Annotated in this window: 229 protein-coding genes, 5 tRNA genes and 1 other RNA gene (2 of these 235 cut by a window edge); 129 read left to right on the top strand and 106 right to left on the bottom strand. The window is 59.9% G+C overall.

The window, feature by feature from the left end:
• The 7 genes from O4G74_RS05125 to O4G74_RS05095 all read right to left on the bottom strand — a co-directional run.
• A protein-coding gene (locus O4G74_RS05125; protein ID WP_269401576.1) for a flagellar basal body L-ring protein FlgH crosses the window boundary here: on the bottom strand, positions 1–12 show its 5' portion. The gene continues 702 nt to the left of window position 1, outside the view; only the first 12 of its 714 coding nucleotides appear in the window; the start codon lies at positions 10–12; its stop codon lies beyond the left edge, outside the window.
• Positions 9–413, bottom strand: a complete 405-nt coding sequence (gene flgA, locus O4G74_RS05120) for a flagellar basal body P-ring formation chaperone FlgA (protein ID WP_269401575.1) — start codon at positions 411–413, stop codon at positions 9–11. The genes O4G74_RS05125 and flgA overlap by 4 nt, the downstream gene beginning before the upstream one ends.
• Positions 414–417: 4 nt before the next feature.
• Entirely contained in the window at positions 418–1203 is a 786-nt protein-coding gene (gene flgG / locus O4G74_RS05115; RefSeq protein WP_269401574.1) for a flagellar basal-body rod protein FlgG, read from the bottom strand.
• 30 nt (positions 1204–1233) lie between these two features.
• Entirely contained in the window at positions 1234–1947 is a 714-nt protein-coding gene (locus O4G74_RS05110) for a flagellar hook-basal body complex protein (protein ID WP_269401573.1), read from the bottom strand.
• Complete coding sequence (locus tag O4G74_RS05105) at positions 1947–3656, bottom strand: hypothetical protein (protein ID WP_269401572.1); 1710 nt, start codon at positions 3654–3656, stop codon at positions 1947–1949. The genes O4G74_RS05110 and O4G74_RS05105 overlap by 1 nt, the downstream gene beginning before the upstream one ends.
• A 74-nt stretch (positions 3657–3730) precedes the next feature.
• Positions 3731–4597, bottom strand: coding sequence for a flagellar motor stator protein MotA (gene motA, locus O4G74_RS05100; protein ID WP_119379904.1), 867 nt, complete (start codon positions 4595–4597; stop codon positions 3731–3733).
• A gap of 44 nt (positions 4598–4641) precedes the next feature.
• The gene (locus O4G74_RS05095; protein WP_269401570.1) at positions 4642–5466 is read right to left on the bottom strand and encodes a FliM/FliN family flagellar motor C-terminal domain-containing protein; all 825 of its coding nucleotides are present in this window, start codon (positions 5464–5466) and stop codon (positions 4642–4644) included.
• A gap of 247 nt (positions 5467–5713) precedes the next feature.
• Between O4G74_RS05095 and O4G74_RS05090 the strand changes: the two genes are divergently transcribed.
• From O4G74_RS05090 to O4G74_RS05070, 5 genes are read left to right on the top strand one after another with little or no spacing between them, the layout of a single operon-like run.
• Positions 5714–6538: a flagellar motor protein MotB gene (locus tag O4G74_RS05090; protein ID WP_269401569.1), complete on the top strand. Its 825-nt coding sequence runs from the start codon at positions 5714–5716 to the stop codon at positions 6536–6538.
• Between the two features lie 60 nt (positions 6539–6598).
• A complete protein-coding gene (locus O4G74_RS05085; protein WP_269401568.1) occupies positions 6599–7903 on the top strand; it encodes a flagellar hook protein FlgE in 1305 nt (434 codons plus the stop codon).
• 27 nt (positions 7904–7930) lie between these two features.
• Positions 7931–9370 carry a flagellar hook-associated protein FlgK gene (gene flgK / locus O4G74_RS05080; protein WP_269401567.1) on the top strand — a complete coding sequence of 480 codons (1440 nt, stop codon included), beginning with the start codon at positions 7931–7933 and terminating at the stop codon, positions 9368–9370.
• A 1-nt stretch (position 9371) separates the two neighbouring features.
• Positions 9372–10358, top strand: a complete 987-nt coding sequence (locus O4G74_RS05075; RefSeq protein WP_269401566.1) for a flagellin — start codon at positions 9372–9374, stop codon at positions 10356–10358.
• A 4-nt stretch (positions 10359–10362) separates the two neighbouring features.
• On the top strand, positions 10363–11475 hold the full coding sequence (locus tag O4G74_RS05070; RefSeq protein ID WP_269401565.1) for a flagellar basal body P-ring protein FlgI: 1113 nt from the start codon (positions 10363–10365) through the stop codon (positions 11473–11475).
• 54 nt (positions 11476–11529) lie between these two features.
• On the opposite strand, the gene O4G74_RS05065 is transcribed toward O4G74_RS05070, so the two are convergent.
• The 5 genes from O4G74_RS05065 to fliF are packed head-to-tail and all read right to left on the bottom strand — an operon-like array spanning position 11530 to position 15825.
• The gene (locus tag O4G74_RS05065) at positions 11530–12633 is read right to left on the bottom strand and encodes a FliG C-terminal domain-containing protein (RefSeq protein ID WP_269401564.1); all 1104 of its coding nucleotides are present in this window, start codon (positions 12631–12633) and stop codon (positions 11530–11532) included.
• Positions 12630–13409 (bottom strand): flagellar type III secretion system pore protein FliP, encoded by a 780-nt coding sequence (gene fliP / locus O4G74_RS05060; RefSeq protein ID WP_269401563.1) that lies wholly within the window; start codon positions 13407–13409, stop codon positions 12630–12632. Before fliP ends, O4G74_RS05065 begins: the two co-directional genes overlap by 4 nt.
• A complete protein-coding gene (locus tag O4G74_RS05055) occupies positions 13393–13716 on the bottom strand; it encodes a FliM/FliN family flagellar motor switch protein (RefSeq protein ID WP_269401562.1) in 324 nt (107 codons plus the stop codon). The genes fliP and O4G74_RS05055 overlap by 17 nt, the downstream gene beginning before the upstream one ends.
• Positions 13716–14312, bottom strand: coding sequence for a hypothetical protein (locus tag O4G74_RS05050; protein ID WP_269401561.1), 597 nt, complete (start codon positions 14310–14312; stop codon positions 13716–13718). Before O4G74_RS05050 ends, O4G74_RS05055 begins: the two co-directional genes overlap by 1 nt.
• Positions 14305–15825 (bottom strand): flagellar basal-body MS-ring/collar protein FliF, encoded by a 1521-nt coding sequence (fliF, locus tag O4G74_RS05045; protein ID WP_269401560.1) that lies wholly within the window; start codon positions 15823–15825, stop codon positions 14305–14307. Before fliF ends, O4G74_RS05050 begins: the two co-directional genes overlap by 8 nt.
• 135 nt (positions 15826–15960) lie before the next feature.
• Here fliF and O4G74_RS05040 point away from each other — a divergent pair, with 135 nt between their 5' ends.
• The 11 genes from O4G74_RS05040 to O4G74_RS04990 all read left to right on the top strand — a co-directional run bounded on the left by O4G74_RS05040 (position 15961) and on the right by O4G74_RS04990 (position 24297).
• Positions 15961–16473, top strand: coding sequence for a flagellar basal body-associated FliL family protein (locus tag O4G74_RS05040; protein ID WP_269401559.1), 513 nt, complete (start codon positions 15961–15963; stop codon positions 16471–16473).
• Between the two features lie 4 nt (positions 16474–16477).
• Positions 16478–16978: a DUF6468 domain-containing protein gene (locus tag O4G74_RS05035; protein ID WP_269401558.1), complete on the top strand. Its 501-nt coding sequence runs from the start codon at positions 16478–16480 to the stop codon at positions 16976–16978.
• Positions 16979–16992: 14 nt separating this feature from the next.
• Positions 16993–17655: a MotE family protein gene (locus O4G74_RS05030; protein ID WP_269401557.1), complete on the top strand. Its 663-nt coding sequence runs from the start codon at positions 16993–16995 to the stop codon at positions 17653–17655.
• 57 nt (positions 17656–17712) lie between these two features.
• Positions 17713–18327: a ribonuclease D gene (locus O4G74_RS05025; RefSeq protein ID WP_269401556.1), complete on the top strand. Its 615-nt coding sequence runs from the start codon at positions 17713–17715 to the stop codon at positions 18325–18327.
• A 179-nt stretch (positions 18328–18506) separates the two neighbouring features.
• Positions 18507–19103, top strand: a complete 597-nt coding sequence (lptC, locus tag O4G74_RS05020; protein ID WP_269401555.1) for an LPS export ABC transporter periplasmic protein LptC — start codon at positions 18507–18509, stop codon at positions 19101–19103.
• 8 nt (positions 19104–19111) lie between these two features.
• The gene (locus O4G74_RS05015) at positions 19112–19732 is read left to right on the top strand and encodes an LptA/OstA family protein (RefSeq protein ID WP_269401554.1); all 621 of its coding nucleotides are present in this window, start codon (positions 19112–19114) and stop codon (positions 19730–19732) included.
• A gap of 88 nt (positions 19733–19820) precedes the next feature.
• A complete protein-coding gene (lptB, locus tag O4G74_RS05010; RefSeq protein WP_119379905.1) occupies positions 19821–20555 on the top strand; it encodes an LPS export ABC transporter ATP-binding protein in 735 nt (244 codons plus the stop codon).
• Positions 20556–20560: 5 nt separating this feature from the next.
• Entirely contained in the window at positions 20561–22072 is a 1512-nt protein-coding gene (rpoN, locus tag O4G74_RS05005; protein ID WP_269401553.1) for an RNA polymerase factor sigma-54, read from the top strand.
• Positions 22073–22187: 115 nt separating this feature from the next.
• A complete protein-coding gene (gene hpf, locus O4G74_RS05000; protein ID WP_269401552.1) occupies positions 22188–22784 on the top strand; it encodes a ribosome hibernation-promoting factor, HPF/YfiA family in 597 nt (198 codons plus the stop codon).
• 31 nt (positions 22785–22815) lie between these two features.
• Positions 22816–23277, top strand: a complete 462-nt coding sequence (locus tag O4G74_RS04995) for a PTS sugar transporter subunit IIA (protein WP_269401551.1) — start codon at positions 22816–22818, stop codon at positions 23275–23277.
• A 78-nt stretch (positions 23278–23355) separates the two neighbouring features.
• Positions 23356–24297: an MBL fold metallo-hydrolase gene (locus O4G74_RS04990; RefSeq protein WP_269401550.1), complete on the top strand. Its 942-nt coding sequence runs from the start codon at positions 23356–23358 to the stop codon at positions 24295–24297.
• Here the strand turns inward: O4G74_RS04990 and O4G74_RS04985 are convergent.
• Positions 24294–25046 (bottom strand): HesA/MoeB/ThiF family protein, encoded by a 753-nt coding sequence (locus O4G74_RS04985; RefSeq protein ID WP_269401549.1) that lies wholly within the window; start codon positions 25044–25046, stop codon positions 24294–24296. The two genes, O4G74_RS04990 and O4G74_RS04985, sit on opposite strands and share 4 nt — an antisense overlap.
• A gap of 41 nt (positions 25047–25087) precedes the next feature.
• Between O4G74_RS04985 and O4G74_RS04980 the strand changes: the two genes are divergently transcribed.
• A complete protein-coding gene (locus O4G74_RS04980) occupies positions 25088–26437 on the top strand; it encodes an ATP-dependent DNA helicase (protein ID WP_269401548.1) in 1350 nt (449 codons plus the stop codon).
• 9 nt (positions 26438–26446) lie between these two features.
• On the opposite strand, the gene O4G74_RS04975 is transcribed toward O4G74_RS04980, so the two are convergent.
• The 6 genes from O4G74_RS04975 to ubiB all read right to left on the bottom strand — a co-directional run bounded on the left by O4G74_RS04975 (position 26447) and on the right by ubiB (position 31653).
• Complete coding sequence (locus O4G74_RS04975; RefSeq protein ID WP_269401547.1) at positions 26447–26686, bottom strand: hypothetical protein; 240 nt, start codon at positions 26684–26686, stop codon at positions 26447–26449.
• Between the two features lie 95 nt (positions 26687–26781).
• The gene (gene dut / locus O4G74_RS04970) at positions 26782–27237 is read right to left on the bottom strand and encodes a dUTP diphosphatase (protein WP_269401546.1); all 456 of its coding nucleotides are present in this window, start codon (positions 27235–27237) and stop codon (positions 26782–26784) included.
• Between the two features lie 47 nt (positions 27238–27284).
• Positions 27285–27476, bottom strand: coding sequence for a hypothetical protein (locus O4G74_RS04965; RefSeq protein ID WP_269401545.1), 192 nt, complete (start codon positions 27474–27476; stop codon positions 27285–27287).
• Between the two features lie 188 nt (positions 27477–27664).
• Positions 27665–28897 (bottom strand): bifunctional phosphopantothenoylcysteine decarboxylase/phosphopantothenate--cysteine ligase CoaBC, encoded by a 1233-nt coding sequence (coaBC, locus tag O4G74_RS04960; protein ID WP_269401544.1) that lies wholly within the window; start codon positions 28895–28897, stop codon positions 27665–27667.
• A gap of 101 nt (positions 28898–28998) precedes the next feature.
• Complete coding sequence (locus O4G74_RS04955; RefSeq protein WP_269401543.1) at positions 28999–30036, bottom strand: UrcA family protein; 1038 nt, start codon at positions 30034–30036, stop codon at positions 28999–29001.
• An 87-nt stretch (positions 30037–30123) separates the two neighbouring features.
• The gene (gene ubiB / locus O4G74_RS04950) at positions 30124–31653 is read right to left on the bottom strand and encodes a 2-polyprenylphenol 6-hydroxylase (protein WP_269401542.1); all 1530 of its coding nucleotides are present in this window, start codon (positions 31651–31653) and stop codon (positions 30124–30126) included.
• Positions 31654–31724: 71 nt separating this feature from the next.
• On the opposite strand from ubiB, the gene O4G74_RS04945 reads away from it, so the two are divergent.
• A complete protein-coding gene (locus O4G74_RS04945; RefSeq protein ID WP_269401541.1) occupies positions 31725–31907 on the top strand; it encodes a hypothetical protein in 183 nt (60 codons plus the stop codon).
• Positions 31908–31912: 5 nt separating this feature from the next.
• Here O4G74_RS04945 and ubiE read toward each other — a convergent pair whose 3' ends face one another.
• Positions 31913–32701: a bifunctional demethylmenaquinone methyltransferase/2-methoxy-6-polyprenyl-1,4-benzoquinol methylase UbiE gene (ubiE, locus tag O4G74_RS04940; protein ID WP_269401540.1), complete on the bottom strand. Its 789-nt coding sequence runs from the start codon at positions 32699–32701 to the stop codon at positions 31913–31915.
• Between the two features lie 49 nt (positions 32702–32750).
• On the opposite strand from ubiE, the gene mutM reads away from it, so the two are divergent.
• The gene (mutM, locus tag O4G74_RS04935) at positions 32751–33599 is read left to right on the top strand and encodes a bifunctional DNA-formamidopyrimidine glycosylase/DNA-(apurinic or apyrimidinic site) lyase (RefSeq protein WP_269401539.1); all 849 of its coding nucleotides are present in this window, start codon (positions 32751–32753) and stop codon (positions 33597–33599) included.
• Between the two features lie 9 nt (positions 33600–33608).
• On the opposite strand, the gene O4G74_RS04930 is transcribed toward mutM, so the two are convergent.
• Positions 33609–34742 carry an iron-containing alcohol dehydrogenase gene (locus O4G74_RS04930; RefSeq protein ID WP_269401538.1) on the bottom strand — a complete coding sequence of 378 codons (1134 nt, stop codon included), beginning with the start codon at positions 34740–34742 and terminating at the stop codon, positions 33609–33611.
• A 218-nt stretch (positions 34743–34960) separates the two neighbouring features.
• On the opposite strand from O4G74_RS04930, the gene O4G74_RS04925 reads away from it, so the two are divergent.
• On the top strand, positions 34961–36817 hold the full coding sequence (locus O4G74_RS04925) for an ABC transporter ATP-binding protein (protein WP_269401537.1): 1857 nt from the start codon (positions 34961–34963) through the stop codon (positions 36815–36817).
• A 9-nt stretch (positions 36818–36826) separates the two neighbouring features.
• Here O4G74_RS04925 and O4G74_RS04920 read toward each other — a convergent pair whose 3' ends face one another.
• Entirely contained in the window at positions 36827–39205 is a 2379-nt protein-coding gene (locus O4G74_RS04920; protein WP_269401536.1) for an EAL domain-containing protein, read from the bottom strand.
• A gap of 115 nt (positions 39206–39320) precedes the next feature.
• Positions 39321–40178 (bottom strand): 3-deoxy-8-phosphooctulonate synthase, encoded by an 858-nt coding sequence (kdsA, locus tag O4G74_RS04915; RefSeq protein ID WP_269401535.1) that lies wholly within the window; start codon positions 40176–40178, stop codon positions 39321–39323.
• A gap of 139 nt (positions 40179–40317) precedes the next feature.
• Between kdsA and O4G74_RS04910 the strand changes: the two genes are divergently transcribed.
• The 3 genes from O4G74_RS04910 to O4G74_RS04900 all read left to right on the top strand — a co-directional run bounded on the left by O4G74_RS04910 (position 40318) and on the right by O4G74_RS04900 (position 43583).
• Positions 40318–41532 (top strand): threonine ammonia-lyase, encoded by a 1215-nt coding sequence (locus O4G74_RS04910; protein WP_269401534.1) that lies wholly within the window; start codon positions 40318–40320, stop codon positions 41530–41532.
• Positions 41533–41627: 95 nt separating this feature from the next.
• Positions 41628–42491, top strand: a complete 864-nt coding sequence (locus O4G74_RS04905) for an FKBP-type peptidyl-prolyl cis-trans isomerase (protein WP_269401533.1) — start codon at positions 41628–41630, stop codon at positions 42489–42491.
• Between the two features lie 45 nt (positions 42492–42536).
• The gene (locus O4G74_RS04900; RefSeq protein ID WP_269401532.1) at positions 42537–43583 is read left to right on the top strand and encodes an FKBP-type peptidyl-prolyl cis-trans isomerase; all 1047 of its coding nucleotides are present in this window, start codon (positions 42537–42539) and stop codon (positions 43581–43583) included.
• An 80-nt stretch (positions 43584–43663) separates the two neighbouring features.
• Here O4G74_RS04900 and O4G74_RS04895 read toward each other — a convergent pair whose 3' ends face one another.
• Positions 43664–44692: a mannose-1-phosphate guanylyltransferase gene (locus tag O4G74_RS04895; protein ID WP_269401531.1), complete on the bottom strand. Its 1029-nt coding sequence runs from the start codon at positions 44690–44692 to the stop codon at positions 43664–43666.
• 105 nt (positions 44693–44797) lie between these two features.
• On the opposite strand from O4G74_RS04895, the gene rfbC reads away from it, so the two are divergent.
• Positions 44798–45370, top strand: a complete 573-nt coding sequence (rfbC, locus tag O4G74_RS04890; protein WP_269401530.1) for a dTDP-4-dehydrorhamnose 3,5-epimerase — start codon at positions 44798–44800, stop codon at positions 45368–45370.
• The gene (rfbD, locus tag O4G74_RS04885; protein WP_269401529.1) at positions 45370–46239 is read left to right on the top strand and encodes a dTDP-4-dehydrorhamnose reductase; all 870 of its coding nucleotides are present in this window, start codon (positions 45370–45372) and stop codon (positions 46237–46239) included. The genes rfbC and rfbD overlap by 1 nt, the downstream gene beginning before the upstream one ends.
• Before the next feature lie 3 nt (positions 46240–46242).
• Here the strand turns inward: rfbD and rfbA are convergent, their stop codons facing one another.
• Positions 46243–47115: a glucose-1-phosphate thymidylyltransferase RfbA gene (gene rfbA, locus O4G74_RS04880; protein ID WP_269401528.1), complete on the bottom strand. Its 873-nt coding sequence runs from the start codon at positions 47113–47115 to the stop codon at positions 46243–46245.
• 146 nt (positions 47116–47261) lie between these two features.
• Here rfbA and rfbB point away from each other — a divergent pair, with 146 nt between their 5' ends.
• The 3 genes from rfbB (at position 47262) to fcl (ending at position 50446) form a co-directional block, all read left to right on the top strand.
• Positions 47262–48278, top strand: a complete 1017-nt coding sequence (gene rfbB / locus O4G74_RS04875; RefSeq protein WP_269401527.1) for a dTDP-glucose 4,6-dehydratase — start codon at positions 47262–47264, stop codon at positions 48276–48278.
• Between the two features lie 162 nt (positions 48279–48440).
• Positions 48441–49511 (top strand): GDP-mannose 4,6-dehydratase, encoded by a 1071-nt coding sequence (gmd, locus tag O4G74_RS04870; protein ID WP_269401526.1) that lies wholly within the window; start codon positions 48441–48443, stop codon positions 49509–49511.
• A 2-nt stretch (positions 49512–49513) separates the two neighbouring features.
• Complete coding sequence (gene fcl / locus O4G74_RS04865) at positions 49514–50446, top strand: GDP-L-fucose synthase (protein WP_269401525.1); 933 nt, start codon at positions 49514–49516, stop codon at positions 50444–50446.
• A 79-nt stretch (positions 50447–50525) separates the two neighbouring features.
• On the opposite strand, the gene O4G74_RS04860 is transcribed toward fcl, so the two are convergent.
• From O4G74_RS04860 to O4G74_RS04850, 3 genes are all read right to left on the bottom strand, one after another.
• Positions 50526–51605: a sulfotransferase family 2 domain-containing protein gene (locus O4G74_RS04860; protein WP_269401524.1), complete on the bottom strand. Its 1080-nt coding sequence runs from the start codon at positions 51603–51605 to the stop codon at positions 50526–50528.
• Between the two features lie 84 nt (positions 51606–51689).
• Positions 51690–52694, bottom strand: a complete 1005-nt coding sequence (locus tag O4G74_RS04855; protein ID WP_269401523.1) for a hypothetical protein — start codon at positions 52692–52694, stop codon at positions 51690–51692.
• A gap of 55 nt (positions 52695–52749) precedes the next feature.
• On the bottom strand, positions 52750–53811 hold the full coding sequence (locus tag O4G74_RS04850; protein WP_269401522.1) for a hypothetical protein: 1062 nt from the start codon (positions 53809–53811) through the stop codon (positions 52750–52752).
• Positions 53812–53952: 141 nt separating this feature from the next.
• On the opposite strand from O4G74_RS04850, the gene O4G74_RS04845 reads away from it, so the two are divergent.
• The 3 genes from O4G74_RS04845 to O4G74_RS04835 all read left to right on the top strand — a co-directional run bounded on the left by O4G74_RS04845 (position 53953) and on the right by O4G74_RS04835 (position 58253).
• Complete coding sequence (locus O4G74_RS04845) at positions 53953–54648, top strand: FkbM family methyltransferase (protein WP_119378945.1); 696 nt, start codon at positions 53953–53955, stop codon at positions 54646–54648.
• A 176-nt stretch (positions 54649–54824) separates the two neighbouring features.
• A complete protein-coding gene (locus O4G74_RS04840) occupies positions 54825–55877 on the top strand; it encodes a glycosyltransferase (protein WP_269401521.1) in 1053 nt (350 codons plus the stop codon).
• A 66-nt stretch (positions 55878–55943) separates the two neighbouring features.
• A complete protein-coding gene (locus O4G74_RS04835) occupies positions 55944–58253 on the top strand; it encodes an FkbM family methyltransferase (protein WP_269401520.1) in 2310 nt (769 codons plus the stop codon).
• A 21-nt stretch (positions 58254–58274) separates the two neighbouring features.
• Here the strand turns inward: O4G74_RS04835 and O4G74_RS04830 are convergent, their stop codons facing one another.
• From O4G74_RS04830 to O4G74_RS04775, 12 genes are all read right to left on the bottom strand, one after another.
• Positions 58275–59120: an SDR family oxidoreductase gene (locus tag O4G74_RS04830; RefSeq protein WP_269401519.1), complete on the bottom strand. Its 846-nt coding sequence runs from the start codon at positions 59118–59120 to the stop codon at positions 58275–58277.
• Positions 59121–59125: 5 nt separating this feature from the next.
• Complete coding sequence (locus tag O4G74_RS04825) at positions 59126–59644, bottom strand: KdsC family phosphatase (RefSeq protein ID WP_269401518.1); 519 nt, start codon at positions 59642–59644, stop codon at positions 59126–59128.
• On the bottom strand, positions 59641–61365 hold the full coding sequence (locus O4G74_RS04820; RefSeq protein WP_269401517.1) for a hypothetical protein: 1725 nt from the start codon (positions 61363–61365) through the stop codon (positions 59641–59643). The genes O4G74_RS04825 and O4G74_RS04820 overlap by 4 nt, the downstream gene beginning before the upstream one ends.
• A 13-nt stretch (positions 61366–61378) precedes the next feature.
• A complete protein-coding gene (locus O4G74_RS04815) occupies positions 61379–62467 on the bottom strand; it encodes an N-acetylneuraminate synthase family protein (RefSeq protein WP_269401516.1) in 1089 nt (362 codons plus the stop codon).
• A gap of 123 nt (positions 62468–62590) precedes the next feature.
• Entirely contained in the window at positions 62591–63832 is a 1242-nt protein-coding gene (locus O4G74_RS04810) for a DUF2793 domain-containing protein (protein WP_269401515.1), read from the bottom strand.
• Between the two features lie 63 nt (positions 63833–63895).
• Positions 63896–64741 carry a hypothetical protein gene (locus O4G74_RS04805; protein WP_269401514.1) on the bottom strand — a complete coding sequence of 282 codons (846 nt, stop codon included), beginning with the start codon at positions 64739–64741 and terminating at the stop codon, positions 63896–63898.
• Positions 64741–65691: a glycosyltransferase gene (locus O4G74_RS04800; RefSeq protein ID WP_269401513.1), complete on the bottom strand. Its 951-nt coding sequence runs from the start codon at positions 65689–65691 to the stop codon at positions 64741–64743. The genes O4G74_RS04805 and O4G74_RS04800 overlap by 1 nt, the downstream gene beginning before the upstream one ends.
• Positions 65692–65710: 19 nt before the next feature.
• On the bottom strand, positions 65711–66679 hold the full coding sequence (locus O4G74_RS04795) for an NAD-dependent epimerase/dehydratase family protein (protein WP_269401512.1): 969 nt from the start codon (positions 66677–66679) through the stop codon (positions 65711–65713).
• A complete protein-coding gene (locus tag O4G74_RS04790) occupies positions 66657–67370 on the bottom strand; it encodes a class I SAM-dependent methyltransferase (RefSeq protein ID WP_269401511.1) in 714 nt (237 codons plus the stop codon). The genes O4G74_RS04795 and O4G74_RS04790 overlap by 23 nt, the downstream gene beginning before the upstream one ends.
• On the bottom strand, positions 67367–68716 hold the full coding sequence (locus O4G74_RS04785; protein WP_269401510.1) for a polysaccharide ABC transporter ATP-binding protein: 1350 nt from the start codon (positions 68714–68716) through the stop codon (positions 67367–67369). The genes O4G74_RS04790 and O4G74_RS04785 overlap by 4 nt, the downstream gene beginning before the upstream one ends.
• Positions 68716–69552: an ABC transporter permease gene (locus O4G74_RS04780; protein WP_269401509.1), complete on the bottom strand. Its 837-nt coding sequence runs from the start codon at positions 69550–69552 to the stop codon at positions 68716–68718. The genes O4G74_RS04785 and O4G74_RS04780 overlap by 1 nt, the downstream gene beginning before the upstream one ends.
• 10 nt (positions 69553–69562) lie before the next feature.
• The gene (locus O4G74_RS04775) at positions 69563–71074 is read right to left on the bottom strand and encodes a glycosyltransferase (RefSeq protein WP_269401508.1); all 1512 of its coding nucleotides are present in this window, start codon (positions 71072–71074) and stop codon (positions 69563–69565) included.
• 175 nt (positions 71075–71249) lie between these two features.
• Here O4G74_RS04775 and O4G74_RS04770 point away from each other — a divergent pair, with 175 nt between their 5' ends.
• The 7 genes from O4G74_RS04770 (at position 71250) to O4G74_RS04740 (ending at position 80647) form a co-directional block, all read left to right on the top strand.
• Complete coding sequence (locus tag O4G74_RS04770) at positions 71250–71951, top strand: acyltransferase (protein ID WP_269401507.1); 702 nt, start codon at positions 71250–71252, stop codon at positions 71949–71951.
• An 85-nt stretch (positions 71952–72036) separates the two neighbouring features.
• Positions 72037–73722 carry a capsule biosynthesis protein gene (locus O4G74_RS04765; protein WP_269401506.1) on the top strand — a complete coding sequence of 562 codons (1686 nt, stop codon included), beginning with the start codon at positions 72037–72039 and terminating at the stop codon, positions 73720–73722.
• Positions 73722–75248: a hypothetical protein gene (locus tag O4G74_RS04760; protein ID WP_269401505.1), complete on the top strand. Its 1527-nt coding sequence runs from the start codon at positions 73722–73724 to the stop codon at positions 75246–75248. The genes O4G74_RS04765 and O4G74_RS04760 overlap by 1 nt, the downstream gene beginning before the upstream one ends.
• Positions 75249–75330: 82 nt before the next feature.
• On the top strand, positions 75331–76794 hold the full coding sequence (locus O4G74_RS04755; protein WP_269401504.1) for an aldehyde dehydrogenase family protein: 1464 nt from the start codon (positions 75331–75333) through the stop codon (positions 76792–76794).
• Between the two features lie 4 nt (positions 76795–76798).
• Entirely contained in the window at positions 76799–77566 is a 768-nt protein-coding gene (locus O4G74_RS04750) for an acylneuraminate cytidylyltransferase family protein (RefSeq protein WP_269401503.1), read from the top strand.
• Between the two features lie 25 nt (positions 77567–77591).
• Entirely contained in the window at positions 77592–79505 is a 1914-nt protein-coding gene (locus tag O4G74_RS04745) for a transketolase C-terminal domain-containing protein (protein ID WP_269401502.1), read from the top strand.
• 101 nt (positions 79506–79606) lie between these two features.
• On the top strand, positions 79607–80647 hold the full coding sequence (locus O4G74_RS04740; protein ID WP_269401501.1) for a glycosyltransferase family 2 protein: 1041 nt from the start codon (positions 79607–79609) through the stop codon (positions 80645–80647).
• A 164-nt stretch (positions 80648–80811) separates the two neighbouring features.
• On the opposite strand, the gene cysN is transcribed toward O4G74_RS04740, so the two are convergent.
• Positions 80812–82716, bottom strand: a complete 1905-nt coding sequence (gene cysN, locus O4G74_RS04735; protein WP_269401500.1) for a sulfate adenylyltransferase subunit CysN — start codon at positions 82714–82716, stop codon at positions 80812–80814.
• Positions 82716–83618: a sulfate adenylyltransferase subunit CysD gene (gene cysD / locus O4G74_RS04730; protein WP_269401499.1), complete on the bottom strand. Its 903-nt coding sequence runs from the start codon at positions 83616–83618 to the stop codon at positions 82716–82718. Before cysD ends, cysN begins: the two co-directional genes overlap by 1 nt.
• Positions 83619–83803: 185 nt before the next feature.
• Here cysD and O4G74_RS04725 point away from each other — a divergent pair, with 185 nt between their 5' ends.
• The 4 genes from O4G74_RS04725 (at position 83804) to cysQ (ending at position 87126) form a co-directional block, all read left to right on the top strand.
• Positions 83804–84619: a 3-deoxy-manno-octulosonate cytidylyltransferase family protein gene (locus tag O4G74_RS04725; RefSeq protein ID WP_269401498.1), complete on the top strand. Its 816-nt coding sequence runs from the start codon at positions 83804–83806 to the stop codon at positions 84617–84619.
• Positions 84619–85242 carry a histidine phosphatase family protein gene (locus O4G74_RS04720; RefSeq protein ID WP_269401497.1) on the top strand — a complete coding sequence of 208 codons (624 nt, stop codon included), beginning with the start codon at positions 84619–84621 and terminating at the stop codon, positions 85240–85242. The genes O4G74_RS04725 and O4G74_RS04720 overlap by 1 nt, the downstream gene beginning before the upstream one ends.
• Positions 85243–85321: 79 nt before the next feature.
• Positions 85322–86284 carry a Gfo/Idh/MocA family protein gene (locus O4G74_RS04715; protein WP_269401496.1) on the top strand — a complete coding sequence of 321 codons (963 nt, stop codon included), beginning with the start codon at positions 85322–85324 and terminating at the stop codon, positions 86282–86284.
• A gap of 38 nt (positions 86285–86322) precedes the next feature.
• Positions 86323–87126 carry a 3'(2'),5'-bisphosphate nucleotidase CysQ gene (gene cysQ / locus O4G74_RS04710; RefSeq protein ID WP_269401495.1) on the top strand — a complete coding sequence of 268 codons (804 nt, stop codon included), beginning with the start codon at positions 86323–86325 and terminating at the stop codon, positions 87124–87126.
• Here the strand turns inward: cysQ and galE are convergent.
• Together galE and O4G74_RS04700 are read right to left on the bottom strand one after the other, a co-directional pair.
• Positions 87123–88118: a UDP-glucose 4-epimerase GalE gene (galE, locus tag O4G74_RS04705; protein ID WP_269401494.1), complete on the bottom strand. Its 996-nt coding sequence runs from the start codon at positions 88116–88118 to the stop codon at positions 87123–87125. The two genes, cysQ and galE, sit on opposite strands and share 4 nt — an antisense overlap.
• A gap of 142 nt (positions 88119–88260) precedes the next feature.
• Complete coding sequence (locus O4G74_RS04700; RefSeq protein WP_269401493.1) at positions 88261–91095, bottom strand: TonB-dependent receptor domain-containing protein; 2835 nt, start codon at positions 91093–91095, stop codon at positions 88261–88263.
• Positions 91096–91356: 261 nt separating this feature from the next.
• On the opposite strand from O4G74_RS04700, the gene O4G74_RS04695 reads away from it, so the two are divergent.
• Positions 91357–92790 carry a protein adenylyltransferase SelO family protein gene (locus O4G74_RS04695; protein WP_269401492.1) on the top strand — a complete coding sequence of 478 codons (1434 nt, stop codon included), beginning with the start codon at positions 91357–91359 and terminating at the stop codon, positions 92788–92790.
• A 105-nt stretch (positions 92791–92895) separates the two neighbouring features.
• Positions 92896–94581, top strand: a complete 1686-nt coding sequence (locus O4G74_RS04690; protein WP_269401491.1) for an acyl-CoA dehydrogenase family protein — start codon at positions 92896–92898, stop codon at positions 94579–94581.
• Positions 94582–95060: 479 nt separating this feature from the next.
• On the opposite strand, the gene O4G74_RS04685 is transcribed toward O4G74_RS04690, so the two are convergent.
• Both O4G74_RS04685 and O4G74_RS04680 read right to left on the bottom strand, forming a co-directional pair.
• A complete protein-coding gene (locus O4G74_RS04685; protein ID WP_269401490.1) occupies positions 95061–95336 on the bottom strand; it encodes a hypothetical protein in 276 nt (91 codons plus the stop codon).
• Between the two features lie 359 nt (positions 95337–95695).
• Positions 95696–97165 (bottom strand): phospholipase D-like domain-containing protein, encoded by a 1470-nt coding sequence (locus tag O4G74_RS04680; RefSeq protein ID WP_269401489.1) that lies wholly within the window; start codon positions 97163–97165, stop codon positions 95696–95698.
• A 147-nt stretch (positions 97166–97312) separates the two neighbouring features.
• On the opposite strand from O4G74_RS04680, the gene O4G74_RS04675 reads away from it, so the two are divergent.
• Genes O4G74_RS04675 through O4G74_RS04665 form a run of 3 tightly spaced genes read left to right on the top strand, consistent with a single transcriptional unit; the run spans position 97313 to position 99205 of the window.
• The gene (locus O4G74_RS04675; RefSeq protein ID WP_269401488.1) at positions 97313–97657 is read left to right on the top strand and encodes a hypothetical protein; all 345 of its coding nucleotides are present in this window, start codon (positions 97313–97315) and stop codon (positions 97655–97657) included.
• Positions 97658–97705: 48 nt separating this feature from the next.
• Entirely contained in the window at positions 97706–98674 is a 969-nt protein-coding gene (locus tag O4G74_RS04670) for a KpsF/GutQ family sugar-phosphate isomerase (protein WP_269401487.1), read from the top strand.
• A 33-nt stretch (positions 98675–98707) separates the two neighbouring features.
• The gene (locus O4G74_RS04665) at positions 98708–99205 is read left to right on the top strand and encodes a DUF2721 domain-containing protein (protein WP_269401486.1); all 498 of its coding nucleotides are present in this window, start codon (positions 98708–98710) and stop codon (positions 99203–99205) included.
• Between the two features lies 1 nt (position 99206).
• Here the strand turns inward: O4G74_RS04665 and rnpB are convergent.
• Positions 99207–99581: RNase P RNA component class A (gene rnpB / locus O4G74_RS04660), an RNA gene on the bottom strand.
• 106 nt (positions 99582–99687) lie between these two features.
• Between rnpB and O4G74_RS04655 the strand changes: the two genes are divergently transcribed.
• Complete coding sequence (locus tag O4G74_RS04655; protein ID WP_269401485.1) at positions 99688–100740, top strand: YihY/virulence factor BrkB family protein; 1053 nt, start codon at positions 99688–99690, stop codon at positions 100738–100740.
• On the opposite strand, the gene O4G74_RS04650 is transcribed toward O4G74_RS04655, so the two are convergent.
• From O4G74_RS04650 to metZ, 4 genes are read right to left on the bottom strand one after another with little or no spacing between them, the layout of a single operon-like run.
• Complete coding sequence (locus O4G74_RS04650) at positions 100725–101408, bottom strand: N-acetylmuramoyl-L-alanine amidase (protein ID WP_269401484.1); 684 nt, start codon at positions 101406–101408, stop codon at positions 100725–100727. The genes O4G74_RS04655 and O4G74_RS04650 overlap by 16 nt on opposite strands.
• Positions 101405–102304 carry a DMT family transporter gene (locus O4G74_RS04645; protein WP_269401483.1) on the bottom strand — a complete coding sequence of 300 codons (900 nt, stop codon included), beginning with the start codon at positions 102302–102304 and terminating at the stop codon, positions 101405–101407. The genes O4G74_RS04650 and O4G74_RS04645 overlap by 4 nt, the downstream gene beginning before the upstream one ends.
• Positions 102305–102362: 58 nt before the next feature.
• Complete coding sequence (apaG, locus tag O4G74_RS04640; RefSeq protein ID WP_269401482.1) at positions 102363–102779, bottom strand: Co2+/Mg2+ efflux protein ApaG; 417 nt, start codon at positions 102777–102779, stop codon at positions 102363–102365.
• Between the two features lie 18 nt (positions 102780–102797).
• The gene (metZ, locus tag O4G74_RS04635) at positions 102798–103994 is read right to left on the bottom strand and encodes an O-succinylhomoserine sulfhydrylase (protein WP_269401481.1); all 1197 of its coding nucleotides are present in this window, start codon (positions 103992–103994) and stop codon (positions 102798–102800) included.
• Between the two features lie 63 nt (positions 103995–104057).
• Here metZ and O4G74_RS04630 point away from each other — a divergent pair, with 63 nt between their 5' ends.
• The 3 genes from O4G74_RS04630 (at position 104058) to O4G74_RS04620 (ending at position 107505) form a co-directional block, all read left to right on the top strand.
• Positions 104058–105074, top strand: coding sequence for a 2'-deoxycytidine 5'-triphosphate deaminase domain-containing protein (locus O4G74_RS04630; RefSeq protein ID WP_269401480.1), 1017 nt, complete (start codon positions 104058–104060; stop codon positions 105072–105074).
• A gap of 77 nt (positions 105075–105151) precedes the next feature.
• A complete protein-coding gene (locus O4G74_RS04625) occupies positions 105152–105661 on the top strand; it encodes a hypothetical protein (protein ID WP_269401479.1) in 510 nt (169 codons plus the stop codon).
• Positions 105662–105765: 104 nt separating this feature from the next.
• Positions 105766–107505: an N-acyl-D-amino-acid deacylase family protein gene (locus tag O4G74_RS04620; protein ID WP_269401478.1), complete on the top strand. Its 1740-nt coding sequence runs from the start codon at positions 105766–105768 to the stop codon at positions 107503–107505.
• 3 nt (positions 107506–107508) lie between these two features.
• Here O4G74_RS04620 and O4G74_RS04615 read toward each other — a convergent pair whose 3' ends face one another.
• The gene (locus O4G74_RS04615) at positions 107509–108816 is read right to left on the bottom strand and encodes an MFS transporter (RefSeq protein WP_269401477.1); all 1308 of its coding nucleotides are present in this window, start codon (positions 108814–108816) and stop codon (positions 107509–107511) included.
• Between the two features lie 119 nt (positions 108817–108935).
• Here O4G74_RS04615 and O4G74_RS04610 point away from each other — a divergent pair, with 119 nt between their 5' ends.
• From O4G74_RS04610 to O4G74_RS04600, 3 genes are read left to right on the top strand one after another with little or no spacing between them, the layout of a single operon-like run.
• Positions 108936–109370 carry a hypothetical protein gene (locus O4G74_RS04610; RefSeq protein WP_269401476.1) on the top strand — a complete coding sequence of 145 codons (435 nt, stop codon included), beginning with the start codon at positions 108936–108938 and terminating at the stop codon, positions 109368–109370.
• Positions 109371–109409: 39 nt separating this feature from the next.
• Positions 109410–109820, top strand: coding sequence for a hypothetical protein (locus O4G74_RS04605; RefSeq protein WP_269401475.1), 411 nt, complete (start codon positions 109410–109412; stop codon positions 109818–109820).
• A gap of 11 nt (positions 109821–109831) precedes the next feature.
• Positions 109832–110050 (top strand): helix-turn-helix transcriptional regulator, encoded by a 219-nt coding sequence (locus O4G74_RS04600; RefSeq protein ID WP_269401474.1) that lies wholly within the window; start codon positions 109832–109834, stop codon positions 110048–110050.
• Between the two features lie 5 nt (positions 110051–110055).
• On the opposite strand, the gene O4G74_RS04595 is transcribed toward O4G74_RS04600, so the two are convergent.
• Together O4G74_RS04595 and O4G74_RS04590 are read right to left on the bottom strand one after the other, a co-directional pair.
• Entirely contained in the window at positions 110056–111003 is a 948-nt protein-coding gene (locus O4G74_RS04595) for a radical SAM protein (protein WP_269401473.1), read from the bottom strand.
• Positions 111004–111090: 87 nt separating this feature from the next.
• The gene (locus O4G74_RS04590; protein ID WP_269401472.1) at positions 111091–111606 is read right to left on the bottom strand and encodes a CBS domain-containing protein; all 516 of its coding nucleotides are present in this window, start codon (positions 111604–111606) and stop codon (positions 111091–111093) included.
• 119 nt (positions 111607–111725) lie between these two features.
• On the opposite strand from O4G74_RS04590, the gene O4G74_RS04585 reads away from it, so the two are divergent.
• Positions 111726–111799: transfer RNA gene (locus tag O4G74_RS04585), tRNA-Gly, on the top strand.
• Between the two features lie 94 nt (positions 111800–111893).
• Complete coding sequence (locus O4G74_RS04580) at positions 111894–112970, top strand: GNAT family N-acetyltransferase (RefSeq protein WP_269401471.1); 1077 nt, start codon at positions 111894–111896, stop codon at positions 112968–112970.
• 37 nt (positions 112971–113007) lie between these two features.
• On the opposite strand, the gene thpD is transcribed toward O4G74_RS04580, so the two are convergent.
• Positions 113008–113934 (bottom strand): ectoine hydroxylase, encoded by a 927-nt coding sequence (thpD, locus tag O4G74_RS04575; protein ID WP_269401470.1) that lies wholly within the window; start codon positions 113932–113934, stop codon positions 113008–113010.
• Between the two features lie 253 nt (positions 113935–114187).
• Between thpD and O4G74_RS04570 the strand changes: the two genes are divergently transcribed.
• On the top strand, positions 114188–114799 hold the full coding sequence (locus tag O4G74_RS04570; protein WP_269401469.1) for a trimeric intracellular cation channel family protein: 612 nt from the start codon (positions 114188–114190) through the stop codon (positions 114797–114799).
• Positions 114800–114823: 24 nt separating this feature from the next.
• On the opposite strand, the gene O4G74_RS04565 is transcribed toward O4G74_RS04570, so the two are convergent.
• Together O4G74_RS04565 and O4G74_RS04560 are read right to left on the bottom strand one after the other, a co-directional pair.
• On the bottom strand, positions 114824–115693 hold the full coding sequence (locus O4G74_RS04565) for an alpha/beta fold hydrolase (RefSeq protein WP_269401468.1): 870 nt from the start codon (positions 115691–115693) through the stop codon (positions 114824–114826).
• 1 nt (position 115694) lies between these two features.
• Positions 115695–116465, bottom strand: a complete 771-nt coding sequence (locus O4G74_RS04560) for a TrmH family RNA methyltransferase (RefSeq protein ID WP_269401467.1) — start codon at positions 116463–116465, stop codon at positions 115695–115697.
• Positions 116466–116563: 98 nt separating this feature from the next.
• Here O4G74_RS04560 and O4G74_RS04555 point away from each other — a divergent pair.
• Positions 116564–116648: transfer RNA gene (locus O4G74_RS04555), tRNA-Tyr, on the top strand.
• Positions 116649–116935: 287 nt separating this feature from the next.
• Positions 116936–117009: transfer RNA gene (locus O4G74_RS04550), tRNA-Gly, on the top strand.
• A gap of 26 nt (positions 117010–117035) precedes the next feature.
• On the opposite strand, the gene O4G74_RS04545 is transcribed toward O4G74_RS04550, so the two are convergent.
• Positions 117036–117112: transfer RNA gene (locus O4G74_RS04545), tRNA-Arg, on the bottom strand.
• Positions 117113–117254: 142 nt separating this feature from the next.
• On the opposite strand from O4G74_RS04545, the gene O4G74_RS04540 reads away from it, so the two are divergent.
• Entirely contained in the window at positions 117255–118304 is a 1050-nt protein-coding gene (locus O4G74_RS04540) for a TraB/GumN family protein (protein WP_269401466.1), read from the top strand.
• Between the two features lie 36 nt (positions 118305–118340).
• On the opposite strand, the gene O4G74_RS04535 is transcribed toward O4G74_RS04540, so the two are convergent.
• The 5 genes from O4G74_RS04535 to O4G74_RS04515 are packed head-to-tail and all read right to left on the bottom strand — an operon-like array spanning position 118341 to position 120845.
• The gene (locus O4G74_RS04535) at positions 118341–118793 is read right to left on the bottom strand and encodes a YcgN family cysteine cluster protein (RefSeq protein WP_269401465.1); all 453 of its coding nucleotides are present in this window, start codon (positions 118791–118793) and stop codon (positions 118341–118343) included.
• 15 nt (positions 118794–118808) lie between these two features.
• Entirely contained in the window at positions 118809–119084 is a 276-nt protein-coding gene (locus O4G74_RS04530; RefSeq protein ID WP_269401464.1) for a GNAT family N-acetyltransferase, read from the bottom strand.
• Complete coding sequence (locus O4G74_RS04525) at positions 119081–119368, bottom strand: GNAT family N-acetyltransferase (RefSeq protein ID WP_269401463.1); 288 nt, start codon at positions 119366–119368, stop codon at positions 119081–119083. The genes O4G74_RS04530 and O4G74_RS04525 overlap by 4 nt, the downstream gene beginning before the upstream one ends.
• Positions 119361–120605: an FAD-binding domain-containing protein gene (locus tag O4G74_RS04520; protein ID WP_269401462.1), complete on the bottom strand. Its 1245-nt coding sequence runs from the start codon at positions 120603–120605 to the stop codon at positions 119361–119363. Before O4G74_RS04520 ends, O4G74_RS04525 begins: the two co-directional genes overlap by 8 nt.
• A gap of 48 nt (positions 120606–120653) precedes the next feature.
• On the bottom strand, positions 120654–120845 hold the full coding sequence (locus tag O4G74_RS04515) for a CsbD family protein (RefSeq protein ID WP_269401461.1): 192 nt from the start codon (positions 120843–120845) through the stop codon (positions 120654–120656).
• Positions 120846–120949: 104 nt separating this feature from the next.
• Here O4G74_RS04515 and mnmD point away from each other — a divergent pair, with 104 nt between their 5' ends.
• Positions 120950–122779, top strand: coding sequence for a tRNA (5-methylaminomethyl-2-thiouridine)(34)-methyltransferase MnmD (gene mnmD / locus O4G74_RS04510; RefSeq protein WP_269401460.1), 1830 nt, complete (start codon positions 120950–120952; stop codon positions 122777–122779).
• Between the two features lie 7 nt (positions 122780–122786).
• Here mnmD and O4G74_RS04505 read toward each other — a convergent pair whose 3' ends face one another.
• From O4G74_RS04505 to O4G74_RS04485, 5 genes are all read right to left on the bottom strand, one after another.
• On the bottom strand, positions 122787–122972 hold the full coding sequence (locus O4G74_RS04505; RefSeq protein ID WP_269401459.1) for a hypothetical protein: 186 nt from the start codon (positions 122970–122972) through the stop codon (positions 122787–122789).
• A gap of 89 nt (positions 122973–123061) precedes the next feature.
• Positions 123062–123520, bottom strand: coding sequence for an envelope stress response membrane protein PspC (gene pspC, locus O4G74_RS04500; RefSeq protein ID WP_269401458.1), 459 nt, complete (start codon positions 123518–123520; stop codon positions 123062–123064).
• A 12-nt stretch (positions 123521–123532) separates the two neighbouring features.
• Positions 123533–123790 carry an envelope stress response membrane protein PspB gene (gene pspB / locus O4G74_RS04495; RefSeq protein ID WP_269401457.1) on the bottom strand — a complete coding sequence of 86 codons (258 nt, stop codon included), beginning with the start codon at positions 123788–123790 and terminating at the stop codon, positions 123533–123535.
• Between the two features lie 110 nt (positions 123791–123900).
• Entirely contained in the window at positions 123901–124587 is a 687-nt protein-coding gene (gene pspA, locus O4G74_RS04490; RefSeq protein ID WP_119379009.1) for a phage shock protein PspA, read from the bottom strand.
• Between the two features lie 65 nt (positions 124588–124652).
• On the bottom strand, positions 124653–124793 hold the full coding sequence (locus O4G74_RS04485; RefSeq protein ID WP_182481899.1) for a hypothetical protein: 141 nt from the start codon (positions 124791–124793) through the stop codon (positions 124653–124655).
• A gap of 204 nt (positions 124794–124997) precedes the next feature.
• On the opposite strand from O4G74_RS04485, the gene pspF reads away from it, so the two are divergent.
• Positions 124998–126062 carry a phage shock protein operon transcriptional activator gene (pspF, locus tag O4G74_RS04480; RefSeq protein WP_269401456.1) on the top strand — a complete coding sequence of 355 codons (1065 nt, stop codon included), beginning with the start codon at positions 124998–125000 and terminating at the stop codon, positions 126060–126062.
• Between the two features lie 56 nt (positions 126063–126118).
• Positions 126119–126922, top strand: coding sequence for a WecB/TagA/CpsF family glycosyltransferase (locus O4G74_RS04475; protein WP_269401455.1), 804 nt, complete (start codon positions 126119–126121; stop codon positions 126920–126922).
• A 12-nt stretch (positions 126923–126934) separates the two neighbouring features.
• Here O4G74_RS04475 and O4G74_RS04470 read toward each other — a convergent pair whose 3' ends face one another.
• Positions 126935–127129 carry a zinc-finger domain-containing protein gene (locus O4G74_RS04470; RefSeq protein WP_269401454.1) on the bottom strand — a complete coding sequence of 65 codons (195 nt, stop codon included), beginning with the start codon at positions 127127–127129 and terminating at the stop codon, positions 126935–126937.
• Between the two features lie 117 nt (positions 127130–127246).
• Here O4G74_RS04470 and O4G74_RS04465 point away from each other — a divergent pair, with 117 nt between their 5' ends.
• Both O4G74_RS04465 and O4G74_RS04460 read left to right on the top strand, forming a co-directional pair.
• Positions 127247–127906: a glutathione S-transferase family protein gene (locus tag O4G74_RS04465; RefSeq protein WP_269401453.1), complete on the top strand. Its 660-nt coding sequence runs from the start codon at positions 127247–127249 to the stop codon at positions 127904–127906.
• 27 nt (positions 127907–127933) lie between these two features.
• The gene (locus tag O4G74_RS04460) at positions 127934–128875 is read left to right on the top strand and encodes an ABC transporter ATP-binding protein (RefSeq protein ID WP_269401452.1); all 942 of its coding nucleotides are present in this window, start codon (positions 127934–127936) and stop codon (positions 128873–128875) included.
• 1 nt (position 128876) lies between these two features.
• Here the strand turns inward: O4G74_RS04460 and O4G74_RS04455 are convergent, their stop codons facing one another.
• Both O4G74_RS04455 and O4G74_RS04450 read right to left on the bottom strand, forming a co-directional pair.
• Positions 128877–129374: a TerB family tellurite resistance protein gene (locus O4G74_RS04455; RefSeq protein ID WP_269401451.1), complete on the bottom strand. Its 498-nt coding sequence runs from the start codon at positions 129372–129374 to the stop codon at positions 128877–128879.
• 337 nt (positions 129375–129711) lie between these two features.
• The gene (locus O4G74_RS04450) at positions 129712–130662 is read right to left on the bottom strand and encodes a glutathione S-transferase (RefSeq protein WP_269401450.1); all 951 of its coding nucleotides are present in this window, start codon (positions 130660–130662) and stop codon (positions 129712–129714) included.
• A 119-nt stretch (positions 130663–130781) separates the two neighbouring features.
• Between O4G74_RS04450 and O4G74_RS04445 the strand changes: the two genes are divergently transcribed.
• The 3 genes from O4G74_RS04445 to O4G74_RS04435 all read left to right on the top strand — a co-directional run bounded on the left by O4G74_RS04445 (position 130782) and on the right by O4G74_RS04435 (position 134131).
• Entirely contained in the window at positions 130782–132350 is a 1569-nt protein-coding gene (locus tag O4G74_RS04445; protein WP_269401449.1) for a long-chain-fatty-acid--CoA ligase, read from the top strand.
• 111 nt (positions 132351–132461) lie between these two features.
• Positions 132462–133388, top strand: a complete 927-nt coding sequence (locus tag O4G74_RS04440) for an aminotransferase class IV (protein WP_269401448.1) — start codon at positions 132462–132464, stop codon at positions 133386–133388.
• A complete protein-coding gene (locus O4G74_RS04435; protein ID WP_269401447.1) occupies positions 133385–134131 on the top strand; it encodes an HAD family hydrolase in 747 nt (248 codons plus the stop codon). The genes O4G74_RS04440 and O4G74_RS04435 overlap by 4 nt, the downstream gene beginning before the upstream one ends.
• A gap of 150 nt (positions 134132–134281) precedes the next feature.
• On the opposite strand, the gene O4G74_RS04430 is transcribed toward O4G74_RS04435, so the two are convergent.
• Both O4G74_RS04430 and O4G74_RS04425 read right to left on the bottom strand, forming a co-directional pair.
• Positions 134282–134707, bottom strand: a complete 426-nt coding sequence (locus O4G74_RS04430) for a hypothetical protein (protein WP_269401446.1) — start codon at positions 134705–134707, stop codon at positions 134282–134284.
• Between the two features lie 14 nt (positions 134708–134721).
• Complete coding sequence (locus O4G74_RS04425; protein WP_269401445.1) at positions 134722–135195, bottom strand: SAM-dependent methyltransferase; 474 nt, start codon at positions 135193–135195, stop codon at positions 134722–134724.
• Between the two features lie 81 nt (positions 135196–135276).
• Here O4G74_RS04425 and O4G74_RS04420 point away from each other — a divergent pair, with 81 nt between their 5' ends.
• Entirely contained in the window at positions 135277–137133 is a 1857-nt protein-coding gene (locus O4G74_RS04420; RefSeq protein WP_269401444.1) for an AMP-binding protein, read from the top strand.
• Between the two features lie 2 nt (positions 137134–137135).
• Positions 137136–138050 carry a hypothetical protein gene (locus O4G74_RS04415; protein WP_269401443.1) on the top strand — a complete coding sequence of 305 codons (915 nt, stop codon included), beginning with the start codon at positions 137136–137138 and terminating at the stop codon, positions 138048–138050.
• A gap of 3 nt (positions 138051–138053) precedes the next feature.
• On the opposite strand, the gene O4G74_RS04410 is transcribed toward O4G74_RS04415, so the two are convergent.
• Positions 138054–138698: a 2-hydroxychromene-2-carboxylate isomerase gene (locus O4G74_RS04410; protein ID WP_269401442.1), complete on the bottom strand. Its 645-nt coding sequence runs from the start codon at positions 138696–138698 to the stop codon at positions 138054–138056.
• Positions 138699–138759: 61 nt separating this feature from the next.
• Here O4G74_RS04410 and O4G74_RS04405 point away from each other — a divergent pair, with 61 nt between their 5' ends.
• The 16 genes from O4G74_RS04405 to metK all read left to right on the top strand — a co-directional run bounded on the left by O4G74_RS04405 (position 138760) and on the right by metK (position 151280).
• On the top strand, positions 138760–139734 hold the full coding sequence (locus O4G74_RS04405) for an alpha/beta hydrolase (protein ID WP_269401441.1): 975 nt from the start codon (positions 138760–138762) through the stop codon (positions 139732–139734).
• A gap of 49 nt (positions 139735–139783) precedes the next feature.
• Positions 139784–139990, top strand: a complete 207-nt coding sequence (locus O4G74_RS04400; RefSeq protein ID WP_269401440.1) for a hypothetical protein — start codon at positions 139784–139786, stop codon at positions 139988–139990.
• A complete protein-coding gene (locus tag O4G74_RS04395; RefSeq protein ID WP_269401439.1) occupies positions 139974–140096 on the top strand; it encodes a hypothetical protein in 123 nt (40 codons plus the stop codon). The genes O4G74_RS04400 and O4G74_RS04395 overlap by 17 nt, the downstream gene beginning before the upstream one ends.
• A gap of 153 nt (positions 140097–140249) precedes the next feature.
• Positions 140250–141299: a hypothetical protein gene (locus O4G74_RS04390; protein ID WP_269401438.1), complete on the top strand. Its 1050-nt coding sequence runs from the start codon at positions 140250–140252 to the stop codon at positions 141297–141299.
• 102 nt (positions 141300–141401) lie between these two features.
• Positions 141402–141989, top strand: a complete 588-nt coding sequence (locus O4G74_RS16400) for a NifU family protein (RefSeq protein ID WP_331283518.1) — start codon at positions 141402–141404, stop codon at positions 141987–141989.
• Positions 141990–142016: 27 nt separating this feature from the next.
• Positions 142017–142619, top strand: coding sequence for a malonic semialdehyde reductase (locus tag O4G74_RS04375; RefSeq protein ID WP_269401437.1), 603 nt, complete (start codon positions 142017–142019; stop codon positions 142617–142619).
• A 15-nt stretch (positions 142620–142634) separates the two neighbouring features.
• Positions 142635–143282: a tRNA (adenosine(37)-N6)-threonylcarbamoyltransferase complex dimerization subunit type 1 TsaB gene (gene tsaB, locus O4G74_RS04370; protein ID WP_269401436.1), complete on the top strand. Its 648-nt coding sequence runs from the start codon at positions 142635–142637 to the stop codon at positions 143280–143282.
• On the top strand, positions 143282–143770 hold the full coding sequence (locus O4G74_RS04365) for a GNAT family N-acetyltransferase (RefSeq protein ID WP_269401435.1): 489 nt from the start codon (positions 143282–143284) through the stop codon (positions 143768–143770). Before tsaB ends, O4G74_RS04365 begins: the two co-directional genes overlap by 1 nt.
• Positions 143771–143777: 7 nt before the next feature.
• Positions 143778–144197: a Fur family transcriptional regulator gene (locus tag O4G74_RS04360; RefSeq protein ID WP_269401434.1), complete on the top strand. Its 420-nt coding sequence runs from the start codon at positions 143778–143780 to the stop codon at positions 144195–144197.
• Between the two features lie 46 nt (positions 144198–144243).
• Positions 144244–145617, top strand: a complete 1374-nt coding sequence (gene miaB, locus O4G74_RS04355) for a tRNA (N6-isopentenyl adenosine(37)-C2)-methylthiotransferase MiaB (RefSeq protein WP_269401433.1) — start codon at positions 144244–144246, stop codon at positions 145615–145617.
• 1 nt (position 145618) lies between these two features.
• Positions 145619–146602, top strand: coding sequence for a PhoH family protein (locus O4G74_RS04350; RefSeq protein ID WP_269401432.1), 984 nt, complete (start codon positions 145619–145621; stop codon positions 146600–146602).
• Positions 146599–147057, top strand: coding sequence for an rRNA maturation RNase YbeY (ybeY, locus tag O4G74_RS04345; RefSeq protein ID WP_269401431.1), 459 nt, complete (start codon positions 146599–146601; stop codon positions 147055–147057). Before O4G74_RS04350 ends, ybeY begins: the two co-directional genes overlap by 4 nt.
• 110 nt (positions 147058–147167) lie before the next feature.
• Positions 147168–147914: a hemolysin family protein gene (locus tag O4G74_RS04340; RefSeq protein ID WP_269401430.1), complete on the top strand. Its 747-nt coding sequence runs from the start codon at positions 147168–147170 to the stop codon at positions 147912–147914.
• Complete coding sequence (gene lnt, locus O4G74_RS04335) at positions 147911–149551, top strand: apolipoprotein N-acyltransferase (RefSeq protein ID WP_269401429.1); 1641 nt, start codon at positions 147911–147913, stop codon at positions 149549–149551. Before O4G74_RS04340 ends, lnt begins: the two co-directional genes overlap by 4 nt.
• 48 nt (positions 149552–149599) lie before the next feature.
• Positions 149600–150013 carry a helix-turn-helix domain-containing protein gene (locus tag O4G74_RS04330; RefSeq protein ID WP_269401428.1) on the top strand — a complete coding sequence of 138 codons (414 nt, stop codon included), beginning with the start codon at positions 149600–149602 and terminating at the stop codon, positions 150011–150013.
• Positions 150014–150083: 70 nt separating this feature from the next.
• Positions 150084–151280, top strand: coding sequence for a methionine adenosyltransferase (gene metK / locus O4G74_RS04325; protein ID WP_269401427.1), 1197 nt, complete (start codon positions 150084–150086; stop codon positions 151278–151280).
• A gap of 1 nt (position 151281) precedes the next feature.
• On the opposite strand, the gene O4G74_RS04320 is transcribed toward metK, so the two are convergent.
• Complete coding sequence (locus tag O4G74_RS04320; RefSeq protein WP_269401426.1) at positions 151282–152946, bottom strand: hypothetical protein; 1665 nt, start codon at positions 152944–152946, stop codon at positions 151282–151284.
• A 71-nt stretch (positions 152947–153017) separates the two neighbouring features.
• Here O4G74_RS04320 and trmB point away from each other — a divergent pair, with 71 nt between their 5' ends.
• The 9 genes from trmB to rbfA all read left to right on the top strand — a co-directional run bounded on the left by trmB (position 153018) and on the right by rbfA (position 162192).
• Complete coding sequence (gene trmB / locus O4G74_RS04315; RefSeq protein WP_269401425.1) at positions 153018–153617, top strand: tRNA (guanosine(46)-N7)-methyltransferase TrmB; 600 nt, start codon at positions 153018–153020, stop codon at positions 153615–153617.
• A gap of 224 nt (positions 153618–153841) precedes the next feature.
• On the top strand, positions 153842–154051 hold the full coding sequence (locus O4G74_RS04310; RefSeq protein ID WP_119379036.1) for a cold-shock protein: 210 nt from the start codon (positions 153842–153844) through the stop codon (positions 154049–154051).
• Positions 154052–154176: 125 nt separating this feature from the next.
• A complete protein-coding gene (locus O4G74_RS04305) occupies positions 154177–155322 on the top strand; it encodes an energy transducer TonB (RefSeq protein WP_269401424.1) in 1146 nt (381 codons plus the stop codon).
• 122 nt (positions 155323–155444) lie between these two features.
• Entirely contained in the window at positions 155445–156050 is a 606-nt protein-coding gene (gene rimP / locus O4G74_RS04300) for a ribosome maturation factor RimP (RefSeq protein WP_269401423.1), read from the top strand.
• Positions 156047–157843 (top strand): transcription termination factor NusA, encoded by a 1797-nt coding sequence (gene nusA, locus O4G74_RS04295; RefSeq protein ID WP_269401422.1) that lies wholly within the window; start codon positions 156047–156049, stop codon positions 157841–157843. Before rimP ends, nusA begins: the two co-directional genes overlap by 4 nt.
• Positions 157824–158498 (top strand): RNA-binding protein, encoded by a 675-nt coding sequence (locus O4G74_RS04290; RefSeq protein WP_269401421.1) that lies wholly within the window; start codon positions 157824–157826, stop codon positions 158496–158498. The genes nusA and O4G74_RS04290 overlap by 20 nt, the downstream gene beginning before the upstream one ends.
• 53 nt (positions 158499–158551) lie before the next feature.
• Positions 158552–161104: a translation initiation factor IF-2 gene (gene infB, locus O4G74_RS04285; protein ID WP_269401420.1), complete on the top strand. Its 2553-nt coding sequence runs from the start codon at positions 158552–158554 to the stop codon at positions 161102–161104.
• A 76-nt stretch (positions 161105–161180) separates the two neighbouring features.
• Entirely contained in the window at positions 161181–161798 is a 618-nt protein-coding gene (locus tag O4G74_RS04280; RefSeq protein WP_269401419.1) for a YcxB family protein, read from the top strand.
• Positions 161758–162192 carry a 30S ribosome-binding factor RbfA gene (gene rbfA, locus O4G74_RS04275; RefSeq protein WP_269401418.1) on the top strand — a complete coding sequence of 145 codons (435 nt, stop codon included), beginning with the start codon at positions 161758–161760 and terminating at the stop codon, positions 162190–162192. The genes O4G74_RS04280 and rbfA overlap by 41 nt, the downstream gene beginning before the upstream one ends.
• A 32-nt stretch (positions 162193–162224) precedes the next feature.
• On the opposite strand, the gene O4G74_RS04270 is transcribed toward rbfA, so the two are convergent.
• Together O4G74_RS04270 and O4G74_RS04265 are read right to left on the bottom strand one after the other, a co-directional pair.
• Positions 162225–162587 carry a DUF2200 domain-containing protein gene (locus O4G74_RS04270; protein WP_269401417.1) on the bottom strand — a complete coding sequence of 121 codons (363 nt, stop codon included), beginning with the start codon at positions 162585–162587 and terminating at the stop codon, positions 162225–162227.
• A gap of 68 nt (positions 162588–162655) precedes the next feature.
• Entirely contained in the window at positions 162656–164047 is a 1392-nt protein-coding gene (locus O4G74_RS04265) for a mechanosensitive ion channel family protein (protein ID WP_269401416.1), read from the bottom strand.
• Between the two features lie 128 nt (positions 164048–164175).
• On the opposite strand from O4G74_RS04265, the gene O4G74_RS04260 reads away from it, so the two are divergent.
• From O4G74_RS04260 to O4G74_RS04245, 4 genes are all read left to right on the top strand, one after another.
• Positions 164176–164775: a manganese efflux pump MntP family protein gene (locus O4G74_RS04260; protein WP_269401415.1), complete on the top strand. Its 600-nt coding sequence runs from the start codon at positions 164176–164178 to the stop codon at positions 164773–164775.
• A gap of 108 nt (positions 164776–164883) precedes the next feature.
• Positions 164884–165825, top strand: a complete 942-nt coding sequence (gene truB / locus O4G74_RS04255) for a tRNA pseudouridine(55) synthase TruB (RefSeq protein WP_269401414.1) — start codon at positions 164884–164886, stop codon at positions 165823–165825.
• 80 nt (positions 165826–165905) lie between these two features.
• Positions 165906–166220, top strand: coding sequence for an autorepressor SdpR family transcription factor (locus O4G74_RS04250; protein ID WP_269401413.1), 315 nt, complete (start codon positions 165906–165908; stop codon positions 166218–166220).
• On the top strand, positions 166217–166825 hold the full coding sequence (locus tag O4G74_RS04245; RefSeq protein WP_269401412.1) for a hypothetical protein: 609 nt from the start codon (positions 166217–166219) through the stop codon (positions 166823–166825). The genes O4G74_RS04250 and O4G74_RS04245 overlap by 4 nt, the downstream gene beginning before the upstream one ends.
• On the opposite strand, the gene O4G74_RS04240 is transcribed toward O4G74_RS04245, so the two are convergent.
• Positions 166822–167535, bottom strand: a complete 714-nt coding sequence (locus O4G74_RS04240; RefSeq protein WP_269401411.1) for a spermidine synthase — start codon at positions 167533–167535, stop codon at positions 166822–166824. The genes O4G74_RS04245 and O4G74_RS04240 overlap by 4 nt on opposite strands.
• A 252-nt stretch (positions 167536–167787) precedes the next feature.
• Between O4G74_RS04240 and rpsO the strand changes: the two genes are divergently transcribed.
• The 5 genes from rpsO (at position 167788) to O4G74_RS04215 (ending at position 173016) form a co-directional block, all read left to right on the top strand.
• Positions 167788–168057, top strand: a complete 270-nt coding sequence (gene rpsO, locus O4G74_RS04235) for a 30S ribosomal protein S15 (RefSeq protein WP_269401410.1) — start codon at positions 167788–167790, stop codon at positions 168055–168057.
• 72 nt (positions 168058–168129) lie between these two features.
• Positions 168130–170265: a polyribonucleotide nucleotidyltransferase gene (gene pnp / locus O4G74_RS04230; RefSeq protein ID WP_269401409.1), complete on the top strand. Its 2136-nt coding sequence runs from the start codon at positions 168130–168132 to the stop codon at positions 170263–170265.
• Between the two features lie 223 nt (positions 170266–170488).
• A complete protein-coding gene (locus tag O4G74_RS04225) occupies positions 170489–171319 on the top strand; it encodes a CAP domain-containing protein (protein WP_269401408.1) in 831 nt (276 codons plus the stop codon).
• Positions 171320–171443: 124 nt separating this feature from the next.
• Positions 171444–172130, top strand: coding sequence for a uridine kinase (gene udk / locus O4G74_RS04220; protein ID WP_269401407.1), 687 nt, complete (start codon positions 171444–171446; stop codon positions 172128–172130).
• A gap of 196 nt (positions 172131–172326) precedes the next feature.
• On the top strand, positions 172327–173016 hold the full coding sequence (locus O4G74_RS04215) for a CAP domain-containing protein (protein ID WP_269401406.1): 690 nt from the start codon (positions 172327–172329) through the stop codon (positions 173014–173016).
• 16 nt (positions 173017–173032) lie between these two features.
• Here the strand turns inward: O4G74_RS04215 and O4G74_RS04210 are convergent, their stop codons facing one another.
• The 3 genes from O4G74_RS04210 to O4G74_RS04200 form a co-directional block, all read right to left on the bottom strand.
• On the bottom strand, positions 173033–173713 hold the full coding sequence (locus O4G74_RS04210) for a nitroreductase family protein (protein ID WP_269401405.1): 681 nt from the start codon (positions 173711–173713) through the stop codon (positions 173033–173035).
• Between the two features lie 37 nt (positions 173714–173750).
• Positions 173751–174350: an NAD(P)H-dependent oxidoreductase gene (locus O4G74_RS04205; protein WP_269401404.1), complete on the bottom strand. Its 600-nt coding sequence runs from the start codon at positions 174348–174350 to the stop codon at positions 173751–173753.
• A gap of 97 nt (positions 174351–174447) precedes the next feature.
• Positions 174448–175104, bottom strand: coding sequence for an SDR family oxidoreductase (locus O4G74_RS04200; protein ID WP_269401403.1), 657 nt, complete (start codon positions 175102–175104; stop codon positions 174448–174450).
• A 133-nt stretch (positions 175105–175237) separates the two neighbouring features.
• Between O4G74_RS04200 and O4G74_RS04195 the strand changes: the two genes are divergently transcribed.
• The gene (locus O4G74_RS04195) at positions 175238–176140 is read left to right on the top strand and encodes an SDR family NAD(P)-dependent oxidoreductase (protein WP_269401402.1); all 903 of its coding nucleotides are present in this window, start codon (positions 175238–175240) and stop codon (positions 176138–176140) included.
• A gap of 7 nt (positions 176141–176147) precedes the next feature.
• Here the strand turns inward: O4G74_RS04195 and O4G74_RS04190 are convergent, their stop codons facing one another.
• On the bottom strand, positions 176148–176594 hold the full coding sequence (locus O4G74_RS04190; RefSeq protein WP_269401401.1) for an Lrp/AsnC family transcriptional regulator: 447 nt from the start codon (positions 176592–176594) through the stop codon (positions 176148–176150).
• Positions 176595–176767: 173 nt separating this feature from the next.
• On the opposite strand from O4G74_RS04190, the gene O4G74_RS04185 reads away from it, so the two are divergent.
• On the top strand, positions 176768–177730 hold the full coding sequence (locus O4G74_RS04185) for a TolB family protein (RefSeq protein ID WP_269401400.1): 963 nt from the start codon (positions 176768–176770) through the stop codon (positions 177728–177730).
• Positions 177731–177782: 52 nt separating this feature from the next.
• On the opposite strand, the gene O4G74_RS04180 is transcribed toward O4G74_RS04185, so the two are convergent.
• The 3 genes from O4G74_RS04180 to O4G74_RS04170 form a co-directional block, all read right to left on the bottom strand.
• Positions 177783–178598 (bottom strand): enoyl-ACP reductase FabI, encoded by an 816-nt coding sequence (locus O4G74_RS04180; protein ID WP_269401399.1) that lies wholly within the window; start codon positions 178596–178598, stop codon positions 177783–177785.
• Between the two features lie 63 nt (positions 178599–178661).
• Positions 178662–179216, bottom strand: coding sequence for a bifunctional 3-hydroxydecanoyl-ACP dehydratase/trans-2-decenoyl-ACP isomerase (fabA, locus tag O4G74_RS04175; protein ID WP_269401398.1), 555 nt, complete (start codon positions 179214–179216; stop codon positions 178662–178664).
• Positions 179217–179293: 77 nt separating this feature from the next.
• Positions 179294–179752: an SH3 domain-containing protein gene (locus O4G74_RS04170; RefSeq protein ID WP_269401397.1), complete on the bottom strand. Its 459-nt coding sequence runs from the start codon at positions 179750–179752 to the stop codon at positions 179294–179296.
• 172 nt (positions 179753–179924) lie between these two features.
• Between O4G74_RS04170 and O4G74_RS04165 the strand changes: the two genes are divergently transcribed.
• Entirely contained in the window at positions 179925–180911 is a 987-nt protein-coding gene (locus O4G74_RS04165) for a 2-hydroxyacid dehydrogenase (RefSeq protein WP_269401396.1), read from the top strand.
• A gap of 81 nt (positions 180912–180992) precedes the next feature.
• Positions 180993–183047: an alpha/beta hydrolase family protein gene (locus O4G74_RS04160; protein WP_269401395.1), complete on the top strand. Its 2055-nt coding sequence runs from the start codon at positions 180993–180995 to the stop codon at positions 183045–183047.
• A gap of 75 nt (positions 183048–183122) precedes the next feature.
• On the opposite strand, the gene O4G74_RS04155 is transcribed toward O4G74_RS04160, so the two are convergent.
• From O4G74_RS04155 to O4G74_RS04140, 4 genes are all read right to left on the bottom strand, one after another.
• On the bottom strand, positions 183123–183368 hold the full coding sequence (locus O4G74_RS04155; protein ID WP_269401394.1) for a DUF1150 family protein: 246 nt from the start codon (positions 183366–183368) through the stop codon (positions 183123–183125).
• A 203-nt stretch (positions 183369–183571) separates the two neighbouring features.
• Positions 183572–184249 carry an FAD-binding oxidoreductase gene (locus O4G74_RS04150; protein ID WP_269401393.1) on the bottom strand — a complete coding sequence of 226 codons (678 nt, stop codon included), beginning with the start codon at positions 184247–184249 and terminating at the stop codon, positions 183572–183574.
• A 168-nt stretch (positions 184250–184417) separates the two neighbouring features.
• Positions 184418–184493, bottom strand: a tRNA-Ala gene (locus O4G74_RS04145).
• Positions 184494–184550: 57 nt separating this feature from the next.
• Positions 184551–185171, bottom strand: coding sequence for a TIGR02300 family protein (locus tag O4G74_RS04140; RefSeq protein WP_269401392.1), 621 nt, complete (start codon positions 185169–185171; stop codon positions 184551–184553).
• 103 nt (positions 185172–185274) lie between these two features.
• On the opposite strand from O4G74_RS04140, the gene aroA reads away from it, so the two are divergent.
• The 3 genes from aroA (at position 185275) to O4G74_RS04125 (ending at position 189438) form a co-directional block, all read left to right on the top strand.
• A complete protein-coding gene (aroA, locus tag O4G74_RS04135; protein ID WP_269401391.1) occupies positions 185275–186597 on the top strand; it encodes a 3-phosphoshikimate 1-carboxyvinyltransferase in 1323 nt (440 codons plus the stop codon).
• A gap of 95 nt (positions 186598–186692) precedes the next feature.
• Entirely contained in the window at positions 186693–188807 is a 2115-nt protein-coding gene (locus O4G74_RS04130; protein WP_269401390.1) for a S9 family peptidase, read from the top strand.
• A 124-nt stretch (positions 188808–188931) separates the two neighbouring features.
• Positions 188932–189438: a macro domain-containing protein gene (locus O4G74_RS04125; RefSeq protein WP_269401389.1), complete on the top strand. Its 507-nt coding sequence runs from the start codon at positions 188932–188934 to the stop codon at positions 189436–189438.
• Here O4G74_RS04125 and O4G74_RS04120 read toward each other — a convergent pair.
• Positions 189429–190502: a PLP-dependent cysteine synthase family protein gene (locus tag O4G74_RS04120; protein ID WP_269401388.1), complete on the bottom strand. Its 1074-nt coding sequence runs from the start codon at positions 190500–190502 to the stop codon at positions 189429–189431. The two genes, O4G74_RS04125 and O4G74_RS04120, sit on opposite strands and share 10 nt — an antisense overlap.
• 112 nt (positions 190503–190614) lie before the next feature.
• Here O4G74_RS04120 and cmk point away from each other — a divergent pair, with 112 nt between their 5' ends.
• The 4 genes from cmk (at position 190615) to mscL (ending at position 194061) form a co-directional block, all read left to right on the top strand.
• A complete protein-coding gene (cmk, locus tag O4G74_RS04115; protein ID WP_269401387.1) occupies positions 190615–191247 on the top strand; it encodes a (d)CMP kinase in 633 nt (210 codons plus the stop codon).
• 129 nt (positions 191248–191376) lie between these two features.
• Positions 191377–193119 (top strand): 30S ribosomal protein S1, encoded by a 1743-nt coding sequence (rpsA, locus tag O4G74_RS04110; RefSeq protein ID WP_269401386.1) that lies wholly within the window; start codon positions 191377–191379, stop codon positions 193117–193119.
• A 111-nt stretch (positions 193120–193230) separates the two neighbouring features.
• On the top strand, positions 193231–193530 hold the full coding sequence (locus tag O4G74_RS04105; protein ID WP_119379071.1) for an integration host factor subunit beta: 300 nt from the start codon (positions 193231–193233) through the stop codon (positions 193528–193530).
• 108 nt (positions 193531–193638) lie between these two features.
• Positions 193639–194061, top strand: coding sequence for a large conductance mechanosensitive channel protein MscL (gene mscL / locus O4G74_RS04100; protein WP_269401385.1), 423 nt, complete (start codon positions 193639–193641; stop codon positions 194059–194061).
• A gap of 82 nt (positions 194062–194143) precedes the next feature.
• Here the strand turns inward: mscL and O4G74_RS04095 are convergent, their stop codons facing one another.
• The 4 genes from O4G74_RS04095 to O4G74_RS04080 all read right to left on the bottom strand — a co-directional run bounded on the left by O4G74_RS04095 (position 194144) and on the right by O4G74_RS04080 (position 197577).
• Positions 194144–194821: a DUF3299 domain-containing protein gene (locus tag O4G74_RS04095; protein WP_269401384.1), complete on the bottom strand. Its 678-nt coding sequence runs from the start codon at positions 194819–194821 to the stop codon at positions 194144–194146.
• 71 nt (positions 194822–194892) lie between these two features.
• A complete protein-coding gene (locus O4G74_RS04090; protein ID WP_269401383.1) occupies positions 194893–196161 on the bottom strand; it encodes an ABC transporter permease in 1269 nt (422 codons plus the stop codon).
• Positions 196161–196865, bottom strand: coding sequence for an ABC transporter ATP-binding protein (locus tag O4G74_RS04085; RefSeq protein ID WP_269401382.1), 705 nt, complete (start codon positions 196863–196865; stop codon positions 196161–196163). The genes O4G74_RS04090 and O4G74_RS04085 overlap by 1 nt, the downstream gene beginning before the upstream one ends.
• Before the next feature lie 7 nt (positions 196866–196872).
• The gene (locus O4G74_RS04080; RefSeq protein WP_269401381.1) at positions 196873–197577 is read right to left on the bottom strand and encodes a ZrgA family zinc uptake protein; all 705 of its coding nucleotides are present in this window, start codon (positions 197575–197577) and stop codon (positions 196873–196875) included.
• Between the two features lie 144 nt (positions 197578–197721).
• Here O4G74_RS04080 and O4G74_RS04075 point away from each other — a divergent pair, with 144 nt between their 5' ends.
• The 3 genes from O4G74_RS04075 (at position 197722) to O4G74_RS04065 (ending at position 199897) form a co-directional block, all read left to right on the top strand.
• Complete coding sequence (locus tag O4G74_RS04075) at positions 197722–198543, top strand: ZIP family metal transporter (RefSeq protein WP_269401380.1); 822 nt, start codon at positions 197722–197724, stop codon at positions 198541–198543.
• A gap of 151 nt (positions 198544–198694) precedes the next feature.
• On the top strand, positions 198695–199558 hold the full coding sequence (locus tag O4G74_RS04070) for a hypothetical protein (RefSeq protein WP_269401379.1): 864 nt from the start codon (positions 198695–198697) through the stop codon (positions 199556–199558).
• A 63-nt stretch (positions 199559–199621) separates the two neighbouring features.
• The gene (locus tag O4G74_RS04065) at positions 199622–199897 is read left to right on the top strand and encodes a hypothetical protein (protein WP_119453525.1); all 276 of its coding nucleotides are present in this window, start codon (positions 199622–199624) and stop codon (positions 199895–199897) included.
• Here O4G74_RS04065 and O4G74_RS04060 read toward each other — a convergent pair.
• On the bottom strand, positions 199894–200295 hold the full coding sequence (locus tag O4G74_RS04060) for a GtrA family protein (protein ID WP_269401378.1): 402 nt from the start codon (positions 200293–200295) through the stop codon (positions 199894–199896). The two genes, O4G74_RS04065 and O4G74_RS04060, sit on opposite strands and share 4 nt — an antisense overlap.
• Positions 200283–201263 (bottom strand): glycosyltransferase, encoded by a 981-nt coding sequence (locus O4G74_RS04055; protein ID WP_269401377.1) that lies wholly within the window; start codon positions 201261–201263, stop codon positions 200283–200285. The genes O4G74_RS04060 and O4G74_RS04055 overlap by 13 nt, the downstream gene beginning before the upstream one ends.
• 87 nt (positions 201264–201350) lie before the next feature.
• On the opposite strand from O4G74_RS04055, the gene O4G74_RS04050 reads away from it, so the two are divergent.
• The 4 genes from O4G74_RS04050 (at position 201351) to O4G74_RS04035 (ending at position 207071) form a co-directional block, all read left to right on the top strand.
• Positions 201351–203138, top strand: coding sequence for a hypothetical protein (locus O4G74_RS04050; RefSeq protein WP_269401376.1), 1788 nt, complete (start codon positions 201351–201353; stop codon positions 203136–203138).
• 30 nt (positions 203139–203168) lie between these two features.
• Positions 203169–204620, top strand: coding sequence for an AMP nucleosidase (locus O4G74_RS04045; protein ID WP_269401375.1), 1452 nt, complete (start codon positions 203169–203171; stop codon positions 204618–204620).
• 70 nt (positions 204621–204690) lie between these two features.
• Positions 204691–205473, top strand: a complete 783-nt coding sequence (locus O4G74_RS04040) for a tyrosine-protein phosphatase (RefSeq protein WP_269401374.1) — start codon at positions 204691–204693, stop codon at positions 205471–205473.
• A gap of 104 nt (positions 205474–205577) precedes the next feature.
• Complete coding sequence (locus O4G74_RS04035; RefSeq protein ID WP_269401373.1) at positions 205578–207071, top strand: MFS transporter; 1494 nt, start codon at positions 205578–205580, stop codon at positions 207069–207071.
• Here the strand turns inward: O4G74_RS04035 and O4G74_RS04030 are convergent.
• Positions 207068–207607 carry a TadE/TadG family type IV pilus assembly protein gene (locus O4G74_RS04030; protein ID WP_269401372.1) on the bottom strand — a complete coding sequence of 180 codons (540 nt, stop codon included), beginning with the start codon at positions 207605–207607 and terminating at the stop codon, positions 207068–207070. The genes O4G74_RS04035 and O4G74_RS04030 overlap by 4 nt on opposite strands.
• A 3-nt stretch (positions 207608–207610) precedes the next feature.
• The gene (locus tag O4G74_RS04025) at positions 207611–208279 is read right to left on the bottom strand and encodes a TadE/TadG family type IV pilus assembly protein (protein ID WP_269401371.1); all 669 of its coding nucleotides are present in this window, start codon (positions 208277–208279) and stop codon (positions 207611–207613) included.
• A 113-nt stretch (positions 208280–208392) separates the two neighbouring features.
• Between O4G74_RS04025 and ispG the strand changes: the two genes are divergently transcribed.
• The gene (ispG, locus tag O4G74_RS04020) at positions 208393–209529 is read left to right on the top strand and encodes a flavodoxin-dependent (E)-4-hydroxy-3-methylbut-2-enyl-diphosphate synthase (RefSeq protein WP_269401370.1); all 1137 of its coding nucleotides are present in this window, start codon (positions 208393–208395) and stop codon (positions 209527–209529) included.
• Between the two features lie 9 nt (positions 209530–209538).
• On the opposite strand, the gene O4G74_RS04015 is transcribed toward ispG, so the two are convergent.
• The 4 genes from O4G74_RS04015 to O4G74_RS04000 form a co-directional block, all read right to left on the bottom strand.
• Complete coding sequence (locus tag O4G74_RS04015) at positions 209539–210372, bottom strand: hypothetical protein (protein WP_269401369.1); 834 nt, start codon at positions 210370–210372, stop codon at positions 209539–209541.
• 84 nt (positions 210373–210456) lie between these two features.
• Positions 210457–210984 carry a DUF1254 domain-containing protein gene (locus O4G74_RS04010; protein ID WP_269401818.1) on the bottom strand — a complete coding sequence of 176 codons (528 nt, stop codon included), beginning with the start codon at positions 210982–210984 and terminating at the stop codon, positions 210457–210459.
• Positions 210984–211598 carry a DUF1214 domain-containing protein gene (locus O4G74_RS04005; RefSeq protein WP_269401368.1) on the bottom strand — a complete coding sequence of 205 codons (615 nt, stop codon included), beginning with the start codon at positions 211596–211598 and terminating at the stop codon, positions 210984–210986. The genes O4G74_RS04010 and O4G74_RS04005 overlap by 1 nt, the downstream gene beginning before the upstream one ends.
• 26 nt (positions 211599–211624) lie before the next feature.
• The gene (locus O4G74_RS04000; RefSeq protein WP_269401367.1) at positions 211625–212854 is read right to left on the bottom strand and encodes an acyltransferase family protein; all 1230 of its coding nucleotides are present in this window, start codon (positions 212852–212854) and stop codon (positions 211625–211627) included.
• 181 nt (positions 212855–213035) lie between these two features.
• Between O4G74_RS04000 and O4G74_RS03995 the strand changes: the two genes are divergently transcribed.
• The 5 genes from O4G74_RS03995 (at position 213036) to O4G74_RS03975 (ending at position 218517) form a co-directional block, all read left to right on the top strand.
• A complete protein-coding gene (locus O4G74_RS03995) occupies positions 213036–215195 on the top strand; it encodes a LytTR family DNA-binding domain-containing protein (protein WP_269401366.1) in 2160 nt (719 codons plus the stop codon).
• 18 nt (positions 215196–215213) lie between these two features.
• Positions 215214–215645 (top strand): MAPEG family protein, encoded by a 432-nt coding sequence (locus tag O4G74_RS03990; protein ID WP_269401365.1) that lies wholly within the window; start codon positions 215214–215216, stop codon positions 215643–215645.
• Between the two features lie 76 nt (positions 215646–215721).
• Complete coding sequence (gene prfA / locus O4G74_RS03985; RefSeq protein ID WP_269401364.1) at positions 215722–216798, top strand: peptide chain release factor 1; 1077 nt, start codon at positions 215722–215724, stop codon at positions 216796–216798.
• Positions 216791–217645: a peptide chain release factor N(5)-glutamine methyltransferase gene (prmC, locus tag O4G74_RS03980; protein WP_269401363.1), complete on the top strand. Its 855-nt coding sequence runs from the start codon at positions 216791–216793 to the stop codon at positions 217643–217645. Before prfA ends, prmC begins: the two co-directional genes overlap by 8 nt.
• 179 nt (positions 217646–217824) lie before the next feature.
• A complete protein-coding gene (locus tag O4G74_RS03975; protein ID WP_269401362.1) occupies positions 217825–218517 on the top strand; it encodes a DUF4167 domain-containing protein in 693 nt (230 codons plus the stop codon).
• Between the two features lie 108 nt (positions 218518–218625).
• Here the strand turns inward: O4G74_RS03975 and O4G74_RS03970 are convergent, their stop codons facing one another.
• The 4 genes from O4G74_RS03970 to O4G74_RS03955 all read right to left on the bottom strand — a co-directional run bounded on the left by O4G74_RS03970 (position 218626) and on the right by O4G74_RS03955 (position 222148).
• Positions 218626–219651, bottom strand: a complete 1026-nt coding sequence (locus O4G74_RS03970) for a ribonucleotide-diphosphate reductase subunit beta (RefSeq protein WP_269401361.1) — start codon at positions 219649–219651, stop codon at positions 218626–218628.
• Between the two features lie 141 nt (positions 219652–219792).
• Entirely contained in the window at positions 219793–220809 is a 1017-nt protein-coding gene (locus O4G74_RS03965; protein WP_269401360.1) for a lipid A deacylase LpxR family protein, read from the bottom strand.
• A 95-nt stretch (positions 220810–220904) separates the two neighbouring features.
• Positions 220905–221600 (bottom strand): lipid A-modifier LpxR family protein, encoded by a 696-nt coding sequence (locus O4G74_RS03960; protein ID WP_269401359.1) that lies wholly within the window; start codon positions 221598–221600, stop codon positions 220905–220907.
• A gap of 419 nt (positions 221601–222019) precedes the next feature.
• A complete protein-coding gene (locus O4G74_RS03955; RefSeq protein ID WP_269401358.1) occupies positions 222020–222148 on the bottom strand; it encodes a hypothetical protein in 129 nt (42 codons plus the stop codon).
• Between the two features lie 241 nt (positions 222149–222389).
• Between O4G74_RS03955 and O4G74_RS03950 the strand changes: the two genes are divergently transcribed.
• Positions 222390–222749 carry the beginning of a TonB-dependent receptor gene (locus O4G74_RS03950; protein WP_269401357.1) on the top strand. The gene runs 1893 nt beyond the window's last position, so 360 of the gene's 2253 nt are visible here — the first part of the coding sequence; the start codon lies at positions 222390–222392; its stop codon lies beyond the right edge, outside the window.

Genomic DNA, 222749 nt, shown 5'->3' with positions numbered 1-222749 from the left:
TGCATTCTTCATTGTGCCAGCACCCATCCACCCGACTGGACGACGCCAGAAACCATCTTTCGGGAATTCGTATTGATCAGCGAAACCGTATCGTTGAGCCCCCCCTCTTCCATCGCGCGTGCGGTGGTCGAGATTTCCAGTCCACCACGGATGTATTTCACGGTGACGACCTGATTACGGGTCACAAGACGCTGCGACTGGGTGTTCTCCATCGACACTTCGCGCCCCGCATAGACAGTACGGCGAACTTCCCGGCCGATGAGTGGGCTGTCGAAAACAGGCGTGCCATCTTCGGTAATCAGCATTCCCGGCGTAATGACCTCACCAGAGCGGATGACGTCCTCGGCAACAACGGCTCCTGAGGCAGTGAGCGCAAGCATGAACCCGCTTGCGAGAGTAGCGACAATGCTCATCGGACTACCTCACTCTCGTTGTGGCGGCGAGCATTTCGTCTGCTGCCGTGATGACTTTCGAGTTCAGCTCATAGCCGCGCTGCGCCTCGATCAACTCGGAGATTTCCTGAACCACGTCGACGCCTGAATCTTCGAGATATCCCTGGCGCAGAATGCCGACACCTTCAGTTGCGGGGACAAGCCGGTTGGGTGCGCCCGACGCCTCTGTCTCGAGGAACATGTTGTCGCCCATGGCTTCGAGACCCTTCTCGTTGACGAAGCGCACCAGTGAGATCGTGCCGACGGCCTGACCCTGGGCTTCGTTCGCGAAGTAAGCGACCACTTCACCATCACTGCTGATGGAAATGCGGCGGGCGTCCTCTGGAATGGTGATCCCGTCAGCTAGCTCAAACCCATCCTTGGTTACGATCTGGCCTTCAGCACTACGGTTGAGCTTGCCGTCGCGGGTGTAAGCAGACTCGCCGGACGGCAGCTGGACTTCGAAAAAGCCTGTGCCGTCGATCGCAATGTCGAGTTCCGACCCGGTCTGACGAAGCGACCCCTGTGTGATCTCCATCGACACAGAGGACGGTTTCACCCCGGTGCCAAGTTGCACCCCTGCAGGCACGACCGTGCCGACCTGCGAGGAGATCGTGCCCGGCGTCAGGTATTGCTGGTACATGAGATCGGCGAACTCTGCCGTGCGCGGTCGATAGGCGGCCGTGCTCATGTTGGCGATGTTGTTCGAGATGACGTCGACACGTAATTGTTGTGCCGCCATGCCCGTGGCTGCGATCTGCAGTGATTTCATAGGGTCCTCCCTCGATCCACGTCCTGTGCGTTAAAGCTGTCGTAAAGTGCTGATGAATTTCGCAATCCGGTCGTCTTCACGTTCAATGAGCGCCTGTCCGGCTTCATAGGCGCGCTGCACTTCGATCATACGCGCGATCTCCAGAACCGGTGAGACGTTTGACTGTTCGAGGGCACCCTGCACCACGCGGGGCTCTTCAACGGGCTGGAAGCCCTCTTCCGCCGCGAACATGGCGTCGCCTGCGCGGCTGAGCTGGCCTTCAGGCTGGACCACGCCTACCTGGTCGATGATCTGCCCATCGAAAGATATTGTGCCGTCGCCAGCGATGCTGACATTGGTCGCTTCTTCGGGAATCTGGATCGTCCCGCCACCCGCATTGAGCACGCGGAACCCCGTATCGGTAATGAGCTCAGCTTGCGCGTTCAGCTGGAAGTGCCCAGCACGCGTCAGACGCTCACCCTGCGGCGTTTCGATCAGGAAGTAACCCTCGCCCTGAATGGCGAGATCGAATGTGCCATTTGTGAAGCGAAGACCGCCCTGCTCCAGATCAAATTCGTGCCCTGCCAGCGTCCCCATAGAAAGGTCGGCGAGATTGTTACGCGCGCCGGCGATAAACTCGGCAAAGATGGCCCGGTCAGACTTGTAACCAGTCGTGCTGGAGTTTGCGAGATTGTTGGCCACAACCTGCATTTCAGTCATCAGGCCCGACTGGCGGGCAAGCGCGGCGTAAATTGCGTTCGACATCAGCGAACCTCCGTCGGAATTGGCCCCAGGGACTCGCGCAGACGCTCGAGCCTCGAGGACACATCGGTCAGTGCGATCTCTCCCTCGGCTGGCGCCTCCGGGGCGGGCCGGGCATCAGAGACACGAAGGGCGCGGATCTGGGTTTCTTCGTCGCCGCTTCTGGCAGCAATCGTGTAAAAGCGTTGTGGCACGACCCAGTGACCCGCGGCGGCATCCGCCTCTATCAGCATGAGGGCGGTATCGACATCTTCGGGAATGCCGCGCGCCAGACGATTAAAAGCCGCACGGTCACCGCGATTGATCGCATCGATCAGCGCAACCTTGCGGATCGCAACACTACCTGGGTTCTCTTCCAGGAGACGGGCCAGTGTCGCATCGTCCTTGAGCCGGAAAGCGAGCTCTGCCTGCGCCAGAGCCAGCGCGGCATCATGTGTGAGACGCTCAGAAAGCTTGGCCGACATGGACGGCAGGCCGAGATTGGCCGCGATCGCGGCCGCGCGTGCAAATCGTGCTTCGGTCCCCTCGCGATCGGCGAGAAGTGCCTCGCCCTTCATCAGCGCATCCATGGCCTTCAGATTGATCAGGAAGACGTCGCTTTGCAGGTCTTCATCCAGCATCTCTTCAAAGTGCCCCGCAAGGCGCTCGCGTGCTTCCGGGCCTGCGGCAGCGGGCACATCGGCAAGGCGCAACGTCAAGTCGTAGCCAACCGCGCTATTGAGGTCATGCAGGATAAGGTCGAGATTCTCGGAAACTGAGGCTTCAGCCGGCAGATTGCCGAGTTCATTAATGTAAAAGTCGACGATTTCCCGCTCCAAGTCGCTTGAAATCGCCTTTCCATGGCGGCGAAGGGCGGAGGCCGCCTCATTGCGGTACTGTGCGCGGCGAAGATATCCGCGAATGTCTTCAGCTGCACTCGGGGAGCCCATGGACAGGCGCTGAAGCGCCTTCACGAACTGCAACTCGCGGCTTTGCGCAATTTCCTCTGCCGTAAAGCTCGTCATCAGGCGCTCAGACAGGATCGGGCGGTCCAGACGGTCGAGCGCAGGGATTATGATGAAGGCGGCGTCAGCGCGAAGACGAAGCGGGAGTGCGCGAAAGCCTGCAAAGTGCTGCGCGAGCAGGTCTGCGCCGTTTGCGTCGTTCGATTTCAACTGTCCGACGGCCAGCCACACGCCGTCTGCGCGAGAGCAACTGGCAACGTCACGAAAGAAGGAGAGGTCAGGCCTGGTGTCGCGGTCTAGCAGATCCGTCAGAAGACGCAGCGCCACGCCCCCCTGACCATGATCCCCTTTGATCTCGGACCGTGCTTCCGCGATCATGCCAAGCGACAGATAGGCTTTCGCCATGAGGCGGCCGAGGGCGGTGGTGCGTTCTTCACCCTCCAGAAAGCCGCGCCACTGCGCCAGATCACTATAGGATGAGAAGTCGGAAAACTCCGTGAATTCGTAGGGCGAGGTCTCGGGGCAGAGGTATTCCACGCGGACTGGAGCGGCGGTGACGGGTTCCGGCGATGGGGAGGTTTCAGCCGCTTCGGTAGTGACTTGCCCGCTTGTCGCTATCTGCTCGCTGCTGGTTTGCCCTGGATCGGTTGGCGACGTCTCAGCAGACTGAGGTCTGGCCGGTCTCAACAGGCCTTCATTTATAGCCTCCTGAACAAAGCTGTCGAGCTCTCCGGGGAGACGGTCGATCTCATCTGCCTGTCCAGACACAATTGGCGGCTCCTGCTGAGCAGAAGCCGCCTGCGCCAGTATTGCAGCGCCAAGACATATGACCGTGAGACTTCTCAAGCTGCCTGCTTCAGCCCCCTCAGTGCTTCTTCAATTTCGTTGAAGGATGGACGCACCCGCGCGGGCGCATGCCGCCTTGCGACTTCGACGCAGATATTGACGGGGTTTTTATGGAGGTTCGAAACCAGCATTTCGCCAATCATCGAGTAGAAGAAGTGTTCCTCGGTCCGTAGCGCTTTAACGCGCGAGGCAAAGGGGCCAACAAGACCGTAGGCGAGAAACACGCCAAGGAAGGTTCCGACGAGGGCGCCGCCGATCATGCCGCCGAGCACTTCAGGTGGCTTGTCGATGGACGACATCGTCTTGATGACGCCGAGAACAGCCGCAACGATGCCGAGCGCCGGCAGGGCGTCCGCCATGGTCTGCAGGGCGTGCGACCCAGCGAGCTTGTCTTCATGCAGGCTCTCGAGGTGTTTCTCGAGCAGTTCTTCAACCTGGTGAACATTGTCGAAGTTCATCAACATGGAGCGGATCGTGTCGCAGATCATGTTGATGGCATCCTCATCCTTGAGGATTTTCGGATAGCGCTGGAAGATGGAGGACTGTTGGGGATCCTCAATGTGCTGTTCGATGTCGACTGGATTGTTGCGCAGCACGTTCAGAAGCTCTGACATCAGGCAAAGCAGGTCCTGATAGTCGCTTTTCTTCCACTTCGAGCCGGTGAATGCAGCAACCACGTCGGCGCCAGTCTGCTTGATGGTGCCGAAATCGTTGGCCGCCAGAAGTGCGCCGATGGCTGCGCCGCCGATCATCATGCCTTCGAATGGAAGCGCGTGCGTAATGATGTCCATATGACCGCCGGCCAGCATATAGCCACCGAAGACCATGCCGACTGTCACCAAGATGCCCAGAATTGCGTTCAACTCATCCTCCATCGCGCCGATAAAGGCGCGGATATTTCCTTCGTTCAGGCGCCCGATAGCTCCTGAACGAAACTTTCCAGCAGGGGCGAAGTCAGCTTTATGGCGCGTCTGTCTTTCCAGTTGCCTAATTCAGCCTCACCGATTTCCACAGGTCCGGTCAGTGTCTCCGCGTGCAGATAAAGCTTGCCGTCTTCTGCGTCGGACAGAGGCAGCACCTGCCCCACTTCCAGACGCGAGCAATCAGCCACCGTTATTGGCAGTTTTGCCAGCACAGCATCGAGCCCGACGCTCGAACGGCGGATCGACTTTATGAGGTTTGACTTGTTGACCGCAGGCCTGGGCTTCGCACTTGCGGCGACCGCATGGTCAAGACGTTCGGCATGGGCGGTCAGGCTCTCGACGTCATAGTAGAAGTCCAGACGCGCCGTCGGCTCGACATCGCCGCGCCCGAACAGGTTGACAGAAATACAAACAAGCTTTGGGCCATCGAGGAACACTTCGGGCAGGCCGGCCGGGTCCGCGACCATATAGTCATCCGGCAGCGCTAGCCCGGCCGGTACAGCGTGCGAAAGATCGCTCATCAGGCGGCGCACAGGCTTGTCACACATCAGTCGGAGAAAGAGAGGCGGCGCAATTTCGACATGTGAAAGGTCTTCTTTCAGACGGCGGGCGACAAACCGCTCCGCGAGGGATGCGCCGATCGAAATGCCGTGAAGCCCGCCAGTCCCCCGAGGTAAACAAATATACCCGAATTTTTCACGAATGCGGACTTTGGCCTGCTCAAGGTTGCAGAGCGCCCTGGCCCCGATCTGGGCTTTCATTTCGAAGCCGAGGGCCTCTTTCAGCCACGTCTCGCAGGCCTTCGCCATGGTCGCCCATAGCGGCTCACATTGCAGGAGGGACGGGGGTAATCCCCCCGCTGACCTCATCATTTTAAGCAATGTTTCCGACACGCCAGCCCCTCAGCTGATTGGATAATTCTCCACAGTCCGGTGTCGGCGGATTTGGTAAACGTTTCGTTAGGGATACAGCGCCAATCGCGCGCCTCGCTTAGACGATGTGTCAGCCACTCTCTGTTATTGAGGATGCTGAAACTGCAGAAAGCGGGTCAAACTCATGGCACAAACGCCGTCCGACGCTCATCACGTCACGATCATCAAGCGTAAGAAAGTCGTCAAAGGCGATGGGCACCATGGCGGTGCCTGGAAGGTCGCTTATGCTGACTTTGTAACCGCGATGATGGCGTTCTTCCTTCTCATGTGGCTGCTTAACGCGACGACGGAAGACCAGCGCAAGGGTATTGCAGACTACTTTAACCCGTCCATTCCTGTCAGCCGGGTCTCCGGCGGCGGCGCCGACGGGCTGAATGGCAGCTCCCTCATGGCAGACGACTCGGCGGCAAAGGTCGGGACCGGCGCGACAGGCGTTGGCGACGGGCATTCGCTCGAACAGATGCGCCACACAGATATTCAGCGCGACCTTGAAGCGATGCGCGAGGAACTGGGCGATGATCCCGAACGCCTGTCAGAGCACCTCATGGTAAAGATGACGCCCGAAGGCATCGTGCTCGAGATCGTCGATTCAGAAAGCCGGCCGCTCTTTGAACTAGGCCGCAGTGAGCCAACCGCGCTCATGACCGAACTTCTCGACGCGGTGTCCAATTCGCTCAATGCCTTTGAGAATGATGTGAAGATTGTTGGGCACACTGATAATAGCCCGTTCCGCGGCGCGGCTGGCTACGACAACTGGCAACTGTCTTCGGACCGCGCAAACACAGCCCGTCAGCTACTGGCTTCAAATGGTTTCCCGATCGATCGCGTAAGGGAGGTCTCTGGCCGCGCAGACACCGACCCACTTGTCCCTGGTGACCCGTCGGCTGCGCGCAACCGCCGTATCTCCATCACCATCATGACGGACACGCCAGACCCTGCGGCGAGCTAATTATCCGTCTATTAAACATTCAGCTCCAATTTCAGAGGAAATCTGACAAAGGAGTTGTCAATGAGTATCTCGTCGTCCCTGAATGCAGGAGTAATGGGGCTGAATTCAAACGCGAGCCGTTTGTCCACGATCTCCGACAATATCGCGAACTCTTCGACCTACGGCTACAAGCGCAGCGTCGCTGACTTTTCCAGCATGGTGATAAACGGCCAGGCCTCTGCCTATTCGGCAGGCGGCGTGACGGTGAACACCTTTAAGGACATCCAGCAGACCGGCTCCCTTATTAACACCGGCAACTCGACCGATATCGCCGTTGGAGGCCGCGGCCTTCTGCCCGTGACAGACGGCGCCGGTGTGAATTCGCTCGCGTCCGAACGGGAACTCATGCTCCTTCCGACGGGCTCCTTCTATGCAGATGAGTCTGGCAACCTTCGCACCCAGAGCGGCATGTTCCTGCTCGGCTGGGCCGTGGATAGCGATGGCGGCATCGGCACAGTCAGCCGCAACAGCGGTGCAAATCTGCAGCCGGTGAACATCTCTGCCTCGCAATACGTCGCGTCACCGACGTCCCGTATTGATCTCGGCATCAACCTGCCCGCCGACGCGACCCTCGCAGGTGCCTCCGGCCAGCCATATGATCTGCCGATCGAGTACTTCGACAATATCGGCCGCGCCCAGACCCTTTCGCTGTCTTTCGCCCCGGACGTCCCGACAGACGGCGCAACCAATCGATGGACTGTGCAGGTCTATGACAGCGCAACCGATGGCACCGATCCGATCGCCGAACTGGTCATGACATTTACCGACGATGTCGATGAAGGCGGCCGGATTGCCACAGTCGCGCCGGCGACTGGCACCGTATATGACGAGGATACAGGCATCATGACCCTGAGCCTCCCGCACGGCGACGTTGAAGTTCTTGTCGGCGAACCTGGCGGCACGACGGGTGTCACACAGCTTTCCGCACCCTTTTCACCAACCAATGTGACCAAGGATGGCGCGCCAATTGGTGACCTTCAGTCGGTCGAGATCGACGAAAAGGGCTTCCTTCAGGCGGTCTATAATTCGGGCTATCGCCGCGCGCTTTACCAGATCCCTGTTGGCGATGTGCCGAACATGAATGGTCTTCGCGCCAAGGATGGTCAGGCTTTCTCCGTTTCTGCTGAAAGCGGCAACCTTTATCTCTGGGACGCTGCCACCGGGCCTGTCGGTGATGTCGCCGGCTACTCCCTGATGGAGTCGACGACTGACATCGCAGCAGAGCTGACCGACCTCATCGAGACGCAACGCGCCTATTCGTCGAATGCGAAGATCGTCCAAACCGTCGATGAGATGCTTCAGGAAACAACCAATCTGAAGCGCTAGGCTAACGCTGAGCGCGGGGGCTAACCCTTGAGTCTGTCAAACGCCATAAACACCGCCCGCACCGGTCTGCAAGTGACCGGTCTGCGGGCGGATATGGTCGCCACCAACGTCTCGAATTCGACGACGCCGGGCTATGTCCGGCGTTCGGTGCTGGTCAGCGAGCAGATGACGGTGTCGAATCCATCCGGCGTGCGGGTGGATGGCGTCGGGCGCGCCGCAAGCGAACCTCTGACTGCTCAACGCATGGCATCGGGTAGCGACCTGGCCCAGGCCAGCGTGATGTCTTCTACATGGGCGTCGCTCTCGGCGCGCCTTGGCGATACCGTTGACGGCACCGGGCTCTTTTCGATGATGTCGAACTTCGAGACCTCGCTCGCCAATGCGGCCGCCACACCTGAGTCTCAGGCAAACCTTAACGCTATCGTCGATTCCGTTCGCGCACTGGCATCCGAATTCAATAGCCTGTCGGACTTCATCTCCTCTGAACGCATCGAGGCCGATCGCGAAATCGCGAACGGCGTCGATACGGTGAATGACGCGCTGAACCAGATACAGGCAATCAACTCCAAACTCGCCGGCAGTGACAGGAACTCTGCAAAGGCCGCCGCCCTGATGGATGAGCGCCAGCGATACGTTGATACCATCTCGGAATTCCTGCCCGTACAAACAGTGCAACGCACTGGAGGCACGATCGATATCGTCACGAAGGAGGGCGTATTCCTTCTGGCAGGCGGCGCGCGCGAGATGGAATTCTCGCCTGCCGCAGCTGTTGGCCCGGGTGACGGTATCGACACAGGCGCACTCTCGGGCATCAAGGTGGGAGATGTGGACATCACCCCGGGTGCAGCGTCTTATGGCGCGGTTTCAAGCGGCCTGTTCGGCGCGCTCTTCACCCTCCGCGACACTGACCTCCCGGACTTTCAAGGTCAGCTCGATACGGTCGCGAGCGATATCATGGCACGTCTCGACAATGCAGACCTTGCAGGCGGTGCGAATACAAGCCTGCTCGTCGATACCGACCCCGGCGCGGGCGCTGGCGTTGCGGCCCGCATCTCAATCAATCCCCTGATCGACCCGCTTCAGGGCAGTCAGCTCTCGTTGCTTCGCGACGGTCTTGACGCCACCGCAATGGGTGACGCTGGCAATGGCAGCCTCTTCAACGCCATGCTGGACGCCATGACCGCTAACCGCACGCTCGGCAGCGGCGGCTTTCAGGGCAGCTATACGGCAACCGGCCTCGTGGCTGGTTTCGCCTCGCGTACGGGCCAGATGCGCGTTTCGAGTGAAGCAGTAGAGGCGTCCACCGCCGCGCAGCACTCCATCATGGTTGAGGCCGAGCAGAAACAGACCGGCGTCGATGTAGACGAACAGATGCAGCTTCTTCTCGAGATCGAGCAGGCCTATGCCGCGAATGCGCGCGTCATCGAAGTCGCCAATCAGATGATGCTCAGATTGATGGAGCTCTAGGATGATCAACAAGTCCTACCTCGCCAATTCGGTCACGACGCAGCTAAGCCGTGACATCCAGTCCATCCGTGAACGAATTGATCGCACGTCGAGTGAGGCTGTTACCGGACGTACCGCGGACCCTACCGCACACCTGTCAGGCCAAATTGGCAGGGCGATGATTGCAAATGATGCGCTCAACAAGATCGATCGCGATTCAAGCCTTCTTCAGATTCGCGAGAGCCGACTGGATATCACGCAGCAAAGTCTTTCCCGGATGCAGGAAGGTCTTGCCGAGATATCGGTTCGAGCGCTGGACAGTCTCAGCGCAGGATCGCCGGTTGAGCGCACGGCGCTGGCGCAGGATGCACGCGCACAACTCGACAGCGCTTTGATGGCGCTCAATTCTCGCCATGGCGAACGTTTCCTGTTCTCAGGCGATGCGACCGACAAGGCAGCGTTCGGTTCACCGGACGATCTCATGGAAGACCTGCGCGCGATCGCAGATGCCGCGACCGACAAGACCGATTTCGATGCAAGGCTGAACGCCTATTTCGATCTCGACACTGGCGACTTTGCAAACAGCTTCTATCGCGGCTCAAAGACGAACTCTGATGGGGACGCCATCACCGGCCTGGACCCGGCCATTACGCAAACCCTTCGAAATCTCGGCGTGCTTGCCATGGCCGCTCCAGGCGATGGTCTCGACAATCTGTCGAACACCGAGACGCTAGATGTTATCCGTTCGTCAGCCGACAGGCTGGTGCAGGCCGACGCAGCGCTAACACAGTTGCGCGCCGCGAACGGCATCCTTCAGGAGCGTGTTGCAACCGGGCTGGACAGCCTCGCCAAGGAAAAGCTCGTCGTGAACACCCTGCTTGAGGGTATGACCTCGCGCGACCAGTACGAAGCCGCCGCAGAACTCAAAGCTCTCGAGGCCAGTCTTGAAGCCTCTTACATGTTGACCGCGAGACTCTCGCAGCTCAGCCTCATGAACTTCCTAAGGTGATCTGATGAAGCCGATCCTCGTTCTTCTCGCCCTCGCAACCCTCCTGCTTCCCGGTCAGCTCTTGCCGGCAGCAGACGCCCAGACGCGCATTCGCGATGTGGTGGATGTGGAAGGCGTGCGCCAGAACGACCTGATCGGCTATGGTATCGTGGTCGGTCTCAACGGTACCGGCGACTCGGTACGCAACTCACCCTTCACCGAAGACTCCCTCACCTACATGCTGGAGCGCCTTGGCGTGAATGTGCAGGGCGAGGACATCAAGCCTGACAATGTTGCAGCCGTGTTGGTCACCGCAACGCTTCCGTCCTTTGCCCGTAACGGCTCAACGCTGGACATCTCGGTCGCCTCGATCGGCGATGCCGAAAGCCTTGAAGGTGGCACGCTGGTGCTGACCCCGCTCAAAGGCGCAGATAACGAAGTGTACGCAGTCGCCCAAGGCAGCATCGTGGTGTCCGGTATTGATGTGAAAGCAGACGGCGCACGTGCACGCCGCGGCACCCCGACACAGGGAGCCATACCAAATGGGGCGCGTGTCGAACGCGAAATTCCTTACCAGTTCAATGACCGCAATTCTCTCGTTCTCGCCCTTCGCGATCCTGATTTCACGACGGCCGCGCGCATCGAAGACACGATTAATGCGGCTGTTGGCTCCCCGGTCGCCTATATGCGTGACCCGGGCACCGTCGACATCGACCTTCGCAGTCTTCAGGGATCCCCGTCGCGGGTGCTGGCCAGCATCGAGAACCTGCCGATCGAGGTCGCCATTCCAGCCCGCATCGTCATCGACGAACAATCCGGAACCATCGTCCTCGGCAAGGATGTTACCATCTCCCGTGTTGCCATTGCGCAGGGCGATATCTCCATAAAGGTAACCGAAAGCCCGGTGGTGTCGCAGCCGAATCCGTTTGCGGATGGCGAGTCGATCGTTCTGCCACGCTCGCAAATCGAGATCGGCCAGACTGGTACGCGAAACATTGCCACACTCGATGCCAATGTGACGCTCTCACAGCTAATTTCTGGTCTGAACGCCCTTGGCGTCTCACCACAAGAGATGGGCGATATCATCCGCACCATGAAGGCGGCAGGCGCCCTGCACGCAGACTTGATTATCCAGTAGATCGTCGGACCGGATAAGCGGGGCGAGCAGGCGTCCCGTTCGCCCAACTTTTCTCTAGCCTGCTTTTGCTGGCGCCTTTTCAAGCGTGATCAGGCCGCGACGCTTCATGGACATGAGCGTTGTCAGGAAGGTGCGCTGCGTTGCGTCCGGGTCTTCGACAGGCTTGCGGTTCGGATCTGACAGCGCATCGCGATACTGCACTGCCAGGCGCGAGGAGATGTTCTCCAGAAGGTAATCCTGCACCCGCTGGGCAGGGCCTGTTAGCGTCGCAAGAACTGGCACGAGCGCATCCTCGCCAAGCTCCTTGAAGACGACCGGCACCGACTGGCGTGCCAGGATTTCCGGCAGGCCCTCAATCGTGAACATGACTTTCTCGATGCTCTCGAACTTGTCTTCATGCTCGGTACGGATGAAGGACATGATGCGTGCGCGCGTATGGTTGGGCAGCAGGCTGAGCAGTTCCCCAACAGATTCCGCGTTGGCGTTTCCGTCGCTTTCTTCAGCCTGTGCCTGATTGAGGAATTCAATCTCCACCATCTGGGCAACAACGTCTTCGATTTCGGCATCGACATCGTCGCCGCCGACCAGATAGCCGATCGTGTTGTCGAGCATGGGCTCCTGCAGGTGGCCGACGACTTCCGACGCGAAGGCGACGTCCAGCTTGCGCAGGATGATCGCACTGATATTTGCGGTGAGCCGCGACAGATAAGCCGCCACGACGGCTGGCTTGCGCGCTTCCAGGCGTGTCCAGACATCACTCGATTTCGAAACCGGCTGGGGCTTGGGCATCTCGACATTGCCAAAGACAATGTCAGCGCGGTTCTCGTCCAGAAAGCTCGAAACGATCTCACGGGCCCGCTCGCGTCCGCCCCGGAAAGAACCATTGGCCGCTCGCAAGGCCTGGAGGAAATCCATCACGATTTCGGTGAGTTCTTCGCGGCCAAGATAGGACACCGCCTCAAGCTCGTTCGCGACCTGCGCGAGCGAAGCATTGTCCAGTTTCTCGACGATGGGGCGCGCGGCCTGTTCGCCCAGCATGGCGATGACCACGGCCGCTCGTCTTGCGGGCGGGATCGCGCCAGCCTTACCGGACGCTGCGCCAGGTCGGGCGCGCATCTGGGTGACGTTCGAACCTTGCCTTGTCGCAGCCCCGCTCATCCGGCGTATCCTCTTACCAGCGCCTCGGTGATCTTGAGCCAGCCATCGGCCAGCACGAAGAACCCGATCTTGAATGGCAGCGACACGACGGTTGGCGGAACCATCATCATGCCGACGGCCATGAGGACAGATGCTACGACGAGATCAATAACAAGAAATGGAAGAAAGATTACAAATCCGATCTGAAATGCATGTTTAATTTCAGAAAGCATGAACCCGGTGGCCAACATCGAGAAGGCTGGCTCTTCGCCCTCAACGACCGGCCGGTTGAGCGCGTCACCCAACACGTTGATCGTACCCGGCTCGACGCGGGCCGTCATGAATGTTCGGAAAGGGTCCGTGGTCAGCTCCCAGGCCGTCGCTTCGTCGATCGCGCCGTCGATATAGGGTGAGACACCATTCGCCCATGCCTGTGTAAATGTTGGCTCCATGATGAAGAAGGTCAGGAAGATAGCGAGCGCCATCAGCATCATGTTCGGCGGGGCCTGCTGAACCCCAAGCGCCTGACGAATGAATGAGAAGACGATCACCAGAAAGGGCAGGCAGGTCACCATCATGGCGAGGCCCGGCACAAGGCTGAGCACCGACACGACAAGGAACAGGATAATGACGGTACCGCTCAGCCCGCCTTCGCCATCCTGACCGAGTACAGCATCAAGCGCGGCACCCGCATCCCCGGCGTCCTGCGCGTGCGCCGCAAAGCCAAGGATCAGGGCAAAGGCGAATAGGCTGGCAAGACGCAGGATCAGGCCACTATCGCTAGCCTTCGGAAGCATCAGCCTCTTCCGCGATTTCAGTGATTTTGACGGCGATACCGCCATTGTCTGTCTCGACCAGCTCGCCGCGCGCGATGAGCTTGTCATCGACCATCAGGCGAACCGGGTCCTCAATGCGCGAGTCCAGTGCGATGACGGAGTCAGGCGTAAGGTCGAGGACCTCCTGAACGCTGAGACGACGCTGGCCTACAGAAACCGTCAGGGTAACCGGCACACCATAAATCGCCCGGCGAAACTGATTGACCGGAGAGGTATCTCGCCGGTCTTCGCCTTCATCGCTTACTGGCTGAACCTCAGGATTTGCCATCACCCACTCTCCTGTTCACTCGGCCGCTCGCTGCGCAGATGCCCGATGCAGGCTTCCAGCAGACCATCGAAGTCGAAATCCAGACCCCCGCTTTTCCAGCTGACATCGACACGGCTTCCGTTGGCATCTTCCTGCGGAATCACGTTGCAGATATCGGCCAGCTGTTTCGAGCGCTGGATCGTTTCATACAACTGCTCAGCCAGATGTGGTTCGGCCTTTATGTCAATGCAGACCTCACCGGGCGGGATCATCTTTTCCAGATGGAGCGAGATCTCCTCAGCCAGGAAGCGCCGGGCGAGCTTTGGAAAAAGGCGCTCCGCAATTGCCGCAATAGACGCCGCTGTCTGCCGGCGGGCATCTGCCTCTATCTTTTCGACTTTACCAGCAAGCGAATCCAGAATGAGCTGGACCTCGCCCATCTGTCGGCTGAACTGGCTATCCTGTTCACGGCGGCGCTTTTCCATCTCGCGCTCATGGGCCTGTTCCAGCTCCGCAAGCCGGTCACGCGGATTGGGGGCTGGCGCTGCTGTTGCAACCGACGCGCCTGCGTGCACGGAATCAAAGTTCGGAAAACGAGAAAAGACTGCCCTACTCATTTACGACCGCCTTTCTGTCTTCGCTCAGCCAGGACTGAAGCAGGGCGACAGCCTCGTCTGGACGCTCTCGCGTATAGTCTGAAAGGTAGACGAATGGGTCGGGCGATTCTTCGCTAACGTTTTCCGCCGCGCCTGGCGCCGGGCCTTCAAGTGCGGCCGTCTCGGGCTTGTTCTGCGACAGGAGCGGACGAACAACGCCAAGGCCTAGAACAATCACCACGAGGCCGAGCAACACGGCCTGAAGACCTGACCAGAAGTAATTCTGAACCAACGTTTCGACCATGCCCGGAGCCGTTACCATCTCTGCCACTTCGGCAACCTGGAACGGCATGAGTTCAACCGTAAGCGTATCACCCCGCGCGGTATTGAGACCCGCACCGGACAGGATAAGTTGCTCGAAGTCGCTCAGAATTTCCTGCGCCGCAGCCTGGGCGGCGGCCGGATCAAGGCCTTCCTGAACCAGCGCATCTTCGTTGAGAAGCACGGCGATGGAGATACGCTCCACCTGTCCGGGCAAGAGTTCGGTTTCGGTGCGCCGCTCATTGAATTCGTAATTGATGCTCTCGGTCGAGTTGCGCATAGTGCTGGAATTACCCTCGCCGCCAGCCGTGCCTTGTGGAAGGTTGCTGGCTGCGCTGAGCGCCCCGCTCGTACCGGCACTGGTTTCACTGACATCGTTCGTGGTGCGGCTGCGTACGATCCGCGATTCTGGATCGACCGTGCGTTCGGAAATGGTCTGGCGTTGGCGGTTCACATCGACGCTGACCGAAACGCGCGCATTGCCTGCGCCCACGCGGGCTTCGATCAGGCGCATGATCTTGTCTTCAACCATCGTCGCCTGATTGTCGGCAGCGATGGATGGCTGGGAGGCCTTTGCCACGTTCGGGCCTGCGATAACGCCTTTAACTGGGTCGATCACGGCGACATCTTCCGGCGCGAGACCAGCGACAGCTAGGGCAACGAGGAACTGGATAGCTTCGGCCTGGCCCGGTGAAAGGTCATGCGCGGTGCTTAGCGCGACCGATGCTGTTTGCGGCGCCTGCGAGCGAGCGAAACCGGAGCCGAGGCTTGCCCCAATATGAACCCGCGCCGCCGAGACGCCGTCTATCGCCAGAATTGTGCGCGTCAGCTCACCTTCCTTGGCGCGCCAGTAGGCCGCGTTGTACATTTCCGACGTTACGGAGAAACCGTTCACATCATCGAGCAACTCATAGCCCTGCACCGATTGCTGCGGCAGGCCCTGACGGGCGAGCGCATAGCGAACCTGGTCGCGCTGGCTCTGCGCGATGAAGATGGAATCGCCCCGAAGCTCATAGTCGACGCCGCGCTGTTCCAGTTCCTCTATGATTTCGCCTGCAGTTGCAGGTTCAAGCTTTGAATAGAGCAGAGACTTGGGCTCACTCAGCGCGCCCTGAACAAGAAACACCATTGCGAAAACAACGCCGAGCACCGCCGCAGCTAGAGCAAGCTGGCGGCTTGGCGGCAAGGATCTCAAGGTCTCTAGAAATTTCATAGCGGATATCAGCCCCGGGTTCTGAAAAGCGCTCCATATGGAATGATTAATAAATCGGGCGAAATCATTAACGCTTCCTTTACCGGGGATTTACTAAAGCAGCGGTGTGGAATGATGCATTGCCGAGAGGGGCAGATGGCCGCTGATAACGCCCGCAATCCGAACGCAGACGATGCCGCGCCCGCTGATGGCGGCGGCAATCTCCTTGTAAACTCTGCGATTATTGCCGTTCTCTGTGGTGCGGCAGCTTTTGGGGTCGTGTATTTCCTGGCCCCATCCGGGCAAGCCGAATCGGCGGCCTGCGTTGCCTCTACAGAGGCGAGTGGACCCCCACCACTGGCAAGCGCGGATACTGGTTATGTCGCGCTCGAAGACATGCTCATCACGGTCGGTGACGGTGCGAATGCCCGCTATGTCAAAGTTAATGCCGTTATCATGACCCCGGCCGCAGAGGTCGAGGCCGTCCAGGCCGCTTCGCCGATGCTGCAGGACGCCTTCCTGACCTATCTGCGCGCGATCGACGTCTCAGACTTCGAAGCCGAGGCGTTCTATCCGGATCTGAAGGAACAGCTTTCACGGCGCGCCGAACTCGTCCTTGGTGCAGAACGCGCCCGCGGCGTCCTTATAACCGAATTCATGTTGAGGTAGCGCCATGCCAGAATTTCAGATCACTGACCTTGCGCTCTTCCTCGTCTCACTGGCCGCCTGCATTTACTGTGTTCAGCTTTCTCGCAGGCTCAAATCCCTGCAGGACACACGCGACGGGCTTGGTGCCACCATCATGGCGATGACCAAGTCTGTGTCCGCTGTGTCGTCCGCAACTCAGGATACTCGCAATCAGGCTGGCGAACTGGCCGCGCGATTGAGCAAGCTGATGAAAGAAGCCGATGAGACCTGTGAGCGTCTTGAAGCGCTGATCGAACGCGCCGATGGCGCTTCCACCCGTCGCCGCCCCGCCGCACGCCCTGCTGCAACCTATGAAGAACCAGCCCGCGACCCGGAACCGGCAAGACTACCTACCGGCGCCGAGGGCGGCCTCGACCAACTTATCGATGAGATGCGCGCCCGTCAGGAACGGCTGAAGAAAGCCGCACGCAATGGCGACTTTCTCTTTGAAGACGAAGAAACCTGGGTCACCCAGAACCATAATTAGGATCTGAACCAGAAATGGCCGGAAAAGCGCGCACACATGTCCTCATCACGCTCGGTGTCCTTTTCACCGTTGGCGGTGTTGTGCGTATTCTCCCCGACACGCTGGCCTCCGCAGAAAACACGTCTCCGGCAGAAGCGGCTGTAGAAGCCGCCGCGTCACCGTCCCAGCCAGCAGCGCAAGCCCCAGAATCGTCCCGCGCTGTCCCCACCCCATCGACCATATCGACGGAGCCAATGGCGGCTCTACCGTCCGAATTCTGCTTGACAGGCGAGGCTGCCGCGGCGCTCGCGAGCGACCAGAGCGTGCTTCAGGCCCGCTCTGCCGACTTCCAGCAGCGCGAGATCGACCTCCGAGCCCGCGAAGCTGACCTTCGCCGCAAGGCCGAAGAACTCACCGCCCTGCAGCAGGCCGTCGAGGCGCGCTGGGACGAGATGACGGTGAACGCGGAAGCTGACCTCGAACATCTCACCCGAATGTACAGCGCGATGAAGCCTGATCAGGCTGCGCCCATCTTCAACCAGATGGACCCGAATTTCGCTGCTGGCTTCTTGCGCCTGATGGACAGCGACCAGGCTGGTCTGATCCTGGCGAGCATGCAGTCTGACAAGGCCTATGTGGTGAGCGTCCAGATGGCCAATCGCAATCGCGACATCCGCTCCGCGAGCCGCGCTCCATAAGGCTTTTCTGCGACTTACCGTTTGCGTCCGCCAGCAGAATCTCTAAGGCGTCAGTACATGAACAAAATCACCTTGCATAAGGGCGATTTGCCCGGCGATCTTGATCTTGGCCGGGAAATTGCCGTCGATACCGAAGCGATGGGTCTGAACCCGTTTCGCGATGCGCTTTGCGTCGTCCAGCTGTCCAGCGGCGACGGCACGGCGCACGTAGTCCAGCTGGACCGCAGCTTCGATTGCCCGAACCTGAAAGCGATGATGGCGGACACGTCCAGCTTGAAGCTGTTTCACTTCGCGCGGTTCGATGTAGCCATGATGAAGCATTGGCTTGGCATCGATTGCGCGCCGGTCTGGTGCACGAAGATCGCGTCCAAGCTCTGCCGCACCTATACCGACCGGCACGGCCTGAAAGATGTAGCGCGCGAGATTGCAGGCGTCGATATGTCGAAAGCCCAGCAATCTTCCGACTGGGGCGCACCGGAACTCACAGACGCGCAGCTGCAATACTGCGCGAACGACGTGCTCCATCTGCACGCCATCAAGGCCGGTCTGGAAGACATGCTTAAAAGGGAGGGCCGAATGACCCTTGCGCAGGCATGCTTCGATTTCCTTCCGGTCCGGGCGCAACTTGACCTTGAAGGTTGGGACGATACAGACATCTTCGCGCACAGTTAGGGACAGACTATTGCCGCAATTTGCGCTGATAGGCTGAGGGGAAGGGGCGCCGTGAACACGGCAATTTGCAACGGAAAGCAAGGCCATTGGCTGTAGACTCGAATAGCGCGCTAAGCTTGTGGGAGCCGCGGCGGCAGATGACGCTTGCGCAGGCGCGCAAACGGTCTTCGCTGGTTGCCATGCTGAGACTTGCTTTCACGGCGGGCGCCGCCATCGCTGCTGGCATCATGGTCGGCCACCTCGCGGCGAACGCCTTTACCAGTGGTCCGGGCAAGATCGAGCAGCTGACATCGGAAGAAGTCGTGACAATGGTGAATGCAAGATTCACTGGCCGCGACGAAACGGGCAGCACGATCGTGATTACGGCCGATACTGCCCAGCGCCAGCGCGACAACCCTGAGCAGATTGCACTTCGCAATCCCCGGCTTGTGACTGAGGACGGCACCGAGATCGATGCGCCCTCCGGTCTCTATGACCAGGCCGCACAGACGCTGGCACTTTTTGAGGATGTCCGGCTGATCGATGCTCAGGGCTATGATTTTCGTTCTACTTCAGCGAAAATGTTTATTAGCGAGGGACGCGTCGACGGAATCGACCCACTTGTTGGATCGGGTCCGCTTGGCGACGTGACCTGTGACACGTATGAAATTGTTGACGATGGCGATCGGCTGCGGTGCCGTGGCAACGTAAACATGATGATCTTTCCCGGCGGACGCGATGCACAAGGCAACGCATCGGCCGCAAATACGGCGCCACCGGCCGTCGATGAGGAGTAAGTACTGAGATGATGAGACGTCTGACGACCATCCTGGCCATTGCTGCAGTCGCTGCACCGGCAGCCTTTGCACAGATTTCCGGAGAAGGCGGGCCAATTCGGGTAAACGCCGATACCAGTGAAGTCATGGAACGCCAGCGCCAGGTGGTGCTGATCGACAATGTCGACATCATGCAAGGCAATGCCCGTCTGCGCGCCGACAAGGTCACCATCTATTATGGTGGTGCGGGCGAGACCCAGACGGCTGGAATGAGCGGCTTCGGTGATATCGAATCCATGGTTGCCGAGGGTGAGGTTTTCTACGTCACGCCCGACCTCAAGGCGACTGGCGACGTCGGGACCTACGACGCGCAAGCCGATACGATTACGCTGACCGGTGAAGTGGTTCTGGTTCGCGGTGAGGATGTCGCCACCGGCAGACGTCTCGTGATGCGCCTTGAGGAAGGCAGAACCACCCTCGACGGCGGCGATGGGCAGGTCCAGTTTAACATCTCTCCAAACGAGAGACAGGGCGCAGCCTCTGGCGAAAATGCTACAGAAGACGCCGTCGCCACCGAGGATGATGCGCTCACGAACGATGTTGAGGACAGCGCCGACGCGGACCTCACCGATGAAGAAACATCAAATTGAACGGACCGGTCTAAGCGGATATTAAGCCTGATGGCATAAGCATTTATCCGGGCGGCAATCTTCCGCGCCGGGCAAGGGAATGGGTTTTATGACGACAGAAGCTACAGGTCTCGTAGCGCACGGGCTCGCCAAGTCTTTTGGCAAACGCACCGTCGTCAGAAACGTATCCCTCTCCCTGCAACGCGGTGAGATTGTGGGTCTACTCGGGCCGAACGGCGCGGGTAAGACGACGTGTTTCTACATGATCATGGGTCTGATCGGCGCTGATGCCGGGACGATCGAGATCGACGGGGCGGATGTTACCACTCTCCCCATGTATCAGCGCGCACGCCTGGGTGTCGGTTACCTGCCACAGGAAGCCTCAATCTTTCGCGGGATGAGCGTCGAAGAAAATATTCTCTCGGTCGTTGAGCTCGTTGAAAAGGACAAGGCCGCTCGCAAGCGGGAAGTCGAAGCCCTTCTGGAAGAGCTGCACATCACGCATCTTCGCGAACAACCCGCCACCTCCCTTTCAGGGGGTGAACGGCGCCGCGTGGAGATCGCCCGTGCACTCGCCTCCAGACCGAGTTTCATGCTTCTGGACGAACCGTTTACCGGTATCGACCCCCTCGCCGTGTCGGATATTTCCGATCTGGTCGGTTATCTCAAGCAACGCGGACTAGGCGTTCTGATCACTGACCACCAGGTGCGAGAGACGCTTCAGATCGTGGACCGGGCATCGATCATCTATGATGGTGGCGTGCTGTTCGAAGGCACACCGCAGGATGTCCTGTCTAACGAGGATGTGCGCAGGGTCTATCTCGGCGAGCGGTTTGCTGCGTAACGCCAATGGCCATTTCACAACGTCTCGACATGCGCCAGGGCCAGTCCCTGGTGATGACCCCGCAATTGCAGCAAGCGATCAAGCTGCTGCAGTTGTCAAACATCGAACTTGCTGAGTTCGTTGAAGCGGAAATCGAGCGTAATCCCCTGCTTGAACAAGGCGAAGACAGTGACGGAGAGGATAGCGACCGGAACACACCCGAACGCACCTCCAAGCGCGAAGAACTGAACCTTGATGACAATTCCGCGCTGAACGAGGCGCGCGAAGCGATGGATGCGCCCAAGGAAGACCTTTACGACGGCGGCACGACGTCCGACAGCGCGACGACGGCTAATGAGATGTCCGGCCCTTCAGCCCGCACTGACTGGTCGCAGGCTGGTTCTGGCGGCAGCTTCTCCGGCGACGACTATGACTTCGAAGGCTCGCTCAGTTCGGAAACCACGCTGCACGAGCATCTTCACAAGCAAATTTCCATGTCAGGCCTGTCACAGGCTGACCAGCTAATCGCAGCCCGTCTCGTCGATGAGACAGACGAGGCTGGCTATTGCAAAACCGATCTTGAAGAGGTCGCCAGCGCGCTCGGCGCCGATCCGGCAAACGTCGAGGCCGTCCTGGAAGTCTGCCAGGGATTCGAACCGGTAGGTGTGATGGCCCGCGATGTCAGCGAATGCCTTGCGCTTCAGCTACGCGACCGTGACCGGCTCGACCCAGCCATGCATGCCCTCGTCATGAACCTCGACCTCGTCGCCAAGCACGATATCAAGGCACTTTGCGAGATCTGCGGCGTCGACAAGGAAGACGTGTTCGACATGATCGCTGAACTGCGCGCGCTCACCCCGCGACCCGGTTCGGCCTTTGCCAGCGGCACGACAATCGCGGTCGCCCCTGATGTTTTCGTGCGTGAAATGCCAAACGGCATGTTCGCCGTTGAGCTGAACTCCGACACGCTGCCACGTGTCCTGATGGACAAGGCCTATTATGCCGAGGTCAGTGCCCTTCCGATGCGCGAGCGCGAGAAGGAATTTATTTCCGAATGCGCTCAGAACGCTTCCTGGCTGATCAAGTCGCTCGACCAGCGCGCACGCACCATCTTGAAGGTGGCCAGCGAAATCGTGCGTCAGCAGGATGCCTTCTTCGCGCATGGCGTCGCGCATCTGCGCCCGCTGAATCTCAAACAGGTGGCCGACGCGATCGACATGCACGAGTCCACCGTGAGCCGTGTAACCTCTAACAAATATATGGGTACGCCGCGCGGCCTGTTTGAGCTGAAATACTTCTTCTCTGCAGCCATTCCTGGCACGGCAGGCGGCGATGCCCACTCTGCCGAGGCCGTCCGCTACCGGATCAAACAGCTCATTGATGAAGAGGGCCAGAAGGTCCTCTCTGATGACAAGATTGTGGAAATTCTCACCGAGTTCGGGATCGAGATCGCCCGGCGCACGGTCGCGAAATATCGCGAAAGCCTCAATATTCCCTCCAGTGTACAGCGACGCCGGCAAATTCGCGCCAGCGCATAAGGTCAGAGACCCTGCGCGCAGCGCATTGACTCAACCTGTCACGAAATTATGGAGGCGACGCCTCGCAATCCCAGATTTTGGGCGTTATACTAGGCACCCATAACCGGAGAGTTCCGTGCAGATACAAATAGCAGGACGGAAGATGGACCTCGGCGAGTCGCTCAAGACTCGTATCGAAACGGGCCTGGAAGCAGCCGTCACCAAATATTTCGACAGGGATTTTGATGGTCACGTCACCGTCAGTCCGAACGGTCACGAGACCGAAATTGATTGCAACATTCACTTGCCATCCGGCATCATCCTGCAATCGACCGGCAAGGCCGAAGACCCTTATGTCGCGCTTGATGAAGCGCTGAACAAGATCGAGAAACGTGTGCGTCGTTACAAGCGCCGCCTCAAGGATCATCATAAGAACGGCCAGTCCCCTTTCCCAAGTGAGCCAGCATCATCTTTCGTGCTGAAAGGCACGCCTGAAGGCGATGATGAAGATCCGGCGGAAACCGGCGAAGACGGCAATGCGCCTGTAATTGTTGCAGAAGCTGCCTCGCAAATTCGCACCATGACCGTTTCGGCAGCTGTGCTTCAGCTTGAACTTGCAGATGCCCCCGCACTCATGTTCCGGAATGCCAAACACTCTGGTCTCAACATGGTTTACAGGCGTGCAGACGGTAATATCGGTTGGGTCGACCCGACCGCAGACACTAAATCCTGACAGAACATCCGGACGCGTTATGGCGACTGATTTGACAAGCCTTCTTGCCGAAGGCGTGATACTCGAACCATCATCGGCTGATAGCCGCAAGCAGGCGCTGACGCTGCTCAGCCAGGCGCTTGCGGCCAAGACGAAGCTCGACGCACGCGACATCTTCGATGCCGTGATGGAGCGTGAGCGTCTTGGGTCGACCGGTGTTGGCGAAGGCGTCGCCATTCCGCATGCGCGTATTGACCGCCTGTCACACCCCATTGGCGGTTTCCTGCGCCTTGAATCGGGCGTCGACTTCGATGCCGTTGATGAGCGTCCATGCGATCTTGTGTTCATGCTGATTGCCCCCGTTGGGTCGGGGGCCGATCACCTGCGCGCCCTTGCTCAGGTGAGCCGCACACTGCGCCAGCCACATATCCGCGAAGCGCTGAGGAAGGCGGAGAATGAATCGGCAATTCGCAAGATCCTGTGCCCGGAAGCGGCAAAGGCATCTGCGGCCTGATCAACTGGCCTTCGCAGCCCCATTGACGAAAGCCCTGCCAGGTTCATCTTGTCTCCCGTAAGCTGAGGGAGGCACCCAATGACATTCAAGAAACTGACGAAACGCGCCGCCGCGATGGCGGCCTTGAGCCTTGCTTGCGCGGCACCGGCAATTGCCCATGGCGGCCACGCTCATACTGCACAATCGGCATCACCGACCCCGGTCGGAACGACAGATCTCGGCGAAGGCATTTATATGCTCACTGGCCGCGGCGGGAATGTCGGTGTCCTTACAGGCGAAGACGGCACCTTCGTCATCGACAGCCAGTATGCCGACATGGCGCCAGGTCTTCTCTCGGCAATCGAGGAAATTGCTGGCGAAACCGATGTCCGCTTCCTGCTCAACACGCACTGGCATGGCGACCATACGGGCGGAAACGTCCCGATGGCGGATACCGGCGCGACCATTCTCGCGCATGATGAAGTGCGCACGCGACTGAGCAGCGAAAACACGAGCGAGCTCGGCGGCGAAGCGCGGGTCACCCCGCCCGCCGATGAAGCAGCATGGCCATTGCTGACCTACTCTGAAGAAATGCGCGTTCATTTGAACGACCAGACCATCCACATAATCCACCTTCCAGATGCCCATACGGATGGCGATTCAGCCGTCTATTTCGAGGAAGCGAATGTGCTGCATACCGGCGATGTCATGTTCTCCGGCCGCTTTCCTTTCGTGGACGTGTGGAGCGGCGGCACCTTCGCAGGCTACATCAAGGCGCTCTCGACGCTTTACGACCTGACCGATGACGAGACGCGCATCATTCCCGGCCACGGCCCGGAGTCGACGCGCGACGACATCAAGAAACTCCGCGACATGATGATTGCCGCTTTGGCTGCAGTGGAAGAGGAAATGTCGGGCGGCGCGTCGCTTGAGGCCGTTCAGGCCGCCAATCCGCTCGCGCCCTGGGCAGCGGAATGGGACTGGGGCTTCATTAACGCAGAGCGCTTTACCGCGCTGATCTATACCGACCTGTCCAGCTAGACGTCGGATTTCTCTCCGCATACCGGACAGGCTGGGTCGCGCGGCAAACCAATCTGGCGCGTGACCCCGCCCAAACCGTCCAGCACGCTAATCTTGCCGATGAGCGGCTGGCCTGCCCCGGTGATCAGTTTCACCGTCTCAAGCGCCATGTGCGAGGCGACGATACCTGTCACCGGACCAACGACACCGACATCTTCGCACGCTTCTGCCTCAGGCGGCGCTTCAGGCACGAAACATTGGTAACAGGGCGTGCCTGAAGCGCCGCCCGACGCGAAGACCGACACCTGCCCCGACCAGCGCGTTGCCGCGCCGGAAACGAGAATGCGCCCACTCGCATGTGCGACGCGGTTCAGCTCGAACCGCGTTTCGAAATTGTCGGTCGCATCGATCAGAATGTCGCCGGAGAGCTTCTGGGCGGTATGCCAGCGCCGCGGTTGCACGCTGACATGGCAGTCACTGTTGGCTGCTTTAAGCCGCGCCGCGAGGCAACGCACTTTTGCCTCTCCAATATCGATTTCAGTGAACTGGACCTGCCGCTGAAGGTTCGACCGGTCGACCGTGTCGGCATCCCAAAGTTCGATCTCACTCACGCCAGCTGCAGCGAGATACATGGCGCAAGGCCCCCCAAGCGCACCTGCCCCGATGATGGAGACTTTCGCATTCAGAAGCTTCTGCACACCGGGTCCGCCAATCTCCTTGAGCAGGATATGGCGCTTGTGACGATCGAGCTGCTGCGGAGTGAGTGCCATGCCCTCGCTTAGCAGGACGGATGCGTCTAAGGCTATGTGAAATGCAAACGTCTGACACAAGTACCCTGCCCGATACGGTCTATGCCGCTCCCGCCGAATGGGTCGCGCGGGGCGCGGGTGCGCAGGGCAATCTCTTCCTGACGGGCCGGGCAGGTACCGGCAAGACCACCATGCTACGCCGCTTCCTGGCGGAGGCTGGTGAGAATACGGTCGTGCTCGCCCCAACCGGTGTGGCGGCGATGAATGCTGGCGGTCAGACCATCCATTCCTTCTTTAAATTCCCGCCACGCCTGATCGAGGACGCCGACATCAAGCGCCTTCGCGGCGCGCGCCTCATCAAGGCGATTGAGACGATGATCATCGACGAGATCTCGATGGTCCGCGCCGACATGCTGGACGCAATCGACAAGAGCCTTCAGCTTAATCGCGGCAATAAGCGTCCCTTTGGCGGCGTCCGGATGATCCTGTCGGGTGACCTGCATCAGCTGCCGCCTGTAGCGCGCGGTGAAGAGGCCGAGATCCTGAATGAGCGCTATGGCGGGCACTACTTCTTCAATGCTCCCGGCTTCAAACAGGCAGAGTTTGCCCTGCTGGCGCTGAAACACGTTTTCCGGCAAGAAGACCCGCGCTTCCTCGCGCTGCTCGGCGCGATGCGACAGGGGCGCCTCGCGCCAACGGATGAGCGCCTGCTACAAGGCGCTGTTTCCGGCCGAACAGCGGTCGAAGCCAGCGAAACCCATGTCGTCCTCACGCCAAACAATGCGAACGCCTTCCGCATCAATCAGGCCCGCCTCGCTGACCTACCGGGCAAATCGCATGAGTTCGAGGCCAATGTGCAAGGCCAGTTCGACGAGAAATCCTTCCCGACAGAAGCCGATCTGGAACTCAAGAAGGGCGCGCGGGTCATGCTCATCAAGAATGACCCTGAAGGCCGTTGGGTGAACGGGTCACTCGCTACGGTCGAGGGCTTCAAGGGCGACAATGTCTGGGTGGAGCTGGACGGCCACATCCATGAGATCGAGCCCGCCGCCTGGGAAAAGTACAAATACACGCTCGATGCTGAGACGAAGAAAGTGTCTCGCGAGGTCGTCGGCACGTTCAAACAGGTGCCGCTGCGCCTCGCCTACGCCGTGACCATTCACAAGGCGCAGGGCCTTACGCTGGACAAGGTGTTCATCGATTTCGACAGAGGCATGTTCGCACATGGGCAGGCCTATGTAGCCTTCTCAAGAGCGCGGACGCTTGAGGGGCTGGAAATATCGCGCACGCTGCGGCCGCGCGACATGGTCATCGACCGCAATGCGTTCGCCTTCGGCAAGCTGGAAACAGTCGAGGAGACGGACGCCTACCTTCTGGCAAAATTTGCCAAGGAAGACGGCGTCCTGATCTAGAACTGGCGCTTAGGCCAGGCGGCGGATCTCATCGCGCAGGCGCTCATCCTTGTCGGTCGCGATGGTCTCAAGCACGCGTACCCGCTCGGTCAAAAGCGCAATGTCGCGGCGCATCGATTCCAGTTCATCCTGATTGGCGGCGCCGTCCTCACGGTCCGATTTCATCTTGATATAATTATTGATGACGCCGGCACCTACGCAAACGAGCACAATGATGACGATCATTGTGAAGGGGCTGGTGATTTCCATGAGGCGATCCTTTCTTATCGTAATTCGATAATAAGGATTGCCAGAGCGTAATTCAAGGAAATTCGGTTGGTCCGCTTCGATTATCGAGCAGGCGTCTAGCGCCCGGTCGACCCGAAGCCGCCTTCGCCGCGCATTGTCTCAGGCAGGCTTTCCACCTCTTCCCAGACAAGACGCATCACCGGGGCCAGTACCATCTGGCCGATCCGCTCGCCCCGCGCGATCGTGAAAGTCTCGCTGCCATGATTGATCAGTATGACTTTCAGCTCACCGCGATAGTCGCTGTCGATCGTGCCGGGGCTGTTGAGACAGGTCAGGCCATGCTTTGCCGCGAGCCCTGAGCGTGGCCGCATCTGGATCTCATAACCCTCAGGGATCGCCACGCTGATGCCGGTCGGCACCATGGTCCGCTCGCCAGGCTTGAGTTCGAAGGCATCGCTCTCGTCATAGGCCGCGCGCACGTCCATGCCCGCAGCACCTTCGGTTTCGTATTTGGGATATGGCAGCCCCTCAAAATGGGGGAGCGTGCGGATGGCGACTTTAATCTCTTGCATGAAAGGCAAAGCGACGGAGTCGCCCGCAAGAGTCAACGTGAAAAGGCCTAGATGATGTACGCCGTCACATCTTCACCAAACGCTGCGGCAGGCTCCGCCGCTCCATTGGTCTGCTGAAGCTCGGCTGCAGGCGGCACATCCTGGGCTTCGACTTCGCTTGCCGCATGCGCGTTCGCGAAGATGGACAGTCCTGCAAGAAGGACGACGATCAAAGCGAAATAGCCGATAATGAGCTTCATGGTCCTGTCCGGTCTGCTGTACGTCTGAGCTTAATGGCGCAATTAACAATAATTTCTTATCACGCTGCGTAGCTAACAAGAGTCAATGCAATTCGTTCCGCACGTGCACAGTTGGCTGAGATTTGTTTTCCTTAGCGTAAATACGGGCGGAAGAGCACAACCTCAGATTATTTCGCAGACGCAACAATTCATTCTGCGGCGATGCGGGGCTTTCCCTTGCCGGTCAGTTCTTCGGCGATCTTTTCGGCCAGCCGACGCGCCACCGCCGCCTTGTCCATACGCGGCCAGTTCTCGACACCCGCATCGGTAACAAGCGCGATCTCATTCTCCGCCCCGCCCATCACATCACCAGAGACATCATTCGCGACGATCCAGTCACAGCCCTTTCGCGTGCGCTTGCGCCGGGCATTGTCCTCCACCGCATCTGTCTCGGCTGCGAAGCCAACGACGAGTTGCGGTCGGCCTCCCTCAAGGCGCGAAATAGTCGAGAGAATATCCGGGTTCTCAGACAGGGCGAGCGCGGGCGGCCCCTTGCCCTCATCCTTGAGCTTCAGCTTGCGGTCTGCCGGGCTGGTCGGGCGCCAGTCGGCCACGGCCGCCACCGATACGAACACGTCTGCAGGCAGCGCGGCCTCGCAGGCCTTCATCATCTCTATGGCTGTCTCGACGCGGACAAGATCAACGCCGCGCGGCGCTGCCAGAGCAACCGGCCCCGACACCAGCGTGACCCGCGCGCCAAGCTCGGCCAGCGCCCCCGCAATCGCATAGCCCTGTCTGCCCGAGGAATGGTTGGAAAGATAACGTACGGGGTCCAGCGGCTCGCGCGTGGGACCTGCTGTCAGCAGGACATGCCGGCCCTCAAGCGGTTTCGGGCCTGACTGGCGCGCAAGCGCGCTTTCGATCTCGTCGGCAATCGCATCAACTTCTGGCAGGCGCCCCGGACCAAATTCACCGCAGGCCATCGCCCCGGTATCTGGCTCCATGACATCAACACCGTCACCGCGAAGCGTCTCGACATTGCGCTTCGTCGCGGCATGCTCCCACATGCGCACATTCATGGCAGGCACCATCAGGACCGGCTTGTCGGTGGCGAGCAGCGTGGTCGAGGCAAGGTCGTTGGCGTGCCCGCTTGCTGCCTTGGCCAGCAGGTCCGCCGTTGCGGGGCAGACAACCAGCAGGTCAGCTGAGCGCGACAGCTCGATATGGCCCATCTCTGCCTCATCATCGAGGCTGAAGAGGTCACTGTAGCATTTGTCTCCGGACAGGGCTGACACAGAGAGCGGGGTCACGAATTTCGCGCCGCCACCGGTCAGGATACAGCGGCTGGAGATGCCGCGCTTCGCCAGCGTGCGGATCAGCTCCAGCGACTTGTACGCTGCGATGCCGCCGCCAATGATGAGAAGAATGCGCTTGCTGCTCATGACAGGGTGTCCGGTTGCCCGGTCTCTCCCTAACACGGATTTGGTTTACAAATCGACGGCAAGCCTGCGCCATGCGCGGCCCGCCTATCGACCTGTCTTGCCTAGTAGCGTTGCAGCGGCCCGACCGTCACGCGCGGCGCGCCATGCCCCGTGCTGATAAGGTGATGGCGCTGAAGCGCGTCGATGCCCGTATCATAGACCGCCCGCTCAATGGCATGTGCCTCGCAGCGGCGCTTTTCACGCTGAAAGGCAAGCGAGCCGCGATTGGCGTCGCAGGCTGCGTCGGCCGCTCGCGCAATACGCGAATAAAGGATTTCGATGGCTTGGGGGTCATTCACGGGTGAGAGGTCGCTGTAGCAGACTTCATAGCGCTTGCGGCCCCGGCGATCCTCGCCGAGCGGTGTGATATCATGCGTGCAATAGCCAGCCGAACGGGCCACGACTGGCGTGTAGTCGTGGTCATACGCCTCTTCATAGGCATAGCCGTCGCTCCGCGCATCTTGGCTGTCATATGTGGCCCGGCTGGAATAGGTGACCGGCGCCGCGTAGGTCGATGTCGCGGTATATCTCGTCGGCGCGGTATAGGTCGTCACGCGCGGGACTGAAGAATACACGGTGCCACCACAGCCGGTATAGCTCGTCGTGACCCGCGGCGCGGTGTAGCCGCATGGGCTCACCGGCGTCGTCACATAGGAGCGCGTACCGCTATAGACACCGATATTGCGCCCATGATGGACGGGATAATGGGTCTGATAGCTGGTGTTAGGCCGATAGCCGCGGCCGTAATACCGATCGGATGTCCACCACTCGAAGCCATAGCTGGTTGCGGCCCGGTCAGTATGCCTGACCCGGTCATGCGCATGCCCGTAATAGGTATTGGAATGGTGCGCGTATCCGCCCGGATGGTGGCGGACGGCAGAACTTGTCCCATGATCACCGGAAGAATGATGGTTCGCAGGCGCTGGCGGGTGGCCATAGGCCTGCCGATCGACCCGTATGATCTTCGTCGCAGAGGTAGAACCACCGCAAGTCTGCACATGGCCTCCACCGGTCAGCTCAGAGCACCCATAACTCTGCGCGGAAGCAGCCTGACAGATTGGCAGGATACAGATGGCGGCAGTTGCAGCGAGATACTTCATGGGGCAGCCCTCCAGGGTCCGGCGATGTTAAGGTTAAGACGTCATTAACCTATCACGAACCCTGTGAGCGCACAGGCAATTCTCGCTTTACGCGAATTGCGCGAGAACAAATCCGGCGATGACCGAAACGCCGATCAAAGCCGCAAGGGACCAGGGAGATGGGCCCTGACCGCGTACCGGCTCTTTTCCCTTCACCCTTTCGGTGTCCAAAAAATCCTCGAACGCATCCATGACGTGAGGCAATCTCTTCAACCTGTCGGTGACCTCACGGGCCTGACGCGCCGCCAGCTTGGTCGCGCCGGCCGGCCCGAAATTCTGCGCGATCCAGCCCTTCACGATGGGCTCTGCTGCTTTCCAGATATCGTGCTTAGGGTCGATTGAGCGCGCGACACCTTCGACCTGAACCATAGTCTTCTGAAGCAGGACGAGTTCTGGCCGCAGCCGCATGCCGAAGGTGCGTGTATAGTCCATAAGCTGGAGCAGGATACGCCCCATATAGACGTCTTCGGCTGGCTTGCCGTGGATCGGCTCACCGATAGACCGTAGCGCCTGCGCGAACTCGCCAACGGACTGGTTGGCCGGCACGTAGCCTGCCTCGAAGTGAACTTCGGCCACCCTCTGATAGTCACGCCGGATAAAGCCCCAGAGGATCTCAGCCAGGAACCGACGCTCATTGAAACCGATCCGGCCAATCAGGCCGAAATCGACAAGTCCGACCTCATTGTCAGGCAGAATTAGAATGTTCCCCTCATGCATATCCGCATGGAAGACGCCGTGCCCGATGGCATGAGAGAGAAAACCTCGCGTGATCTTGTTCGCGAGCGCCACGCGCTCCAGACCCGGCTGCTCGAGCGCTTCAGGACGCGTCAGCGGGATGCCTTCGACCCAGTCCATCGTCAGCACGCGTTGGGCCGTGCGGTCCCAGTCAATTGCCGGCACGCGGAACCAGTCATCATCCTGCGAGATCGCGCGCATCTGGTCGGCCCCGCCTGCCTCAAGGCGAAAGTCGAGCTCCTTTTCCATCGATGTCGCAACCGTTTCGGTGAACTTCACCGGCTCCAACCTGCGGCTTTCGATAGAAGCGCGTTCGACTGTTCGCGCGGCGCGGCGGATGGCGCGCAGTTCCTGATAGATCATCTGCTCGACACCCGGCCGCAGGATCTTCACTGCTTTCGGGCCGTCAGACGTCTCCAGTCTGTGGACTTGCGCAAGCGACGCGGCAGCGACTGGCTCACCAAGGCCCGCAAACAGGCTTTCAGCTTCCTCTTCGCCAAACTCCTCTGCGAGGATACGGCGCGCCTCAGCCATGCTGAACGGTTCAAGCTTGTCCTTGAGACGTGACAGGTCCTGCGCTGTTTCAGCGCCAAACACGTCCGGCCGTGTGGCAAGAAACTGGCCGAGCTTGATATAGGCGGGCCCAAGCTTTTCCAGCGCGCTGGCAAGCCGTTCGCCCGGCCTGCCTGTTGTGCGCCCGCCAAACATGCGAAACACCCGCCCCGCCATTCGGGCAGGCAGTGGCAGCCGAGTCTGGTATTCACCCGGCAGGATCACGTCGTGACGCACCAGCGCCGTACCTGCACGCATCAGCCGGCCATAATCAGCAAGCGCTTTCAGCAATTACTCTCTCCAATATTCGGGAACGCTTTCACTGCACTGGCGTTTTCATCGCCATCACAAGGAGATGACAAATGGCTGACAATACTCAATCCAATAACGGTTTTCTCTACTTCCTCGTCGGCGCACTTCTGGTTGCCGTGATCGGTTTCGGCGTCTGGTATTTCGCCGGCCAGCCAAGTGCAGCAAGCAATGACGCCGATCTTTCGATTTCGGTGAGTGAAGACGGTATGTCCGTCAATACGCCGGACGAATAACTCCCTCAAGCCGCCCATCCATAGTGTAGTGCGGCGATACCACCTGAGAAATTGGTGACGGACACAGCCGAGAAACCGGCTGTGTCCAATTCTTTTCTGAACGCGCCCTGCTTTGGAAAACGGCGGATGGACTCCACCAGATACTGGTAGGACTCCCGATCTGAAGCGACGACTTCGCCAAGTTTCGGAATGACGCTGAAACTGTACGCGTCATACATCTTCTGAAGCGATGGCGCGGTCATGTGGCTGAACTCCAGCACAGCGAGACGCCCACCTGGCTTCAGGACGCGTCGGAACTCTGAAAGCGCAGCCGCCCGGTCGGCGACATTGCGGATCCCGAAAGCGATGGTCAGGGCGTCGAAGCTGCGCGCTTCAAATGGCAGCGCCTGCGCATCGCCGCAGACCCAGTCGAGACGGTGTTGATAGGCCGCCATGTCGCGGCGCGCGCGGCCTGCATTCAGCATGGCTTCATTGATATCGCAGACGATAGCGCTGGCTTGGGTGTCACGATGACGCCGGCGACCCGCCTTGTCGGCGCGATCAATGAACGCCTTGGCAAGATCGCCAGTGCCGCCTGCCACATCCAGCAGCTTCTCGCCCGATTGCGGGTTCAGCTTGGCAATCGTGTCATGCTTCCAGAGACGGTGAACGCCTGCCGACATCAGGTCATTCATCACGTCATAGCGGCTTGCAACGGACGCGAAGACGCCTTTCACACGCGAGACTTTTTCCTCGGGCGAAACGTCTTCGAAGCCGAAGCTAGCCGTCTTGTCTGTCTTCAAATCATCTGTCATGCGCGGCGACCATAGTTGCAGCATCCCTGAAACGCTATATCGGCTTTCCATGCCTGAATTGCCCGAAGTAGAGACAGTTCGCCGCGGCCTTGCCCCTGTCATGGACGGCAGGCGCATCGTCACGTCAGATCTGCGCCGCCCTGACCTGCGCTTCCCGTTCGCCACCGATTTTGTGGAGCGAACACAGGGCAAGCGGATCGAGCGGCTGGGACGACGCGCCAAATATCTGGTGGCAGAGCTGGAAACGGGCGACGCCCTCATCATGCACCTCGGCATGTCCGGTCGCTTCACCATCACGGGCGCGGGCCGCCCGGGCAGCTTCCATCACGACACCACGCCCGACGCCAAACATGACCATGTTGTCTTCCAGATGGAAGGCGGCGAGACGGTCACCTACAATGATCCGCGCCGCTTCGGCTTCATGGAGCTTTGGCCGCTCTCGCAGCTGGATGTCTATCCACGCCTCGCGGGCTTCGGGCCTGAGCCACTTTCCAATGGCTTCTCACATGCCTGGCTGAGCGAGGCGCTGAAGAACAAGTCCGGGCCGATCAAATCAGTCCTGTTGGATCAGCGCGTAATTGCGGGGCTTGGGAATATCTATGTTTGCGAGGCGCTCTGGCGGTCAGGTATCAGCCCTCGCCGCAAGGCATCGACCGTTTCGGGCGTGCGCGCCGGGCGGCTCGCCATCGCTATCAATGACGTCATCCGCGAAGCCATCGCTGCAGGCGGCTCATCCATCTCGGACTTCAAGGCGGCTAGTGGAGAGCTTGGCTATTTCCAGCACACTTTCGCCGTTTATGACCGCGAGGGTGAGCCCTGCAAGAACTGCAACGCCCCGATCAGACGTATCGTCCAGTCGGGGCGCTCAAGCTTCTATTGCGGCCACTGCCAGCGCTAGGCGCAGCGCCTAGCCAAGAGCGAGTTCGTAGATCTTCTCATAGTCGGCCGCCGTCGCCGTCTTCGCATTGCCGCGGTGGGCAAGGTCGGCCAGCGCATATTCTACAACACCCGGGCCATCGGACGCGTCGAGCCCGATCTCCTTCAGCGTCGACGGAATGCCAATATCCTCGTTCAGCTTCTCGATGGCTTCAGCGAGATCCGCGCCCGGCTTGAGCCCCATCGCAAAGCGCAGGCGCTCATATTTGCCGTCAGCCGAGCCATCATTGAAGCGCAAGAGGTGCGGCAGGAAGATAGCGTTAAGCGTGCCGTGGTGCAGCTTTTTATCATGCAGGCGACCAGCCGCATGGGACAGGGCGTGCACAGAGCCAAGGCCCTTCACGAAGGCGAGTGCGCCCTCATAGGACGCCATCATCATGTGCCAACGCGCTTCCTTGTCGGAGCCATCCTGCACTGCGCGGCGCAGCCAGCCATCACCGACAGCGCGCGTCAGGCCGTCATAGCCGATGCCTTCTGCCGGGGGGTTCGAGGACGGCACCAGGATCGCTTCGATGCAGTGTGTGACAGCATCCATGCCGGTCGCTGCCGTCATCATCTTGGGCAGGCCAAGCGTCAGGTCAGGGTCACAGATCGCAACTGGCGGAATGAGGTTTGGCGACGCAAAGGTTTCCTTGCGGCCATTGTTCAGTGTCGTGATCATGCCGACGGACACTTCAGAGCCGGTGCCAGCGGTCGTCGGAATGGCGATCAACGGATCAAGCTTGCCGATATGTTTCGAACCACCCGACATGGCAGCGTACTTCTCCAGCGGGCCACCATGTGCCGCCAGCAGGCCAACCGCCTTGGAGAGATCCATGGAAGAGCCGCCGCCGAGCGCGATGATGCCGTCCGCGCCAGCCGACTTGTAGAGCTCGGTGACCTCGATGGCCTGGTTCTCGGTCGGGTTGGCAACGGTGTCAGCAAAGATGCCGCCCGGTTCGCCGCCTAGTGCGCCAAGTACCGTGTCGAGCAGGCCAGCTGCCTTGATGCCGGGATCGGTAATGATGAACGGCTTGGAGACGCCATGGCCCTTCAGAACGCCGGGGAGCTTCTGGATCGCTCCAAGGTCGAAAATACAGGTGTTCAGGAATGTCATAACGGGCATGGCGTTTTCTCCGGAGTTTCTTGTCCTGGTATGGTCCCGGCCACTGGTAGGACGGAGAGGCGCGGTCACGCAAGCAGAAGTCTCGCGGCAATCTGCCCACTCGGCTCTCTTTTGCGAGCGAGAGTGGCCCGCCAACTGGTGCAACCTGTTGACTTGATCCCGCCTGTCGGGCCCGTTGAGAAACGAAGACGTTTGCCAGCCGAGGATACCATCCCGACGTGACCAATCCCATTCTATCCGTCCGCGATCTGAAAATCGATTTCGACACGCCCGATGGCACTGTCCATGCCGTGAAGGGCACCAGCTTCGATGTGGCGCCGGGTGAGTGCCTTGGCATTGTCGGCGAGTCCGGCTCCGGCAAGAGCCAGTCTGCCCTCGCCGCCATGGGCCTCATCGCAGAGAACGGAGATGTCACCGGCTCAATCAATTTCCAGGGCACGGAGATGGTCGGCGCAAAGACAAAAACGCTGCGCAAAATCCGCGGCGCACAGATGTCGATGATCTTCCAGGACCCGCTGACCTCGCTCACGCCGCATCTCACCGTCGGGGCGCAGATGCGCGAAGTCCTCGCCCTGCACATGAACATGAAGGGCGAGGAAGCGACGAAACGCTGTGTCGACTGGCTGGAGCAGGTCCGCATCCCCGAAGCCCGCCGCCGCCTTGATCAGTTCCCGCATGAGCTCTCCGGCGGCATGCGCCAGCGCGTCATGGTCGCCATCGCCATGTTGTGTAACCCGAAGCTTCTGCTCGCAGATGAACCGACCACGGCGCTCGACGTGACGGTGCAGGCGCAGGTTCTCGACCTGATGTATGACCTGAAGAAGGACACCGGCACAGGCATCGTGCTCATCACGCACGATATGGGCGTCGTCGCCCGCATGTGTGACCGTGTCATCGTCATGCGTCACGGCGAGATCGTGGAAACCGGGACAAGCGACGACATCTTCTACAAGCCGCAGCACGAATACACGAAAATGCTGCTCAACGCCGTGCCGCGCATCGACCAACCGAACCGCGAAGGCCGTCCGCAACTCGGTGAGCCACCTGCCCAGAGCGAAGAACCGATCGTGAAGGCGCGCGATGTGAAGGTTCAGTTCCCGGTCAATATCGGCGGTGGTCTTTTCGGCAAAACCAAGATGTTGAAAGCCGTCGATGGGGTTTCTTTCGACCTTCGCGCTGGCGAAACACTTGGCGTGGTCGGCGAGTCTGGTTGCGGCAAGTCTACCCTCGCCCGCGCCGTCCTGAAACTGGTGCCGCAATCTGCCGGCACTGTCGCCTGGATGGGCCGCGACATCAGCCAGGCCGGGCGCAAGGAAATGAACGCCCTGCGCGAAGACCTGCAGATTGTCTTCCAGGACCCGCTCGCCTCGCTCGACCCGCGTATGACAATCGGCCAGTCCATCGCCGAGCCACTCACCGTTCACAAGCCGCACATGTCGAAGGCGGAGCGCGAAAAGATGGTTCGGGATTTCCTGCCGCGCGTCGATCTCGACCCCCACCTCATCAACCGCTATCCGCACGAGCTTTCCGGCGGCCAGAACCAGCGCGTCGGCATCGCCCGCGCCATGATCCTGCGGCCCAAGCTCCTCATCTGCGATGAGGCGGTCTCCGCGCTCGACGTGTCGGTCCAGGCGCAGGTCGTCGACCTGCTCATTGACCTTCAGAAAGAGTTCGGCCTCGCCATGATCTTCATCAGCCATGACCTGTCGGTCGTGCGCGAGATCAGCCACCGCGTCATGGTGCTCTACCTTGGCAAGGTGGTCGAAGTCGCGGGCCGTACCGCCATCTACGAAGATGCCCGCCACCCATACACCAAGGCGCTCATCTCTGCTGTTCCCACGCCAGACCCCGAGTTTGAGCGCAGCAAAGAGCGCATAAAGCTGCGCGGCGACCTGCCCTCACCGCTCGATAGCCGTGCGCCGCTGCGCTTCATGAAATCAGTGGTGATCGACGATGCGGATGCCGACCAGTACAACCCGCAGCTGATCGAAGTTGCACCCGGTCATCTGGTGGCAGAGCACGATCCGTATCAGGGTGTCGAAGGCCTATACGCTAAGAAAACCGAAGCGGCCTGAGCCCCTGTGTCAGGCAGCGCCGCGCGTTTTGTCCTTGATAATCTCCTCGACGGAGATCGGCATTGGAAACGGCCGGCTGATCAGGAATCCCTGAAACTCATGGCAATTGGCCTCTAGCAGCCGAAGCGCCTGCGCCTCCGTCTCCACGCCTTCCGCGACGACCGGAATGGATAGGCTGTGGCCGAGCCGCAGGATTGCATCGACAATGGCGAAGGATTTCGGATCGCTGTCCATGGCGAGCACAAACGACTTGTCGATCTTGATGCGGTCGAACGGCAGCTGCTGGACAAAGCGCATCGAGGAATAGCCTGTCCCGAAATCGTCGAGCGCGATCTGCACGCCGAGCTTCTTGAACTTCTCCAGAAGGTTCGCCGCCACCTGCACATTATGGATGATCGCCGTCTCGGTGATCTCCAGCTCAAGGCGGTGGGGTTCCAGACCGGACCGGCGCAGCGCTTCGCGCACATCACCATAGAGTTTCGGATCTAGGAACTGGCGCGCGGAAAGGTTGACCGACACGCCGACATGCGATTCCCAGCGGGACGCAGCCTCGCATGCTTCGCGGATACACCAGCGGCCAATGTCGGTTACGACCATGCTCTGTTCGGCGATCTCGATGAAGTCATTTGGCATGACGAGACCGTGACCGGGGCGTTCCCACCGGATCAGCGCTTCGTAAGACAGGACCTTGCGCGTCTGGGCGCAGACCTTGGGCTGGTAGTGAAGAACGAACTCGTCATTCTCAACCGCACGCGACAGGGCAATTTCAACATCCCGGCGCGCTTCGAAGTGTTCGTGCAGTTCATTATCATAAATTCGTGCGCGGCCGCGGCCGTCTGATTTGGCGGCATAGAGCGCGCGGTCTGCGGTCTTCAGCAATTCGCCGGGATCCTCAGTCAATTCGGTAATCCTGCTGGCGCCGGCACTCGCGCCGCAACGGATCGAAATTTCGTCATGCTGAATTGGAAGAGAAAGCGCACGAACACATTCGCTTGCGAACTCAAAGATCCGGTCGGCTGGCAGGTCAGGGCCCGTCAATAGCGCGAATTCATCACCACCGAGGCGCGCTGCAAGTCCGCCTTTCGGCGCCAGGGCCCTCAGCCTGTTCGCCGTTTCGATGATGACGGTATCGCCAGCGCCGTGGCCGAACTGGTCATTCACATCCTTGAACTCATCGAGGTCAAAGAGAATGACCGCCGTATGCTCCCCGCCGCCACGCGTGAGGCTGGCGAGCAGTTCGCGTTGAAAGGACTCGCGATTGGCGAGCCCGCTCAGCTGGTCATTGAACGCCAGCTCGCGGATCTCCGCTTCCCGGCGAAGTCGTTCGCGAAGATCACGAATGGAACAGATCGTTGCGCCAGTGTCATTGGCTTCTGCGCCGCTGTCGAGCTTTCGCATCCGAACCTCGACCGGGATGGAAACACCATCCGCGCTGACGATCTCAGTCTCGCGATAACTATCAGCGCTTGTTGAGAGACTGGTCATGTTCAGGATGGGCAGGACGTCCGACCCAATCAGGTAATTGCGGTCAGCGCCAAGCATGTCTTCAGCGGCCCGGTTCACTTCAACGATCTGTCCGTTCGCATTAGCGATCACGATGCCTTCGGACGCAGAATTTGCGAGCATGGATATGCGGCGGGACTCGCGGTTGCGCAGACCTGAAATTGTCCTGTCGAAGCCCGCGGCCATCATTGCAAAAATGAGGATGGCGACCACTCCGAACACGATGGCCAGAGCAAGTTCGCCTGGTGCCAGAGACCACGAGATTTCCTCAACGCCGCGTATTGGGAACACGGTCATGCCTGCCATGCCCACAAAGTGCACCGAGGCGACTGCGAGCAGGGTAGAAACCACGCCAAGAACATTGCGCCATTTCTTGTGCTCGCTGATCCCGACTGAGTAAGCGATCGAGAAGAAGAGGCCGCAAAGCGCGACAGCGCCTGCAACAAATGCCGCATCATACTCAAACAGCGCGGACGCTTTCAGCGAGCTCTGACCGTAGAAATGCATAATCGTCAGGGTCGCCGTCGCCATGAAGCCACTCAGCGCCCTCCTGACAGGACCCAGCGAAGTTATGAGCAGCTGCGAAGTCGCGACGAAGCCCGATACAGCCACTAGGGCGGAAACAACCGTTACGACACCGTCAAAGGCAATTTCGAATCCCGGCCGGTATCCGAGCATGGCAACGAAATGGGTCCCCCATACGCCAAGACCCGTAACCACACCTGACGCGGCAGCCCAGAGCCGACGCGTCGATTCTTTCTCACTCTCCATGCCGCGATGGAAAACGATCAGCGAGCAAACCGCCGCCAATGCGCAGACGAATACCGCCATCGCGACGTAGAAGAATGCGTGATCGTCCTGAAGACAGGAAAGGACACGGTACATGAGGTCACCCGAATATAATCGGAGGCAGCCCTACCCAATGAGTCCTAACCGTTCGTGCATGTTCTTTATATTACTGTAAATATTGCATTTGTGCCGTCAGAGGCAGATCAATTTATCAACCCGCAGCGATGGAATGAATGGCTTTCAGCTTCGCCAGAAGGGTCTCGGCCTGCGCAAGATCAAGACAACTCGGCCCGTCGCACAGTGCCTTGTCAGGGTCTTCGTGAAATTCGAGGAATACGCCATCAGCTCCAGCAGCAATCGCCGATTGCGCGATGATCGCTACGCCTTCGCGGCGCCCGCCCGTCGAGCCGCCAGACGTACGCGGGTCTGCACCTGGCAACTGAACGGCATGGGTCGCGTCAATCGTGACTGGCACGCCCAGCGCCTTCATCGCCGGGATACCCAGCATGTCGACGACCAGGTTGTTGTAACCAAAACTCGAGCCGCGCTCACACAGGATGGTCGGGTTGCGCGCTTCGCCGGTCACCTCGCCAATTTTGGTCACGATGTTCTTGCAGTCCCATGGCGCCAGGAATTGCGCCTTCTTCACATGTAGCCAGCCGCCACTCTCCATCACGGCTTCCGCGCCGGCCACGACGAGGTCAGTCTGGCGGCAGAGAAAAGCCGGGATTTGGATGATCTCCGCGACCTCCGCTACCGGGGCGGCCTGCTCCGGCGTGTGATAATCGGTGACGACCGGGACGTCGAAAGCCTGCTTAACATCGGAGAGGATGCGTAATCCTTCATCCAGCCCGGGGCCGCGATAGGATTTGATCGACGACCGGTTCGCCTTGTCGAAGCTTGCCTTGAAAACGTAGGGCAGCTCCAGCCGCTCGCAGACGGTCTTCAGATGCTCGCAGATGCGCATGGCCAGATCGCGGCTCTCAAGAACATTCATGCCAGCCATGACGGTAAGAGGGTGGCCCTCGCCGATGGTTATGTCATGACCCGGAAGGGAAAGCGTTTTCATTCTGGCGCTCCTCGCTCTGTCTGCGCTCGCGCTTAAACAAACGGGTATTTACAGGCAAGTACACACAGCGGTTGTGCTAGCTTGCGCGGCCACGAACCCCTCAATAGGGTGCGCCGCGATTGATACTGGACATGACGTTATGAGCAAGAAACTTCCGATCAGCCTCGACGATGTACGGGACGCTGCACGTGTTCTCGAAGGACAGATCGAGCGCACGCCCATGCGCCTGTCCAAGACGCTGAGCGCCATTACGGGCGCGGAAGTCTGGGTAAAGTTCGAAAACCAGCAATTCACGGCCGCATTCAAGGAACGCGGCGCGCTCAACAAGCTTGCCCGCCTGAGCGAGGCAGAAAAGCAGGCTGGCGTGATTGCGGCCTCTGCAGGCAACCATGCGCAGGGTGTTGCCTATCATGGCCGACGCCTTGGCATCCCCGTGACCATCGCAATGCCGACGACAACGCCATTCAACAAGGTCCAGCATACGCGGGATTTTGGCGCGCGTGTTCTTCTTGAAGGCCAGACCTTCGATGAGGCCAAGGCCTTTGCAGAAACGGTGCGCGAACGCGAGGGCCTGACCTGGATCCATCCTTTCGATGATCCGCAGATCATGGCCGGTCAGGGCACCGCTGCCCTCGAAATGCTTGAGGATGGACCAGACTTCGACGTGCTGGTCGTCCCGATCGGCGGCGGCGGCCTCATCTCTGGTATGGCGACCGTCGCCAAGGCCCTGAAACCCGGCATCAGGATCATCGGCGTACAGGCCTCGATGTATCCCAGCATGCTGGCGGCGATACAGGGGCGTGACGCCAAGACGGGCGGCGCCTCCATCGCCGAAGGCATCTCGGTCAAGACACCGGGCTGTCTCACTAGGGAAGTCGTCGAAGCGCTGGTCGACGAAATCCTCCTCGTTGAGGAAGCGCATATCGAGCGCGCCATCACCCTGTTCGCCGATGTCGAGAAGACCATAGCAGAGGGCGCGGGCGCTGCTGGCCTCGCCGCCTTGCTTGCCCACCCCGAAAGGTTCGCAGGCCGCAAGGTCGGCCTCATCCTGTGCGGTGGCAATATCGACACGCGGCTGCTCGCCTCTGTCCTGACGCGGGCGCTGGTACGTGAAAAGCGGCTCGCCCGCATCCGTATCATCGGGGATGACCGTCCGGGCCTGCTCGCACTCGTCTCCAAGATCATCGGCGACAATGGCGCGAACATCATGGAAGTGGCGCATAACCGGATTGCCCTGGATGTGCCCGCCAAGGGCGCGGAGTTCGACATCCTCATGGAAACACGCGATGCGCAGCACACACAGGACATTATCGACGCGTTGGATCGGGCTGGTTATCCGCCCCGTTCCACCTGATCTGGCGCTCCATCAAGCCGCAGGTGACAGGCGGGCAAAGCTTGCCTAAGCTCCTAAACTCAAACAGATAAAAGCCTCTGACGGAGACTGCCCATATGTTGAAACCTCTCTCTGGCCTCGTTTGCGCGGTTCTGCTGACCGCCTGCAATGCACAGGAGCAGAGCTTCGATGAGTTCTTCCCTTGGGACCCAGAGGCAGAAAACGTTCAGGAGACCGATTCGGGCATTCAATATGTCGTCGTTCGTGAAGGGCCTGAAGACGGCGCTTCCCCGACCATCAACTCCACCGTTCAGATTTTCTATGAAGGCCGCCTGACTGACGGCACGACTTTTGACGGCAATTTCGATGAGGGCCGGCCGGCCATTTTTGGCGTCGGTCAGGTCATCCCCGGCTGGACGCAAGGCCTTCAGCTTATGTCTGAAGGCGACGAATACGTGTTCTACATTCCGTCAGAACTTGCCTACGGGCAGAGCCCACGCCCTGGCAGCATTATCAAGCCTGGTGATGATCTTATCTTCCGTGTCTCGCTCGAGGAGGTCTTCGCACCGACCCCCGCCGACGAAGAAGCCTGGAACACCTACACACCATGGGACTCCTCCAATGCCGACGTTCAGTCGACGGAATCGGGTCTTGAGTACGTCGTTCTGGAAAGTGGCGCAGAGAATGGGGTCAGCCCGGAGGCGAATGATACTGTCGTCGTCCTTTACGAAGGCCGGTTTGCTGAAGATGGCGAAGTGTTCGACAGCGCGTACCAGCGCGGTCAACCCATCATGTTCCAGACGAATGGCGTCATCCCCGGCTGGCAGGAAGCGTTGTCCATGATGAAGCCGGGCGACCGCTGGCTCATCCATGTGCCATCAGATATCGCCTATGGTGAGCGCGGCTATCCTGGCGCGATCCCACCGAATTCGGACCTCAATTTCGAGGTCAAGCTGATTGATGTTCTGCCAACGGAATAAAACTTGCTTGGCAGGCTGCGGATAGACTTGGAGGGGGGCGTGGATATGGCTCAACCGCAACGCAAGCAGAGGCAGATCGCCAGAGTTCTTACCGGACTCGCGGCGGCAACCTTTGTTCTGACTGCCTGTGAGACCGCCGCCCCGGCGTCTCAGACTGAAACACCTGCAGCCATGGAAGCTGATAGCGAAGCGGCTCTGGCGGCAAAACGCGCAGCGAAGGCGAGTGCGCCATGTCCGGACTATGGCCGCGGGTCTGGCACGTTCCAGCCGCCGTTTCCGGCAAACTGCGCAGGCCTGCAAACCACCGAAGACGGCCTTCGCTGGATCGAGATCGCGCGAGGCCCCGAAGACCGCGAGCCACCTCTCGATGGCGCAACGGTTATTGTCGCCTATGAGGGCTATCTCGCAGAGACCGGCGCCAAATTCGACAGCTCCTATGATCGCGGCGAAGCAGCAATCTTCGTGATCGACCAGGTCATCGCGGGCTGGACCGAGATCCTGAAACGGATGACGCCGGGCGATGAGTGGATCACCTATATTCCGGCAGAGCTTGCCTATGGCGGCGCATCGCCAAGCGCAGCCATCCCGCCGAACTCCGATCTCGTTTTCAAGATTCGTCTCGACGGCTTTCTCAATGCCGAAGAAGTCGCCAGCCTGCCGCCGCCTGCCGGCGTCTCTGAAGCCGTCTGGGAAGAGTTTCTGCCCTGGGACCGCTCCCGCGAAGGCATCCAGCGCCAGCCATCTGGCCTGACCTATTTCCAGATTGAGGATGGCGAAAGTGAAGGACCGAATCCGCGCGCCGACGACCTTGTCGCCATCGATTATGAAGCCCGCCTTGCAGAAGACGGCGCCCTCGTCGCATCGACATGGGGCCGTCAGACGCCGCTTGTCGTGCGCGCTGGCGACCTCATTCCAGGCTTTGCGCAGCTTCTCAGCCTGATGAAGGAAGGCGACGTGCTGATCGGCCACCTGCCGCCACCGCTCGCCTATGGCGATGCGGGCCTAGATGACCTCGTCCCGCCAGACGCGTCGCTGGTCTATGTGGTCAACCTGATCGAGATCAATCCGGAAGTCTCCCAGCCGACACGCTGATATCTTCCAGAACAAGAATTGAAAAAGGCGGACCTCGTGAGTCCGCCTTTTCTTATGTCCGCGTTGGGCGCGGTGAAACCTCAGGCCCTGGCCAGTTCCTTGACCGACTGGACCGTGTGCATGTCGCAGACAAGCATCTCCCCGCCCGCCGCAACGACCACTGTATTCTCCCGGCCTGCTACCGATATCGAAGTATCAGTCGCGCGGATATAGCAGTTCTTGCAGTCAATCGCCCTGACATTGCCGATGAGAACATTACCATTCTCATCCTTCTCAGACCGCTCCCAAAGCGCCTGGAAGTCACCAATATCGCTCCAGCCCATGTCGACGGGCACGACTTTCAGATCGTCATGGTGCTCAATGATCGCATAGTCGATCGACTGCGAACGGCAGGCCTCGAAGGCGGCCGTGTCGAAGCTTGCGGCCGTGCCTTGCTTGGATGTCGGCATGGCGGCGCTGACCGCCTCCAGAATATCCGGCGCATGCGCCTCGAATGCGTCGATCATGTCGCCCGCGCGGAAGAGGAAGATACCTGCATTCCAGAAGAAGTTGCCCGAAGCGATATAGGACTTTGCCGTCTCAAGGTCCGGCTTCTCAACGAAGCGCACCACGTCGATGACATCGCCCGACTTGCTGGCCGCTTCGATATAGCCATAGCCCGTCGCAGGCGTTTCGGCGATGATCCCGAAGGTCACAATGCTGCCCGTCTTTGCAGCTTGCGCACCGGCGAGGACCGCGCGGTGAAATGCGCCAAGGTCTGCAATGTCATGGTCGGCGGGGAGGATCAGGACGAGGTCATCGACATCTGCCGAAAGGGCTGCCGCCGCCACGGGGGCTGCGGAGTTCTTCCCGACAGGCTCCATCAGGATGTCGGCGTTGCCAGCAAGACCACCCATCAGTTCACCATGACGCTCTGCCCCGATCACCATGGGCTGGCTGAAGGACAGGCCGTCGACAGGGTTCCCCTGAACCCGCGCCAGCGTCACTTCCAGCATTGATGAGGCACCGAGCAGGTTGAGAAACTGCTTTGGATGTCGCGGCGTCGACAGCGGCCACAGCCGCGTCCCATTCCCCCCACACAACACTACCGGTTTGATAGAGATCGTCATCTACGCTTTTCCCTCCACGAACGTCACAAGGCTTTAGGCGCGACACACCCCAGATTGCAACCAGCGATGGCTTGACCTTCGCTGCGGTGAAGGCAATCAAGCGCCATGCCAATCACGTCTGTCGAGACTTTTTCCATATCCGGGCCAACCCTGCTCAGCCTGAAGCGCGCGGGTGATGAGCGCGGCTGGTTCTGCGAAACATGGAATGCCCGCGACTGGAGAGAGGCTGGCCTGCCGCAGGAAGACTGGGTTCAGGACAATTATGCCTTCTCCGCGGAAGTCGGCACAACGCGCGGGCTTCACTTTCAGGCACCGCCGCACGCACAAGCAAAGCTCATCCAGGTTATTCGCGGCCGGATCTTCGATGCGATCGTCGATATCCGCACCGGCTCGCCGACCTATGGCAAATCGATCTGCCTTGAGCTGAGCAGTGAGCAGCCGCAAGTCTTCTACGTCCCGGCCGGATTCGCCCATGGCTACCAGACGCTCGATCCTGATACGCTCGTCTACTACAAGGTCACCGATCACTACGCGCCGGAGACCGAGGGCGGCTTGCTCTGGAATGGAGAAGGCTCAGCCATCGACTGGCCGATCAGAGAGAACGTCACTCTCTCCAGACGCGACCATGACTGGCCAGACCTCGGCGCGCTGAAATCTCCATTCGCGCCCGCAGACTGATGGACCCGAACGCCATACTTGTCACGGGCGGCGGAGGGCGACTGGGTCAGGCGTTGGGCCGCCTCGGCTGCACCGCGCTAGACCGAAACGCGCTCGACTTAACGGACCGTGCCTCAATCGCGCAGACCATTCGCCGATCGCGTCCCAAGCTCGTCATCAACACCGCTGCTTATACCAATGTCGATGGCGCTGAGGCTGAGGCCGATCGAGCCCACCAGATAAATGCCAAGGGCGCCGGCCTCATCGCTGAGGTCTGCGCCGCAGAAGCCATTCCCCTTATCCATATCTCGACGGATATGGTGTTCAGCAAGGGCGATCCGGATCAACCCGTGACCGAACAGGCAGAGCCCGCGCCCAACTCTGTCTATGGGCAGAGCAAGCTCGAGGGCGAACTGGCGGTCCGTGCAGCTGGCGGCCGTCACTGCATCGCGCGCGTCAGCTGGCTATTCTCAGGCGAAGGCGAAAGCTTCATCAGCAAGATCCTCGCTGTCGCCGCGCAGCGCGATCACCTTCAACTCGTCAATGATGAATATGGTCGTCCGACCCATGTCGATCCGCTGGCCGCTCACCTCTTGAAGCTGAGCGATCTGATGGTCGCGAAAGAGGACGTGCCAACTCTCCTCCATCTTGGCCCGCCCGAACCTGTCAGCCGCTATGGATGGGCCCGCGAGATATTTAATGTGTCGGGTAAAACCGGCGGCCCGACGCCTGAAATGACGCCTGTGCCCGGCAGCACCTTCCAGACGCCTGCGCAGCGCGCGAGAGGCCTCGTCTTGGATGTCACACTTGCCGACAGCCTGCTCGGCCCCATGCCGGCATGGCAGCCAATGAGCGCCAGCGTCGTGCGAAATTCTATCGGGAAAGCCTAGCGCCTAGCCCTTCTGGGTGAGCAGCTTGCGCAGATAGGCGGCGTATTCAGACTTGCCGTAGAAATCTGCATTCTTCTCCAGCTCAGCCCGGGTGATGAAACCGCGATGCAGGGCAATCTCTTCGGGACAGCAAACCTTCATGCCCTGGCGCTTTTCAATGGCGGCCACAAACTGGCTTGCATCCAGAAGACTATCTGGCGTGCCGGTGTCGAGCCAGGCAAACCCGCGCCCCAGCGGCTGCACCGACAGGTTGCCCTCTTCCATATAGGTGCGGTTGAGATCAGTGATCTCGAGCTCGCCGCGCGCAGATGGCTTCAGCGCCTTGGCCCGGTCACAAACGCTCGCGTCATAGAAATAAAGACCAGTTACCGCGTGGTTCGACTTCGGCTGCGCAGGCTTCTCTTCGATGGACACAGCGCGCCCGTCAGCACCGAATTCGACAACGCCATAACGCTCAGGATCGCTGACCGGATAGGAGAAAACCGTCGCCCCATCACTGATCGCCGCCGCCTTGAGCAACAGGCCGCCAAGGCCGCCGCCATAGAAGATGTTATCCCCCAGAACGAGCGCGCAAGGTTCACCATCGATGATGTCTTCGGCGATCGTGAAGGCCTGTGCGATGCCTTTCGGTTCTGGCTGGACGCGGAAGGTGAAGTTCACCCCAAAACGGCTGCCATCGCCCAGGAGCCGCTCGAATGCAGGCTGGTCGTGGGGAGTCGTGATAATGATGATATCCTTGATCCCAGCCAGCATCAGGACGCTGATCGGGTAGAAAACCATCGGCTTGTCGAACACAGGAAGCAGCTGTTTCGAGGCTGCCATCGTCATAGGGAACAGGCGTGAACCGGTGCCTCCGGCCAGAACGATGCCCTTCATACGAAATCCCCTGCTCTACCAATCATCTGTGGCCGCACTGGCCTCGACTTGAGGGGCGTTCTATGACATCGGGCGTTGAGCATCGTCAAGCTGGCCTCACCGGCGCCAGCCCTGCACGATGAGGATGGACTGCACACGGACGCGACATGAACTTTCTCGTAACGGGCGGCGCTGGCTTTATCGGTTCAGCTGTCTGCCGGCACCTGGCTGGCGACCTCGGTCACGATGTGACCAATCTCGACAAGCTGACCTATGCCGCGAATCTCAGCTCGCTGAGGCCCATCGAAGACCTGGAGAATTACCGCTTCGTTCAGGGTGACATTTGCGACGAAGCGCTCGTCTACCGTCTTCTGGTCGAGAACAGGATCGATGCAGTCCTTCATCTCGCCGCCGAGAGCCATGTCGACCGCTCGATCACAGGGCCGGGTGAGTTCATACAGACCAATATCGTCGGCACCAGCACGATGCTGCAGGCTGCGCGTCGCTACTGGGCGGAAGACCTGAACAAATCTGACAGCTTCCGCTTCGTCCACGTGTCCACTGACGAGGTATACGGCGACCTGCCGCTTGATTCAGGCATCTTCACCGAAGACTCCCGCTACGAGCCGTCCTCGCCTTACGCTGCCTCCAAGGCCTCCTCCGATCACCTCGCCCGCGCCTGGGGCCGCACCTATGGCCTGCCGGTCATCGTGACGAACTGCTCGAACAATTACGGGCCGTACCACTTCCCGGAAAAGCTGATCCCTCTGGTCATCCTGAACGCGCTCGCGATGAAGCCACTGCCTGTCTACGGCAAAGGCGAGAATGTCCGCGACTGGCTGTTTGTGGAAGACCACGCCAATGCTCTTGCCACTGTGGCTCTAAAGGGCGCGCCTGGCGAGACCTACAATATTGGTAGCAATTCAGAGCGCACCAATCTCCAGGTGGTCGAGGCCATCTGCGACCTCATCGACGCGCGCCGTCCAGCGGACAAGCCGCGCCGCGACCTTATCGAATTTGTCACTGACCGACCCGGCCACGACCTTCGCTATGCCATCGATGCCAGCAAGATTGAAAACGAGCTCTCTTGGACGTCATCGGTATCATTCGAAGAAGGCCTCGCCCGAACCATCGACTGGTTTATCGAGAATGAGTGGTGGTGGAAACCGCTTAAGGACCGCTAGAACCCCAAACCTGCCGCCACGTCCTGCGTGGCAAAAGCGCGCCATAAATCAATAAACATGCACTTTGTGGGTGAAGCAGTTGAGCCCACGCCAGCCCTTCGCTAATGGACTTTGGGGCGGCGCATCTTCTGTGCCCAAAAGTTTAGTTACGGGACTGTTTCAATGACAACGAAAAACAAGACAGCGCTGGTCACTGGCGTGACGGGACAGGATGGGGCGTACTTGGTCGAACTCCTGCTGGAGAAGGGCTATACGGTCCATGGCGTGAAGCGCCGGTCTTCCTCGTTCAATACCGGACGTATCGAGCATCTCTATCAGGACCCGCATGTCGATGACCCGCGCCTGATCCTCCACTATGGCGACATGACCGATTCGACGAACCTCATCCGGATCGTCCAGGAGTCCCAGCCAGACGAGATCTACAACCTCGCCGCACAGAGCCACGTTCAGGTCTCCTTCGAGACGCCTGAGTACACCGCGAACGCTGACGCCGTGGGCGCGCTTCGCCTGCTCGAGGCGATCCGTATCCTCGGCATGGAAGAAAAGACCCGTTTCTATCAGGCCTCCACGTCAGAGCTGTACGGCCTCGTGCAGGAAGTGCCGCAGAAGGAAACCACCCCCTTCTATCCACGCAGCCCCTACGCTGCTGCCAAGCTCTACGCTTACTGGATCGTGGTGAACTACCGCGAAGCCTATGGCATGCACGCCTCCAACGGCATTCTGTTCAACCATGAGAGCCCGCTGCGCGGCGAAACCTTTGTGACCCGCAAGATCACGCGCGCTGCTGCTGCGATCAAGCTTGGCCGCCAGGAGAAGCTCTATCTCGGCAACCTCGACGCCCAGCGCGACTGGGGCCATGCCCGTGAGTATGTCCGCGGCATGTGGCTCATGCTGCAGCAGGACAAGGCAGACGACTATGTCCTTGCCACCGGTGAGACGACCCATGTGCGTCAGTTCGTCGAGTGGGCCTTCGAAGATGTCGGCATCAAGCTCGAATGGAAGGGCAAGGGCGTCGACGAGAAGGGCTACTGCTCTGAAACCGGCAAATGCCTCATCGAGGTCGACCCACGCTACTTCCGCCCGACCGAGGTTGAGCTCCTGCTTGGTGATCCGGCCAAGGCCCAGACACAGCTTGGCTGGAGCCACGAAACCTCTCCGCGCGATCTCGCTCGTGAGATGGTCCAGTCCGACCTCAAGGTCATGCAGCGCGACCCGGTCTGGAAGGACGCCTGATCATGTATGACCTCGCTGGAAAACGGGTGTGGGTTGCCGGCCATCGCGGGATGGTCGGCGCCGCAACCGTGCGCCGTCTGGAGCAGGAAAACTGCGAGGTGATCATCGCCGGCCGCGACAAGGCCAATCTCATCCGTCAGGACGAGACCGAAAAGCTTCTGGCCGACATGAAGCCGGACGCCATTGTCGTGGCAGCCGCCAAGGTCGGCGGTATTCTCGCCAATGACACCTATCCGGCAGATTTTCTCTACGACAACCTCATGATCGAGGCGAACATCATCAATGCGGCCCACAAACAGGATGTGAACCGCATCCTATTTCTTGGCTCCAGTTGCATCTACCCGAAATTCGCCGACCAGCCGATCGTCGAGGAGAGCCTGCTGACCGGTCCGCTCGAGCCTACCAATGAATGGTACGCGATCGCCAAGATCGCCGGCATAAAGCTCGCGCAGGCCTATCGCAAACAGTATGGCCGCGACTATGTCTCCGCCATGCCGACCAATCTCTACGGCCCCGGCGATAATTTCGACCTCAAATCCAGCCACGTCCTGCCGGCCCTCATCCGCAAGGCGCATGAGGCCAAGAAAGCTGGCGCAAGCGAGATCGAGATCTGGGGCACCGGCACGCCGCGCCGCGAATTCCTTCACTGCGACGACTGCGCCGACGCGCTCGTCTTCCTGCTCAAGAACTATTCCGGCTATGAGCACGTGAATGTTGGCTCCGGCACCGACGTCACCATTCTCGAACTGATGGAAATGGTCGCAGACGTGGTGGGCTTCGACGGCAAGATCGTCAAGGATGAGACCAAGCCAGACGGCACGCCGCGCAAGCTGATGTCAGCTGATCGGCTGCGCGAAATGGGCTGGGAGCCATCGATCAGCCTGCGCGATGGCATTGCCTCGACCTATCAGTGGTATCTCGACAACGTCGCGTGATGCCTGAGGCGATCATCGCACAGGATCTGTCAGGGTGAAGGGACGCCGCTGCGCATCCCTCTCATCGCATTCCAGCCGTCTATCTGAACCTGTTCAGGGCGCGGCCAGCAATATTGCGAACGGGCTTCGAAAGACGGCCCAGCTTGTTCTTCACCCGGATGAGCCGCCACTTCTGCACCTCCCATGAAGGGAACAGCCTTCCCACAAGGGCGCGCTCAGCCGATCGCTGCTTTCGCTCTACCCGTAGCAGGTGGCTGAAGGCGCGCGCCTCCAGAAGCGCCGCGTTCTTCTGCTCCCGCTCGCGTTTCAACTGACCTGACAGATAGGCTTCACGCAGTTCAAGTTCTTCGATCCGGGCCGACTTTGAGGCGATGATCTCGTTAAAGGCCTTTTCGCGCTCCCGCATGCTCGTCTGCAGGTTGACCTCTTCAACGTCATCTGCGTTCGGAAGCTCAGGGCTGAGAATCTGGCGCTCCATCTTGCTGGTAAACGCGAACTGGTCCGCCCGTGCGTCCGGACTGCCTGTAAAGCTGCGATCTCTCAACATGTCGCGAACTGTTTCAAACAGCTCATATTCTGGCGCGAGCGCACGTTCGATCCGCGCGCGTTCCCTGGAGGTCAGCTGTAGAATGAGCTCGTCACGATCTCCGACATTCTCTTTTGGCACATCGACCGGAGGCTTCCCGAGAAGCTCTGCCAGATACTTCATGGAGCCGTCGATGTCAGACGTGTCGCCGATGAAATAGAACGAGTTGAGAATGTTGGAGCGCTCTTCGGCGTTACTCGCACACATCGAGTTTCTATATATGAAGCGGTTCGGAAACTCCGCGAACGACACGATGTCTTGCGGCAGGTCCTTATCGCTCTTGCGGCGAAGGTGGTAATAGGACGACACGAGGTGATCGAGGGGATCTCGCAGAAGCGTGAACACCTTGTAGTCCGGATTCCCTATGACTTCCGGCAAAGCCTCTGTCAGCGCGCCCTCCTCGCCAAAAATCGATGAGGCGAAATGGCTGGTCACACAGATTTCCTCGCCCGCGCCTTCGCGCAGTTCCGTGATGCGTTGCCCTTGCTCGACCCGGTAGAGCTCATACCAGCTTTCAATGACGCGTTTGGTGCTGGTGCCCGCAGTCTTTGGAATATGAAAGTGTACGAGCATGGAAACCCTATGTCAGGACAACAGAAACAAGGAGTGCCGTGACAACACTCAACAGACGCGAAAACCTAGTTGGAGAAACTGAAACTAGCCAGTCTTTGGGTGAGCGAGCAATGCTTCCATGAACTCATCGGGATTGTCGACGCGGATATTTTCCGTCCGGCAACGCTCGGCTTCCGGATCGCCCTCCCAGAGCTTGGCCCCGAGATAGGTTGGCATGTTGTATTCCATGCTCAGCATGACGCGTTCGCGCTCGCCCGGGCGTCCGCCTCCGTGCAGACACCGGCACGTATCGGTGAAGATGATCGTGCCCGCCGGCCCGTGATATTCGTGCAGGGCGCCGTCGGCCAGAACCGAGTCTTCCTGGCGGTCGAGGACAAAATCAGGACGCTCGAACAGGAACTCGCAGTCCTTCGCGGCAGCCGCCATGAACGGACCGGAATTTGCGTCCACATCGGTGATGTAGAGAAAGACTTTCAGTTGCGCACGGTCTTCCGGGTCGAAGTGAAGGCGTTGGGACGATTTGCGATGAAATTCGGAATTCTTTGCCAGCGTGACGCCAAAGCCCGTCATGATCGGAAACATGCCAAAATAGCGGATGATCGGGGCCAGTAGCAGCGGGCTGGTCGCAAGCTTGAAGATCGCGCTGTCGGCCCCGAACGGCTTGCCGGCTGACCCAAGGAATTGGAGGCTATCCTTCGACAGGAACTCGCGGCCCGAGGCAATTGCGTCCTCATAGGATTTCAGCCCCTCCGACACGGCATCCTTCACCAGTTGGTCATGGCTCAGATTGATCGAAGCGTGCGCAACGTCCCGCGGGATCTCGAACTCTGCCGTTTCCGCGGCAAGCGTCTGTTCAGCGAGATAGCGCCGTCCCAGCGCCTCGCGGCGCGCAATCTCTTCGCTTTTTATGAAGCGGGCCAGTTCATGATACTGCTGGCGCTGCTTCATGCTCCCGTGCCGGATGACAAAGGAGCGTTCGAACACCGCAGCAGAGCGTGACACCTCCATGAACTGCTCGGCCTTGTTTCGCCAGAAGTCCCGTTCGCCGACAAGTTTCTCGACGTTCACGTCCTGCGCTGTATCAGGCATGAGCTATCCCGCTCCCTTGAACTGGAATGTATCCCAACTGGTCGTTTCGCAAGCCTTACGCGGGCTTGGGGTGTGCCAGCAAGGCTTCGGTATACTCATTCAGGTTATAATCCCTGACCTTTAGCGTCCGGCTGCGACGCTCTGGCACCGGGTCACCCTCCCAGAGCTTCGAATGAAGATGCGTTGGTATATTGTACTCAATGCTCAGCATGAGGCGCTTCTTGTCGCCGGGCCGTGCCCCTGCATGCAGGCAGCGGCATGTATCACAGTAAATCGCCGTACCAGCCGGGCCGGTGAATGTGCGGATCGATCCCTCCCGAACCGCGGTGTCATCCTGACGGGCCAGTTTGAAATCCGGGTCATTGTAGAGAACGGCGCTGTCCTCGGCCGGGACGGCCATGAACGGTCCGGACGTCTCATCCACATCAGTGATGTAGAAGAAAACCTTCAGCTGCGTGCGGTCTTCCGGGTCGAAGTGCAGGCGCTGTGACGAATGCGGATAGAACTCTTCATTGCGGGCTGACAGCAGGCCGAAGCCGGTCATGATTGGGAACATGCCGAAATAACGGATAACCGGGGCAAGCAGCAGCGGGCTCGTCGCCAGCTTGTAGACCCCACCGCTGGCGATAAACGGCCAGCCAGCGTCGCCAACAAATTCGAGGCTGTCCTTGGACAGGAGCTCCTTTCCGGAGTCGATTGCTCCCTGATAGGTATCAAGACACTCTTTGACCGCGTCCTGAACCAGCGGATGATGGCTGAGGTCGACCGACGCAAAGCCATCCTTCTGCAGCACGACCAATTTTGACGTGTCCGGATCCAGCTTCTGTTCTGCAAGGTATTTCTGACCAAGCTCTCGGCGCCGCTGGATATCAGCTGCCTTAACTTCCTTTGCCAGCGCATGGTAGGTCTGACGCTGCCGCATCGTGCCCTTGGTCAGAAGGTAGGAGCGATCAATCGTAGGTGTATTCTGGAACTGCTCGGATAGCTTTTCAGCTTCGGCCCGCCAGCGGTTGCGATCGGTTCGAAGAGCCGCAAGCTCAGCTTCGTAGTCGCGCCCTGGCGCCGTCGTCGCTTGAGCCTGATCCCCGCCCCGAACGTCCTGTTTAACAATAGACATGCTTAATGAACTCCAACCCACTTGTGGGGAGAATCTCTCACAGCGTTAAAATGTCAACTACGTAACATCCGCACACCGCTTGCTCTGCCTGCGTAATTGCGTCTACACGGGAACGCACTATCGACGCTTGAGGATTGCCGCATGCCAATTGAGAATTCCGCCCATATCGCAGATGCATTTGCCAGGATCGCAGAAAAGAAAATCGAGGTTGGCAGCTTGATTAATATCGGGTCCGGCCGAGGCGACGATCTGGGTTTCTACAAGTCACATTGGCCAGACATGCAGGCTCTGCTCATCGATATGGACCCCCGCTTCCTCGAGATCTGGGAGAAGCTTGCAGCCACACATGAAGGGACAAAGTACGTCGTATGCGGCGCTTCGTCCGAAGATGGCGAAGGGCAGTTCCTCAAGTCGAACGATGTTGGCGGCGCACTTTCCAAGGTCACGGCGGGCGACAATGTTCACACAACGCCGCTGCGGAAGATCGACACGCTCGTCAAGGAATTCGATATGCCGGGGCCGTACTTCATGAAGTTCGACACGCACGGCGTTGAACTCGACATCCTCGCCGGGTGCGAGGAAACGCTGAAGAATACGAGCCTCATCATGATGGAGGTTTACAACTTCAAACTGAATTTCGTCGATCGCAAGAACCTCACCTTCGATGAGATGTCCCTGCACATGAAGTCGCTCGGCTTCCGCTGCGTGGACATGTGCGATCCGCTTTTCCGGCCCGGTGACCATGCGCTCTGGCAGATGCACCTCATCTTCATCAGGGACGACCACCCAATCTGGGAGCGCAGCTCATATGGCACCGGTGCACCGGCAGCTTCCTGAGCATTGAAGCGGACAATCTGTACAGTCGGCTTCCGGCGAGCGGCCTCCCACCTGGTGGGTGAACTGCTCGCCTTCAGCTGTCCGACTTGCCGGGTCTGCTGGATATAGGCCTTGCAAGTGTGACGACGTGCTGAAATCGATTAAGTCGACCGGCAGAAAATTAGCAGGAGCAGGAAATGGAGTGGGCAAGACGCGTGCGCCGTGCTGCGAATTCAATCATCCGCGGACGCCGCACCACCCCGCCAGCACCTCAGACGGCTGAAAAAGCCGCAATCAGCAACTGGCATGCGGCGTTAAGCGATGAACAGCGCCGTTACGTCGTCGATCATGCTGTTGATCCCATCCGCCCGGACATAACACGGGCGGGCGCCCCGCGCCCACGGCATGCCTGTCTCGACACCCGTCCACGCATCAGCGTCGTTCTCGGCACCCTCAACCGCCGCAAACTTCTCGAGAAATGTATCGCCTCCGTGCGCCGCGAGCTCGAAGGACTTGATGGTGAGATCATCGTTGTAGATGGCGGCTCCAATGATCGCACCATTCCGTGGCTGACCAAGCAGGAGGATGTGATCACCATCCTCCAGTACAATCGCTACAAGTCTGGCAACACATCGATGCGTCGGCGCAGCTGGGGCGGCTTCATGAATATGGGCTTCCGCGCCGCCTCGGCTGACTACATTCTCATGATTTCGGATGATTGCCTGCTGATGCCCGGCGCGATCCGCAATGGTATTGCGCAGATCGAAGCCGCAAAACAGGCTGGCGTCCCTGTCGGGGCCTGCGCCTTCTATTTCCGCGACTGGCCAAAACAGAAACGTTACTACGTCCAGCGGACGATTGGCGGCAACCTGATGCTCAATCACGGCATCTATACGCGCGAGGCACTTGAGGCCGCGCAATACGCCAATGAGGACGACTATGTTTTCTACAAGTCGGATACTGACCTGTCGCTGAAGATCTGGGACAGTGGCTACGCGATCGTCGATGCACCGCAGTCAATTTGTGAACACTATGTCGGCATAGAAGAAGAGCTTCGGGCCGGAAACACAGCGCTCATGTCGTATGACCGGTCTCAGATGAAACAGTACTGGCCAGACCTGGTGACGGATGAGGGCGTAAGGAAAATGGGAAAGATCTATCTCGACCAGTCGCCCGGCGATGAGGCGGACAAGACATGGGGCAGGCTGTACCGGCAGGAAGAACGAGCCGCCAAGAAAACAAAATCCTAACTTGAAATAGACGCCGCATCGGGCGATCCGGTCTGGTGATCAAGTTTCCGTAGACGGATGACAAGCATGGCGCAGCCACACAAACAGAGTAAGACCGCGACAGCGAAAACCCCAACGGCTGATCGACGCGCGCCTTACTTGCTGAAGGGAAAGTCGCCCGAGCCGGATATCCATTCGCTCTTCCAGCTTCTGGCGACCCTTCGCGACACGCAGGCCCGGATTGAGCTGAGCGGACTGATCCGCACAAGACTGCGGTCTGTCTTCCCGGCTGGCTCCGGAAGGACTGGCACGGCCCAGTTAAAGAACGGGTTGAGCTTCGACGTCGATCTCGGGGACCTGTTCGGCGCGGAGTTCTACCTCGGCAACATGAATGAGACCGACGTCCTGAACGCCCTCACCGCGACGCTTCCGGACGATGCCAATACCGTCGATATCGGCGCCAATTTCGGCCTGTTCGGCGTTCATGCCGGGCATGTCGCCCATAAAGGCAAGGTCGTGGCCTTGGAGCCGCTCCCGTCGGCGTTTGAACTCCTGGAAAAGAACATTGCGCAAAATGGGCTGAATGATCGCGTCGAAGCCGTGAACGCTGCTGTTTCTGATAAGGGTGTCAAGGCGAAGTTCTTCGTTGCCACTGACGGGGCCTTCAGCGGACTGCGTGACACGGGCCGTTCGCCGGTGCTCGATACGGTGACGGTCGCCAAGGTCGCCCTCGACAGGTGCGAGCCTGTGAAGGCGCTGGACCGCATAGACTTCCTCAAGATTGATACTGAGGGGCACGAAAACCAAGTCCTCGCGGGCGCCCGCAAGACACTTGAGCGCGCACGCACGGCGCTTGTCATGCTGGAATACAGCCACAAGAACCTCACCGCCGAAACGCGCGATAGCCTGCTGGCAGAGCTTCAGCCTCTGATGGATGCGGGTTTTGAGGCTCACCTCTACGATGGCAGCCAGAAGCTGGCGAAGTTGAAGAAAGCGGTCGACATCCCTTCAGAGACCTCCGGCACGGTTTTCCTCGCAGGTAAAGACTGCACTTGGGCAGCCGGCTTCTTCTCGGCCCTCGCAAACGAAGTCGATGCTACGAAACACGCAGCTTCTGACGGGTCGACTGTCGTCATTCTGCATGAGTTTACAAAGCTGCGTAATCAACTCGCCGACGTGGACCGTCTTCAATCAGCCTTTCCATCCACCGATGGGGATGCGTCCATCTCAAAACGCGTCCTGCGAGAGGTGAATCGGCTTCGCACCGAAAGCGAACGTGCCGAAACGCAGTTTCGTGCAGAGCTCGAGCGCGCTGAAGCCTATCGCATTGGCCTGCAAGGGCACTACGACAAGGCCGACGCTGACCGGAAGCGGCTGCGCCAGAAATCGGACCAACTCGCTGAAGCTGTAGAGAAATACAAGGCCCGGCTGGAAGCATTCCAGACAGCGACCGATGCGCTCCACGAAAAGATGAACGCTCGGGATGAAGAGCATCTCAAGAAAGTCGCGGACATCAAGAGCTCGCTCGACCATCAATATGAGCGCGCCGAGGAGCTCAAGAAAACGCTCGTGGAGTCGATGACGACCCGCAAGGAGCTTGAAGGCAAGCTCGCGGAAGCCAACGAGCTCCTGAAAGGCTCGAAGCAGGACTTCAACTCGACAAAACGGCTGCTCACCCACGCCGAAGCGCGCGTCGGGGACCTTGAAAGCAAATTGCAGACGACAGTGACGGCACGTGACGCCCTAAAGGAGCGGCTAGAAGCCTTCCGCAATCTGTCAGCAGACCTGCAGCAAAAGCTGGAATCGGCAAAGGCTGCACAGGAATCAGCGCGCCGGGATTTCGACCTGCTGCTGTCTAAAGAGAAGGGCGCCCATGAGCAAACACGCGCCCGTCTGGAAGCCGACCTCGAGAAGGAAAAGACTGCCCACGAGAAAACCCACCAGGATCTGAAGCAGATCCTCTCGGAAGAGCGGAACGCGCATAAAAGCACGAGAGCGGAGCTCACAAAGGAAAAAGAGGCCCACGAGAAAACGCACCGCGATCTGAAATACATCATCTCAGAAGAGCGCAACGCCCTCAAACGGGAAAAAGCCGCTCACGAGAAGACCCATCGCGACCTGAAGATGCTGCTCTCCCAGGAGCGCAATGCCCATGAAGAAACGCGTGAGCATCTCGAGGTCAGCCGCCGGCTACGCGCCGACCAGCGCCGTGAGCTTGACGAAGCCGCCGCCAGGCAGGCTGCGCTAGAGGTTGAAATCGCCGCGCTCTCCGACGAAAAGCAGGCGCTACAGGCCGAGATCGACGAGAAGCGCGCACTCGTCCGCGTCATCCAGCAGCGTGAAGCGCTCCACGAAATCGGCCTCGGCAAACACCTCCGCCAGCGCGGCCGAAACTAGTCGGCCAGCGCCGCCACTTCCTTACATTGCCAGGAAGCCGCCATCGATGCGGAAGTCCGCGCCATTGGCGTAGGATGAGGCGTCAGACATCAGGAAAGCCGTCGGGCCGACATAGTCTTCGGCGAGCGCCATGCCGCGCAGGCGGTCATAATCGCCGCCCCGGCGCAGCGGGATCTTCTTTTCGTAATTGTCGAGAAACTCGCCGTCCTGATTGTTGAAGACGCCGGCAAAGGTCAGCGTATTGGTGCGCACGCCCTTCGGCCCCCAATAGACGGCCAGATACCGTGTCAGATTGTAGAGCGCGGATTTCGACGCGCTGTAGGCGACCGGCTTGTAGAAGGTCTCACCCCGGTCACGCCGGTACTGGTACAGCGACTGGTCCGGTGAAACGGTGCCATAGATGGAGGCGACATTAGCGATGGAGCCCTTGCCCGCATCGGCCATGGCCTTGCCGAAGACCTGGCAGCACTGGAAGACGCCCTTCACATTGACGTCCATGATGCGCTCCCAGCTCGCGGCCGGGTAACCCTCGAACGGGCCATTTTCCGCCGCTGTGGAGTTTGGCGGGCTGTCGAGGGCGGCATTGTTCACAAGACCGGATGGCGTGCCGAAATGCTTGGTGATCGCCTCAAGTGCGGCCTCGAGCGAGGCGCGGTCGGTCACGTCGGCCTTGAACGCCTTGATCACCTTGTTGCCCGGCCCATCCGGAAACGCCTTGGCCGTCGCTTCATCGCTGGCGTTTGGCTCGACAATGGCGACATTCGCGCCGCAGCCGACAAGGCCATTCGCCATGGCCCGGCCGATCTGGCCATAGCCGCCGGTCACGACGATGGTGCGCCCGTAAAGTCCGAAAAGTTTGTCCAGCATCTTGCCTATCCTTTTATGCCTGAGCGCGCCTGCGCAATCGCATCACAGGCTTCGCGCACCGCGCCATTGCCGCCCAGGCGCTTTGTTCTGAATGTCTCGATCGTGTCGAGCACTTCGTGAGCATCGCTCACGGATATCGGCAGGTGCACCTTCTCCAGCACGCCCTTGTCATTGGTATCGTTGCCGATGAAAGCCGCCTGCGCAAAGCTGAGGCCGCGCTCTTCCAGAACTTTTGTGAACGCCTCTACCTTGTCAGGAATGTTCTGCTGGCAGTCGATCTTCAGCTTCTTCGCCCGCGCCGTGACGACGGGGTTTTCCTCGGTCGACATAATAAAGCAATAGACGCCCGTTGCTGCTGCCGCGCGCAGGCCATAGCCCTCAAGACGCGAGCAGACGACCGCCTCACGGCCATCCTCGAAGACGTAGACCTTGTTGTCGGTCATCACCCCGTCGAAATCGATACCGAGTATCTCGACATCGCGCGCTCGCGCGGCAAATTCCGGATCGTCCAGCGACCTGATCATGGCGTCTCCCCAGCGCTTTCCCGCGCATTCTCATCATCTATCGTTTCGAACGGCGCACCAGCAAGAATGCCATCGCAAATCGCGTCCATATTCGGGTCCACTCCCGGCTTGGCCAGATTGAAAGCGTCCGCATTCAGTTGCGTCAGTGGCCAACCGGCAGACCCGTCCAGCGCCTTTAGCGGAATGCAGCGGCGGAAATAGAAGTGGTAGACATAGCGCCGCGCCGCCTCAATCTCGCTGTCGGTCAGAGGATCAAAAGTGCCGGTGCTCTCCAGCAGGCGGAAATAGGATTCGCGGTCATACGCGTCGCGCCCGAAGCCCTTGCCGCGTATCCACGCATCGCCCGCCACCACGACAGGCATGCCGCGCGCCGACAGCTCCATGCCAAGCTTTGTGTTGAAGATCAGCGCACCCTTGGACAACTGCGCGATGGAATAGGTGTTGATATCGTTCTCTGGCGAGACCAGCCGCACATTGGCCGGCATCTGCGGGAAGGCCGCACGCAATGCATCGTCCAGCCTGTCAGACGCACGCGGGCTGTTCATCACTTCGCCCGGATGGCACCGCACGACCAGTTGGCGATCAGGATGATTCGCGAACCACGAGACCGTGTCGATCGCCCATTCAATCATGTGACCATAGGCCGACTGGGCATAGTTGAGCCGCGCATCCCAGACGACATTCGCCGCCAGAAGGTAGGTGTCCTTGGCCGGGTCGAGGTCCAGCGCCGCATAGGTCGATTGCAGGCTTTCCGGGTCGCGCCGCTGAAAGGTGATCCAGTCTTGCGCACCGGTCTCACGCGAAGCGAGATAGGTGTCGAGCTCTGCGGTCTCCGCCGCGCTCAGCGCGCGCTGGTTCCAGACGCTTTCCGGCTCATCGATCATCGCGCGGTGATACGTATCGCCATGCTGGTAGATCAGCCGCCCGCGCCGATAGGCCGGGTGCCATGTCACAAGGCGAGTGTCGCTATCGCGCGCCGCTTCGGCGAACTGGCCCTGCGGCACATAGATGCCGTGATGGGCGACGATGACGTCATATTTATGGGCATCGATCAGCCTGCGTGCCGCCGCGTCGGACAGCCAGGCCGCCGCGAGGTAGCGGCTGAAAATCTGCGTCTCGAGATCGCTTATTCCGAGGTCGCCCTTGCCGAAAAAGCGCAGCGCCCCCGCATAGGCATGCATGACTCGCGGGTCGTCATGCTCCGTGCTGCGATGGACTTGCCAGCGCACGCCGAACGCCTTTGCTTCGGCGCGGTCGTTCTCATCCAGAACATCGGAGAACTTGCGGACATCGAGGCCCAGCGGCGCACTCACCCGGTCTGCCGCGCTGGTGCATGCCCCACAGAAATCCGGTCTTGGCCCTTTTTCGGCGATCCGTGACAGGCTGGGCGCCAGCGTATGCTCGATCACCTGACAGGCCGGCAGGCCGTCACAATAGCCGATATCCACCTTCGCCCCGCGCAGCGTCAGCGCCGCCGCCATTAGCGTGTCGACCGTATTCGCCGTGAAATGAAGCCCAAGACTTGTCGCGATCAGGATGCGCTTGCCATTGGCGCTTTCGCGCGCGGCGGCCCAGTCCTGCTCATGTCCGGATAGCAGAACGCGCCAGTCAGGGTAGACCCCCGGCCGGCGCGTCAGTCTTTCAAGCCGCCAGCGCCGGACCGGCGCATAGGCTTCAGATTGCCTTACGGCTGTGCGTATGTCGCTGAGAAGCGAGCCCACACCCTCTTACCAATCAGGCTTTGAGGGCTTCGTTCGCAGCAGCTTCCGTCAGGCCGATGTCTTCAAAAGTGAAGGCCTGATCGTCGGCGACAGCCTTGGTCAGGGTTTTGCCGACAAAGACGTCCTGGAAATACGGCGCGATGCCGTCGCCTGGCGACTTCAGCGCAATGTCCGCTTCGGTGATCGTGTGACCAGCTGGAAGGTCGCTCGTTGCGCAGAGCTTCTTGCCCATCTTGATCAGTGGGGCGTGCTCGGAGTCGTAGGTGCGCTTCACACCATCGCCGAGTGCGGCGCGGGCGCGCTGCAGGTCGCGGACGAGGCGGCGAAGGCCATTTGGCTCAAGCGAGAATGCCTGGTCGGTGCCTTTCCAGGCACGGTTCAGCGTGAAGTGCTTTTCCAGGACGCGAGCGCCGCACATATAGCCGAGCATGGCCATGGCGATACCGCTATCGTGGCTTGAGAAACCAATCGGGATCTCAGGGAACTTCTCGCGATATGTCTCGATGACGCGGATGTTCAGCTCTTCAAAGGTCGGCGGATAGCCCGAGGTGCACTGCATGATGCAGATATTCGGGTTGATCGGCATGATCTCGTCATAGACGCGCTGGACGTCTTCAATCGACGCGCCGCCGGTCGAGATGAACATCGGCTTGCCGAACTTCGCGATATACTTGATCTGCGGCAGCGTCTTCAGGTCGCCGGAGGCGATCTTGTAAGCCGGCATATCGAGGTCTTCGAGGAAGTCCGCGCTTTTGTAATCCCAGGCGGTGGAGAAGAGCGTGATGCCGATTTTCTTGGCATGGTCGCGCAGCTCGATCCACTCATCGCGGTCGAACTCGAGCATTTCGCGGTGCGCCCCATAGGTCGCCGCGTATGCGTTCTCGGAATTGTACGGCTGGTTGTAGTATTCCTTGGTGTAAAGCGAGCGGTTATCGCGCTTCTGAAGCTTTACCGAATGCGCGCCTGCAGCTTTCGCCGCATCGAACAGGTCCTTACACTTCTGGACGTCGCCTTCATGGTTCTGGCCAATCTCGGCGATGACATACATGTCGTCATTGTCGCTGATCTTGATTCCGTCCACGACCATTTCACGATTAGCCATGACTATACCCTCATTCTCTCTCGGGAGACTGTGGTCCCCGCCTGCTAGGTTCGCGGGAAGGGCTAGCCGGTTTCCCCGGCGTTTTCAATCGATCATGGATGAATAAGACAGCGTTTATGGACTTTAGATCAGTGAACCTGTTGTGACACTCCTCCAGCCGGTGCCGTCACTGAACACGACACCCGCCCCGCCGGTCAGATCCGGCACGAAATAGAGGGCGCCCGCTCCGGCGTCCGACGCGCTCGGAAGGGTCGCACTCGCCGCGCTGCCCAGCCTTACGGCTCCGGCCACATGCAGGGCGCAGCTCGGCGAAGCCGTGCCAATACCGACCCGGCCAGCCGACGTAATCCGTACACGCTCATTCACGCCGCCATTGCCCGTCCAGAAGCCAAGCGACATCGGCACCGACGTGCCCGACACTGGCCCATCCACCTGTGCATTCACGAGTGCGCTCTGGACCCAGGCTCCGCCCGACGCGAGCCCGCGGAACGAGAAGCCTCCGCACCAGTCGCCCGGCTGGACTGGAAGCGGCGTCTCGAGGCTCCCGCGCGCTCGCTTCTGAATAGAGAAGGACGAATAGGTCGCCGGGTTTGCATATGTGTCGAGACTGGCCGTCGCGAAATAACCGTCACGGACCATGCTCAAGGTTGGCTGGTCATTCGTGGCATCGGACTGGTCGATGACTGAGAACCTTCCGGTCGCCGGCCCTCCCACGCCAACATTGGCCGTCGCCGTATCCACGCTGAGCGCTGTGTCGAACACAGTCCCGTCATCGCTGGTGCGCAGCTCGAACCCGCCATTGGCGGCGAGTCCAAACTCCGCCTCACCCGCAAAATCGGTCTGAAACACCACCGATGCGACCTTCGCCCCATCGGCCCGGTTGATGATTTTGCGAGCATTCCCCGTGCCCGGGGTGACATCATCATAGGTCAGCAATTCGGCGTCGCTGCGCACGGTCAGCCTGTTGGTAACGTTTGCATCGGAATTGATGCCCAGCGTTTCGAAAGGCCCACTTCCAGCGCCCTGCACCACCTGCCAGCCCTCTCCCGTCAGGACAAAAAGAGACGCTTCGTCTTCTATCCAGGCGAGCCAGCCCTCGCGCGGCACGATCTCGAACCAGGCCCCGTCCTGAAAGCTCGCAATCGCCCCATCAGCCATAAAGTCCCAGTCCTCACCGGTCTTCCCGCTCGGCAATATGTAGGATGTCGCCGCCAGCGGCACCTCTGGCTGGGTGGCTTCGCTGCGGCTCGCCACGCTCAACTGCACGACCGCATCCAGCCGCCGCAGGCTTTCATTCAGGGTGACATGCTTCATCGCCTGATTGGCGGCGAGGTAAGAAAGGCCGATACGTGGGGTCTGGTCCATCTGGGGCTCCGGCAATTGACTGGAGCGGTGACCCTAGACGCACGTCTCATACGGTCTGAGAGTTCAGCCCTCTCTTCCCAGCGCATCCCTGACAAGACGGGCAAATCCGGGCAGCTCGGATGCGGAAACCTTCTCGTCTATCCCTGCTTCAGACCAGCCTTTCGCCAGTTCCCCGGCAAGACCGTCCAGCGCCGGCACCTCACCCGTCAGCCCTTTATATACAGCCCCCAACAGCGCCAGTCGCCCGGCAAGGCTAAGGTGTACGCCATCGGGCTGGAACAGCGCCTCATCGCCGAGATTGGCCGCCAGCTCTCGCATCAAGGCCGCGAAATCAAATAACGGAACACCTCGTTCACCCGCGACACTTACCGTGACATCATTCGCGCTCGGATCACCATCGCGGATCGGCCTTGACCAGTCGAACCGTTCCATCACGCCGCTAGCTGTTGGCGACGTCAGGACCAGCCCCGAAAGCTCAGCATCAACAAGCCGTCCAAGCCTTGCCGAGATGAGCGCTGCCAGTGTTTCGGGGGCTGATGGGTGCGGTCCACTATCCTGAAGGATAAAGCGGGCGCCGGGTTTCGCGGCCGCCATCTCGATCAGCGCATCGACCGCGTCACCGTCATCCGGCGAGCCTCCGAAGATCGCAAAAAGCGGCTCGTTCGCGGCCTCGAAAAGCCGGTTGAGACCAATCTCTACAAAAACCACCGGCAGAAACACCGCCGTTACACCGTCAGTGCACCGTGAAAATTCGACTTCACCGGCAAAAATGCTGTCCCCGAAAAGGAGAACGGGCGTCCTGTTTCCACACGCCTCCAGTGCGGAGCGCCAATAGACTTTCCGGCGGGACTTCGCGCCCTGATCCCCCGCCAGCCAGGCGCTTCGAGGATCAGCCGCCCCAGCGCCCATCAGCTATTATTGCCGGGATCGCCGATCAGCTGGATGCTCGGCCTGCGGCCGCGATAGCGCTGACGAAGGTGGAAATCCTTGTTCATGGTTAGGAGCGGATCGAACATGCCGATATGCTTGGCCATCATCGTATTATAGTAATCGCGCGGCAGGTTCCTGAAGATCGGCTTCGACGAGTTCATCGACAGGTCAAAGCGCTTGGACAGGCGCGTTTTCGCCCAGTCCCATGCCCTCTTCTTCAGTCTCCACGTCCGGCTTGGCGCGTCATACTGGGCGTAATTCTTCTTGTAGAGCTCATGAAAGCGATCATGCTTGGCCTGAAGCTTCTTGTAGTCTTCGCTTTCCTTGTCCTCGGCCCAGTTGCGATAGTGATGGATGGTCACATCACGGGTGTAGACAACGTCCCGGCCAAGGAAGAGCACCTTTGCGGTCAGGTCAGGGTCGATTCCATAGTCGCGGAATTCCTCGCTGAAGCCGCCAACAGCGCGCATCACCTCGGTTGGCAGCATGCCCTGATTGACGTTGAGAATGCCGATTGGTGAGACGCCGCCAATATATGGCGCCTTCACGAACGGGCCTTCCTTGTCCTTCACCTTGAGACCGACCATGCCGATCTTCTTGTTCGCCTGAAGAATGCGAACCGCCTTGTCGAGGCCATTGTTGACGATCTCATTGTCATCGCTGACCCAGCAGACATAAGGCGTGTCGACCTGCATGAAGACGTCATTATAGGCGCGTGCCTGCCCCAGCAGCTTGCCAACAAAGATCGGGCGCACGCGGTCGCTCGCGACAGATTCCAGATACTCGATCGTGCCATCGGTCGAGCCAGCATCAGTGATGTACAGGATGTACGGGATCTTGGTCTCGCGTTGCACGGACTCGACCAGTCTCTTGACCTGGTCACAGCGGTTATACGTGCCCGCAACGATCGAAAGAACGGCATCCGTCATTCAATTATTCCCATAGTTTTCAGGACTGCTGTGTCTTGAACCAGTCCGCATAGCGTTTCAATCCCGCCTCGAGGCTGACCTTCGGCGTGAAGCCGAGATTGCTTCGAAGATGTGTCGCATCCGCGACCAGGTGCACCGGGTCGCCGGAGCGCGCCTTGCCATTAAAGCTCAGCGGCGTTTCATATCCCGCAGCATTGACCAGCATGGAAGCCAGCTCACGCACAGAGATTGCAGTCCCGCTGCCCCCATTGAACAGGCGCACCGTCCCCTTACCGCCCGGCTTTGCAGAAAGCGTGGCGAGAATCGCGGCCGCGTCATCGACATGCACAAAGTCGCGCGTCTCATCCCCGCTCCCCCAGAGGTCGAGCGTCGTCTCAGGATCAGCGCTCACGCGGCGCATGATGTCCCAGAGCAGCTGCTTGCGAAGCCCTTCGCCGAAGATGGAGAAGAGCCGGACGATCGACACATCGAGCCCATTCATGCGTGCTTCGCCGGTGACCAGCTCCTCGCAGACATGCTTGTGCAGGCCATAGGGCGACATCGCCTCGCAAGGATCGCTCTCCGACAGGCGCTCCTTGCCCTGATTGCCATAGACAGCCGCCGACGAGACGAGCACCAGACGCGCGTCCGATGCTTCTTCACGAATGAAATCGAGGATCTCGACCGTGCTGCCCACTGACAGGTTGAAGTCGCCGCGCGGGTCATCCCAGGACCGGCCGACAGATGCCCCGCCAGCGGCATGGATGATAACATCGGGCTTGCCATGATCGGCCATGGCCGCGTGGAAGAGCTGGCGCTGGATCAGGCCTTCAGCGTGGTGGACATTGCCTTCACGGACAAAAGCCCCCTGCGGCGCGCCAAGGCCAAGCGTCACAACCCTCCAGCCCTGCGACGCCATCAGCCGGGCCGTCGCGGTCCCAAGGAAACCGCCACCCCCGGCAATCATCACAAGACCGGGTGACGTGCTATTTCCGCCAGTAGTCGTCACGGCGCGGCTCCTCGATCTTCAGGGGCTCAAATCCATCAATGCTGACAGCTTCCCGGGTGAGCAGCCAAATGCCGCGGCGCGGGTGACGGCGTTTCAAATCCCGAAAATCATCATGCTCTACAGGCAGTGTGCACGCATAAACATTGCTGAAGCCTGCAGCCCACATGCCTCGGGCAAGCGCCTCGCGGCTCAGAATCATAGCGAGCGGCTGGATACCCTGCGTCGCATTCGGATTTTCCCGAGCGACACGCCCGATGAAGTCAGCGTCCGGCACCACCATCGTTTCCAACAGCATCGCCTTGCCGGTCATCGCCCCCATGATCCGCAAGGCGCGCAACGGGTTTTCCAGATGATAGAGAATTCCGAACGAGAGGGCGAAATCTCGCGGCGGCAAGGCGTCGGAAGTGGCGCAATTGTCGAAATCGAGCACGCTGAACTCGCAGCCCGGCGCACGTTTGCGGCCCGCCTCGGCTACTTCGTGACGTCCTTCAAGCGCGACAACGTCGAGGTCAGAATGCATTAGCCGCTTCGCAAACCAGCCCGGCCCTGCGCCGAAATCAAAGGCAGTGTCGAGCGTCATGCCGGACCTGCGCAAAGCCTTCAGAACCTTGTCGGCTATGGTCCAGCGCGCTTCATTGATCGCAATGTAATTATCGACATCGAACAGGGCGGTTGCAGGTGCCTGGCTCATGACTCGCGCTCCGTTGACCAGTCGAGACGCGGGCGCAACCCGCCCGGGAAGTTACGCGAATAGCGTCCGCGCGCCCGCTGCAAATCATCGCCCTGCGGCTCATAGACAGAGAATGACACGGCGTTTTCCACGCTCTGATGACGGGTCAGCGGGTCTGCCGTTACCATCACGACCGTGACGTAATGCAGGCCTTCGTTGAGAAGGTTCGCAGGGATCTGCGCGCGGCTCTTGTAGCGGCCGGGCTTATTGATCGCCCCCGGATAGTCGCCATCTGTAAAGGCGACGACGAACATCAGGTCACCGACTTCATTCTTGACGTGAAGCGCCGGTTCGACGCGCAAATCGGCCTGCAGGACATCGTAGGCGATCTCGATGGCGCAGGGCATATCGATCTTGACCGAGCGCGCAATCTGGCCGGCATCATCAAGAACCCGCGCCGTTACCAGCTCGGCAACAGGGCCTTCTGCTTCGGCCTCCAGTACACTGCTCGCCTCTGGCTTCTCGGCCTTGGCGTCTTTCTTCTTCTCGTCCTTTTTCGTCTCGGTCTTTTCCGGTGCCTGATAGGTCGCAGCGACATTCATCATCTGCGCCTCATAGGCTTCGGTCACGGTCATGACGTCGTCATCCATGACAACTTCACCATGATCGATCCAGATGCAACGGTCACAGAAACGGCGAATCGCCCCTGTCGAGTGCGAGACGAAAAGCAGGGTGCGGTCATGGCCGGTAATCTCATCCATGCGCTGCAGACACTTCTTCTGGAAGGCGGCGTCGCCAACGGAGAGGACTTCGTCGAGCATCAGTATGTCGGGGTCGAGGTGTGCCGCCACAGAGAAGCCGAGCCGCGCGCGCATACCGGTTGAATAGGTCTCGACCGGCTCCTCGATAAAACGGCCGATCTCTGAGAAGGCCACGATCTCATCCATGCGCTGGTCGATTTCCTTGCGCGTCAGACCATGCAGCGCAGCGTTGAGATAGACGTTCTGGCGTCCGGTCATCTTCGGATTGAAGCCTGTCCCCACCTCTAGCAGGGAGGTTGCCCGGCCATAGATGAAAGCTTCCCCATCACTAGGATTGAGCACGCGGGAGAGGATCTTCAGCAGCGTCGATTTACCGGCCCCATTATGCCCCATGATGCCGACCCGGTCGCCCGACCAGACCTTGAAGCTGACACCTTTGAGCGCGTTGTAGTGGGTATCCTTGAACGTATTCCCGTCCTTGTCGGTCCGGGTCACGGGAGAGCTCATCTTGTAGCGCTTCGACAGGCCGCGCACATCCATGACCAGCTTGCGCTCATCATCACCGGTCGCCGCTTCGGGCGCAGATTGTGGCAGAGTATCAGGCATCACACTCGCTCAGCGTAGCTTTTGGCAACCCGGTCGAGAAGTAGCAGCCCCACCATCGTAAAACCGACCGCCATGATTGCGGAGACACCAAGCGAGGTCCAGTCGACATGTTCGGGCCCGAACAGCGCACCGCGCAAGCCGGTCAACACGCCGACCATCGGGTTAAGATTGTAATAGGTCTGGATCACCTCTGGCAGGATCTCTTTCGAAAAGAGTACAGGCGAGAGGAACAGGCCAAGATAGACGGCCGTTTCCAGGAATTTCGAATTGTCCTGATGAATCAGGTAGAGCGCCGAAAACAGCACGCCGATCCCGAAGGCGAGCAGGAACATCACCGCCGTCACCGGCACCATGGCCAGAATATCCCATGACAGGGGAACGCCGAGATAGAGCTGAAACGCTATGACGGCTGCCGAGATGATGAAGATGTCGACCCAGCGCGATGCGATAACGGCAATCGGACTGAGGATCAGCGGAAAGTAGACTTTCTTCGAAATCCCCGAATCGAGCCGGAGCGAGCCTGCCGACTGGATCACCATTTCAGCCCAGAGGAACCAGAAACACAAACCGCTGAAGATGAAAAGCGGGTACGGAATCTGCGCGCCAAGATTGGCCGCCGACATATTGCGAATAAACACGAGCGCAAATGCCATGATGGCCGGACGGATAAAGCCCCAGACAATGCTGATCGGCGAATTCAGGATGCGCGAGCGGATGTTCCGGTTGATCATCTGCGCCAGCAGGACCCGGAACTTCCAGATTTCAGTCAGGCTCAATATGCCGACCGGTCGCTGCGGCCTGATGTGGATCACGGGCTGGTTCGACGGTGTGGACATCTCGGAAGGTCTAGCTCCGCAGCTTCCGGCGAATGAAGTCCTTCAGCCGGAACAGGAAATTCTGTGACGCAAGTTGCGCGCGTGCGCGAGGAGAATCAATGGCCGACTGCATGCTTGCAATCCGTTCACGTCGCTCTGCCTCATCACTGACGGGATCGTAATCGAGGAAACGCTGCCGCATCTCTGGCGGCGCCTTGGCGAGTGTCGCCTGAACAAGGAACTTGTCGCTCTTTGCCGCGAATGCAGAGTCGCCCTCGGCAATCATGCCCCCAATGCGCGCAAGGTCCTCAGGGTTTTCGCGCAGTGACAGGCGCGTATTCCCAAGCCAGCGATCAAACGCTTCCTGCGTGACATGGGGATGATTGCCGATTTCATCGAACAGCGCTGGCGCCGCCTGTGCGATGACCGCGCCGGCATCATGCCGGGCGGGATCGAAGCGCTGCGCCGTGAAGCGCGCAATGTCCATGAAGGTGCGCGCCCGGTCGGCAACATAGGCGGCGTGCTTGCTGGATGCTTTGGAAAGGCTGGGACGCTTGGGCGGGTCTGCAACGAAGCGCTCCAATGCGCTCGCCAGCGACTCCACTTCATTAGGATCAAAGAATACCGAACCTGCGGGCGACTGTTCGCGGTGGACCGGAATGTCTGAGAGAAGCCCCGGCAGGCCAAGCGCGCGGGACTCCTCGACAAAGGTACTCCAGCCCTCGAACAGGCTCGGCTGCACAAAGCCGCGCGCGCCTTTCAGAAGGGCGAGCTGTTCGTCGCGGCTGATCCGGTCGGTGATCGTCACGCGGCGGGCCACATCTTCGCGCGCCAGCAGGTCGCGGATGCTGGCGGCATAGTCAGGCCAGCGCGTGTCCTCGATGGCGCCGGTCATCACGACATGAACATCAAGCCCTGGCCGGGCGGCCAGCGCCTCGACGATCTGGAGGTGGTTCTTGTGACGCCAGAACTGGTTGCAGACGATGAGATAGTCGCCCGGCACATTGAAGCGCGCGCGCACTGCATCTGTATCGCCGCTCCCTTCCTGCCAGAAGCCCTCATCGAAGACCGCCGGGAAGTGGAAAATCTTCCAGTGATCCTTCTCGAAATCGGGGAAAAGCTTCGCCGTGTCCTCGATCGCCTGCTGGCTTGAAAAGACGCAGGCCGCCGGGCCGCGCGCAAGCTCCCTGTACTGAAGGAACCGCCGGGCCTGCTCTTCTGGCGGGAACAGCTCCGGATAGTGCTGGCACTGCCAGTCTGGGATCCAGCCAGCCCATGGCGCGCCGAATGGCGCTTCGGGCAGCTGCGTTGCCGGGTAGACGAAATCGACGTTCAGGGACGCAGCCTTCGCGAAAGGCGCAATCTCGTCGGCGAGGCCTGCATGCTCTGCGGCAATCTCTTCGGCCTGCGGCGCGCTGGTCAGGAAGGTGATGTGCGGTTGCTCGCCACTGGGCAGTGTTCTCAACATGCGCGCGATGTTGAGAACATAGTTCACACCGCCCATCCATGCCGGGTTATAGAATATGCGCAGCCCAATTCTCATGGGAGCTCCTGAGCTTGTTTCGCGTAAGGTGCGAGGCGTTATCAATGCTCGTTAGATGCGTAAAGCCATTTGCTCAAGCCACACACCTCCAGCGGGCCTGAAAGCGCTGAACGCTGGACTTGATCCATGGCAAATAGAAAACTAACGCTGTGGAGCTGGTGAGGGAGAGTACCAAATGCGCGGCGCACTGTACCCGGACGATCACGCGTTCGCGGAAGGTCTTGTTTACCCGAAAGTCGCTTCACTGAGCGATGCTGCAGGCCACATCCCCGACAATGAAGCCGATGCTCAGCGCCTTCTGGACGTGTGGACGCGTTTCTCGAAGGGCGCTGTCCTGGATGACAATGTCAAACTCGGCATAAAGGCGCGCCTGATCAATGGCGGTGCGCCAGAAAACGTCCGCATCCATGGCCCGACCGCGATCCGCGGGATCCTGAAGGCCGAAGGCAACGCAACCATCCAAATCGGCAAGTACACCTATGTTGGCGACGACACGATCCTGTCGGCGTCGCAATCGATCACGATTGGCCAGGCGACCCTGCTGGCACATGGCGTCCAGCTGTTCGACAATGACTCCCACCCCACGCATGCCGACCAGCGCGAAATCCAGTTCCGCCGCATGCTGGGCGACAAGCGGATCGCCATCCCCCTCGAAATCCGCTCAAAGCCGATTGTCATCGGCAGCCGCTGCTGGATCGGCCTGGGGAGCGCCGTGATGAAAGGCGTCACGATTGGTGACGATACAGTGGTCGCGGCCCAGTCTGTCGTCACCAGCGACCTGCCCGCAGGCGTCGTGGCAGCCGGAAATCCCGCAAAAGTGGTCAGGGAGCTCAGGCCAGACGAGCGACTGCCCACACCTAACCCGCCCGGTGGCTGACAGCCAATCAATCAGTGATTGATGTGGTCGCCCATCATGTCCCACTATCCGGCCAACGGCGAAGAATGGAAGTAACGAAGCGCTTATGTCCACGAAACTGAAAATGCCGCCACGCTTCAAAGGCGCAACCAAGCCTTTCACCCCTGAGAAAGGGTTCGCATCGTGGCCAGACCTAATCGCCGCATCGAAAGGCCAGTGGGAAGCTGATGTGAAGTCAGCCGCTGGGCCGCGCGTCCTGATCGGCTCGAACACGGGCATGCACGGCGCCGTCACCAATCTTGATGGCGTGCTGGCCGCTGGTCTTACCAAGGCCGGGGCACAGGTTGGCCGTGTCTTCTGCGATGGCTCCATGCCGGCCTGCCTGATGCCGACCTATGGCGAGGCAACGCCGCCCGGCATGATCGCCGAGTTCGGCCTTGTGAACCGTCTCTGCAAGGCCTGCTTCAATCGCGGCACGAACAATCATCGCCCGATGGGCCTGCCAGAGTTTCGCTATTCAGACCATCTGAAGCAGGAAGACTTCAGCGAGGCGCAATCGCTCGCAGCCAGCGTCGATCTGGCTTCGATCTCGGACTGGAAACTGGACGGCATCGCGGTCGGCGAACACGCGCTGGCCGGGGCGCTTCGATACTACGCAACGGGTGACCTTGAAGGCCAGCCGCGCGCAGAAGAGGTGCAGCGCCGCTACCTTGAGGGCGCGATCCTGACCAAGCGCGTCTATGAGCGCATCATCGCGGCCTGGAAGCCCGAAGTCTGCGTGCTCCATCATGGCATCTACAGCCCGCAGGGCATCGCTGCCGATGTCTGCCGAAAGGCAGGCGTGCGGGTTGTGACCTGGGTCGTCGCTTACCGGAAGAACTGCTTCATCTTCAGCCATGACGACACCTATCATCACACCATGATGAGCGAGCCCGTCGAGACGTGGGAAGAGCTGGACATGTCCGAAGCGGTCCGCGACGAAGTCCGCGCCTATCTCGAAAGCCGGGCCAGCGGCGGCAAGGACTGGATCTACTTCCACGAAGAGCCGGATTCGGACTTCAAATCCTTCGCCGAGAAGAAAGGCATCGACCTTTCAAAGCCTGTCGTCTCCATGCTGACCAATGTCATGTGGGACGCCCAGCTGCATTATCCGGCCAACGCCTTTCCGGGCATGAAGGACTGGATCATCGACTCCATCCGCTATTTCATTGACCGGCCTGACCTCGAAGTCGTCATCCGTGTTCACCCTGCCGAAGTGCGCGGCGCGATCCCTTCCCGCCAGCGCGTGGTGGACGAAGTGAAGAAGGCCTTCCCGGAACTGCCGCGCCATATCCACATCATCGAACCCGCTGAGGATGCGAGCACCTATGCGCTGGCACATGCCTCGAACGCTGTCATCATCTACGGCACCAAGATGGGCACAGAGCTCACCCCGCTGGGCAAGCCTGTGATCGTCGCGGGCGAAGCCTGGATCCGTAACAAGGGCGTCACGCAGGATGCGAGCGACAAGCCGCATTACTTCAAGCTGCTCGACCAGCTTCCAGCCGGCCCCGGACAATGGGCACCCGACCGTGAGCGCGCGCTTCGTTACGCCTACCACTTCTTCTTCCGCCGCATGATCCCGCTGCCTTTCCTGCAGCCAAACGGGACGGGCGCCATGTTCGACATCGAAGTGCCAAGCGTCGATCAGCTTGCACCTGGCAAATGGCCGGGCCTCGACACGATTACCCGGGGCATCCTCGATGGCGCCCCGTTCGTTTTCAATGCAGAGCATCAGGGTGGGGACCTCTAATGAGCTTCAAGGTGCCGTTATTCGTCGATCAGGCGATACGCTTCGTTCGGCGGAACTTGCCCAAGCGCAAGTTCCAGCCCCGTGACGGGATCGAAAGCGAATCCTGCTCGGCCAAGATGCTGAAACTGTCGAGGTTCAAGAACGGGGTCGCGATCCATCGCCCGGAAGACAAGAGCGAGCAGGAGCAGTTGCTCAACCCGTTCGGTGATCCGTGGATCACAAGAGAAGCCCACAACCCATTCATCCCGACCATGACGGGATCGCTAATTGCGTTCCTGAATTCCAAGGTGGGCAAGATGGGTACACCGCTCCGTGGCGGCCCGGAAGTTACGCATGCCTATACCCGCTATTCCGGCTACTCCCCCAGCAATTATCACTATGATGAAAGCGTCTGTAAGCTGACGATGAAGATGCCCGCCTTCGAGAAGATGCGGGAGGTCTTCAAGCGCAAGGGGCTGAACAAGCGCTTCATCGGCTATGCCGTTCTGAACTATGATGACGGATACCTTTTCGGGCCGAATGCGGGCCTGCCTGAAGAATATTATGTCCATAATCCGGACGAGAGTCTTGAGCCGAAGCACCGCCTGAAATTTGTCGAAGGCCCTGCGCTCGACGCTGAAGGCTGCGTTTTCGATATTCGCAGGCCAGAGGTGCGTACGGCACTTTGCAACCGCGTCCTCGAAATCATGAAGACCAATGAGATCGATGCCGTCCTGATCGATTACGCCGTCCGCCGCTATGGTTTCGGCGCGCCTAGCCTCATCTTCGACATGCCGAAAGACTGGTTCCCAAACTTTCAGGAGAACCAGATCCTGTTGTTCCGCGAACTTCATGCGCTACTCAAGGCGAATGGGAAAACACTCTTCCTGAACGGGACAATGCTCGACAGCATCCTCGTCACAGAGCCGCAACTGGTGCGCCAGTATCTCAAGATATCAGACGGGATGTTCTGGGAGCAGCCCTTCCGCTGGGAATGGCGCAACTATGAACGCGACGGCATCGACTATTATGACCGCCTGCAGCAATTCTTCGACAATTCTCACATCATGAAGAAGCAGCTCATCGTGAAGTCGGGCACCTACCGGTTTCACGGTACCGAAGACAAGATTTCAGGCTGGACCAAACGTTTCGAGATGACCGATGCCGGCATTGAGCGTCATCTGGCTGAGTATCTGACCTGCTTCTTCATGCTTTACGCAAACCGGCATTTCGACGTGCTCTTCCATACACATCCGGCGAAGTTCTTCGATATCTACACCAGCGAAGCCTATTTCGACATCTGGTCCAAACGGGTCGGTCAGGGCGTCACCAAGCGCGTGCGCTATTCAAAGCATGTGCACATGCGTGAGTTCGACGAGGCCTTCGTCTTCGTCAATAACACGCTGGACCCGGTCGAGCTCGACCCGTCCGTGGTCGAAGGTGAGTTCTTACGGCCGATCCCGGCCATCACGCTGGAGCCTCTCTCCGGCAAGATCGTCATGAAGGACGAGCTTACGGCATTTGAAGGCGGCGCAGCCACCAATTGACCTTGCCCGGGCTGGCTTTAATCGGCTAGCACCGGGACGCGCGCAGCCGCCGCGCGAGTAAAGACGATCACAGGAGCTGTCATTGCTGGACACATTCGATCCGCAGAACGTGAAATCCCTGATCAATGGAGAGGCCGTTTCCAGTCAGACCACGTCTGACATCCTCAGCCCCCACAGCGGCAAGCCCATCGCCAAGCTCCACCATGGCGGCGCCGACGAGGTCGAGAAGGCCATCGCCGCCGCGAAGGCTGCGCAGAAGGCCTGGGCCGATACGCCTGCCGTCCAGCGCGGCCAGATCCTGCACGCCGCCTGCAATCTGATCGAAGCGCGCGCTGAAGAACTTTCGAAGATCGTCGCTGAAGAAGCCGGCAAGCCGCTTTCTGCTGCGATGGGTGAGACGACCGGCTCTGTCATGTGCGGGCGCTTCTATGCCGGCGAAGGCCAGCGCCTTTTCGGGCGCACCATGCCGTCCGGCGCACCGAACAAGTCCTGCATGACGGTTCGCCAGCCTTGCGGTGTCGCAGCGCTGATCGCCGCCGCCAATACCCCGGCCCCGAACTTCGCCTGGAAGGTTTTCCCGGCGCTTATCTGCGGCAATGCCGTCGTGCTGAAGCCTGCAGAAGACACCCCGCTCTCGGCCGACTGGATGGCCCGCGCGCTAATCGAGGCAGGCGTGCCCGCAGGCGTGATGAACGTCGTTCAGGGCCTTGGCCAGGAAGTTGGCCCGCCGCTGACCGCCCATAAGGATGTCGACGTCATCTCCTTCACCGGCTCGACCCGTGTTGGCCGCGAGATTGCTGGCAAGGCAGGCACAGACCTCAAAAAGGTCTCGCTAGAGCTTGGCGGCAAGAACGCTTTCATCGTCTGCGATGACGCCGACATCGAAAAGGCCGTCCACTGGGCCTCGCTCTCTGCCTTCTCGAATGCAGGCCAGCGCTGCGCGTCAGGAAGCCGCTTCATCGTCATGGACGCCGTCTACGACGAGTTCGTCGACGCCTTTGTTGCCAAGGCAAACTCACTCAAGGCCGGTGTCGGCGACGACTGTGAGCTTGGCCCCGTCATCAATGAGCGCCAGCTGAACAACATGCTGAGCGCCATCGAGCGCGCCAAGGGCGAAGGTGCGAAGGTGCTCTGCGGCGGCGAGCGCATTGGCGGAGACCTCGCAGGCGGCTTCTACCTTCAGGCCACGCTGATCGAAGGCTCCCCTGCAGACTCTCACCTTTCAACGACAGAGCTCTTCGGCCCGGTCGGCGCGATCTACAAGGTCAGCAGCTTCGACGAGGCTGTCGCGCTCGCCAATGACAGCCCATACGGCCTCACCGGCACGATCCACACGACCAGCTGGGACCGCGCCTGGACGTTCACGAAAGAACTCAGCACCGGCGTCGCTGTCGTCAATGCGGGCACGTTTGGTTCAGAACCGCACATGCCGTTCGGTGGCCTTCGCGCTTCTGGCAATGGCACGCGCGAACCGGGCACCGAAGCGCTGGATGTCTATACAGAGCTGAAAGACATCTACCTCATCACCGAACCGGGACGGCTCTAGGCTCATGGCAACGGCGTCTTCCCCCAGCTGTATCGCGCTCATCCCGGCCCGCTCTGGCTCCAAGCGCGTGCCGCACAAGAATATCGCGCCGCTCATGGGCCACCCGCTGATCGCCTACACGATCGCGGCAGCCAAACAGTCCGGCATTTTCGGGCGCGTCATTGTCTCAACCGACTCGCATGACTATGCGAAAGTCGCCCGCCACTATGGCGCAGAGACGCCTTTCATGCGCCCGCCGGAATTTTCTGGCGACAAGTCGCCGGACATTGACTGGATCCAGCATGCGCTGCGCTGGTTTGCCGACAAGGGAGAGGCCTATGACGCCTTCGCCCTGCTGCGCCCGACCAGCCCATGCCGCCTGCCCTCCACAATCCAGCGGGCCTGGGACCAGTTCACCCGTCAGGACGGCGTCGACAGCCTCCGCGCGGTGGAGCCTTGCGCCCAGCACCCCGGCAAGATGTGGGTCGTGCGCGGTGAGCGGATGCACCCGCTTATGCCGATGCAGCCTGAAGAGATCACGCCTTACCACTCGACCCAGTATCCGGGCCTGCCGCGCGTCTATGCCCAGAATGCGAGCCTTGAGATCGCCTGGTCACGCGTCGCACTGGAAGCAGGCACGATCGCTGGCGAAGTGCTGACCCCATTCCTGACATCAGGGTCCGAAGGCCTTGATGTGAACTCCCCGCGCGACTGGCGCCTCCTCGAAATGATGGTCGAGGATGGCGAAGCCGAATTGCCGAAAATCGAACAACCCGCCTGGCAAGGCGACTGAACCGAAAATCTGAGGATACGACCCCATGGGTGACCTGATTACCGAAGCCGTCTCCGGCACACTCTATTATCTCGACAAGCCTGCCTTTGACCGCGTGCAGGCGTGCAATGCCTCTGCAGAGCAGCGCACCAGCCTGTTCGCGGACATGGCGCGCCTCAACACGCTCTACATGATCGCCAATGCTGGCTCCGGCCATATCGGCTCGAGCTTTTCGAGCATGGATGTTGTCGCCTGGCTCTATCTCAATGAGATGAAGGGCGAGGACCTCTATTTCTCCTCCAAGGGCCATGACGCACCGGGTCTCTATGCCGTGCTGACCGCGCTCGACGTGCTGCCGTTCGACAAGATCCACAAGCTGCGCAAGATCGACGGCCTGCCTGGCCACCCGGATGTCGGCGTGGCGGGCATGGTCACCAATACCGGCTCGCTCGGCATGGGTATCTCCAAGGCCAAGGGTATGGCCTTCGCCAACCGCATGCTGGACAAACCGGCGCGCATCTATGTGATGACGGGCGACGGCGAATTGCAGGAAGGCCAGATCTGGGAATCGCTGATTTCAGCCGCCAATCACGGCGTTGCTGAAGTCACGGTCATCGTCGACCACAACAAGATCCAGTCGGACTATTCGGTTGAGCGCACCTCCAGTCTCGGCGACCTCGAAGCAAAGTTCGAATCCTTTGGCTGGCACACGCAGAGCATCGACGGCCACGATATCGACGCCATGCGCGACGCGCTGAATGCCGCCCGTCAGGACGAAAAGCGCCCGAGCGTGATCATCGCGAACACGATCAAGGGCAAGGGCGTCAGCTTCATGGAAGGCGTCTCGGTCGACAGCGATGTCGAGCGCTTCCAGTTCCATTCGGGCGCCCCACAGGCCGAAGACTATACCCGCGGCGCGCAGGAGCTCATTTCCCGCATACTCGACGGTCATAAGGCCGTTGGCCTGCCAGAGCCGGAGTTCGAGACGATCGAGCGCCCGGCAGCCCCTCAGGGCGGCAACCCGGTCAAGCTCTTCCCGTCCTACACGGCAGCGCTGCTCGATCAGGCAAAGCGCAATGAGAAGATCGTCGCGCTGGACGCAGACCTCGTCCTCGACATGGGCCTTGAGCCGTTCCGTGACACCCATCCTGACCGCTTCGTCGAATGCGGCATCGCAGAGATGGATATGGTCAGCCAGGCCGGCGGCATGGCGCTGAAGGGCCTGCTCCCGGTCGTGCACTCCTTCTCCTGCTTCCTGTCGACCCGTCCGAACGAGCAGATCTACAACAACGCCACTGAGCATACGAAGATCGTTTATGTCGGCGGCCTGTCTGGCGCGCTTCCAGGCGGCCCGGGCCACTCCCACCAGTCGGTGCGTGAGATTTCCGCCCTCGGCTCCATCCCGAAAATGGCGATGGTCGAACCGGCCCACCCGGACGAGGTTGCCCCGCTTCTCGACTGGTGCCTGAACACGCATGATGGCCCATCTTTCCTGCGGCTTGTCTCCATCCCTTATGAGACCGCTTACGAAGCTGACGCCAGCTGGACCCCGGCCGCCGGTCAGGGCCGCGTCGCGCGCAAGGGCGATGGCAGCGCCGTGATTATTGCGTCCGGCCTTGTCGGTACCGCGCAAGCCATAAAAGCCGCAGAGCGTCTCTCAGGCGACGGCGTCGACGCAATGGTCGTCTCGCTGCCCTTCCTCAACATCGTGGATGGCGACTGGCTGGCCAAGACGATCGGCGATGCGAAACTCGTTGCGACGGTCGACAATCACTATCGCCGCTATGGTCAGGGCGACGCCGTTGCGACCGCCCTCGCTGAAGCTGGCGCGCTGTCGAACCGGAAATTCATCCGCCTCGGCCTCGACCTCACCCCGCCATCGGGCACCAATGACCAAGTGCTGAAGGCGGTTGGTCTCGATGAAGAAACCATCGCGGCGGCAGTAAAAGCCGCCCTCTAGATATCTCAGATGACGTCCAGCCGGGCTCCACAGGCGAGACCGGCTGGACGTCCGGCTTCCCGCAAACCATGATCTGGCTTGCCTGACTGGAGTAGCAGACCTTGGTTGCCGCATCGCCTTTCCGCGCCAGCATCATCATCGTGAACTATAATGGCGGCGACCTCATCCAGTCCGCAATCGACCACCTGAAGGCACAGACGCTGAAGCCGCTCGAAGTGCTGGTGGTGGACAATGCCTCGACCGATGGCTCTGCCGACCGGCTGGACCTCTCCGGCCTAAATGGCGCGCGCCTCATGCGCATGGACGACAATCTAGGCTTTGCGGGCGGCAATAATGTCGCCGCCAAGGTCGCGGTCGGCGACTGGCTGATCCTGCTCAATCCCGACACAGAACCACACGCCGACTGGCTTGAGACGCTGGCCGATGCCGCGCAGCGCTATCCGGATGTAACGCAGTTTGCGAGCGCCCAGTTTGACGCGGAAGACCCTGACCGCCTCGACGGGACGGGCGACTGCTATTCCGTCTTCGGCTTTCCATGGCGCGGCGGCTTTGGCGCCAAGGCGAGCGACCTGCCAGAGGAAGGCGAGTGTTTCTCGCCCTGCGGCGCGACGGCGATGATCCGCAAGGACATCTTTCTCGGCGCGGACGGCTTCGATGAAAGCTTCTTCTGCTATTGTGAGGATGTCGATCTTGGCTATCGCCTCCGCCTTGCGGGCGAGCGCTGCATCTTCGTGCCGCGCGCCATCGTGCGCCATCATGGCAGCGCCATTACGGGCCTTCGCAGCGATTTCACCGTGCGCCAGGGCACCCGCAACCGGCTGACCACCTATCTGAAGAACACCCCGCTTCTGCTGCTCATCGCGAGCATGCCGGGCCATATCCTGCTGACGCTGTATCTCTATCTTTCAGCTTTAGGCAAGCCGCGCGCCAAGTCGATCCGGCGCGGCCTTGCCGAAGCGTTCGGACGATTTGGCGACACGATGAAGGCCCGCAGCAAGGTCCAGCGCGAGAAGAAACTCTCTAGCTGGCAGATTTCGCGTGCCATGCACTGGAGCCCGATCACGCTCAGCCGCAGGCGCCCGCATGTCTGGCGCGCCCGGCCATATCCAGCCCCGGGCACCCGCCTTTCGGGCGGGAAATAGAACAGCAGTGGTGCCGTCACCCCCGATGAACGCAGTTCATCTGGGGGTCCATCACCTGCCCCCTCCCCAGCAAGCAGCCTTGCAGGTTAGGAGCTGGACGCTCAGATGAGCAAGCTCATCGAGCGTGACGCGGATCTGGAAGCTCAAACGCTCTTCAGCGGTTTCTAACTTCCGATCAGCCCTGCCTGCTCCAGCCGCGCGATGACGACATCTGCGGCCGCTTCGGGGCTCAGCCTGTCGGCGTCGATGTGGATTTCAGGGTCGGTCGGGGCCTCATATGGGCTGTCGATGCCGGTGAAGTTCTTGATCTCGCCGGCGCGCGCCTTCTTGTAGAGGCCTTTGACATCGCGGCTTTCGGCGACGTCCAGCGGCACATCGACGAAGACTTCCCAGAACTCGCCATCCTCAACCATCTGGCGCACGATCCGGCGCTCAGCCCTGAACGGAGAGATGAACGACACAAGCACGATGAGGCCTGCATCCAGCATGAGCTTGGCGACCTCACCCACCCGGCGGATGTTCTCCACCCGGTCGGCATCGGTGAAGCCAAGGTCATTGTTGAGGCCGTGGCGGACATTGTCGCCGTCGAGCGTGTAAGTGTGCTTGCCCATGGCGGCGAGGCGCTTCTCAACAAGGTTGGCCACAGTCGACTTGCCAGCGCCCGAAAGCCCCGTGAACCACAGCATGACCGGCTTCTGGCCTTTCATGGACGCGCGAAGTTCCTTGCCGATATCCATGGACTGGCGATGGATATTCGAGGCGCGGCGGAGCGCGAAATTGATCAGGCCAAGACCGACCGTCTCATTCGTCATCCGGTCGATGACGATGAACCCGCCCATCCGGCGATTGTCCTGATAGGCGTCGAACGCGACGTCGCGGTCCAGAGCGATATTGACGATGCCGATCTCATTGAGGTCCAGCGTCTTGGCCGCCTCATGGGCGCGCGTGTTCACATCGATCCGGTAGCGCTGTTCGGTGACCTGCATCTGGCACTCACGCGCGCCGATCTTCATCACATAGGAGCGGCCGGGCAGCATGGCGCTGTCGGACATCCAGAGCATCGTCGCCTGAAACTGGTCGGAGACTTCGGCCGGCTGCTTGTCTGCGCAGAGGACATCGCCGCGCGACACATCGATCTCATCTTCCAGTGTCAGCGTGACCGACTGGCCTTCGACCGCCTCATCGAGGTCGCCGCCCATGGTGACGATACGGGCGACCTTGCTGGACTTGCCAGACGGCAGAGCGCGCACGCCATCACCGGGTTTGAGCGAGCCTGACAGGATCTGCCCCGCAAAGCCGCGGAAATCCAGGTTTGGCCGGTTCACCCACTGCACTGGCATGCGGAAAGGCTGATCCTTGACGTCTGAGGCGATCTCGACCGTGTCGAGATATTCGATCAGCGGCGGGCCGTCATACCAGGGCGTGTTCTCGCTATGGTCGACGATGTTATCGCCCGCCAGCGCAGAAACCGGGATCGCCTGAATGTTCTCGAACCCGAAGTCAGCGGCAAACGCGCGGTAATCTGCCTCGATCTTATCGAAGACATCGCGGTCATAGCCGACAAGGTCCATCTTGTTGATGCAAAGCACCACATTGCGGATGCCGAGCAGCGAGACAATGAAGCTGTGGCGGCGGGTCTGGGTCAGGACGCCCTTGCGGGCATCGATCATGACGATGGCGAGGTCTGCGGTCGATGCGCCGGTCGCCATGTTGCGGGTGTACTGCTCATGGCCGGGCGTATCGGCAACGATGTATTTGCGCCGCTCAGTGGCAAAGAAGCGATAAGCGACATCAATGGTGATGCCCTGCTCACGCTCTGCGGCGAGGCCATCGACCAGCAGCGCGAAGTCGATCTCTTCGCCCTGCGTCCCGAATTTCTTCGACTCATTCTTCAGCGAGGCGAGCTGGTCATCGAAGATCATCTTCGACTCGTAGAGGAGCCGGCCGATCAGCGTCGACTTGCCGTCATCGACAGAGCCGCAGGTGATGAAGCGCAGGAGCGACTTCTTCAGCTGGCTGTCGAGATATTCCTCGATATTCGCGAAATCCGGGGCTGCGTATCCGTCCATCAGAAATAGCCCTCCTGCTTTTTCATTTCCATGGAGGCAGGCGCATCCTTGTCGATGGCGCGGCCTTCGCGCTCAGATGTTGTGGTGCGCAGCATTTCCTCGATGATCTCTGTGACGGTCGAGGCACTGGATTCCACCGCGCCGGTCAACGGATAGCAGCCGAGCGTGCGGAACCGCACCTTCTTCATCATCGGCTCTTCGCCGGGCTCAAGTGGCAGGCGGCCATCATCGACCATGACCATGATGCCATCGCGCTCCACGACCGGGCGCTCAGCGGCGAAATAAAGCGGCACCAGATCGATATTCTCCTGGTAGATGTACTGCCAGATATCGAGCTCGGTCCAGTTGGAGATCGGGAAGACGCGTACGCTCTCGCCGGGCTTGATGCGTGCATTATAGAGCGACCAGAGCTCCGGGCGCTGGGTCTTCGGGTCCCAGCGGTGCTGGGCAGACCGGAAGGAAAAGATCCGCTCCTTGGCGCGCGACTTTTCCTCGTCGCGGCGCGCCCCACCAATCGCGGCATCGAACTTGTACTTGTCGAGCGCCTGTTTGAGACCTTGCGTCTTCATCACATCGGTATGGACCGCAGAGCCATGGGTGAACGGCCCTATGCCCTGCTCGACACCTTCCTGGTTGATATGAACCAGAAGCTCCGTCTGCGGATCATCATTGAGCGCATCGCGAAACGCGATCATCTCCTTGAACTTCCAGGTCGTATCGACATGCAGAAGCGGAAACGGGATCGGCCCGGGATAGAACGCCTTGCGCGCCAGATGCAGCAGGACAGAACTGTCCTTGCCGATGGAATACATCATCACCGGGTTCTGCATCGAGGCGGCCACTTCCCGCAGGATATGGATGCTCTCGGCTTCGAGCCGGTCGAGATGGGTCAGTGTCGTCATGATTAGTCCGGTTTGTGGCCAGGTCGCGGCTAGGTAACAAGCACGTCTCAAGCCAACAATACAGGGACGGTCAAGTCAGACACGGTGTTTACTAAACTTGCGCCGTTTCAAGGCAAAGTGCGAAGCTTGACGAAACGCCCTCTCCCGCGCAGACCGCAGGCAGGAAATTCAGAGGCAGCAGGCCCATGAAGACACTTATCGTCATCCCGGCGCGGATCGGCTCGACCCGATTCCCGGCAAAGCCCCTGCACAAGATTGCGGGCCATTCGCTGGTGTCGCGCGTGGCCGATGTCGCCGCGCGCGTTGCTGCGGCCCGCTCAGACACGTCCTATGTCATCGCGACGGACGACCATGCCATCATGGACCATGCCGCAGAGATTGGCGCACCCGCCGTGATGACTGATCCGGAGCTGCCATCTGGCACAGACCGCGCCCTCGCTGCCGCCCACGCGCAGGATGAGGCGCCAGACTTCATCCTGAACCTTCAAGGCGACGCGCCTTTCACCCCGCCGACCTATCTGAGCGCGCTGATCGAGGCCGCCACCACCACGACCGCCGATGTCGTCACACCTGTCGTCCAGCTCGACTGGGCGGCCCTCGACACCATCCGCGACCAGAAGACACGTGAGCCTTTCAGCGGCACAAGCTGCATAAGGCGCGAAGACGGCATGGCGCTGTGGTTTTCCAAACAGATCATTCCGGCAATCCGTAAAGAAGGGAAGCTGCGCGCCGCTGAGCCACTCTCACCGGTCTTCCGTCATATCGGGCTCTATGGTTTCCGCATGGCCGCGCTTGAGCGCTTCTCTGCCCTGCCGGTCGGCCACTATGAAGAACTGGAGGGACTTGAGCAGCTCCGCTTTCTCGAAAACGGCATGAGCATCATGACGGTCGCGGTCGAGCCCGGCGCCAATGCCATGTGGGGCATTGATACGCCAGAGGATGCCCGCTTTGCAGAAGACCTCATCGCCCGGAGCGGCGACCCGATGGAGGCGCCCCGCTAATGGCCCGCACGCTCTATATCGTTCGCCACGGCAACACATTCGACAAAGGCGACACCGTCACCCGCGTCGGCGCCCGCACCGACCTTGCGCTCTCCAACTCAGGAGAGGTCCAAGCCGCGGCGCTTGGCGCTCATTTCCGCGAGAAAGGCATTGCGTTTGCTCAAGCCATCGCTGGCCCGCTCAAACGCACCCGCCAGACCGCTGACGCCATCCTCTCGGCGCAGGCGAACCCGCCAGAGCTGGAGATCGGCAATTTCCTGCGCGAGATCGATTACGGCCCCGATGAGAACCAGCCCGAAGACGCCGTCATCGCCCGCATCGGTCAGGACGCGCTCGATGCGTGGGAGCGGGATGCCGTTCCCCCGCCCGGCTGGCGGTTCGACCCGGCCGCGATTGAAGGCCAGTGGCAGAGCCTGTTCGCCAAGCTCGCCAAATCCGCAAGCGACGGTCCGGTCCTGATCGTGACGAGCAATGGCATCGCCCGCTTCGCGCTCACGGCCGCCGGACTGAAGCCCGATAGTGCCCGGCATGAGAATCTGAAACTGAAGACGGGTGCCTACGGCGTCTTCAGCCTTGACGAGGCAGGCGACCTCACCCTCAGCGACTGGAATATCCGCCCCTGAGCCGCAGACGGAGAGTTGCCGCGCGCCTGCGGACTGGTTACCCGAAGAGCCTGTTTCTGCCGGTCCAGAGGCCCCGCTGATGAAAGCGTTGCGTTTCGCAATCCTTGGAAAAAGTCCCCTAGCTGTCGAGCGCCTGAAGGCGGTCGAAGCCAGCGAGACTGCGCGTATCGTCCGCAGCTTTTCAGCCGCGCAGGTCGCGCGCTTCTCTGACTCGGACTGGTCGGGCCTGCTCAACCGCAAACAGGTGGATGCGCTGATCCTCGCCCTTCCGGCAGAGCAGGCAGCGGAAGCCGCGAGGCGCGCGCTTCTTGCCGGCGTCCATGTCCTCAGTGAGCTTCCCGGCGGGCTTACGGTTGAGGACATTATCAATCTGCGCGAAGCCGAAACCAAGAGCCGCGCCATTCTGAAATTTGGCTGCTCGCTGCGCTATCATGGGAGCGTTCGCGCGGCTGAAGACCTGGTGCGCACGCAGCCTTATGGCGAGCTGCTGACCGCACGCGCCATCTATGGGCATGCGGGCTATCCTGGCCCCGACGCTGAAAAACACGGCGTCCTGCTGGGGCATGGCATCCATATGCTGGACCTGCTGCACGTCTTCTTTGGTCCGTTCGAAAGCGTCAAAGCCATGTGCCCGGACGGGCGCGGCGGAAATGCCAACCTCTTCGCAATGCTGAAGTCTGGCAATGGCGCGATCGCGCAGCTGCACGCCTCAGCCACCTCCTGGCGCCAGACCTTCCGGCTCGAGCTTGGCTATGAGCGCGGCTATGTCTGGCTGGACGGGCACCTTCCCGGTCTGGAGGACTATGGGCCAGAAATGCTGATCCACGCCCAGCTCATACAGGATGAGAGCGGACAGGATCTCCCCAATCCGGACGAAACAGTCACCGAGTTCGAGCGGGTCGACTTTGCCGACCAGGAGCTTTCAGAATTCATCGAGGCCGTGACCGGCAGCGCGTCCCTGCATCATGGAACGAGCCGCCACGCCTTTGACGCGATGAATATCGCGCAGCGCATTTGCGCGGCTACTGAAACATGGGCATAAGCGCCGCGGACCGAGATTCCCGCCCTACAGGAGACGGCATGACGAGGATTACAGGCGAACAGCTGGCGCGCATTGCGCTCGACGCGGGCAAGCTGGTGATGGACATCTATTCCACCGACTTTGATGTCGAGCGAAAGGATGACGCCTCCCCTGTCACCGAAGCCGACGCCAAGGCTGAAATCCTGATCCTCGACGGGCTGAAAGCGGCAGAACCTGACCTCAAGGTCATCGCCGAAGAGTCCGTCTCCGCCGGCAAGATACCGGAGCACGGCCACCGCTTCGCACTCGTCGATCCGCTGGATGGCACGCGCGAATTCATCAACCGCAATGGCCAGTTCACCGTGAACATTGGCATTATCGAGCATGGCAAGCCTGTCATGGGCGTCGTCTATGCCCCGGCGCTCAACCGTCTGTTCGTTGCCGACGGACCTGACAGCGCCTGGCAGGCTGACGTGAAACCGGGCGCGCCGGTCCCGTCAGAAGATGCGCGCCGCCCGCTGCATATCCGCAAATGCCCGGACGCCGGCGTCACAGCCATCGCGTCCAAGTCCCATCGCTCACCAGAGACCGATGCCTTCCTAAAGAAGTTCAAGGTCGACGAGATCATCTCTGCTGGCTCATCGCTCAAATTCTGCCTGCTCGGCGCAGGTGAGGCAGACCTCTATCCCCGCATGGGCCGCACAATGGAGTGGGACACCGCCGCCGGTCAGGCCGTCGCCGAAGCCGCAGGCGCTGTGGTCCTCACCGAAGACGGTGCGCCGCTGCGCTATGGCAAGCGCGAGCGCGGTTACGACAACCCGCATTTCATCGTCTATGGGGACGTGTCGCCGGTCACCGCCTAATTGTCAGGACGGGATTTGTGATTGTCTTTCTGGTGCCAGGCCCAGGCCGTCTCGAGGATTGTATCAATATCTGAACGCTCCGGGCGCCAGCCCAGAACGCGCTCAGCCTTGGCAGCAGAGGCAACAAGTGATGGCGGGTCACCCGGACGCCGGGCGCCGGACTGCCGCGGGACAGGCTTGCCAGCAACGCGCGAGACGGCGTCCGCTAGCTCGCTGACTGACACACCCCGGCCCGTCCCGAGATTGAAGACATCGCTCTCGCCGCCTGCATCCAGATAGTCGAGCGCGCGCCAATGCGCGTCTGCAAGGTCACTGACATGGACATAATCGCGAACAGGCGTGCCGTCGCGCGTGTCGAAATCAGTCCCATTGATCGTGAAAGTGAAGGTGCCGTCCATGGCGCCCATAATGGCCAGCGGAATAACGTGCGGTTCGGGATCATGACGTTCGCCAATCTCGCCCGCCGGGTCTGCGCCGCCTGCATTGAAATAGCGAAGGATCACCGACTTCAGCCCATGCGCCATGCCGAAATCCTGAATCATGCGCTCCGCAATCATCTTGGACGCGCCATAGGGGTTGATCGGCGCCTGCGGTGTCTCTTCGGTGATCAGCTCTTCATGAACGCCATAGGTCGCACAGGACGATGAGAAGACAAGCCTGCGCACATCAGCGGCGCGCATTGCTTCAAGGAGGCTGAGCGTGCCTGCCACATTGTTCTGATAGTAGATTTCCGGCTGCTTCATCGACTCGGCGACGTAAGCAAAGGCCGCGAAATGCGCGACCGCGTCCGGCTTCGCGTCTCTCAGGACCTCGGTCAGCTTAGCCGTATCGTGCAGGTCCCCCTCGATCAGATCACCCCAGCGGACAAAATCCCGCCAGCCCCGCGAGAGGTTGTCATAGACCACGATGTTCCAGCCAGCCTCAGCAAAAGCCTTGCAGCTATGGCTACCGACATAGCCAGCCCCGCCGGTTACGAGCACGGTTTTGGTCATTTGCGCGGCCCCTTCACCTGAACGCTAATCTCGACAGAAGGCCTACCGTCTCCAGCGCGGAATTCAAACCTCAAACCCGAATGCAGAAAAGGCGGCACCGAAGTGCCGCCTTCCCCCGATTTCTTTAGTTTCGAAACCCAGCCTAGTTGCCGCCGAAACGCTTCGTCAGGCTGATCTTGAAAGTCCGGCCAAACGGATTGTGCGTGTACGGGTCATAGTTCAGGTCGAACTGGGCGAATGGCGGGTCTTCGTCGGTGACGTTGACCACCGAAAGACCAAGATCGAGATCGTAGTCCGACCGCCAGGTGTAGAAGACATCGAAGGTCGTCTGGCTGTCGATGTCCGAGCTCCCATTGCCCGTAAGATCACCGCGTTCATCGTCATAGGAGTCGATGTACCGCATCACGCCACGAATGTTGTGGTTGCCGAACATATAGTTGGCAAACAGGTTCGCTTTGATCTGCGGCAGGGAACGCGAGAAGTTCGATCTGTTGAACTGATCGACGCGGTCACCACCCGGAATGATGGCGTCCTCGATCTGGAAGTCGTCCACGTCATACTCGAAGACGTAAGTCGCTTCGCCGCCGAGGGTGAACTCACCCCGGCCTGCGTCCCAGACCTGCTCAGCACGAAGATCGATACCGGACGTCTGAATGTCCGGACCGTTCACGACATTTGTCGTGATACGGGCAATTTCATTCGGTTCGTTGATGCCGTTGCTATTGTTGTCGGTGAAGGTGATCCGGCTAAGGATCCCAGCGTCCTGATCGCCTGCCGCAATGGCCGCCAGGGCTGCACCAACAATTGATGCCTGATCTTCAACAATGATCGGGTCCTGGAAGTCGAAATTGTAATAGTCAGCCGAAGCTGTGAAACCATTACCATTGTCGAACAGGGCGCCAATGTTGAAGCTGAAGGCCGACTCCGGATCCAGCTGTGGGTTGCCGAACTGGTCAACCGCTTTGAACGCGCTGGTCGGTGCAACGAATTGCAGCGTGGTGACCTGACCGGACAGCTGGTTCAGCGTCGGGCCGCGGAACGAGCTTTGGGCCGAACCACGAAGTGCGAGCGATGGGCTCACTTGCCACTTTGCAGCAACCTTCGGGTCGAAGGTCGAGCCGACATCGCCACCATAGTCCTCATAGCGGACAGCAAACTGCATATCGACGTCTTCAAAGAGCGGCACCTGAAGTTCGCCGAAGGCAGCATAGATGGTCTGGCTTTCATCGAACGGCGTTGTGCCTGCGAGGAAGGAGAACGGACCTGTTCCGCCTGGCCCCGGGTTCTGAGTGAGGTCAGTTACTTCATTCGGGTCAACTTCATAGCTCTCCCGACGGACCTGGACACCAGCAGCCCAACCGATCTCGCCACCAGCAGCCTGAACACCGCTAAGGCCCGACAAGGTTGCATCAAAGACCGTCAGATTAGTGGTCACGACTGAGCCGACACCGTCGGTCATCCAGTTCGCAAGCGTTGCGGAGTTCTCAAGACCCGGCACATAGTTCGGGTTAGGCTGGCCTGTGATGGCGCTTGCCTGGATCGCATTGGAGAATGGATTGTAATATTCACAATCGCCCTGGCCCGCGACTGCACCCGCCGGGATCGCGCCAGTATTGGCGTCACCACAGACACCAAAGCCCTGAAGCGCGATAGTCAGACCGTTGATGTAGGTATCATTGGTAATCCGCTCACCTTCGGTTTGCGACCAGGTAAGCGCCGTATCCCAGTTCACACCGTTTGAGAACTGACCATCGAACTGACCACCGAGGCGATAGCTCTCATAGGTCCGGAAGCCTTCCTGTGCGCCGCCCGTGCCGGGGAAACCGCCCCAACCGAATGACCGGCCGATATAGAGTGCAGCCAGTGTGCCCGCAGGAAATGCCGTTGGATTGTCAGCTCTGTACTGGGCGAAACCCGGATGGGAAGCTGGCACCACCTGATTGGTCAGAACCTGTGGCGGGTAGGAGGGTGATGTCTTCCACTCAGGCACGTCCGAGTAACCATAGAGCGCCTCAAGGTGCATGTTCACGCCATTCGCGAACTCGCGATTGTACTCAGAGAAAACCTGGTAGCGTTCTTCTTCTTCAACGAGGTTGTCGAATTGCGTGAACTGGAAACGGCATGTGCCAACGACGATGCCGCCGACATCCGTACATCCATTATCGCCAACCGCACCGGCGATCGGACCGACGCCCGTGCCGGTAAAGCCGAGCGGGACATAATAGCCGGGGTTGGACAGGGAAGACCAACCACCAACAGGGTTCTCGCTGAACGGCACGATTGCCCAGTCTTTTTCGAGCAGCGAGACTTCGCTGCGCTTGTTGTAACCAACAGACGTTACCCAGCCCCAGTTTTCGCCCTGGAGACCGTAAGTGGCATTGATGTTGTAGTTCCCGTCCGTGCCTTCAAATGTTGAGTAGTCGCCGCCGACCTCAAAGCCTTCGAAGTCGTCACGGGTGATGAAGTTCACAACGCCAGCGATGGCGTCAGAACCGTAAATCGCGGCAGCGCCGTCTTTGAGCACCTCGATCCGGCCGACAGCGGCGGTCGGGATCATGTTGGTGTCGACGAAGAGCTGTGCCTGCTCGCCGATCGCGTAAGGGTGGAAAGTCTGACGACGGCCATTGATCAGGACCAGCGTCCGGGCCGGGCCAAGACCCCGAAGGTTGATGTTCGACGTGCCTTCAAGGCCGTTCGAGGCGAACTGGTTGGTCTGGCTGTCTGTACCGGACGACACGCCAAGATTGCGGATCAGTTCGGTGATGGTGGGTGACCCTTCGAGCTGGAGATCACCAGCTGTAAGAACATCGACAGGCAGGGCGGCGTCTTCCGGCGTACCGGCAATCGCAGACCCCGTGACGGTGACGGTCTGCTGGCGCAGTGTGTCGTCATCTCCGTCTTCCTGGGCGTATGCAGCACCGGCTGCGCTTAGCGCAAACACCGACGTTGCAAGCAGCCACTTGTTCGTAGTTTTCATGTGTCGTTTCCTCCCAAATACTGGACGATCCGCTCTTTTGGCGGCGGATTCCCGTCGATCTCTGCTGATTTGGAAATCGAATTCAATCGCAATTCGGTGTTGCAGTGCGGCATAAATACCTGATCACTTCGACAGCTATCAGTTCTGATAGTTCTCTATAGGTAAGCCTGCCTGGTATTCACTTTCACGCTTTTGCCTTCCGCAGGGTCATTTTTGCCTCAGCTGCTTGCTGCACCCGACAAAAACTGTCATCAGGCCGCCATGAATTATCAGGCCGCGCCCGCTTTCCTCGCCCTGGCTGACGCCTTCGCAGACGCAGCAGAACCCGCGCACTTTCGCATGTCCGTGTTGCGATTTCGCAACACTCGCTGGGATCAGCGCGTCGGATTAGGGCAGCTGACGCCAGATGAGTGGATCAAACACTTCGCAAAATTCGATCCGCTTTCGGACAATATCGAAACGCCGCTCGCCATGCGTTATCACGGCCACCAGTTCGGCGTTTACAACCCGGAGCTTGGTGATGGGCGCGGCTTTCTGTTTGCGCAGCTTCGCGACGATCAGCGCCGACTGCTGGACCTAGGCACGAAAGGTTCAGGACAGACGCGCTGGTCGCGGCAGGGTGATGGCCGCCTCACGCTCAAGGGCGGGGTCCGTGAAGTTCTCGCCGCGCAATACCTTGAAGCGCACGGCGTAAAGACGTCCAAACCGTTCAGCCTGATCGAAACAGGCGAAGAGCTCGCCCGCAATGATGAATCCTCGCCTGCCCGCAGCGCCGTGCTCACCCGCCTTTCTCACAGCCACATTCGGTTCGGCACGTTCCAGCGCGCCGCCTCACTTGGCGAGACAGAGGACCTCGCCCGCCTCATCCGTTATTGCTGTGAGGTCTATTATCCAGACGCCCTCGACGAAGACATTTCCGTCATGGCGCCGGCCCTCCTGCACCGCATAACAGAGCAGACGGCCCGCATGGTCGCCCAGTGGATGGCGACCGGTTTCGTCCACGGGGTAATGAACACCGACAATTTCAATATCACCGGTGAGAGCTTCGATTACGGCCCTTGGCGCTTCCTTCCGGAGTCTGACCCGAACTTCACCGCCGCCTATTTCGACCAGCAGGGCCTTTACCGGTTCGGCCGCCAGCCAACGCAAGGGCTATGGGCGCTGCAGCAACTTGCCATCGCCATGACGCCTGTCTGCGACACTGACCCGCTCGGCGAAGCGCTTCAGGCTTATGAACCCGCCTATCAGGCCGCGCTTGCCAGCCATAACCTCAAACTCTTCGGCCTGCAGTCCTCAGGCGAGCTACATGACGACCTTGTCTGGCTGCAGGCGCTCTACACTTGGATGTCGGAAACGCGCGCCCCGTGGCCGCAGGTCTTCTTTGACTGGTTTTGCGGCAAGGAGAGCGAGGCGCGTGCCGCAAGCAGCCCGATCGCAGACATGTATAAAGGCGCAGGCTTCGCCCCCGTGAGAGAGGGGCTCTTCGCCCGCGCAGCCGATCGCCCCGAACGCCTGTCTCACGCCTACTGGCAGCGGGAGAAACCCGTCTCTCTTCTCTATGATGAAGTCGAGGCGATCTGGGCCCCGATTGCAGAAGCCGACGACTGGAGCCTGTTCGAACAGACGCTGAAGGACATCGATGCGGCACGCGAGGCGCTCGACATCACTTTTGAACCTTCCGCTGAAAAGGCATAAGCTGCCCCTGCGGCAATAAATGTCGCTGCGCCGCAGCAAAATTTGTGTCAAATGCGCCCCGGTGCGATAGATACATGGCGCAAGAGACGCCCGGAGGGATAGAAAATGGACGGTACAGCCGCAGAAAAGATTTCGCCTGTAATGGACGGCCTGCTTCCTGCGATGAAGGAAGCGGTGGTCAGCCTCGAAGCCTTTGGCGCGGACGCAACCGCTGCCATGCGAGACCGTCTCGCCCCTGAAGGCAAGGTCGACCGCAAGCTGCTCGACCATCACCAGCATTCTGCCCACGGCCTTGCCTGGGTCATCACCTATGTCGAGACGCTGCGCGAGACGGCTGACTGGGCCGACCGTATGGAAGCCGAAGGCAAGTTCGGTGAGATCGAACAGCTTCTCTCCCAGATCCTCTTCTCGGAATATTGCGCCCAGCTGATTGGCGGCATCCCGATGAACCAGGGCGAGATCATCCGCCCGGCAGATATCGGCGTCTCCAAGGAAGGCATGCAGCGCCTGTTTAAACCGGCCGTCCGGCGCTTCCTCACCGAAGGCAAGACCACCGAGGTCATGGCTGCTGCCGCAAAACACCTGCCCGACGCCCTGTCGCGCGCCACGGTGGAAGAGACCGGTCTCGACGAAACGCTCAACATGGTCCGCGACCAGTTCCGCCGGTTCGCCACCGACAAGATCGTGCCGCATGCCCATGAGTGGCATCTGACAAATGAGTACATCCCGATGCCCGTCGTCGAAGAGATGGCAGAGCTCGGCGTCTTTGGCCTCACCATCCCTGAAGAGTTTGGCGGCCTCGGCATGGACAAGACGGCCATGTGCGTCGTCTCCGAAGAGCTGAGCCGTGGTTATATCGGCACCGGTTCACTTGGCACACGCTCCGAGATTGCAGCAGAGCTCATCCTGATCGGCGGCACCGACGCGCAGAAGCAGAAATTCCTGCCAGCCATTTCCTCTGGTGAAATCCTGCCAACGGCAGTCTTCACTGAGCCGAACACCGGCTCTGACCTCGGCGCACTCAAGACCCGTGCAGTCAAGGACGGCGACACTTACAAGATCACCGGCAACAAGACCTGGATCACGCACCCGGTCCGCGCCGACATGATGACCGTGCTCGCGCGCACGGACCCTGCGACCAATAATTTCTCCGGCCTTTCCATGTTCCTGGCTGAAAAGCCGCGCGGCGATGACGAGACCCCCTTCCCCGCCGACGGCATGTCCGGCGGTGAGATCGAAGTCCTCGGCTATCGCGGCATGAAAGAGTATGAGATCAGCTTCGATGAGTTCGAAGTTCCTGCCGCCAACCTCCTCGGCGAAACCGAAGGCATGGGCTTCCGCCACCTGATGGCGACCTTTGAAAGCGCCCGCATCCAGACCGCCGCCCGCGCCATTGGCGTCGCACAGAACGCGTTTGAGCTTGGCCTCAAATACGCCATCGACCGCGAACAGTTCGGCCGCTCCATCTTTGAGTTTCCGCGCGTCGCCAACAAGCTTGTCATGATGGCCGCTGAACTGATCGGTGTGCGCCAGCTCACCTATTATTCGGCCCGCCAGAAGGACAGCGGCAAGCGCTGCGACCTCGAGGCAGGCATGGCCAAACTGCTAGGTGCCCGCGTCGCCTGGGCCGCCGCCGACAACGCCGTCCAGATCCACGGCGGCAATGGCTTCGCGCTGGAATATCCGGTGTCTCGTGTGCTCCAGGACGCACGCATCCTCAACATCTTCGAAGGCGCCGGCGAAGTGCAGGCCATGGTGATCGCACGGCGGCTGGTTGAAGGCGGGAATTAACGCCTGACCAAAGACGACCGCTCATCCCCGCGAAGGCGGGGATCTAATTCAATTTGTGTTCGGAGTTAGCTGCACGAGATTCCCGCCTTTGCGGGAATGATCGGCTGTGTGGGTTTGCACGTGTCCAGCATCGCGCCACGGATACCTTTTTGCGCCGGTATCTGTCCGGTCGGGGCGCTTCAGTATCCTTATCACTTAGAAAGAAGCGCTTTTCCCCTCTCCCTTGGGAGAGGGGCAGGGGTGAGGGGGCGCAACATTTGCTGCCCCCGGAACACCCTCAGTGACGAGATGCGCGGAGCATCACAGCAAATGCCGCGCTTGCCGAAACGCTGCTCCCCCTCATCCCCGGCCCTTCTCCCGGTGGGAGAAGGGAGCGCTCACCACCCCGCCTAGATCACGCACACCACCCGCGTGGCGTCATCCCGGAATTTGCAAAGCAAATATCCGGGAACCAGCTTGCGGGCGTTGCGCGTGGTTCACTAGGTACCGGTGTTTCGCTTCGCGAAAACCGGGATGACGCCGAAAGGCGTCATCTGTGCGACAAAACCAATCCGTCCCCACCCCCACGAACCTGATCCATAATCCACGCATCCCATCACCAGACAGGGCGGTCCGGACCGACCGGGTGGTGATGGTTCTCGCGATGCCGACGCCAGCCGGAAAGACCCCGGCAGGTTCTCGGCAAAGCGGGAGGGCTCATGGATGGCAATTGCTGGCCGTGAGTGGAGTGCGAAGGAGACGAGTGCTGCCGGCATGGGACTAACGGCCCTGCCAATGGCGGTCCGCGCTATCCACTTGTCCAGTCAGGCGACGGCTCGCCTTTCTGAGTCCTCTGGGCGGCCCGCGTCAAACGAGCGGGCAATCCTTCGCAGGGCGCGCCACTGACCGGCGCTCTACAGCCACGCCGAAAGGCTGGCATTACCTATCAGCGTCGATCCATGGCGCGCCCGGCCCTGTCACAAGGGCGAAACTGCAAGCGTACCGCCAGCGGGATGCCCCGCATGGCGTTTCTGGTGCAGGATAAGGTCGATGCGAGAGACTCCCCCTCTCCCGCATCCGGGAAAAGGGAGAAGGTGCAGCCCCGAGCCAATCCACCGCAAAGCGAGGATCAAACTCAGGACCCTCCCACATTGCCCACAAGGTCGCGAACACCGTTCACCAGACGCTCTGCCAGGCCTCCGCCAACCTCTTCCGGGTCGGCGAACTCATTCTCGGCGAGGATATTGGCTTCGCCGTTGATCTCTGACTGTTCGAAGAGCCGCAGGGACCGGCCCTCGCCTTTCAGCGCGGTAATCGCCCCGATCAGCGAGCCGCCGGTTGCAAAGATCGCCTGTTTCAGCGCGTCTTCACTGACACCGAGATGTTCGCTCACGAGCCCATTGCGAAGACCCCCGATACTTTCACGGATCGCACCTGGGTCATCGCAGTGCGCCGCTTCGATAGCGAGGTCTGTTTCAGTGTCGAAGCCCATGGAGCGATTGTTGAGATTGGAGGACCCGACGCGGACCAGCACATCATCGAGGATCAGAACCTTCGCATGCACATAGATCGGTTCCCCGCTGGCGGTGACGGGGTAATAGGCGGCAAACCGGTGATAGTGATCATGCGCCCAGAGATGCTCCAGCATGCGCACCCGTGCCCCGTCCATCGCCTTCTGGCGCAGCCAGCCTTCGGCATTGCGCGGCAGGACCAGCACGATTTCGGGGCCGTCCTCTTCCTGCAAGCGTTCGGTCATTGCATGGACCAGCGTCGCGGAGGCCAGATACTGGCTCTCGATGTAGAGCGTGTCCCTGGCCCGCGCGATCGCTTTCAGATACAGCGCCTCGACCTCGCGAACCTCATCAAAATCCTGAAAGCCGGGGAAAGTCCGCGCGACGCCCACCGGCACATTGTTCCAGGTCAGATCAAGGCCCGGCCAGACCGGATCATTGTCACATTGCGGGGGCGACAGCTTCTCACCCGTGGCACGCAGCCAACGCTCGCGCGCGATATCGCCAAGCGCGCAGGCAATGTCGCCAGACACAGCCACCGTCGCATCGTGCCAGGGTTTGGGCATCTCGCTCTCGCCGGGCAGCGTGCGGCAGGGCTGGTCGTCGAGATGATCGCACGTGTCCCACCGCCCTGCCGTCATGTCGATGCCGCCGCAGAAAGCCATCTGGTCGTCGATGACAATAATCTTGGAATGGTGCGCCGCGCCAACCGGGTGCGTCGAATCGAGATGGAAATGGAAGTTGTCACTGAACCGCATGGGCCGCAGCGCGATCGGCACCATGCCGCGCATGATAGACTGCATCGCCCCGACATCCCATTTCAGCATGTAGAGCTGCAGATGCTCGCGTTCGGTCGAGAGCCAGGAGAGGAATTCGCCAAGCTGGTTCGGGCCGTCCAGCGTCTGCTCATCGGGTTCAAATTCGATACGCGTGTCGAAATCCCATCCGATCATCATGATCGTCTTTTCGGCGTTCAGCATCGCCTCTTTGACGGCCCTGAAATAGTCGCGCCCTTCCAGGATGATGCGAAGCTTGTCTGCGGTTTCTATACGCTGACAGGTCTTTCCCGGCACAAGTACATTCTCAACAGCCATGTCTACGGCGTCCCCGTTTCCTGCCTTCTGCTTTATGGTGGCGATAGCTTTCGCTATCCAGTAACGCAGCTGCTGGCGCTGGGTTGCCCGCCTTCGCTGACAAGGCCGTTTCTGCCATAAGGCGCGCAGGAAATTCGAGGTAGGACTATGGACGAAGCAGACTGGAACTTCACCGAGCAACAGGCCGAGACGGTCTACACATGCGAGCAGCTGCGCGACACCAAGGGCGTCAAGCCGCATAGCGAGATCATGCTGGACCTCTTCTTCGTGCCGATTGAGGGCGAAGAAGCCCGCCGCGCGGCATTTGAGAAGGCGCTCGAGACCTTCGGCTACCAGCCGGGCGAAGCGGAAAACGTAAATGAGGTCGCCGCCTCAATCGGGCCGATCCCCTTTACACCGCAGGATATCTGGCTGCATGAGGAACGCACCACCAAGATGGCGCTCGCCCGTGGCTACAAGCCGGACGGCTGGGGCTTCGCTGAACCGGAATAGGCGCCGCCCCTGAGCAAAGGGGCAACGCGAACATTGGAGAGACGGCACATGTCATCTGGACCGGAAAAAGATATCGAGACCGCCCGCCGCGTCGTGCAGATCGAACGCGAGGCGCTGGACGCGCTCTCCAGCAGCCTTGATGCGAACTTCTCTGCCGCCGTCGATGCCATTGTCGGCTGCGCGGGCTATCTCATCGTCGCCGGCGTCGGCAAGTCTGGCCATATCGGCCAGAAGATCGCCGCGACCATGGCTTCGACCGGCACGCCGTCCTTCTTCCTTCACCCGACCGAGGCCAGCCATGGCGACCTTGGCATGGTGCGCCCCGACAGCGTGGTCCTCGCCATCTCCTATTCCGGCGAAACCCGCGAGTTGATCGATCTTCTGCGCTATTGCCGCTCCCACAATGTGACACTCATCGCGATGACGCGGTCGGCTGACAGCCTGCTTGGCCGCAATGCCGATATTCTGCTTGCGCTACCGGAGCATGAGGAGGCCTGCCCGAACGGTCTTGCGCCCACATCGTCGACTACGATGACGCTTGTCATGGGTGACGCACTGGCCGTAGCCCTGATGGCGCGGCGCGGTTTCAGCCGGGAAGACTTCGGCGCACGTCACCCAGGCGGAAAGCTCGGCAAGGCGCTTCACACGGTGGCCGACTATCTCATGTCACGCGATGCTAGTCCGCCAGTGGTCAGCGAGGATGCAGGCCTCAAGGACGTAATTCAGGCGATTGCCGAAGGGCGTCAGGGCTGTGTTGCTGTTGTTGATGCGGACGGGCGCTATATCGGCATCATCACCGATGGCGACCTTCGCCGCTACATGCAGGACGCCAGCGAAGCCGGCACAGCGCGCGAAATGATGACACGCGGCGGCAAGACATTTGTAAAAGGTGATCGTATCGCCCTGGTCGTCGATGTCATGACCAAGCTCCGCATCTCGAACGGCTTCGTCCTTGATGATGGAAAGCCGGTCGGCATCATTCACACCAAGGACCTTCTCGAAGAAGGCTACATCTAGCAACCGGGGCCCACGGCCCAAATCAGGCTCGTCATGGAAAACGTCGACGTCGATATCGTTCACAGTATTGAACTGGCCGTCGCGCCGGTCTTCCTGATTGCGGGTATCGGTGCGCTTCTCACGGTGCTGACCAACCGGCTCGGCCGGACGGTTGACCGCTCCCGCGCCCTGGAAAATGAGCTGATGGTCGAGGGCGCAATGGAAAGCCATCCGCGCTGGCGTGCTGAAATCATCCTGCTCGACCGGCGCATTTCCTGGATCAACCGGGCGATTGTGCTGTCGACCGCTGCCATGCTGCTCATCTGTCTTGTCATCGTGACGCTGTTCACCGGCCAGCTCTTCAATCTGAGCGTCGGCATCCCGGTCTCGGTCCTTTTCATCATGACGATGGGCGCGCTCATCACCGCGACAGGCAGCTTCCTCTGGGAAATTCACCTGGCCGCCGCCATGATCCGTGTACGCACCGATGTGCTGCAGCGGGCGCGTCCAGTCGCTCGGCCGAAGGTGCGTTTCTGGAAACGCTGGAAATAGGCTGACCAGACGGCCTGTAAGCCGGGTTCTGTCCAGCGCCTTGCGGCGCCTGTGCAGTCATTCCTCTGGGAGCCCTGTCGCCAGGACCCTCACGCGACACACCCGGGGCGCGGGCTGGAAACGGCCCATGCGCACCCCCTATTCGGTCTTGCTCCAGGCGGGGTTTACCATGCCAGGGACGTTACCGCCCCCGCGGTGGGCTCTTACCCCACCCTTTCACCCTTACCCCGGATCAGGTCCGGGGCGGTCTGCTCTCTGTGGCACTTTCCCTCGGCTTGCGCCGGGCGGACGTTATCCGCCGCCTTGTTTCCATGGAGCCCGGACTTTCCTCCAGCATGGCCTTGTGAGCCATGCCAGCGACTGCCCGGCCGTCTGGTCAGGGCGCCCCTATACGCCAGAATGTTCTCCCCCGCCAGATCATGTGTAAGATCCTCGGATTATCGGCATTAGCCTGCACATGGTGATATCGTCGTCAAAGATTCATGAAGCGGGCAGAGCGTACGGAAATCGCTTATGGCGGCAGGAAACTATGGCGCACTGCGTTCGGCTGCTTCATGCTGCGCCGATTGATGCAGCCTATGCAGGGGAGCCCGATGGAGGCCTGGCTGACAAAACTGCCAATGCCGCAATTCATGCGGGAGTGGATCCTCCTTCCGCTCTGGCGCGCGATCGTCCGGCTTTCGCGTCCGGAAGTCCGGATCGTGACCGGCGGGATCAGCTTCTACGCGCTCTTTTCCATTTTCCCGCTCATCTATCTGACGCTCACCCTGCTCTTCTCACTTCTGCCGCACGACCTTTCGGGCGCGCTGTCGAACACGGTGGATCAGGTGCTGACCTCTGCCGTCGCCCCGCTACAGCAGGCTGACCTTGCCACGATCCGGGACTCTACGCCGCAGGGCCTCACCATCCGGGCGATAGGTGCGATCCTTATTGTGCTTTATACCGCGACATCCGGGGCCAAAGCCGCCATTACCGGCATCCGTATGGTCGCGGGGAGTGAGCGGCGCTCAAACATCATCCGCTTTCAGGGCGTATCACTGCTGATGACGACGATGCTCATCCTGATCGTCTGGCTGCTTGGCGCGCTGCAGCTTCTGATGTCCTTTGCCACTGAACGCGAAGGCTTCATCGCCTTCTCTCTGGCCCGTGACATCTCCAGGTTTGCTGCCCAGCTCTGGCTTGGGAAGTTCGTTGCATGCTTTGTGATCTTCTACCTGATCATCTCGCTCTCACTTCATGGCCGCATCAATTCGGGCCGCTCCATGATGCTGGGCGCGGCGGCGGGCGCGTTCAGCTGGAGCATCGCGACCTGGGCCTATCACCTTTACCTGCGCATATCGGTGCTCGACACCTTCTATGGCGCACTTGCTTCGGTGATCCTCGGCTTCATCTGGCTGGTCGTGTCGGTCTCATCCCTGCTGCTGGGGGCCGCGCTCAGCGTCGAATGGTCGAAACTGCTCTCTGAAGAACCACCGAAGACAGAAGAGCCGCAGAACAATTTGGCTCTGGGTGAGCCCGATCAGACCGCTGAATAGGCGGCCACAACCGCCGCCGCCATGGCGCGCATGTCTTCGTCGTCAGCGCCGTCGATGCGGTCAGGCATCCAGCGGCGTTGAAAGGCGGTGATAGCAGCGGGAAGATCGCCGATATCGTATCCAATGGAGCGAAGTGACCGTTCAGAGGGCTGAACTTCCGCGCCAATGGCGGAAGGCCACAGGCCGATACCCGCCTCGGCGAGACGTTGCCAGGGGAAATGCTCCCCCGGGTCCGCCTTTCGGGCCGGCGCGATATCGCTGTGACCCACGACACGGTCCGCGGGGATATTCCAGCGGGCTATGATCGCTTTCGACAGCGCGATGACAGCTTCGATCTGCGCATCCGGATAGTCCGGCAGGCTGCCATCGCTCGCGGGCCAGTCATGTCCGCCATTCACAATCTCGATCCCAATGGAGCGGGAATTGAGGTCTTCATCGCCCTGCCAGCTGGAAACGCCCGCATGCCATGCCCGTTTGTCTTCATCGACCAGCTGCAGGATTTCGCCGGTCTCACGCACGACATAATGGGCAGAGACGCCAGCCTCCTTGTCGCAGAGACGCTCAATCGCCGCGTCGCCAGTTTCCATTCCGGTATAGTGCAGCACCAGCATGTCGAGCGGGAACTGGCGATCATTGAAGTTCGGGCTGGAGAGACGCGTGATCTTCATTTCGCGACACGTGCTTTCTCGGGCAGCGCCGCCTCTGGCAGGGACTTGTTCCGGCGAAGCGCGATCACGAACACACCGCTAAGCGAGATCGCCGCCCCGACAATGAGACGCAAGGTAAGCGGTTCGCCGAGCAGGCTGACCGCAAGGACCACGCCCCAGATCGGCGTCATCAGCGTCAGCGGCGAGAGGAGAGAAATGTCGTACTTCTTGATGAGATAATAATAGGCACCATGACCAAAGACACTGACGCCGAGCACGGCGAAGACGGTCGCAATCCAGACGAGCCAGCCCCCGCCGACAAATGCCTCAACCTGTCCGCCTTCTGTCAGGAAGGAGAAGATGAGGAGTGGCCCGAAGCTGAACAGGCCAAGCCAGGCCTGAAGCTGCAGCGCGCTGATCGGGGCCATCTTCTTCATCAGGATGCCGCCAGACGCGCCGACGAAAGCAGAGATGATCACATAGACGAGGCCGAAGCTGACCGAGAAACTCTCCGGGTCAAAGGCGATGAGGGTAACGCCAGCAAAGGCCAGCATGATGCCGAGCCCGCGCCGCCAGCCGACTTTCTCGCCAAGAAAAGCCATGCTCATCAGTGTGGCGAACGGCACGCCCAGCTGCCCGGTAACCGAGACCGCGCTCGCTTCAGCATTGGCGAGCCCCATGAAGAGAAGCGCAAAATGGACCGCCCCCATACACATTGAGATAGCGAACAGGGTCAGCATCTGCTTCGGCGCTGGAAACAGGAACGGTATGAGGACGAGCGCAATCCCGGCAAAGCGGACAGCCGCAAAGAAGACAGGTGGCACGGCCGCATCTGCGACAACCCAGCGGGTCACGACAAGGTTCAGCCCCCAGACGAAGCAGACGGCGAAGAGAAGCAGGAAATCGCGGAAACCCATGAGAGGCGCTCTAGCAGTGTTTCGACGCGCGCGTCACCGTCTTTCGACGGGAAAAGGCCTAGCTTGGACGGACCCGGTCATACGGACTATCCAGCGAGAAGGCCGGCACACGGGCAGTAAATTCGACGCCGTCATCGGATACGAACGTATAGCTGCCACTCATCATGCCGGAGGGGGCAGCCAGCGGCGCACCGGACGAATAGCGGAACGTGTCGCCAGGCACGAGCCGCGGAGTCTGGCCGACCACGCCTTCGCCATCGACCGTCTGGCGCCTGCCAGAACTGTCGATGATGTCCCAGTGGCGAAGCGTGAGCGTCCAGGTCGTGTCGGACCCGTTTTCCATCTCGATCGTGTAGGCCCAGACAAAGCGCCCCTTCGCTGGCGCCGATTCCTCATCGAGGAATTTCGGCGTGACGGCGATCTTCATGCCGTCTGTCACCGCTTCATAGCGGAGGGCCTTTTGAGACGATGCCATATGCGTTGGGCCCCCAGCCTATCCGTTCATTACCGAAAGGGCGGAGAGAATATCCGCTTCAAGGTCGCCAGCATCTTCAAGACCGACGGAAATGCGGATCCAGCTCTCATCAAGGCCCATGGAGGCGCGCTCTTCTTCGTTGAGCGCGCGATGGGTGGTCGAGGCCGGATGACAGGCCAGCGATTTCGTGTCGCCGAGATTGTTGGAGATGTCGACCAGTTTCAACGCATTCAGCACACGGAAGGCTTCAGGGCGTCCGCCTTTGACGGAGAAGGCGATCAGCGTGCCGCCTTCTTCCATCTGCTTGGCATGGACGGCGTAATGCGGGTGGTCGCTGCGGCCCGGATAACGGACGGCGGCGACGTTTTCATGCCCGGCAATGGCATCGGCGAGCCGAGCCGCATTCTTGCTGGCCTGGCGCACGCGCAGGTCGAGCGTCTCGAGCCCTTTGAGGACAACCCAGGCGTTGAAAGGCGAGGCGGCAGGGCCTGTATGGCGGAGCCATGGATCGATGAATTCTTCCATCCAGTCGGTCGGACCGAGGATCGCGCCAGCCAGAACGCGGCCCTGCCCGTCCATATGCTTCGTCGCCGAATAGACAGAGATGTCCGCGCCAAGTTCAAGCGGGCGCTGGAGGATCGGCGTGGCAAACACATTGTCGACGATCAGCCTGGCGCCGGCCTTGTGCGCGAGCTCTGCTACTGCGGCGATGTCCACGGCTTCGAGAAGCGGGTTCGACGGCGATTCGATGAGAACATAATTGGCCGGGTGCGACAGCGCTTTCTTCCAGGCATCGAGATCAGAGCCCTGAACGAATTCGGTCTCCACCCCGTAGCGCGGCAGGATAGTCTGGCAGATGACCCGGCACGAGCCAAACAGCGCACTCGCCGCCACAACGCGGTCGCCCTGCCCAACCGGCGCAATCAGCGCAGACGAAATCGCGCCCATGCCGGACGCGGTGACCCGGGCTGTCTCAGCCCCTTCCAGCATGGCGAGGCGGTTTTCCAGCATGCGGACGGTCGGGTTCGCATAGCGCGAATAGACATAGCCTTCTTCCTCGCCGGACATGCGACGCGCAGCCTGCTCGGCGCTGTCATACGCATAGCCGGAAGTCAGAAAGATTGCTTCGGAGGTCTCTCCGAACTCGGACCGCATCGTGCCACCGCGGACGAGTTTCGTCGCTGGCTTCCAGTCCTTGCCATCTTCAGCCGCCATGGACTTCATCCTTCCAAACATGAGCGGTCCGTCTTAAGCCTCTTGACGGAAAAGGATCAAGGCATGGTTGAGCCAAGACAGGGCGTCCTGCCCGACGGGGAATTGAAAGAGCTGTTCGAGAAAGGCTCGATCAGCGCTGACCAACCGCTGGACGTCGATCAGATCCAGCCTGCCAGCCTCGACCTTCGGCTCGGCACCGTCGCCTATCGCATCCGGGCGAGCTTCCTGCCGGGGGACCGCCGTCGGGTCAGCGACGTGCTGGAAGAGCCGGGCCTGGCGCTGCATGAAATCCCGCTGACCGATGCCGGCGCTGTGCTGGAAACAGGCTGCGTCTATCTCGTCCCGCTCATGGAAACGGTACGCCTCCCCGCGGGTATTTCTGGGCGCGCAAACCCCAAAAGCTCCACCGGGCGGATCGATGTTTTCACCCGACTCGTCACTGACCGCGCGAATGCGTTCGACGATATTCAGCAAGGCTATGACGGCCCGCTCTGGCTGGAAATCAGCCCCCGCACCTATTCCATCCTTGCCCGCCCCGGTGACCGGCTCGCCCAGTTGCGTCTTCGCCGCGGCAAGCCGCAAAATGTCAGCGACCTGATCGTCTCCATCGACATGGAGGCCGCAGATGGCAAACCCGTCGGCTGGCGCGCAAAGCATCATGCCGGGCTGATCGACCTTCGGGCCATTGGCGGCCATGAAGTCGCCGACTATTGGGAGCCGCTCTTCCCGCATAAGGGGCGGCTGGTCCTGAACCCGGAGGATTTCTACATCCTCGCCTCGCGCGAAAGCGTCAGCGTGGCGCCGGGACAGGCCGCAGAAATGGCGCCGGTCGCGCCGGAGCTGGGTGAATTCCGCGCCCATTATGCCGGCTTTTTCGATCCTGGCTTCGGGACGAATGCGGGTGGGTCGCGCGCTGTTCTTGAAGTCCGCTCGCGCGATGTGCCTTTCATTCTCGAGCACGGGCAACCGGTCGCAAAGCTCGTCTATGAAGACATGGCGGGTGACCCTGCCGCGCTCTATGGCGGGAAATCGAGCAACTATCAGGGCCAGCGCCTGAAATTGTCCAAGCATTTTACCTGACGGCCTGAATTCTCTGGACAAGCCGTTCGCTTGGCTTTTGGGTTGCAAGGTCTTTCCAACATTACGGGGCTTACGCCATGAAATACCAGATAATCAGCGCAGCGATTGCCGGTCTCGCACTTACCGCCTGCGGCGGTAGCGACACGGACACAAATCCGGCGGAAATGGATGCGACCGAAGAGGTGGTTGTTGAGGAAGTCGAGGAGACCGAGACCCCTGCAGCAAGTGCTACTGCTGAGCTGGAAGCCGACTGCCTGATCCTCGCAAGCGATCCTGAGGCCCAGGAGAATTTCGTCGATATGGGCACCGACACCGAAGGCTTCTGTGGCTGCTTCGTCGACGTCATCGACAACAGCCCGGAAGATGAGCGCGCGCAAATGCTAACAACGCTGGCAGAAGTCGCAGACGGCATGCAAGCCAGCGGTGAAGGGGCCGAGGAAGTTGTGGGCCGCATGATGAGCGACGCGATGCTGAATATGGAGAGCGAAGCCTCACAGGGCACCACAGCGGGTATTCGCATGATTGGCGATGTGATTGATCGCATCGGCAACAGCATGGAAGAAGCGGGCACCTGCCCAGCCGCCTAATTCCTGATTGGGACTGTTGTCCCGATTGACTTACCACGCGTCAGGGGCGTTTCTCTCGATCCAGTCAGGCCCGCCATCAGAGCGGGCCAAACGGAGGAACGCCCATGACCCACGATCTCGTCATTCGCAATGGTTTCGTCGTCGACGGAACGGGAGCGCCCGGCCGGGAAGCTGACATTGCAATCGATGCTGGCCGGATCACCAGCGTCGGTAGCGTGCCTGCCAAAGGCCGTGAGGAGATCGATGCGAAGGGCGAAATCGTCACCCCCGGATTTGTCGATGTGCACACCCATTATGACGGGCAGGTCACCTGGGGCGACACGCTGACACCATCTTCCATTCACGGCGTCACCACTGCGATCATGGGCAATTGCGGCGTCGGGTTCGCGCCCTGCCGCGAGCAGGATCACGACCGACTCATCCGACTGATGGAGGGTGTGGAGGACATCCCGTTCCCGGTCCTTTCCACCGGTCTTCCATGGGACTGGGAAAGCTTTCCGGAGTATCTCTCCAGCCTGTCGAACAAGAGCTTCGACATCGACTTCGGTGCCCAGCTCCCACACGCGGCGCTTCGTGTCTTCGTCATGGGCGAGCGCGGCGCCAATCGTGAGGAAGCCACAGCGGACGATATCGCCGCCATGGCAAAGCTTGCCCGCGAAGCCGTTGAGGCAGGCGCGCTTGGCTTTTCGACCTCACGCACGCTCAACCACCGCACCTCCGACGGGCAACCCACGCCGACGCTGACCGCCAGCGAAGAAGAGCTGACCGGCATCGGCATGGCGCTCAAGGAAGCTGGAAAAGGCGTGCTTCAATTCGTGTCGGACTTTGACGATCCGAAGAAGGAAGCGGCCATGCTGCGCCGTATCGTGGAGCGGACAGGCCGCCCGCTCTCTGTCTCGCTCGCCCAGTCCGATGTTGCGCCAGAGGGCTGGCGGGTCCTGCTGGGTGCTATTGAGGAGGCCGTCGATGACGGCCTTCCGATGCGGGCGCAGGTCTGCGGCCGCCCTGTTGGTGTTCTCCTAGGCCTCGACCTCACCATGAACCCGTTCACGGCCCATCCGGTCTATCAGGAGATCAAGGACAAGACGCTTCAGAAGAAAGTCGCTGCCCTGCGCGATCCGGACTTCCGCGCGCGCCTGCTCTCGTCCAAGCCGGACCCGAACAATCCGTTCGTGAAAAGCCTGCTGCGCAATTTCGGCAAGCTCTTCACCCTCGATGCCGTGCCGGACTATGAGCCCGAAGCCGACCGCACGGTTGAAGCCATCGCCAAGGCGCGCGGTATCACGAATGAGGAAGCCGCGCTCGATATCCTGCTTGAGGATGACGGGCGGGGCATGCTCTACCTGCCCTTCCTCAACTATGCGAACGGCTCGCTCGACCCGTCCTATGAAATGCTGAGCAGCAAGGCGACCATTCCGGGCCTGTCAGATGGCGGCGCGCATGTCGGCATGATCTGCGACGGCTCTTTCCCGACCAGCATGCTGACCCACTGGACGCGTGACCGCTCACGCGGGCCGAAATTCTCGCTGGAATGGACCGTGAAGCGCCAGACGGCGGACACGGCCCACTGGATCGGCCTGCATGATCGCGGGCTGATCGCGCCCGGCTACCGCGCGGACCTCAATGTCATCGATTATGACAATCTGACCCTGCACCGCCCGGTCATTCTTCGGGACCTGCCAGCCAATGGACGCCGCCTCATGCAGCGGGCCAGCGGCTATACCGCGACCATCGTAGCGGGTCAGACGATCTACCGCGACGGTGACCCGACCGGGGCAAAACCAGGACGGCTGGTGCGCGGCGCGCAAAGCGTTCCGGCGCAGGCAAAGGTCGCTGCAGAATAGCGCTCAGGCGCTGGCTGGCGGTTTTTCGCTGACAGCCTGTTCCTCGATATTCTCGAACCGGTCCGCGCGGGCGAGATCGGGGAAAAGCCGCGTCCACAGAAGCGCAGTGGTGATCGCTGCGCAGCCACCGAACACGACAGCGCCGACAGGGCCGAGAAGCCTTGCGGCGACACCGCTCTCAAACTCTCCGAGCTCATTCGAGGCCGAGATGAAAATGAAGGAGACCGAGGACACGCGGCCCTTCATTTCATCTGGTGTCGCCAACTGGATCAGCGAGGCGCGGACATACACGGAAATCTCATCGGCCGCGCCCGTCACTATAAGCGCCGCCATGGAGAGGAAGAAGTAAGGCGAAAGGCCAAAGACCAGCGTCGCGACGCCATAGATGCCAACCGCCCACATCATCCATGGGCCGGTGTTTCTGGTCAGAGGCCGTGTCGCGAGGATGAAGGCGACAGTCGCCGCACCGATGGCGGGCGACGCAGCAAGGATGCCGAGGCCTTCCTGCCCGACATGAAGGATGTCGCGCGCAAAGACCGGCAGAAGCGCCTTTGCGCCGCCGAAAAAGACAACGACAAGATCCAGCGAGATCGCGCCGAGAACGATCTTGTTGCGGCGGATATAGCCAAGCCCCTCAAACACCATCGACCAGCCGCGCACGTTCAGGACTTTCTCATGCGGCGGGGTCTTGGCCGTTGCGATGGCCAGAATGGCGAAGGAGGCGAGAATGATGGCGACGGTGTACACCGTGGCTGCACCAAAGAAGCCATAGATCAGTCCGCCGACAGCAGGCCCAACGATCACGGCGGTCTGGAAGCCAAGCGAATTCCAGGCGATCGCGTTTGGCAGTTCCTTGCGCGGCACAAGGCGCGGGAAAAGCGAGTTGGCGGCGGCGGGCGTAAACGCGTTCACGCAACCTAGCATGATCGCAACGCCAAAGATGATCGGAAGCGCGTTCGATGCGGGAAGGAAGACCGAGGCGAGCAGGCCGAAGGAGAGCAATACCCGCACCGTGTTTGACACGATGAGGATCATCTTCCTGTTGAGCCGGTCTGCCGCCTGTCCCCCGACAAGCGAGAGCAGGAGCACCGGCACGAACTGCGCGAGGCCGACAAGGCCAAGCAGGAAGGCCGATTCCTCAATGCTCCAGCCAAGCCCGCCCGTTTCCGCGGGCCTGCGGGCGAGGTCATAGACCTGATAGCCGATCGTGATGGCTTCCATCTGGCGCGCCGCCGCGATCGACACCCGCATCACCCAGAAATGCAGGTATGCACGGTGCCTGAAGACGTGGAGAGAAGGAGCGAGCGCCATGGGTGGGCTGTCCTATACCCTGCCCCGCCATTGGGAAAGTCGGAAATTTGTCAAGGACACTTGACTGACAAGCTTCCTTGTCATAGTGTCAAGGAAACACGACAAGTCTGGAGCTTGAAATGCAGGAAGAAAAACAGGACCTCGAACTCGGAAAATTCTGGGCACGCATTTTTGGCGGGCTTGGCTTGTGCGCCACAGGTGCTGTCGCCGCACGGATGATCGAAAGCGAGACACTCACAGTGCAGTGGGGCGGCGTCGGCGTACTTGCTGGCACGCTTGGCGCCTTTGCATTCATGCTCAGGAAGTACCGCCGCGACGATGAGTTCGACAGAGCCATCGACAGGGTGACCAGCGTTCAGGCCGGTCTTTTCACTATTGGCATGATCATTTTCCAGAACCTGATCGCGCAGATGGGCTGGATCCCGGCCGAAGCGATCCCTGTCTATGCGATGCCGGGCTTCTTCATCCTCTACAAGACGATGACCGCGCAGATGCTCCGCGCCTCACTGGCTGAAGGCAAGAACGCTGCCGGTATTCTGGCACTTCGCGCCTGATCACTCCCACACGACACCTTTAAACAAGTGGAGGCCCCAATGGCCCAGCAAGTTGGATTCAACGCCGCCCGCAAGAGATACAAACGCCTCTACTGGCCGGCGATCATCGCCTATGTGACCGCCTGCATTGGCGGGGCCATACTGGTCGACAAGGACACCTCCCCGGTCTGGATGACATCGGTACTGGCGATCCTGACGGGTGCGCCGCTCGTCTTCATCATGTGGCTAATGCTGCGCCATTCAGACGAGACCGACGAATATACAAGGATGCGCCAACTTCAGGCTTTCGCAAAAGGCGGGGCGATCACGATGAGCGCCATCTGGGTGGTGGGAAGCTTCCAGCTCTGGGAGGTGATACCAGGCCTCAATGTCTTCTGGTTCGGTCCCTTCTTTTTCCTCGCCTACGGGCTGACCTATTGCTGGGACAGCCTGACCGGCAAAACGGTCTGACGGGGCGGTTTATGGAGAATATCATCCGCACCCTTCGCGCCGAACGGGGCTGGAGCCAGGCGGCGCTGGCCGAACAGCTGGACGTCTCTCGTCAGTCGGTGAATGCCATCGAGACGGGCAAGTATGACCCGTCCCTGCCGCTAGCCTTCGCCATTGCCCGCCTGTTCGGCAAGTCGATCGAAGAAGTCTTCCAGGACCCGGACGCGCCGGTTTCAAAGGCGGCTGAATAGGCCGCTCAGGCTGAACAGCTTGCCCCGCCCAGAACGCAGAAAGTCGCGCACCAGGGGTGGTTCAGCTGAACAGAGCCTTCAGTCGCGGCGGCCAGCGTGCCCCCAAGCTCAAACTCGGGCGAATAGGCAAGCAGGGTGCAGGCCGTCACGGTGGCGCGACCTGCACCTTTGCGCCGGATGACCATGCGCTGGCTGGCGCACATCATGTCGCCCGGATCGACATCAAGAATGCTCCAGCAGGCCGTTGTGATTTCTGGCGGGCTGTCATTCTCGATCATTTCGGGAAACAGAACGAGCGTCTTGGGGTCAGCCGGATCGATGCGAAGGCCAAGCCGTTCGATCAACGCCCCATAGCCAAGGCGGGCTTCATCCTCGCTCTCGGCAAGATCCTGTCGGCCCGCAATGGCGACCGCAAACCCGTTCGCGGCGAGCCATGCAAGTCCTTCACAGGCAATCTCGAAACTGCCCGCACCGCGCTCGGCATCATGAAGGGTATGCGAGTGGTGATCCATCGAAACGCGCATCGTGATCCTGTCGCCATACCGCTCAGTGAGGGCGAGCAGCCCTTCGCGGATTCTCGCGCGCATCATCGGGCGCATGGCATTGGTCAGAACGAGCAACGAGTGGCCGCGTGCCAGCACCTCTTCCATGATCGCCAGGATGTCCGGACACATGAAGGGCTCACCCCCGGTGATGCCGATCTCCTTTGCGCCTTCGCCGAGCGCGTCGATCTCATCCAGAAACGGCACGACGTCAGCGAGGGTGAGATAGACGAGATCGTCATTCTTCGGAGAGCTTTTGATGTAGCAGTTGCGGCATTCGATATTGCAGAGCGTGCCCGTATTCAGCCAGAGCGTCTTCAGCCCGCGCCAGTCGACAGACCCGCGCGTCTCGCCCTTCGCGGTGACAAAGGGGTCACGAAATTTCTGCTCTATCAATGTCGTATGCGCCATGGAGCAGGAGCTTAGTCCTGCACACCGGCATGACAAGCGGCGGGTTTCATGCGCTCGCGCAGATTGGAGGCATCCGTCGTTGATTTGCTAAAGGACGAGGCTGAACAGGCCTGCAACGACGACAGTATAAAGCAGAACTGCGCCAAGGATCAGGAATATCTGGTAGGCACCACCGATGGTCGATTTGGTCAGGGTGACCGCCTGGTTGACCAGGTCCGGCCAAGTGTAGGAAACGAAGTCGCCCTGCGTCATGATCGCGGTCAGCTTGCCGTGTTCGTCGACAATCGGGAGTCTGCGGAACCGCTCATTCGACATTATCCGCAGCCAGTCGATGAGATTGTCATCTTCTTTTGCGACCCGGACCTCAGTGGTCATGATATCGGAAACCTTGGTGTCGAGTGGGCTCTTCTCACCCGCAACGAGCTTTCTCAAAACGTCCCGCTCAGTCACGAGTCCGAGTACTGATCGTTGCGAATCGGTCACGACAATCGCACCGTAATTTCGCTCCGACATCATCTTGACGGCTGAAAGCACGGATTCGTCAGGTCCGCAGACAAGTGGGTCAGGCTTTGTTGCATATTCGACGCGCTCGCGAATCTTCATTGGACTTGTCCTGCTTGCCAACCGATAGTCAGAAACCTGTGCCAAACATCTAGCGTTTCAAGAAATTCGCTATATTCCGGAATTGTCGCTCGAGTTCTTCTGTAAACTTTGCGCGACATGCGGGTGTAGCTCAATGGTAGAGCAGAAGCTTCCCAAGCTTAAGACGAGGGTTCGATTCCCTTCACCCGCTCCAGCGCCTTCCAGGCCAGCCTGAATCCCTGCCTCATCCAGAAAATTCGTCGCTTCGGTTTTGCCGACCTTAACCGGTTGGCTGTTAAGCATACTGTATGGGCACGCGCGTGGACTATCTCGATTTCGCTGAGCTGACGGAGGCAGACCGGCTGGCCTGGTCATCCTTTCAGGCGGCTGATCCATGCCTGTGGAGCCCGTATTTTTCCCATTCCTATGTTGCTGCTGCCGAGATCGCCCGTCCCGGCGTGAAAGTAATGAAGTTCCATGACGAAAGCGGGCCGCTCGCATTCTGGCCTGTTCGGCCCGGCCCGCTTGGTACGGCTCGACCTGTAGGAGGGCCAATGGACGATCTTCATGGTATCGTCGCGGCCCCCGATACGGTGCTGGATCTTCAGCAACGAAGCGTTGCGCGTCATGTCGGCGGATATGCGTTCACTGCGACGCCATCCAATCAGCAGCGCCATGGACTCAACGGCCAGATGGGCGACGGCAATCAGGTCATGGACCTGTCAGCAGGTTATGAGGCCTGGCTGAACGAGCGCCAGACAGCGTCATCCAATTTCAGGCGTGAGCACCGCAAAGTCGAAGCGCTCCTGAATGACCCAGGCACAGTCGTCGCACATGATGCAACCGACCCTGCTGCCTTCGACCGGTTGCTGGAACTCAAGCAGATTGCCTATGACCAGTCAGGCCACTTCCCGCTCTTCTCGCTGGATTGGCCGCGTCGTCTGCTAGAGACACTGGCAGAGCAAAGAGCCGGCGATGCGCGGGGCGTGCTATCGACGCTGCACATTGAAGGGCAGCTCGCGGCCATCTCCTACTGTATGCGCTCAGAGAGGGTGATGCATTACTGGTTCCCGGCCTATGAAGACGCGTATTCGAAGCTGAAGCCCGGCCTCGCCCTCCTGTTCAGCCTCGCGCAATGGAGCGCTGGCGAAGACGTAAAGGAGCTTCATCTCGGTCTTGGCGATACCCGCTATAAGCGCCAGATGGCGACCTATATGGCGCCAGTTCGGGCTGGTACCCTAGCCCTGTCTGGACCGCAAAAGCTCGCAACCTTAGCGGCGTCGCTGGCGACCCGGCTAGAGGGGCGGCATCGTCTCCTGGACATCCCGGCAAAGTTCGCCCGCAAATACCACCGGGTCATACTGGCCGGGGCATTGCGGGCTTGAACCTTTTGCCGTCGTGGCGTCTGACGGTGCTGCCTGTCTAGGACAGTCTACCGGTCACTTTCGAAAGCGGCGCCAGTGGGGCTTCCACCCGGCGGTGGGCAATATGCTCGGGACGTTCAGACCTTGCTGCAAACGGTGCCTTCAGACGGTTTGACCAGGCATTGAACACGAAGAAGGCGTTCATCCTCTCAAAAGGTGTGATGTTACCATTCGAGGCATGCAGCGTATTGCAGTCGAAGATCACGACCGAACCTGCCTTCGGAGCCGGGGCAACGATGCCGCCCTTATCCACCAGTTCCGCAATGGATTCTGCATCCGGGATGCCGGTTCCCTGACGCTTCAGCGAAGACTTGTAATTATCGTCAGGCGTTTCACCAACGCAGGAGATAAAGGTCTCATGGCTGCCCGGTACGAACATGACTGGGCCTGCTTGCGGGTGATTATCCGTCAGCATAACGGACATGGACAGGGCGCGCATATTCGGCATGCCGTCCTCTGCGTGCCAGGTCTCAAAGTCAGAGTGCCAGTAGAATTCCTTACCCTTGAAGGCCGGCTTATAGTTGAGGCGCGACTGATGAATGTAGACCTCATCATCGAGGATGTAGCGGGCAACATCAGCAAGCCGCGGGTCGCGGGCAACGACATCGAAGTCGCTGGTCTGGCGATGGATTGCAAAGACTGAACGCACCGCGCCGCTGTCCCGCTCCGAAATGACCGTCTCATCGGCGAGGCTGTCTGGATAATCGCGCATCTCGTTCGCTGTGCCGCGCATGCGGGCGACTTCCTTGGGCGAAAACACATCCTCCAGCACGATGAAACCATCACGCTCAAAATCGCGAATGAGCGATGGATCGATTGGTGGATTGGTTCGGCCGTCGGCGTAGACGACCTTGTCGCGGCGGGCAATCTGCTCAGGTTTCGTGCTCAGCCTGGTGGTGTATCTGTCCTCTTGTACCTGTTGCATGGCTAATCGTTCTGACCTCTTGTTTCGCTGGTGCATTCTGCACCGGTTCTCGATCTGGATGACGGTCCGTGCCGCTCATCTGGTCGCACCTACGCAAGCCCACACTCATAGGTTGCAAGAAAATTCCACGATTAATCCTAATCTTAATCGAGGTTATGCAGACGCGTCGCTCCAGGCGCGCAACTGGGCGATGTGCGCCCCTATGCAGGCAAGACGCTGGACGCGTGCGCGCTTCTCCGTCAAAAGGCGCCCGATGAGCCCAGAGATCCTTACTGCCTTTGCCGACAGGTTCGGCGTGTTCGTGTTCGCCATCTCTGGCGGCGTGCTTGCCGTGCGAAAGGAAATGGACCTGCTTGGCGTGATCGTCCTGGCGTTTCTGCCTGCGATCGGCGGCGGCACGATGCGTGATCTGTTGCTCGGCGCGCCAGTCTTCTGGCTATCGGATACGCTCACCCTTGTGTTGGCGATCGCGGGCGGGCTGACCGCTTTCCTGTTCTACCGCTTTGTAAGCCAGTTCCGCGCGCTTCGATGGCCCGACGCGGTTGGCATGTCCCTCTTTGCGGTGACAGGCGCCGCCAAGGCAATGTCACTTGGCCACGGCTTCATCGTCGTCGTCATCATGGGCGCGATAACAGCGAGCGCGGGCGGCCTGTTGCGCGATGTCATCGCAAACGAAGAGCCGCTGGTACTGAAGGAGGGAGAGCTCTATGCGACCTGCGCGCTGGCCGGCTCTGCGGTTTATTTCGCCGCAATTTCTCTGGGCGCGCCGGAGGCGATTGCCTTCGCTGCCGGCATGGCGACAGCTTTCATTTCCCGGGCCATGGCCATCATCTTCGGCATCAAGCTCCCCCGTGCAAAGGGGTGAGCGCGCACTCGTCGCAGTCGTCGTTTAAAGGAAATCCTGCAGCGTCTCGATGAAGAGGTCGAACTGGTCATGATGTAGCCAGTGACCCGCTTCGGGGAACATCTTCACGTCCGCATGTTTGAAATGCTGGATCCGGCCATCTTCGGCCGGGTTCGATGCCCAGCTTTTCTCGCCGTAGAGCAGGAGCGTCGGACAACTGATATTCGACCAGAGCTCGGCAACCTGCTCATGCGTGATGTCGACCGACTCCCAGACGCGGAGGTAATTGTCGAACTTCCACGAATAGGTCCCGTCCTCATTGCGCGCGATGCCATTGATCGTGAGGTGGCGTGCCTGCTCTGCCGTCAGGAAGCTGTTCTCTTCCTTCATGCGGGCATAGGCCTGCTCTAGTGAGTCATAGCGCTTTGGCTGGCGACCGGCGAGGCCGCGCTTGTCATCGATCATCTTGCGGAAATGATCCTGCCACGGCGTTTTCCGGCGCTCTTCGAGACGGCTCGGGCTTGGCCCCAGGCCTTCGATCGCGACGATCTTGCGGACGTTTTCCGGGTAGAGGCCAGTATAACGCAGGCAAATATTCCCGCCGAGCGAATGGGACACAATGGTGACAGGCGCGAGCTTCAGCTGATGGATGAGCTGGGCAAGGTCGTAAATGTACGCCTGCATGTTGTAATTGCCTTCAGGCGACCACGCACTGTCGCCGTGGCCGCGAAGGTCCGGCGCGATGACGTGCCAGTCCTTTCGAAGCGCTTCCGCCGTCCAGTCCCAGCTGCGGCAATGGTCGCGCCCGCCATGCACCAGGAGGAGCGGCGGCGCGTCGTCATTGCCCCAGTCTGCATAATGCAGCTTCAGGCGCTGGGAAAAGTAAGTGTGAGAGGTCGGTCCGAGAAGTGTCATTTCAGGCCTTTCTTGACCGCATGGCTTCATAGAATGCAATCGCTGCCGCATTGGAAACATTAAGGCTTTCCATGCCCGGCACCATTGGGATACGTGCCAGCGTGGCGCACGCCTTGGCCACTGCCGGGCGAAGGCCTGAACCTTCAGCCCCCATCACAAATGCCACTTTGGGGGCGCCAGAAACAGCGGCGTCCAGCATTTCGGTGCCCTCGCCTGCGAGACCCACCGTATGATATCCAGCGTCGCCCAGTGCATCGAGCGCGCGGGCGATGTTCACGACACGGATTTCCTCAACCGCCTCTATCGCGCCAGCCGCCGCTTTGGCCACAACGCCTGTCAGCGGCGGTGTATGCCGGGTCTGCAGCACCAGTCCGCCAATGCCGAGCGCGGCCGCCGAGCGGAAAATCGCCCCAAGATTATGCGGGTCGGAAATCTGGTCGAGCACGCATACACGCTCCGGGGCATCAGGGCGTGCCAGCACATCCTCAAGCACGACAGGCTCCAGCGGCTGGACCTTGATCGCGATCCCCTGATGCACGGCATTATCGGGAAGCAGCTTGGCCAGCGTCTTCTGGTCCATGACCTCAACGTCCGTAAGCCCCGTCCGCTTGGCCGCATTCTCTGTCGCGACCCAGCGCAGAATGACCCTGTTCTTGTTGGAAATTGCGGCTTCTACGGCATGTTGCCCCCAGAGCCAGAGGGGCTCGCTTGGGTCTGGTGCAGATCGCGCTGCAAATCGCCGTTTCTCATGGTTGCGTGGAATGGGCTTCATCCCTATAAAGCGCGCTTCGGAGCGACCGGGTTGTTGATGACAGCCTTTTGGCGGTCCGATGCGGCAGCGTCAATTACCGACGCTGCAAGGCAATCCCTGGAGGGGTGGCCGAGTGGTTAAAGGCAGCAGACTGTAAATCTGCCCGCATAGCGTACACAGGTTCGAATCCTGTCCCCTCCACCATTCCCCAGTTTTGCTTCCGTATCCTCGCTCCGCTCGTCACATGAAGCATGCTCAAGGCTGCGCGCCTCTCCGTACCGGCGCTTTGCGCCTCACATGGGTCGCGCTCAGAGCTTCCTCTTGTTCTGACCCCGTATCGGCGTTTCACACCTCACACCGGTGGCGCTCACGGCTGAGGGTCAGCATTTGCCCCCGAAGCCACACAGGACGCATTCGGCCCTCACTGCCATCCGCGTGCCTCTTCACTTGCATCGCGGCGCGCCCCGAAGTATCTCGTGGCCCTCTGGCGCGCGGATATAGCACAATGGTAGTGCAGCAGCCTTCCAAGCTGAGGATGCGGGTTCGATTCCCGCTATCCGCTCCAGACATCCCACCGACAATTTGAGTGAATGGCGCACCTAACAGGATTCGAACCTGTGACCTCTGCCTTCGGAGGGCAGCGCTCTATCCAGCTGAGCTATAGGTGCGTTGCCAATCCCTCTATGCGAATGGGGCCGCAGGTGCAATCTTTGCGAAACACGCCAAATCAGCTTTGTGCCAGTGTCCGTTGGCATGTAGTACAGCCTGTCGCCCGCATTGCAGGCCGCCCGTCTTGAGGAGATCACCCGTATGAGCCGCAGCTTCCATTTCGTTTCAGGCCTGAGCGCCGTCGCCCTTGCCGCGCTCGCAGCCTGTAGCCCGTCTGGCAACGATGAGGCTGCCACGAGCGATGAGCCCGCCGTCGTCGAAACCGGCACGGGCGCCGAAGACACAAGTCCCGAAAGCTCTGCTGAGTATCGATCACGAGATGAGTTGCTGGCAGAGTTCGATGAAGCCCTCGAGCTGGCACAGGAGACGAATGGAGACGGCTCACCCGCGATCTGGACCATGTCCGACGAGGACACGACGGTCCATATCTTCGGCACCGTCCACCTGATGCGCCCGGACCTTGAATGGCGCACGGACGAGTTCACCGAAAAGTTTAACGAGGCCGATATTCTGGTCCTTGAGCTCGACATGGTGAGCGAGGAAGGCCAGCAAGCGGTGGCCCGCGACTTCCTGTCGCGTGGCTTTTATGGGGATGGACGCACACTCAGCAATGAGTTGCCAGCCCCGGTGCTGGCTGCTTTTGAAAGCGCGCTGGCCGGCCTCAGCCTTCCCGTCTCCGCTTTCGACCCGATGGAGCCCTGGATGGCGGCGGTGAACCTCTCGGTCCTGCAACTCCAGTCGGACGGCTTCGACCCGAATGCCGGTATCGAGCAGATTCTGATCGCCGATGCAGAAGCGGCCGGCAAGGAATTTGCCTTCTTGGAGACCGCTGCCGATCAAGCCGCGATCTTTGACGAGCTGCCCGAAGACACGCAGGCGGCCTATCTCTACGAGACATCAATCACCCTCGGCGACACCAGCCGCACCCTCGACCAGGTCGTCGATGAGTGGCGGGACGGCGATGTCGAGGGCCTCGGCGTACTGGTCGCCAATCCGGATACGGGCGGCGGCGACAGCATCTACGACGCCCTGTTCGTTGAGCGGAATGAGAACTGGGTGCCGCAGATCGAGGGCTACCTTGATGATGTCAAGGGCACCGTCTTCGTTGCAGTTGGCGCCGGCCACCTTGCAGGACCTGATAGCGTCATCACCCTGCTGCGCGACAAGGGTCATGAGATAGAGGGGCCATAAGCCGTCTCTAGGATTTGGAATTTGCCGGGCTGGCGATCAGTCCGGCGGATTGCCGTCCCAATCGATGATCCAGTCGATCTGGTCTTCCTCGAAGACGGTTTCCTCGCTCACCGTCTGGCCCATGACCGACTTGCCCTCTTCATGGATGCGCTGACGGTCACCGCAGACAAGATGGTGCCAGTCTTCCAGCCCGCGCCCCTCATGCACGCGGCGATAGGCACAGCTTTTCGGCATCCATTTCAGCTCTGACACAGATTTCGGGGTCAGGATCACGCAGTCCGGCACCTTTGTCTTGCGGTTCTCATAGTCGGCGCAGCGGCAGAGATCGGCGTCGAGGAGTTTGCAGTGCAGCCTCGTATAGGCGACGTCACCGCTATCTTCGTCCTCTAGCTTGATAAGGCAGCATTTGGCGCAGCCATCGCACAGCGACTCCCACTCCTGCGGGGTCATCTCTGTCAGGCTTTTGGTTTCCCAGAATGGCTTGCTCATACCCGACTTAATGGATCAGGCGAGCACATCCTTCCAGTCCGGATGCCTGTTGATCTGCGTTCGGGCAAAACCGCAGACTGGCACCAGTTTGAAATTCTCTTTGCGGGCTTTTTCGACCAGCTTGCCGACCAGCTTCGTGCCAAGGCCGCGCCCGCCGAGCGCCGATGGTACACCGACAAAGTCGACGCGCATGACGTCATCGCTCTGCCAGCCATAGCGGATGACGAGCTCATGACCTTCGACATCCGTTGTCAGCTGCTTGCCATCATCCTGAAGTGTGAGATCGCTCATCGGAGGACATCCTTCCATTCCGGGTGCTTCTCGAACTGGGCTTTTGCGAAGGGGCAGAGCGGCATGATTTTCAGGCCACGCTCGCGCGCCAAAGCAATGCCCGCCTCGACGAGCTGCAGGCCAACGCCCTGACCGCCGAGCGCTTCGGGCACGCCCGTATGATCAATGATCATGACCGTCGTGCCTGCCTTGGAATAGGTCATCTCGGCTTTGTGGCCATCAATGGTCGTCTGGAAAACCCCGCCACTATCGCTTTCGGAGTGCTTGATTTCAGGTTCAGCCATCGAGTTTCAGACCTTCTGCTATGTCGAGCGCGTCCAGAACAGATGGGATCTGCTTGCGCAATTTGAAGAAACCCTTCTTTGCGTGCGGCCAGAAGCATTCATCCCAGTTTCGCCGGATCTGGTGGATGTGAAGCCCGTCCGCCTGAAGCTCTGACAGGAGCGGTGAGAGCGTATCGTGTGTCCACCCGGCCGGAATGTACGGCAGGACGATATGCCGGGTCTCAAGACTGTTCGCCCAGTCTTTCAGCGCGGTCTGCCTGTCTCTGTCATCAGAGAGGTTTTGAGCGGAAACGCCGAAGTGGCTGCCTGCCCTCGCGAGACCATCTTTGAGCGCGCCATTGGTGAAAGCCACGGCTTGCTCCGAAACATCTGCTGCGCATCTGGTCTCGGCACTATGCAGTCCGGCTATCGCCTCAATGTCCAGATGCTCGTCGAGCCATGTTTCGACGCTCAAGTCATCCTCGGTGAGAAGAAGCGCAAACCGCTCATCAGGCAGGCTATCGCGTGCCGGGAGCTGTTGCGACTGCGGGTTTTCCGCCCCCGGAACCTGACGGCCACTCTGGGCAAGATTGTCTGGCGCGAACCTGCCATCACTGCACGTCTCGATGGCTTCTTTCTTGGCAAGATAGGTCTTTCCCGGGGTGTGAAGCCCCGCAACCCAGCGCCAGGACAGCGTGTTTGAAGCCGGGTCACCGTCGTGGAGATGGCGGAGGAAAAAGTCTGCACCGAGTGCCCAGGGCAGCTTCAGCGTGAAGAGCCAGATCGACGCAAAGGACATGCGGGCATGATTGTGAAGGTAGCCAGTCTCAGTGAGCTCTCCTGCCCAATGGTCAAAGCCATCGATGCCCGCGCGTCCTTCGATGGCGGCTTCATAATCGGCGCGCAGTCCCTTGTCCTTTTCGAGGGCCTGAAACTGCGCATCACGGTCTGAAACATAGTCAGACCAGACGGATGGATGATGCTCCAGCCAGCCGTTGAAGTATGTCCGCCAGCAGATTTCCTGAATGAATTTCGTGGCTTGCTCACCACCATGCACAGTAAGTGCAGCTGAAACAGCTTCTTCCTCACTGATCAGCCTGTGGCGGAAAAAGGGGGAAAGCTGAGAGACGTTCGGGCGGGCTTCTTCGCCCGGGTCGATGTTGCGGCGGTGCGCATATTGCGCCCCCATCAGGGGCGCAAATTCGTTCAGCCTTTCAAGGCCTGTGCGCCTTGCAGGGGTCTCGTGGTGCGAAATCATGGAATATGAATTAGGCGTGCCCGACCCCCTGCCAAGCAATTACGAGGTCTAGTCGGCCTTCTTCTTCTCTTCTGATTTCAGGGCGTCCTTGGCTTCGCCGACCATTTCCTGGCCCTTGCCTTCAACCTGCTGAGCCTTGCCTTCGGCTTCGAGCTGGCGGTTATTAGTGGCGACACCGGCGACTTCCTTTGCCTTGCCTGCAGCTTTCTTGCCGAGGCCTTCTGCTTGATCTTTTCCCATGGAAGGTTTCTCCTTTTGCGTGCGTGAACTGGTAATACAACAAGCGATCTGGCCCTGCCGTTCCCGGGGTGGAATATTAAATTCCCGTGCTAGATGAGCCGCAAATGAGCCGACTACCGCCCCGCCCTGAACTTGACTGGAAAGATGATGGCACGCCGCAGGATGTGCGGGTGGATGATATCTATTTCTCCCGGCAAAGCGGGCTGGAGGAAACACGTCTGGTTTTCCTGAAAGGGTGCGGCCTGCCGGAGCGCTGGGAAGGCAGAGACAGCTTCACCATTGGGGAGCTTGGCTTTGGAACAGGGCTCAATTTCCTTGGCGCCTGGCAGCTCTGGCGCGAGACGCGTCCGACACCGAACGCGTGGCTGCACTTCGTTTCCTTTGAAGGGTTTCCACTCGACCGGGAGGATGCCGCCCGCGCGCTTTCCGCATGGCCGGAGATCAGCGAACTCTCAAACAAGCTTGTCGAGCGCTGGCCAGAGCGCGCGCTGGGTGTCCAACGCATCGTCTGGCCGGATGAAGGCGTGACGCTGACGCTTCATACCGGGGAAATCAGCGAGACTTTGCCTGCCTCCAGCTTTGCTGCCGATGCGTGGTTCCTTGATGGATTTTCCCCCGCAAAGAATCCGCAAATGTGGGATAAATCCCTCTGGCCGATGGTGCAGCAGCGGTGCACTGACGGTGTTTCTCTCAGTACATTTACGGTGGCTGGTTTCGTGCGGCGCGGCCTTGCCGAGGCTGGCTTCGATGTCGCCAAAGTCGAAGGCTTCGGGCGTAAGCGGGAGCGCCTTGAAGTAAGCCTCAACGAGGCGCCGCACCCTCCGGCAGATGTCTACGGGCTTCGTTCACCTGAGAGGCGACCAGAGAAAGTCCGCATTGTCGGAGCCGGTATAGCCGGAGCCTGTCTTGCGCGGACCTTTCTTGATCGCGGTCTCCAGGTTGAGGTGGTCGACGCTTCGGACGGCCTGGCGCGGCAGGCAAGCGGCAACCCGCTGGCACTCGTCATGCCCCGCCTTGATGCGGGCGATACGGTTCAGGCGAGGCTGCTGATTGATGCCTATCTGCGCGCGCGCCAGTTCTATGCAGGCAGGCCGGGCGTCACTGAAACCGATGTGCTTCAACGCCCGAAGGATGAGCGCGAGGCAGAACGGATTGCCAAGGTGCTGGCAGACCCGCCGCTGGGGCTTGAAAACCTTGAAGCGGCAGCGAGCGGCCAGCTTCACAAAAAGGCGTTGATACTGGAGCCGGAGAAACTGATCGCGCACCTGCTGGAAGGCGCCGCCACCCGGTTTGGCGAGACGTTGGATCTCTCAGACCTCGACCCCGACTTACCGACCATTATCGCTGCCGGTCAGGGAGCGCAGGATTTGCTGCCTTGGCTGGGGCTGACAGGGCGTCTTGGGCAGGTGGACTTTGCAAGTGTAGCCGTGGATGCGCCCCCTTCAGCGATTGCGAGCGGCCATTATGCGCTTGCCCTTGGCCAGACCCGCCTCTGGGGCGCGACATTCGAAGCATGGGATGGCACTTGCCCGGACGTATCCGAGGCTGCGCGGACCACCAATATGGCCGCCCTTCAAGCGCTGGACCCTTACTGGCGGCAGGCTGCAAGGACGGCAGACCTTCAGAGCCGGGCCGGGGTCCGTGCGACGACGCCGGACCGCGTGCCCCTGATCGGGGCGGTGCCGGACGCGACAGTGGCGAGAGAGATTTTCGAAGGGGTGAAACATGGTCAGGCCATCGAAGCGGACGCGCCGCTTGTTGATGGCCTGTTCATGGCAGGTGGGTTTGGATCTCGCGGTTTCACCTGGGGCCCATGGGCGGGAGAAATACTGGCCGGTCAGATCCTTCGCGAACCCGCCCCGGCGACTGGTCCTGCCCTTAATGCGGTATCGCCGATGCGGCTCATTCTTCGCGCCCTGAAGCGCGGGGGCTGACGAACGCTTAGCCCTGATTTGCGGCCGCGAAGACCAACTGCAGACCACGCTCTGCCGAAGCTTCTAGCGTCAGCTGGACGCCGCCAGCTTCGATATGCAATCCGCCGAGCATGCTGGCTGCGACGGCAGACGCCAGGATGAAGGTTGCACAGGCAAGTGCGAGCCATCCGCTAGTCTGGAGATTGCGTGTCATTTGAGGAGCCCCCTTGGCTTCAGTCGGTTGAGGTGCCGGCTCTATCCAGTGATACCGGTTTGGCAGGGAGAGGAGTTGAGCCGACATATTCAGTTCTTTTCGAGGTTGCGGAATTCGCGGCGCAGGCGCCATTCATCCGAGGTGACACTGGCTTCGAGATTCTGGAGACGGTCCTCCAGGTCCATGAAAGTGTATTTGAGACCGGAATAGGTCGTTTTCGGCCGGTCGGAGACGCCGCGCCAGAAAGCCTCTTCTTCAGGGGCGAGGTGCCCATAGGACTTTGGGGCCTTTGGCACGATCAGCCACATGACGATGTAGGCGAGTAGCACCAGCGGTCCGGCGAGGAAGAAGAAAGCCGCGACGGTAAGCAGGCGCACCACGAGGGGGTCCCAACCATACCGTTCGCCGATGCCACCGCAGACGCCTGCCAGGATCCGCTCATTGCGTGAGCGATAGAGGCGCTTTGGATTCGGCGAGCGAAACATTTCGTCTTCGTATTTGCGATGACGGTCGCGCCCGGAATGAGGGTGACGGTCAGAGTGGGTCATTAAACTGGTTCCTTATTGGTCGTAGGAGGAGCGCGGCTGGCGACTTGCTGGCGCGGCATCTTCCGGGTTGGCGTCTACGAGCTTCTCGAGGGTCTCGATGCGGCGCTCCATGCGTTTGGCGGAGCGCCAGAGGTCTTCGAGCATGCGCTCATCGTCAGGCTCGAGCGTCTTCTGTTTTCTCCAGAGCGTGATGTAGTGAAACACCATTCCTGGGAAGACGATGAAGAGGGAGACGATTGCGACGAGGGCGATCAGAAATTCCTGATCCATGACTATCCTTTCTGGGCCCCGCCCCTTTCATCCAGGGACTGGATGACAAGGCCGGGCACGATGATGACGGAGAGGATGATGCCGAGAACGAAGAGGGATGTCAGCATGACTTAGCCCTCGCTCTGAGTGGATTGCGTGGAAGACTGGCCACGCGACTTCTTCAGGGCCTCAAGCTCTTTCTCGACAGCTTCGTCACGCTCAAGCGCGGCGAACTCGTCTTCAAGGCTTGGCTCACGGCCCTGGATGGTGTCGGCATAGGCTTCCATCTCGTCGACCTTGCGCTCAACATTGGCGTAACGCGCCAGCGCATCATCGACACGGCCATCATAGGTCTGCGAACGCATACGGATGCGTTGCTCGGCCGCTTCGCGGCGCATCATCAGCGCACGGTGCTTTGCCTTGGCTTCGTCGAGCTTTGCCTGAAGCTTGCCGAGATCGGACTGGTGCTTCTCGAAGGCATCTTCCGCAGCCTGCATGGCATGCTCGCGGCGGTCGATTTCGCCAGCTGCTTTCTGCTTTGCGGTCAGTGCCCCGCGGGCGAGATCTTCACGGCCCTTGTCGATGGCGACGCCGGCCTTCTTTTCCCAATCGTCACGGACGTTGGTGTAGTAGGCGATCTCGCGTTCCATTTCCTTCTTATCGGCCATGGCGCGGGCGGCCGCGGTGCGGACCTCAACCAGCGTGTCTTCCATTTCCTGGATGATCAGGCGTGCGATTTTTTCTGGGTTTTCGGCACTGTCCAGCATCGCGTTGATGTTGGAGTTGATGATATCGCCGAGGCGGGAAAAAAGTCCCATGATTTTTTATCCTTTCAAATTCTCGTCGGTCGTCTGGGAGGAGACGAGGTGCTCTTTACGGGTGGCTAGAAGAACAGTCCGCCAAGGAAGACGCCTGCTGCAAAGAACATCCAGCACTCGGCTGGACGGCTTGCGAGCCAGCGGCCGAAGCGGCCACCTTCTTCGCGGCCTTGCCGGTAGCGGGTCTCGTAGGAGCGGTCGGTCATTCTTCTGTTCCTTTCGGTTTAGGCGACGCCCATCGCCTGACTTGCCATACTCATTTCAAGGACCGTGCCAGTTTTTCACTAACCAACTAGTGCCTTGTTTTTAATGGGAATAAAACTTTTGGCCGACCAATGTTGCATTCTATTTTAGGGATTTAAGCTAAATAAATTAGTTGTTTTGACCATCTATTTAGCTAATTTGACCGCATGATTGGCGATACACCCCAGATTATCGGCGAGGCGCCGGAGTGGCTTTCGGCACTGGAGCATGTCTCAAGACTGGCGCCGCTGGACCGGCCTGCGCTGGTCATCGGCGAACGCGGTACCGGCAAGGAGCTGATCGCAGAGCGGTTGCACTTTCTCTCGAAGCGTTGGGATGGGCCTTACATCAAGGTGAACTGCGCAGCGCTATCCGACGACCTTCTGGATTCAGAACTGTTCGGACATGAGCGCGGCGCCTTTACCGGCGCGACGGAGCGGCGGACCGGGCGGTTCGAACTCGCCAATGGCGGCACGATCTTCCTGGATGAGATTGCAACGGCAACGCAGCGCGTGCAGGAAAAGCTGCTGCGTGTCATTGAATACGGCCAGTTCCAGCGCCTCGGCGGAGAGAAGGTACTGGAGACGAATGTCCGCGTCGTTGCCGCAACCAATATCGACCTGCCTTCAGCCGTCGAAGCTGGCAAGTTTCGCGCTGACCTGCTGGACCGGCTGGCCTTTGATGTTGTGACCCTGCCGCCGCTGCGGGCCCGCAAGGGCGACGCCTCATTGCTGGCAGACTTCTTTGCGCGGCGCATGGCGCGCGAGATGCTGGAAGACTTTCCCGGCTTTGCCCCTTCCGCGATTGAGGCCATCGAAGCACATGACTGGCCGGGCAATGTGCGTGAACTCAGGAACTTTGCGCAGCGCATAACGGCACGCGCCCTGATCGTGCCCACCATTGAGCCCGTACGCTTTGACCATGAAGCGCTGGACCCGTTCGCATCGCCTTATCGACCCCCATCGGTCTTGAAAGGGACGACAGACTCCCCACCTGCCGCCTCTCAATCCAATCAACCTGACTTGCCGAAACCACAACTCGGAGCCCCCTTCGACGTCCAGACAAGGGTATTTGAAACCGCTTTGATCGATGCTGCGCTGGCAGCTCATGACGGCCATCAGGGAAAGGCCGCCGAAACGCTGGGCCTGACCTATCACCAGTTTCGCGGGCTTTTGCGCAAACATGATTATGGAAAGAAGCCGGGTAAGCCGGACACCGAGACAAGCGAATGAAACCCCGGTAAATTCATAGGAGCCGCAAGTTCGGCTCCGCCTGCCAAGGAGACATCATGCAGGGTTCCACCACATCGCCGTCCACAGGCGGCACCCCGTCGGGTGCCAGAACGCCTGAGCCGGTCACTTTTCTTGGCCTTGAATTCCAGCCGCGCACAGCCCGCCAGGCGGCGCGCGCTATCGCTGCAAGGGCGCTTGGCGCTGACAGCTTCTGGTATGTCGTGACACCCAATGTCGATCACATGGTCCGCCTGCAGCGTGAGGAAGCGCTGGGCAGCCTCTATGATGAGGCAGACCTGATCCTGAACGACAGCCGTATTCTGGAGCTCCTGGCCCGCGTCGAAGGCATCGACCTGCCCGCCTCTCCAGGTGCAGACATCGTACAGCAACTCTTCGAGCGCGAAGTCGACTCTGATGAGCCTGTCGTCGTGATCGGGTGTACGGCAAGTGAGATTTCAGCACTGAAGGCCCGGTTTGGCCTTTCCGATGTACGCTGGCACGACCCGCCGATGGGCCTGCGGAACAAGCCGGAAGCGGTCAAAGCAGCCGCCGAATTCATGGCGCGCAATCCTTCGCGGTTTCACTTCCTCTGTGTCGGCTCACCGCAGCAGGAAATGGTGGCGCTGGCGGCCAAGCAGCTTGGCAATGTACAGGGCGTCGGTCTCTGCTGCGGGGCAAGCCTCGACTTCCTGACAGGCCGCACGAAGCGGGCCCCCGAATGGATGCGCCGGTTCAGGCTGGAATGGCTGCACAGGCTGACCAGCGAGCCGCAACGCATGTTCAAACGCTACCTGATCGATGGGCCGAAGATTTTCGGGATCTGGAGACAGGACCGCAAACGGCGCAGACAGGCCGATTGAGGCCGCGCGCGCTTATTGCCCGGTGTCGTATTTGCCGCCCTTGAGGATGAAACGGCGGTCGCAATAGCCGCACTCGACCATGTCCTCGTCGCCCATTTCGTACCAGACGATCGGGTGGCCGAGCGGACCGTTGCCGCCGTCGCAGGCGACGCGGTGCTCATCGGTGAAGATCGTTTCCGGGGCTTCCGGCAGGTTCTGAGTGGCCATAGTTGAGCTTCCCCAATGTCAGCATTGCCCGTCAGGCGGTACGGCGCATAGGTAGTCTGTCATGAATGGCGGCGTCAATTGGATGAGACACCGCATCTTTGACCGGGAGGCCAGCCGATGAAACCGACACTCTATCACTGCCGCAATGCGCGCTCGTTCAGGCCGCTCTGGGCGCTGGAGGAAATGGGCATCGATTACGACCTCGTCGTCCTGCCCTTCCCGCCGCGCGTGCATTACAAGCAGTATCTGGAGATCAATCCGCTCGGCACCATCCCGTTCTTTACCGATGGCAAGACGAAGATGACCGAATCGACGGGCATCTGCCACTACCTCGCGGAGACGCACGGCCCCACGGACCTTGCAGTCCGGCCCGATGAGGGCGGCTATGGCCATTATCTCAACTGGATGTATTTTTCCGACGCGACGCTGACCTTCCCGCAGACGCTCGTGCTTCGCTATGAGATGCTGGAGAAGAAACCCCGCCGCCAGCCGCAGGTCGCTGATGACTATCGCATGTGGTTTTCGGGCCGCCTGCGCATCGTCGACCAGAAGCTGGAGCATTCGCGGTTCATGGTCGCGGACAGGTTCACCATGGCAGACATCGCCATCGGCTATGGCCTGCTGCTGGCCAGCGTCCTGCCGCCGCTGGAGCCGTGCCTGACAGCGACGTGCAAGGAATATCTCGGCCGGATGAAGGAGCGACCTGCGTTCAAGCGGGCGCAGGAACGACAAAAACAGGCGCTGGTGGTAGAGGTCGAAGGCGACAGTCCTATATAGACGCTTCGAGCAAACCACGGAGAGCAGATGTCCGCCCCTGATTATGCAATCGAGGTCGAGAACCTCGAGAAGGTCTACGCTGCCTCCGGTAAGATGCCGGAAAAGCGCGCGCTCCAGTCCATCAGCCTGAAAATTCCGCGTGGCAGCATCTTTGGCCTGCTGGGCCCGAACGGTGCGGGCAAGTCGACCTTCATCAACATCTTGGCCGGCCTCGTGACTAAGACGTCCGGCACGGCCCGTATCTGGGACATGGATATCGACCAGCATCCGCGCGCGAGCCGCGCCGCGATCGGTGTCGTAAACCAGGAAATCACCATGGACCCCTTCTTCACGCCGGAAGAGGCGCTGGAGCTGCAGGCAGGTTTCTATGGTGTCCCGAAAGGCCAGCGCCGAACGCTGGAGATTCTTGACGCGGTCGGCCTTGCTGACAAGCGCGACGCTTATGTCCGCCAGCTATCGGGCGGCATGAAGCGGCGCCTGATGATCGCGAAGGCACTGGTGCACCGCCCGCCTGTCCTAATTCTCGATGAGCCTACGGCTGGTGTTGACGTCGAGCTGCGCCGCTCGCTCTGGCAATATGTGCGCCGGCTGCACGATGAGGGCACGACCATCATCCTGACGACGCACTATCTGGAGGAGGCTGAAGAGCTCTGCGACGAGATCGCCATCGTCAATCATGGTGAGATCATTGCGTGCGAGCCGACGCCGACGCTGCTGGCCCGCATGGATCAGCGCATACTGAAGATACAGCCGCGCGAGCCGCTCAGCGACGTGCCTGAGAGCCTGAAGCATCTCGATATCCGGCTTCTCAAGTCTGGTGAGCTCGAAATCGCGTATCGCAACAGCGAGACCGGCATCGGCCGCCTGCTTGAACAGGTGCGTGAAGCAGGGATTAGCGTGGCGGACCTCTCCACCGACCAGCCGAAGCTGGAAGACGTGTTCGTCGCGATGACGACTGAGGCCGCCTAAACTACTCTAAAGCGGCGCTGCCAAGGCGTATGCAAAGGTCGTCAAGCAAACTGCACTCTTCGGGATGATGCAGCCCGTCAGCCAACAATACTTCTTTGGCTGATCTAAAGAACGGCAACAACTCTCTTTGCGGCCTCTCTTTCAACACTTCGAGCGCATCGAAATAATCCTGAGCGTCAGGCTCTAGCCTTCGAAGCCAGCTGGAGAATTGCGCCAACTCTTCATCCCCAAGCAAAAGATCGGATCGAGCCATTAGCCTGGCACAATAATCCAAAATTGCTTCCTCTTCAGCGGGATCTATCTCGCCGTCGGCGTTAGCCATTAATTTGAGTATGAGAAATTGAGCAGAGAAACGTTGTAAGAACTTCCGAAGAGCTATCTCGTCGTGGTTTACATGTACACCAAACGTCTCAAAAAGGTTGATAATAAAAGCCGTAGGCGGCGCATGGTATTCCCCATTTGCATCAATCACACTTATCAAGCGATCCAGACGAAACATTCTCGGTTCACAACGCCAGAAGCAGTAACCTTGCAATAGGCCCGCCCCCTCGGACGATATTGCAATTCTTTTCACACTGATGGTGCGGGTCGATGGGGCGTCCTCTTCATCCCGATACTCGATCCCAAACTTCTGTGGAATGATAGTAAGGCAACGCGGACGTCCGTCCCCCAACCGACACATATGAGCCGCAAATTCTTCAGCGTCATAGTTTGGTCGGCTAGCTGCCTTACTCCACGCAGCTAGGTATCTTCGGAAAGTCTTCAAATCTACAGCCATAGCCGCAGCGTTCTACTTCAGCGCTCAAAAGTCCATAAAATTATTGGCCAGATCTGCCTTAATCCAGGCGTCGGACCATGAAGCCGGTGCGCGGGAAGTGCAGGTTCAGTGTTTCGGCTTGCTCATCATGGCGGTGGATGATGATGCGGTCCGCGGAGGCAATGACGATCTCGCCCTCGACCCAGTCGCGGCCATAATCGTCTGCAGCAACCGCAACGCGTTCACCGGGCTCGAATGACTGAAGCTCGCCCTCTGTCTTGGCAGCCTTGAGGCGCGGGGCTGCGTTGAGCGCGATCTCAAGCGCCTCTTCACCGGTGATGTCTTCGGGTTTCTGGCCCTCGATTTCCTTCATGCGCTGATACCAGTCTGCGGTACGCGGGAAGGATTTGAAGCACTCGGTCAGGAAGTCTGGCAGGGCGCTCTCGATGAACCACGGATTCATAAAAGCGTGGACGTCGACGAGGCCCGGCTTGGTGCTGACCAGCCAGTTGCCGGCACCGGCGCCCTGCCCCCCGGCGAGACGTTGCTCCAGCCAGGCCATCTGCGCGCGCCACTGGTCCTTCATCATCGGCACGACCGCCTTCATGGCGTCGGTATCGAATGGACGGCCGGAAAGCTGTTCGCGGTCTTTCTTGAAGGCTTCGGGCACCTGATCGCCAATCGAACCGAAGATGATCGCAACGCTGGTCTGGAACCACTTCCCGTCAGCCCAGGACCCGACGACGCTGGACAGACCCTCATGGCCCGGCAGGTCGAGCTGCGGAATTTCGAACCGTTCTTCCAGCGCGCGGATAATCATTGCGCTGTCGAGGAAAATGTCCGCGCCGATCTGCATGACAGGCGTCTTGCGATAGCCACCCGTCAGCGGCATCAGCAGCGGCTTCGGCATCATGTTCGGGATTTCGACCGACGCCCAGGCGAGGTTCTTCATTCGCAGCGCGAGGCGGACTTTCTCCGAGAACGGAGAGGTCTGGTAGTGGTGAAGAATGATCGTTTGCGCGCTCGCCATCTGCTTTCCTTTTCGCTGTCTGACAGGCACCCTATTCCATCTGAGGGCTTGCCCGCCGCGTCCAAAGCGATTTCAAGCGGTAACGAAAAAGAAGCAAAGCTCAAGAGGAAGTCCAGAAGATGCTCGATCCCGTCCTGATGCCGCACCTTGCCGATATCCCGCGTGTGCAATCGGCAAAGCTCGCCGACAAGCCCGCGATCTGGTTTGAAGGCAAGACGACGACATTCGCCGGCCTCGAAAAGAATGCCAACAAGGTGGCCAATGGCCTGCTCGCCGCCGGCGTGCAGCCGGGAGACCGGGTCGCCTATCTCGGCAAGAATATGGGCTGTTACTATGAGCAGCTTTTCGGCTGCGCGAAGTCGCGCACGACCATGACGGGCATCAATAACCGCCTTGCGCCGCCGGAGATGAAATTCATCCTGTCTGACAGCAAGTCGAAAGTCCTGTTCGTCGCCAAGGAATTCTATGAGGCCGCAGAGAAGATCGCGCCTGAATGCCCTGAGCTGAAAACGGTCATAGCGATTGATGTCGGCCATAAGGACTGGCCATGCTATAGCGACTGGATGGCAAGCCAGAGCGACAAGGCGCCGGGGCTCAAGACCGAGGATGATGACGATGTCATCCAGCTCTACACGTCTGGCACGACAGGCCTGCCCAAGGGCGTCATGCTGACAAATGCGAACTATCGCGCCGTCTTCACCGAAGCGGCGAAGCTCGACTGGGCTGCCTATGATGAGGGCGATGTGGTGATGAACGCCATGCCGCTATTCCATGTGGCCGGCTGCAACATCGGCGTGCTGGCCAGTGCGCAGGGAGCGATGACCCTCATCCTGCGTGAGATCGACCCGTCAGCGATCCTGGACCTCGTCGAGCAGCACAAGGTCAATCACGCCTTCTGGGTGCCGGCTGTCATCCTGATGCTGTCGCAGATGCCGGGCGTCGATGACCGGGATTTTTCTTCGCTGAAGACGATTTCCTATGGCGCCTCGCCAATTGCAGAAGATCTCTTAAAGCGCGCTGTCGACCTGTTCGGCGCGAAGTTCACCCAGCTTTATGGCCTGACCGAGACGGTCGGCCTTGGCACCTATCTGCCACCGGAAGCGCATGACCCGAGCTGGGGCAAGCTGCGCTCCTGCGGTGTGCCGTACCCAACTGCCATCGTCCGCGTGGTCGACCCGCAGGACAATCCGGTCCCCCAGGGCGAGGTTGGCGAGATCGTGATTGGTGCGGACTTCGTCATGAAGGGCTACTGGAACCGCGAGGAGGCCACCGAAGAAGCGCTTCGCGGCGGCCTCTTCCATACGGGCGATGCCGGCTATTTCGACAAGGATGGCTTCCTCTTCATCCACGACCGGATCAAGGACATGATCGTGTCGGGCGGTGAGAACGTTTATCCGGCAGAAGTCGAGAATGCGCTGTTCAGCCACCCGGATGTTGCCGACGTCGCCGTGATCGGCATTCCAAGCGAGAAATGGGGCGAAGCCGTCAAGGCGATCATCGTCCTGAAGGAAGGCGCCACCCCGGACAAGGACGCCATCATCGCGTTCACGAAAGAGAAGATCGCCGGCTATAAGTGCCCGAAATCGGTCGACTTCGTGAAAGTGCTGCCGCGCAACCCATCCGGCAAGATTCTCCGCAAGGATCTGCGCGAGCCATACTGGAAGGATACCGACCGCCGGGTTGGCTGATACTCCCATCCCGCGCTCGTCCTTAAATCCCTACCTTCGCAGGGGTATGCTTCGCTCTGGGGCAGTCCGGCTGTATGAGGGTATCGGACGCCCGAGACAGGAGACAACTCAATGGAAGACGAACCGCACGGTGTGCATGACTTTGTCTATGATCCGCGCAATGCGGATGTGCTGATCTCCGTTAATGGAGAGTTGAAGCACCGCGATGAAGCGACCGTTTCGGTGTTCGACAGTGGCTACCTGCTGGGCGACGGGGTGTGGGAAGGCTTGCGCGTCAAGAATGGCGGTGTGGCCTTTCTGGATGAGCACCTGAAGCGGCTCTATGCGGGCGCAAAAACCATCGACATGGATATCGGGCTTTCGAAGGCAGAGCTCACGCAGCGCCTGTTCGACTGCCTGAAAGCGCAAGATATGCGCGACGGCGTTCATATACGGTTGATGGTGACCCGCGGCATCAAGAAGACCCCTTATCAGGGCCCGCGCTTCACTATCACCAAACCGACCGTCGTCATCATCCCGGAATACAAGGCACCGGTGCCCGAGGTGATCGAGAAAGGCCTCTCGCTTTTCACCGTTCATGTGCGGCGCACCGGGCCTGCCGAGCAGGACCAGAAGCTCAATTCGCACTCCAAGCTCAATTGCATCCTCGCCTGCATTCAAGCCGATAAGGCGGGCGCAGATGAGGGGCTGATGCTCGATGCCGACGGCTTTGTAGCGACCTGTAACTCCACACACTTCTTCATCGTGCGCGATGGCGAGGTGTGGACATCGCCGCCCGATTACTGCCTTGGCGGGATCACGCGCGGCAACATCATTCGTGTCTGTGAGGAGGCGGGAATTACGGTCCGTGAGAAGCGCTTTTCCCTGTTCGATGTCTATTCAGCCGATGAGGCCTTTGTGACGGGAACTTTTGCTGGTGTAACGCCGGTGCGTGAGGTGGACGGGCGCACCGTCGAGCATGTTGGCGGGCCAATGGCGCAGAAGATTACGGCGCTTTACCAGAGCCTCGTTGCCCGCAGCCTGACGCCGATCCGATGAGCGAGCCTGTCCGCATCGCCATGTGGTCGGGGCCGCGCAACCTTTCGACCACGATGATGCGCAGCTTTGGCGCGCGGCCTGATACGGCCTGCGTCGATGAACCGTTCTATGCGGCCTATCTCATTTCCACCGGCACAGTGCACCCCATGCAGGCGGAGATCCTGGAGGCGCAGGCGCATGACGGCGCCGTCGTGGCGCAGGAGCTGAGCGAAGCGCCTGTGCCGGGCGGAAAGCCTGTCTTCTACCAGAAGCATATGACACACCATATGGCGCCCGCCCTGCCACGAAACTGGATGCACAGGGTGACCAATTCCTTCCTGATCCGCGATCCGGCACGGGTGCTGGCCTCCTATGCGCGCAAGATGGAGACGGTGAGCCTTGACGTGATCGGGGTGCCGCAACAGGCGGAGCTGTTCGATCGGGTCTGCCAGATCAGGGGCGAAGCGCCTCCTGTGGTCGACTCCGATGATATCCTTGAAGACCCGCCCGGGATGCTGCGCGCTCTCTGCGCGGCGCTTGGCGTTGCGTACACCGATGCCATGCTGAGCTGGGAGGCCGGGCCAAAGCCGGAAGACGGGGTCTGGGCTCCGCACTGGTATGATGCAGTGTGGCAGTCCACAGGGTTTGGCGCACCGCGAAGTGAGGAGCCGGCGCTGCCGGACGCGTTGCGCAAGCTGGCGGAGAAGGCGCGAGGGAGCCATGAGGCGATTGCGCGGTATCGGCTGAAGCCGAAGTCCGCCTGAGACGTCTTCAATACCGCTTCCACACCGCAAGGTGAGGCCTATGGCGGCTGGGAGGTGGTTGCTCAACCGCCATGGGTCCCAGCTTTCGCTGGGAAGGCGGAAAGAGAGGCTTGGGCCAAGACTACTCCCAATGAAGGCATCCGCGAACTGCTAATGCTCCATAAATTGGAGCATCCGGTGATAGAATGCGCTGACAGCCTCCTGGTAGCAGCGCTCCACCTGCGCAGCCTCGCAATGCGCAATGGGTTTGTCTGGCGGCGTCGCATAGAGATCGTAGAACAGTGCGCAGTTCTCGCGAAATTCGATCCGCCCCAACTCCTCGCCTAGTGGCGCAAGCTCGAAGTCTGACCTTTGTTTCGAAGCTCGATATGCATGTACCAGCTCCGAAAGCACGCTGATCATCTGGCCGCGTCCGCCGGAAAAGCTGGATTGCCCTGCCCAGTAGACCACCTCCCAGCTAATAGAGAGCTTGATAGCCTTGGAAATAAAATGCGGATCATCGATTGGAATATTGCGATAGGTTCTTCCAGCCGGGTCAATTGGCGGATCGAAGCGAATATCAAAAGTGTCGGTCATCACGCCCCCCAGCCTCAGTCCCAATAACCCGCCATCAGGGCTTTCGACCAGTCCGGCTCACGGATGTCGCCGCGGGGCAGGAAGCCTTCCATGACGGGCTTGATGTCGAGGACCGGTGTGCCGTCGATCGCATCGAGACCTTCGAGATAAAGATTCAGCCCCTCCACCTTCAGGACGCGGCAAACAGTGACGCCAATCCGGTTTGGCCGGTTCTTGCCGCGCTGAGCGAAGATGCCCGTCAGCGGCCAGTCTCTATTGCCGCGCGGATGGCGTGCGCCGCGCTCGATCTTCTCGTCCGGCACCTGATCGAAGACGAAAACCACCTCTGCGTGGGAGAAGGTGTCGAGGCCAAAAAGGGCTTCAGGCGTGAACTGGTCCGGGTCGAGCTCGATGTGCGCGGGGATAGCATCCCAGCCATCATCGACCGGTTCAGACCGCTCAGACCTGACGGTTCCGACAGGGTGAAGGCCGATTTTACGTAGGGTCATCAGCGGCTTTCTCTTGGCAGGGATTTGCCTGTGTATAGACTGGACCAGCTATATAAAAATGGAAATTTGAGGGAGACTCCCATGGCCGACGGACAGGCATTGCCGCCATTTCGCCCCCTGCCGCAGAAAGAGCCGGACATCGAAATGGTCCGCAAGGATGACGGCACCATCTATCTGACGCCGCGCCAGTCTCCCGGTGACCGGCCGAAGACCATTCCGCATTGCCTCGATGAGCGGGCCGCCGAACATCCGGACCGCCCGTGGCTGAAGCAGCGCGATCCTGCGACGGATCAGTGGCGGACTGTCACCTACGCGCAAGGCAAGAAGAAGGTCGATGCGCTGGCGCAGGCTTTCCTGAACATGGGCGCAGGGCCGGACGCGCCGGTCATGATCCTGTCGGGCAATTCAATTGAAAGCGCGCTGGTCATCATGGCAGCGCAGAAAATCGGCGCACCTGCGGCCCCGATCTCGGTCCCCTATTCGACCATGTCGACCGATTTCAACAAGCTGAAACATTGTTTCGGCGCTGTGCAGCCAAAGGCCATTTTCGTACAGGATGTCGAGCCGTTCAAAAATGCGCTTAGCGCGCTGGGCGATCATGGCTGCACCGTCTTCGCCAAGACCGGCGCCACGAACGAAATCCAGTCTTTCGATACGCTGGCGCAGACCGAGCCGACTGCGGCTGTCGATGCAGCTTTGGCGAAACTCACCGATGACAGCGTCGGCAAATATCTTTTCACGTCTGGCTCTACGGGGATGCCGAAGCCGGTGCCGACCACGCAGGGGGCCATGTGCTCAATGATCGCGGGCCAGGAAGGCCTCCGCGATGATGAGCGCGACCCTGATTACGATCCGGATGAGGTCAACCAGGTGCTCGACTGGCTGCCGTGGAACCACATTTCCGGCTCCAATGTGAACTTCAATGGTGCGCTCTGGAACGGTGCGACTTTCTGGATCGATGGCGGCAAGCCGACGCCGGACCTGTTCGGTGAGACGATCCGTAATATCCGTGAGGTGAGCCCATCAACCTTCGGCACTGCGCCGATTGCCCTGTCCATGCTGGCCGACGCGATGGAGCAGGATGACGACCTGCTGAAAGCCTTCTTCAAGAACATGCGCTCGATCGGCTATGGCGGCGCGACGCTGTCGGACGATCTTTACGAGCGGCTGCAGACGCTCGCCATCAAAGCGACCGGCAAGCGTATCCCGATTATCACCATGTATGGCGCGACCGAGACACAGGGCATCACCGTGGTGCACTGGGTGGTGGAGCGGGTTGGCCTGATCGGCCTGCCTCTGCCGGGCATGACGCTGAAGCTGGTGCCGAACGGGGCAAAGCTGGAAGTGCGCGTAAAAGGCCCGAGCGTGATGCCGGGCTATCGAGGCATGCCGGACAAGAATGCGGAAGTGTTCGACGAGGAAGGCTTCTACAAGCTCGGCGACGCTGCCATCATGGTCGACGAGAATGACCCCAATAAAGGCATCATCTTTGATGGCCGCGTGGGCGAAGACTTCAAACTGTCGACCGGTACATGGGTGTCTGTTGGCACGTTGCGGCCCGACCTTGTCGCGGCCTGTTCGCCGCTGGTCTTTGACGCCGTCATTGCCGGTCAGGACAAGGACTTTGCGGCCGCGATGTTCTGGCCAGCACAGGCAACTTTCATGTCCTATGTGAAGAAGGCTGAAGGCGACGCGCCGAAAGCGCTGATGCAGCTCACAGCTGATCTCACCGAAAAAGTGAAGGCGTTCAATGCGGGTGAGAAAGGATCCTCACGCAAGATCAGGCGCTTCACTGTCATGACAGAACCGCCATCGATCGATGCAGGCGAGATCACTGACAAGGGCTATGTGAACCAGCGCTGCGTTATCGACCGCCGCGACGAACTGGTCCGCGGCCTCTATAGTGAGCCGCCTGCACCCGGCGTCATCTCCGTTTAGGCGTGAGCGGCGAATCAGACAGACCGGATGGGGAAAAGGGCAAGGCGACGTCTGGCGGCACCTGGATTGTGGCCGCCGCCTTCGCGCTTGCCCTCACCGTCACCGGTCTCCTGTTCATCTGGCCCGCTCTCACGGGCGGGCAGATCAGCGATGAGGTCGCCAGCGACAGGGAAGCTGAAGCCGAAGCCGCGCGTGCCGAGCTTGGCGAAGACCCGCTGACGCGCACCTATTTCAGGAAGCTCGACAGCGCATTTCCGGCAGAGGCCCGGCAGTTACGCGAGGCGCTTCTGGTCGCGCTCGAACGCGGTGTCCCTGAAGGCGAGATTGGCGTCTTGCTCCTGCAGGCCGGTAGCGAGCCTCTCATGCAGAGCCTTCAGCGGCTTTCAAAGGCCGATATACGCTATGCAAACGAGGTCATGAATCTCACAAGCGCGCGGCTGGAAAGCCTGTCAGCATCCGGCGCGCCCTATTGCATGGGCACCGACCTTGTCGCCTATGCAGGGCTTGCCGAGCAGGAGGCCTATCTGCTCTTGCAGTCCTATCTCGCGCCCGGTGAGCCGCTTTATGATTATTCGGTCGAAACACTCACTATCCTGCTGGATGCGGTGATTGATGCGAGGATAAGGCCCCAGAACCGAAGCTACCCATCGCGCGCGGACATGAGCGCGCTGCAGACGCTGGGCACAGGCGCACTGTTCGACAGCGATCTCACCCTGCTGCTGACCACCGAAGGCAAGAGCCGACGGGAGATGGATGCCGCGCTTGAGGCAGTAAATTTCTGCGATCTTGGTGTGCGTATGATCCAGCGCGTCGAGAACCTGCCCGAGATGACTAAAGCGCGTCTATGGACCACCGGGCTCGATTATCTGGACCGCTACGGCATCCGGCGGATCATCTGGATGATGTCCGCCTATTGAGCGTCAGAGGCGTTTGACGCCCGCTTTTTCCAATCGCCATTCCAGAAGATCGATACGATCCTGGCCGAAAAAGGCCTCATCCTCGAATACCATGAGGGGCACGCCCCAATGATAGGGCTGCTGCGCGTCTTCATTGTCCTTGATGATCGCTTCCAGCCTCTTCTTCTCATCAGCCTGACGGGCATCGAGTTCCGCCAGATCGAATCCGGCCCGGCCAGCCGCTTGCTCCAGATGGTCCGACGTCATCCACGGCGTTCCGGACCAGATGAGTGTCGAGATCTCGTTCAGAAAAGCCCAGCCTTGCGCATCGCCTGCCTCGCAGGCCAGCACGCCCATTCGTGTCAGGCGGCCGATAAAAGGCTGATCCTCTGAAATCTTGCGGGTCGCCATGTCCATGACGACAGGGTCAGGATCTGGCCGCGCCATAGGCAGACCGAGATACTCAGCGAGGCGGAAGATGTCCCGCATGAGATAAGGGGTCCATTGCGGACGGATAGTCTGGAAGAAGTCCGGCGTGCGAATGGCGATCGGATAGACAGGGCGCGGGCGAACGCGCACATCCCAGGTTTCGGATAGCGAGATAAGCCGCTTGGTCGCCAGGTAAGAGTATGGCGAGCGGAACGACCAGAAGACATCAATTACGGACATAAGTGCACACTGGCCGAAAAAATAATTCAGGGCCAGCAACAATCCGGCTTCAATTTCGCGAATGATGCGTCATTTTAGGCTGATGGCCCTAGACGAAACCCTGCGCACCTTTCTGGACCGCTTCAAGCTTCCCGACTTTTCCAAACTGGATCTGGTCCAGTCGACTGACAGGCTGCGCAACAGTTTCTACCGGGCAAGCCGGTCGGTAGAGCGCGATGCGCCGGAACTCGCCGACATTTCCACCCTCGCCGTGGATGGCGCGGACGGACCCCTGAAGGCCCGGCTATATACGCCTCTTGGCGCAGGCATTGGCCCGGGGCCGGGCATCCTGTTTTTCCATGGCGGGGGTTTCGTCCTCGGTGACCTCGATAGTCATGACATGATCTGCCGCAGGCTGGCGGCGGGCTCGCGGTGCCGCGTGCTATCCGTTCACTACCGGCTTGCACCGGAGCACCCCTTTCCGGCGGCGCACGAAGACGCAATGGCGATCTGGAACTGGGCCACGCAGCGCACAGACCTGTTGAAGATGGATCCCGAAAGACTGTGCGTGGCAGGCGATAGCGCTGGCGGCAATCTGGCCGCATACCTCTGCCAGGAACTGAACCGGCAGGGAGAACCCGCGCCCTCGTTCCAGCTTCTGCTTTATCCGCTTGTCCAGTTTGTTGACATCAGGACCAAGAAACTGACCCTTCAGGAAGGCTTCTTCCTGTCAGAGCGGCTTTTCGACTATTTCCGAGATGCCTACATTCAGGCCGAGAGCGACCGGATGGACAGGAAAGTGTCGCCGCTATTCGCGCCGGATGATGATTTCTATGGCCTGCCGCCCGCCCACGTCGTCCTCTGCGGCTGGGACCCTCTGAAGGATGAGGGTCGCGCCTACGCCAGCAAGCTGGCGGCCCATGGCGTACCGGTCACGATCCGCGAGCACCCCGGCATGGTCCATGGCTTCATGAACCTTACCGCCGTTTCGCCGCCAGCGCGCGATGCCATCCACGAAGCGGGCGAAACGGTGGGTAGGGCACTCGGTGCGATTTAGACCAAACTGCTCGCCATCTGGCTCGATTCAGTCTATTTGCGTCCCCCACATGAAGACTCCGTCGCCCATCCCGTCCCGGCCTCTGGCCTTGCTGACACTGGCAATGTTTGCCGGAACGCCCCTGCTTTCGGCATGCGACAGGCAACAAGAACGCCTCGACCGCGTTCAGGATCTTGCTGAAGGCGTCAGTGAACAGGTGAGCAGCCTCGAGGCTGAAGACCAGGAGGAAAGTGCAGAAAATGGCAACGACAACTGAGCGCACTGCACGGCGCCATCATGGCGGACAGATCGGGCTTTTCGTACTTCTCTCCGTAATCGCGGCATCCAGCGCCCTCGCTCTTGTTCAGACATTAGGTCTCTGAGCCTCTAGAAACGACTATTCGTTTCGGATGCGGAATAAACGCATAATATACCGTGGGCGGATCAAGGTTTATGTGTTAACAAAACCTTAATCCAACAAGCTGTGGCACCTGATCAATTCGTGCCCCAGCGAGCCACGCCGGATCAGCGACCGCATGAACAATGTCGAAAAGCTTCCAGTAAAGACCCGCGAAGACGGGCTTGCTGTAACGCTTATCGGCACGGACCTGCCGGATTCCTATCTTGAAGAGGCCGAACCGTCGCCACTGATGCAGACGGCGGAATGGTGGTGGGGTCGCAGTATCAAGGCCCTGAAAGTTCTGGGACTTCTCGCGATCGCCGCATTCTATCCGGCGCTTGTTGCTGGATCCCATGACATCAAGGATGAGCCGGTCGTCCTGTCCGCTGAACGCCCCTGGACCTCACCAGAGACCGGGATCATCATCACGATGATCGGTCGAGAAATCGCTGGGCCGGGTTGGGCCAATGACCGGCCGGGTTGGCACCCGCAGGCACGCCTGACGGGCCTCCCCGCCTGGCAGGGAGCGCTTTCCTCATCAATGAGCGAGTATACGCGGCTGATGTCGATGCAGGCGAAGACGCCGCGTGGGACAGCAGACCCCGACCTATCGGCTGCCGCACGTTTGCTTGTCGTGGATCCACAACTCGAACAGACGCCGCGGCTTGCCGCGGCCGCAGAGGCCCTTGCCCGTTACGAAGGCCGTCTGGAACGTGATCTTGCATCCGATGCGACCGGGTTTGAAAACCTGCTCGACAAGCTCGGCCTGATGGCAAGCTGGTCTGACGTTTCGGTGGCTGAGCTGGGTGAACAATCGAACCTGCGCGATGGGTGGCCCGCATCCGAGGCGGACGTTCAGGCCTTCTATGCGGCGCGTGCCCGCGCACAGCTTGCCAGCCAACTGATCACAGCCAGCCTCAACGCCGAACCGGACACTTTGGTCAGCGAGGCGGTACAATCCCGGATCGACAGACTGGTTGCAGCATGGCGCAAGGCGGCAACGCTCGACCCGCTGTTTGTGTCGAACCAGTCAGGCGATGCACGTCTCATGGCGGACCATCTCGCCATGATGGCGTTTTATATCAGCGAAGCAGGCCGGGCGACGCGTGATCTAGGCGGCGCGATCATCATTGATGCTGAAGACCGCGCCGAAGCTGCACTGACGGGTACGGCAGCCGCGCAATAGTCTGTGTGGCGCGGTATCGCGCACGGTGCGGCACGGCTTGAAACTGGCGGCATGGGCGTCCATCTCAGTGGCGTTAGCAGACAAGAGAGTGCCGGACCTTCGATGTTCATACAGACCGAGCCCACGCCAAATCCCGACACGATCAAATTCATTCCCGGTGAGACCGTTGCCGGCGCTGTCGGCCCCTTCGATTTTGCAAGCGTCGAGGAAGCAGGTTCGAGCCCGCTCGCGCAGACCGTTTTCAATGTGGAAGGTGTGACCCGCGTGTTTCTGGGCCCGGATTTTCTTTCCGTGTCCAAGGCAGAAGGCTCTGACTGGAAGCATCTTCGCCCGATGGTTCTAGCGGCGATCATGGACCACTATGTCGCTGGCCTTCCCGTATTGAGCGATGGCGGCGCTGCGCCGCAGGTCGACGAAAATGCGACCACGGCGGACGATTATGAAGGCGAAACCGCCGAAATCGTCGGCGAGATTTTGGAACTGATCGAAACACGTGTGCGCCCAGCCGTGGCACAAGACGGCGGCGACATTACCTTTCAACGCTTCGATGCTGATACCGGCATCGTTCATCTTGCCATGCGGGGCGCCTGTGCAGGTTGCCCATCGTCTACGATGACGCTGAAGCAGGGAATCGAAAACATGCTGAAGGCTTATGTGCCTGAAGTGAATGCGGTCGAAGCCGCGCTGTAGACTTTCACGATCAAGGAGTTCCCCACCATGTCTGACCCGGTCAATGATTACGCACTGGACCTCATCTGGCGGGAGGGGCGCTCCTATAATGGCTGGCACGACAAGGATGTGCCGGAGACACTGATCCGCGCGGTCTATGACCTGGCGAAGATGGGAGCGACCAGCGCCAATTGCTGCCCGGCCCGCTTCGTTTTCATTCGCACCGAAGAGGCCAAGGCGCGCCTCAAGCCGCACCTCATGGAAGGCAATGTCGACAAGACGCTGAGCGCCCCATGGGTCTGCATCATCGCGAATGACTTCATGTTCCATGAGAAGATCCCCCAGCTCTTCCCGCATAATCCGGGCGCAAAGGACTGGTTCTCCGATCCGCATGCCCGCGAAGAGCACGCCATGCGCAATGGCTCTCTCCAGGGCGCTTATCTGATGATGGCGGCACGCGCGCTCGGGCTCGACTGCGCACCAATGTCCGGTTTCAATCAGGATGGCGTCGATCTGGAATTCTTTGCCGACAAGGATGAGACCCATCACTGGCGTTCGAACTTCCTGTGTGCCATCGGCCATGGTGATGACAGCACCATCTTTGACCGTAGCCCGCGCCTTAGCTTCGATGAGGCCTGCAAGATCCTCTAGGCAGGCGATCGTGCCATGCTGATACTCGGTATCAACACATCCGGCCCGGCTTGCGATGTCGCGGTAGTTCAAGCTGGCAGTTGCCTGTCGGAACGCCGGGAAGAGATGGTGCGCGGACAGGATGCGCGTCTGCCTGCTATCGTGGCTGCATGCATGGATGATGCTGGCTACACGCTTCAGGACATTGACCGGATTGGTGTCGTCACCGGCCCCGGTAGCTTTACCGGCATTCGCGTTGGAGTCGCCTTTGCACGCGGGCTCTCATTGGCGCTGAAAGTGCCGTGTATTGGCGTGACTGCGCTCGAAGCGGCACTCCCCGCAGGCCAGCAGGGCTCTGCCATCGTTGCCCTTCCCGCCAAGAGGCGCCCGCCTGACCTGTCATACTGGGTCCAGCGGTTTCGCACGGGCGCCGCGACAGGGGAGCCAGAAGAACTTGGCCTTGACGCAATAAAGGCCGAACTCGGCGCCCATCCTCACTTTGTTTATGGCGAGACCGATGGTCCGCTTGGTGCCGCTCTGGAGAGTATTGATATTCACGAAGCGCACCCGAGCGCGCGGCGCACCGCAGAGTTCGCTTACGATGCAGATGATGCCTCCACTATTGCACGGCCCGTTTACGTCAGAGCGCCGGACGCGGCCTTGCCGGGCGGCCGCAAGCTCTGATGACTGCAGGCGGCGCCATTACGATCCTGAATGAAGAGGATTCAGCGCGCGCGGCCATGCTGCATGCCGCCTGTTTCGATTCGGCTGGCCAGTGGAGTGCCCGGTCAATGCGCGAAACCCTGAGCGCGCAGACGACGCTTGCACTCGGGCACGAAGAGGGCGACGCGCTGAACGGGATGCTCCTTGTCCAGCGTGTGCCACCGGACGCGGAAATCTTGACCATATGCGTGCACCCGGACAATCGCCGTGATGGCGTTGCACAGAAGCTCTTCGATCATTCGGCCACGCTGCTCGGCCCATATGGTATCGACCGGCTGATCCTTGATGTTGCTGACGACAATCTTCCCGCTATCTCTTTCTATGAACGCAACGGTTTCAGACGCGACGGCCTTCGCAAGGCCTATTACCGACGCGAAGACGGCGTTGCTGCAGACGCCGTGCTAATGTCGCGTCAGTTCGCTGGACACACGAACAAATCGGGGGCATGAACAGGCCATGGATCGTCTCGAAAAGCTTTGCACCGAAAAAGGGCTCCGGATGACCGAGCAGCGTCGCACAATTGCGCGCGTGCTGTCTTCATCCGACGACCACCCCGATGCTGAAGAGCTGCACCGCCGGGCCAATGCGCTCGACAATTCCATCTCGCTGGCGACCGTCTACCGGACAGTGAAACTGTTTGAGGAAAGCGGCATCATCGAGCGTCACGAGTTCCGTGACGGGCGTGCCCGCTTCGAGGAAGTGCCTGAAGAGCATCATGATCACCTGATTGATGTGAAGTCAGGCGATGTTGTCGAGTTTCACTCTGAAGAGATCGAGCGCCTTCAGGTCGAAATCGCTGAACGCCTTGGCTACAGGCTGGTCGATCACCGGCTGGAGCTTTACGGCGTGCCGCTGAAAACAGACAAGTCCAACTAACTCCCGAGGCTGGCCCCAAGGCCTGTTTTGTTGCATAAGCCCGCGGATGACCACCCCAACTTCGCGCCCAGAGCCCAAGCGTCTTTTCATCAAGACGTATGGCTGCCAGATGAATGTTTATGACAGCGAGCGCATGCGCGATGTGTTGCGCCCGCTTGGCTATCAGCCTGTTGACGGTCCGGAGACCGCTGACCTTGTCGTGCTGAACACCTGCCATATCCGTGAGAAGGCGACCGAAAAGGTCTATTCCGAGCTTGGTCAGATCAAGAAGATGAAAGAGGCGTCTGGCGGCAAGATGACCATCGCCGTTGCTGGTTGCGTGGCGCAGGCCGAAGGCGCTGAGATCATGCGCCGCCAGCCAGCGGTCGATCTCGTGCTGGGCCCGCAGGCCTATCACAAGCTGCCTGAAATGGTCGCCCGCGCCAGCCGCGCAGCAGGCGACCGGCTGGAAACCGAATTTGAAACGCTAGAGAAGTTCGACGCCCTGCCAAAGCAGCGTGAGGCGGACGGTCCGGCCGCGTTCCTTTCGGTGCAGGAAGGCTGCGACAAGTTCTGCACCTTCTGCGTCGTGCCTTACACGCGCGGCGCAGAGCTCTCGCGCCCTGTGGATGACATCGTTATCGAAGCGCGCAGCCTTGCCGCTCAGGGCGTGCGTGACATCTCGCTGCTCGGCCAGAATGTTAATGCCTGGCATGGCGCTGCACCAAAGCTGGAGGGCGGCGGCGAATGGGGCCTTGGCCAGCTTGCGCGCCACCTGTCCAAGATCGGCGGCATTGACCGTATTCGCTACACGACCAGCCACCCGCGCGATATGGATGACGATCTGATCGCCGCCCATGGCGAAGTGCCGGAACTGATGCCCTTCCTGCACCTGCCCGTGCAGTCTGGCTCTGACCGTATTCTGAAAGCGATGAACCGCGGCCATACGGCGGAGCACTATCTCGACATTATGCGCCGGATGCGCGATGCGCGCCCCGACATGGCGCTTGCATCCGATTTCATCGTCGGCTTTCCGGGCGAGTCCGATCAGGACTTCGAGGACACGATGAACCTCGTCCGCGAAGTTGGCTATGCCATTGCCTATTCGTTCAAATATTCCCCTCGCCCGGGCACACCGGCCGCCGACATGTTCGGCCATGTCCCTGAAGAGGTGAAGGATGAGCGCCTGCAGCAGCTGCAAACCCTGCTGAAGCAGCAGCAAACGGAATTCAACGCCTCAAAGGTTGGCGAAACCCTGCCCGTCCTCGTGACCGGCAAGGGCAAGATGCCGGGTCAGGCGCATGGACGCTCACCCTGGATGCAGGCGGTTCACTTCGATGCGCCGGAAAGCCTTGTCGGGCAGATCGTGGACGTAAAGATCGTCGGGTCAACCATGAGCTCGCTGACCGGTGAATACGCCCATGTGGTGGAGGCCGCCTGACTTGAAAGGCACCGTCACCCGTCTCTACACCCCGGAAAATCCAGCGCTTCTTCCAGCGATCTGCGGGCCGCAGCATCGCAATCTCATGAAGCTGGAAATGGCCCTTATCGATGGCAAGCTGAAAGCCGACAGTCAGGGTGGGAGCATCCGGCTGACCGGCACGCAGGCTGCCGTGGCAGATGGCGAAGCAGCGCTGGCGGCGTTTGAGCGCATGCTTAAAAGCGATCCTACGGCGGGCGAAGATGCCTTCGAAGGCGCGATCGATCAGGCCCGGGCACCTGCCGAGAGCTATGGCTCTCTGACGGGTCTCCGCGTGCCTGTGATGCCGCAGACCCGTACGCAGGCCCAGTATATCGACTACCTTACCCGCGAAGGCCGCGACCTGGTCTTTGGCGTCGGACCTGCCGGTACCGGCAAGACCTATCTTGCGGTCGCCGCGGGCGCCGCCGAGCTTCGCAAGAAGACCAAGGAACGCCTGATCATTACGCGACCCGCCGTTGAAGCTGGCGAGAATCTTGGCTTCCTGCCGGGCGACCTTGAAGAGAAGGTAGAGCCTTATCTCCGTCCGATCTGGGATGCACTGAACGAAGTGCTCGGCGCTGACCATGTCGAGCGGATGCGCGAGAAGAAAATTATCGAAGTGGCGCCGCTCGCCTTCATGCGCGGACGTACGCTGAAAAACGCCTTCGTCATCATGGATGAAGCGCAGAACGCCACGGTCGGGCAGACCAAAATGGTATTGACGCGTCTCGGCCGCGACTCGCGCATGGTCGTGACGGGTGATCCGGGACAGGTGGATCTTCCGCCCAAGACGCAATCAGGCCTCGCCCATGCGCTGCGTATCCTCGAAGGCGTCGAAGGGACGGGCATCGTGCATTTCACTGCATCGGATGTGCGCCGCCATGCGCTCGTCTCACGCATCATCCGCGCCTATGACAAGGATGCTGGCGCCAGCGGCGACAAGACGCCGGGGGCCGGATCGTGAGCATCGTGCTGGACCTGCGCATCGAGGACGCAGGCTGGACAGATGAGATGGAAGACCCCGAAACGGTCTGCCAACGCGCGCTGAAGGCAGCGCTCGCCCTTACAGGGATCGAAGGAGAGGTCGCGCTTCTGCTGACCGATGATGACGAGATGCATACGCTTAACCGGGACTGGCGCGGCAAGGACAAGCCGACTGATGTCCTGTCCTTCCCGGCTGATGAGTTGGACGCGCCATTTCTTGGTGACATCGCGGTCGGGCTTGGTGTTTCGCGTGGCGATGCAGCCACACGCGGCATCAAATTGACCGAGCACCTTAGCCACCTCGTCATTCACGGCTATCTTCACCTGCTTGGCTATGATCATATGAGCGAGGAGGAGGCCCGCGAGATGGAGGCGCTCGAAATCAAGGCCCTGTCCGGTCTTGGAATTGGCGACCCCTATGGCAGAGACCTCTGAGCTGGAATGAGATGACTGACACAACTGACCGAGAGAGACGGCGCCGCCCGCGACTTTTCAGATTCAGCCGGCGGCGCGAAAACGAAAAGCAGCAAGCAGAAGCTGTTACGGTGGAGAACGCACAGCACACGCCTGCCCAGCTTCGACTGCGGCTTGCCGAGTTTGAACAGGGCCGTGTTGCGAATGTCATGGTGCCGCGCGCAGAAATTGTCGGTGTGGAACTCTCGACTGACCTTCCGACCCTGATCCAGCTCTACGCCGAAGAATCCCATTCGCGCCTTCCGGTCTATCGAGAAACGCTCGACGATCCGATTGGCCTCGTTCACATCAAGGACGTTGTTGGTGAAATCGCGCGCGGCGGCCAGGGGCTCGACAGGCCGTTGGAACGCTTGCGCCGCGATATCCTCTATGTCCCGCCATCGATGAAGCTTGCCGACCTTCTGGTGAAGATGCAGACCAGCCGCATCCATATGGCGCTCGTCGTTGATGAATATGGCGGCACGGACGGCCTTGTTTCGCTAGAGGACCTCATGGAAGAGATCGTCGGCGATATCGAAGACGAGCACGATGAAGAACCCGCAATGGTCGTGCGGCGTGGGCGCCACGCATGGGAAGTCGATGCCCGCATGGAAATTTCGGATTTCCTCGAAAAGACAGGAATGGATCTTGACCTCGGCGATCAGGACGTTGAGGTCGACACGCTTGGCGGCGTTGCCTTCGCGCTCGCCGGGAAGGTCCCCCTACGAGGCGAAGTGCTACGCCACCCTGTCGGCGCTGACATAGAAATCATGGATGGTGACGCCCGGCGGATCGAGCGCCTCGTCATCCGGCGTGCGACTGTTGAGGCTGGAACTTGAGTGCTCGTGAGCAGAGCTACGGGCTGACAGCCCTCGCCCCCCTGCATCAGGGCGTGTCCGGTCTTTCGGGCCTGCTCGCATTTCTGCTCTGTGTTGTTCTTGGTGCCGTCGCGGCGCTTGGCTTTGCGCCCTTCCATATCGCGCTTGCACTCATCGTCTGCGTCACACTGCTCATCTGGATGATGGACGGTGCCCGCAAGAAAGCCCGCTGGGGCCGCGCCCTTTTCATGCGCGGCTGGGCTTTTGGCTATGGCTTCTTCCTCGTCAGCATGTACTGGACGGTCTCGCCATTCCTCGTCGATCCAGCGCAGCATGCCGCCTATATCTGGATGCCGCTTGTCCTGCTGCCTGGCGGCATGGCGCTGATATGGGGCGCAGCTTTCTCCCTTGCGGGCGCCTTCTGGTCGGCATCGCCGTCGCGCATCTTCATTTTCACCGTCTTCATGGGGCTCGCTGAACTTCTGCGCGGCTATCTGTTCGGCGGCTTCCCCTGGAATCTTTTCGGTACCACCTGGACCCCGGGAAGCTCATTGTCGCAGGCGGCCTCGCTTGGCGGGGTCTACTGGCTGACGCTTTTGACGCTGTTCGTCAGCGCCGCCCCCGCCGCCCTCGTCGATACGCGCGAGGTGCGGGGCCTGTTCGAGCGTGCCTTGCCTATCACCGCCGCTGTGATCCTCGCCAGCGTCGGCTGGGCGTGGGGCGCACAACGTCTTGCAGAACCGTCCCAGATGACAGAGCAGCACGTCGTCCTGATGGACCCAGGCGTACCGCAGGCGGAAAAGTACAATAGTGGGTCCGACCGGCTGTTTCGCCGTTATCTCAACTTCCTGAAGCAGGTTGAGAGCGCAGATGATGATATCGTCGTCTGGCCAGAAGGCGCCCTGCCCTTCTACCTGCTGACCAACACTTATGCGATCGACACAATCTCGACCTATCTCGGCGACCGCACGCTCATTGTCGGCTCAACTCGCCGCAGCCTTGAGGAAGACGACACGGTCTTCTTTAACAGCCTGGCGGTACTCGCAGCCGAGAACGGTCAGTCCGAACTGATCGGGCTTTACGATAAGCACCGACTGGTGCCATTCGGCGAACTGGCCGCGACGGACATTATTCCCTTCGGCGACATGATGGCGGGCTTTCTTCCAGGCGCAATGCAGGAGCTTGCGTCTGCAGGGTTCAACCCGGGCGCCGAACCGACCGTCGTGTTCCCACGCGACGTGCCCCCCTTCGTGGCGCTTATCTGCTATGAAGCACTCTTTCCGGAGATTACCCGCACCGCAAGGCCACAGCGCGAAGCGGCGCGATGGATTGTGACGATTTCCAACGATGCATGGTTCGGCCGAGGACTTGGCCCTGCTCAGCATTATTCGCAGAATCGCTACCGCTCCATCGAAAGCGGACTGCCCATGGCGCGTGTCGCCAGCCGCGGTGCAACTGCGGTAATAGACGGCTTTGGCCGCGAAACTGCGCGAGGTCAGCGCATGCCAGGTGATCCTGATGGCTGGGTATCATCAGTCGTCCGCGCACCGCTGCCCGAACCACTTGCGACGACGGCCTATCAACGATTTGGCGCCGCGCTCTTCTGGCTCACCCTCGCTGGCTTCACGGTTCTGGCCTTCTTTACCTGGCGGCGCTAGAAGCCAGCTAAAGCTGACGTCAAATCCGCCCTTTAAAAAAGCGATTATATGCCCGAGAGTAAATTACCCAACAGGATCGACGAACTGGTCGGTCAGCGTATTCGCTGGCGCCGCAAGGAACTGAAATGGACACAGGAACAGCTGAGCGAAAAGCTCGGCCTGACCTTCCAGCAGGTCCAGAAATACGAAAAGGGCGTGAACCGTATATCGGCGGGCCGACTTTACGAACTGGCCTGCGTACTCGATGTAGAGATCGGCTATTTCTTCGAAGGCGCCAAAGAATATCTCTCCCTGCCTCAACAGTTTCAGGAAGACGCCGCAGAAGCGGCGCCGTTGCCGCAATTCGATCACGAAGCCATGGATCTGGTTTCCCATTTCCAGCAGATCCGAAATGAGGAGTTGCGAAAAGCACTGCTGGCGACGGTCAAGGCCGCGGGCGTCACGGATGACGACGATACTTGAAAAGCCTAGCCTCAACAAAGCGAAGCCTATAACAGGGCTAGATCGACCACTTTAAAGCCGGAATAGAATTTTGACCGATCCAGTATTTCTTTTTACCAGCGAGAGCGTCTCTGAAGGGCACCCGGACAAGGTTTGTGACCGTGTTTCCGACGAGGTGGTAGACCTGTATTTTCGTGAAGCCATCAAGGCAGGCTACGACACGTCTCGCGTACGCGTCGCCTGTGAGACAGCTGCCACCACGAACCAGATTGCCCTCCTCGGTGAGATGCGCGGTCCGGATACGATCACACCAGACATGATCGAAGACGTTGTTCGCGCCGCGGTGAAGGATATCGGCTACGAACAGGATGGCTTTCACTGGGAGAATTTGAAGCTCAGCAACTGGCTGCACGGTCAGTCTGAAGACATCGCCGCGGGCGTTGATGAAGGCACTGGCACCTACACTGAAGAAGGTGCTGGCGACCAGGGCATCATGTTCGGCTATGCGAGCGATGAGACCGATGAGCTGATGCCAGCGCCGATCTCCTACTCGCACCGCATCCTGAAGCGGATGGCAGAGCTTCGTCATTCCGGCGAGCGTCCGGAATTCGAGCCAGACGCCAAGAGTCAGGTCACCATGCTTTACAGCAATGGCAAGCCGATCGGTGTTGATGCCGTGGTTGTATCCACCCAGCATCAGGATGGTCTTTCTGCCGCCGACGTCCGCGAACTCGTCCGCCCGGTGGTCAAGGACATCCTGCCAGACGGCTGGTTCCCGCAGGAAGACAAGTTCTACGTGAACCCAACAGGCAAGTTCGTCATCGGCGGCCCTGATGGTGATGCAGGCCTGACCGGCCGCAAGATAATCGTCGACACCTATGGTGGCTCGGCCCCGCATGGCGGCGGCGCCTTCTCCGGCAAGGACCCGACGAAGGTTGACCGCTCGGCTGCCTATGCCGCCCGCTACCTTGCGAAGAACGTGGTCGCGGCTGGCCTTGCCAAGCGCTGCACGCTGCAGCTTTCCTACGCTATCGGCGTCGCCCGCCCCCTGTCGATCAACGTCAATCTTCACGACACGGCGAACACCGATGAGCGCATGCTCGAAAAGCGCCTGATGGAAGTGATGGACCTTTCCCCGCGCGGCATCCGCACGGCGCTTGGGCTCAACAAGCCGATCTTCGCGCGCACCGCAGCCTATGGCCATTTCGGCCGCAAGCCGGACGCCGATGGCGGTTTTGCATGGGAAAAGACCGACCTTGTCGACCAGCTGAAAGATCTGGTGGGTTAGTCTAGGCGGGACCTGCTGGCGAAGAACGCGTCAGTGGGCATATCACCCAGCTGGTAGTCTCGGTGTCGAAACTCGTCTCCATTTGACGACAGGCGCTTTCATCTGCCTGTACAGGGTATTCACCGGCCAGCCGCGCAAGCGTCTGGCCGGCTGTGTTTTTTTCCGTGACACCCTTTTTCTGGTTTGCTCGGCCGTCGGCGCCGGTCTCCTGCACACAGATGACCGCGAACAGGTCGATTTGATCCTGGTTGATCCGCTCGGTAATCAAGGGGCGGTAATTTTCCAAAAATGGTCGCGACCAGGTCTGAACGGCGCCATGGGCGACCCACGCAGCGTCTTCAAAAGCCATCGCGGTGAAAGCGGTCGGGAAAGGTCCCGCCATGATTACCCCCGCATTCTCAGTCTTAATGCCTGTTGGAACCTCGACCGCCAGATAAGGATCGGCTGCGCTGCCCCATGGCGCCCGGCGGACAGATTCCGGCCCTAGCGATGCGATCAACAGCAGCGCCATCCCATAGAGAAAAGGCCTTGCCGAAACACTTAGCGCTTTCTCAAGCGGGCTTAGCTTCCATGCGAGAACAAGCATGAGAGGCCCAAGCAGAAAAGCGCCCGTGGCGTAGCGCATGATCGAAAACTGCAGAACCCACACTATGGTGAACGCGAGGCATGCGAGCGCCATCGCAATCACGAGGCGGGGCACAGTCTCGCGCATGCGCAGCTGGACGAGGCTAAGCCCGATAATCGCGACCGCGCCAAGATAGAAAGCCGCCAGTCGAAGATCGCGGCCAGTATCTTCATTAATGAGCGCAAGGTCGAAGGCGCCAGTGACCGGCCTTACCAGCGCATTCAAGAAGCTGTCCGGAAGATAACGGATATCGCGCGAAACGCCCTCCGGCCCGAGAGAGGCGCCGAAGAGGTCGTTCAGCATCGGAAAGACTGGATTGCCGAATTCAGCATACAATTTGGCCATCCACCAGCCGCCGCCGAGAACAATACCCGCAAGCCCTCCCACTGCAGCAACGCCGGTTGCGATCGCGCGAAGCCGAACACCCGACCAGGCAGCCAGGGTGAATACTGCCAACCCTGGAATGTAGACGATGTTGGTGAGCTTTACGCCCGCTGCGAGGCCCACAAGGAATGACGCTACCAGCAGGCGTCGAAGCGCTACCGCCTCACCCTCCTTATCCACGAGCAGCAGGAGCGCTGCGCAGAACGCGATGGCACCGAACATGTCGTTTCGGAGTGAAGCCATCGTCGCCAGCATTGGGACACATAGAAAACCGGCAAAGGCACAGACGAGTGCAACACTCCTGGCTTCGCGAACGCCGCAAAGCTTCAACAGCCTCAGGGACAGAAAATACAGAATGGGCACCGCGATTGCTTGAAACGCGCCAAGAATTGCGTTCACCGCCGGGCCGGGCAGATGTTCGATCAGCCACCAGACCGCAACATTGAATACCGGATTGAGAAAGCTGTGCATCTCGGCCGGGGCGAGATCCTGCTCAAGCCTGCCATTGAGGGCCGACCAGCCATTGTGAAGGTGATAATGGGCGACATCAAAACTTGCATCTCGCGGCAGGAGCGCAGAGATCAGCGCGAACACGATTATCCAGACGAGCCATGGACCCCATGCCCGAACAAGATCGCGATCAGAAACTGAACTCACCCATTCGCTCCTTCGGTCGAAAGGGCGGGCGCCCCTTGTCTGGCAGACAACAGAGTTTGGTTGATAATCTATTGCCCCGCCTGAGGCTTCCAGGCGATTCGGCCGCGCTGGAGACGCCGCTAGAGCTGTTTGACGCAAGGGTCAGCCAGCTCTGGCTGGAGATCGGGTTCGGCGGCGGCGAGCATGTGAGTTCTCAGGCGAAAGCGAACCCTGATGCCGGCATCATGGCGAGCGAGGTCTTCATCGAAGGTATCGCCAAATGCCTCTCCGATATTGATGACATGAAACTCTCGAACGTCCGGCTATGGGACGAAGACGCACGCGAGCTGGTGGACCTGCTGCCAGATGCATGTCTTGACCGCGTCTTTATTCTGTTCCCCGACCCCTGGCCGAAGAAACGCCACCAGAAGCGACGCATCATCCAGCCGGATTTCCTGAGAGAATTGACGCGGGTCATGAAACCGGGGGCGCGCCTGAGGTTTGCGACCGATGTACGCTCCTACGCCGATGAGGCGCTCACCATCTTCCTGGCCGAGCCGCGCATTGAATGGCTGGCCAGGACGGCTGACGACTGGCGCACGCCACCTTCAGACCACTTCCGAACGCGCTATGAGACCAAGAATCTTGGCGACATTGAGCCGGTCTTCTACGAATTCCAGCTCAACGACTGATGGAAAGCGATTCCACCTCGTTCTATCGCGCAGCTTTCATGCAAAGCTGATTGCGAAACGCACGGTTTTCAGGCATAAAGGCGCCATCGAATATACGGTCGGTCTGAATTTATAAGACCCCGTCGGACCGACGGCCTTGCTTCACTTCCCCCGTTTTTTCGAGAACCTTCGTGACCACCCGCACGGTGTGGGTTCGGCACGGGGAGAAGACTGGAGTAGCCATCATGGCAACCGGAAAAGTTAAATGGTTCAACGACCAGAAGGGCTATGGATTCATCAAGCCTGACGCTGGTGGTGCGGATATCTTTGTTCATATCTCTGCGGTCGAAAAATCCGGCATGCGCACGCTCGCCGAAGATGCGCCGATCGAATATGAACTCCACACCGACGAGCGTCGCGGCAAGACCTCGGCCGTTGACCTGAAGCTTCTCTAGCTCGCAGGCCAATAAATGATCTGGCGGCGGCTCTCAAAAGGGGGCCGCCGTTTTTCGTCTCTACGGACTTGAAAACTTTAAACTCCTTCGGCAAGACCAGATATCTGGGGTTGAGGGGTACTCTCATGCAGAAATCGATAGCATCGGCGTTGATCTTGTTAGGGGCGCTGTGCGCACCCGCTTTGGCAGAAATTTCGGACGAGGCGGTCGCGCGCTACAACGCTGCCGCGCAGGCGAATGACGTCCCTGCTTTGCTTACCGCCGCCGAGGTCCTTGCGGGTGAAGCTGTCGCTTCTCCGGACGACCGGGACGCTGCACTCTTGGCGTTCGAAGCGGCTTGGGCGCTGTGCCGGAACGGAGAATGCGAGGCAGCGCTTGCTGCCGCGGAGTTCGCAGCCTCCCAACCCGATACCAGCGCGCACCCGTCTCTTGCTGATCGGGAACTGCTTAAGGCATTCGCTCACTGGCAGGTCAGGAAACGACGGAGCACCCGCGCCGATCTAGACACTGCCCTTTCCACCAGGGTCGAGGGGGAGCGGACTTTGTTGAGTGTTGCAGCTTTCCAGCGGCGGTATCTTGATGACGCCAAACAAGGGCGCTCTGGCAGACTCCCCAAGTCAGCTGGCGAAGCCGCAGCACATTTTTACCCGGTGCGTGATCAGATCGGCGACGTTTGGGCTCAAGCAGCCATTTTGGCCGTAGCGACAGAATTCGGGACTGATCATACCCCCGCGACTTTGCTCAAAATGGCACGGGTAGAGGCCGAAATCTTGCTCATTCGACATGTGACTGATGATGAGCCAGACTGGATGGAGAGGAGATACCTCGAAGCTACAGCTTGGCGTAACGCTATGGATGCGTATCTGCGCTCTGAAAACAAAGGCGCAGATGAACGTGAATTCGTCGAAGAGATCCTCGACGATGCCATCACTGACGACAATCACCAGCACCCGGTGGGCACAGGTCCACACATCAAAGATGATCCGCTCTTGTGCCGGGGAAATTTCACTCGGATGCCGCGGCCAACCTATCCCGACGATGCCGCATGGAGCGGCTATATCGGTGCTGTCATCGTCCTGTTTGACGTGGATGAAGACGGGGCGAAGAACGTTCGGATTGGCGCATCAGTGCCGACCGATATTTTCGACGACGCCGCACTGGCCTCAGTCAGGCGATTGAAATGGGAATGGGAGGGCTCCACGCGTGATGGCGAGTCCTGCTTGCAACAACGTGATAGCGTGCAATGGCCATTTTACTTCGTCTTGGAGTGACACTGAATGGTTGCTGGACAAGCACACCGCTTGCCACTATTCTATTGGCCAAGTCGAAAAATATCGGCGGCGGGTCCGGCAACGGGTCCGCCGCTTTCTTTTGTCCCGGAGACAGTTGAACCGTGATCGCGCTTTCGCAGCAGGAAAAGACCATTCTGAGCCTGATCGAGCCCGTGGCCGATGGCCTCGGCCTGGAGATTGTGCGCGTGCGCCTGATGGGCGGCAAGCGTCCGATCCTTCAGATCATGACCGAGAAAGCGGGCGGCGCGCCGACCAATGTCGAAGATTGCGCCGACCTTTCTCATGCCATCTCTCCCGTACTGGAAGCTGCTGATCCTGTGTCAGATCCATACCGGCTTGAAGTGTCCACGCCGGGCATTGACCGCCCGCTGACCCGCAAGGGCGATTTCGGACGCTGGACGGGCCACATGGCCAAGATCGAGCTGGCCATGCCGATCAGCGGCCGTCGCCGTTTCCAGGGCATCATCACGCGAGAAGATGACCGCGGTGTCGCCATCGAGCTTGATGATGAAAGTGAGCTGGTCGCGCAGGTCGATGAGATGTCTAAGGCAAGCCTCGTGCTTACCGATGAACTGATTGATGCCGCCAGAAAGGCAGGCGGCCTGCCGCCTCAGCCAGACGACGAAGATTTTTCCGGCCTCGACGTCGATGACGCTGAGGACGATGACAGTGAAGACAATAAAGAAGAAAGTGGAGCTAACAGATGAGTACAGTCGGCGTTTCAGCCAACCGGCTCGAAATTCTTCAGATCGCAAAAGCCGTCGCGGAAGAGAAATCCATCGACCGCAGCATCGTTATTGGCGCGATGCAGGAAGCGATCGAGAAGGCCGCGAAGTCCCGCTATGGTCAGGAGCACGACATCCGTGCGGTGATCGATGCAGACACCGGTGAGCAAACTCTCTGGCGCGTCCAGACCGTCGTCGCTGACGATGAAGTCGAGGACCCTGCCCAGCAGCTCGCACTTTCCGAAGCCAAGAAGATCGATGCCAGCTATGAAGTTGGTACCGAGATCAAGGAAGAGCTGCCGCCGTTCGACTTTGGCCGCGTTGCTGCACAGACCGCCAAGCAGGTTATCATGCAGAAGGTGCGCGATGCCGAACGTGAGCGTCAGTATGATGAGTACAAGGACCGTGTCGGCGAGATCATCAACGGCATCGTCAAGCGCGTCGAGTATGGCCACGTCATCGTGGACCTTGGCCGCGCCGAAGGCATCATCCGCCGCAATGACGGTATACCGCGTGAGAACTTCCAGCCGAACGACCGCGTTCGCGCCTATCTTTACAAGGTAAGCCGCGAAACCAAGGGCCCGCAGATCTTCCTGTCGCGCGCTCACCCTGACTTCATGGTCAAGCTGTTCGCCCAGGAAGTACCGGAAGTCTATGACGGTGTCATCGAGATCCGCGCCTGTGCCCGTGACGCTGGTTCGCGTGCAAAGATCGGCGTGATTTCCAACGACAGCTCGATCGATCCGGTCGGCGCCTGTGTCGGTATGCGCGGTGCACGCGTCCAGGCCGTCGTTGGCGAACTGTCTGGCGAGAAGATCGACATCATCCCCTGGAACTATGATGCGGCAACCTTCATCGTGAATGCGCTGCAGCCGGCAGAAGTGTCGAAAGTGGTTCTGGATGAGGACGAGCAACGTGTCGAAGTCGTTGTCGCCGACGATCAGTTCCCTCTGGCCATTGGCCGCCGCGGCCAGAATGTGCGGCTCGCTTCGCAGCTGACCGGCTGGCAGATCGATCTCGTCACTGAAACCGCTGACTCCGAGCGTTACCAGAAAGACTTCCAGGCTCGTACCGACCTGTTCATGACGGCGCTCGACGCCGATGAAACGTTGGCACAGCTGCTGGCGTCTGAAGGCTTTGAGAGCGTCGAGGAAATCGCTTACGTCGCGCCTGAGGACTTCATCTCCATCGACGGCTTCGACCTTGAAGTCGCAAACGAGATCCAGGAACGCGCCCGCGAATACCTTGAGAACCTCGCAGCCGAGCAGGATGCTCGCCGCAAGGAGCTTGGGGTGGAAGACAGCGTCATGGAGCTTGAGGGCATGACCGTGGCCTTCGCCGTGAAGTTTGGCGAAAACGATGTCAAAGACCTCGAAGATATCGCAGGCCTGGTGCCTGACGACATTACCGGCTGGCGTGAGCCTGGCCCGGACGGCAAGCCTGTATTCCAGGAAGGCATCCTGAAAAAGGGTGAGATGCGCAAGGATGAAGCTCAAATCTTTATCATGCGTGCCCGTGTTGCCGCTGGCTGGGTCGAGCCGGAAGCGCTTGAGCAACTCGAAGCCGACATGGCTGCCGAGGCTGAAGGCGAGATGGCAGACCTTTCTGAAGAAGATCGTGCCCTGCTCGCTCTAGGCGATATCGGCAAGGGCGGCGACGAGGCTGGCGAGGAACTCGCGGAAGAAGAACTAATCTTCGACCTCGACGCATTGGCCGCCGAAGACGCTGGCGATGAAGGCGCAGAGGACGGCGATGATGCCGACTCCAAGGAATGATCGCGCAAAACGCCTGAAGGCGTCCGACAATCAGGAAACCGGCACTGACGGCCCATTCCGTCAGTGCGCGGTGACCCGCGAGTCCTGGACACAGGACTGCCTGATCCGGTTTGTCCGCTCTCCGGACGGTATTGCCGTGCCCGATGTGGCCGGCAAGCTGCCCGGTCGCGGCGCGTGGGTGAAGGCAGACCGCGAGACCGTCGATGCGGCGGTCAAGCAGGGCGTCTTTGCACGCGCCTTCAAACAGAAAACGATCGCCGAAGCCGGGCTTTCAGAGCTTGTCGAACGTCAATTGTTGCAGAGATGCATCAATTATCTTGGCATCTCGCGGAAGGCAGGTGAGGTGGTCATTGGATTCGATCAGGTTCGTGCCTATCTTAGGAGCGAAGCGCCCGGCATCCTTCTGGAAGCAAGCGATGGCAGCGAAGATGGCCGCAACAAGGTTCATTTTCTCGCCAAGGCCATATATGAAACGCCACAGACAGCAGGTGCTCTCACTTCTGCTGAATTGGGCATGGCCTTCGGCAGGCCGCATGTGATACACGCGCTGCTTCAGCAGGGGGCGCTGTGCGAAGCCTTCAAGGACGCATACTGGCGTCTGACGGGATTTCGCCCGGCACCGGAGCGAGACTGGTTTTCTGGTCTTAAACGGTAAGATGATTACGGCAGGACCTTCCTGCCGGTTAATACGCAGGTATATGGAGTCGCATGAGCGATACGAACGACAAAGGCAATAATGGTGGACGCAAGCCCCTGACGGTGTCCCGCGGATCAAGCGGCACGGTCAAGCAGAGCTTTAGTCATGGCCGTTCCAAACAGGTCATCGTCCAGACGAAGAAGCGGCGGGTCGTTGGCCCCGGCGCCGGACAATCCGGTAGCGGGGGCGGCGCGAATGCGCCTGCTTCAAAGCCTTCGTCCCAATCTGGCAGCAAACAGCCGTCTAAGCTGGCTGAAGCCGCCAAGAAGCTTGGCATCACCGAACAGGAGCTGATTGCGCGCCAGAAAGTCCTGCTGCAGCGCCGGGAAGCCGAGCAGAAGCAAAAGGTCGAGAAAGAGCGGCAGGAAGCTGCGCGTGAACGCCTTCTGTCTGAGCAGGAACGCAAGGTCCAGGAAGACAAGGAACGCGTCGAAGCCGAGGCACGCCGCAAGGCCGAAGAAGAAGAACGCAAGGCCCGCGAAGAAGCCGAAGCCCGCAAGAAAAAGGCTGACGTCAAGCCGCGCGGCGCTCAGGCCGGTGCAGCTGCACCAAGCCCTGACATGCCGATCCCGGAGCCTGCTCAAGGCCGCAACAAGAAGTCCCGCAAAGGTGGCGGCGAACGCGATTTTGCTGACGACAGCAATTCACGAAGCCGCGGCGGCGGAAACAAGCGCCGCAAAGGCAAGCTGACTATCGCCAGCGCACTTGGCGATGATGGCGACCGTCAGCGCTCGCTTGCTTCGGTGAAGCGCGCCCGCGAACGTGAACGTGAACGCCGTCAGGGCGGTGATCAGCAGGAGAAAGTCTCCCGCGAGGTTACGCTGCCTGAGACGATCACGTTGCAGGATCTTGCTCAACGCATGAATGAGCGCGTCGCTGACGTGGTTAAATACATGATGCGCCAGGGCGACATGATGCGTGCGAACGACATCATTGATGCCGACACCGCCGAACTGATCGCCGAGGACTTCGGTCACACGGTCAAACGCGTATCTGAATCAGACGTCGAAATCGGTCTTGGCGATGATACCGATGATGAGAAGGACCTGAAGCCACGCGCGCCGGTCGTGACCATTATGGGCCACGTCGACCACGGCAAGACGTCGCTTCTGGACGCACTTCGCTCCACTGACGTTGTGGCTGGCGAAGCTGGCGGCATCACCCAGCATATCGGTGCCTATCAGGTACAGCTTGAGGGCGGCGACAAGATCACCTTCCTCGACACGCCTGGCCACGCAGCCTTCTCGGCAATGCGTGCGCGCGGTGCCAACGTCACTGACGTAGTCATTCTCGTCGTGGCCGCTGATGACGGCGTCATGCCGCAGACCATTGAGGCCATCAAACACGCCAAAGCGGCTGAAGTGCCGATCATTGTGGCGGTCAACAAGTGCGACAAGCCAGACGCAAACCCGGACAGTGTGCTCACTGAACTTCTCCAGCACGACATCCAGGTCGAGGCCATGGGCGGCGACGTTCAGGCGATCAAGGTTTCGGCGCTTAACAGGACCGGGCTTGATGAACTGACCGAAGCCATCACGCTCCAGGCTGAACTGCTCGAACTGAAGGCCAATCCGGACCGCGATGCGGACGGTATTGTGGTGGAATCCCAGCTCGACAAGGGCCGCGGTCCTGTCGCAACCGTGCTGATCAATCGCGGTACGCTCCAGCGCGGCGAGATCGTTGTCGCCGGCAAGCAGTGGGGCAAGGTTCGTGCCCTCGTGAATGAGCGTGGCCAGCAACTGAAGGACGCAGGTCCAGGCGTTCCGGTAGAGATTCTTGGTCTCGACGGTGCACCAGAGCCAGGCGACATGTTCAATGTCGTCGACAGCGAAGCGCGCGCCCGCGAAGTCACAGAGTATCGCCAGCGCGCAGAGCGCCAGAAGCAGGGCGTGGCCTCGGGTCGTGCCTCGCTCGAATCGCTGATGAACTCGATGAACGCTGCGGAGGTTTCCGAGCTTCCAGTCGTCGTCAAAGGCGATGTTCAGGGTTCTGTCGAAGCTATTCGTCACTCGCTGGAAGGTCTGTCGACCGACGAAGTCCGCGCGAATGTCGTCTACGGTGCTGCAGGCGGTATCTCAGAGAGCGATATTCTGCTGGCAAAGTCATCCGGCGCGCCAGTCTTCGCGTTCAACGTGCGTGCGAATAAGCAGGCCCGTGAGCTCGCCGAGAAGGAAGATGTGGAGATCCGCTATTATTCGGTGATCTATAACCTGATCGACGATGTGAGAGACACGCTTTCGGGCATGCTCGCACCAGAGAAGCGCGAAACCTTCATCGGCTACGCCGACATTCTGGAGGTCTTCAACATCACTAAAGTCGGCAAGGTTGCTGGCTGTAAGGTGTCCGAAGGCACGGTTAAACGCGGTTGCGGTGTCCGCCTGCTGCGCGACGATGTCGTTATCCACGAAGGCAAGCTGAAGACGCTTAAACGTTTCAAGGACGAAGTTGCTGAAGTCACCTCCGGTATGGAGTGCGGTATGGCGTTCGAGAAATACGAAGACATTCGCGAAGGCGACAAGATCGAGTGTTTCGAAGTGGAAATGATTGAGCGCAGGCTCGACTAGGTCCGCCGTGTGAAATTGACATGAAATTGAGAAAGCCGGGAGATTTCCCGGCTTTTTCCATAAGCGGTTAAACAAGATGTGGTTTGTGGCGGCCATGCCATCGCTCGCCGCCACGCCTCTCTATTCAACCGATGCCGACACGATCAGTATCACGGGCGCTCCGAGCGATCGGGACATGAAGCGACTGGTCTCCCAGACCCGGTCTTCGAATATCGGACCGACAGCGCTCTATTATGCTGGTGTGACGGCCCCCGTCATTTCGGCAGGCACCGCCTTCGTGACGCGTGAGATGCTCGCGGGGACGGGCTTCACGGATTACTGGATCCTGCTGACCTCTTCTCTGCTCGCGGCAATGGCGGGGATCAGCTGGTATCTCATCTTCATGCGCTGGTCCTATCGCCACAATCATGGACGCGCCGCAGAGCTCGACAGCGAAACCGCCATTGACCTTACGCCCACGGGCCTCCACATCCGTCGCGGCGATGTAGAGACACGCATTGCCTGGCGCGCGCTCCGGTCTGTCCGCGAGAGCCGCCGTGATACACTTATCACCTTCAGGGGCGCAGATCCGCTGCTCGTCCCCGACAAGTGGTTTGGCCGCGACAAGCAGGCAGCGCAGGCTTTCCGCGCTCGTCTGAGAGAAGGATTGCACGATGGCGAAGAAGAGAAGATCGCAGGGACCCGCCGCAAATGAACCCTCCCAGCGCCAGCTGCGCGCTGGAGAGCTGGTCCGCCATGCCCTGACAGATATCATGATGCGCGAGGAGTTCCGCGACCCGGATCTTCAGGGTATCAACGTCACGATTGGCGAGGTCCGCACATCGCCCGACCTGAAGCATGCACACGTCTTCTGCTCACCGCTGGGTGAAACGGATGAAACCGCGCAGAATACGCTGGCCAAAGCACTTAATCGCGCCGCGCCCTATATCCGCGGCCGGCTCGGCAAGCACATCGACATGAAGTTTACGCCCCAGCTGCACTTCATCGCTGACCATTCCTATGATGAAGGCGCCTATATGGAGTCGGTCTTCAACAGTCCGCAGGTCAAACGTGACCTTGTCGGTGACGAAGAAGACGAGGACGAATAGATTTTGCTGCGCCAAGAGGGCGCTCGCAGTGTTCAGGACGCTGCGGGGCTGCGAAGGATCTTCTCCACCGCCTTCCCCCTGGCCAGTTCATCAATGAGTTTGTCGAGGTAGCGGATTGCCCGCATTGTCTCTTCCTCGACCTCCTCAACCCGTACACCGCAGACGACGCCTTTGATCAGGCCGCGGTCAGGGTTCATCGCCGGGGCTGTCGCAAAGAAGGTCTCAATATCGGTGCCATTTTCCAGCTCGTCGGCAAAACTCGTCGCACTATGGCCGGTTAGCCAGAAAATGATCTCATCGACTTCTGCCTTGGACCGGCCCTTCTTTTCGGCCTTCGCCACATAGGCGGGATACACTTTGGCAAAGGCCATCGAATAGATGCGGGGCTTGGTCATGGCGGCAGGCTTTCAAGCGGGTCGGGCATGAGTTTACGCTAAAACTGTAAGCCGGGCCAGCAACGGCCCTATTCGACCGGTCGACCGTTATCGAGAAGGTCCTTCTCCCCAGTCTGCGCGCGTTCCTCGTCGACCTTTTCGGCGATGTGATCGTCTGGCCTGGTATCAAGCACGCTGGCTTCGGCGGTCTGGGCATCCGGAGAAACCGCAGCCTTCGTTTTTGCTGAGGGGGCCGCGGGGACTGCCTGCCCTTCAGAAACAGTCACCCCCGTGCCTGCCTTCACCTGCACCGGCGCCCCGTCAAAGCGCAGGCGATAGATCGGCTCTGGCAGGGTAAAGCCTGCCTCTTCCACAGCATCCTTGGCCGCGCGGATAGCGAGGCTGCGCGCCTTGCCGAAATTAGTCTCGGACTGATTTACCCAGCCCATGAAGCGTATGACGATATTGCTGTCGCCTACTGAAGTGATGATTGCGTCCGGCTTTGGCTCATCAAGAACGAAATCAAGTCCGGAGATTGCCGCGATCCCCGTTGCCATGGCCGCGACTGGGTCATCCTCGGCGTCCACGCCAAGCTCGAACTCAAAGCGGCGCTCTGGATTGCGTGTATAGTTCAGGATGACCGCCTTGAAGACCGTCGAGTTCGGTACGCGCAAATGATTCCCATCAAGCGTCATCAGCACCGTCGCGCGCGACGTCAGGCGCACGACCCGGCCCTCATGATCGTCAATGCGCACATGGTCATTGGCCCGGAAAGGCTGGCGCAGGCTCAGCATGATGGAGGCTATATAGTTCTCCACCGTGTCGCGAACCGCAAAGCCGATAGCGAGGCCGATAACGCCTGCGCCACCGAGAATTGCGCCCATTAGAGCGGTCGCGCCAACGAGGTTGAGTGCCATGACCAGGCCGACAATGACGGCAATAATCCGCACAGCCTGGGCTACGATTTCTGCAAGAAACGGGTTCGGCGTCAGGCGTTGCCAGAGCGCTGCCCAGCTTGCCAGCAGATGGCCGATAACCAGGATGACAAGGAAAACCCCGATAGCGAGCCCGACCAGAGGCAGCGCTTCCCATCCGCGTCGCAGACTGTTCTCGAGGTTCGCAATAGCCGGAGACAGAGAGCGATCGACAGAAAGATCGCGTTCGATGCTCTGCTCGACCGTCACAACGCCCTGGAAGCGGCTCGCGATCGACACGGCGCGGTCGATGTCGGCCTGATCCGCAACCGTACCGCTTAGCGAGACGACGCCTTCATTGACTTCTGCGGCGACAGCATTGAGAGCGCCGATCTCAGCAAAGATGGCATTGATCCGCGTCTCTATCGCCCCGTCATCACTGCTGGAAACCGAAATCTCCTCTGTCGATTCCGTAACGGTCGGTGCCTGCGCACTGGCCGGAAAGGCAGTGCCCCTTAACAGTAAGACGGTCAGGACGATAAGAAACTGCAGGGAGCGCGTGAGCATTGGGGTCATAACCTGATCAGCTAGGCCGGCGTTCCCGGCGGGCGATACGAAATCGCGCCGGTCTTCCATTAGACTACAATACGCAGACTTCCTCTTGCTTGCAGAATAAACGCACGCGAAGAGAGCGCATGTCGGGGACATTTACACTTATTGCTCTCGCCTTTGGGCTTTCCGTCGATGCTTTTGCCGCTGCGCTGGGCAAGGGCACAGGCGAGCGCACATCGACGCTGACCAGCGCCCTTCGCATCGGGTTCGTATTTGCGGCGATGGAAGCCATCATGCCGGTTGTCGGCTATCTGATAGGGATGGCGCTGTCGGCATGGGTCGCTGGCATCGATCACTGGGTTGCGTTCATTTTGCTCAGCCTCGTGGGAATTCACATGATCTGGCAGGCCTTCAAGGAAGAGCCGGAAACGATCGACGACCATGCAGAGACAGCGGCGAACGGACCGATACGAGGACCACGCTGGATCCATCTCGGACTGGCCGCAGTCGCAACCAGCATCGATGCAACTGTTGTAGGTGTGAGCCTCGCAATGGTCGGCACGAACCTCGTTCTTGCCTGCCTCATCATCTTTGGCGTGACACTTGTCATGTGCACGATGGGCGCCCTGATTGGGCGAAAGGCCGGTGACTGGCTGGGCCATTGGGCGGAGGTTGCAGGCGGCATCGTCCTGATCATTATCGGCGCGCTTATTCTGACCCAGCACCTCAGTCAGGGCATCTAGCTGGTTGACGCCGCGCGCAGCGCCGCCTAGCTCGCCTGCTCAAACGACATGTCAGACCCCGCGCCCGCGTTCGATCCGCGTGCGCCATGGGAAGAACGGAGAACCCCCGTGGGACGCAATCGCAAGAAAAAAGGCCTGCCGGTGCATGGTTGGCTCAATGTCGACAAGCCGTCGGATGTGACCTCGACACAAGTGGTCGGTATTCTGAAACGCCTCTTCAATGCGCAGAAGGTCGGCCATGGTGGTACGCTCGATCCGCTGGCAGATGGCATCCTTCCGATTGCTTTTGGCGAAGCGACCAAGACCGTTCAGTGGGCGATGGATGCCGACAAGGAATACGTCTTCACCATTCGCTGGGGGAGGTCCACCGACACGCTGGACGCCGAAGGTGAAGTCATCTCATCGTCCGATACCCGCCCGAACCGCGACGCCATCGAAACCGCGCTGGAAGGCTTTGAGGGTGAGATCGACCAGATCCCGCCGAAATACTCCGCAATCAAGGTCGACGGCGAACGCGCCTATGATCTCGCCCGCGATGGGGAAGAGTTCGAGATCCCGTCCCGCACCGTTCTGGTACATGAAGCGCGCCTTGTTGATATGCCGGATAGTGACCACGCCGTTTTCCATGTTCGCTCCGGCAAGGGGTTCTATGTTCGTGCCCTCGCACGCGACCTTGCCGGCGCGCTCGGCTGCGATGGACATATTTCGCAGCTGCGCCGCATCCGTGTCGGTGTCATGCATGAAGGCGCGGCGTTCAAGCTGGCAGACCTGGAAGCTATGGAGACGCGTGACGAACTGCTGCGCACGCTCGCCCCGATCGAAGCGGTGCTGGACGATGTCCCAGACGTCGACATCAGCGAGGAAGACGCCGCCGACATCCGCCAGGGGCGCGACGTCATGCTCATGCCGCACGTTACAGAGCGTTGGCGGCTTGAGAAGAACCCGGATCCGGAAGACCGCCTGGCACTCGCCATGTGCAATGACCAAGCCGTCGCAATGGGCGAAATCCGCGCTGGGCGCTTTCAGCCGATGCGGGTATTCCAGGTCTGATAGACCCCGACCAAGCGTAAGCAAAGAGCACGACATTTCTATTGCTTGACTCATTTCGATAATTAGCTAATTGTCTATTTATGAGTTCAGTCTTCAAAGCCCTGTCCGATCCGACGCGCCGCAGGGTGCTGGAAATGCTCAGGGATGGCCCAAAGTCCGCCGGTGAACTGGCAAGCGCCTTCGACGTATCCAAACCAACCATGTCCGCGCACTTTGCCGTGCTGCGCGACGCAGGCCTGGTTGCTAGCGAGAAGGACGGCAAGTCGGTCTTTTACCACCTTCAGATGTCGGTGCTGGAGGACGCGCTGTTCGGTTTCGCGCAGACATTCGGCTGGGAACGCCGGGAAGACAGGTCGGCAACTGGTCGCCCTGCCCTGAAGGAGGGAAACCCATGACCCAATCAATTGAGCCGCGCCGCGCTGTCATTCCCTTGGCCATCGGTGTCTGCACCATCGTCGGCGCGATGCTAGCCTTTGGTATCACCAAGAAGACCGGCATACTCGACCCGGATCTTGCCCGGCGGGGTGCGGCTGCGATGCTTGGCCTGATGCTCGTCGTGATGGGAAACTACATCCCCAAACTTCGTCTCTTCCAGCCGGCAGGCGAACATACTGGCGCCAGCGCCGTCGACCGCTTTGCCGGCTGGACCTTTGTCGTCGCGGGACTGGCCTTTGTCGCCGTCTGGCTGTTTGCGCCCATCGACAAGGCGATGCTCGCCTCTCCGATGATCGGAGTTGCCGGTTTCCTTGTCGCGTTCGCGCGCTGGCTGGCCTGGGGTGAACGGGCGGGTGGAGCGGCAAGCATCCTGCCGCGTCCGACGCCGGCGCGCACCGCCATTTTCATATTGCTAGTCTCACTACTGTGGACCTTTGCCATCTTCTTCGCGGATACCATCTGGGGCGACCGCGTGGCGCAATGGATGGCGATGGGCTTGATCATTGTTATAGCTGCGGTCGCACCGTTCATTGTCGTCGCAATCCGTCGTGCTTCGAACCCCTAGCGCGCCTTCCGGGCAAGGTAGACCGTCTGGGTGAACGGCGTGTCCTGAAGCGGATTGTGGAATGTGACCGGCTCTGCCCAGGCTGTGCTGAACACCGATTTCATTCGCTCAATGAAGGTTTCATCCGTTCGGGCGTCGGACCACAAGCCCATCACGCCACCAGGCTTGAGGTGGCGGGCGAGCTGGCCCAGCCCCTCAACCGAGTAAAAACTTCCGCTTCGCGCATCCAGAAGCCAGTCCGGCGTATGGTCGATATCAATCAGGATCGCATCCTGCGCGACCCCGAAGCCCTCATCTGAAGCAGCCAGGGCAAAGAAGTCTCCGCGATGCACGGTGCACCGCGCATCAGCCGACAGCGGCGGATCGAGCGGAACGAGCCCCTCCGCATGCCATTCTATAACAGGGGCCAGCAACTCGACCACCTGAAGGCGCCCCACGCCTTCATGCTCCAGCGCAGTCGCGGCCGTATAGCCCAGACCGAGCCCGCCGACGGTGATGTCCCATCCCCCCTCAGGCGGCTCACCCAGAGCTGCAAGACCCAGCTTTGCAAGCGCGACCTCAGACGCCGTGAAAAGACTGGACATCAGATGTTCCTCACCGAGAAGTACTTCCCAGACGTCCTGATCGAGCGAGAGAATGCGCCTGCGGCGCAAACTGACAGCGCCGATTTCCGTGACCTGATAGTCGAGTTCTTCGAAAAGGCGGCTCATGATATCTCCTCGGCATAAGCCGTAATGGTCATGCCCCAAGGTGCAAGGCTAAGGGGAAAGATCGCACCGCTCCCCTTCCATTTGCGGGCATTATGTGCCATGTGCGCGCCTTGAGGCGAGCTTTCGGGGCTCACAACTGGCTGGACGACATCCTGGCTGGTTCCCCGGCGCACTCCCCAAACACCACCCTTACATTGAAGGGTATAGCTGAAACGGCCTCCATCGCAGGCCAGAACGAAGAGAGTATTCACGATGTCGATCACGGCAGAAAAGAAATCTGAGCTGATCAAGAAATTCGCCCAAAATGACGGCGATACCGGGTCCCCGGAAGTCCAGGTTGCGATCCTTACCGAGCGTATCTCGAACCTGACCGAGCACTTCCAGACCAACAAAAAAGACCACCATTCGCGTCGCGGCCTGCTCAACCTGGTCGCCACGCGCCGGAAACTCCTCGACTATCTGAAGAGGAAAAATGAGGGCCGCTATCAGGCCCTGATCCAAGAGCTGGGTATCCGCCGCTAGGCACTGGCTCACAAATAGCCCGCCAGGACATGGGGTCCGGGCGGGCTTTTCGCATGAAGAGAAAGAAAACGCATGTTTGATAAGCAAACCGTGTCGCTGGAATGGGCCGGCCGCACGTTGACGATCGAGACGGGCCGTGTCGCTCGTCAGGCTGACGGGGCCGTCCTCGTTACTTATGGGGATACGACTGTCCTCGCGACCGCAACCTTCCGCAAGGAAGCCAAGCCAGGACAGGACTTCTTCCCCCTGACGGTCAACTACCAGGAAAAATACTACGCATCGGGCCGCATCCCAGGCGGTTTCTTCAAGCGTGAAGGCCGCCCGACTGAGAAAGAGACGCTGACGTCCCGCCTCATCGACCGTCCGATCCGTCCGCTTTTCGTCGATGGCTTCAAGAACGAAGTCCAGGTCGTCCTGACCGCCGTTTCGTATGACCTTGAAAACGATCCGGACATCATCGGCATGATCGGCGCATCCGCTGCGCTGGTTCTGTCTGGTGCCCCGTTCATGGGTCCCATCGGCGCAGCGCGCGTCGGCTACAAGGATGGTGACTACATCATCAACCCGACTGCGGATGACATGGAAGAGTCCGAACTGGACCTCGTCGTCGCCGGTACCACCGACGCAGTCATGATGGTCGAGTCCGAAGCCAAAGAGCTTGCAGAAGACGTCATGCTCGGCGCCGTCATGGCCGGTCACGAAGCCATGCAGCCAGTGATCGATGCGATCATCAAGCTGGCTGAGAAGGCTGCCAAGGAGCCATTTGAGTTCGAAGGCGAAGACCTTTCGGCAGAACTCAAGCAGATTCAGGATCTCGTTGGTGCAGACCTTTCGGCTGCCTACCAGATCACGGAAAAGCTGGCCCGCCAGGAAGCTGTCGGCGCTGCCCGCGAAAAGGCGTCAAACGCCCTCCTCGCGACCGAAGACAATCCGGACGGCATGGAAGAAGCGGTCTTCAAGTCTGCTTTCAAGAAAGCCGAAGCCAAGGTTGTCCGCGGCGACATCATCAAGACCGGCAAGCGCATTGACGGCCGTTCGCTCGATCAGGTCCGCCCGATCGTTGCTGAAGCTGGCTTCCTGCCGCGCACGCACGGCTCTGCCCTGTTTACCCGCGGTGAAACGCAGGCGATCTGTGTGGCAACGCTCGGCACCTCCGACGATGAGCAATTCATCGACGGCCTGGGCGGTACGCACAAAGAAAAGTTCATGCTGCACTACAACTTCCCGCCCTATTCGGTCGGTGAGACGGGTCGCATGGGCGGTGCAGGCCGCCGCGAGATCGGCCACGGCAAGCTGGCATGGCGTGCCCTGCGCGCAGTGCTGCCAAAGGCTGAAGACTTCCCTTACACGATCCGCCTCGTCTCCGAGATCACCGAATCCAACGGTTCGTCCTCAATGGCGACGGTTTGTGGCTCGGCACTCGCCATGATGGATGCAGGCGTGCCGATTACGCGCCCTGTTTCCGGTATCGCGATGGGTCTCATCAAGGATGATGACGGCGTTGCCGTTCTTTCCGATATCCTTGGCGACGAAGATCACCTCGGCGACATGGACTTCAAGGTTGCGGGTACCGACGTTGGCGTCACATCTCTCCAGATGGACATCAAGATCGCAGGTATCACCCGCGACATCATGCAGACGGCTCTCGACCAGGCAAAGGGCGGCCGTGCCCACATCCTGGAAGAGATGAACAAGGCGCTTGCTGAATCGCGCGGCGAGCTGTCGGCCAATGCGCCGCAGATGGAGATCGTCAATATCCCGGTCGACAAGATCCGTGACGTGATCGGCTCGGGCGGCAAGACCATTCGCGACATCGTTGACACGACGGGCGCCAAGCTCAACGTGGAGGACGACGGCACGATTCAGATTTCCGCGCTCGACCGCGAGTCCATTGATGCTGCCAAGAAGCGCATCCGTGAGCTCACCGCTGAACCGGAAGCCGGCGAAATCTATGAAGGCAAGGTCGTGTCCATCAAGGACTTTGGCGCCTTCGTGAACTTCTTCGGTCCAAAGGACGGCCTCGTTCACGTGTCGCAAATGGCAGACGAGCGCATCGGCCACCCGAAAGACCTCGTCAAGGAAGGCGATACGGTCTGGGTCAAGCTGATGGGCTTTGACGATCGCGGCAAGGTTCGCCTGTCGATGAAAGCCGTCGACCAGGAAACCGGCAAGGACAAGGAAGGTGCTGAAGGCGGCGACGCCGAATAAGGCGCCCTGTCCCACGGACTGAATCAACTTCAGACCGGTACAAATCATCGAAATCAGAAAGGCCGTCAGCAATGGCGGCCTTTTTTGTTGCGGTGAACGCAGCTGCGCTACCCGGAAATAGCGAATGAAATCAGAGTCCCTCCGTACACACACATAAAATATGCGCCGCACTTCGTCGCTTTTTCCATTGACATATAACTGTCACAAACCTTTCATGACGATTATGTTACAGAAATATGACACCTCTCGTGCTCTCGCGCTGCTGGCTTTGGCGGCAGCGTCGGGCACATTCATGGCCCTCCCAGCCACCGCCCAGTCTTCCTGCACACTCGACAATGGTTATGCAGAAGGCCTCGTCAGTTATGTCGCAGAGGTCGAATCCTGCCTCGCTGTCAGCCGCAAATTCGAAGCCCGCGCTGAATCAGCCCTGTTCGCTGCCACAAACGGCCAACGCGCGAACGCTGGCGTTTCTTCACTCAATCGCCGGTCCTCGCTCGATCGCGCCGCACGCGCGCATGCTCTGGACATGGCGGCTCGCGGCTACGCTGGTCATGATGACCTCGAAGGCCGTGGCCATATCTATCGCATGCGGGCACTGGACCGGCAGGTTCTCGCCAGCGCGACAGGTGCAAACGTTGCCGTTCTCGACGCCAACGCAACGCCGACTGAGATCTTCGAAGCGATCTCGGCCGACAGCGCAAACCGGCAGAACCTCGTCCATGATGGCTTCACCGACACGGGTCTCGGCATCGCAAAGGCCGATGGTCGCCTCTATGTGGTGCAGATGCTGACCACAGTAGACGGCGAACTGGAAACCCCGCTGCCACTTCAGGTCGCCGGTGCCACGAACATTACGCCGCGTGTGAATCAGAACTATTTCCGCACGGCCGGCTGGAATCTCAGCGATGCTTCCGGCAACCGCCTTGCTGGTGGCACGATGATGCGCATGCACGATGCCGCCATTGATAGTCAGGACACCGGCTATCTCGATGTCCTCGTGCAGCTCGACGCCGACACCTACGTCCTCAAGGGACCGATCGTCACCCGTCAGTAGCGTGCACTTTGAATGACTGGATGGGCGCTCTTTCTCATTGAAAGTGCGCCCGTCTGCGTTCCAGGGCACAAGGCCTGCGAGGTGCAGGTTTCCATTCGTGCAGCGATGCGGTTACAAGCGCGCCATGACGATGTCTCCCTTCCTTGTTGCCATGTCGGGCGGTTCCGGCTCAGGCAAGTCCACGCTCGCTGACGCACTGATCCAGCGCCTCGGGCCAGGCCGAGCGGTAATCTTCCACGAAGACGGCTATTACTGGCCGATGCGCCACTATGGCCCGTGCGATACGCCCGAACAGCGCGCCGCGATCATCGAGCAGGCCAATTATGATGACCCGGCTTCCAAGGACACCGCTCATCTCGTTAATGACATCCGGGCCCTGAAGCGCGGGCAGGTCATTGAACAACCCGTCTATGATTTTGACCGCCACGACCGCGACGAGACCCGCACGCTCCGCATCGAGCCGGCGCCCGTCATAATTCTCGAAGGCATCCACGCCCTGTCGGTCAAGGCTCTCCGTCCGCTGATCGACCTGTCCATCTATGTGGATACGCCGGATGACCTCAGACTCGCCCGCCGGATCCGGCGCGATGTGGTTGAACGTGAGCGCACCGTCCAGAATGTTCTCGAGCATTATCTGAAAACCGTTCGCGCCGCGCACTACAGATTTACGCACCCCGCCAAGTTCGAAGCTGAGCTTGTCATTGCGGATGAAGGCCTACCCGCCTATGGTAAAGTCTATCCCGGCGAAGACGCGATCGACAGAATGTTGGCCCCCGTCGTCTCGAGGCTCCAATTAATGGGTGTCTTATAAACTTTTTTGCCGTATAGTGGCAAAAATGAGGGGAATTATTGTTTTATTAACTATTTTCGTGGGTGTTTTCGCCTCACAGGCGAGGGCAGAGTGTCGTATTTCGTTTTCTGAGCGAGCTCGCGACCTGCCGACCTACGTCCAGAATGGTCAAGCTTGCCTCCAGACGATCCCTTCTGGCTTTACTTTCGACGAAGAATTGGAGGCCCGCTTCGCCGAGCGCATTAACCAGACGCGCCGCGAACATGGTCTCCCTACTCTCGTCTACCGCACTGAGCTTCGCAATGCCGCACGCTGGCATAGCCTCGACATGGCGGCGAACGATTTCTTCAATCACCAAGGCCTCGACGAAACGATGCCCAAGGACCGGATCAACGCGCTCGACCGAACGCTGCTGACCAGCCTCCTGCTCGAGAACATCGCGTCGATTACCGGCAATTTCGACTGGGACACCGTCGTTGATCGCCTGCATACCGGCCTCATGAATTCTCCCAGCCACCGCGACGCCATCTTGCGTGACGGCATCACGCATTTTGCCATGGGGGTCGTCACAACCGAACGCGGTGTCTGGCTAACAGAACTGTTCGTGCGTGAAGATGGCACCTTCGACCGCCCGGTTCCCCTGCGCTTTGAAGCCGGGACCATCATTCGCCAGCCCGCCACACTCCGCCGCTGGGCCATGAGCGGGCTAGCCATGATGTATGGCGATGACGCTGACGCTTTCGACCTCAAGGAAGAAGGCTGGGCGATGGGACGCATCCCGGCACAGATCCGCGGCAAGATCGACCTGACCGTTCGCGGTGAAAAGGCCGGTCCGCAGCCGAACCAGACCGTCTACATCCACTTTCACGGTCCTACAGTCGAAGTTCAGCCCTCAAGGTCATCCTGACCGAAGGGTTTCCACCTCATGAAAAGCTGCAGATTTCGTCAAGCGCTTTCTTCTTGAGCGCGTGCTTTGGCACCATGGCTCCTTCGGCTGGATGCCCCACAATCAGGATCAGATAGGGTTTCTCCGTATCAGGACGGTCGCAAAGGCGATTGAGAAAACTCATCGGATTTGGGGTGTGTACCAATGTTGCCAGCCCCGCCTCATGACAGGCCGCAATCAAAAGACCGGTGGCGATGCCAACGCTCTCATGGATGTAGTAATTCTTGCGATTTTCGCCCGCCGCAGCGCCGCCACGGCGCTGCGCAAAAATACAGATGAGCCAAGGCGCGGTTTCCATGTAAGGCTTCTCGGCATCGGTCCCGATGGGCGCGAGTGCGTCGAGCCATTCCTCTCCCGCCTTGCCGGAATAAAAGGCACGCTCTTCAGCCTCCGCCGCCAATCTGATCTCGCGCTTCTTCTCAGGCGAACCGACGCACGCAAAAAACCAAGGCTGGTGATTGGCGCCAGAAGGCGCTGTCCCGGCCGCCGCCACGCAGGCTTCAATCACAGCCCGATCGACCGGCGTCGCCGCAAAATCGCGTACTGAGCGCCGGGTGCTCAGGTGGCGTTGGAGCGCGTCCGCTCGCTTAAACTGCTCGTTCGGAGCGTGTTCGGTATATCCCTGTAGCGGAACATGGGTCTTCGGATCGGATTTCATGGTAGGATTTGTCGCTCAGCAACGCGACACCCGCAAGTCACGCCTTGGTGGGTTGGCGCGCGATCGCCTTGCCGCGCGCTGCCGCCTTACACTTCCACGCTTCGATCTTCCTCGGCTTCGCTGTCTTTACGGGCCCAAACTGGAAGGTTTTGAATGGCCTGATGCCAGAAAAGTTCAGGACCGTCCGCTCAACCTGGTTCTTGGCTGCGCGGCGATAGGAAAGCGCGTCAAAGATCACCGGCGCATCTGATGTCATGAATACATCCGCCGAGCGCCCCGCAAGCAGGCGGTCCCACCAAGGGCCTTTCTCATGATAGGCCATGGCGAAACCAGGCAGAAAGCAGCGGTCGATGACCCCCTTCATTTTCGCGGGCATGCCGCCCCACCATTGCGGATAGACCCAGACAAGATGGTCGGCCCAGACTGTATTCTCGCGCCATTCTTCAAGGCATGGCTCTAGCGTCTTACGGGCGTGATAGCCTTCGGTAAGGTCGGTGTCGAAATCCATCTCGTGCAGGTTCATCCGGCGCGTTTCAGCGCCGGCAGTCTCCGCCGCCTGCTGATAGGCATCTGCCAGGGCATGTGAAAGGGACGTTCCCCGCGGATGTCCCACCCAAATAAAAATACGCTTTGCCATGAACGCCCCCTAATAAACACTGAACGCATTCATAATCGTTCATTGCTGTTCATGCAACGCTTTCCGACCCGCGCATCAGTTTTGAGAGGAGCTGGCTCTAGATGCGCCGCAAACCGGAAACGGCCACATCCACCGGCACATCACCATCGGTAAGCTCGAAGATATCCTGACGGATCTCTGGCGTGTCGATCAGTTCAGCTATGAAAGCGGCGACGTTACCCCGGGCCACGTCGCCATAGGTCAGCGCGCGGCCAGCCGCGACATGCCCGTCACCGTCTCCATCCTTCAGCGTGCCGGGTCGGATAATGACATAGTCTAGACCGCTGGCAGTGAGTGCTGCGTCCGCCTGCTTCTTCTCGCGCATATAGTGCTCGAAACCTTCGCCGATATCGCGGTCTCGCCCGGCATCCGGGAAGACGGAGACGAGATAGATCCGTTTCACGCCAGTGGCGCGCGCTGCCTCGATAAGCTTCACCGGCCCCTGCCCATCAATCATGCTGGTCCGTTCAGCGCCGCTCCCTGCCGCGCCAGCCGAAAAGACGACGGCGTCCGCGCCCTTTATGACCGCGGCGAAGTCATCAGCGCTCATCTCCATGAGATCGCCCTTCGCAGGTGTCGCACCCGCATCCTTCAGGTCGCCCGCCTGCTCATCCTTGCGGTGGAGCCCGGTGACGCTGTGCCCGCGTCGGACAAGCATGGGAATAAGCCGGCTACCCACACCGCCTGTTGCACCGATAATCACGATATCTGCCATGTGGAATTCTCCTTCTTCACCAGCAGGAACAGGCCTCAGCCCATGAAGTTCCGGGCGCTTTCCCATCCGTCACCACTGGCGTGACATCCGCTCCCCACTAGGGTGGCCGAAAAGACAAGGGAGGAAGACTGGGATGAAGGATTTCAGCGGAAAGATCGCCGTGGTCACCGGCGGAGGGAACGGCATGGGCCGGGAGCTCACCAAGCAGCTTGCCGAAGCAGGCTGCAGCGTCGCCATCTGCGATATCTCTGAGAAGGACATGACCGAAACCGTCAGCGCCGCCGAAGCGCTCGCGCCTCAAGGCGTCCGCATTACGCACTTTCGCGCCGATGTCGGCAAGGAAGACGACGTCCAGGCCTTCGCCGATCATGTGCGCACGGCGCATGAAACCGACCACATCCATCTACTCATCAATAATGCAGGCATTGGCGGTGGCGGCAGCTTCGTCACCGGACCGCGTGAGAACTGGGAGCGGACCTTCAATGTCTGCTGGTATGGCGTCTACAACAATGCACGCGCCTTCATGCCCATGCTGGTCGCCGCTGATGAGGGCCACATCGTCAATGTAAGCTCGGTCAACGGCTTCTGGGCCAGCATCGGCCCGGATACGCCTCACACCGCCTATTCCGCTGCCAAATTCGCCGTGAAGGGATTTACCGAAGCCCTTATCACAGACCTTCGCCTCAACGCGCCGCACGTAAAGGCGAGCGTTGTCATGCCAGGCCATATCGGCACCCAGATCGCCCTCAACACGCTGCGCGAGTTTGGCAACGACTCTGCCATCGGCGGCGGCAATGAGGAATATGAGGCCGCCAAAGCGCGCGGCGAGCAATTCCGCGATAATGCCATCACCTCGGCCGAAGACGCCGCCCGCATCATACTCGACGGTGTACGCGCCGATGACTGGCGCATCCTTATCGGCCCCGACGCCGAAGCCATCGACGAAGCAGTCCGCAAAACCCCGAAGGCCGCCTATGAAGGCGACTTCGGCCTCAGCATCTTTGCCCGGCTACGCGAAGCCATTGCGCCGGGATGAGACGTCCTCAGACAGGAATGGCGGTATCGAATTTTACGCGTCGGTAGACGACATTCGTTGTCGTGCGCGCAATCGCCGGATTGGATAGAAATGTCTCGGCGACCCAGTCATCATAGGCCGGAAGATCCTCAAAATGGGCTATTACGATGAAGTCGACCTCACCTGACACCGTATAGCACTGACGCACTTCAGGCGCGGCCTTCATCGCCGTCTTGAACGCTTCGTAGGTGGCATGGCTTTCCTTTTCGAAGCGCACCGACACGATAACGCTTATACCCATCTGATCTGAATTGAGGATGGAGACATCCGCGGCGATCACACCCTGCTCGCGAAGCCGGGCAGCGCGCCGCCTAACCGCAGTGGCTGAAAGGCCGAGTTCCTCGCCAAGGTCATCATAGGTCCGCCGGTTGTCCTGCTGAAGCAGGTCGAGCAACCGCCTGTCAAAGCCATCCATCTCGATCTCCGGCGTTATAGGGCGCCAACTAGATCAAATGAGCCGGAAAGCGACATTTAATCCCCGGAATTAGGCGCAAAGCGCGTTCTCGCCAGCCTATCTTCTAATTCGGCCGCTAATCAGACAATTGAAACCCGGCCAAAAATCACACTTAGATTAAGGCTGGAGCCCCCATGAAACTCTCACTTCTCTCCGCGGCACTGTGTGTTTCCGGATTAAGCCTGCCCGGCCATGCCGACACATCACCCGCCAAACGCCTTGCGCCCGAAGCGCTCGGCCAGAATGGACGGATTACGCTGTCGCCAGGTTTCAGCCCTGACGGACAAACGATGTATTTCGCGCAATCCGAATGCAGCCCCATCTGGGAGTGTCCGCAATATCTGAAACGCTCGCGCCTCACCGAAGACGGCTGGTCGGCCCCGGAGCTTGTGCCCGTGCACCAGACGGGCCGCGTCGACTTCCCAAGCGTGAGCCCGGACGGAAAGACGTTGCTATTCTCATGGGCTGTCCCCCGCGCGCGCCATGAGGGGCTGGAAGTTTACGAGGACTTCGATCTCTACGCGCTGGACCTGACAGACCCGGATGCTGTGCCAAAACCGCTGGACGAACCCGACATCAACCGCCTCCGCGCTGGCAGTGTCCGCACCCTTCGCTATGTGAACAATGAAAACGCGCCGGTCCTCACTGAAGATGGCGACCTTTATTTCTGGACCGAACGTCTCGATGGGCCAGGCGAGCGAGACATTTATGTCGCGCGCGCAGACGGCCAGGGCGGCTTCCAAAAGGCAGAACCCCTGCCCGCACCGATCAACACAGACGGGCGCGATGACGGTTCATGGGTCAGCGCGGATGGCAATCTTATGCTGCTGAGCTATGGCGACCGTGGTGGCGAGGGCGGCGCCGATATCTTCGTGTCCCGCCGCACTGGCGAGGTCTGGAGCGAACCGGTAAATCTCGGCCCACAAATCAACACGCCTGCAGGTGAATTCGCCGCCAGACTCACACCGGACGGCCAATCTATCGTCTTCAACTCCGACCGTCCCGTCGAAGGACGCGACGACAGGATCTACCAGGTCTGGATCATGCCGGTTGCGGGGATTGAGGCCTTGGCGGCCGCGGAAGACAGTGAAAGTTGAGATCCCGCCTCGACCCTCTTCACAGGGGAGGGTTGTGGTGGGGAGTTGAACCCTAGTCCTCGCCCATCTCCGGCACACCCACGACGTGGAAACCCGCATCAACGTGCAGGACTTCACCAGCCACCGAGTGGCCAATGTCGGAGAGCAGGTAGAGCGCCGCGCCTGCGACGCCTTCCATACGCGTGTCTTCCTTGAGCAGTGACATATCGCGGCCGGTCCCCATGAGGGACTTGCCGCCCATGATGCCAGCCAGTGACAACGTGCGCATCGCGCCAGCCGAGATCGCGTTCACCCGAATGCCCTGAGGGCCAAGATCGCGCGCGGCATATCGGGTCGAGGCCTCAAGCGCCGCCTTGGCAACGCCCATGACATTGTACGACGGCACAACGCGCTCTGCGCCAAGATAGGTCATGCAGATGATAGAGCCGCCGTCCGGCATGATTTCCGACGCGCGGCGGGCGCAATCGATGAAGCTGTAGACGGAGATGTCCATGGCCCGGCGAAAACCTTCGCGCGTCGTATTGGCGACCATGGAGCCCTGAAGCTCATCCTTGCCCGCAAATGCGATGGAATGGACGAGGAAGTCGATCTTGCCCCACTTCTCCTTCACCTGCGCGAAGGCGGCGTCCATGCTCGCATCGTCGGTAACGTCGGCCGGAATCATCGTGTCCATGCCGATCGACTCGACCAGCGGGCGAACCCGGCGCTCAAGGCTTTCGCCCTGATAGGTAAAGGCGATTTCGGCGCCCTGCGCGGCCAGCTGCTTGGAGATGCCCCATGCGATGGAGTTCTGGTTGGCGACACCCATAACGATGCCGCGCTTGCCCTTCATCAGATTGCCTTCCGGCATATTCCAGTCGTCAGCCATGAGCGTTCACTCCCTGCGAATATATATGTCTGTGGTCCGGGCTAGGCGCGCCGGAGGAATGCGTCAAGCGCCCGGGATACCCGTATCGCCGTCCAGCACATTCTTAAGGCCGACCTTCATGTCGAGCGCCGTATAGACGTGCTCGTCATCGACATAGACACGCCCATTGGCGATGCCGAGATTGAGCCTGCCGCGGCGCACGCGCTTCATGTCGATGATATACTTCACGAGCTTCTTGTCAGGCGTGATCTCACCGGTGAACTTCACTTCGCCAACGCCGAGCGCCCGGCCCTTGCCCGGCGAACCCGACCAGCCAAGCCAATAGCCAACAGCCTGCCACATGGCATCGAGACCAAGACAGCCCGGCATCACCGGGTCGCCCGGGAAGTGGCACTGGAAGAACCAGAGGTCAGGCTTCACGTCATACTCGCCAATAACGTGGCCCTTGCCGAACTCACCACCATCGAGACTGATCTCGGTGATGCGGTCCATCATCAGCATGGGCGGTATCGGCAGCTGTGCATTGCCGGGGCCGAAAAGCTGGCCCTGCCCGGAGATCAGAAGTTCTTCCTTGGTATAGGAGGATTGGGGCGTATGAAAATCGTGTGGTCCGCTCATGCAATGCCTCTACTTGCCGTCAATTGCGATCAGGGCATGAGCCTGCCCCAATCCGCCTTGTCAAGCAAACTGGCCCCTTACAGACCAGCTGTGTCTGTGTTCAGCCCCCAGAGCGATGGCTTGTCGATCCAGCCGGTATAGGCGCCAGCGCTGATCTCGCACCACCTGTCATTGCAGCTATGCAGCTCCGCAAGAACACCCGGCTCAATGGTGGCGCGGGCGGGCGAGGCTGATTGTGGTTTGCGGCGCAGCGCGACTTCGCGCGTCACGATCACGTGGTCAGCCTCTGTCAGCTGGCCGACATGCATCCAGACTTCGTCGCCTTCGAAATCGCGTACGCGTGCCCAGTCTGTCGTTTCCTTGACGATCAGGACAGGCATGCCGGCGCGCTCATATTCAAAGGCGACCTGATGGTCTGTGGACGGCCCGATACGTCCATTGACCCGCGCATAGCGCAGTGAGGCAAAGCGCGGCACCGGCTTTCCCGAAAACTGACTGATCTTCACCGCCTGCGCAGAGGCAGACGGCGTTGCCAACTGACAGGCAGTCAGGATAAGGCAGGCAGATAGAAAAAGACGGCAAAATCCCAGCATGTGACTATCTAGTCTTGGCTTGGTGAATCGGTCGTAAAGGCCGATGCCTCTGTCGCAGCAATTGGCGCAGGCGGTTCGCTCTGCTATGCGCTGACGGCAAGGAAAGGAAACGCGTATGACCGCAAAACGGCTGAAGGTTATCGTGACACGGCGCCTGCCGGACCCGGTGGAGCTGCGTCTGAAAGAGCTGTTCGACACTGAGCTCAACGAAACTGACACACCGTTTGATGACGCAAGGCTTGTCGACGCGGTCAAACGCGCCGACGTGCTGGTGCCAACTGTGACGGACACGATCGATGCCCGCCTCCTGGCGCAGGCCGGTCCGCAGCTGCGCCACATCGCCCAGTTTGGCGCGGGCGTCGACAATCTCGACATTGAAAGCGCCGTCCAGCGCGGCATTACGGTGACCAACACGCCGGGTGTGCTGACGGACGATACCGCTGACGTCACCATGGCCCTGATCCTGGCTGTACCGCGCCGCCTGCATGAAGGCATCAAGCTGCTGGAAGCAGGCAAGTTCGATGGCTGGGCGCCGACCTGGATGCTCGGCAAGCGGCTTGCGGGTAAACGCCTCGGCATTATCGGTATGGGCCGTATTGGACAGGCTGTGGCACGCCGCGCAAAAGCCTTCGGCCTCCAGATCCACTATCACAATCGCAAGCCGGTAAACCGTCAGGTCACCGAAGAACTGGATGCAACGTACTGGGAAAGCCTCGATCAGATGCTGGCCCGTATGGACATCATCTCGGTCAACTGTCCGCACACGCCAGCAACGTTCCATCTGCTTTCTGCCCGCCGTCTCGATCTCGTTCGCAAGGACGCCTACATCGTCAACACGGCGCGCGGCGAAGTCATCGATGAAGCTGCCCTTGCCCGCGCCCTGAAGGCTGGCAAGATCGCTGGCGCTGGCCTCGACGTGTTCGAACGTGAGCCTGCCGTGAACCCTGAACTGCTCGGCCTCTCCAATGTGATGCTCCTGCCGCACATGGGTTCTGCCACCGAGGAAGGCCGCATCGAGATGGGTGAGAAAGTCATCATCAACATCAAGACCTTCGCCGACGGCCACAGACCACCAGACCGCGTCATTCCAGCCATTCTCTAGCCGCAGGCTTGACGCCTCGGCTCGCCTGATCTCAACTCAAGATCGAGTTGAGAGGGCAGGGTTTTGAAAAGATTACTGATAATGCTGGCCTGCCTATGGCTGCCAGTCTGGGCTTCTGCGCAGGGCGGCTATGGGGACGCCCTGCGAAACAGCACCACATTTCACGATTATCTGCGCGCGCCAGCGCTGAGCAGTGTCGAACTCTCACCGAACGGCCGCTGGCTCGCGGGTGTGAAGCTGAACCATGAGGGCATCTTCGTCTTCGTCAGCGATCTCGATAATCCGCAAGCTCAGACGGTCGATCTACCCTTCGACGAATCGACATTTGTTAACTGGGTGGAATGGGCGAACGACGACTGGCTGATCACGTCAGTCACAGTCTACGGCACATTTGACGGACAGATTTATACGCGCGCGGGCCTCAACTATTACACATTCTCCGGTTTCGAGACGATGCCAATCCCGGTGACCCGGCTATACCTCGTGCGCCGTGACGGCTCAGGCGTTCAGCGTGTCTTCGAAGGCGTGAAGTCTCTTGAAAAGCGCAACCTGAACCTTGGCCGGATTGTCAGCTTCCTGCCGAATGAACCTGACCATTTTCTCGTCGCAGCCACGTTGCGCGGCGATCTCGATCTTTTCAGGGTCCAGGTTTCGACCGGTGCTCACGAACGCATCGGCGTAGGGAAGAAGGGCACGATTGGCTGGTATGCGGACATTGACGGCCAACCCGCCTTGCGGGTCGACGCAAATCGCCGAGGCACGCGGTACACATATTATGGACGGCAGGATCGCCCCAACGGCCGCACCTCCTGGAAACGTCTTAAATCGGTTCGCGCAGATGAGCGCGCTGAAACCATCAAGCAAAGCACGGAATTTCGTCCGCTCTCTCCTGGCGCGGTGACAGGCACCTATTATGTCGCCGCGCGTCCCGAAGGTGAGCCGACGACGGGTATCCATCTCTATGATTTCACGACCGACACCTATGTCCGCCCGATCCGCGTCGATCCGGACCGCGACATCGAAGACGCGCTGATCAATCCGGAGTCGTACGAATATCTTGGCAGCCGCTACTATGATGATCTGCTGAAAACCGAATTCACCGACCAGGCTATGCAGGCCCACATGGACGGCCTGTCGACCATGTTTGATGCCGCAGTGAATATCGACTGGACCGACAGCAGCCGCGACGGAAAACGCTGGTTGCTCTACGCGAGCGGTCCGCAGGAGCCGGGCACCTATTACGTCTATGACGTCGAAAACGCCCATGTCCGCAATTATGGCAGCGCGTTTCCGAACCTCTCACCCTACAGGCTGTCGCCTGTCGAGATCGTGAAATACCGGGCGCGCGACGGACTGGAGATCACCGGCTATCTGACGATGCCGAAGGGCGTCGGAGACGGCGTGATCCCTCCGGTCGTCGTCATGCCTCATGGCGGGCCGGAAATGCGCGACACGATTACATTCGACCCGCTTGCGCAGATCCTCGCCGGCAACGGCTATGCCGTGTTCCAGCCGAATTTCCGCGGGTCCTCTGGCTATGGGCTGGAGTTTGCCGATGCCGGCAGGCGCCAATGGGGCAAGGCCATGCAGCATGACATCGAAGACGGGTTCGCTCACCTCATCGCGACTGGCAAGGCCGACCCGTCCAACGCTTGCATCTTCGGATATTCCTATGGCGGGTATGCTGCCCTCGCAGCCGCCACGCTGACCCCTGACCTCTATAAATGCGTCATTGCAGCGTCCGGACCGAGCGACCTTCTTGAGATGCTGGACTGGGTGCGCGACGAGGATGGGAGCCGCTCAGACGAGTATGAGTACTGGACCCGGCACATCGGTGATCCGCGCCGCGACCGCGATGAACTTGCGGCGCATTCGCCTGCGCGCCTTGCTCAACAAGTGAAGGCGCCCGTCCTGATGATTCACGGGCATGAAGATGCGGTCGTGCCGGTCGAGCAATCATCGCTCATGGTGGAAGCACTGACCGAAGCTGGCAAAAGCGTAGAGTTCGTAGAGCTTTACCGATCCGGGCATTCACATCGCATGGCAGGTGACCAGCGCAAGGAGATGGAAGCCATTATCGGCTTCCTCGACAGCCACCTCACCGTCGATCCTCAGATCTGGTCGTTCAGCGACTGATCGCCCCAGCTCATTAACGGCAACAAAAAAGCCCGGCATCTCGCCGGGCTTTTCCTTGTTCATCTGAAAAGGCGTCTAGTGGACGCTGACAGGCTGCATCTCATAGGCGCGGGCTGCGGCGAACGCAGCGTCACGGCCCTCTACGATGGCCAGTTGCTCACCATCGCCGTTCGCAACCACAAACAGGGAGGTGCGATCGTTGACGGCTTCCAGCGCCTCGTCAGGCAGGCCGCTCAGTTCGTCGTCCGCAATCTGGCGTACATAGACCAGATCCTTCGCGGTGAAGAGCTTTGCAGCGTGATGTTCAAGGTCTGTCGTCATGGCATGCTCCTTCCTTCAAAGACAGGACCACGACACATGAGAACCCCGGCCAGGCGCCCCGCTAGGCGGCGGCACCGAATGGCGCCGGGTCTTTCCGTGTCATGATCAAATTTGGGGGCTGATTATGCCGCGTTCAAGCCGCAATAGCGGCGTTATGCGGGCAATCCGGCTTCTATCGATCCCAGTCTGAACATCTGTTCAGATCAGTCAAAGAACTCCTCGATGATGATGTCATCTTCGGCCACACCGATCTCTTTCAGCGTGCCTGCAATGTCCTCGACCATCCCATCCGGTCCGCAGATATAGCATTTGCCCTTGCCCGGTTCGATCCGCTCTTCCAGCAGCGCCTTGTCGATCTTGCGTGTATGCACGTCTGCGCTGTCCTGGTCCGTAACGGTAAAATACGTCTTCAGGCCATCCATCTGCTCGAACTCGTCGCGGTAGATGATGTCTTCCTGCTTGCTGTTGGTGAAAATGAGCTCACAGCCCTCTAGCGTGCCCTTGTCTTCGAGGCGCTTTCGCAGGATCGCAATCATCGGCGTCACACCAGCACCGCCCGCGATAAACCAGCCCTTGCCCTCATCCTCAATGGCACCCCATGGCTCGTCGACAAGCACGCGGTCACCGGGCTGCAGCCTGGCGATCTGTTCGGTCACACCATTATGCTCCGGATAGGATTTGATGGTGAATTCAAGATAGCCGTCGGATGGCAAACTGGTCGGCGTGAACGGTCGCTTTTCCTCGCGCCAGTCTTCCTTGTCGATAGCCAGGTCTACCGCCTGCCCCGGCTGTACGCCCAGCCCTGCAGGCTTGTCGAAGCGCAGCTTGAAGACGTCAGGTGTGACGGGCTCAATCGATTGTAGTGTAAGCGCGTAGCTCATCTCTTCTATCTCCGTGTCTTTTCGAAAGTCACTGGAGAAACGGGCGGTCGGTATGGCCTGTTCCGGGACGCGGCGTCGCAGGGGAACTGAGTATCTGCGATATCAGCGAACCCGCAGCCCTGAGCGCGATCCATCGCGAAACGAAGTGAAGCGGGGAACTAAGAAAAATGGTGGAGCCTAGCGGGATCGAACCGCTGACCTCCTGCATGCCATGCAGGCGCTCTCCCAGCTGAGCTAAGGCCCCGTACCAGTCGGAGACGCGTGAGTTATAGCCTCACGCGCCGCCGATCAAGTCCAATTGTCAGGACGATTTCGTGTCGTCCTCATCGTCGCCGTCAACTTCGTCGGCGTCGTCATCACTATCATCGTCTTCGTCCACATCCAGGTCGTCATCGTCGAGGTCGATATCGTCTTCAAGGTCGAAGTCTTCCTCCTCCTCGTCATCGAGGGGGATGTCTTCGTCGTCATCATCATCGTCGAGTTCGTCTTCGGAGAAGCCGGTCGGCACCTTGCCGGGGGCGGCTTCCTCGTCTTCGTCCTCGTCATTGCCTTCCAGGACGACTTCATCAGCTTCCGAACCGAGTTCACGGGAGGCCACATCATCCTCCTCGTCCTCGTCTTCTTCGTCATCTTCGACTTCTTCCTCATCATCGATGTCGTCGTCATCGGTGTCGCGGACCGTCGCCTTTTTCTTCTTTTTCTTTTTCGTCTCTTCTTCGAGATCGTCCTCGTCCTCATCGACAGGGACAGAGCTCTTGGCGCGCTTGGCCTTCAGCTTTGCGCTCGTCGTGCGTACCTCATCGTCTTCTGGATCGAATTCGGTCTTGCACTTCGGGCAAACGGCAGGGCGCTTGTTGAGATCGTAGAATTTCGCTTCGCAGCTCGGACAGATCTGCTTTGTGCCAAGATCAGGATCAGCCATTGGTAAGGAACTCCGGGCTCGATTTAATAATTGCCGGGGCGCTTGCCAGAAACCCCCGCCCCTGTCAAAGCGCTTTTGGCGTCGATCTGCAAAGGAGAAATCATTGGCATGGACTTCGTTCCCGGTTGATCGGTTTCAGGGCGCGATCCGTGCGCCCGGCGACAAGTCGTGTTCTCACCGCGCCCTCATGCTCGCTGGCGCCGCCGCTGGCGTGTCTGAAATCTCCGGTCTGCTGGAAGGCGAGGACGTCATAAACACGGCGCGGGCCATGCAGGCACTGGGCGCCGAAGTAGAGCAGACTGCCCCGGGACGCTGGCGCATAGAGGGCACCGGCAAGACAGGCTTGCGCTCGCCATCCGCGCCCCTCGACTTTGGCAATTCCGGTACGGGCTCACGCCTGATGATGGGGCTGATGGCTGGCTATGACCTCAGAGCAGAGCTGACCGGCGACAAGAGCCTGTCCTCACGCCCCATGGCCCGCATAACCGATCCGCTAAAACTGATGGGCGCCAAATTCGCGCCGGAAGGCCGCGACAAGCTGCCTCTCACACTGAGCGGGCGTGCAGACCTCACCCCGATCTCTTACGCGCCAAAGCAGGCTTCAGCACAGGTGAAATCTGCCATCCTTCTGGCCGGCCTCAATGCCGATGGCCTCACCGAGGTGACAGAACTGTACGCCACGCGCGACCATACTGAACGCATGTTGCGCAGCTTTGGTGTCGACGTGGCGGTGCGCGCCGGCAAGGGCAGTCAGAACGTGGTCACGATTGAAGGCGGCCAGTCCCTTCAAGCCGTAGAGACGAGCATACCCGGCGACCCGTCTTCCGCGGCCTTCCTCATAGCGGGTGCCCTCATCTCTCCGTCCGGCGGCGTTGTCGTCGAACACATCATGTCGAATGCAACCCGCGACGGCTTCTTTCAGGCCGCTGGCCAGATGGGTGCAGGGCTTGGTGCTGAGGAAACCGGCGACGGCGCGGGCGAACGTCTTGTCGACCTGCAGGCCGAAACCAGCGACCTGAAAGGCTGCAAGATTCCGGAAACCCTGGTCGCTGCCATGATCGACGAGTTCCCGATCCTCGCCGTAATTGCCGCCTTTGCCAAAGGTGAAACGCGGGTGCGCGGCGCAGAGGAATTGCGCGTGAAGGAGAGCGACCGCATCAGCGCCATCGTCGCGATGTTGCGCGTGAACGGGGTCGAAGTTGAGGAGCATGAGGACGGATTCACCGTCATGGGCTGTGATGGTCCGCCGCCCGGCGGCGGCCTTGTAGAGACTCACCACGACCACCGCATTGCCATGAGCGCTCTTGTCATGGGTACGGCCAGCCAGAAACCTGTCGCCGTCGATGACATCGCGATGATCGCAACCTCCTATCCGGAATTCCTCGACCATATGCGCACACTCGGCGCCGATATCCGGGAAATCTGACTGCCGGCCGCCGGATTTATTTTTGCGGCCAGCTTGCCAACACCGTCACCCATGTATATCGTTTTTCGATAATTTAAATGGATGGAGGGTACATCATGAAACGCACATTTGTGAGCGTCGGCGCCATTGCGCTGTCAGGCGCCTGGCTCGCGGGCTGTTCGCCCGAGACCTTGAAATCGGCAGAAGCCCAGGAGAGCGCCCAGACCGATACGGAAGCCACCGCTAGCGATTTTGCTTCCTATGACCTGATCGAGCGGGCCGCGATCTTCGGTAATCCTGAGAAAGCCCAGGGGCGCATCAGCCCGAATGGCGAGTACGTTAGCTGGATCGCCCCGGTCGACGGCGTCATGAACATCTGGGTTGCGCCTGCCGATGATCCGGACGCCGCTGAGGCGATTACCAATGACACCTATCGCGGCCTCAACGGCCACTTCTGGTCACCAGACTCTGCCTATGTCTATTACACGCAGGACGATGGCGGGAATGAGAACTTCCACGTCTATGCCTCGAACGTGGAAACAGGTGAGACGCGCGACCTGACGCCTGTTGCCGATGGCGTACGCGCCGTGATCCAGGGCGTCTCGAAAGAACAGCCCGGCAAGGTGCTGATCGGCCTCAACGACCGCAACCCGCAGCTTTTCGATCTCTACCTCGTTAATGTGGCGACGGGTGAGATGGAGCTCGCGGCCGAAAATCCAGGCTATGCTGGCTGGCTGATCGACAACACACTCACGCCGCGCTTTGGCCTCGTCCAGACACCAGGGGGCGGCGCCTCGATCGTCGACATGGAAGGCAATGAGCTGACCTCCATCCCGGCTGAAGACTTCCTCACCACCAATCCGTTTGGTTTCAACGCGGCGAATGACGCCTTCTACGCGGTCGACAGCCGCGGCCGCGACACCGCTGCGCTTGTGAAGATCAGCACCGAAGACGGGTCTGCCGAAGTCATCGCGGAGAATGACCGCGCCGATATCAGCGATGTTCTGCTTCATCCAGAAACCTATGAGCCGATGGCCTACGCCGCAGAGTATCTGCGCAATGAGTGGCAGCCGCTCACAGACGAGGCCGCGGCCGACCTCGACTTCCTTCAGTCTGAGCTAGAAGGCGATATCCAGATCGTCGCCGCCACCGACGACCTTTCCCGCATGGTCGTCTACTCAGGCTCCGCGACCCTGCCAGGCGTCTATTATGTCTATGACCGCAGCGCCCAGACGCTGACGGAAATGTTCAAGACCCGGCCAGACCTGGCCTCGTCGCCGCTCCAGCCGATGCACCCGGTTGAGATTGCGTCACGCGATGGCCTGACGCTTGTCTCTTACCTGACCCTGCCGCCCGGCTCTGATGCCGATGGTGATGGCCGCCCTGAGCAGCCTGTTCCGATGGTGCTGAACGTCCATGGCGGCCCTTGGGCGCGTGATTCCTATGGCTACAATTCATGGCACCAGTGGCTCGCCAATCGCGGCTATGGCGTCCTGTCGGTCAATTATCGCGGCTCAACCGGCTTCGGTAAGGAGTTCGTCAACGCCGCCGTCAAGGAATTTTCCGGCAAGATGCATGATGACCTGATCGACGCCGTCGAATGGGCTGTCGAAGAAGACATCGCCATTGAAGACCAGGTCGCCATCGCAGGCGGCTCCTATGGCGGCTACGCGACACTGATCGGCGTGACCTTTACACCGGACACCTTTGCCTGCGGCGTCGACATTGTTGGTCCGTCGAGCCTCGTCACCCTGGTGGAGAGCTTTCCGGACTATTGGAAGCCTTTCCTGGAGGGCACCTGGTTCAAATATGTCGGCGATCCGGCCAACGATGAGGACCGCGAAGACATGCTGGCGCGCTCCGCGATCAGCCGGGTCGATGACATTTCGGTTCCGCTCCTCATTGGCCAGGGCGAGAACGACCCGCGCGTGACCAAGCTGGAGTCCGATCAGCTCGTCGAGACGATGAACGAAAAGGGCCTTCCGGTTACCTATGTGAACTTCCCGGACGAAGGACACGGCTTTGCTCGTCCTGAAAACCGCCTCGCCTTCTATTCGGTGATGGAAGGCTTCCTCGGCGAATGCCTTGGTGGACGCTCAGAGGATTTCGGTACAGCTTTCGAAGGCTCGACCATCCAGGTACTGGCGGGCGCTGAATATGTCGCCGGGCTTGAAGAAGCAGTTGCGTTGTCGGCCCGGGCCGATGAAGCAGAAACCAACGACGGCGAATAGAAACACAGCGCTACAAGCAAGAAGATGACAGGCCGCCGCCCCCGCCAGAAGGGGCGGCGGCTTTTCTTTTGGCACTTCACCCCGCCATTCTGCGTTGGGGTTTCACAGACGACAGGGAGCCGACATGAAAGGCCGCATCCATCTCTATCAAGGCAATATTCTCGACGTGGACTGCGAGGTAATCGCGAACGCTGCGAACAGCTCACTTATGGGTGGCGGCGGCGTGGATGGTGCGATCCACCGCGCAGCGGGCCGGGACCTGAAGGACGCCTGCAAACCGCTTGCCCCGTGTCCGACGGGAGAGGTTCGCGTTACCGAAGGCTTTGACCTTTCCCCGCGTCTCATCTTCCACACGGTCGGCCCGGTCTGGCGCGGCGGCGATCAGGGCGAGGCAGAATTGCTGAAGGCGTGCTACCGTCACTGCCTTAAGGAACTTGTCCGGCGCGACCTGACCTCCATCGCCTTTCCGGCAATCTCTACAGGCGTCTATGGCTACCCTGCCAATGAGGCAGCCGGCATCGCCGTGAATACCTGCCGCGAATTCGCGAAAGATCACGAGGTGAAGATCACCCTCACCGCGTTCGACGACAAAATGGCGACAGCCTTTGAAGGCGCGCTCGATCAGCCCTGACGGGTCAGCGCGTCAATTGTCTCAAGGTGAGGCGCAAGATCGAGATCCTGGGCGGCAAGCCAGTCTGGATTGTAGTAGGTGTCGAGATAGCGTTCACCACCGTCGCAGATCAGTGTGGCGACACTGCCGTCTCGTCCTGCCTCGCGCATTTCAGCCATCAGGTGTAGCGCCGCCCAGACATTGGTGCCGGTCGACCCGCCGCACTTCCTGCCCAGCACCGTTTCAAGCCAGTGGATTGTCGCCAGGGATGCCGCGTCCGGGACCTGCACCATCCGGTCGATCACCCGCGGCTGGAACGACGCTTCCACCCGTGGCCGCCCGATCCCCTCAATTCGTGAGCGCGACTGAAGCCGCACATCACGGTTCCCTGACTGGTAATAGTTGTAGAAAACAGAGTTTTCGGGGTCAGCAACGCAAAGCTGCGTCTTGCCTGACAGATCGCCGCGATAGCGGATGAACCGTCCGATCGTCGCCGACGTGCCCCCCGTCCCCGCGCTCATGACCACCCAGTCTGGAATGGCGTGTTCTTCCAGCTCAAGCTGCGCAAACAGGCTCTCGGCGATATTGTTATTGCCGCGCCAGTCGGTCGCCCGCTCCGCATAGGTGAACTGGTCCATGTAATGGCCGCCCGTTTCATGCGCGATCCGCTCAGCCTCAGCATAAATCTGAGAGGCAGGCACCGCGCGGGTCTCTGCGCCATAAAAATTGATCTGGTCGATCTTCTTCTGCGCGGTCCCCTCCGGAACGACGGCGATAAAGCGCAAGCCAAGAAGCTTGGCAAAGTACGCTTCTGAAACTGCAGTTGAGCCTGACGAGCTCTCGACCACCACAGTGTCCGGCCCGATCGCGCCATTGCAGATGCCGTAGAGATAGAGTGAGCGCGCCAGCCGGTGCTTCAGACTACCGGACGGGTGAATGGACTCGTCCTTCAGATAGAGTTGCTGGCCGGAAAAACCCGGCAGGTCGACCCGAATGAGATGCGTGTCGGAAGAGCGGTTGAAGTCAGCGTTAAGCCGGCGCACCGCCTCGCACACCCAGTTGCGTTGTGCACATAGACCACTCATCAGCCAGTCATCCTTGTATGTGGGCCTCCCATGAAGGCCGAATTGACAGGTGACTGCACCGCAATGCAAGGCTGGTTGACCCTTCCGGCTACATGGCGCATCTGTCCGCGCCATGATTATTGCCATTGATGGAACGCTCGCCTCCGGGAAGGGGACGATTGCCCGCCGCCTTTCGGACCTGTTTGCATTGCCGCACATGGACACAGGCCGTCTTTATCGCGCGACAGGTGTCGCCGCCATGAACGCAGACGCTGACCTCACCGATGCCGCCGCGATCGCGGAAATTGCCTCCAGGCTGGAACCTTCGCTCTTTACCGAAGCCGAACTTCGTACCGCAGAGGCCGGCCTTGCGGCGTCAAAAGTTGCTGTCCTGCCGGAGGTGCGCGCCGCCCTGCTGGAGCTGCAGCGCAACTTCGCGCACCAGCCAACCGGTGCGATCCTTGATGGTCGTGACATAGGCACAGTCGTCTGCCCGGAAGCGGATGTGAAACTCTGGATCGATGCCGATGTCGAAGTGCGCGCCAGGCGCCGCCACGCCGAGCTGGAAGCTGCTGGCGACACGATCTCGCTCGAAGATCTGACGGCCCAGCTGCGAGAGCGCGATGAGCGCGACCGCAACCGCAAGGACGCGCCCATGGTCGCTGCCGCAGATGCGATCTTGATCGATACGACTGATCTGACTATAGACGCGGCTGTGAACAAGGCGCGGGCCGCCGTCGAAAAGGCGAACTCCCGTACCGGCTAGCAGGTTCTGGCGCATCTGGCGTCAAATCCAAAAACCTCTGCCCGCCTCGTTCAAGACCCTGACCCTGCGATTACGCCAGCAATCCCGCTTGCGCGTCATAAACCCGTTTGGGTCGGACCTGGAGTTTACATGTCTACTGAAACAATGAATCCGAGCACCGACGACTTCGCCTCTATGTTCGAAGACTCGGCGGCTGCTTCTACTCTGCAGGAAGGCCGTGTGGTCCCTGCAACGGTCGTTGCCATCACCGGCGACAACCTGATCCTCGATGTCGGCTTGAAAGTCGAAGGCCGCGTCGCCCTGAAAGAATTCATGCTCGAAGAAGAGCAACCGAAGCCGGGCGACATCGTCGAGGTCTTCCTCGAGCGTATCGAAAACCTGATGGGCGAAGCCGTTCTTTCGCGCGACAAGGCCCGCCGCGAAGAGAGCTGGATCAAGCTCGAAGACAGCTACAACAAGGAAGAGCCGGTCAAAGGCGCGATTTCCGGCCGGGTCAAAGGCGGTTTCACCGTCGATCTCGGCGGCGTCAATGCCTTCCTTCCTGGCTCTCAAGTGGACATCCGTCCGGTCCGCGACGTTGGCCCGCTGATGGGCGAAGTTCAGCCTTTCGCAATCCTCAAACTCGACCGCGCCCGTGGCAATATCGTTGTCTCGCGCCGTGCGATCCTTGAAGAGAGCCGCGCCGAACAGCGTGCCGAAATCGTCGAAGCGATGAACGAAGGCGATGTGCGCGACGGCGTCGTCAAGAACATCACCGATTACGGTGCGTTCGTTGATCTCGGCGGCATCGATGGCCTCCTTCACGTCACCGACATGAGCTGGAAGCGGATCAACCACCCAAGCCAGGTCGTCAATGTGGGCGACACGGTGAAGGTCCAGATCATCAAGGTGAACGAAGAGACCCAGCGTATCTCGCTCGGCATGAAACAGCTCGAGGCAGATCCATGGGAAGGCATCGAAAGCAAGTACCTCATCGGCACGCGTCTTCCAGGCGTTGTCACGAACATCACCGACTATGGTGCATTCGTTGAGCTTGAAGATGGCGTTGAAGGCCTGATCCACGTCTCTGAAATGAGCTGGACCAAGAAGAACGTCCATCCGGGCAAAATCGTCTCGACGTCTCAGGAAGTCCTCGTCGAAGTGCTCGATGTCGATTCCGAAAAGCGCCGCATCTCGCTTGGCCTCAAGCAGACCCAGGACAATCCTTGGTCGGCATTCCTCGGCGACCACCCTCCGGGCACGGAAGTCGAAGGCGAAGTTCGCGGCATCACCGAGTTCGGTCTCTTCATTGGTCTTGGCCCAGAGCTCGACGGCATGGTCCACATCAACGACATTTCGTGGGATGTGCCAGGTGAGCAGGCGATCGCCAATTTCAACAAGGGCGACCAGGTCCGCGCCAAGGTGCTCGACGTCGACACCGAGAAAGAGCGTATCTCGCTCGGCATCAAGCAGCTTTCGGGCGATCCGATGTCCGATCTCGATGTCCGCCGCGGCGACACGGTCACGTGTACGGTCAGCGAAGTCACCTCCGGTGGCATCGAGGTCCAGTTCGGCGATCCGGCCATGACGGCCTTCGTCCGCCGCTCCGACCTGTCCCGCGACCGTTCCGAGCAACGCCCAGAGCGTTTCTCTGTCGGCGACAAGATCGACGCCAAGGTTACGCAGATGGACAAGGCTTCGCGCCGCGTCTCCGTCTCGATCAAGGCGCTTGAAATCTCCGAGGAGCAGGAAGCCGTCAAGCAGTATGGTTCTGCTGACAGCGGTGCCTCGCTCGGCGACATTCTTGGTGCCGCGCTCGCATCGGGCGACGACAAGGAGACCTCAAACAAGGTCACCGAAACCCCGGATGAGATCGACGAAGACAATAACTAGGCCTGTTTTACGGCTTAATTATTGGTAATTCCGGTCGATTCGGAAGAAACCTGACATAGTTTGGGGCGGAGCCACTGGTTTCCGCCCCAAATTTCATTTACATTCAACGTCATGCTCAGGTCAGAACTGATTGCCCGTCTGGCAGAAGAATATTCGCATCTCCGGCACGATGATCTGGAAAAGATCGTCGCGGTGATCCTTGATGAAATCGCTGATGCGCTGGCCGACGGTAACCGCGTCGAGTTACGCGGCTTCGGTGCCTTCTCGGTCAGGGAACGAAAACCGCGTACCGGCAGGAACCCCCGCACCGGCGAGACCGTCGAAGTGAAGGCCAAACGCGTGCCTTTCTTCCGGCCTGGCAAGGAGCTTCGCGCGCGCGTGAACGGCGGCGACGATCCCGAAGCGCGATAGTTTCGAGCTATCGTCCTGCCATCATTCCGTCACAATTGGTTGACGCTAGGTCCAAAGCTGGGAATATCGGGTTTGCCGTAGGGGCGGCATGCTCAGGGAGACAGTCTTATGTTCAAGGAATTCAAAGAGTTCGCAATGAAAGGAAACCTGGTCGATCTGGCCGTTGGTTTCATTCTTGGCGGTGCGTTCTCGACCATCGTGAAGTCGCTGGTCAACGACATCATCATGCCACCGCTCGGCCTCGTTCTCGGCGGCGTCGATTTCGCTGATCTTCACTACCCGCTGGACGGCGGCACGTATGAGTCGCTCGAAGCGGCAAACGAAGCTGGCGCACCGGTCATTGCGTATGGCCTGTTCATCAACAATGTCATTTCCTTCGTGATCATGGCGCTTGCCCTGTTCTTCGTTGTGAAAGGCATCAACAGCATGAAGCGCAAGCAGGAAGAGGCCCCGGCCGAAGCACCGCCGCCGCCACGTCAGGAAGTCCTGCTGGAAGAGATCCGCAACCTGCTTGCCAAACAGCAGGGCTAAGGCGCGACCTAAATCGCAAGAACAGGAAAGGGCGGCTCCGATGGGGCCGCCCTTTTCGTATCTTCGATCTTCGAAACCGGACCTAGTACTCGTAGATTTCCCAGCCGGTCATCTCGATCGTATAGGCTGCGTCCGCAAGCTCTGTGTCCTGACGCGCCGTGCGGATTGTGCCCTCGATCCAGACCGCTTGCGACAGGTCACGTAGTTTGATCTTCTCATTGGTCTCGACAAACACGGTCTGGTTTGGTGGCGGAGGCGGGGCATGCAGGCAGGCGCCGTAATACGGTACCAGCAGGAATTCGGAGATTTCAGCCTCGGAACCGTAATCGAACGGTACTGTATAGCCCGGCAGGCGGATCTTCATGCCGTCCAGCTCATCGACGACATTGAATGTGCCGATTTGAATGGCTTGGTCCGCGGCTGAGCCTTCAGCGATACCCCCACCGGAATAAAGCCGCGCCATCTGCGCCTGGTACATCTCGGCGATCCGCTCTTCCTCGCCCTCGGGCATCAGTTCTTCCCAACCGATTTCGGTAATGCCGCGCGCCTCCAGCTCAGCATCGCGCTGGGCCTGCTGCGCCAGGGACGAGCTTTCAGGCTCTGGCACTGGATCACCGATTTCAGGTTCGCTCGCGGGCGACTGACTGGACGGCGCCGTCACTTCCGCCGCTTGCGGTTGGGCCGCTTCACTGGTCTCGCCGCCGCAGGCTGCAATAACAACGAGGCTGGCCGCGGATAGTAGAGGGTGAAAATGTTTCATGCGTCTAAAATAGTGCGTTCCAGAGCCTGCTGCCACAGGCAAGTTCAGGATTGGCACCTATCCTCTTCTACCTAGAGCTTCACTGTCAGGCCATCGGCCAGCGACCGGCGGAGCGCCATGACCGCCGGGATTGTCCCGATAAGGGTCGCTGCGCCGAAAACCGCAAGAACCGTCCAGCCATCAATGGCTGATATGCCTAGCCCGCCAATCGAGATGCCATAGGCAGATGACAGGATCGGCCCAGCGATCAGCAGCCCAAGCTGCACCAGAAACACGCCCACAACCGCACCGCAAAGCCCAAGCATCGCTGCCTCTGCCACCATCAGAAAAAAGATATGTCCCGGCCGCGCGCCAGTTGCCCGCAAGATAGCCATTTCACGGCGCCGCTCATTCAGGCTCGTCAGAATACTGGTCAGTACGGAGACGAGGCCAACGGCGATCACGAAAACCGACACCGCGATCAGGGCACGTTCGACAATCCCGGTCACCTGCCACAACTCGCCAAGTGCTACACCAGGAATGATTGCGAGCAGTGGCTCGCCTCCTTGCGTGTTCAGCGCTCTCTGCGTGCGCAGCAGGCTGCCGCGTTGCTCAAGCCCGACGAATACTGCGGTGACTGACTTTGGCGTCAGGTCGAAACCGCGGATCATGTCTTCGCTGATCGTGTCGGCAAACGGGCTACGCGTGCCACTCTCCCAGCCAACATGGATGGCTGTAATGCCTTCCAGCGGCACATGAATGGACCGGTCTACCGGTGTTCCCGTCTGTGCCAGAATACCCGTAACGATAAACGGCTTGTCCTCATGATCGGTCAGGCCGCCAGCACCCAATCCATGTGTCAGGACGATCTCGCTGCCGATCGAATAGTCCAGTTCCTTGGCAACATCCGCGCCGATCACCGTTTCGTAGATGTCGCTGAACAGCTTGCCTTCCGAAACGCGAAGCTGGGTGCCGCCGCCATGACGGTAGTGTTCGAAATAGGACTCATTCGTGCCGACGACGCGGAAGCCGCGATGATTGTCGCCAAGCGATAGCGGGATCGTCCAGGCGACGTCATCACGCCCATCAATCGATTCATACGTGTCCCAACTGATTTCAGCGGTCGCGCTCCCCAGTCGGAAAACCGAATAGAGCAGAAGATTGATCTGCCCCGTCGGCGCGCCGACTATCAGGTCGGTCCCCGAAATCGTATTGTCGAAGCCGGCCCGCGCGCCATTCCGAACCTTGTCGACGCCCAGGAAGAGCGCGACCGACAAGGCCACGGCGAGAATTGTGAGCAGCGCCGATCCGCGCCGGTTCATCAGGCTTCGCCAGGCTAGGCCCAGAATGGAAAAGCCCATCAGACGCCTCCCTTCGCGCGGTTGATCTCAGCCAGATCGACGCTGCGGTCGAAATGGCTTGCCAGCGATGCATCGTGACTGACGAAAAGAAGCGCGGCGCCTGACCGGCCCGCTTCTTCATTCAAAAGTTCAATAAAGCGGTCACGGGCGTCTGCATCAAGGGCAGATGTCGGCTCGTCCGCAATGATGAGATCCGGGCCACCAATCAGCGCGCGGGCAACCGCCACGCGCTGCTGCTGTCCGACTGAAAGCTCCGTCACCGGGCGGGAGAGCATACGCTCGCCGTCGAGGCCTAGGCGTGAGAGAAGCCTCACCGCCTCCTCGTTCAGCCGTCCTTCCCCACCTGCCGCCTGCCGGCGGGCCGACGAAAACCTGCAGGGCAAGGTCACATTCTGGACCAGCGACAGGTACGGCACGAGGTTGAACATCTGGAAAATGACGCCCAGTCGATCTGCCCGCAACGCATCTCGCTTCGGCCCGCTCAGCGCCGTCATGTCATGGCCGAGCACCTCTACCTTGCCCGATTGCGGCTCAAGCACGCCCGCAATCAGGCCAAGTAATGTGGATTTGCCAGAGCCGCTGGGCCCGCGCAGGAAGACACGCTCGCCAGCCTCGAGCCTGAAGCCGGGGATATCAAGCAGGGCCGGACCATCCTGCCAGGCAAAGCGCAAATCGATGAGATCGATAACAGGCGGTGTGGTCACGATAGGTCTAGTTGATCCTCAGTTCCGGTTTCGCAGGCGTCAGCTCGGCACTGTTCTGCGTCACATCCGAAACATAGACCGCTTCGACTTCTGTCAAAGTCGGATAAGCATTGAATGCAACGACGCGGATCGCCTCAAGCGCGCTGGCATCGGCACAGTCATATTCAGCAGATGTCTGAAGTTCGCCGTGGCCGTTCGCCAGACGCGTCGACATGGAGCGGGAAACCAGATCGCATCCGACATCGCCAACAAGGTTCACAATATTTGTCTCGTCTCGCAGCGTTTCCTGTACCGCTTCAATCTTGGCCTGATCTTCATCGCTCTGTGGGCTCTCGGGCGCGCCGAAGGAAGCGAGCGGCGCATCGAACGAAATCGAAATCGTGCTGTTCTGCTCAGTGACCGCAAGCATCGCATAACCGTGCTGATGGCTACCTAGCCGCACGGCAGACTCATCTGCCGATGGATCGCGGTCATGGTCGTTGTGATCACCTTCGGCTGAAGCGCGCTCTTCATGAGCGTTATCCTCGGTTTCGGCGACCATTTCGTCCGGCTCGCCATCGACCAAGGCAACTTCGGTCGTTTCCTCTTCGACACTGATCTCGGTCTCGGCTGTTTCCTGTGGGCCCAAGGCTTCTGAACCATTCTCGCCGCCGCAGGCCGTCAGCAAGGCGGCCGAAACCAATACGATAAAGCTTGCACTGCAATACTTCATGATACTCCCTTTCGCGCGCCACTATCCGGGTGTATGGGCTCGCAATCCTTAAATGAGATACTATAACGTCTCAACCAGCAATCGTGCATCAATGCAAGTTCGCCCGCGCGCGAACATGAAGAGCAAGTCAGGCAATCCCGGTTTATGCTGTCTTATCTGCAAGCGCCCCTGCTCTTTGGACTGATTGCCGCCTTCGTCACGACAATCGGCCTGATCGTCGTTGCCCGTAGCGCCACATGGACCGAAAGAAACGCTTCAACATTCGGGCTCGCCGCTGCTGGGATGCTCGCCACGCTCGCTTTTCTCCACATCATTCCAGAAGCCTTTCACCTATCCCAGCAAGCGCCGATCTGGCTCGCCGCGGGTTTTTTCGGCGGCCTGCTCCTGCACAATGCTGTTGCGCTCCTTTTTCCGGAGCGGCCCGGGCGCAAACCGGTGAACATCGCCCTCACCCCGATTATCGCCATCGCCTCGCACTCCTTTATTGACGGCATCATCTATGCGGTCACTTTTGCGAGCAGCTTTGAGTCAGGCGTCTACGCCTCGCTCGGCCTGATCCTGCATGAGTTTCCGGAAGGCGTCATCGCCTTTGCGATCATGAAGCGGGCCGGGGTCAGCAATATGAAAGCGTTCTGGATCGCCTTTCTGGCCGCCGCCGCCACGACGCCTGCAGGTGCGCTCGTCTCGGCGCCCATCATGTTCATGCTCGAGGCGGAAGTGCTCGGCGCGATGTTCGCGATGTCGGCAGGTCTTCTTCTTTTCGTTGCGACGGGTCCACTCATGGCCCCGCTAAAGGAAACGAGACCCGGCCGCGGCCTCGGCGCGGTGGGCGCAGGGGTTGCCGCAGCTTTGGTGATCTTCCTCGCGCCCATCCACGGTGCGCATAATCATGATATGGATACCGTCCACGATCACGATCACGGGCATGCGCCCGGAACTGACCAGCCCGACTTCTCGCAGATGTAACGGGGCGCGGTCTGCGCCTGACGCGGGCGCACTGCCGATATTCGGACCGCTCGTCGAAAAACACCGCCAGTACACCGCCACTGCACCATGACTGCACCGCTCCGGCACCACATTTGCAACGGTTAGCAAAAGGTTACCGGAGCGCGGAAGAATGCGGGACAAAATCGGAAGATACACCAGTGCGCTGATCGTATCGCTCGTCTCCATGTATTGCGGTGCCAGCCGCTATGCTTTCGCCGATACGCCTGCAGAGCGCGCGTGTGGCCTTAACGACGCGCTCGCCTGGCAGATGAAGCTTGACGCGCCAGACGAAGAGGCAACGCCCGCCTATATCCGCCGTATCACCGAGGACTTCATCACACGCTGTCCGGACCGTCCTGAAGTGCCAAGCGCACACCAGATTGCCGGTATGGCGGCAGGCTGGGAGGGGCTTTCCGAGGTATCCGTCCAACACTTCCGCAAGGCGGGCGCGATGCGAGATAGCGACGCCCTTTTCATGGCAGCCGCTGGCGAACTTCATACCGGAAACAGCGACGTCGCCTGGGCCTTGCGCGACCGCGCCATCGCGCTGTGGACAAGGCGTCTCGCCTATCGCGGGGCAGATGTGGACACTTTCGGGGTTCGCGGTGGGACAATTCACGCGATACGCTTTACGCGGCAGCGCGCATCGACGGGAGCAACGCACATTTGGCTGGCGCAACCTGATGGTCCCGGCTGGCCCGGCGTGCTGACCTTGCAATCAAGCGACCAACTTAACGCCCTCCACCAGCTGACCGCTGGCGAGGACGCAAAACCCATCTCACATCTTCGTTTTGTCAGGTGCCAGTCGCGGCGCCTTCTGGCGCGCACGGAGGATGCCTTTACCGAGGAAGAGCTGGAGGAACTCGCCGAGCAGTCTCTGACGGCCTACCTCGCAGACCCGGACCGGGAAGGTGAGAAGGAATATTCTACCTGCATCCTCGCCCGCCAGATGCTGGCAGAGCCCCAGGATCCCGCACTGCTATTGACCCAGTAGACCAATCTGGCACTGCTGTGACCGTCATGTTTTTAGACGGAAGAGGCAGGGGGCCTTTCACCGATGCCAAAGGCACTTTCCATCCCTTTGATGCTGTCAGGCCTCCTCCTGATCTGCGCCCCTCTCATCATCTACGCCCTCGATTCCCTGATCGGGCTCGGCAGGCTTGATCCGCTTACACTTTCCACCCTGATCGGAACGCTGGGCGCAGGACTTCTGGCCTTCAGCCAAGGCGACCGCTGGCCGCGCTTCTTCCTCGCCCTAGGCGCAGGACTAGGGGTCCTGATCCTGCAGATTTACGGGATCGTGTTTCTGGTATTGGGTTCGAGCGGGCTTTAGCTGGAGCGGAAAGCGAACTTTCCATACCCGGCAAAGGACACCAGCGTGCAGACGATTGTCGCGATGGCTGTCGCCAGTACGGGCGGGCAGGTCGGCACCATTACGAGCAGGCCCGCATAGAGCAGATAGTTAAAGGTCGCGACGCTAGTCGCCACGGTAAAGTACCGCCCCGCTTCAGAAATCTGGCTCCCGCTGCTGGCGCCGAATGTGAAGGCGCGGTTCAGGCGCCAAGTCACGAACATCGCAAACAGTATGGAGACGACACGCGCCACAAAAGGGCCGATGCCGCCTGAAATCAGCAGGAAAAGTGTGCCGGCATCCGCCAGAAAGCCAAGCCCACCCACCAGAACGAAACGTACGATTCTGGTCTTCAGAACCTGATGGATCAGGACTTCCATTCGGGCGCAGGATAGCTGAGGAAGACGGAGCGTTTCGCCTCGACGCGCGCGCGTGCGAGACTATCGAGGATAAGCCCGCAAACCGCGGTCACCGTCGCAACAATAACGAGGCCCATGGAGAGGACCGCTGTCGGGAAACGTGGCACGAGGCCGGTCTGGAAGTAGGTCAGCGCAAGCGGCGCTGCGAGACAGAGCGCGGCCAGTGTCAGAGCAAGGCCAATTGCGCCAAAGAAAGCTGCCGGACGCGTTTCCTTTGCCAGTACCATGAACATGCCCAGAATGCGGAAACCATCGCGGAATGTCTTGAGCTTCGACGTCGAGTCCTCTGGACGTACGCCATACGGCGTCGGACGCTCCAGCGTCGGAATGCCGATCTGGCAGGAATGAACCGACATTTCGGTCTCGATCTCGAAACCGCCAGAAACTGCCGGAAACGATTTCACGAAGCGGCGGGAAAATACACGGTAGCCAGAGAAAATGTCGCTGAACTGGCGCCCGAAAAGCCGGTTGAACAGCATGTTGAAGATACGATTGCCAAAGGCGTGGCCGCCGCGGCCTGCATCCTTGGTCACATTGGCGCGCGTGCCGACAACCATATCGACATGGTTCTTCTTCATGAGCTCAACCAACGTCGGCGCGAGCGCGGCATCATAGGTACCGTCACCGTCGGCCATCACATAGATGTCCGCCTCAATATCAGCGAAAATGCGGCGCACGACATGACCCTTGCCCTGCCGGATCTCGGTGCGGACAATCGCGCCAGCTTCACGCGCAATCTGCGCCGTCGCGTCGGTGGAATTATTGTCGAAAACATAGATGTCGGCGCCGGGAAGCGCACTGCGAAAATCTTCGATGACCTGTGCGATGGTGGCAGCTTCATTATAGCAGGGCAGCGTCACGGCGATGCGAGCTTCTGCCGGGTCAGCGGCTGGACGAGGATCAAAAGTTTCAACAGCCGCGCGCTTCATCGCGTCACCTTTCTGTAACCACATTCGTCGTTTAACAGGGCCAGGTGAACAGCTGGTTACGCCTGCCAGCCCTGAAGATGAGCGCGCATGCAGAGCGAAAAGCCCTCCCCCTTAGCGTCGAAATGGGTGCTGATTGCCTTCGGCCTCGTCGCTGTTGGCCTCGTCGCCCTGCAGGCGGGTTCTACGCTCGGCGGCGACCTTCGCGGCAATGATGACATGATGCGCATGCAGCAGGTTCGAGACCTGCTGTCGGGCGAGCGGGGCTGGTATGATGTCAGCCAAAGGCGCCTTCTGACGCCTGAGGGCGGGGAAATGCACTGGTCGCGCCTGCCAGACCTTTTCATTGCCGCGATCATCTTCCTGCTCCAGCCCCTGATCGGCACGCGCATGGCAGAAGGTGTGGCAGCGACGCTGTGGCCGATGATGCAGCTGGGCTGGATACTCGCCATGGTCGCGATCTGCCTGAAGCGGCTCGGCGCGACCTTGAGCGGCCAGATGGCCGGAATGTTCTTCCTCGCGACGTCATTCGCCCTGTTCAATCTGCTTCCTGGGCGGGTCGATCATCACGGCCTAGGACTGGCGTTGACGCTGACCGGGTTCGCAGCACTTCTTTCACCCATACGCAATGCGCGGTCCGCCTTTATTGGCGGAGCCTGCGTTCCGGTCATGCTGAGCGTCGCTATCGAGAACTTGCCCGCGGCCGCCTTCCTGATTGCGGGCTTCTCCATTGCCTGGATCGTGCGCGGCGGGATTGAGGCAGGACGCCTGCGGATCTTTGGCGCTACGCTCGTGGTCGCAGCGCTACTTACTTACGTATTCGATGCGCCGGGGGCCCAGGGCGTGCGCGCCGTTTGCGACGCCTATGGCCAGTCACATTTCGTCGCTCTTCTGGTCGGCGGGGCCGGGCTTTTCGTGATCGCGACCGCCGCCCCGTCTGCGGACACGTGGCGTTTGCGCCTTGCCTTGATAACCGTGGCCGGCGCCGTCGCACTCGCCACCTTCATTGCCATCAATTCGTCTTGCCTCGGCAATCCGTATGCAGGCGTCCTTGATGATGTGCGCACTGGCTGGCTGTCAGGCGTTGGCGAGGCCCGCAACGCGGCCGCAGTGTTTGTCGACGATGCAACTCAGGCAGTGTTCTATTTCGGATTTGGCCTGGCCGGCGTCATCGCTGCGCTGGTCTGCCTCCTGCGAGCGCCGGACGGCCTGCGTCTTGCGCGCAGCTTCCTGCTCGCCTTCTGCCTTCTCGGGTTCGCAGTTTCGCTCTGGCAACTGCGCGCGGCCATGATGTCCCACGCCTTCGCAGCTATTGCGGGCGGCCTGCTGACAGGCTTTGTCTTCCATCACTGGAGGGAAAATCGCGGCGGACATGCGGCGCTTGTCCTTGTGCTGGTTGTCCTGCTCGCCTCACCTGCCGGATGGCGCCTGCCAGGCCTTCTCCTGCCCGAGACGAAAGATGAAACCCACACAGCCGACTATGACTGCACCTCTACTGCCGCGCTTGCGCAGGTCGCCGCCGCACCAAGCATGGTTGTGTTTACGCCGATCGATCTTGGTGCGCCGCTGATCTACCACACCCCCCATTATGCAATGGCAGCCCCTTACCATCGCAATGTTCATGCGCTGGCGCGGACGCTGAACATCTATACCGGTCCGGTGTCGCGTGCCCGTGAAAAGATGTCCCGCTCAGGCGCAACCCACCTTCTCTATTGCCCCGGCCTGAATGAAATGGCCGCCTATGCCGAACGCGCGCCAAACGGTTTTGCAGCCGCGCTGGAAAGCGGCAACCTGCCAAACTGGCTGGTCCCGACAACATCCGAAGATAACAGAACCGGCGACCCTGTCCTTTACAGCATCGTCTTCGACCGCAATTGACGCAGCGGAGGCTTTGCGGCAACGGAGGGCATGTCAAAACTCGATACGCCCGAAAAAGTCGTCGATGCGCTTGAGGCCGCCTATTCGAACGCCGTCAACGCGCTCACCTCCAGCCTTGAAACCTATCTGAACGAAGGCAAGGCGCCTTCTGTAGAGACGCGCACCGCGCGAACCTTCTGCTACCCCGCGCTGATCATACGCTATGATCCTGAAGGTCCGCCGCCGCCAATTTCGCGCGCATTCGGCAAGATGTCGGAACCCGGCACCTATATGTCGACCATTACCCGGCCGGACTATTATCGCCCTTACTTGCTTGAGCAGCTTCGCCCCCTGATGCGGGACTATCCGGTCGAGGTTGAGGTCAAGCCATCCGGCTCTGAAATCCCTTATGCCTATGTCTGGGACCAGGCCGAAGCGCAGGGGCTTGATGAGGTAAACCCTGCGGAACTGGCACGCTGGTTCCCGTCGCCGACCCTGTCTGCAATCGGCGACGAAGTGGCGGATGGCGAGCTTTACGAACCCGGCTCGACCCGCCCGCTTGCGCTGTTTGATGGTCCGCGTACCGATTATTCGCTGAAGCGCCTCGCGCACTATACCGGGACGCCGGTCGAGCACATGCAGCGCTATGTGCTGTTCACCAACTATCACCGTTATGTCGACGCCTTCTGTGACTGGGGTGTCCAGCAGCTGGAACAGGGCTCGCGTTATACCGGCCTGTCTGTCGCCGGCGGCCTTATCGTCGACGGCAAGACGCCAGACGCAAAGTCGGCCATCGATGCCGCGCCATGGCGCCGCTTCCAGATGCCAGCCTATCACCTGATGGCAGAGGACCGGACCGGCATCACATTGGTCAATATTGGTGTTGGCCCGTCCAATGCGAAAACGATCACCGATCACCTGGCGGTGCTTCGTCCCGAATGCTGGCTGATGGTCGGCCACTGCGGCGGCCTACGTCACAGCCAGCAGATCGGCGACTATGTGCTGGCACACGCTTACTTGCGTGATGATCATGTCCTCGACGGCGTCCTGCCACCAGACATCCCGATCCCGCCGATTGCCGAAGTTCAGATCGCCTTGCAGCAGGCGGCTGCGGACGTAACGGGCGAGCAGGGCGATGCGCTGAAGAAGCGCCTTCGGACAGGCACTGTTGTGACGACCGATGACCGCAACTGGGAGCTTCGTTTCACAGAGACGGCCCGCCGGTTCAACCAGTCCCGCGCCATCGGCATCGATATGGAAAGCGCGACGATCGCCGCGAATGGCTATCGCCTGCGGGTCCCTTATGGCGTGCTGCTCTGCGTGTCGGACAAGCCGCTGCATGGCGAAATCAAGCTGCCCGGGGCAGCGAACCGCTTCTATGAGCGCGCCATCGGCGAGCATATCCGCATCGGTATCGAGACGCTGGAGCGGCTTGCCCGCGATGGTGGGGCCGCGCTGCACTCTCGCAAACTGCGCGCCTTCGACGAGCCACCTTTCCGCTAGGGCGCGGGTGGACGGCTGCGGGCGATCATCCTAGCTCACCTCACAGCATTGATGGCAGAAGGCAGACACTATGGACGACCGGGTAAAGCCGCTCGAAGGCGTACGGAATTTTCGTGATTTTGGCGGCTATGAAGGCGTCGATGGCGCACGCATCAAATCAGGCAAGCTCTACCGGTCCGGCCACTTTGGTGAAGCCTCCCCTAACGACCTGACCGCGATCGAGCTGTTCAACATCACGCTGCAGGCAGACCTTCGCCGCCCGGATGAGCGCGAGCGCCACGGCGACAAGTGGCCTGTCAAAGGTGTGCATCGTCTATACTCGGACCTTGGCCGCGAGACAGATGCGCCGCACGTCAATTTCCTGCGCCAGGTTGCCATTGATGCCGACAGTTCGCGCGGCTGGATGCGCGACTATTACGTCAACGCACCTTACCGGCCTGCGCTGGTAGATACCTATACGGCATGGTTCGACCATCTCGCCAATCTGGACGATGACAAGGCCGCGCTCGTGAACTGTGCCGCCGGCAAGGACCGGACCGGCATCCTGTGCGCGCTGACCCATCACGCCCTCGGTGTCTCAATGGATGATATCTTCATCGACTATGAGCTCACCAATTCTGCGGCAAATGTCGAAGAGCGGCTTCCGGAAGCGGCAGCATATTTCAATGACATGCTGTCGAAGAATTTTGATGACGCAGTGTATCAGCCCTTTGTGGGCGTGGACCGGGAATTCCTCGAAGCGGCAATCGGCGCGATCAAGGACCAGTCAGGTGACATAGATACCTATCTGTTAACAACGCTCGGCGTTGATGATGCCAAGCGTGAAGCCATCCGCGAGAAGCTTCTGGCCTAGACCGCCTGACGCGGCGGCATAGGCACGTAGGCACTTTTCAACTTCCTGTTTTTGGCAGACGCTGATCCCAGAGCACCGAAAAGGTGCCATGGGAGGAATGAGGAATGAGCAGCCAGGCCACGCCGCCACCGGCAGAGACTCTCGTCGCTGAACCACGGATCGACCTTGGAGGCGCCCTGGACAGGCGAGGCTTTGCCTGGGCGATCTTCGAATGGGCCCGCAACCCCTACTACATCCTCGTTATCATCTATCTGTTCGCGCCATATTTTGCAGGCATTATCGGCGCAAACCTGATCGCGAGCGGCGCAGTCGATGGCCTCGACGGCCCGGCTCAGCGCGCCGCAGCGAATGCCGAAGGCCAGGCGACCATCTCCTCGCTGGTCAAGTATGCCGGTTTTATTGCTGCATTTACCGCGCCTTTCCTTGGCGCAGCGCTCGACCGCGGCGGGCGCCGCAAGCCGCTTCTCGTCGTCTTTCTAGGCCTGATCGCCTTGATGTCGTTTTCACTCTGGTGGGTAAAGCCGGATGGAAGCGGCATGCCGATCTGGATGGGCATGAGCGCGCTCGTCATTGCGGCGCTTGGCTATACTTATTCAGAAGTCACCCATAATTCGATGCTGAACGTGAATGGCCGCGCCAGCGCCCTGCCAGCGATTTCCGGGCTTGGCCTCGCGCTCGGCAATCTCGCTGGCGCGATCCTGATGCTGTTCATCGTACTGTCGTTTGCCATGCCTGCGCTTGTCGGCTGGCCCTTCGACGCGCCGCTCTTCGGCATCAATGTTGCCAATGGTGAGCATCAGCGTCTTGTCGGGCCGATCTGCGCCATCTGGCTGGTTATCTTCTCCATTCCCTTCTTCATGTATTCCGACGATGGCGGCACGCGCGGCGCCAACTGGATGAATGCCGCGAAGAATGGGGCGGCAGGCCTTTTCCGCACAATGCGCAACGCCTCCGACAATAAGGAAATCCTGAAATATCTTGCCGCCCGGATGCTTTATGCTGACGGGATGCAGGCCCTTCTCGCGCTCGGCGGCGTGTTCATCGGGCTTTATCTTGAATGGAACGTCGTTGAGCTGTCGGCCTACGCCATCCTGGCCTCTTTCTTCGCTTTTGGCGGCGGTATTGTCGGCGGCTGGCTCGACGGTCTGGTTGGGCCGAAACGGGCGCTTATGATCGAGATCACAGGCATGATTGCGACGCTGGCCTTCCAGCTTTCCATCACACCGAACTCCATTCTGTATGGCCTGGTGCCGGGATTTGAGATCTGGGATGGCCCCATCTTCAATACGCTGTCGGATGTCGTCTATCTCAGCACGGCTGTCTTCATCGCAGTGACGGCGACGGCAAGCATCTCCTCTAGCCGCTCCATGCTGGTGCACCTTGCACCTAGTGACCGCGTTGGGGAGTTCTTTGGCCTCTACGCGATTGCAGGCACGGTGACGGTCTGGCTCGGCCCGCTTCTGGTCGAGCTTTTCACCAAATGGTCGGGCGACCAGCGTGTCGGCATGAGCGCGATCGGCCTGCTCTTCGTGCTGGGCCTCATGGTGCTGACGACCGTGCACTCACCGCACCATCCAGCCGTCGACAAGGACAGCTAACTGGTCTCGCGGGCGACCCGGTCAGTGCGGCGCGGGCGCAGGTAGAACTCGTCTGACAGCGTCTTCGACGTGGTGAAGAAATAGCCGAGCGTTGAGTTATAATCATACTCGACCTCGGCGAAGACCACCGACCCGTCCTCCGGGACGATGCCTTCAGGCACGGTAATCGTCGAGTCCACGGTGAACGGGGTCATGTTGCGTCCCTCGCTCCACGCCACCTTGATCGTGCCTTCATCGTCATAGAGGCTCGAAATCCGCATGCGCGCATCGGAGATCGGGTTGGGCTGGAAGATCATCCGCGTCGCTTCGAAGATATCGTCCATCTCATCGTCATTGATGGAGGCAGCGCGGGCGACAAGGTCCCCCAGCGCGGATGCGGAGCTCGTCACCTTGCGGTCGAGCACCATCATGAAAGAGAGCTCGATACAGGCAAAATAGATCAGGATCATGACCGGCGCGATAAGCGCAAACTCAATGGCGGACACGCCCTTGTTTTCTGCCCGAAGGCGGCGAATGGCATTCATCAGACGGTGCATCTGCTAGTCTCCGAACGGTTCATTGCGGAAGACGACGGTGGCCTGAAGCAGCCGGCGGTTTTCACTGAGATTGGCAAGCGGTGCGCTCAAGACAGGCGTCATCAGCTCCCACTCATAGAAGGCACGAACCACGACAATGTCGTTCGCCCCGCCCGGATTGAAGTCGAAATCCTCGGTATCGAGATTACCCTCATCATCGATTGCTGACGGGTTCGAGGTCGATGCAAAGTCGCTATAGGTTTTGACGTCCAGTTCGATCGCGCCTTCGCACTGGAACAGGTCGAAAATCTCTGCGCAGATGATCTCTTCAAAGGCATCGCGGTCAAAGCTGCCGCCGTTCTGAAGCTGGCCGGTACGGATGCCCCGCGCCGCTTCGTTGAGGCCATGCTCAAGGACGGACGACATGATGAAGATTACGCAGATCTCCAGCAGGCCGAAAATCAGAAAGAAGAAAGGTGCGGCGATCATGGCAAACTCGACCGCGGCAACGCCGCGGCGGTCGTCGGCCCAGTCGCGCAACTTCTGCAGGAGCCTTGGCGCCATGATACCTGGAAACACAGGTGGAAACATACGGATACTACCCTGATGCGGCGGAACGAGCGCCTCTATCGACCCGAAGAGTGCTAGCAGCTCGTAGTTTCGGCCGCGTTCAGCCGGTATATGAAATTTCATCTATCGAGTGCGTAGCTCCTGACCTGCAGAGGCGCGAGTCATCTCGCCGCCTTTACCTCGCCATCATGATTGCCCACATAGGCTCTGAGATCTGCTCGCATCGAGGTGAAGCGATGAGCCACAATCCTATCAGGCCCTGGCGCTCCATTGAGCGGCGTAAATCGCGCAAGATCCGCGTCGGAAGCGTTGAGGTGGGCGGTGACGCGCCAATCGCCGTGCAGACGATGACCAACACGCCAACCGAAGATGCTGCGGCGACGATCGCGCAGATTGAGCGCTGCGCAGAGGCAGGCGCCGATATTGTCCGCGTGTCTTGCCCCACCGTGGAATCCACGGCAGCGATGCCGGAAATCTGCAGGCACAGCCCGGTACCCATCGTGGCGGACATCCACTTTCACTATAAGCGCGGTATCGAAGCTGCAGACGCAGGCGCGGCCTGTCTGCGCATCAATCCCGGTAATATCGGCAGCCCTGACCGGGTGAAGGAAGTCGTGAACGCGGCGCGTGCCAATGGCTGCTCCATCCGGATCGGCGTCAATGGCGGTTCACTGGAGCGCCATCTTCTGGAAAAGTATGGAGAGCCTTGTCCGGATGCGATGGTCGAAAGCGCGCTCGATCATGCGCGCATTCTCGATGATCTTGGCTTCCACGATTACAAGATATCGGTGAAGGCCTCGGACATGTTCCTGACTGTGGCGGCCTATCAGCAGCTTGCAGAAGTTACCGACGCACCGCTGCATCTTGGCATCACTGAGGCAGGCGGGCTTCGCACGGGCACGGTGAAATCCTCTATCGGCATGGGCAATCTGCTCTGGATGGGGATTGGCGATACGATCCGAGTATCGCTGTCAGCTGACCCGGTCGAAGAGGTGAAAGTCGGCTTCGACATGCTCAAATCGCTCGGCGTCCGCACACGCGGCGTGAACATTATCGCCTGCCCAAGCTGCGCGCGTCAGGGTTTTGATGTCATCAAGACAGTGGAGACGCTGGAGGACCGGCTCGCCCACATTTCAGAGCCGATCTCGCTGTCCATTATTGGTTGCGTCGTCAACGGCCCCGGCGAAGCGGCGATGACCGATCTCGGCTTCACCGGCGGCGGCAAGGAAAGCGGCAAGATGTACATCTCCGGCCGCCCTGATCACAACGTCTCCAATGCTGATATGGTCGAGCACATTGTCGAGCTGGTCGAGAAAAAGGCCGAACGCCTCAAGGCTCAACGCGAAGAAGGCGAGACGGTCGCCGCCGAGTAGGCCGCTACACTAGTCGTAGAAGCACCTCTCCGTGCCGTCGCCCTGATCATAGCAGCGTGGCTCGTTTGAGGATGGTGGACGATAGGCAGGCTTTGGTACGGTGCCTTCGTAGCCCGCGCTGTATCCGCGGTCCTCATTGGAATAGGTGCCGTTGAAGGTCTGGCTGGTGCCGCCCGTATAGGGATTGCGGCCGGAATTCAGATAGGTCCATTCGGCGACGAGACTGCACTCATAACTGGCTGAACCGAACTTGCGGCAAAGTTCGAACGCGTCTGCCGTACGCCGCATTTCAAAGTTCTTGCGCCACCATTGGTAAAACTGGTTACCGCCTGCCTGACGTGCTGCGTCATAGCCAACCCATTTCGGGTCGGGTGCAGCTTGTTGCGGCGCGGCCGGCACGGGTTCGAATGTGGTGCAGCCGAGCACGCCTTCAGCCCATTCAAGCATGCTGTCATCAGGAAACGGCGCATCAATGGGCTGGCGCGGCTCCACGCTCGCACTGCCATTCTTGTACGAGGTCAGAGCGTTCTTGTATTCGACGAGCTTGCTGAACCGCGTGCCTGAATAATCAGCCTCGAGCCCACAACTTCCCGCGGGGTAGGTGCAGCGGGAGATCTGGGACATGATGTCAGGCTCATCAAAGACCTGATAGGTCGCCCGCTTCCAGTATATGATCGCAAGCGCCTTTGTCGCATCGGGATTGCCCGGAATGGCGTTGATCGAATTGATCAACGTATTTACCAGTTCCCGCCCCTTGAGACAGGTGCCTTGCGCCTGCGCCGGAAGCGACATTGCCAGAAGGCCCCCAAGACTGGCGAGCGCGTATTTCATCATGGTTTTCATTACAGCGTCCCCTTGACGCGAAAGAATATCCCCGAGGCATTCACCTTCGCAAGCGCGGTCAGCGGCTCGCACTCTGGCCGATTGCTAGTCTACGTGATCAAGATTTTTGCAGGTGGATTGATCGACCAGTGCTGTGGCGGCTTCGTGAGTGGCTTGATCCGGAGCAAGCCTTCGAACCAGTGCAAGACCCGGCCCTGGCATGGCCAGCGTTTCGGCGCCATCTGGCGCTTCAGGCGCATTACCCGGCGCATGGATGACGAGGCCGTCGAAATCGTCTTCGCCATCCAAGCGCGCGATAAATACGTTATTGGTCCGCTGGTCGAACACCGACAGCGAGCCATAAGTATCAGACGCGGGCGCCGTCAGCAGGACTGGCCCATCCGACACATCAAAACGGCAGATTGCATAGGCAAGGTCCGGCGACGGACGCACAATGGTCTGGGTTCGCGGCGTCATGCGCGGTGAGGCGACCCATTGATAGGTGGGCACACCCCGCTCAGCCATCTTCAACTGGGCCGTCGCCATGATGCGGGACGGTATGGCGTTCAACACGGCCAGGTGTCCGATCAGCGTCATCAGCAGGAAAACCGCAGCGGCAGCGAACCAGCGCATCACGCAGCCCCCTCCTCGCAGAAAAGCTCATCGATAACGGGCGGCTTGAGGGCGGTCTCAGGCCGCGCGAGAAGCGCGTCATCTGGCAGGTACAGCCGGAGCGTAAGGTCGAATTGGTCTGCGTTACGGCTGGAAACCCAGACCTCACCCGGGTGGCCATTTTGCTGCGGACTGACCCGAAAGCTCCAATTCTCCGGCGTGCCTGTATCCGCTGCCTTGGTCGCATCGAAGGAGAGCGCGCCGTCGTCATTCATCGGTAGGCGACTGTCACCGTCATAGAGCGTGATCGACCACCATTCGCCAGGCATTTCGCCGCCGCTGACCCGGTAGATGCATTTGTCGTTGAGGCGATTACCGTCGCTGTCACGCGCCGCCGTGAAGTAGACCGCTTTTTCCTTGCGCAGGGCCAATAGGCCGAAACGCGCCACTCTTGCCCGGATGTAAGGATTCGCTGAATCCGCGCCGATAGACCAGTCGCTCGTCCAGCCGTTGACCTTTACGCCATCACCAAGACGCGGGCCAGAAAGGAGAAGCCCGGCCATCCACGCTGCCGATAGAGCCCCGGCGACGAGGCCGAGTATTGCGGCAGTGATAAGGGGCCATAGCAAGCGCATGCGGATGGTTTAACGAGTGAGGTGGCTCAGGGGAAGACATTGTCCTGATCTGTGCGGGTGTCGCCGCCGGGGCCACCATCGGGGTGGGTTGCGAGCGGCGGCTTGGGCTTGAGCCCGAAGAATGGTCTCAACACCCCGGTCCGCCGGATCACGAACTCATGCAGCAGTGCACAGCCCCCTATTGTAAGCAGCACCAGCGCGCCAAATTCACTCCATACGCCGAGCGACTGGCGCGTCAGCCAGAAGCCGGCCACGACAATCAGGGTCTGGTGAAGGATGTACCAGGGGAAGACCGCTTCCGTCAGATAGCGAAGGAGGGGACCCGGCCTGTTGAGGTATCGTTGCGCGAGCGCCAGCAGCGACAGGATGGCAATCCAGGCATAGAGAAGGCGGAACATTCGAGCCGGCCAGATCGCAATCTGCCAGGCGGCATCCACAGACAGCTCTTCCCAACTTGCCCACAGAAGGGAAAGCCCTGTTCCAAGTACGATGACCAGTAAGATGGCGGGTACCATGGCGCGGCGTACGGCATCCCAGAACGCGGCATCACGTGCGAGCAGAAATCCGGTGAGCAGCATGGTCAGGCTATGGGCATGATTGGCCCAGTCCTCCACGAGATCGTGCGTGGTTGGAAAATATGGGTCGAGCGTAAGCCGGAAGATCATGTGCGGAAGTGCTGGCAGGAAGAGCACGGCAAGGATTCCCGAGCGTCCAGAAAACAGCTTTCCTGTCAGCGTCGCACCAGTTCCCTGCATCCACCTTGTGAGTGGGCCTGCCACAGGCGCCAGCAGAAGTGAGTAGGCCAGCAAATAGACAATGTACCAGAGATGGTTCCATGTCGGCGTGGTGATCGAGAAGCTGGATTCTGGATCAATGTAGTGCGGGTAGAAAGCCAGAAAGCCGCCTTCGAATTCTCCCTTCTCGACAAGCTCGAGCCAGCTTTGCGGCGCAACGATCAGGACGATCCCTGCCAGTATTGGCAGCCCCATCCGCATCACGCGGTCCCGTGCGAGCCCTCCGGCACCCAGCTTCATGTAAAGAAAGTGCAGGGCCAGACCGGAAATAAAGAAGAGGAGCGACAACCGCCAGGGGTTCAGCAGCAGCATCAACGGTTCTGCGCCTTCACCGGAATGCACGCTTTTCACATGCCAGTCCCAGGGCACGTAAAACATGCCGATATGATAGAAAATGAGCAGCAGGAAGGCGACGACCCTCAACCAGTCTAGATCGTATCGCCGTGTATTAAGATGCTGCATGTCTCGTCTCCTTCAGGCCTTTGAAGAGAGCATGGCAGGACCTCGCTGACGAAGCAGCGGCGGCGACACGAAACACGGCCCGCGGGGACGAATTGCAGGAAGGTGGGACGAACGGCGGCATGCTGGGACCAGGCGCATAGGCGGGCTTCGCGACGGGCCGCGCCTGTGGCAGACGAACATCATGGACAAGCAAACCCGCCACCCCGAAATCGAAGCCGACCGACGGGCAGACCGGCGCACATATCTTTATTTTGTCTGCTTCCTCTTTGCGTCTTTCATCGTCCTGTCTCTTTCCGACCAGCATGACCTGACCCGCGCTGGCGCGGAAAACCCCAACCTGCCCTGGCTGTCGCAGGCGACATCACACCTCGTCATACTCGTCATGACACCGTTCATCACCTTCATGCTCAGCCGTTTCCCGCTTTCCGCCTGGCGCCGTGCCCTTCCGGTGCACATTGCAGGCGTCGTGTTCTTTTCGTTGGTTCATGTCCTCGCCATGGTGGCACTTCGAAAACTTCTGACGCCGCTCATATTTGGCGTGCCTTACGATTTCGGCCTCAGCGACCCATCGATGTGGCTATACGAGTTTCGCAAGGATGCCCTCTCCTATTCACTTATCGCGGCGATTTTTGCGATGAACCGGCTGGCAGAGCAGCGCGGCCTTGAAGCCAGGGCCGCCCGGCGCGAAGCAAGCGAACGCCAACGGGTCACGCTGAAGTCAGGCGGCCGCACATATTTCGTCGATGCGGGCGATGTGGTCTGGGCGCGCGCCGCCTCCAATTATGTAGAGGTGGTTACGCCCGGACGGACCTATCTAGCGCGCTCAACGCTCAGCGAGCTGGAGAATCTCCTGCGAGCTGCTGGCGGCCGGCATGTGCGGGTTCATCGCTCACATGTTGTCAATCTGGACAAGGTCTCAGAAATCACGCCCGCATTTATAGCTGACAGGCTTGGGAGTTCCGCCGCGTGTCAGCACCTGCTAAAGCTCCTGAAAAGGCTGGAGGATTACATGGCTCTGATATTCAAGGGGCTCAGCTGGACCCTGCGCCTTGTCGCCGCGGTCATCCTTCTCGTCATGCTCACCAATTGCACGATGTTGGGTCTCAACTATGCGAGCCTCGACGTCGACAACAAGCCGGACGCCCGCCCACAAATCGAAGCGGCCACGCTTGCCGAATGGGAGGATGGCCGCAGCGCGCTAATCGAGACCTTTGAAGACCTCGTCTATGGCCCTTGGCCCGAGGGTCAGGCCGTCTCGCTGGTCAGCCGCACGATGATTGATGAGGCGTTTGCAGACGGGCGCGGCACGCTGGAAGAATTACTGATCGAAGTCGGTTCCGGTGACGGCGCACGCCGGTTTCACGTGGCGCTCGCCCTGCCTGACAGTGACAAACCTGTCCCGCTGATCATCAGCCAGACCTTCTCCAGCAATTGCGGCGCATTTCCGGGCGCAATGCTCACTGTACCGGGCGGCGGCGATTGCGCGGACTACGATACGATGCCCGGCTTCGTCGAAGCGATCTTCGGGGAGTTCATCGCGCTGGTGCCAATCGAGCAGTATTTTGATCGGGGATACGGTTATGCGACCTGGCAGGCCGGTGAGTTCATTCCCGACAGGCAAGGCGAAGCGCAAGCGGTCATGGAGGCCATGGTGGGCGAAGGCGTTCGCGCACCGACCGGTACGCTCGCTGGTTGGGGCTATGGCTTCTCTGCCATTATCGACGCGCTAGGCGGTGACCCCGCGATTGATGTGAGCTCCATCGCCGTTATGGGCCATTCTCGTCATGCAAAGTCCGCCATGGTTGCAGCGGTGTACGACCGACGGATCGCGGCCGTGGTTTCTCACCAGTCCGGCTTTGGCGGCGCGGCCTCGTCGAGGTCGGAAACGGGGGAGACAGTCGAACGCATGGTGGATGGTGCGCGCGCGCTCGGCGTCCTTAGCATGGACGGTTATCCGCACTGGTTCGCGCCAGCGTTCGCCGACCATGCTGACCGAACGGAAGACCTGCCCGTCGACCAACATCAGTTCATCGCCCTGATTGCGCCGACCCCGATGCTTCTGGGCAATGGGCGACGCGATGTCTGGTCAGACCCGAACTCTACCTATCGCATGGCTGAGGCCGCCGACCCGGTTTACGAACTCTATGGGACGGAGGGCCTCGATCAGGACGGTATGCGCGATTTCAATCCGGAGGCGACCTTGAGCTATTTCCTGCGCCCAGGCGGACATGCGATCACCCAGCGCGACATTGACGCCTTCCTCAAATTTCTTGATGCCGCCATGCCCCAAGGGAATCAGGTGCCAGATGCCGCGAATGGGGATAGCCTCACCTCACAATAATTATGAGGGAGAGCACCCATGCCATTTCAAACTGAAGATCTGCTTCCCGTCCTGGCGCTCGTCGTCTGGACGCTCATCATGTTCATCTGGATGTATCTGACGCGTATTCCTGCATTCCAGAAGGCAGGCATTGATCCGAATGAAGCGCGCCACCCGGATGCTGGCTACAATGCGAAGATCCCGGCAATCGTGCGCTCCATTGCGGACAACTATAATCACCTTCACGAGCAACCGACCATTTTCTATGCGCTGGTTTTCTTTGCAGCGCTGACAGGTGGGGCCGACAATATCTTCATGTATCTTGCCTGGGCCTACGTGGTCCTGCGGGTACTTCATTCCTTCATCCAGGTTCTGTCTTCGCAGGTTGCCCAGCGCTTCCTCGTCTTCGCGCTCAGCACGCTTGTTCTGATCGTCATGGCTGTGAAAGAAGTGATGCGCCTTTTCCTGTAAGGGGGCGCAGACAAGGTGCGGGTAAGCGGCGCGAGGGTGCTTCCCCCGCCCCGCAATAAGGGATAGATGCGGGGCTATGGCATCTATCCCGAACACCCGACTTGAGCAGGTCGTCGACAGGTTCGACGAAGTCGAAGCCCGCATGGGCGCGACGACTGACAGCGACGAAATCGTCGCCCTGTCCAAAGAACACGCCGACCTCAAACCCGTCGCCGACAAGGCAAAGCTCCTGCTCGACCTTCGCGCGGAGCTGAAAGACGCCGAAGCGATGATGAATGGCTCCGACAAGGAGATGGCGGAGCTTGCGGCAGACGAGTTCTACGACATCAAGGAACGTCTGCCTGCACTGGAAAAAGAGGTCCAGCTTCTCCTCATCCCGAAGGATGTCGACGACAAGGCTGACATCGTGCTGGAAGTTCGCGCCGGTACGGGCGGGGACGAAGCAGCCCTGTTCGCAGGCGACCTTTTCCGTATGTATTCGCGCTATGCGCAGCTTCAGGGCTGGAAGGTAGAGGTCATCTCTATCTCCGAAGGCGATGTCGGCGGCTATAAGGAAATCATCGCGACCATTTCTGGCGACGGTGTCTTCGGCCGGCTGAAATGGGAAAGCGGCGTGCACAGGGTTCAGCGCGTGCCGGAAACCGAAAGCGGCGGGCGCATCCATACATCTGCAGCCACCGTCGCCGTCCTGCCCGCGCCAGAGAACATCGAGATCGAAGTGCGCCAGGAAGACATCCGGATCGACACGATGCGCTCATCCGGGGCTGGCGGCCAGCACGTCAACACGACTGACTCTGCCGTTCGCATCACTCACCTTCCAACCGGTATCGTCACAACGAGCTCTGAGAAGTCGCAGCACGTGAACCGTGAGAAGGCGATGGAGCAGTTGAAGATCCGCCTCTATGAGCGCGAACGCGAAGAAAAAGACTCCGCTCGCGCCGAGGCCCGCAAGGATCAGATCGGCTCTGGTGACCGCTCACAGAAGGTGCGCACCTACAACTTTCCGGAAAACCGCGTCTCCGACCACCGGATCAATCTGACGCTCTACGCGCTCGACAAGATCATTGCCGGGGACAAGCTGGATGAGGTCATCACCTCTCTCATCGCTGAGGATCAGGCCCGCAAGCTCGCCGCGATGGACGAGAATGCATGAGGCGCGTACCTATAAGGTCCAGCTTGGTATTGCGTCTACGCGGCTGAAGTCTGCGGGCATAGACAGACCAGCCCGCGAAGCCCGTCACCTGATGCAGCATGTCTGCAGTTTAAGCGCGACCGACCTCATCAATCGTGAGACCGATCTCATGTCGAAAGCTGAGACTGAGGCGTTCTTCGATCTTATCGAACGCCGTTCGCTCGGTGAGCCGTATGAGTATCTGACGGGCGAAGCCTGGTTCTACGGGCTGAAGTTCGCCTGTTCACCCGCCACACTCATCCCGCGTCCGGATAGCGAGGTCGCCGTCGACGAAGCGCTGGCGCGCCTGCCGCTCGGCCGCGTTTCGAAGATTGCAGACCTTGGAACCGGAACGGGCTGCCTGCTTATCGCCCTTCTCAAGCAGGAGCCGCGCCTGACAGGCATCGGAATCGACCTCTCAAGCGCTGCAATTGATATTGCGCGCCGGAATGTCGATGCACACAGCCTTGGTGACCGGGCGCACATGCACGCCATGAGCTGGCGCGACTGGGACGGTTGGGGGGAGGCTGACCTCATCATCTCCAATCCGCCCTATATCCGCAGCGAAATCATCGACACGCTTGATGAAAGTGTCCGGGCCTATGAACCCCATAGCGCTTTGGACGGTGGAGCGAGCGGCCTTGATGCCTATCGCGAAATCATTGCCCTGGCAGCCAGAAACATGAAACCGGGCGCCTGGGTCGTGTTCGAGATCGGTTTCGACCAGGCCGACCAGGTGCGCTTGCTGCTTGAAACCGCCGGTTTTTCATCCATTTCAGTTGCCGTCGACACAGGTCAGCGTGACCGGGTCGTCTCTGCCCGCCTTTGATAGACAGTTCGGGGGCTTGGCGAAGCACCAAATGCACGCTAAGGCTTGTGTCGGGCAGGCGGCTGATGATGAAGACTCAGCCCTGTCACGAGCAAGCAAGACATCACCGAGAATACCCAATCCGGGATGCAGCGCACAGGGTCTGGACAACGGACATAACGGGATCAGGAATTTAGCGTATGCAACGCAAGCGCGGACGCGGCCGTCGTTCAGGCGGCAATAATAACAATAATCCGAACCGGCATTATGAGAGCACCGGCCCGGACGTGAAGATCCGTGGGTCTGCCCAGCAGATTCTGGACAAGTACCAGCAGTATGCCCGTGATGCGATGACGGCTGGTGACCGCGTAAAGGCCGAAGCGCATTACCAGCACGCTGAACACTATGCGCGCATCGTGGCGAGCTTCCAGAAAGACAACAAGCAGCGCAGTCGCAACGACGATAATGACTCCGATGACAATGACGATAATGACAACTCGTCCGATCATCGCAATGAGCAAAGCTCTGACCGTCAGGACGACCAGCGCTCCAACCGCAATCAGAACCGCAAGTCTGACAATGACCAGCAGGATGATAGCGACAAGCGTCAGGACGAGAGCAAGAGCGACGAGAGCGAGCCGAAAAAACCGCGCCGTGGCCGCAAGCCGAAGTCCTCTGAAGACGATCCGATGAAGGTTATCGACTCAGAAAAGGGCGATGAATCCGCCTCGTCTGACGAGGAAGCACCGGCAAAGCCGAAGCGCCGCACCTATCGCAAGAAGGCCGAAGCGAGCGACGACACGTCTGGCGTGATGTCGACCCTGTCGCGCGGCCGCGCAGGCGACGCTGACGAAGACGAAAAAGACAAGCGCCCAGCAAGCGCTGCCGAGTAAGGCGCTGGGCCCTCAAGGTCCGCTGGCGCTCTGACCAGGCGTTCCGAAATAGAAAAACCGCCACCCCGAGGGTGGCGGTTCTTTTTTACCTGCTCTGGCGAGGCCTCGCTACCCGGCGAGCACCTTGCTGCGCTGTTTGTCGAACATCGACCAGACGCCATCATCGCCGTGCCAGTCACCCTTCGTTGCGCCCTTGGAGTACTCAGTGGCGCGCGCTTCGAAGAAGTTCGCATGCTCTACACCGTTGAGGATTTCGGTTAGCCACGGGATCGGGTGTTTCTCGACGCCGTAGATCGGGTCAAGCTTTAGCTGCCCCATGCGCCAGTCCGCGATGTAACGGATATAATTCTTGATGTCCTGCGGGGTCATGCCCTGCACTTCACCCGCCTCAAAGGCGAGATCGATGAACTTGTCTTCGAGTTTCACGACCGTCTGACAGCAATCAGCGATGTCGTCTTTTACCGACTTCGTCAGGGCGCCGGTCTCTTCGGCGAAGGTGTGGAACATCTTCATCATGCCTTCGCAGTGCAGCGACTCATCGCGCACCGACCAGGACACGATCTGCCCCATGCCCTTCATCTTGTTGAAGCGCGGGAAGTTCATCAGCATGGCGAAGGACGCGAAAAGCTGAAGGCCTTCAGTGAAACCGCCAAACACCGCCATCGAGGTCAGGATATCCTTCTCGGTCTCACAACCGAACTGGCCGAGATAGTCATGCTTGGCCGCCATCTGCTCGTATTCCATGAAAGCGCCAAACTCGGAATCCGGCATGCCGATCGTCTCAAGCAGGAGCGCATAGGCCGCGATGTGCACCGTCTCCATGTTCGAGAAGGAGGCCAGCATCATGCGCACTTCAACCGGCTTGAAGAGCGGCATGTAGTTTTCCATGTAGTTGGCGCCGACTTCGACATCAGACTGCGTGAAAAAGCGGAAGATCTGCGTCAGCAGATTACGCTCTTTATCGGTGAGCTTGTTCGTCCAGTCCTTGCAGTCCTCGCCCAAAGGCACTTCTTCCGGCAACCAGTGAACCTGCTGCTGGATTTTCCAGAAGTCATAGGCCCATGGATACCGGAAAGGCTTGTAGGCCTTGCTCGGCGTAAGAAGCCCTGGGATCTGAGTGATACCGTCTGCCATAGGTCTGCCCCTTCATATCCTGTAACACTATATATAGTGCCAAATCACGCATTTGCTCGCAAGATATATACCTTAGAGGGGCGCCATTTTCCACAGCGAATGGTAAACTGTGGACAATTGCCGCGCCGCCCTCGTAACCCCTTAATAGGCAACGGAAATTGAGACCGCACCAAACCTTTGTGGTCCGGCCTGACGCTGAAATTCTTCAGTTCTGTGCACATAGGTGAAGGCGAACTGCACATTCTCAACGTGGATGGCCGCGCCCGCCTGGGCATCAGCGACCAGCTTGTTGCGGTCGGACACCCGCGGACTGTCGCGCCAAGCATTCCCGTCAAGAAACATGTCCCGCAGGACGAAACGCCCTTCAACTCCGGCAAACAGGTAGGCACCGAAGGTCTGCTGGGGCGAAAATGTCCCGGCCCCTGCGAGCGCCGGGCGGATGCGTGGCGGACCAAAATCCGAGCCGAGGTCCCAGCCGATTCGCCCGGTCAGACCGCTGGCCGCATAGGTGCGCACATTTCCAAGCGCACCACCTGCGTGAATGCCGTAGTCGGTCTCAAGCCCGAGCGGCAGGCGGGGGCCTTCATACAAAGCCATGCGCTGCGCAATGAGTTCGAACCCTGGCTCATTTCGAAGCTGGTAATCCCAGCCCCTTGGTTTGTCCTCTTCGATAAGGTCATGCCAGTTGGTCTGGACGAACTTGCCGAGCGCTGCCGGTCCGACAATGCCGAGGTTCAGCTGCAGGACGTCCTGGATATTGTCGTCGCTGGCCACCACGGTGCCTGAAACATAAAGCCAGCCCGCATAAGGCCTGTCATCGGGGTCGGGTTCGGAAAGGGATATGTCGTTTGGCGTGAAGATCGCGTGCGACACCGCGAGGCCCTGGCGCAGCTTGCGCCTGCGGAGGTCAAGCACCGGCACCCGGCGCGCTGCCCAGTCGAGGATGGGAAGGACCCGGTTCTCTGGAGATACGCGCTCTATACGGATACCATTCGTATAGTCGCGGTCCGTACCACCAAACAGATCATTTTCGGATGTGAGTGACCACACGCCGCGCTGGTCCGGTGCAGCAGGCTGGGTGTCATTGCGCACCTCTGCCTCTGCCGGTCGCAGCGCGCAAAAGACGACATTCAGAAGAAGAAGCAATGCAGCGCGCATTCGAGACAGGACCAATAAGCCAGTAGTCGCCGCGCCAATAGCGCAGCTTGTCCAGTCTCGTCAGCTTAAATTCTGGAAACGACTGCGCTTAACGCCTACCGGCGGAGGGTAAAGCTCACACCAGCAAAGTCTTCTGCCGCGCGCTGGCCCTGAAGGCCGCGCTCATTATACTCCACCTCGCGGTGAATATAGCTCAGGGAAAGCTGACCGTTGCCGCGTGTGAAGGACACGCCGGCCTGCATGTCACCGACGGTAACCTGGTCACGAAGGGCCATGCGATTGGTAAAATTGCGATCGCCGTCGGGCTCATAGACCAGCGCTTCGCCGTCAGCACCTGCAAACAGATACCAGCTATCTGGCGCTACATTCTGGCCACGCTGGTCGAAATTCTGACCGATACGGATTTCGCCGCCAACGCTGCGCTGTTCGAAATCGCCATCTCGGCTCAGGCTGACACGCGGTACGACGCCCACATCAAACCCAAGACCAGTGCGCTCCATTGGGGCCGAGATTGCAACCTCGGCATCGAAATCGCTGATCTGGCGCACGGGACGGGTCAGATTTTCGGCGCTACGGCGGCCTTGATACCCGACGATGCCGGCAGAGTTAGAAATCCGCAGGCTGTTCACACTGGGCGGGCGGCTGGCATCAACGCCAATCGGGCGTATCCTGCGCACGCCAAGCACGGGCGCGATCGCAATTTCAGAGGTCGACGAGGTCTGCGCCTGGCTGAAAGAAAAGTTCGAAGCGGCACGGATGGTGGCTTCCGTCTGTTCGTCAGTTGTCTCCACGAGCCGGTAATCAACGTCAGCAGCGGCACCTCTGACAGTCGCAGCAGAAGAGGCTTGTGCCGGGGAACATCCCTGACAGCCCGCGGCGATCACTGAGGCCAAAACCAATAACATTCATCCACTCCAGCCAACCCTAAACCATAGGGTTACGACATTTCGTCCCTCTTGTAGCACAGACGATCGTGCTGTCACAGGGGTATTCCAATTGCAGTACCAACGAATCCTTACAATTCCTCCATTGAATTGTGGTTCCACAAATTGAGAATTTTCCACGACCTGCCGATACGTTTGGTTAACATTTTCTCGCAGACGGGTCTGTAATTGGCCAGGCGCGGCCCTTTGAAAGGACGCCGTCGCATAAAGACTATTGAGCGCCAACGCGGTTTTGTTACATGGTAACGGCAATGATAACGCCGCGCTCATCTTTCGCCATAAAGACCTTGATCGTCGCCCTGCTCCTCTGGGTTCAGGGCGCGGCGCTCCATGATGCGGCGGCTCATGGCGATGAACCGCATGAACATTACGGCCTGACATGCGATCTTGAACATGTTGTCGCCCCTCAGATTGCCCCGCTTCCGGCCACGCCGACGCTACCAACGCCGCCACGCGGGGTCGAACTGATAGACGCGCCCGCTCTTGATTACAGGCCGTGGTCGCGCCCTCCTGGGCAGGCTCCACCACCCCGAAGTCCCCCTAACCCCCAATCAGTAGTACTGACGCCGCCCGACCATACCGGCATCCAGACCGCGCGCGGGCGACCTACCTGTTGATTGAGGGGAATACCCAGACATGACTTCCAGAATTTTGCGCCGCACGCTTGCGGCAACCCTGCTTGTGGGCGCCAGCCCGCTTGCAATCGCACAGAACGCAGATATCGCGCCCGCCAACGAGAGCACGGAACGCCTCTCCACCGTCATCGTCTCCGGTGTCGGCCCGCAGCGCGAAACCGATGAAATGATCGGCAATGCGAGCGCCGTGTCACGCGGCGAGATCGTCGAACGCCTTCGGGCTTCACTCGGCAATACGCTTGATAGCGAACCTGGCGTCTCCACGACACATTTCGGCCAAGCCGCCAGTCGCCCTGTCCTGCGCGGTCTTGGCGCCGAACGCGTCCTGGTCCTGACCAATGGTATCGGCGTGATTGACGCG

This window comes from Henriciella marina (genome assembly GCF_027213945.1).
Taxonomy (GTDB): Bacteria; Pseudomonadota; Alphaproteobacteria; order Caulobacterales; family Hyphomonadaceae; genus Henriciella; species Henriciella marina_A.
Note: the sequence above shows the minus strand (reverse complement) of the source record. Positions and strands in the feature narration are given on the sequence as shown.

Excerpts from the sequence above, each read along its gene's own strand:
- rfbA (WP_269401528.1), bottom strand. The coding sequence starts at position 47,115 with ATGAAGGGCATCGTTCTGGCCGGAGGCACCGGTTCACGCCTGTTCCCT.
- O4G74_RS05025 (WP_269401556.1), top strand. The coding sequence starts at position 17,713 with ATGAACAAAATCACCTTGCATAAGGGCGATTTGCCCGGCGATCTTGAT.
- O4G74_RS03995 (WP_269401366.1), top strand. The coding sequence starts at position 213,036 with ATGGACAAGCAAACCCGCCACCCCGAAATCGAAGCCGACCGACGGGCA.
- pspF (WP_269401456.1), top strand. The coding sequence starts at position 124,998 with ATGATTGGCGATACACCCCAGATTATCGGCGAGGCGCCGGAGTGGCTT.
- O4G74_RS04050 (WP_269401376.1), top strand. The coding sequence starts at position 201,351 with ATGCAGAGCGAAAAGCCCTCCCCCTTAGCGTCGAAATGGGTGCTGATT.
- O4G74_RS04010 (WP_269401818.1), bottom strand. The coding sequence starts at position 210,984 with ATGCGCTGGTTCGCTGCCGCTGCGGTTTTCCTGCTGATGACGCTGATC.
- O4G74_RS04265 (WP_269401416.1), bottom strand. The coding sequence starts at position 164,047 with ATGCTCACGCGCTCCCTGCAGTTTCTTATCGTCCTGACCGTCTTACTG.
- O4G74_RS04410 (WP_269401442.1), bottom strand. The coding sequence starts at position 138,698 with ATGTCCGTAATTGATGTCTTCTGGTCGTTCCGCTCGCCATACTCTTAC.
- O4G74_RS04055 (WP_269401377.1), bottom strand. The coding sequence starts at position 201,263 with ATGAAGCGCGCGGCTGTTGAAACTTTTGATCCTCGTCCAGCCGCTGAC.
- O4G74_RS04450 (WP_269401450.1), bottom strand. The coding sequence starts at position 130,662 with ATGGCGAGCGCGCAAACGATCATTCTTCACCACTACCAGACCTCTCCG.
- rfbB (WP_269401527.1), top strand. The coding sequence starts at position 47,262 with ATGAACTTTCTCGTAACGGGCGGCGCTGGCTTTATCGGTTCAGCTGTC.
- O4G74_RS04535 (WP_269401465.1), bottom strand. The coding sequence starts at position 118,793 with ATGAGCAAGCCATTCTGGGAAACCAAAAGCCTGACAGAGATGACCCCG.
- O4G74_RS04790 (WP_269401511.1), bottom strand. The coding sequence starts at position 67,370 with ATGAGCCAGGCACCTGCAACCGCCCTGTTCGATGTCGATAATTACATT.
- O4G74_RS04180 (WP_269401399.1), bottom strand. The coding sequence starts at position 178,598 with ATGGCTGACGACTGGAATATGCCGGAAGGCAATCTGATGAAGGGCAAG.
- O4G74_RS05050 (WP_269401561.1), bottom strand. The coding sequence starts at position 14,312 with ATGAGTAGGGCAGTCTTTTCTCGTTTTCCGAACTTTGATTCCGTGCAC.
- O4G74_RS04200 (WP_269401403.1), bottom strand. The coding sequence starts at position 175,104 with ATGGCAGATATCGTGATTATCGGTGCAACAGGCGGTGTGGGTAGCCGG.
- O4G74_RS03955 (WP_269401358.1), bottom strand. The coding sequence starts at position 222,148 with ATGTTCAAGATCGCATGTCAGGCCGTAATGTTCATGCGGTTCATCGCC.
- O4G74_RS04685 (WP_269401490.1), bottom strand. The coding sequence starts at position 95,336 with ATGCCGGCAGCACTCGTCTCCTTCGCACTCCACTCACGGCCAGCAATT.
- O4G74_RS04645 (WP_269401483.1), bottom strand. The coding sequence starts at position 102,304 with ATGGGTTTCCGCGATTTCCTGCTTCTCTTCGCCGTCTGCTTCGTCTGG.
- O4G74_RS04760 (WP_269401505.1), top strand. The coding sequence starts at position 73,722 with ATGAGCTTCAAGGTGCCGTTATTCGTCGATCAGGCGATACGCTTCGTT.
- O4G74_RS04540 (WP_269401466.1), top strand. The coding sequence starts at position 117,255 with ATGAGCCGCAGCTTCCATTTCGTTTCAGGCCTGAGCGCCGTCGCCCTT.
- O4G74_RS04845 (WP_119378945.1), top strand. The coding sequence starts at position 53,953 with ATGCCAATTGAGAATTCCGCCCATATCGCAGATGCATTTGCCAGGATC.
- rbfA (WP_269401418.1), top strand. The coding sequence starts at position 161,758 with ATGGCGAAGAAGAGAAGATCGCAGGGACCCGCCGCAAATGAACCCTCC.
- O4G74_RS04460 (WP_269401452.1), top strand. The coding sequence starts at position 127,934 with ATGTCCGCCCCTGATTATGCAATCGAGGTCGAGAACCTCGAGAAGGTC.
- O4G74_RS04945 (WP_269401541.1), top strand. The coding sequence starts at position 31,725 with ATGGCTGACAATACTCAATCCAATAACGGTTTTCTCTACTTCCTCGTC.
- O4G74_RS04985 (WP_269401549.1), bottom strand. The coding sequence starts at position 25,046 with ATGGCACTCACTCCGCAGCAGCTCGATCGTCACAAGCGCCATATCCTG.
- O4G74_RS04095 (WP_269401384.1), bottom strand. The coding sequence starts at position 194,821 with ATGAAACATTTTCACCCTCTACTATCCGCGGCCAGCCTCGTTGTTATT.
- O4G74_RS04375 (WP_269401437.1), top strand. The coding sequence starts at position 142,017 with ATGTCTGACCCGGTCAATGATTACGCACTGGACCTCATCTGGCGGGAG.
- pspB (WP_269401457.1), bottom strand. The coding sequence starts at position 123,790 with ATGGATCAGGAATTTCTGATCGCCCTCGTCGCAATCGTCTCCCTCTTC.
- O4G74_RS04835 (WP_269401520.1), top strand. The coding sequence starts at position 55,944 with ATGGCGCAGCCACACAAACAGAGTAAGACCGCGACAGCGAAAACCCCA.
- O4G74_RS04725 (WP_269401498.1), top strand. The coding sequence starts at position 83,804 with ATGAAGACACTTATCGTCATCCCGGCGCGGATCGGCTCGACCCGATTC.
- apaG (WP_269401482.1), bottom strand. The coding sequence starts at position 102,779 with ATGGCATCGTCTCAAAAGGCCCTCCGCTATGAAGCGGTGACAGACGGC.
- O4G74_RS04625 (WP_269401479.1), top strand. The coding sequence starts at position 105,152 with ATGAAATACCAGATAATCAGCGCAGCGATTGCCGGTCTCGCACTTACC.
- O4G74_RS04070 (WP_269401379.1), top strand. The coding sequence starts at position 198,695 with ATGCGGGACAAAATCGGAAGATACACCAGTGCGCTGATCGTATCGCTC.
- O4G74_RS04025 (WP_269401371.1), bottom strand. The coding sequence starts at position 208,279 with ATGAAATTTCATATACCGGCTGAACGCGGCCGAAACTACGAGCTGCTA.
- O4G74_RS04615 (WP_269401477.1), bottom strand. The coding sequence starts at position 108,816 with ATGGCGCTCGCTCCTTCTCTCCACGTCTTCAGGCACCGTGCATACCTG.
- O4G74_RS04005 (WP_269401368.1), bottom strand. The coding sequence starts at position 211,598 with ATGCGCTTGCTATGGCCCCTTATCACTGCCGCAATACTCGGCCTCGTC.
- O4G74_RS04245 (WP_269401412.1), top strand. The coding sequence starts at position 166,217 with ATGACCCAATCAATTGAGCCGCGCCGCGCTGTCATTCCCTTGGCCATC.
- galE (WP_269401494.1), bottom strand. The coding sequence starts at position 88,118 with ATGACCAAAACCGTGCTCGTAACCGGCGGGGCTGGCTATGTCGGTAGC.
- O4G74_RS04650 (WP_269401484.1), bottom strand. The coding sequence starts at position 101,408 with ATGAAGATCACGCGTCTCTCCAGCCCGAACTTCAATGATCGCCAGTTC.
- O4G74_RS04090 (WP_269401383.1), bottom strand. The coding sequence starts at position 196,161 with ATGGGCTTTTCCATTCTGGGCCTAGCCTGGCGAAGCCTGATGAACCGG.
- O4G74_RS04665 (WP_269401486.1), top strand. The coding sequence starts at position 98,708 with ATGGAAAACGTCGACGTCGATATCGTTCACAGTATTGAACTGGCCGTC.
- flgA (WP_269401575.1), bottom strand. The coding sequence starts at position 413 with ATGAGCATTGTCGCTACTCTCGCAAGCGGGTTCATGCTTGCGCTCACT.
- fliF (WP_269401560.1), bottom strand. The coding sequence starts at position 15,825 with ATGAAATTTCTAGAGACCTTGAGATCCTTGCCGCCAAGCCGCCAGCTT.
- O4G74_RS04435 (WP_269401447.1), top strand. The coding sequence starts at position 133,385 with ATGAGCGAGCCTGTCCGCATCGCCATGTGGTCGGGGCCGCGCAACCTT.
- O4G74_RS04690 (WP_269401491.1), top strand. The coding sequence starts at position 92,896 with ATGGACGGTACAGCCGCAGAAAAGATTTCGCCTGTAATGGACGGCCTG.
- cysD (WP_269401499.1), bottom strand. The coding sequence starts at position 83,618 with ATGACGACACTGACCCATCTCGACCGGCTCGAAGCCGAGAGCATCCAT.
- O4G74_RS04765 (WP_269401506.1), top strand. The coding sequence starts at position 72,037 with ATGTCCACGAAACTGAAAATGCCGCCACGCTTCAAAGGCGCAACCAAG.
- O4G74_RS04080 (WP_269401381.1), bottom strand. The coding sequence starts at position 197,577 with ATGAAGTATTGCAGTGCAAGCTTTATCGTATTGGTTTCGGCCGCCTTG.
- O4G74_RS04670 (WP_269401487.1), top strand. The coding sequence starts at position 97,706 with ATGTCATCTGGACCGGAAAAAGATATCGAGACCGCCCGCCGCGTCGTG.
- O4G74_RS04035 (WP_269401373.1), top strand. The coding sequence starts at position 205,578 with ATGAGCAGCCAGGCCACGCCGCCACCGGCAGAGACTCTCGTCGCTGAA.
- O4G74_RS04440 (WP_269401448.1), top strand. The coding sequence starts at position 132,462 with ATGGAAGACGAACCGCACGGTGTGCATGACTTTGTCTATGATCCGCGC.
- O4G74_RS04700 (WP_269401493.1), bottom strand. The coding sequence starts at position 91,095 with ATGAAAACTACGAACAAGTGGCTGCTTGCAACGTCGGTGTTTGCGCTA.
- O4G74_RS04800 (WP_269401513.1), bottom strand. The coding sequence starts at position 65,691 with ATGACGGATGCCGTTCTTTCGATCGTTGCGGGCACGTATAACCGCTGT.
- O4G74_RS04810 (WP_269401515.1), bottom strand. The coding sequence starts at position 63,832 with ATGGACCAGACCCCACGTATCGGCCTTTCTTACCTCGCCGCCAATCAG.
- O4G74_RS05015 (WP_269401554.1), top strand. The coding sequence starts at position 19,112 with ATGATGAGACGTCTGACGACCATCCTGGCCATTGCTGCAGTCGCTGCA.
- fliP (WP_269401563.1), bottom strand. The coding sequence starts at position 13,409 with ATGCTTCCGAAGGCTAGCGATAGTGGCCTGATCCTGCGTCTTGCCAGC.
- rpsA (WP_269401386.1), top strand. The coding sequence starts at position 191,377 with ATGTCTACTGAAACAATGAATCCGAGCACCGACGACTTCGCCTCTATG.
- O4G74_RS04785 (WP_269401510.1), bottom strand. The coding sequence starts at position 68,716 with ATGCCTGATACTCTGCCACAATCTGCGCCCGAAGCGGCGACCGGTGAT.
- O4G74_RS04855 (WP_269401523.1), bottom strand. The coding sequence starts at position 52,694 with ATGCCTGATACAGCGCAGGACGTGAACGTCGAGAAACTTGTCGGCGAA.
- O4G74_RS04830 (WP_269401519.1), bottom strand. The coding sequence starts at position 59,120 with ATGCTGGACAAACTTTTCGGACTTTACGGGCGCACCATCGTCGTGACC.
- O4G74_RS04140 (WP_269401392.1), bottom strand. The coding sequence starts at position 185,171 with ATGGCTGATCCTGATCTTGGCACAAAGCAGATCTGTCCGAGCTGCGAA.
- O4G74_RS04120 (WP_269401388.1), bottom strand. The coding sequence starts at position 190,502 with ATGAGTGGTCTATGTGCACAACGCAACTGGGTGTGCGAGGCGGTGCGC.
- O4G74_RS04390 (WP_269401438.1), top strand. The coding sequence starts at position 140,250 with ATGAACAATGTCGAAAAGCTTCCAGTAAAGACCCGCGAAGACGGGCTT.
- metZ (WP_269401481.1), bottom strand. The coding sequence starts at position 103,994 with ATGGCGGCTGAAGATGGCAAGGACTGGAAGCCAGCGACGAAACTCGTC.
- O4G74_RS04365 (WP_269401435.1), top strand. The coding sequence starts at position 143,282 with ATGACTGCAGGCGGCGCCATTACGATCCTGAATGAAGAGGATTCAGCG.
- kdsA (WP_269401535.1), bottom strand. The coding sequence starts at position 40,178 with ATGAAAACGCTTTCCCTTCCGGGTCATGACATAACCATCGGCGAGGGC.
- O4G74_RS04565 (WP_269401468.1), bottom strand. The coding sequence starts at position 115,693 with ATGACACTTCTCGGACCGACCTCTCACACTTACTTTTCCCAGCGCCTG.
- flgG (WP_269401574.1), bottom strand. The coding sequence starts at position 1,203 with ATGAAATCACTGCAGATCGCAGCCACGGGCATGGCGGCACAACAATTA.
- O4G74_RS04920 (WP_269401536.1), bottom strand. The coding sequence starts at position 39,205 with ATGTACCGTGTCCTTTCCTGTCTTCAGGACGATCACGCATTCTTCTAC.
- rfbC (WP_269401530.1), top strand. The coding sequence starts at position 44,798 with ATGCCAATCACGTCTGTCGAGACTTTTTCCATATCCGGGCCAACCCTG.
- O4G74_RS04360 (WP_269401434.1), top strand. The coding sequence starts at position 143,778 with ATGGATCGTCTCGAAAAGCTTTGCACCGAAAAAGGGCTCCGGATGACC.
- O4G74_RS04305 (WP_269401424.1), top strand. The coding sequence starts at position 154,177 with ATGCAGAAATCGATAGCATCGGCGTTGATCTTGTTAGGGGCGCTGTGC.
- O4G74_RS04955 (WP_269401543.1), bottom strand. The coding sequence starts at position 30,036 with ATGAAGTATCTCGCTGCAACTGCCGCCATCTGTATCCTGCCAATCTGT.
- O4G74_RS04075 (WP_269401380.1), top strand. The coding sequence starts at position 197,722 with ATGCTGTCTTATCTGCAAGCGCCCCTGCTCTTTGGACTGATTGCCGCC.
- mscL (WP_269401385.1), top strand. The coding sequence starts at position 193,639 with ATGTTCAAGGAATTCAAAGAGTTCGCAATGAAAGGAAACCTGGTCGAT.
- prfA (WP_269401364.1), top strand. The coding sequence starts at position 215,722 with ATGGCATCTATCCCGAACACCCGACTTGAGCAGGTCGTCGACAGGTTC.
- O4G74_RS04290 (WP_269401421.1), top strand. The coding sequence starts at position 157,824 with ATGCCGACTCCAAGGAATGATCGCGCAAAACGCCTGAAGGCGTCCGAC.
- O4G74_RS05090 (WP_269401569.1), top strand. The coding sequence starts at position 5,714 with ATGGCACAAACGCCGTCCGACGCTCATCACGTCACGATCATCAAGCGT.
- O4G74_RS04310 (WP_119379036.1), top strand. The coding sequence starts at position 153,842 with ATGGCAACCGGAAAAGTTAAATGGTTCAACGACCAGAAGGGCTATGGA.
- O4G74_RS04015 (WP_269401369.1), bottom strand. The coding sequence starts at position 210,372 with ATGAAAACCATGATGAAATACGCGCTCGCCAGTCTTGGGGGCCTTCTG.
- O4G74_RS16400 (WP_331283518.1), top strand. The coding sequence starts at position 141,402 with ATGTTCATACAGACCGAGCCCACGCCAAATCCCGACACGATCAAATTC.
- O4G74_RS04475 (WP_269401455.1), top strand. The coding sequence starts at position 126,119 with ATGCAGGGTTCCACCACATCGCCGTCCACAGGCGGCACCCCGTCGGGT.
- O4G74_RS05055 (WP_269401562.1), bottom strand. The coding sequence starts at position 13,716 with ATGGCAAATCCTGAGGTTCAGCCAGTAAGCGATGAAGGCGAAGACCGG.
- O4G74_RS04595 (WP_269401473.1), bottom strand. The coding sequence starts at position 111,003 with ATGGCGCATACGACATTGATAGAGCAGAAATTTCGTGACCCCTTTGTC.
- O4G74_RS05030 (WP_269401557.1), top strand. The coding sequence starts at position 16,993 with ATGGCCGGAAAAGCGCGCACACATGTCCTCATCACGCTCGGTGTCCTT.
- O4G74_RS04965 (WP_269401545.1), bottom strand. The coding sequence starts at position 27,476 with ATGAAGCTCATTATCGGCTATTTCGCTTTGATCGTCGTCCTTCTTGCA.
- O4G74_RS05110 (WP_269401573.1), bottom strand. The coding sequence starts at position 1,947 with ATGTCGAACGCAATTTACGCCGCGCTTGCCCGCCAGTCGGGCCTGATG.
- O4G74_RS04465 (WP_269401453.1), top strand. The coding sequence starts at position 127,247 with ATGAAACCGACACTCTATCACTGCCGCAATGCGCGCTCGTTCAGGCCG.
- O4G74_RS04530 (WP_269401464.1), bottom strand. The coding sequence starts at position 119,084 with ATGAGCGATCTCACACTTCAGGATGATGGCAAGCAGCTGACAACGGAT.
- O4G74_RS04240 (WP_269401411.1), bottom strand. The coding sequence starts at position 167,535 with ATGAGCCGCCTTTTCGAAGAACTCGACTATCAGGTCACGGAAATCGGC.
- rfbD (WP_269401529.1), top strand. The coding sequence starts at position 45,370 with ATGGACCCGAACGCCATACTTGTCACGGGCGGCGGAGGGCGACTGGGT.
- O4G74_RS04850 (WP_269401522.1), bottom strand. The coding sequence starts at position 53,811 with ATGTCTATTGTTAAACAGGACGTTCGGGGCGGGGATCAGGCTCAAGCG.
- O4G74_RS04770 (WP_269401507.1), top strand. The coding sequence starts at position 71,250 with ATGCGCGGCGCACTGTACCCGGACGATCACGCGTTCGCGGAAGGTCTT.
- miaB (WP_269401433.1), top strand. The coding sequence starts at position 144,244 with ATGACCACCCCAACTTCGCGCCCAGAGCCCAAGCGTCTTTTCATCAAG.
- O4G74_RS04860 (WP_269401524.1), bottom strand. The coding sequence starts at position 51,605 with ATGCTCGTACACTTTCATATTCCAAAGACTGCGGGCACCAGCACCAAA.
- O4G74_RS04975 (WP_269401547.1), bottom strand. The coding sequence starts at position 26,686 with ATGGAAATCACCAGCCCCTTCACAATGATCGTCATCATTGTGCTCGTT.
- O4G74_RS04160 (WP_269401395.1), top strand. The coding sequence starts at position 180,993 with ATGCTGGCCTGCCTATGGCTGCCAGTCTGGGCTTCTGCGCAGGGCGGC.
- O4G74_RS04505 (WP_269401459.1), bottom strand. The coding sequence starts at position 122,972 with ATGACACGCAATCTCCAGACTAGCGGATGGCTCGCACTTGCCTGTGCA.
- rpoN (WP_269401553.1), top strand. The coding sequence starts at position 20,561 with ATGGCCATTTCACAACGTCTCGACATGCGCCAGGGCCAGTCCCTGGTG.
- O4G74_RS04560 (WP_269401467.1), bottom strand. The coding sequence starts at position 116,465 with ATGAAGCCCATTCCACGCAACCATGAGAAACGGCGATTTGCAGCGCGA.
- O4G74_RS04155 (WP_269401394.1), bottom strand. The coding sequence starts at position 183,368 with ATGACGACAGACCTTGAACATCACGCTGCAAAGCTCTTCACCGCGAAG.
- O4G74_RS04445 (WP_269401449.1), top strand. The coding sequence starts at position 130,782 with ATGCTCGATCCCGTCCTGATGCCGCACCTTGCCGATATCCCGCGTGTG.
- O4G74_RS03965 (WP_269401360.1), bottom strand. The coding sequence starts at position 220,809 with ATGCGCGCTGCATTGCTTCTTCTTCTGAATGTCGTCTTTTGCGCGCTG.
- O4G74_RS04930 (WP_269401538.1), bottom strand. The coding sequence starts at position 34,742 with ATGCCCGTTATGACATTCCTGAACACCTGTATTTTCGACCTTGGAGCG.
- O4G74_RS04405 (WP_269401441.1), top strand. The coding sequence starts at position 138,760 with ATGATGCGTCATTTTAGGCTGATGGCCCTAGACGAAACCCTGCGCACC.
- cysQ (WP_269401495.1), top strand. The coding sequence starts at position 86,323 with ATGACGAGGATTACAGGCGAACAGCTGGCGCGCATTGCGCTCGACGCG.
- O4G74_RS04905 (WP_269401533.1), top strand. The coding sequence starts at position 41,628 with ATGTTGAAACCTCTCTCTGGCCTCGTTTGCGCGGTTCTGCTGACCGCC.
- pspC (WP_269401458.1), bottom strand. The coding sequence starts at position 123,520 with ATGACCCACTCTGACCGTCACCCTCATTCCGGGCGCGACCGTCATCGC.
- O4G74_RS03970 (WP_269401361.1), bottom strand. The coding sequence starts at position 219,651 with ATGGCAGACGGTATCACTCAGATCCCAGGGCTTCTTACGCCGAGCAAG.
- ubiE (WP_269401540.1), bottom strand. The coding sequence starts at position 32,701 with ATGACAGATGATTTGAAGACAGACAAGACGGCTAGCTTCGGCTTCGAA.
- thpD (WP_269401470.1), bottom strand. The coding sequence starts at position 113,934 with ATGCAACAGGTACAAGAGGACAGATACACCACCAGGCTGAGCACGAAA.
- mutM (WP_269401539.1), top strand. The coding sequence starts at position 32,751 with ATGCCTGAATTGCCCGAAGTAGAGACAGTTCGCCGCGGCCTTGCCCCT.
- O4G74_RS04165 (WP_269401396.1), top strand. The coding sequence starts at position 179,925 with ATGACCGCAAAACGGCTGAAGGTTATCGTGACACGGCGCCTGCCGGAC.
- O4G74_RS04280 (WP_269401419.1), top strand. The coding sequence starts at position 161,181 with ATGTGGTTTGTGGCGGCCATGCCATCGCTCGCCGCCACGCCTCTCTAT.
- O4G74_RS04695 (WP_269401492.1), top strand. The coding sequence starts at position 91,357 with ATGAATTATCAGGCCGCGCCCGCTTTCCTCGCCCTGGCTGACGCCTTC.
- O4G74_RS05075 (WP_269401566.1), top strand. The coding sequence starts at position 9,372 with ATGATCAACAAGTCCTACCTCGCCAATTCGGTCACGACGCAGCTAAGC.
- O4G74_RS04520 (WP_269401462.1), bottom strand. The coding sequence starts at position 120,605 with ATGATTTCGCACCACGAGACCCCTGCAAGGCGCACAGGCCTTGAAAGG.
- O4G74_RS04780 (WP_269401509.1), bottom strand. The coding sequence starts at position 69,552 with ATGTCCACACCGTCGAACCAGCCCGTGATCCACATCAGGCCGCAGCGA.
- O4G74_RS04515 (WP_269401461.1), bottom strand. The coding sequence starts at position 120,845 with ATGGGAAAAGATCAAGCAGAAGGCCTCGGCAAGAAAGCTGCAGGCAAG.
- O4G74_RS05085 (WP_269401568.1), top strand. The coding sequence starts at position 6,599 with ATGAGTATCTCGTCGTCCCTGAATGCAGGAGTAATGGGGCTGAATTCA.
- O4G74_RS04805 (WP_269401514.1), bottom strand. The coding sequence starts at position 64,741 with ATGGGCGCTGGGGCGGCTGATCCTCGAAGCGCCTGGCTGGCGGGGGAT.
- O4G74_RS04420 (WP_269401444.1), top strand. The coding sequence starts at position 135,277 with ATGGCCGACGGACAGGCATTGCCGCCATTTCGCCCCCTGCCGCAGAAA.
- infB (WP_269401420.1), top strand. The coding sequence starts at position 158,552 with ATGAGCGATACGAACGACAAAGGCAATAATGGTGGACGCAAGCCCCTG.
- O4G74_RS04600 (WP_269401474.1), top strand. The coding sequence starts at position 109,832 with ATGGAGAATATCATCCGCACCCTTCGCGCCGAACGGGGCTGGAGCCAG.
- O4G74_RS04720 (WP_269401497.1), top strand. The coding sequence starts at position 84,619 with ATGGCCCGCACGCTCTATATCGTTCGCCACGGCAACACATTCGACAAA.
- O4G74_RS04260 (WP_269401415.1), top strand. The coding sequence starts at position 164,176 with ATGTCGGGGACATTTACACTTATTGCTCTCGCCTTTGGGCTTTCCGTC.
- O4G74_RS04470 (WP_269401454.1), bottom strand. The coding sequence starts at position 127,129 with ATGGCCACTCAGAACCTGCCGGAAGCCCCGGAAACGATCTTCACCGAT.
- O4G74_RS04430 (WP_269401446.1), bottom strand. The coding sequence starts at position 134,707 with ATGACCGACACTTTTGATATTCGCTTCGATCCGCCAATTGACCCGGCT.
- O4G74_RS04715 (WP_269401496.1), top strand. The coding sequence starts at position 85,322 with ATGAAAGCGTTGCGTTTCGCAATCCTTGGAAAAAGTCCCCTAGCTGTC.
- O4G74_RS05035 (WP_269401558.1), top strand. The coding sequence starts at position 16,478 with ATGCCAGAATTTCAGATCACTGACCTTGCGCTCTTCCTCGTCTCACTG.
- O4G74_RS04825 (WP_269401518.1), bottom strand. The coding sequence starts at position 59,644 with ATGATCAGGTCGCTGGACGATCCGGAATTTGCCGCGCGAGCGCGCGAT.
- O4G74_RS04680 (WP_269401489.1), bottom strand. The coding sequence starts at position 97,165 with ATGGCTGTTGAGAATGTACTTGTGCCGGGAAAGACCTGTCAGCGTATA.
- O4G74_RS04210 (WP_269401405.1), bottom strand. The coding sequence starts at position 173,713 with ATGAAATCCGATCCGAAGACCCATGTTCCGCTACAGGGATATACCGAA.
- O4G74_RS04910 (WP_269401534.1), top strand. The coding sequence starts at position 40,318 with ATGAGCAAGAAACTTCCGATCAGCCTCGACGATGTACGGGACGCTGCA.
- O4G74_RS04895 (WP_269401531.1), bottom strand. The coding sequence starts at position 44,692 with ATGACGATCTCTATCAAACCGGTAGTGTTGTGTGGGGGGAATGGGACG.
- O4G74_RS04580 (WP_269401471.1), top strand. The coding sequence starts at position 111,894 with ATGGGCACGCGCGTGGACTATCTCGATTTCGCTGAGCTGACGGAGGCA.
- O4G74_RS04675 (WP_269401488.1), top strand. The coding sequence starts at position 97,313 with ATGGACGAAGCAGACTGGAACTTCACCGAGCAACAGGCCGAGACGGTC.
- cmk (WP_269401387.1), top strand. The coding sequence starts at position 190,615 with ATGATTATTGCCATTGATGGAACGCTCGCCTCCGGGAAGGGGACGATT.
- O4G74_RS04040 (WP_269401374.1), top strand. The coding sequence starts at position 204,691 with ATGGACGACCGGGTAAAGCCGCTCGAAGGCGTACGGAATTTTCGTGAT.
- O4G74_RS04815 (WP_269401516.1), bottom strand. The coding sequence starts at position 62,467 with ATGGCTAATCGTGAAATGGTCGTGGACGGAATCAAGATCAGCGACAAT.
- mnmD (WP_269401460.1), top strand. The coding sequence starts at position 120,950 with ATGAGCCGACTACCGCCCCGCCCTGAACTTGACTGGAAAGATGATGGC.
- O4G74_RS04195 (WP_269401402.1), top strand. The coding sequence starts at position 175,238 with ATGAAGGATTTCAGCGGAAAGATCGCCGTGGTCACCGGCGGAGGGAAC.
- O4G74_RS04605 (WP_269401475.1), top strand. The coding sequence starts at position 109,410 with ATGGCCCAGCAAGTTGGATTCAACGCCGCCCGCAAGAGATACAAACGC.
- O4G74_RS04185 (WP_269401400.1), top strand. The coding sequence starts at position 176,768 with ATGAAACTCTCACTTCTCTCCGCGGCACTGTGTGTTTCCGGATTAAGC.
- O4G74_RS04750 (WP_269401503.1), top strand. The coding sequence starts at position 76,799 with ATGGCAACGGCGTCTTCCCCCAGCTGTATCGCGCTCATCCCGGCCCGC.
- O4G74_RS04060 (WP_269401378.1), bottom strand. The coding sequence starts at position 200,295 with ATGGAAGTCCTGATCCATCAGGTTCTGAAGACCAGAATCGTACGTTTC.
- O4G74_RS04840 (WP_269401521.1), top strand. The coding sequence starts at position 54,825 with ATGGAGTGGGCAAGACGCGTGCGCCGTGCTGCGAATTCAATCATCCGC.
- O4G74_RS04250 (WP_269401413.1), top strand. The coding sequence starts at position 165,906 with ATGAGTTCAGTCTTCAAAGCCCTGTCCGATCCGACGCGCCGCAGGGTG.
- O4G74_RS04150 (WP_269401393.1), bottom strand. The coding sequence starts at position 184,249 with ATGAGCTACGCGCTTACACTACAATCGATTGAGCCCGTCACACCTGAC.
- O4G74_RS04225 (WP_269401408.1), top strand. The coding sequence starts at position 170,489 with ATGTTACAGAAATATGACACCTCTCGTGCTCTCGCGCTGCTGGCTTTG.
- O4G74_RS04655 (WP_269401485.1), top strand. The coding sequence starts at position 99,688 with ATGAAGCGGGCAGAGCGTACGGAAATCGCTTATGGCGGCAGGAAACTA.
- O4G74_RS04205 (WP_269401404.1), bottom strand. The coding sequence starts at position 174,350 with ATGGCAAAGCGTATTTTTATTTGGGTGGGACATCCGCGGGGAACGTCC.
- O4G74_RS04130 (WP_269401390.1), top strand. The coding sequence starts at position 186,693 with ATGAAACGCACATTTGTGAGCGTCGGCGCCATTGCGCTGTCAGGCGCC.
- nusA (WP_269401422.1), top strand. The coding sequence starts at position 156,047 with ATGAGTACAGTCGGCGTTTCAGCCAACCGGCTCGAAATTCTTCAGATC.
- O4G74_RS04980 (WP_269401548.1), top strand. The coding sequence starts at position 25,088 with ATGCAAACGTCTGACACAAGTACCCTGCCCGATACGGTCTATGCCGCT.
- O4G74_RS05070 (WP_269401565.1), top strand. The coding sequence starts at position 10,363 with ATGAAGCCGATCCTCGTTCTTCTCGCCCTCGCAACCCTCCTGCTTCCC.
- O4G74_RS04990 (WP_269401550.1), top strand. The coding sequence starts at position 23,356 with ATGACATTCAAGAAACTGACGAAACGCGCCGCCGCGATGGCGGCCTTG.
- fcl (WP_269401525.1), top strand. The coding sequence starts at position 49,514 with ATGTATGACCTCGCTGGAAAACGGGTGTGGGTTGCCGGCCATCGCGGG.
- dut (WP_269401546.1), bottom strand. The coding sequence starts at position 27,237 with ATGCAAGAGATTAAAGTCGCCATCCGCACGCTCCCCCATTTTGAGGGG.
- pspA (WP_119379009.1), bottom strand. The coding sequence starts at position 124,587 with ATGGGACTTTTTTCCCGCCTCGGCGATATCATCAACTCCAACATCAAC.
- O4G74_RS04570 (WP_269401469.1), top strand. The coding sequence starts at position 114,188 with ATGAGCCCAGAGATCCTTACTGCCTTTGCCGACAGGTTCGGCGTGTTC.
- coaBC (WP_269401544.1), bottom strand. The coding sequence starts at position 28,897 with ATGAGCAGCAAGCGCATTCTTCTCATCATTGGCGGCGGCATCGCAGCG.
- O4G74_RS04630 (WP_269401480.1), top strand. The coding sequence starts at position 104,058 with ATGGTTGAGCCAAGACAGGGCGTCCTGCCCGACGGGGAATTGAAAGAG.
- O4G74_RS04425 (WP_269401445.1), bottom strand. The coding sequence starts at position 135,195 with ATGACCCTACGTAAAATCGGCCTTCACCCTGTCGGAACCGTCAGGTCT.
- O4G74_RS05065 (WP_269401564.1), bottom strand. The coding sequence starts at position 12,633 with ATGAGCGGGGCTGCGACAAGGCAAGGTTCGAACGTCACCCAGATGCGC.
- O4G74_RS05095 (WP_269401570.1), bottom strand. The coding sequence starts at position 5,466 with ATGGCGAAGGCCTGCGAGACGTGGCTGAAAGAGGCCCTCGGCTTCGAA.
- O4G74_RS04485 (WP_182481899.1), bottom strand. The coding sequence starts at position 124,793 with ATGACCGACCGCTCCTACGAGACCCGCTACCGGCAAGGCCGCGAAGAA.
- tsaB (WP_269401436.1), top strand. The coding sequence starts at position 142,635 with ATGCTGATACTCGGTATCAACACATCCGGCCCGGCTTGCGATGTCGCG.
- O4G74_RS04590 (WP_269401472.1), bottom strand. The coding sequence starts at position 111,606 with ATGAAGATTCGCGAGCGCGTCGAATATGCAACAAAGCCTGACCCACTT.
- O4G74_RS03975 (WP_269401362.1), top strand. The coding sequence starts at position 217,825 with ATGCAACGCAAGCGCGGACGCGGCCGTCGTTCAGGCGGCAATAATAAC.
- O4G74_RS04105 (WP_119379071.1), top strand. The coding sequence starts at position 193,231 with ATGCTCAGGTCAGAACTGATTGCCCGTCTGGCAGAAGAATATTCGCAT.
- O4G74_RS04900 (WP_269401532.1), top strand. The coding sequence starts at position 42,537 with ATGGCTCAACCGCAACGCAAGCAGAGGCAGATCGCCAGAGTTCTTACC.
- O4G74_RS04525 (WP_269401463.1), bottom strand. The coding sequence starts at position 119,368 with ATGGCTGAACCTGAAATCAAGCACTCCGAAAGCGATAGTGGCGGGGTT.
- O4G74_RS04610 (WP_269401476.1), top strand. The coding sequence starts at position 108,936 with ATGCAGGAAGAAAAACAGGACCTCGAACTCGGAAAATTCTGGGCACGC.
- fabA (WP_269401398.1), bottom strand. The coding sequence starts at position 179,216 with ATGAGCGGACCACACGATTTTCATACGCCCCAATCCTCCTATACCAAG.
- lptB (WP_119379905.1), top strand. The coding sequence starts at position 19,821 with ATGACGACAGAAGCTACAGGTCTCGTAGCGCACGGGCTCGCCAAGTCT.
- O4G74_RS03990 (WP_269401365.1), top strand. The coding sequence starts at position 215,214 with ATGCCATTTCAAACTGAAGATCTGCTTCCCGTCCTGGCGCTCGTCGTC.
- O4G74_RS04030 (WP_269401372.1), bottom strand. The coding sequence starts at position 207,607 with ATGCACCGTCTGATGAATGCCATTCGCCGCCTTCGGGCAGAAAACAAG.
- O4G74_RS04190 (WP_269401401.1), bottom strand. The coding sequence starts at position 176,594 with ATGGATGGCTTTGACAGGCGGTTGCTCGACCTGCTTCAGCAGGACAAC.
- rpsO (WP_269401410.1), top strand. The coding sequence starts at position 167,788 with ATGTCGATCACGGCAGAAAAGAAATCTGAGCTGATCAAGAAATTCGCC.
- O4G74_RS04270 (WP_269401417.1), bottom strand. The coding sequence starts at position 162,587 with ATGACCAAGCCCCGCATCTATTCGATGGCCTTTGCCAAAGTGTATCCC.
- O4G74_RS04745 (WP_269401502.1), top strand. The coding sequence starts at position 77,592 with ATGGGTGACCTGATTACCGAAGCCGTCTCCGGCACACTCTATTATCTC.
- O4G74_RS04045 (WP_269401375.1), top strand. The coding sequence starts at position 203,169 with ATGTCAAAACTCGATACGCCCGAAAAAGTCGTCGATGCGCTTGAGGCC.
- O4G74_RS04400 (WP_269401440.1), top strand. The coding sequence starts at position 139,784 with ATGAAGACTCCGTCGCCCATCCCGTCCCGGCCTCTGGCCTTGCTGACA.
- gmd (WP_269401526.1), top strand. The coding sequence starts at position 48,441 with ATGACAACGAAAAACAAGACAGCGCTGGTCACTGGCGTGACGGGACAG.
- O4G74_RS05040 (WP_269401559.1), top strand. The coding sequence starts at position 15,961 with ATGGCCGCTGATAACGCCCGCAATCCGAACGCAGACGATGCCGCGCCC.
- cysN (WP_269401500.1), bottom strand. The coding sequence starts at position 82,716 with ATGGACGGATACGCAGCCCCGGATTTCGCGAATATCGAGGAATATCTC.
- pnp (WP_269401409.1), top strand. The coding sequence starts at position 168,130 with ATGTTTGATAAGCAAACCGTGTCGCTGGAATGGGCCGGCCGCACGTTG.
- O4G74_RS04455 (WP_269401451.1), bottom strand. The coding sequence starts at position 129,374 with ATGTTTCGTCTGGATCGCTTGATAAGTGTGATTGATGCAAATGGGGAA.
- O4G74_RS04620 (WP_269401478.1), top strand. The coding sequence starts at position 105,766 with ATGACCCACGATCTCGTCATTCGCAATGGTTTCGTCGTCGACGGAACG.
- O4G74_RS04775 (WP_269401508.1), bottom strand. The coding sequence starts at position 71,074 with ATGAGAATTGGGCTGCGCATATTCTATAACCCGGCATGGATGGGCGGT.
- O4G74_RS04125 (WP_269401389.1), top strand. The coding sequence starts at position 188,932 with ATGAAAGGCCGCATCCATCTCTATCAAGGCAATATTCTCGACGTGGAC.
- udk (WP_269401407.1), top strand. The coding sequence starts at position 171,444 with ATGACGATGTCTCCCTTCCTTGTTGCCATGTCGGGCGGTTCCGGCTCA.
- O4G74_RS04395 (WP_269401439.1), top strand. The coding sequence starts at position 139,974 with ATGGCAACGACAACTGAGCGCACTGCACGGCGCCATCATGGCGGACAG.
- ispG (WP_269401370.1), top strand. The coding sequence starts at position 208,393 with ATGAGCCACAATCCTATCAGGCCCTGGCGCTCCATTGAGCGGCGTAAA.
- O4G74_RS04330 (WP_269401428.1), top strand. The coding sequence starts at position 149,600 with ATGCCCGAGAGTAAATTACCCAACAGGATCGACGAACTGGTCGGTCAG.
- prmC (WP_269401363.1), top strand. The coding sequence starts at position 216,791 with ATGCATGAGGCGCGTACCTATAAGGTCCAGCTTGGTATTGCGTCTACG.
- O4G74_RS04000 (WP_269401367.1), bottom strand. The coding sequence starts at position 212,854 with ATGCAGCATCTTAATACACGGCGATACGATCTAGACTGGTTGAGGGTC.
- O4G74_RS04065 (WP_119453525.1), top strand. The coding sequence starts at position 199,622 with ATGCCAAAGGCACTTTCCATCCCTTTGATGCTGTCAGGCCTCCTCCTG.
- lptC (WP_269401555.1), top strand. The coding sequence starts at position 18,507 with ATGCTGAGACTTGCTTTCACGGCGGGCGCCGCCATCGCTGCTGGCATC.